General features: G+C 60.7%; 219 protein-coding genes, 1 tRNA gene and 6 pseudogenes (1 of these 226 cut by a window edge). 99 read left to right on the plus strand and 127 right to left on the minus strand.

The genetic code is table 11. From position 1 onward, the window contains the following. Positions 1–148: 148 nt before the first annotated feature. Entirely contained in the window at positions 149–1,099 is a 951-nt protein-coding gene (locus ACP7C6_RS01025; protein WP_323986236.1) for a GlxA family transcriptional regulator, read from the minus strand. 180 nt (positions 1,100–1,279) lie between these two features. Between ACP7C6_RS01025 and ACP7C6_RS01030 the strand changes: the two genes are divergently transcribed. Next, positions 1,280–2,002 (plus strand): pirin family protein, encoded by a 723-nt coding sequence (locus ACP7C6_RS01030; RefSeq protein ID WP_426108137.1) that lies wholly within the window; start codon positions 1,280–1,282, stop codon positions 2,000–2,002. Between the two features lie 146 nt (positions 2,003–2,148). Continuing rightward, complete coding sequence (locus tag ACP7C6_RS01035; RefSeq protein ID WP_122683684.1) at positions 2,149–2,574, plus strand: hypothetical protein; 426 nt, start codon at positions 2,149–2,151, stop codon at positions 2,572–2,574. Positions 2,575–2,699: 125 nt separating this feature from the next. On the opposite strand, the gene ACP7C6_RS01040 is transcribed toward ACP7C6_RS01035, so the two are convergent. From ACP7C6_RS01040 to ACP7C6_RS01055, 4 genes are all read right to left on the minus strand, one after another. After that, on the minus strand, positions 2,700–3,488 hold the full coding sequence (locus ACP7C6_RS01040; protein ID WP_068934317.1) for an ABC transporter ATP-binding protein: 789 nt from the start codon (positions 3,486–3,488) through the stop codon (positions 2,700–2,702). Further along, positions 3,482–4,471 (minus strand): ABC transporter permease, encoded by a 990-nt coding sequence (locus ACP7C6_RS01045; protein ID WP_353632442.1) that lies wholly within the window; start codon positions 4,469–4,471, stop codon positions 3,482–3,484. The genes ACP7C6_RS01040 and ACP7C6_RS01045 overlap by 7 nt, the downstream gene beginning before the upstream one ends. Further along, a complete protein-coding gene (locus ACP7C6_RS01050) occupies positions 4,458–5,516 on the minus strand; it encodes an ABC transporter substrate-binding protein (RefSeq protein WP_426108140.1) in 1,059 nt (352 codons plus the stop codon). The genes ACP7C6_RS01045 and ACP7C6_RS01050 overlap by 14 nt, the downstream gene beginning before the upstream one ends. Positions 5,517–5,660: 144 nt before the next feature. Continuing rightward, positions 5,661–6,992 carry an LLM class flavin-dependent oxidoreductase gene (locus ACP7C6_RS01055; RefSeq protein WP_426108142.1) on the minus strand — a complete coding sequence of 444 codons (1,332 nt, stop codon included), beginning with the start codon at positions 6,990–6,992 and terminating at the stop codon, positions 5,661–5,663. A 194-nt stretch (positions 6,993–7,186) separates the two neighbouring features. Here ACP7C6_RS01055 and ACP7C6_RS01060 point away from each other — a divergent pair, with 194 nt between their 5' ends. Further along, positions 7,187–8,131, plus strand: a complete 945-nt coding sequence (locus tag ACP7C6_RS01060) for an aliphatic sulfonate ABC transporter substrate-binding protein (RefSeq protein WP_028616663.1) — start codon at positions 7,187–7,189, stop codon at positions 8,129–8,131. Between the two features lie 138 nt (positions 8,132–8,269). Then, positions 8,270–8,607, plus strand: a pseudogene (locus ACP7C6_RS01065) (NAD(P)/FAD-dependent oxidoreductase); the annotation flags it as partial. Positions 8,608–8,679: 72 nt separating this feature from the next. Here ACP7C6_RS01065 and aqpZ read toward each other — a convergent pair. The 4 genes from aqpZ to ACP7C6_RS01085 all read right to left on the minus strand — a co-directional run bounded on the left by aqpZ (position 8,680) and on the right by ACP7C6_RS01085 (position 12,235). Next, the gene (gene aqpZ, locus ACP7C6_RS01070) at positions 8,680–9,381 is read right to left on the minus strand and encodes an aquaporin Z (protein ID WP_028616664.1); all 702 of its coding nucleotides are present in this window, start codon (positions 9,379–9,381) and stop codon (positions 8,680–8,682) included. 102 nt (positions 9,382–9,483) lie between these two features. Further along, complete coding sequence (locus ACP7C6_RS01075) at positions 9,484–10,668, minus strand: sugar transporter (RefSeq protein WP_068934327.1); 1,185 nt, start codon at positions 10,666–10,668, stop codon at positions 9,484–9,486. A gap of 122 nt (positions 10,669–10,790) precedes the next feature. Next, a complete protein-coding gene (locus ACP7C6_RS01080) occupies positions 10,791–11,150 on the minus strand; it encodes a hypothetical protein (RefSeq protein ID WP_028616666.1) in 360 nt (119 codons plus the stop codon). Positions 11,151–11,236: 86 nt separating this feature from the next. After that, positions 11,237–12,235, minus strand: coding sequence for a bile acid:sodium symporter family protein (locus ACP7C6_RS01085; RefSeq protein ID WP_028616667.1), 999 nt, complete (start codon positions 12,233–12,235; stop codon positions 11,237–11,239). An 86-nt stretch (positions 12,236–12,321) separates the two neighbouring features. Here ACP7C6_RS01085 and ACP7C6_RS01090 point away from each other — a divergent pair, with 86 nt between their 5' ends. Beyond that, positions 12,322–13,110, plus strand: coding sequence for an AraC family transcriptional regulator (locus ACP7C6_RS01090; protein ID WP_426108146.1), 789 nt, complete (start codon positions 12,322–12,324; stop codon positions 13,108–13,110). On the opposite strand, the gene ACP7C6_RS01095 is transcribed toward ACP7C6_RS01090, so the two are convergent. The 7 genes from ACP7C6_RS01095 to ACP7C6_RS01125 all read right to left on the minus strand — a co-directional run bounded on the left by ACP7C6_RS01095 (position 13,107) and on the right by ACP7C6_RS01125 (position 19,789). Further along, positions 13,107–14,342 carry a Zn-dependent hydrolase gene (locus ACP7C6_RS01095; protein WP_122683696.1) on the minus strand — a complete coding sequence of 412 codons (1,236 nt, stop codon included), beginning with the start codon at positions 14,340–14,342 and terminating at the stop codon, positions 13,107–13,109. The genes ACP7C6_RS01090 and ACP7C6_RS01095 overlap by 4 nt on opposite strands. After that, positions 14,335–14,817, minus strand: coding sequence for an L-2-amino-thiazoline-4-carboxylic acid hydrolase (locus ACP7C6_RS01100; protein ID WP_068934334.1), 483 nt, complete (start codon positions 14,815–14,817; stop codon positions 14,335–14,337). Before ACP7C6_RS01100 ends, ACP7C6_RS01095 begins: the two co-directional genes overlap by 8 nt. Positions 14,818–15,077: 260 nt before the next feature. Beyond that, positions 15,078–16,217: a branched-chain amino acid ABC transporter substrate-binding protein gene (locus tag ACP7C6_RS01105; protein WP_426108149.1), complete on the minus strand. Its 1,140-nt coding sequence runs from the start codon at positions 16,215–16,217 to the stop codon at positions 15,078–15,080. Between the two features lie 63 nt (positions 16,218–16,280). Continuing rightward, on the minus strand, positions 16,281–16,997 hold the full coding sequence (locus ACP7C6_RS01110) for an ABC transporter ATP-binding protein (RefSeq protein WP_426108151.1): 717 nt from the start codon (positions 16,995–16,997) through the stop codon (positions 16,281–16,283). Next, positions 16,990–17,763, minus strand: coding sequence for an ABC transporter ATP-binding protein (locus ACP7C6_RS01115; RefSeq protein ID WP_028616673.1), 774 nt, complete (start codon positions 17,761–17,763; stop codon positions 16,990–16,992). Before ACP7C6_RS01115 ends, ACP7C6_RS01110 begins: the two co-directional genes overlap by 8 nt. Continuing rightward, complete coding sequence (locus ACP7C6_RS01120) at positions 17,760–18,845, minus strand: ABC transporter permease subunit (RefSeq protein ID WP_028616674.1); 1,086 nt, start codon at positions 18,843–18,845, stop codon at positions 17,760–17,762. Before ACP7C6_RS01120 ends, ACP7C6_RS01115 begins: the two co-directional genes overlap by 4 nt. After that, positions 18,842–19,789: a branched-chain amino acid ABC transporter permease gene (locus ACP7C6_RS01125; RefSeq protein ID WP_244699006.1), complete on the minus strand. Its 948-nt coding sequence runs from the start codon at positions 19,787–19,789 to the stop codon at positions 18,842–18,844. The genes ACP7C6_RS01120 and ACP7C6_RS01125 overlap by 4 nt, the downstream gene beginning before the upstream one ends. Before the next feature lie 172 nt (positions 19,790–19,961). On the opposite strand from ACP7C6_RS01125, the gene ACP7C6_RS01130 reads away from it, so the two are divergent. Then, the gene (locus tag ACP7C6_RS01130; protein ID WP_028616676.1) at positions 19,962–20,858 is read left to right on the plus strand and encodes a LysR substrate-binding domain-containing protein; all 897 of its coding nucleotides are present in this window, start codon (positions 19,962–19,964) and stop codon (positions 20,856–20,858) included. A gap of 120 nt (positions 20,859–20,978) precedes the next feature. Here ACP7C6_RS01130 and ACP7C6_RS01135 read toward each other — a convergent pair whose 3' ends face one another. Then, entirely contained in the window at positions 20,979–21,980 is a 1,002-nt protein-coding gene (locus ACP7C6_RS01135; protein WP_426108154.1) for an ABC transporter substrate-binding protein, read from the minus strand. Positions 21,981–22,144: 164 nt separating this feature from the next. Between ACP7C6_RS01135 and ACP7C6_RS01140 the strand changes: the two genes are divergently transcribed. Next, a complete protein-coding gene (locus ACP7C6_RS01140) occupies positions 22,145–22,573 on the plus strand; it encodes a hypothetical protein (protein ID WP_028616678.1) in 429 nt (142 codons plus the stop codon). A 119-nt stretch (positions 22,574–22,692) separates the two neighbouring features. On the opposite strand, the gene ACP7C6_RS01145 is transcribed toward ACP7C6_RS01140, so the two are convergent. The 6 genes from ACP7C6_RS01145 to ACP7C6_RS01170 are packed head-to-tail and all read right to left on the minus strand — an operon-like array spanning position 22,693 to position 28,616. Further along, positions 22,693–24,435 carry an ABC transporter substrate-binding protein gene (locus tag ACP7C6_RS01145; protein WP_028616679.1) on the minus strand — a complete coding sequence of 581 codons (1,743 nt, stop codon included), beginning with the start codon at positions 24,433–24,435 and terminating at the stop codon, positions 22,693–22,695. Positions 24,436–24,467: 32 nt separating this feature from the next. Beyond that, complete coding sequence (locus ACP7C6_RS01150; protein ID WP_016977309.1) at positions 24,468–24,740, minus strand: DUF2160 domain-containing protein; 273 nt, start codon at positions 24,738–24,740, stop codon at positions 24,468–24,470. Positions 24,741–24,750: 10 nt separating this feature from the next. Continuing rightward, a complete protein-coding gene (locus ACP7C6_RS01155) occupies positions 24,751–25,551 on the minus strand; it encodes a carbohydrate ABC transporter permease (protein WP_003232361.1) in 801 nt (266 codons plus the stop codon). A 10-nt stretch (positions 25,552–25,561) separates the two neighbouring features. Continuing rightward, positions 25,562–26,428: a carbohydrate ABC transporter permease gene (locus ACP7C6_RS01160; protein WP_010209674.1), complete on the minus strand. Its 867-nt coding sequence runs from the start codon at positions 26,426–26,428 to the stop codon at positions 25,562–25,564. Then, a complete protein-coding gene (locus ACP7C6_RS01165) occupies positions 26,425–27,522 on the minus strand; it encodes an ABC transporter ATP-binding protein (protein ID WP_426108159.1) in 1,098 nt (365 codons plus the stop codon). The genes ACP7C6_RS01160 and ACP7C6_RS01165 overlap by 4 nt, the downstream gene beginning before the upstream one ends. Beyond that, positions 27,522–28,616, minus strand: coding sequence for an ABC transporter ATP-binding protein (locus ACP7C6_RS01170; protein ID WP_426108160.1), 1,095 nt, complete (start codon positions 28,614–28,616; stop codon positions 27,522–27,524). The genes ACP7C6_RS01165 and ACP7C6_RS01170 overlap by 1 nt, the downstream gene beginning before the upstream one ends. A 247-nt stretch (positions 28,617–28,863) precedes the next feature. Between ACP7C6_RS01170 and ACP7C6_RS01175 the strand changes: the two genes are divergently transcribed. After that, entirely contained in the window at positions 28,864–30,681 is a 1,818-nt protein-coding gene (locus tag ACP7C6_RS01175) for a sigma-54-dependent Fis family transcriptional regulator (RefSeq protein WP_323986259.1), read from the plus strand. On the opposite strand, the gene ACP7C6_RS01180 is transcribed toward ACP7C6_RS01175, so the two are convergent. The 3 genes from ACP7C6_RS01180 to ACP7C6_RS01190 all read right to left on the minus strand — a co-directional run bounded on the left by ACP7C6_RS01180 (position 30,678) and on the right by ACP7C6_RS01190 (position 34,468). Next, complete coding sequence (locus ACP7C6_RS01180) at positions 30,678–31,610, minus strand: FecR family protein (protein ID WP_353632436.1); 933 nt, start codon at positions 31,608–31,610, stop codon at positions 30,678–30,680. The genes ACP7C6_RS01175 and ACP7C6_RS01180 overlap by 4 nt on opposite strands. Next, complete coding sequence (locus ACP7C6_RS01185; protein WP_028616684.1) at positions 31,607–32,149, minus strand: sigma-70 family RNA polymerase sigma factor; 543 nt, start codon at positions 32,147–32,149, stop codon at positions 31,607–31,609. The genes ACP7C6_RS01180 and ACP7C6_RS01185 overlap by 4 nt, the downstream gene beginning before the upstream one ends. A gap of 201 nt (positions 32,150–32,350) precedes the next feature. Next, entirely contained in the window at positions 32,351–34,468 is a 2,118-nt protein-coding gene (locus tag ACP7C6_RS01190) for a TonB-dependent receptor family protein (protein WP_426108161.1), read from the minus strand. Between the two features lie 223 nt (positions 34,469–34,691). Between ACP7C6_RS01190 and ACP7C6_RS01195 the strand changes: the two genes are divergently transcribed. Next, entirely contained in the window at positions 34,692–34,850 is a 159-nt protein-coding gene (locus ACP7C6_RS01195) for a hypothetical protein (protein ID WP_162834924.1), read from the plus strand. Between the two features lie 5 nt (positions 34,851–34,855). Next, positions 34,856–35,482 (plus strand): helix-turn-helix domain-containing protein, encoded by a 627-nt coding sequence (locus ACP7C6_RS01200; protein ID WP_426108162.1) that lies wholly within the window; start codon positions 34,856–34,858, stop codon positions 35,480–35,482. Between the two features lie 60 nt (positions 35,483–35,542). Here ACP7C6_RS01200 and ACP7C6_RS01205 read toward each other — a convergent pair whose 3' ends face one another. The 4 genes from ACP7C6_RS01205 to ACP7C6_RS01220 form a co-directional block, all read right to left on the minus strand. After that, positions 35,543–36,040, minus strand: coding sequence for a hypothetical protein (locus ACP7C6_RS01205; protein ID WP_073860010.1), 498 nt, complete (start codon positions 36,038–36,040; stop codon positions 35,543–35,545). 436 nt (positions 36,041–36,476) lie between these two features. Continuing rightward, positions 36,477–36,746: a hypothetical protein gene (locus ACP7C6_RS01210; RefSeq protein ID WP_426108163.1), complete on the minus strand. Its 270-nt coding sequence runs from the start codon at positions 36,744–36,746 to the stop codon at positions 36,477–36,479. Between the two features lie 134 nt (positions 36,747–36,880). Next, positions 36,881–37,594, minus strand: coding sequence for a hypothetical protein (locus ACP7C6_RS01215; RefSeq protein ID WP_236318972.1), 714 nt, complete (start codon positions 37,592–37,594; stop codon positions 36,881–36,883). Positions 37,595–38,015: 421 nt separating this feature from the next. Further along, positions 38,016–38,333 (minus strand): hypothetical protein, encoded by a 318-nt coding sequence (locus ACP7C6_RS01220; protein ID WP_426108316.1) that lies wholly within the window; start codon positions 38,331–38,333, stop codon positions 38,016–38,018. 358 nt (positions 38,334–38,691) lie between these two features. Here ACP7C6_RS01220 and ACP7C6_RS01225 point away from each other — a divergent pair, with 358 nt between their 5' ends. Further along, positions 38,692–39,549 (plus strand): sensor domain-containing diguanylate cyclase, encoded by an 858-nt coding sequence (locus ACP7C6_RS01225; RefSeq protein WP_028616690.1) that lies wholly within the window; start codon positions 38,692–38,694, stop codon positions 39,547–39,549. Positions 39,550–39,585: 36 nt separating this feature from the next. Here the strand turns inward: ACP7C6_RS01225 and ACP7C6_RS01230 are convergent, their stop codons facing one another. After that, positions 39,586–40,203 (minus strand): LysE family translocator, encoded by a 618-nt coding sequence (locus ACP7C6_RS01230; RefSeq protein ID WP_236318974.1) that lies wholly within the window; start codon positions 40,201–40,203, stop codon positions 39,586–39,588. A 65-nt stretch (positions 40,204–40,268) separates the two neighbouring features. Between ACP7C6_RS01230 and ACP7C6_RS01235 the strand changes: the two genes are divergently transcribed. Beyond that, positions 40,269–41,186 carry a LysR family transcriptional regulator gene (locus tag ACP7C6_RS01235; protein ID WP_236318975.1) on the plus strand — a complete coding sequence of 306 codons (918 nt, stop codon included), beginning with the start codon at positions 40,269–40,271 and terminating at the stop codon, positions 41,184–41,186. A 121-nt stretch (positions 41,187–41,307) separates the two neighbouring features. After that, positions 41,308–42,306 carry a fimbrial protein gene (locus ACP7C6_RS01240; RefSeq protein WP_426108164.1) on the plus strand — a complete coding sequence of 333 codons (999 nt, stop codon included), beginning with the start codon at positions 41,308–41,310 and terminating at the stop codon, positions 42,304–42,306. Between the two features lie 165 nt (positions 42,307–42,471). Here ACP7C6_RS01240 and ACP7C6_RS01245 read toward each other — a convergent pair whose 3' ends face one another. Both ACP7C6_RS01245 and ACP7C6_RS01250 read right to left on the minus strand, forming a co-directional pair. Then, positions 42,472–42,945: a hypothetical protein gene (locus ACP7C6_RS01245; protein ID WP_236318977.1), complete on the minus strand. Its 474-nt coding sequence runs from the start codon at positions 42,943–42,945 to the stop codon at positions 42,472–42,474. A gap of 291 nt (positions 42,946–43,236) precedes the next feature. Continuing rightward, positions 43,237–43,878, minus strand: a complete 642-nt coding sequence (locus tag ACP7C6_RS01250) for a glycoside hydrolase family 25 protein (RefSeq protein ID WP_122683714.1) — start codon at positions 43,876–43,878, stop codon at positions 43,237–43,239. 613 nt (positions 43,879–44,491) lie between these two features. Here ACP7C6_RS01250 and ACP7C6_RS01255 point away from each other — a divergent pair. Further along, positions 44,492–45,172, plus strand: coding sequence for an SOS response-associated peptidase family protein (locus ACP7C6_RS01255; protein ID WP_426108165.1), 681 nt, complete (start codon positions 44,492–44,494; stop codon positions 45,170–45,172). Between the two features lie 207 nt (positions 45,173–45,379). Here ACP7C6_RS01255 and ACP7C6_RS01260 read toward each other — a convergent pair. From ACP7C6_RS01260 to ACP7C6_RS01280, 5 genes and pseudogenes are all read right to left on the minus strand, one after another. After that, positions 45,380–45,487 (minus strand): annotated as a pseudogene (locus tag ACP7C6_RS01260) (lysis protein); the annotation flags it as partial. Positions 45,488–45,642: 155 nt separating this feature from the next. Further along, positions 45,643–46,065, minus strand: a pseudogene (locus tag ACP7C6_RS01265) (hypothetical protein). Between the two features lie 68 nt (positions 46,066–46,133). Beyond that, positions 46,134–46,958 carry a methyltransferase domain-containing protein gene (locus tag ACP7C6_RS01270; protein WP_426108166.1) on the minus strand — a complete coding sequence of 275 codons (825 nt, stop codon included), beginning with the start codon at positions 46,956–46,958 and terminating at the stop codon, positions 46,134–46,136. A 16-nt stretch (positions 46,959–46,974) separates the two neighbouring features. After that, entirely contained in the window at positions 46,975–47,367 is a 393-nt protein-coding gene (locus tag ACP7C6_RS01275) for a DUF1641 domain-containing protein (protein WP_122555082.1), read from the minus strand. 26 nt (positions 47,368–47,393) lie between these two features. After that, a complete protein-coding gene (locus ACP7C6_RS01280; RefSeq protein WP_122555083.1) occupies positions 47,394–48,584 on the minus strand; it encodes an NAD(P)/FAD-dependent oxidoreductase in 1,191 nt (396 codons plus the stop codon). 248 nt (positions 48,585–48,832) lie between these two features. On the opposite strand from ACP7C6_RS01280, the gene ACP7C6_RS01285 reads away from it, so the two are divergent. Continuing rightward, positions 48,833–49,237 (plus strand): hypothetical protein, encoded by a 405-nt coding sequence (locus tag ACP7C6_RS01285; protein ID WP_426108167.1) that lies wholly within the window; start codon positions 48,833–48,835, stop codon positions 49,235–49,237. A 384-nt stretch (positions 49,238–49,621) separates the two neighbouring features. Here the strand turns inward: ACP7C6_RS01285 and ACP7C6_RS01290 are convergent. Further along, positions 49,622–49,864 (minus strand): annotated as a pseudogene (locus ACP7C6_RS01290) (phage tail protein); the annotation flags it as partial. On the opposite strand from ACP7C6_RS01290, the pseudogene ACP7C6_RS01295 reads away from it, so the two are divergent. Together ACP7C6_RS01295 and ACP7C6_RS01300 are read left to right on the plus strand one after the other, a co-directional pair. Further along, a pseudogene (locus tag ACP7C6_RS01295) lies at positions 49,859–50,014 on the plus strand (DUF4224 domain-containing protein); the annotation flags it as partial. The pseudogenes ACP7C6_RS01290 and ACP7C6_RS01295 sit on opposite strands and share 6 nt — an antisense overlap. A gap of 4 nt (positions 50,015–50,018) precedes the next feature. Beyond that, a pseudogene (locus ACP7C6_RS01300) lies at positions 50,019–50,290 on the plus strand (integrase); the annotation flags it as partial. Between the two features lie 96 nt (positions 50,291–50,386). On the opposite strand, the gene ACP7C6_RS01305 reads toward ACP7C6_RS01300, so the two are convergent. Continuing rightward, positions 50,387–50,477: transfer RNA gene (locus ACP7C6_RS01305), tRNA-Ser, on the minus strand. A 152-nt stretch (positions 50,478–50,629) separates the two neighbouring features. On the opposite strand from ACP7C6_RS01305, the gene ACP7C6_RS01310 reads away from it, so the two are divergent. Beyond that, positions 50,630–51,301 (plus strand): Bax inhibitor-1/YccA family protein, encoded by a 672-nt coding sequence (locus ACP7C6_RS01310; protein WP_426108168.1) that lies wholly within the window; start codon positions 50,630–50,632, stop codon positions 51,299–51,301. Positions 51,302–51,363: 62 nt separating this feature from the next. Here ACP7C6_RS01310 and murB read toward each other — a convergent pair whose 3' ends face one another. From murB to ACP7C6_RS01350, 8 genes are all read right to left on the minus strand, one after another. After that, the gene (gene murB / locus ACP7C6_RS01315; protein WP_068936826.1) at positions 51,364–52,383 is read right to left on the minus strand and encodes a UDP-N-acetylmuramate dehydrogenase; all 1,020 of its coding nucleotides are present in this window, start codon (positions 52,381–52,383) and stop codon (positions 51,364–51,366) included. Beyond that, the gene (locus ACP7C6_RS01320) at positions 52,380–52,844 is read right to left on the minus strand and encodes a low molecular weight protein-tyrosine-phosphatase (protein WP_010209653.1); all 465 of its coding nucleotides are present in this window, start codon (positions 52,842–52,844) and stop codon (positions 52,380–52,382) included. The genes murB and ACP7C6_RS01320 overlap by 4 nt, the downstream gene beginning before the upstream one ends. Next, positions 52,844–53,608, minus strand: a complete 765-nt coding sequence (kdsB, locus tag ACP7C6_RS01325; RefSeq protein WP_028616766.1) for a 3-deoxy-manno-octulosonate cytidylyltransferase — start codon at positions 53,606–53,608, stop codon at positions 52,844–52,846. The genes ACP7C6_RS01320 and kdsB overlap by 1 nt, the downstream gene beginning before the upstream one ends. Continuing rightward, positions 53,605–53,790: a Trm112 family protein gene (locus ACP7C6_RS01330; RefSeq protein ID WP_003174668.1), complete on the minus strand. Its 186-nt coding sequence runs from the start codon at positions 53,788–53,790 to the stop codon at positions 53,605–53,607. The genes kdsB and ACP7C6_RS01330 overlap by 4 nt, the downstream gene beginning before the upstream one ends. Before the next feature lie 24 nt (positions 53,791–53,814). After that, the gene (lpxK, locus tag ACP7C6_RS01335) at positions 53,815–54,825 is read right to left on the minus strand and encodes a tetraacyldisaccharide 4'-kinase (RefSeq protein ID WP_028616767.1); all 1,011 of its coding nucleotides are present in this window, start codon (positions 54,823–54,825) and stop codon (positions 53,815–53,817) included. Further along, positions 54,825–55,253 carry an ExbD/TolR family protein gene (locus ACP7C6_RS01340; protein ID WP_010209650.1) on the minus strand — a complete coding sequence of 143 codons (429 nt, stop codon included), beginning with the start codon at positions 55,251–55,253 and terminating at the stop codon, positions 54,825–54,827. The genes lpxK and ACP7C6_RS01340 overlap by 1 nt, the downstream gene beginning before the upstream one ends. Then, positions 55,250–55,885: a MotA/TolQ/ExbB proton channel family protein gene (locus ACP7C6_RS01345; protein WP_016978182.1), complete on the minus strand. Its 636-nt coding sequence runs from the start codon at positions 55,883–55,885 to the stop codon at positions 55,250–55,252. Before ACP7C6_RS01345 ends, ACP7C6_RS01340 begins: the two co-directional genes overlap by 4 nt. A 73-nt stretch (positions 55,886–55,958) precedes the next feature. Beyond that, positions 55,959–58,184, minus strand: coding sequence for a DNA internalization-related competence protein ComEC/Rec2 (locus ACP7C6_RS01350; RefSeq protein ID WP_426108169.1), 2,226 nt, complete (start codon positions 58,182–58,184; stop codon positions 55,959–55,961). A gap of 135 nt (positions 58,185–58,319) precedes the next feature. Here ACP7C6_RS01350 and ACP7C6_RS01355 point away from each other — a divergent pair, with 135 nt between their 5' ends. Continuing rightward, complete coding sequence (locus ACP7C6_RS01355; protein ID WP_012724913.1) at positions 58,320–58,835, plus strand: DUF2062 domain-containing protein; 516 nt, start codon at positions 58,320–58,322, stop codon at positions 58,833–58,835. Here the strand turns inward: ACP7C6_RS01355 and ACP7C6_RS01360 are convergent. Together ACP7C6_RS01360 and ACP7C6_RS01365 are read right to left on the minus strand one after the other, a co-directional pair. After that, positions 58,832–60,202, minus strand: coding sequence for a histidine kinase sensor domain-containing protein (locus ACP7C6_RS01360; RefSeq protein ID WP_122683830.1), 1,371 nt, complete (start codon positions 60,200–60,202; stop codon positions 58,832–58,834). The genes ACP7C6_RS01355 and ACP7C6_RS01360 overlap by 4 nt on opposite strands. After that, positions 60,189–60,917 carry a response regulator transcription factor gene (locus ACP7C6_RS01365; RefSeq protein WP_353632425.1) on the minus strand — a complete coding sequence of 243 codons (729 nt, stop codon included), beginning with the start codon at positions 60,915–60,917 and terminating at the stop codon, positions 60,189–60,191. Before ACP7C6_RS01365 ends, ACP7C6_RS01360 begins: the two co-directional genes overlap by 14 nt. 206 nt (positions 60,918–61,123) lie before the next feature. Here ACP7C6_RS01365 and ACP7C6_RS01370 point away from each other — a divergent pair, with 206 nt between their 5' ends. From ACP7C6_RS01370 to ACP7C6_RS01385, 4 genes are all read left to right on the plus strand, one after another. After that, positions 61,124–63,877, plus strand: a complete 2,754-nt coding sequence (locus ACP7C6_RS01370; protein WP_028616771.1) for a response regulator — start codon at positions 61,124–61,126, stop codon at positions 63,875–63,877. A 107-nt stretch (positions 63,878–63,984) separates the two neighbouring features. Continuing rightward, a complete protein-coding gene (locus ACP7C6_RS01375) occupies positions 63,985–64,974 on the plus strand; it encodes a 2-hydroxyacid dehydrogenase (RefSeq protein WP_028616772.1) in 990 nt (329 codons plus the stop codon). Positions 64,975–65,045: 71 nt separating this feature from the next. Further along, the gene (locus ACP7C6_RS01380) at positions 65,046–65,486 is read left to right on the plus strand and encodes a hypothetical protein (RefSeq protein WP_028616773.1); all 441 of its coding nucleotides are present in this window, start codon (positions 65,046–65,048) and stop codon (positions 65,484–65,486) included. After that, the gene (locus tag ACP7C6_RS01385) at positions 65,483–65,887 is read left to right on the plus strand and encodes an META domain-containing protein (RefSeq protein ID WP_028616774.1); all 405 of its coding nucleotides are present in this window, start codon (positions 65,483–65,485) and stop codon (positions 65,885–65,887) included. Before ACP7C6_RS01380 ends, ACP7C6_RS01385 begins: the two co-directional genes overlap by 4 nt. A gap of 123 nt (positions 65,888–66,010) precedes the next feature. Here ACP7C6_RS01385 and ACP7C6_RS01390 read toward each other — a convergent pair whose 3' ends face one another. Further along, on the minus strand, positions 66,011–66,472 hold the full coding sequence (locus ACP7C6_RS01390; RefSeq protein ID WP_311892850.1) for a TlpA disulfide reductase family protein: 462 nt from the start codon (positions 66,470–66,472) through the stop codon (positions 66,011–66,013). A gap of 115 nt (positions 66,473–66,587) precedes the next feature. On the opposite strand from ACP7C6_RS01390, the gene arsC reads away from it, so the two are divergent. Genes arsC through ACP7C6_RS01405 form a run of 3 tightly spaced genes read left to right on the plus strand, consistent with a single transcriptional unit; the run spans position 66,588 to position 67,940 of the window. Next, positions 66,588–66,941 carry an arsenate reductase (glutaredoxin) gene (arsC, locus tag ACP7C6_RS01395; RefSeq protein WP_028616776.1) on the plus strand — a complete coding sequence of 118 codons (354 nt, stop codon included), beginning with the start codon at positions 66,588–66,590 and terminating at the stop codon, positions 66,939–66,941. Next, positions 66,938–67,552: an NAD(P)H:quinone oxidoreductase gene (gene wrbA / locus ACP7C6_RS01400; protein ID WP_028616777.1), complete on the plus strand. Its 615-nt coding sequence runs from the start codon at positions 66,938–66,940 to the stop codon at positions 67,550–67,552. The genes arsC and wrbA overlap by 4 nt, the downstream gene beginning before the upstream one ends. Continuing rightward, complete coding sequence (locus ACP7C6_RS01405) at positions 67,536–67,940, plus strand: DUF2069 domain-containing protein (protein ID WP_426108170.1); 405 nt, start codon at positions 67,536–67,538, stop codon at positions 67,938–67,940. Before wrbA ends, ACP7C6_RS01405 begins: the two co-directional genes overlap by 17 nt. A 138-nt stretch (positions 67,941–68,078) precedes the next feature. Here the strand turns inward: ACP7C6_RS01405 and ACP7C6_RS01410 are convergent, their stop codons facing one another. Both ACP7C6_RS01410 and ttcA read right to left on the minus strand, forming a co-directional pair. Next, positions 68,079–68,750 carry a DNA-3-methyladenine glycosylase I gene (locus ACP7C6_RS01410; RefSeq protein WP_028616779.1) on the minus strand — a complete coding sequence of 224 codons (672 nt, stop codon included), beginning with the start codon at positions 68,748–68,750 and terminating at the stop codon, positions 68,079–68,081. A gap of 67 nt (positions 68,751–68,817) precedes the next feature. Further along, positions 68,818–69,642, minus strand: a complete 825-nt coding sequence (gene ttcA / locus ACP7C6_RS01415; RefSeq protein WP_028616780.1) for a tRNA 2-thiocytidine(32) synthetase TtcA — start codon at positions 69,640–69,642, stop codon at positions 68,818–68,820. A gap of 262 nt (positions 69,643–69,904) precedes the next feature. Here ttcA and ACP7C6_RS01420 point away from each other — a divergent pair, with 262 nt between their 5' ends. Further along, positions 69,905–70,507, plus strand: a complete 603-nt coding sequence (locus ACP7C6_RS01420) for a Yip1 family protein (RefSeq protein ID WP_016977555.1) — start codon at positions 69,905–69,907, stop codon at positions 70,505–70,507. Positions 70,508–70,635: 128 nt separating this feature from the next. Further along, positions 70,636–71,130, plus strand: coding sequence for a SprT family zinc-dependent metalloprotease (locus ACP7C6_RS01425; protein ID WP_010209629.1), 495 nt, complete (start codon positions 70,636–70,638; stop codon positions 71,128–71,130). 67 nt (positions 71,131–71,197) lie between these two features. On the opposite strand, the gene ACP7C6_RS01430 is transcribed toward ACP7C6_RS01425, so the two are convergent. Next, positions 71,198–72,361: a CaiB/BaiF CoA transferase family protein gene (locus ACP7C6_RS01430; protein ID WP_311892856.1), complete on the minus strand. Its 1,164-nt coding sequence runs from the start codon at positions 72,359–72,361 to the stop codon at positions 71,198–71,200. 157 nt (positions 72,362–72,518) lie between these two features. Between ACP7C6_RS01430 and tusD the strand changes: the two genes are divergently transcribed. The 6 genes from tusD to ACP7C6_RS01460 all read left to right on the plus strand — a co-directional run bounded on the left by tusD (position 72,519) and on the right by ACP7C6_RS01460 (position 75,955). Continuing rightward, a complete protein-coding gene (gene tusD, locus ACP7C6_RS01435) occupies positions 72,519–72,911 on the plus strand; it encodes a sulfurtransferase complex subunit TusD (RefSeq protein WP_016977549.1) in 393 nt (130 codons plus the stop codon). A gap of 1 nt (position 72,912) precedes the next feature. Continuing rightward, positions 72,913–73,263, plus strand: coding sequence for a sulfurtransferase complex subunit TusC (tusC, locus tag ACP7C6_RS01440; protein ID WP_028616782.1), 351 nt, complete (start codon positions 72,913–72,915; stop codon positions 73,261–73,263). Further along, positions 73,263–73,541 (plus strand): sulfurtransferase complex subunit TusB, encoded by a 279-nt coding sequence (gene tusB, locus ACP7C6_RS01445; protein WP_426108171.1) that lies wholly within the window; start codon positions 73,263–73,265, stop codon positions 73,539–73,541. The genes tusC and tusB overlap by 1 nt, the downstream gene beginning before the upstream one ends. After that, positions 73,538–73,873, plus strand: coding sequence for a TusE/DsrC/DsvC family sulfur relay protein (locus ACP7C6_RS01450; RefSeq protein ID WP_028616784.1), 336 nt, complete (start codon positions 73,538–73,540; stop codon positions 73,871–73,873). The genes tusB and ACP7C6_RS01450 overlap by 4 nt, the downstream gene beginning before the upstream one ends. Continuing rightward, positions 73,870–74,871: a glycosyl transferase family protein gene (locus ACP7C6_RS01455; RefSeq protein WP_122729003.1), complete on the plus strand. Its 1,002-nt coding sequence runs from the start codon at positions 73,870–73,872 to the stop codon at positions 74,869–74,871. The genes ACP7C6_RS01450 and ACP7C6_RS01455 overlap by 4 nt, the downstream gene beginning before the upstream one ends. An 88-nt stretch (positions 74,872–74,959) precedes the next feature. After that, entirely contained in the window at positions 74,960–75,955 is a 996-nt protein-coding gene (locus ACP7C6_RS01460) for a glutathione S-transferase family protein (protein WP_426108172.1), read from the plus strand. 189 nt (positions 75,956–76,144) lie between these two features. On the opposite strand, the gene cysG is transcribed toward ACP7C6_RS01460, so the two are convergent. The 6 genes from cysG to ACP7C6_RS01490 are packed head-to-tail and all read right to left on the minus strand — an operon-like array spanning position 76,145 to position 83,630. Further along, a complete protein-coding gene (gene cysG / locus ACP7C6_RS01465) occupies positions 76,145–77,539 on the minus strand; it encodes a siroheme synthase CysG (RefSeq protein ID WP_338567359.1) in 1,395 nt (464 codons plus the stop codon). Beyond that, a complete protein-coding gene (gene serS, locus ACP7C6_RS01470; RefSeq protein WP_028616788.1) occupies positions 77,540–78,820 on the minus strand; it encodes a serine--tRNA ligase in 1,281 nt (426 codons plus the stop codon). 16 nt (positions 78,821–78,836) lie between these two features. After that, positions 78,837–79,211: a fluoride efflux transporter CrcB gene (crcB, locus tag ACP7C6_RS01475; protein WP_028616789.1), complete on the minus strand. Its 375-nt coding sequence runs from the start codon at positions 79,209–79,211 to the stop codon at positions 78,837–78,839. Next, a complete protein-coding gene (locus ACP7C6_RS01480; RefSeq protein ID WP_308907662.1) occupies positions 79,211–80,533 on the minus strand; it encodes a replication-associated recombination protein A in 1,323 nt (440 codons plus the stop codon). Before ACP7C6_RS01480 ends, crcB begins: the two co-directional genes overlap by 1 nt. 10 nt (positions 80,534–80,543) lie before the next feature. Then, positions 80,544–81,167: an outer membrane lipoprotein chaperone LolA gene (gene lolA, locus ACP7C6_RS01485; RefSeq protein ID WP_016975527.1), complete on the minus strand. Its 624-nt coding sequence runs from the start codon at positions 81,165–81,167 to the stop codon at positions 80,544–80,546. Positions 81,168–81,221: 54 nt separating this feature from the next. After that, positions 81,222–83,630, minus strand: coding sequence for a DNA translocase FtsK (locus tag ACP7C6_RS01490; protein ID WP_028616791.1), 2,409 nt, complete (start codon positions 83,628–83,630; stop codon positions 81,222–81,224). Positions 83,631–84,125: 495 nt separating this feature from the next. Between ACP7C6_RS01490 and aat the strand changes: the two genes are divergently transcribed. From aat to infA, 3 genes are all read left to right on the plus strand, one after another. Then, on the plus strand, positions 84,126–84,806 hold the full coding sequence (aat, locus tag ACP7C6_RS01495) for a leucyl/phenylalanyl-tRNA--protein transferase (protein WP_426108173.1): 681 nt from the start codon (positions 84,126–84,128) through the stop codon (positions 84,804–84,806). A gap of 55 nt (positions 84,807–84,861) precedes the next feature. Beyond that, on the plus strand, positions 84,862–85,569 hold the full coding sequence (locus tag ACP7C6_RS01500) for an arginyltransferase (protein ID WP_028616793.1): 708 nt from the start codon (positions 84,862–84,864) through the stop codon (positions 85,567–85,569). A 100-nt stretch (positions 85,570–85,669) separates the two neighbouring features. After that, the gene (gene infA / locus ACP7C6_RS01505; protein WP_002553999.1) at positions 85,670–85,888 is read left to right on the plus strand and encodes a translation initiation factor IF-1; all 219 of its coding nucleotides are present in this window, start codon (positions 85,670–85,672) and stop codon (positions 85,886–85,888) included. Positions 85,889–86,113: 225 nt separating this feature from the next. Here infA and clpA read toward each other — a convergent pair whose 3' ends face one another. Further along, positions 86,114–88,384, minus strand: a complete 2,271-nt coding sequence (gene clpA / locus ACP7C6_RS01510; protein ID WP_028616794.1) for an ATP-dependent Clp protease ATP-binding subunit ClpA — start codon at positions 88,382–88,384, stop codon at positions 86,114–86,116. Between the two features lie 29 nt (positions 88,385–88,413). Continuing rightward, positions 88,414–88,782, minus strand: a complete 369-nt coding sequence (gene clpS, locus ACP7C6_RS01515) for an ATP-dependent Clp protease adapter ClpS (protein WP_005789091.1) — start codon at positions 88,780–88,782, stop codon at positions 88,414–88,416. A 219-nt stretch (positions 88,783–89,001) separates the two neighbouring features. Here clpS and cspD point away from each other — a divergent pair, with 219 nt between their 5' ends. After that, positions 89,002–89,268 carry a cold shock domain-containing protein CspD gene (gene cspD, locus ACP7C6_RS01520; RefSeq protein WP_122683844.1) on the plus strand — a complete coding sequence of 89 codons (267 nt, stop codon included), beginning with the start codon at positions 89,002–89,004 and terminating at the stop codon, positions 89,266–89,268. A gap of 77 nt (positions 89,269–89,345) precedes the next feature. Here the strand turns inward: cspD and icd are convergent, their stop codons facing one another. After that, the gene (gene icd / locus ACP7C6_RS01525; RefSeq protein WP_028616796.1) at positions 89,346–90,602 is read right to left on the minus strand and encodes an NADP-dependent isocitrate dehydrogenase; all 1,257 of its coding nucleotides are present in this window, start codon (positions 90,600–90,602) and stop codon (positions 89,346–89,348) included. A gap of 493 nt (positions 90,603–91,095) precedes the next feature. Between icd and ACP7C6_RS01530 the strand changes: the two genes are divergently transcribed. The 22 genes from ACP7C6_RS01530 to nuoN all read left to right on the plus strand — a co-directional run bounded on the left by ACP7C6_RS01530 (position 91,096) and on the right by nuoN (position 117,370). Continuing rightward, on the plus strand, positions 91,096–93,321 hold the full coding sequence (locus ACP7C6_RS01530; RefSeq protein ID WP_426108174.1) for an NADP-dependent isocitrate dehydrogenase: 2,226 nt from the start codon (positions 91,096–91,098) through the stop codon (positions 93,319–93,321). Positions 93,322–93,543: 222 nt separating this feature from the next. Further along, the gene (locus tag ACP7C6_RS01535) at positions 93,544–93,990 is read left to right on the plus strand and encodes an NUDIX hydrolase (RefSeq protein ID WP_305381510.1); all 447 of its coding nucleotides are present in this window, start codon (positions 93,544–93,546) and stop codon (positions 93,988–93,990) included. A 59-nt stretch (positions 93,991–94,049) separates the two neighbouring features. Next, positions 94,050–95,174 (plus strand): tRNA 2-thiouridine(34) synthase MnmA, encoded by a 1,125-nt coding sequence (gene mnmA, locus ACP7C6_RS01540; protein WP_028616799.1) that lies wholly within the window; start codon positions 94,050–94,052, stop codon positions 95,172–95,174. Further along, complete coding sequence (hflD, locus tag ACP7C6_RS01545) at positions 95,171–95,794, plus strand: high frequency lysogenization protein HflD (protein WP_426108175.1); 624 nt, start codon at positions 95,171–95,173, stop codon at positions 95,792–95,794. The genes mnmA and hflD overlap by 4 nt, the downstream gene beginning before the upstream one ends. Before the next feature lie 125 nt (positions 95,795–95,919). Further along, positions 95,920–97,290: an adenylosuccinate lyase gene (gene purB, locus ACP7C6_RS01550; RefSeq protein ID WP_028616801.1), complete on the plus strand. Its 1,371-nt coding sequence runs from the start codon at positions 95,920–95,922 to the stop codon at positions 97,288–97,290. A gap of 84 nt (positions 97,291–97,374) precedes the next feature. Then, positions 97,375–98,541 carry a cupin domain-containing protein gene (locus ACP7C6_RS01555; protein ID WP_038847892.1) on the plus strand — a complete coding sequence of 389 codons (1,167 nt, stop codon included), beginning with the start codon at positions 97,375–97,377 and terminating at the stop codon, positions 98,539–98,541. Further along, entirely contained in the window at positions 98,534–98,956 is a 423-nt protein-coding gene (locus tag ACP7C6_RS01560) for a GNAT family N-acetyltransferase (protein WP_426108176.1), read from the plus strand. The genes ACP7C6_RS01555 and ACP7C6_RS01560 overlap by 8 nt, the downstream gene beginning before the upstream one ends. 264 nt (positions 98,957–99,220) lie before the next feature. Further along, complete coding sequence (locus ACP7C6_RS01565; RefSeq protein ID WP_426108177.1) at positions 99,221–99,958, plus strand: secretin N-terminal domain-containing protein; 738 nt, start codon at positions 99,221–99,223, stop codon at positions 99,956–99,958. A 491-nt stretch (positions 99,959–100,449) separates the two neighbouring features. Further along, positions 100,450–101,775, plus strand: coding sequence for an isocitrate lyase (gene aceA / locus ACP7C6_RS01570; RefSeq protein WP_010458877.1), 1,326 nt, complete (start codon positions 100,450–100,452; stop codon positions 101,773–101,775). Between the two features lie 656 nt (positions 101,776–102,431). Then, positions 102,432–102,845: an NADH-quinone oxidoreductase subunit A gene (locus ACP7C6_RS01575; protein ID WP_003219575.1), complete on the plus strand. Its 414-nt coding sequence runs from the start codon at positions 102,432–102,434 to the stop codon at positions 102,843–102,845. Between the two features lie 10 nt (positions 102,846–102,855). Next, positions 102,856–103,530 carry a NuoB/complex I 20 kDa subunit family protein gene (locus ACP7C6_RS01580; RefSeq protein ID WP_016975544.1) on the plus strand — a complete coding sequence of 225 codons (675 nt, stop codon included), beginning with the start codon at positions 102,856–102,858 and terminating at the stop codon, positions 103,528–103,530. Between the two features lie 72 nt (positions 103,531–103,602). Then, positions 103,603–105,387, plus strand: a complete 1,785-nt coding sequence (gene nuoC / locus ACP7C6_RS01585; RefSeq protein ID WP_426108178.1) for an NADH-quinone oxidoreductase subunit C/D — start codon at positions 103,603–103,605, stop codon at positions 105,385–105,387. A gap of 2 nt (positions 105,388–105,389) precedes the next feature. Then, complete coding sequence (gene nuoE, locus ACP7C6_RS01590; RefSeq protein WP_016975546.1) at positions 105,390–105,887, plus strand: NADH-quinone oxidoreductase subunit NuoE; 498 nt, start codon at positions 105,390–105,392, stop codon at positions 105,885–105,887. Further along, a complete protein-coding gene (nuoF, locus tag ACP7C6_RS01595) occupies positions 105,884–107,239 on the plus strand; it encodes an NADH-quinone oxidoreductase subunit NuoF (RefSeq protein ID WP_028616806.1) in 1,356 nt (451 codons plus the stop codon). The genes nuoE and nuoF overlap by 4 nt, the downstream gene beginning before the upstream one ends. Positions 107,240–107,374: 135 nt before the next feature. After that, positions 107,375–110,089 carry an NADH-quinone oxidoreductase subunit NuoG gene (gene nuoG, locus ACP7C6_RS01600; RefSeq protein WP_122683852.1) on the plus strand — a complete coding sequence of 905 codons (2,715 nt, stop codon included), beginning with the start codon at positions 107,375–107,377 and terminating at the stop codon, positions 110,087–110,089. Beyond that, positions 110,086–111,093: an NADH-quinone oxidoreductase subunit NuoH gene (gene nuoH, locus ACP7C6_RS01605; RefSeq protein ID WP_017137518.1), complete on the plus strand. Its 1,008-nt coding sequence runs from the start codon at positions 110,086–110,088 to the stop codon at positions 111,091–111,093. Before nuoG ends, nuoH begins: the two co-directional genes overlap by 4 nt. Before the next feature lie 11 nt (positions 111,094–111,104). Further along, positions 111,105–111,653 carry an NADH-quinone oxidoreductase subunit NuoI gene (gene nuoI / locus ACP7C6_RS01610; protein WP_003174725.1) on the plus strand — a complete coding sequence of 183 codons (549 nt, stop codon included), beginning with the start codon at positions 111,105–111,107 and terminating at the stop codon, positions 111,651–111,653. 9 nt (positions 111,654–111,662) lie between these two features. Next, complete coding sequence (gene nuoJ, locus ACP7C6_RS01615; RefSeq protein ID WP_016974946.1) at positions 111,663–112,166, plus strand: NADH-quinone oxidoreductase subunit J; 504 nt, start codon at positions 111,663–111,665, stop codon at positions 112,164–112,166. Between the two features lie 2 nt (positions 112,167–112,168). Continuing rightward, positions 112,169–112,477: an NADH-quinone oxidoreductase subunit NuoK gene (gene nuoK, locus ACP7C6_RS01620; protein ID WP_003174727.1), complete on the plus strand. Its 309-nt coding sequence runs from the start codon at positions 112,169–112,171 to the stop codon at positions 112,475–112,477. Continuing rightward, a complete protein-coding gene (nuoL, locus tag ACP7C6_RS01625) occupies positions 112,474–114,327 on the plus strand; it encodes an NADH-quinone oxidoreductase subunit L (RefSeq protein ID WP_122683854.1) in 1,854 nt (617 codons plus the stop codon). Before nuoK ends, nuoL begins: the two co-directional genes overlap by 4 nt. 39 nt (positions 114,328–114,366) lie before the next feature. After that, the gene (gene nuoM, locus ACP7C6_RS01630) at positions 114,367–115,899 is read left to right on the plus strand and encodes an NADH-quinone oxidoreductase subunit M (RefSeq protein ID WP_010209575.1); all 1,533 of its coding nucleotides are present in this window, start codon (positions 114,367–114,369) and stop codon (positions 115,897–115,899) included. Between the two features lie 7 nt (positions 115,900–115,906). Further along, on the plus strand, positions 115,907–117,370 hold the full coding sequence (nuoN, locus tag ACP7C6_RS01635; protein ID WP_028616809.1) for an NADH-quinone oxidoreductase subunit NuoN: 1,464 nt from the start codon (positions 115,907–115,909) through the stop codon (positions 117,368–117,370). A gap of 125 nt (positions 117,371–117,495) precedes the next feature. On the opposite strand, the gene ACP7C6_RS01640 is transcribed toward nuoN, so the two are convergent. Then, entirely contained in the window at positions 117,496–118,932 is a 1,437-nt protein-coding gene (locus ACP7C6_RS01640) for an alpha/beta hydrolase (protein WP_311892866.1), read from the minus strand. Between the two features lie 333 nt (positions 118,933–119,265). Here ACP7C6_RS01640 and ACP7C6_RS01645 point away from each other — a divergent pair, with 333 nt between their 5' ends. Together ACP7C6_RS01645 and ACP7C6_RS01650 are read left to right on the plus strand one after the other, a co-directional pair. Then, positions 119,266–119,616 carry a toxin gene (locus ACP7C6_RS01645; RefSeq protein WP_426108179.1) on the plus strand — a complete coding sequence of 117 codons (351 nt, stop codon included), beginning with the start codon at positions 119,266–119,268 and terminating at the stop codon, positions 119,614–119,616. Then, the gene (locus tag ACP7C6_RS01650) at positions 119,606–119,920 is read left to right on the plus strand and encodes a helix-turn-helix domain-containing protein (protein WP_033896843.1); all 315 of its coding nucleotides are present in this window, start codon (positions 119,606–119,608) and stop codon (positions 119,918–119,920) included. The genes ACP7C6_RS01645 and ACP7C6_RS01650 overlap by 11 nt, the downstream gene beginning before the upstream one ends. A gap of 59 nt (positions 119,921–119,979) precedes the next feature. On the opposite strand, the gene ACP7C6_RS01655 is transcribed toward ACP7C6_RS01650, so the two are convergent. Both ACP7C6_RS01655 and ACP7C6_RS01660 read right to left on the minus strand, forming a co-directional pair. Further along, entirely contained in the window at positions 119,980–120,732 is a 753-nt protein-coding gene (locus ACP7C6_RS01655) for an outer membrane beta-barrel protein (protein WP_016979648.1), read from the minus strand. 133 nt (positions 120,733–120,865) lie between these two features. After that, a complete protein-coding gene (locus tag ACP7C6_RS01660) occupies positions 120,866–121,693 on the minus strand; it encodes an arylamine N-acetyltransferase family protein (RefSeq protein WP_068935045.1) in 828 nt (275 codons plus the stop codon). Between the two features lie 120 nt (positions 121,694–121,813). Between ACP7C6_RS01660 and ACP7C6_RS01665 the strand changes: the two genes are divergently transcribed. After that, positions 121,814–122,050 (plus strand): DUF6555 family protein, encoded by a 237-nt coding sequence (locus ACP7C6_RS01665; RefSeq protein ID WP_028616813.1) that lies wholly within the window; start codon positions 121,814–121,816, stop codon positions 122,048–122,050. 31 nt (positions 122,051–122,081) lie between these two features. On the opposite strand, the gene ACP7C6_RS01670 is transcribed toward ACP7C6_RS01665, so the two are convergent. Continuing rightward, positions 122,082–122,282 (minus strand): DUF6021 family protein, encoded by a 201-nt coding sequence (locus ACP7C6_RS01670; protein ID WP_016979665.1) that lies wholly within the window; start codon positions 122,280–122,282, stop codon positions 122,082–122,084. Positions 122,283–122,296: 14 nt separating this feature from the next. After that, the gene (locus ACP7C6_RS01675; protein WP_311892870.1) at positions 122,297–122,473 is read right to left on the minus strand and encodes a hypothetical protein; all 177 of its coding nucleotides are present in this window, start codon (positions 122,471–122,473) and stop codon (positions 122,297–122,299) included. A 113-nt stretch (positions 122,474–122,586) separates the two neighbouring features. On the opposite strand from ACP7C6_RS01675, the gene ACP7C6_RS01680 reads away from it, so the two are divergent. Next, a complete protein-coding gene (locus tag ACP7C6_RS01680; protein WP_426108180.1) occupies positions 122,587–123,108 on the plus strand; it encodes a DUF3087 domain-containing protein in 522 nt (173 codons plus the stop codon). A gap of 51 nt (positions 123,109–123,159) precedes the next feature. On the opposite strand, the gene ACP7C6_RS01685 is transcribed toward ACP7C6_RS01680, so the two are convergent. Together ACP7C6_RS01685 and ACP7C6_RS01690 are read right to left on the minus strand one after the other, a co-directional pair. Next, on the minus strand, positions 123,160–124,290 hold the full coding sequence (locus ACP7C6_RS01685; protein ID WP_426108181.1) for an MFS transporter: 1,131 nt from the start codon (positions 124,288–124,290) through the stop codon (positions 123,160–123,162). A gap of 46 nt (positions 124,291–124,336) precedes the next feature. Continuing rightward, on the minus strand, positions 124,337–125,701 hold the full coding sequence (locus ACP7C6_RS01690) for an MFS transporter (protein WP_426108182.1): 1,365 nt from the start codon (positions 125,699–125,701) through the stop codon (positions 124,337–124,339). A gap of 200 nt (positions 125,702–125,901) precedes the next feature. On the opposite strand from ACP7C6_RS01690, the gene ACP7C6_RS01695 reads away from it, so the two are divergent. Next, positions 125,902–126,627: a carbonic anhydrase gene (locus ACP7C6_RS01695; RefSeq protein WP_028616817.1), complete on the plus strand. Its 726-nt coding sequence runs from the start codon at positions 125,902–125,904 to the stop codon at positions 126,625–126,627. 3 nt (positions 126,628–126,630) lie between these two features. Here ACP7C6_RS01695 and ACP7C6_RS01700 read toward each other — a convergent pair whose 3' ends face one another. From ACP7C6_RS01700 to ACP7C6_RS01730, 7 genes are read right to left on the minus strand one after another with little or no spacing between them, the layout of a single operon-like run. Continuing rightward, a complete protein-coding gene (locus tag ACP7C6_RS01700) occupies positions 126,631–127,080 on the minus strand; it encodes an alpha/beta fold hydrolase (protein WP_028616818.1) in 450 nt (149 codons plus the stop codon). Continuing rightward, entirely contained in the window at positions 127,073–127,822 is a 750-nt protein-coding gene (locus ACP7C6_RS01705) for a DNA-binding domain-containing protein (RefSeq protein ID WP_308907669.1), read from the minus strand. The genes ACP7C6_RS01700 and ACP7C6_RS01705 overlap by 8 nt, the downstream gene beginning before the upstream one ends. Further along, the gene (locus tag ACP7C6_RS01710; RefSeq protein ID WP_068935052.1) at positions 127,819–128,643 is read right to left on the minus strand and encodes a DUF692 domain-containing protein; all 825 of its coding nucleotides are present in this window, start codon (positions 128,641–128,643) and stop codon (positions 127,819–127,821) included. Before ACP7C6_RS01710 ends, ACP7C6_RS01705 begins: the two co-directional genes overlap by 4 nt. Before the next feature lie 54 nt (positions 128,644–128,697). Beyond that, the gene (locus tag ACP7C6_RS01715; RefSeq protein ID WP_038850270.1) at positions 128,698–128,970 is read right to left on the minus strand and encodes a hypothetical protein; all 273 of its coding nucleotides are present in this window, start codon (positions 128,968–128,970) and stop codon (positions 128,698–128,700) included. 26 nt (positions 128,971–128,996) lie between these two features. Next, positions 128,997–129,758: an alpha/beta fold hydrolase gene (locus tag ACP7C6_RS01720; RefSeq protein ID WP_010209550.1), complete on the minus strand. Its 762-nt coding sequence runs from the start codon at positions 129,756–129,758 to the stop codon at positions 128,997–128,999. An 18-nt stretch (positions 129,759–129,776) separates the two neighbouring features. Beyond that, positions 129,777–130,184, minus strand: coding sequence for a DoxX family protein (locus tag ACP7C6_RS01725; RefSeq protein ID WP_028616822.1), 408 nt, complete (start codon positions 130,182–130,184; stop codon positions 129,777–129,779). Continuing rightward, entirely contained in the window at positions 130,181–130,453 is a 273-nt protein-coding gene (locus ACP7C6_RS01730; RefSeq protein ID WP_010209548.1) for a BufA1 family periplasmic bufferin-type metallophore, read from the minus strand. Before ACP7C6_RS01730 ends, ACP7C6_RS01725 begins: the two co-directional genes overlap by 4 nt. Positions 130,454–131,026: 573 nt before the next feature. On the opposite strand from ACP7C6_RS01730, the gene ACP7C6_RS01735 reads away from it, so the two are divergent. Beyond that, complete coding sequence (locus tag ACP7C6_RS01735; protein ID WP_068935055.1) at positions 131,027–133,843, plus strand: ATP-binding protein; 2,817 nt, start codon at positions 131,027–131,029, stop codon at positions 133,841–133,843. Positions 133,844–134,060: 217 nt separating this feature from the next. Here ACP7C6_RS01735 and ACP7C6_RS01740 read toward each other — a convergent pair whose 3' ends face one another. Continuing rightward, the gene (locus ACP7C6_RS01740; RefSeq protein ID WP_311892885.1) at positions 134,061–134,519 is read right to left on the minus strand and encodes an REP-associated tyrosine transposase; all 459 of its coding nucleotides are present in this window, start codon (positions 134,517–134,519) and stop codon (positions 134,061–134,063) included. 173 nt (positions 134,520–134,692) lie between these two features. On the opposite strand from ACP7C6_RS01740, the gene ACP7C6_RS01745 reads away from it, so the two are divergent. After that, a complete protein-coding gene (locus ACP7C6_RS01745; RefSeq protein ID WP_268964204.1) occupies positions 134,693–134,827 on the plus strand; it encodes a hypothetical protein in 135 nt (44 codons plus the stop codon). Positions 134,828–134,876: 49 nt separating this feature from the next. Here ACP7C6_RS01745 and ACP7C6_RS01750 read toward each other — a convergent pair whose 3' ends face one another. The 14 genes from ACP7C6_RS01750 to ACP7C6_RS01815 all read right to left on the minus strand — a co-directional run bounded on the left by ACP7C6_RS01750 (position 134,877) and on the right by ACP7C6_RS01815 (position 144,252). Next, entirely contained in the window at positions 134,877–135,290 is a 414-nt protein-coding gene (locus ACP7C6_RS01750) for an ester cyclase (RefSeq protein WP_032864182.1), read from the minus strand. A 150-nt stretch (positions 135,291–135,440) separates the two neighbouring features. After that, on the minus strand, positions 135,441–136,487 hold the full coding sequence (locus ACP7C6_RS01755; protein ID WP_323986554.1) for an EscU/YscU/HrcU family type III secretion system export apparatus switch protein: 1,047 nt from the start codon (positions 136,485–136,487) through the stop codon (positions 135,441–135,443). 3 nt (positions 136,488–136,490) lie between these two features. Next, complete coding sequence (gene sctT, locus ACP7C6_RS01760) at positions 136,491–137,303, minus strand: type III secretion system export apparatus subunit SctT (protein ID WP_016978389.1); 813 nt, start codon at positions 137,301–137,303, stop codon at positions 136,491–136,493. Positions 137,304–137,309: 6 nt separating this feature from the next. Then, positions 137,310–137,579 (minus strand): EscS/YscS/HrcS family type III secretion system export apparatus protein, encoded by a 270-nt coding sequence (locus tag ACP7C6_RS01765; protein ID WP_016978390.1) that lies wholly within the window; start codon positions 137,577–137,579, stop codon positions 137,310–137,312. 10 nt (positions 137,580–137,589) lie between these two features. Continuing rightward, positions 137,590–138,243 (minus strand): type III secretion system export apparatus subunit SctR, encoded by a 654-nt coding sequence (gene sctR / locus ACP7C6_RS01770; protein ID WP_016978391.1) that lies wholly within the window; start codon positions 138,241–138,243, stop codon positions 137,590–137,592. Further along, positions 138,240–139,241, minus strand: coding sequence for a type III secretion system cytoplasmic ring protein SctQ (gene sctQ, locus ACP7C6_RS01775; RefSeq protein WP_426108183.1), 1,002 nt, complete (start codon positions 139,239–139,241; stop codon positions 138,240–138,242). The genes sctR and sctQ overlap by 4 nt, the downstream gene beginning before the upstream one ends. Further along, positions 139,238–139,684, minus strand: coding sequence for a hypothetical protein (locus ACP7C6_RS01780; protein WP_016978393.1), 447 nt, complete (start codon positions 139,682–139,684; stop codon positions 139,238–139,240). The genes sctQ and ACP7C6_RS01780 overlap by 4 nt, the downstream gene beginning before the upstream one ends. A gap of 16 nt (positions 139,685–139,700) precedes the next feature. Then, positions 139,701–141,023 carry a FliI/YscN family ATPase gene (locus ACP7C6_RS01785; RefSeq protein WP_122555270.1) on the minus strand — a complete coding sequence of 441 codons (1,323 nt, stop codon included), beginning with the start codon at positions 141,021–141,023 and terminating at the stop codon, positions 139,701–139,703. After that, positions 141,020–141,604 carry a FliH/SctL family protein gene (locus ACP7C6_RS01790; RefSeq protein WP_028616829.1) on the minus strand — a complete coding sequence of 195 codons (585 nt, stop codon included), beginning with the start codon at positions 141,602–141,604 and terminating at the stop codon, positions 141,020–141,022. The genes ACP7C6_RS01785 and ACP7C6_RS01790 overlap by 4 nt, the downstream gene beginning before the upstream one ends. Then, positions 141,601–142,215: a type III secretion protein gene (locus ACP7C6_RS01795; RefSeq protein ID WP_068931654.1), complete on the minus strand. Its 615-nt coding sequence runs from the start codon at positions 142,213–142,215 to the stop codon at positions 141,601–141,603. The genes ACP7C6_RS01790 and ACP7C6_RS01795 overlap by 4 nt, the downstream gene beginning before the upstream one ends. Beyond that, positions 142,212–142,994 (minus strand): type III secretion system inner membrane ring lipoprotein SctJ, encoded by a 783-nt coding sequence (sctJ, locus tag ACP7C6_RS01800; protein ID WP_028616831.1) that lies wholly within the window; start codon positions 142,992–142,994, stop codon positions 142,212–142,214. The genes ACP7C6_RS01795 and sctJ overlap by 4 nt, the downstream gene beginning before the upstream one ends. 4 nt (positions 142,995–142,998) lie before the next feature. After that, positions 142,999–143,433 carry a hypothetical protein gene (locus ACP7C6_RS01805; RefSeq protein ID WP_016969163.1) on the minus strand — a complete coding sequence of 145 codons (435 nt, stop codon included), beginning with the start codon at positions 143,431–143,433 and terminating at the stop codon, positions 142,999–143,001. A 9-nt stretch (positions 143,434–143,442) separates the two neighbouring features. After that, positions 143,443–143,676 (minus strand): hypothetical protein, encoded by a 234-nt coding sequence (locus tag ACP7C6_RS01810; protein ID WP_028616832.1) that lies wholly within the window; start codon positions 143,674–143,676, stop codon positions 143,443–143,445. Positions 143,677–143,688: 12 nt separating this feature from the next. Then, entirely contained in the window at positions 143,689–144,252 is a 564-nt protein-coding gene (locus ACP7C6_RS01815; RefSeq protein WP_426108317.1) for a type III secretion protein, read from the minus strand. A 48-nt stretch (positions 144,253–144,300) separates the two neighbouring features. On the opposite strand from ACP7C6_RS01815, the gene ACP7C6_RS01820 reads away from it, so the two are divergent. Next, entirely contained in the window at positions 144,301–145,065 is a 765-nt protein-coding gene (locus ACP7C6_RS01820) for a tetratricopeptide repeat protein (RefSeq protein ID WP_426108184.1), read from the plus strand. Between the two features lie 71 nt (positions 145,066–145,136). Here ACP7C6_RS01820 and ACP7C6_RS01825 read toward each other — a convergent pair whose 3' ends face one another. The 7 genes from ACP7C6_RS01825 to ACP7C6_RS01855 all read right to left on the minus strand — a co-directional run bounded on the left by ACP7C6_RS01825 (position 145,137) and on the right by ACP7C6_RS01855 (position 150,790). Further along, positions 145,137–145,517 carry a hypothetical protein gene (locus ACP7C6_RS01825; protein WP_028616835.1) on the minus strand — a complete coding sequence of 127 codons (381 nt, stop codon included), beginning with the start codon at positions 145,515–145,517 and terminating at the stop codon, positions 145,137–145,139. Between the two features lie 14 nt (positions 145,518–145,531). Continuing rightward, complete coding sequence (locus ACP7C6_RS01830) at positions 145,532–146,812, minus strand: type II and III secretion system protein family protein (protein WP_426108185.1); 1,281 nt, start codon at positions 146,810–146,812, stop codon at positions 145,532–145,534. Beyond that, positions 146,809–148,941, minus strand: a complete 2,133-nt coding sequence (gene sctV, locus ACP7C6_RS01835) for a type III secretion system export apparatus subunit SctV (protein WP_353632409.1) — start codon at positions 148,939–148,941, stop codon at positions 146,809–146,811. Before sctV ends, ACP7C6_RS01830 begins: the two co-directional genes overlap by 4 nt. Further along, complete coding sequence (locus ACP7C6_RS01840; protein WP_426108186.1) at positions 148,938–149,273, minus strand: tetratricopeptide repeat protein; 336 nt, start codon at positions 149,271–149,273, stop codon at positions 148,938–148,940. Before ACP7C6_RS01840 ends, sctV begins: the two co-directional genes overlap by 4 nt. Then, a complete protein-coding gene (locus ACP7C6_RS01845; protein ID WP_028616839.1) occupies positions 149,273–149,629 on the minus strand; it encodes a hypothetical protein in 357 nt (118 codons plus the stop codon). Before ACP7C6_RS01845 ends, ACP7C6_RS01840 begins: the two co-directional genes overlap by 1 nt. 26 nt (positions 149,630–149,655) lie before the next feature. Further along, positions 149,656–150,543 carry a SctD/MshK family protein gene (locus tag ACP7C6_RS01850; RefSeq protein WP_068931658.1) on the minus strand — a complete coding sequence of 296 codons (888 nt, stop codon included), beginning with the start codon at positions 150,541–150,543 and terminating at the stop codon, positions 149,656–149,658. An 85-nt stretch (positions 150,544–150,628) separates the two neighbouring features. Further along, positions 150,629–150,790, minus strand: coding sequence for a hypothetical protein (locus ACP7C6_RS01855; RefSeq protein ID WP_016969018.1), 162 nt, complete (start codon positions 150,788–150,790; stop codon positions 150,629–150,631). A 601-nt stretch (positions 150,791–151,391) separates the two neighbouring features. Between ACP7C6_RS01855 and ACP7C6_RS01860 the strand changes: the two genes are divergently transcribed. After that, entirely contained in the window at positions 151,392–151,853 is a 462-nt protein-coding gene (locus ACP7C6_RS01860) for a winged helix-turn-helix domain-containing protein (protein WP_028616841.1), read from the plus strand. Between the two features lie 87 nt (positions 151,854–151,940). On the opposite strand, the gene ACP7C6_RS01865 is transcribed toward ACP7C6_RS01860, so the two are convergent. After that, positions 151,941–152,804: a Dyp-type peroxidase gene (locus ACP7C6_RS01865; RefSeq protein ID WP_426108187.1), complete on the minus strand. Its 864-nt coding sequence runs from the start codon at positions 152,802–152,804 to the stop codon at positions 151,941–151,943. Between the two features lie 138 nt (positions 152,805–152,942). Here ACP7C6_RS01865 and ACP7C6_RS01870 point away from each other — a divergent pair, with 138 nt between their 5' ends. Both ACP7C6_RS01870 and ACP7C6_RS01875 read left to right on the plus strand, forming a co-directional pair. Beyond that, positions 152,943–154,559 carry an NADP-dependent glyceraldehyde-3-phosphate dehydrogenase gene (locus ACP7C6_RS01870; protein ID WP_028616843.1) on the plus strand — a complete coding sequence of 539 codons (1,617 nt, stop codon included), beginning with the start codon at positions 152,943–152,945 and terminating at the stop codon, positions 154,557–154,559. A gap of 23 nt (positions 154,560–154,582) precedes the next feature. Beyond that, on the plus strand, positions 154,583–155,644 hold the full coding sequence (locus ACP7C6_RS01875; protein WP_426108318.1) for an FUSC family protein: 1,062 nt from the start codon (positions 154,583–154,585) through the stop codon (positions 155,642–155,644). A gap of 73 nt (positions 155,645–155,717) precedes the next feature. Here the strand turns inward: ACP7C6_RS01875 and ACP7C6_RS01880 are convergent, their stop codons facing one another. Together ACP7C6_RS01880 and ACP7C6_RS01885 are read right to left on the minus strand one after the other, a co-directional pair. Next, positions 155,718–159,593: a hypothetical protein gene (locus tag ACP7C6_RS01880; RefSeq protein ID WP_426108188.1), complete on the minus strand. Its 3,876-nt coding sequence runs from the start codon at positions 159,591–159,593 to the stop codon at positions 155,718–155,720. Between the two features lie 281 nt (positions 159,594–159,874). After that, positions 159,875–160,633 carry a TetR/AcrR family transcriptional regulator gene (locus ACP7C6_RS01885; protein ID WP_016977465.1) on the minus strand — a complete coding sequence of 253 codons (759 nt, stop codon included), beginning with the start codon at positions 160,631–160,633 and terminating at the stop codon, positions 159,875–159,877. A gap of 360 nt (positions 160,634–160,993) precedes the next feature. Here ACP7C6_RS01885 and ACP7C6_RS01890 point away from each other — a divergent pair, with 360 nt between their 5' ends. Genes ACP7C6_RS01890 through ACP7C6_RS01905 form a run of 4 tightly spaced genes read left to right on the plus strand, consistent with a single transcriptional unit; the run spans position 160,994 to position 165,620 of the window. Further along, entirely contained in the window at positions 160,994–161,698 is a 705-nt protein-coding gene (locus ACP7C6_RS01890) for an ABC transporter ATP-binding protein (RefSeq protein ID WP_028616846.1), read from the plus strand. Next, entirely contained in the window at positions 161,695–162,912 is a 1,218-nt protein-coding gene (locus ACP7C6_RS01895; RefSeq protein WP_236318406.1) for an ABC transporter permease, read from the plus strand. Before ACP7C6_RS01890 ends, ACP7C6_RS01895 begins: the two co-directional genes overlap by 4 nt. Next, entirely contained in the window at positions 162,905–164,383 is a 1,479-nt protein-coding gene (locus tag ACP7C6_RS01900; protein WP_426108189.1) for a TolC family protein, read from the plus strand. Before ACP7C6_RS01895 ends, ACP7C6_RS01900 begins: the two co-directional genes overlap by 8 nt. Beyond that, positions 164,373–165,620, plus strand: a complete 1,248-nt coding sequence (locus ACP7C6_RS01905; protein WP_028616849.1) for an efflux RND transporter periplasmic adaptor subunit — start codon at positions 164,373–164,375, stop codon at positions 165,618–165,620. Before ACP7C6_RS01900 ends, ACP7C6_RS01905 begins: the two co-directional genes overlap by 11 nt. A gap of 10 nt (positions 165,621–165,630) precedes the next feature. Here ACP7C6_RS01905 and ACP7C6_RS01910 read toward each other — a convergent pair whose 3' ends face one another. From ACP7C6_RS01910 to ACP7C6_RS01940, 7 genes are read right to left on the minus strand one after another with little or no spacing between them, the layout of a single operon-like run. Further along, the gene (locus ACP7C6_RS01910; RefSeq protein ID WP_426108190.1) at positions 165,631–167,022 is read right to left on the minus strand and encodes an FAD/NAD(P)-binding protein; all 1,392 of its coding nucleotides are present in this window, start codon (positions 167,020–167,022) and stop codon (positions 165,631–165,633) included. Positions 167,023–167,034: 12 nt separating this feature from the next. Next, entirely contained in the window at positions 167,035–167,802 is a 768-nt protein-coding gene (locus ACP7C6_RS01915; RefSeq protein ID WP_028616851.1) for an ABC transporter ATP-binding protein, read from the minus strand. Positions 167,803–167,805: 3 nt separating this feature from the next. After that, positions 167,806–169,146, minus strand: coding sequence for an ABC transporter substrate-binding protein (locus ACP7C6_RS01920; protein WP_068931661.1), 1,341 nt, complete (start codon positions 169,144–169,146; stop codon positions 167,806–167,808). A gap of 21 nt (positions 169,147–169,167) precedes the next feature. Continuing rightward, positions 169,168–170,217, minus strand: coding sequence for a branched-chain amino acid ABC transporter permease (locus ACP7C6_RS01925; protein ID WP_028616853.1), 1,050 nt, complete (start codon positions 170,215–170,217; stop codon positions 169,168–169,170). Positions 170,218–170,221: 4 nt separating this feature from the next. Beyond that, positions 170,222–171,103 carry a branched-chain amino acid ABC transporter permease gene (locus tag ACP7C6_RS01930; RefSeq protein WP_028616854.1) on the minus strand — a complete coding sequence of 294 codons (882 nt, stop codon included), beginning with the start codon at positions 171,101–171,103 and terminating at the stop codon, positions 170,222–170,224. Continuing rightward, positions 171,103–171,873 (minus strand): ABC transporter ATP-binding protein, encoded by a 771-nt coding sequence (locus ACP7C6_RS01935; protein WP_028616855.1) that lies wholly within the window; start codon positions 171,871–171,873, stop codon positions 171,103–171,105. Before ACP7C6_RS01935 ends, ACP7C6_RS01930 begins: the two co-directional genes overlap by 1 nt. Further along, positions 171,870–172,772: an AMP-binding protein gene (locus ACP7C6_RS01940; RefSeq protein ID WP_311892919.1), complete on the minus strand. Its 903-nt coding sequence runs from the start codon at positions 172,770–172,772 to the stop codon at positions 171,870–171,872. The genes ACP7C6_RS01935 and ACP7C6_RS01940 overlap by 4 nt, the downstream gene beginning before the upstream one ends. Positions 172,773–173,115: 343 nt before the next feature. Between ACP7C6_RS01940 and ACP7C6_RS01945 the strand changes: the two genes are divergently transcribed. Further along, complete coding sequence (locus ACP7C6_RS01945) at positions 173,116–174,003, plus strand: hypothetical protein (protein WP_311892921.1); 888 nt, start codon at positions 173,116–173,118, stop codon at positions 174,001–174,003. A 60-nt stretch (positions 174,004–174,063) separates the two neighbouring features. Here the strand turns inward: ACP7C6_RS01945 and ACP7C6_RS01950 are convergent, their stop codons facing one another. From ACP7C6_RS01950 to ACP7C6_RS01965, 4 genes are all read right to left on the minus strand, one after another. Further along, positions 174,064–175,452 carry an LLM class flavin-dependent oxidoreductase gene (locus ACP7C6_RS01950; protein WP_311892923.1) on the minus strand — a complete coding sequence of 463 codons (1,389 nt, stop codon included), beginning with the start codon at positions 175,450–175,452 and terminating at the stop codon, positions 174,064–174,066. After that, entirely contained in the window at positions 175,452–175,778 is a 327-nt protein-coding gene (locus tag ACP7C6_RS01955) for an acyl-CoA dehydrogenase (RefSeq protein WP_028616859.1), read from the minus strand. The genes ACP7C6_RS01950 and ACP7C6_RS01955 overlap by 1 nt, the downstream gene beginning before the upstream one ends. A 9-nt stretch (positions 175,779–175,787) precedes the next feature. After that, positions 175,788–176,984, minus strand: coding sequence for an SfnB family sulfur acquisition oxidoreductase (locus ACP7C6_RS01960; RefSeq protein ID WP_426108191.1), 1,197 nt, complete (start codon positions 176,982–176,984; stop codon positions 175,788–175,790). Positions 176,985–177,138: 154 nt separating this feature from the next. Beyond that, positions 177,139–177,702, minus strand: coding sequence for a helix-turn-helix domain-containing protein (locus ACP7C6_RS01965; RefSeq protein WP_028616861.1), 564 nt, complete (start codon positions 177,700–177,702; stop codon positions 177,139–177,141). A 92-nt stretch (positions 177,703–177,794) separates the two neighbouring features. Between ACP7C6_RS01965 and ACP7C6_RS01970 the strand changes: the two genes are divergently transcribed. The 7 genes from ACP7C6_RS01970 (at position 177,795) to ACP7C6_RS02000 (ending at position 184,937) form a co-directional block, all read left to right on the plus strand. Continuing rightward, entirely contained in the window at positions 177,795–178,739 is a 945-nt protein-coding gene (locus ACP7C6_RS01970; protein ID WP_426108192.1) for a DMT family transporter, read from the plus strand. 158 nt (positions 178,740–178,897) lie between these two features. Then, positions 178,898–181,819 (plus strand): monovalent cation/H+ antiporter subunit A, encoded by a 2,922-nt coding sequence (locus ACP7C6_RS01975; protein WP_323986579.1) that lies wholly within the window; start codon positions 178,898–178,900, stop codon positions 181,817–181,819. Next, positions 181,819–182,163 (plus strand): Na+/H+ antiporter subunit C, encoded by a 345-nt coding sequence (locus ACP7C6_RS01980; RefSeq protein ID WP_003192163.1) that lies wholly within the window; start codon positions 181,819–181,821, stop codon positions 182,161–182,163. Before ACP7C6_RS01975 ends, ACP7C6_RS01980 begins: the two co-directional genes overlap by 1 nt. After that, positions 182,160–183,842: a monovalent cation/H+ antiporter subunit D gene (locus ACP7C6_RS01985; RefSeq protein ID WP_308907683.1), complete on the plus strand. Its 1,683-nt coding sequence runs from the start codon at positions 182,160–182,162 to the stop codon at positions 183,840–183,842. The genes ACP7C6_RS01980 and ACP7C6_RS01985 overlap by 4 nt, the downstream gene beginning before the upstream one ends. Further along, positions 183,839–184,327, plus strand: a complete 489-nt coding sequence (locus ACP7C6_RS01990; protein ID WP_028616865.1) for a Na+/H+ antiporter subunit E — start codon at positions 183,839–183,841, stop codon at positions 184,325–184,327. The genes ACP7C6_RS01985 and ACP7C6_RS01990 overlap by 4 nt, the downstream gene beginning before the upstream one ends. Next, a complete protein-coding gene (locus tag ACP7C6_RS01995) occupies positions 184,324–184,602 on the plus strand; it encodes a K+/H+ antiporter subunit F (protein WP_003211751.1) in 279 nt (92 codons plus the stop codon). The genes ACP7C6_RS01990 and ACP7C6_RS01995 overlap by 4 nt, the downstream gene beginning before the upstream one ends. After that, positions 184,599–184,937, plus strand: a complete 339-nt coding sequence (locus tag ACP7C6_RS02000; RefSeq protein WP_028616866.1) for a Na+/H+ antiporter subunit G — start codon at positions 184,599–184,601, stop codon at positions 184,935–184,937. Before ACP7C6_RS01995 ends, ACP7C6_RS02000 begins: the two co-directional genes overlap by 4 nt. Before the next feature lie 126 nt (positions 184,938–185,063). Here the strand turns inward: ACP7C6_RS02000 and ACP7C6_RS02005 are convergent, their stop codons facing one another. Continuing rightward, a complete protein-coding gene (locus ACP7C6_RS02005; protein WP_122684094.1) occupies positions 185,064–185,522 on the minus strand; it encodes an HIT family protein in 459 nt (152 codons plus the stop codon). Between the two features lie 112 nt (positions 185,523–185,634). Here ACP7C6_RS02005 and ACP7C6_RS02010 point away from each other — a divergent pair, with 112 nt between their 5' ends. Next, positions 185,635–185,964, plus strand: a complete 330-nt coding sequence (locus ACP7C6_RS02010; protein WP_028616868.1) for a winged helix-turn-helix transcriptional regulator — start codon at positions 185,635–185,637, stop codon at positions 185,962–185,964. On the opposite strand, the gene ACP7C6_RS02015 is transcribed toward ACP7C6_RS02010, so the two are convergent. Together ACP7C6_RS02015 and lepB are read right to left on the minus strand one after the other, a co-directional pair. Next, complete coding sequence (locus ACP7C6_RS02015) at positions 185,961–186,743, minus strand: SDR family oxidoreductase (protein ID WP_122683907.1); 783 nt, start codon at positions 186,741–186,743, stop codon at positions 185,961–185,963. The genes ACP7C6_RS02010 and ACP7C6_RS02015 overlap by 4 nt on opposite strands. Before the next feature lie 179 nt (positions 186,744–186,922). After that, complete coding sequence (gene lepB / locus ACP7C6_RS02020) at positions 186,923–187,591, minus strand: signal peptidase I (protein WP_305381594.1); 669 nt, start codon at positions 187,589–187,591, stop codon at positions 186,923–186,925. A 111-nt stretch (positions 187,592–187,702) separates the two neighbouring features. Between lepB and ACP7C6_RS02025 the strand changes: the two genes are divergently transcribed. Beyond that, positions 187,703–188,266, plus strand: coding sequence for a dihydrofolate reductase family protein (locus ACP7C6_RS02025; RefSeq protein WP_068931673.1), 564 nt, complete (start codon positions 187,703–187,705; stop codon positions 188,264–188,266). 241 nt (positions 188,267–188,507) lie between these two features. Here the strand turns inward: ACP7C6_RS02025 and cysS are convergent, their stop codons facing one another. Both cysS and ACP7C6_RS02035 read right to left on the minus strand, forming a co-directional pair. Further along, positions 188,508–189,896: a cysteine--tRNA ligase gene (gene cysS, locus ACP7C6_RS02030; protein ID WP_078049225.1), complete on the minus strand. Its 1,389-nt coding sequence runs from the start codon at positions 189,894–189,896 to the stop codon at positions 188,508–188,510. Positions 189,897–189,914: 18 nt separating this feature from the next. After that, positions 189,915–191,615: a glutamine--tRNA ligase/YqeY domain fusion protein gene (locus tag ACP7C6_RS02035; RefSeq protein ID WP_028616873.1), complete on the minus strand. Its 1,701-nt coding sequence runs from the start codon at positions 191,613–191,615 to the stop codon at positions 189,915–189,917. Positions 191,616–191,863: 248 nt separating this feature from the next. Here ACP7C6_RS02035 and ACP7C6_RS02040 point away from each other — a divergent pair, with 248 nt between their 5' ends. Next, a complete protein-coding gene (locus ACP7C6_RS02040; protein ID WP_122683912.1) occupies positions 191,864–192,367 on the plus strand; it encodes a peptidylprolyl isomerase in 504 nt (167 codons plus the stop codon). Continuing rightward, a complete protein-coding gene (lpxH, locus tag ACP7C6_RS02045; RefSeq protein WP_069672533.1) occupies positions 192,364–193,113 on the plus strand; it encodes a UDP-2,3-diacylglucosamine diphosphatase in 750 nt (249 codons plus the stop codon). Before ACP7C6_RS02040 ends, lpxH begins: the two co-directional genes overlap by 4 nt. Positions 193,114–193,228: 115 nt before the next feature. Here lpxH and ACP7C6_RS02050 read toward each other — a convergent pair whose 3' ends face one another. The 4 genes from ACP7C6_RS02050 to ACP7C6_RS02065 are packed head-to-tail and all read right to left on the minus strand — an operon-like array spanning position 193,229 to position 197,891. Further along, the gene (locus ACP7C6_RS02050; RefSeq protein ID WP_028616875.1) at positions 193,229–194,758 is read right to left on the minus strand and encodes a DHA2 family efflux MFS transporter permease subunit; all 1,530 of its coding nucleotides are present in this window, start codon (positions 194,756–194,758) and stop codon (positions 193,229–193,231) included. Then, on the minus strand, positions 194,758–195,957 hold the full coding sequence (locus ACP7C6_RS02055) for an efflux RND transporter periplasmic adaptor subunit (protein WP_028616876.1): 1,200 nt from the start codon (positions 195,955–195,957) through the stop codon (positions 194,758–194,760). Before ACP7C6_RS02055 ends, ACP7C6_RS02050 begins: the two co-directional genes overlap by 1 nt. Positions 195,958–195,972: 15 nt before the next feature. Further along, a complete protein-coding gene (locus tag ACP7C6_RS02060; protein WP_028616877.1) occupies positions 195,973–197,421 on the minus strand; it encodes an efflux transporter outer membrane subunit in 1,449 nt (482 codons plus the stop codon). Continuing rightward, positions 197,418–197,891, minus strand: coding sequence for a MarR family winged helix-turn-helix transcriptional regulator (locus tag ACP7C6_RS02065; protein WP_016977433.1), 474 nt, complete (start codon positions 197,889–197,891; stop codon positions 197,418–197,420). The genes ACP7C6_RS02060 and ACP7C6_RS02065 overlap by 4 nt, the downstream gene beginning before the upstream one ends. A 168-nt stretch (positions 197,892–198,059) precedes the next feature. Here ACP7C6_RS02065 and ACP7C6_RS02070 point away from each other — a divergent pair, with 168 nt between their 5' ends. The 7 genes from ACP7C6_RS02070 (at position 198,060) to ACP7C6_RS02100 (ending at position 209,947) form a co-directional block, all read left to right on the plus strand. After that, on the plus strand, positions 198,060–200,846 hold the full coding sequence (locus tag ACP7C6_RS02070) for an ATP-binding protein (protein ID WP_426108193.1): 2,787 nt from the start codon (positions 198,060–198,062) through the stop codon (positions 200,844–200,846). Further along, positions 200,833–202,020: an EAL domain-containing response regulator gene (locus ACP7C6_RS02075; RefSeq protein ID WP_426108194.1), complete on the plus strand. Its 1,188-nt coding sequence runs from the start codon at positions 200,833–200,835 to the stop codon at positions 202,018–202,020. The genes ACP7C6_RS02070 and ACP7C6_RS02075 overlap by 14 nt, the downstream gene beginning before the upstream one ends. 51 nt (positions 202,021–202,071) lie before the next feature. After that, entirely contained in the window at positions 202,072–205,230 is a 3,159-nt protein-coding gene (locus ACP7C6_RS02080; protein WP_426108195.1) for an ATP-binding protein, read from the plus strand. A 22-nt stretch (positions 205,231–205,252) separates the two neighbouring features. Further along, entirely contained in the window at positions 205,253–205,897 is a 645-nt protein-coding gene (locus tag ACP7C6_RS02085) for a response regulator (protein ID WP_028616881.1), read from the plus strand. An 83-nt stretch (positions 205,898–205,980) separates the two neighbouring features. Then, complete coding sequence (locus tag ACP7C6_RS02090) at positions 205,981–206,571, plus strand: fimbrial protein (protein ID WP_068935134.1); 591 nt, start codon at positions 205,981–205,983, stop codon at positions 206,569–206,571. 60 nt (positions 206,572–206,631) lie between these two features. Then, positions 206,632–207,381, plus strand: a complete 750-nt coding sequence (locus ACP7C6_RS02095) for a fimbrial biogenesis chaperone (protein ID WP_068935132.1) — start codon at positions 206,632–206,634, stop codon at positions 207,379–207,381. An 85-nt stretch (positions 207,382–207,466) separates the two neighbouring features. After that, a complete protein-coding gene (locus ACP7C6_RS02100) occupies positions 207,467–209,947 on the plus strand; it encodes a fimbria/pilus outer membrane usher protein (protein WP_426108196.1) in 2,481 nt (826 codons plus the stop codon). A 386-nt stretch (positions 209,948–210,333) separates the two neighbouring features. Here the strand turns inward: ACP7C6_RS02100 and ACP7C6_RS02105 are convergent, their stop codons facing one another. The 3 genes from ACP7C6_RS02105 to ACP7C6_RS02115 form a co-directional block, all read right to left on the minus strand. Next, a complete protein-coding gene (locus ACP7C6_RS02105; RefSeq protein ID WP_426108197.1) occupies positions 210,334–214,005 on the minus strand; it encodes a translocation/assembly module TamB domain-containing protein in 3,672 nt (1,223 codons plus the stop codon). Continuing rightward, positions 214,005–215,732 carry an autotransporter assembly complex protein TamA gene (locus tag ACP7C6_RS02110; protein ID WP_426108198.1) on the minus strand — a complete coding sequence of 576 codons (1,728 nt, stop codon included), beginning with the start codon at positions 215,730–215,732 and terminating at the stop codon, positions 214,005–214,007. The genes ACP7C6_RS02105 and ACP7C6_RS02110 overlap by 1 nt, the downstream gene beginning before the upstream one ends. A 64-nt stretch (positions 215,733–215,796) precedes the next feature. Then, positions 215,797–216,447, minus strand: coding sequence for a GNAT family N-acetyltransferase (locus ACP7C6_RS02115; RefSeq protein WP_068935124.1), 651 nt, complete (start codon positions 216,445–216,447; stop codon positions 215,797–215,799). 169 nt (positions 216,448–216,616) lie between these two features. Between ACP7C6_RS02115 and xthA the strand changes: the two genes are divergently transcribed. Next, a complete protein-coding gene (xthA, locus tag ACP7C6_RS02120; RefSeq protein ID WP_028616888.1) occupies positions 216,617–217,429 on the plus strand; it encodes an exodeoxyribonuclease III in 813 nt (270 codons plus the stop codon). 95 nt (positions 217,430–217,524) lie between these two features. Then, positions 217,525–218,856, plus strand: a complete 1,332-nt coding sequence (locus ACP7C6_RS02125) for a substrate-binding domain-containing protein (RefSeq protein WP_426108199.1) — start codon at positions 217,525–217,527, stop codon at positions 218,854–218,856. Positions 218,857–218,883: 27 nt separating this feature from the next. Here ACP7C6_RS02125 and ACP7C6_RS02130 read toward each other — a convergent pair whose 3' ends face one another. Further along, positions 218,884–220,113, minus strand: a complete 1,230-nt coding sequence (locus tag ACP7C6_RS02130; RefSeq protein WP_426108200.1) for an acyl-CoA dehydrogenase — start codon at positions 220,111–220,113, stop codon at positions 218,884–218,886. Positions 220,114–220,264: 151 nt separating this feature from the next. Between ACP7C6_RS02130 and ACP7C6_RS02135 the strand changes: the two genes are divergently transcribed. From ACP7C6_RS02135 to ACP7C6_RS02145, 3 genes are all read left to right on the plus strand, one after another. Continuing rightward, complete coding sequence (locus tag ACP7C6_RS02135; protein ID WP_028616891.1) at positions 220,265–221,200, plus strand: LysR family transcriptional regulator; 936 nt, start codon at positions 220,265–220,267, stop codon at positions 221,198–221,200. A gap of 183 nt (positions 221,201–221,383) precedes the next feature. Then, the gene (locus tag ACP7C6_RS02140; RefSeq protein WP_038844104.1) at positions 221,384–221,776 is read left to right on the plus strand and encodes a MerR family transcriptional regulator; all 393 of its coding nucleotides are present in this window, start codon (positions 221,384–221,386) and stop codon (positions 221,774–221,776) included. A 16-nt stretch (positions 221,777–221,792) separates the two neighbouring features. Continuing rightward, a complete protein-coding gene (locus ACP7C6_RS02145) occupies positions 221,793–222,692 on the plus strand; it encodes a hydroxymethylglutaryl-CoA lyase (protein ID WP_426108201.1) in 900 nt (299 codons plus the stop codon). Positions 222,693–223,394: 702 nt separating this feature from the next. On the opposite strand, the gene ACP7C6_RS02150 is transcribed toward ACP7C6_RS02145, so the two are convergent. Further along, a protein-coding gene (locus ACP7C6_RS02150; protein ID WP_426108202.1) for an NEL-type E3 ubiquitin ligase domain-containing protein crosses the window boundary here: on the minus strand, positions 223,395–226,155 show its 3' portion. Its footprint extends 1,823 nt past the window's final position; 2,761 of the gene's 4,584 nt are visible here — the last part of the coding sequence; its start codon lies off the right edge, out of view — the gene reads right to left on this strand; it ends in the stop codon at positions 223,395–223,397.

A 226,155-nucleotide genomic window follows, 5' to 3' on the forward strand; every position in this document is an offset into this window, starting at 1 on the left:
TGTGCAAAAGCGCTGAAACACCCGGCCTTGGGCGTTCGCGCATCCTTTTCCGTGGGCTTGCCGCTATCTTGCCAGTTGGCGATGACAGGACAATGCTGGCACAGGGAGTGATACGGACATTCGGGTGCGCCAGACGGACATTCTGTCGTTAACTGAACTGCTGTCGGTATTGGGTCGGGTTGAGGCCCAGTTTTTCGCTGAACAGAAAGCGCATGTGCCGCACGCTGCCGAAGCCCGCGTGGAAAGCCACGGTCTTGAGCGGCAAGTCGGTGGTTTCCAGCAATTGCCGGGCGCGGTCGATGCGCGCGCCCTGCAGGAATGCCATGGGCGTCATCTGCACATCCTTGGCAAACAACCGCGCGAAGTGGCGCGCGCTCATGCCGGCCAGTTCGGACATGGACTCGATAGTGAACGGTTGATCAAGATGCTCCAGCACATGCTTCTGCACGCGGGTGATCGCCGTTTCCTGAGGCGCCACCGCCGCCGTCATCGGACTGAATTGGGCCTGGCCGCCCTGGCGTTTCATCACCACCAGCAACACCTTGGCCACTTCCACGGCGACATGCTTGCCGTGGTCCTGGGCCACTACCGACAGCGCCAGGTCGATACCGGCGGTGACGCCACCCGAGGTGATCAGGCGCCCGTCCTGCAAATAGATACGGTCGGTTTCCACAACAGCCTTGGGGAAAGCCTTGATCAGCCGCTCCGTGTAGTGCCAGTGAGTGGTCACACGATGGCCGTCCAACAACCCGGCATGCCCCAGCACAAAGGCGCCGGTGCAAATGGAGCCGAAGCAACGCGCCCGTGGCGCTGCCGCCCTGAGCCACGGCAGTAAGGCGGGATGGCATTCGTTGTAGGCACCAGGACCGCCGGGCACCAGCAGCAGGTCGTAGGCATCCTGGGCCTGGTCCAACAGCAAGTCGGTGTGTACTGCGACACCATTGGAGGCGCGCAACGCGCCGGGCTCCGTGCCGAGGGTAAGGATCTGATAGTGATCCGCCGCTGGCAGGTAGCGGTTGGCAATGGAAAACACTTCGAGCGGCCCGGCCATGTCGAGCAGGAGGAAGTCCGGAAATAGCGCCATGGCCACGGTTTTCATAGCGAGAAAAGTCCATCGAGAAGGAATGCGGCCGCCATTATTGCACGTTCAGAACTGTCAACTTGAAGGCGACAGTTATTCAGATTTCAGCTTCTTAATGAATCATTCATTAACCATTAACCTTCTTCTCAAGGTCGGAGCCCTGCATGCCGCAGCCCGCTCCCACTTGAGGACAAGACCATGCTGACCCTTCGCAAAGCTTCCGAACGCGGCGCCGCCAATCACGGTTGGTTGAAGTCGTTCCACACCTTCTCGTTCGCCAACTACTGGAACCCGAAAGAACAAGGCTTTTCCGACCTGCTGGTGATCAACGATGACCGCGTCGCGGCCGGCAAAGGTTTCGGCCAACACCCGCACCGCGACATGGAGATTTTCTCTTATGTGCTGGAAGGCGCGCTGGAACACAAAGACACCCTGGGCACCGGTTCGGTGATCCGCCCCGGCGATGTGCAACTGATGAGCGCCGGCAGCGGCGTGGCCCACAGCGAGTTCAACCACAGCCAGACCCGTGGCGTGCACTTCCTGCAGATCTGGATCGTGCCGAATGAAGCCGGCGCCGAACCGCGTTATCAACAGGAGCACTTCAGCGAGGCGCAGAAACGTGGGCGCTTGCAGTTGATCATCTCGCCGGACGGCAACGACGGTTCCCTCAGCGTGCGCCAGGACGCACGGGTGTATGCCGGGCTGTTCAGCGGCGACGAAGCCGCCACCCTGGTCCTGGCGCCGGATCGTCATGTGTACATCCATGTGGCCCGAGGCAGCGTTGAAGTCAACGGCCAGCGCTTGCAGGAAGGCGACGGCGCCCGCGTGCGGGATGAACGGCAGATCCGCCTGGGCCATGGTCAGGACGCCGAAGTGCTGGTGTTCGATCTGCGCCCGCAAGAGCTGCCGCAGATGCCATGACCAGGCGTGCGATGGCTCGTCGGAACGAGCCATCGCTGGCGTCGATAGTCACCATCAGCCCAATGAAGTTCTCTTAAAAAATGCAACGCGTAACATCAAACCCATACCAGCAACAACCCAAACTAAAACACTCGGAGCACACTCTCATGAAACGCCAAATCTTGCTTAGCCTCGCTTTCTCGGTACTCGCTGCAAATGCTTTTGCCCATCCTGTCGTCGCTGAAGGCGGTTCGGATCGCCTGATCGAAAGTCGCGTCGCAGAGGGTGGCTCGGACCGCCTGCAAGGTAACCGCGTTGCCGAAAATGGTTCGGACCGCCTGCTGGAACGCCGTGTTGCCGAAGGTGGCGCTGATCGCCTGCAAGAACGTGGCCTGGCTGAAGGCGGTGCTGATCGCCTGCAAGAACGTGGCCTGGCCGAAGGCGGTGCTGATCGCCTGCAAGAACGTGGCCTGGCTGAAGGCGGTGCTGATCGCCTGCAAGAACGTGGTCTGGCCGAAGGTGGTGCTGATCGCTTGCAAGAACGTGGTCTGGCCGAAGGTGGTGCTGATCGCCTGCAAGGCAACAACGTTTAACCCCGCGCTGCTGGCGGGAACCCCAAACCGGCCTGATCAGCCGGTTTTTTTTCGCCCTCGATGAAGTGCGGCTACGCCGATGAACCAAGCGGGGTAGGCAAACGCCGGCACATGAACGTATCTGGCTACCAACTTTCTCCCAGCCCCAGCAGGCCCAGAATCTGGCGTCGCAAGTCCACCAGATAAGGATCGTCCCGGTGTCGGGGGTACGGCCGGTCAATTGTCAGTTGCGCCAGGATGTTCGCCGGACGATCGCTGAACACCACCACCCGGTTGGCCAACAGCAAGGCTTCTTCCACATCGTGGGTCACCAGCAAGGCCGTATAGCCCTGGCGCTGCCACAAGTCGATCAGTTCCTTTTGCATGGTGATACGGGTCAGGGAGTCGAGTTTGCCCAACGGCTCGTCGAGGATCAGCAGGCGTGGTTGATTGACCAGTGCGCGGGCCAGCGCCACCCGTTGCGCCATGCCACCGGACAACTGCCGTGGATAAGCGCGAGCGAACTGACTGAGACCGACTTTTTCCAGGGCTTCGTCGACCTTGGCCGAATGAGTCTTGAGTAGCCCCTGCGCTTCCAGGCCGACGGCGACGTTGTCCCACACGCGGCGCCATGGGTAGAGCGTCGGGTCCTGGAACACCACCACGCGGCTCGGGTCCGGGCCGGTGATGGCTTCACCGTCCGCCAGCAAACGGCCGGAGTCCGCCGGTTCGAGGCCGGCCACCAAGCGCAGCAAGGTCGACTTGCCGCATCCCGAAGGCCCGAGCAAGGCCACGAATTCACCTGGCGCCACAACCAACGAAACCCGCTCCAATACCGGCAGATGCAGGCCGTCCAGGGCAAAGCCATGGCTCAGGTTTTCTATGCTCAGCGCCAAACCTTCCGACGCCGATACTGCGTGTGCCAGGGCTACCATTTCATCGATCCTTTCTGCCAGGCCAACAACCGGTCACGCACCAGGAACAACCCGGTGATCAACCCTGAACAAGCGAGCGCCATGATTAGCAAGGCGGCGTACATATTCGCGTAGGCGGCCCAGCCCTGGGCCCATTGCAGGTACCACCCGATACCGGATTTGACGCCCATCATCTCCGCCACCACCAGCGTCGAAAATGAGGCGCCCAGGCCCATGAAAAGGCCGACAAATACATGCGGCAACGCGGCGGGAATCGCCACCTTGAAAATCAGAAAAGCTTGCTTGGCGCCGAGGGTGCGGGCCACGTCGTAATAGGCTTTGTCCACACTCGCCACGCCGGACCAGGTAAGCACCGTGACCGGAAACCAGGTGGCCAGTGCGATCAAAAATACGCTGGCGCTCCAACTGCTCGGAAACAGAAAGAAGCACAGCGGCAACAACGCCGTCGACGGCACCGGACCGAGAATGCGCAACACCGGGTGCAACCAGTAGCCGATGCGCGTGGACCATCCGATCGCCACCCCCGCGATAAACCCGGTGGTCGCGCCCAGCGCCACGCCCGAACCCAGCAGCAACGCCGAGTGCAACAGGCTGTCGGCCAGGCGTGGGTAGTCTTCGATATACACGGCCAGCAAGGCCTGGGGCGGCGCAAAAAACGGCACCGGCAACAGCGCCAGTTTGGCGGTGAGTAGTTCCCAGATACCCAGCAGCACCGGCAAGGCGATCAGCCAGGGACCCGCGTTGCGCAGGCGCAGGCCCAACCTCGCTATCTTGCGCCCCAGCAGGCTCAATACGATGAACAGCGCCGCGATGCCCACGCACAGATTGGCCAGGCCTTGGGTCATCGGCCAGTTGCGCGTCGCGTTGGGCCAGTAGCTGATCAGCAGCGCGACGGCCAGCCAGGCCCCCACCACCGCCACGCCCTGCCACCAGACTTTGAACGCCAGGGACGGGTTCAGGGTTGCCGCATCAACTGAAGACATCGGCGGTGATCTCCTTGGCAAACTCCACCGGGTCGGTGCTCTTGCTGATCACTTCGACGGTTTTCAAGTCGGTGACGTAGGTGAGGATTTCCTGGGTCAGCGCCGCGCCCACCGCGTGATGGCCGTGGGTGTGGTCGTGGAGGATCGCCTGCACTTCTTCTACCGAAGTATTCAGCGCATGGGCCTGGAAGCCTTTGGCAACTTCTTCGGGGTGCTGCACGGAATAGTCGTGGGCTTCCAGAATCGCTTGGGTCAAGGCCGCGACCACGCGTTTGTCTTCGCGCACCAGTTTGCCGGTGACGCCGACCACCCAGCAGCTGAGGTTGGCGTACTCTTCCACCAGGTTGGTGGACAGTTCGCGGGCCACGCCGGATTTGATCAGGCGGTACATGAACGGGTCACTGCCACTCACCGCCTGCACTTCGCCACGCTCGAGGGCCGTGCCGAGCAGGTCGGCCGGGTACAGCCGCCATTCCACGTCGCGCACCGGGTCCACGCCGTGTTTCTTCAGCAGGATCGAGAAGAAATTGCGGTCCGGACTGGCCATGTCGGTCACGCCGATAGCCTTGCCCTTGAGGTCTTCGAGTTGGGTCACGCCGCCATTCACCGCACTGAGCAAACGCAGGCAGCCGCCGTGAGTGCCCGCAGTGAGTTTCACATCGAACCCTTGCTCCAGCGCCTTGAGCCAACGCAGCGCCATGCCCACGCCCGCGTCGGCTTTACCGGTGGCGATGGCCTCCAGCAGTACTTCGGTTGAGTTGCCGAAGTTGACCAGTTCCACGTCCAGATTGTGCTTGGTGAAAAAGCCTTGGCCGTGGGCGATCACCACTGGCGCCAGGCATACGGCGTTGAGGTTGACTGCCAGCTTCAGCTTGCGCGGAGCGTCGAGGCGGATGAATTCACCGGTGCCAGCAGGTTCCTGTGAAGTGTTATGGCCGGCGTGTTCATCGGCGGCGAAGCCCAGGCGTGGCAGCGACAGGCTGGCCAGCGTAATACCGGCCAGCCCCAGCAGGCGGCGGCGGGTTAAGTGATCGAAGTCAGCCATACACAATATTCCCTATAAATGAGTGTTCTGGACGGTGTGGCACCTGTAGGAGCCGGCTTGCCGGCGATAACATCGGGCCAGTCGACATCACGGCTGACTGATACACCGCTATCGCTGGCAAGCCAGCTCCTACAGGGACCGAGTTCAGGGGTTGAGATCGGCGAGGCCGAGGTGCTCACGCAACGTCGAGCCTTCATACGCCGTGCGAAACAACCCCTTGCGCTGCAAATGCGGAATCACGCTCTCGACAAACTCGGTGAACGAGCCCGGCAGATACCCCGGTGAAACCACGAACCCATCGCAACCGCCCTGCTCAAACAGCTCGGCCAACTGATCGGCCACCTGCGCGCCCGTCCCCACCAACTGCGGTACGCGCACGCTGCTGGCGAAGAGGCGCCCGATTTGTTCCAGGGTGGTTTGCGGGCCTTGCATCAACAGCTTTTCAGCGGCGGCCGGGTGGATCAGTGGCGACTGGGCGATCTCGGCCAGGGTCGCGGACAGCGGGAATGGCGACAGGTCCACATTCAGCTGCGACGCCAGGGTCACCAGCCCCAACTCAGGCCGAGCCAGGACGTTGTGCTGATCACGTTTGGCGCGAGCTTCAGCTTCGCTCGCGCCAATGAACGGCATCACCGCCGTCAGCACCTTGCAGCTGTCAGCCTCACGGCCTTGCTGCACCACCTGCGCACGCACGTCATCGCGAAACGCACGCATGGCCGCCAAATGCGGGTGAATGGTGAAAATCGCCTCGGCCCACCGCGCGCCAAAGCGCCGGCCCCGCCCGGACGAACCGGCCTGGATCAGCACCGGTCGCCCCTGGGGCGTGCGCGGAATATTCAACGGGCCTTCGACCCTGAACCACTCACCCTGATGTTGCACCGAACGGATCAACTCGGGGTCCGCCAGCACGCCGCTTTCTCGGTCCAGCTTCAGCGCGTCCTTGCCCCAGCTGTTCCAGAGCTTCAGCGCGACTTCGACAAACTCATCGGCGCGGTCATAGCGCAGATCGTGTTCCAAGTGCTTGTCCTTGCCGAACAGACGCCCTTCGCTGTCGTTCATCGAGGTGACGATATTCCAGGCTGCACGGCCCTTGGACAGGTGGTCGAGGGTGGCGAATTCACGGGCGATGTGCGCCGGTTCGTAATAGGTGGTGGAACGGGTCGCTCCGAGCCCAAGCTTGGTGGTCTTGCCGACCAGGTAAGAGAGAATCGGCAGCGGGTCCAACCGCGTAGCGTCCTGGGCACCGTAGCGCAAGGCGAACTCGCGGGAGCCGCCCATTTGATCGCCCACGGCCAGGCGATCGGCGAAGAACAGGAAGTCGAACAACCCCTCCTCCACCACCTTGGCCACCCGCGCGTAGTACTCGGGGTCAAGGTAATTGCCGACGGTCTCCGGATGACGCCACACGGCGTGGCTGTGCACCACCGGCCCACTCAACAGGAACGCGGATAAATGGATCTGGCGGTTTTTGGTCATGGAATATTTTCGCTTAAAAATTCCATTTAATTATATTAATCACGAACAACTATGAAAGAACCATATAGTTCTATGGTTATTACCGATGGGTTTGATCTCAAAAAAAGCGCCCTAAGCTAAGACCGAAAGAGTATTTAACGAATAGTTTTTAGAACTTTAAGCTCGACGCTACTCCGTTGAAGATCGAGCTCGCCATGTCCATACGTCGCCCCCTCGCCGCAGTACTCGGGTTGCTGGCCTTTTCCGTCGCGGCGAGCGCCGAAGCCCAGGAAACCGTGCGCATCGGTTACCAGAAGTCCTCGACCCTGATCACCCTGCTGAAAACCCAAGGCACCCTGGAAAAAGCCCTCAAGGCCGACCACATCGACGTGAGCTGGCATGAGTTTCCCAGCGGCCTGCCGCTGCTCGAAGCGCTCAACGTGGGCAACGTCGACATCAGCGCCGACGTGGCCGATACCGTGCCGATCTTCGCCCAGGCCGCCCAGGCCAAGCTCACTTACTTCGCCCAGGAAGCACCCTCGCCTTCAGCCCAGGCCATCGTGGTGCGCAAGGACTCACCGATCCAACAACTGGCGGACCTCAAGGGCAAGAAAATCGCCGTGACCAAGGCGGCGGGCACCCACTATTTGCTGATCGCCGCGCTGGCCAAGGCGGGCCTGGAATTTTCGGATATCACACCGGCTTATCTGACACCCGCCGATGGTCGCGCGGCGTTCGAGAACAACAAGGTCGACGCCTGGGTTACCTGGGAACCCTTCCTCACAAGCGTGCAACGTCAACTGCCCACGCGCACCCTGGCCGACGGCGCGGGGCTGGCCAGTTACAAGCGCTACTACCTGACGGGCACGCCTTACGCCAAGGCGCACCCTGAGGTGTTGAAGGTGGTGTATGAACAGCTGGAAAAGGCCGGCCAGTGGGTGAAAACCAACCCGCAGGACGCGGCCAGGATCCTCGGCCCGCTGTGGGGCAACCTGGATACGGCCACCGTTGAAGCCGCCAATGCACACCGCAGTTACCAGGTGCAGCCGGTGACGCTCGACCAACTGGGCGAGCAGCAGAAAATCGCCGATGCGTTCTTCAAGGCAGGACTACTGCCCAAGGCCGTGGATGCCAAGGATGTGCAGACCTGGAAGCCTTGACGGACTGAGCGGGCGAACCCGGTTAAGTGGTACAAAGGGCGACCCTGTACTCGCCCCAGGAAACCGTCTTTCATGACCGCCATCGCTCCACTCGTTCAACCGCGCACCCTGCAAATGGGCCTGCTTGACCTGACCGGTGCCCAGACCGTGTTCTGGGCCAACCCGCTCACCGAACAGGTCAGCGGCACCCGCGATCCCCAGGGCCGCCTGCATGTGGACGGCACCCTCAAGGTCAAGGGCCAGGCCGACGTGTTCGCCGCCGGTGACGTGGCCTACGCCGCCACCGACACCCTGGGCAACTCGATCTTGGCGCCTGGGGCGCCGTGTTCACCGAAGGCTGGGACCGCCAGCTGAAACTGGTCGGCCAGGAAGCCAAGGACCTCAAGCACCAGATCAACACCGTGTGGATCTACCCACCGACCGCTGATCGTGCGGTGGCGCTGGCGGCGGCAGACCCGTTGATTCCGGTGGCCTGATCCCCGTACGCCCTACACCGGCCAGCTCACTCCGTGCTGATCCGGTCATTCCCGAGCGCCCGCCGATAATTGTTAGGCGGGTGTTTTTTTTGCGCACTCACCCAACGAATACGCCGCCAAGGCCCCCATCACTCCGCCTACCATCGGCGCCAGCCAGAACAGCCAAAGCTGCGCCAGGTACTCGCCGCCGGCAAACAACGCAGGCCCGGTGCTGCGTGCAGGGTTCACCGAGGTATTGGTCACCGGAATCAACACAAGGTGAATCAAGGTCAGGGCCAGCCCAATCGCAATCGGCGCAAAGCCAGGCACCGCGCCTGGTGCGGTCACGCGCATGATGATGAACAAGAAAAAGAACGTGGCGATGAATTCCGCGAGCAACGCGGCCTTCATATCAAAGAGGCCAGGGCTTAGTGGGCCATAACCATTGGCGGCAAAACCTCCCACTGCGAAATCCGGCTGCCCGCTGGCAATCAGGTACAACGCTGCCGAAGCGCCAAGCGCTCCAGCCACCTGCGCCGCGATATACGGCAGCACATCACTCCCCGCCACACGACGCCCCGCCCATAAACCCAGGGTCACCGCCGGGTTGAAATGCCCACCCGAAATACTGCCTACCGCATAGGCCATGGTCAGCACCGTGAGCCCGAACGCCAGCGAAACGCCGACAAACCCAATGCCCAGTTCCGGGAAAGCCGCCGCCAGGATGGCGCTGCCACAGCCGCCGAAGGTCAACCAGAAAGTACCGATAAACTCGGCGGTCAAACGCTTTTGCACAATCGACTCCATTGCTGTTCAAGTGCCGTCACCACAGGCCGTGGGCGGTCTTGGGCGACGGTAGCAATGGGTATCAAATTGCTGTGTAAGACTTGTCCTGTTTTATCGGGTTACGACACCCTGCCCAAACCGGCGGATCGCCAGGCAGTAGCCAATCAACGCCAGCGCCGCCAGCAAACCGCCCGCCGCGCCGATCCAGGCAAAGCCGAACTGGCTACCCACCCAACTGCCCATCAGGGCGCCGCCGCCGATGCCGATGTTGTAGATGCCGGAAAACATCGCCATGGCCACGTCGGTCGCATCCGGCGCCAACACCAGCACCTTGGATTGCATCGCCAGGCCGAAGCCCATGATCGCCATACCCCAAAACACGCTCAGCACCACCAGGTAGGATTCTGCGCCACTTAACGGCAGCAGCAGCGCCAGGCACGCGGCGAGGATGAATACCGCGCCGACTACGAACAGGTGCGGATTGAAGCGGTGCACCAGGCTGAACAACAGCGAGCCGATGATGCCCGCGCCGCCGAACACCAGCAGGATCAGGGTCACCGCGCTGCCGCTCATGCCGGCCACGCCTTCGACGAAAGGCTCGATGTAGCTGTAGGCGGTGAATTGCGCGGTCACGGTCATGGCCGTGAGCACGTACAACGCCACCAGCGCCGGGCGCTTGAACAGCAGCGGCAGGCTGCGCAAGGAGCCGGAGTTCTGGCTCGGCAGCAGCGGCAAGGTGCGCGCCAGCCAGAACACCAGGGCGGCGGCGAACGCGCCGATCACCAGGAACGTGGTGCGCCAGCCCATGGCTTCGCCCAGCAGGCGGCCCAGTGGAATGCCCAGGACCATCGCCAGAGAAGTACCGGTAGCCAGCAGGCCGAGGGCTTGCACCTGCTTGCCTTCCGGCGCCAGGCGTACAGCAAGGGACGCGGTGATCGACCAGAACAAGGCGTGGGACAAGGCAATGCCAATGCGACTGAGCATCAGCAGGCCGAAGCTGTTAGCGACGCTGGAAAGGATGTGGCTGACGATAAACATGCAGAACAGCACGATCAGCAGCTTGCGCCGTTCGACGTTGCGGGTCAGCAGCATCACCGGCAGCGAGGTCAGGGACACGATCCAGGCGTAGATGGTGAGCATCAACCCGACGCTGGACACGGGCATGTCGAAGCTGGCGCCGATGGCGCTGAGCAGCCCGACGGGCACGAATTCGGTGGTATTGAACACAAAGGCGGCCAACGCGAGGGCGATGACCGGTTGCCAGTTGGCTTGGGGCGTTGCGGCTGAAATGCTCATTGAAGGGCGCGGTACTCGGACGATGATCAGACGGCCACCCAGGACAAGCGCCGCCGCCGAGCATTCTATAGGTTTCTGGCGCGGCTGTTGACGCCGATCCGGCTCAAAACCACCTCAGGGCGTCACGGCGCGGTCATGGTGACCACGTAGGCCCCCGATTGAATGGGCTTGCCGAGGGCGTCCACCAGCACATACCGCTGGTCGTAATAGCGCCCATCACTGCTTTGGGCGACCAACTTGACGTCTGCCTGCGCAGTGCCCAGCGCCGTCACCGTGCGCACGGGCTGCACCGCGAACTGGCTGCCACGCAAGGCCTGCGGGCAGCCCTTGAGTTCCAGCGTCGACCCGCTTGGTGCAGCTGCATGACAGCCGGGCTCGACGATACTGCCGTGAAACTGAATGACGCCTGAGGGCCCTGCCAGGCTAGCCCCCGCCCATACCGCAAGAACGCCGGTAACCAGTGACAAACGCTTAACGTTCATGTCGACGCTCCTTCTTGGGTAGTTAAGAAGGTAGTCGCCTGGGCCGGCGTTTACTTGAGCCTATTCGCCGAAGGTTGTGACAGGGATCATGGATCCACCTGGCCCATCAGTTCCGGAATGCTTTCCGGCCGCTTGGCATAACGCTGCGCCAGCCCCGCGCAGACCATCAACTGGATCTGGTGGAACAGCATCAGCGGCAGGATCAGCACCCCCATGGAGGCTCCGGCAAATAACACCTGGGCCATCGGCACGCCGGTTGCCAGGCTCTTTTTCGAACCGCAGAACAGAATGGTGATGCGGTCTTCCTGGTTGAAGCCGAAGGCTTTGCCCAGCACGGTCGAAGCCACCAGCACCAAGGCGAGCAGCACGCAGCACGCCACTACAAGACCGCCCAGTTCCCACAGCGGGATCTGGTGCCAGATGCCCTCGTTGACCGCTTCGCTGAACGCGCCGTACACCACCAGCAGGATCGAGCCCTGGTCGACAAACTTCAACCAGGATTTATTGCGGCCGACCCACTCACCGATCCAACGCCGGGCGATCTGCCCGGCGATGAATGGCAACAGCAATTGCACGCTGATCTTCAGGATCGCGTCGACGGTAGAACCGCCCTCGCCGTGCACGTTGAGCAACAGCGTCACCAACAACGGCGTGAGAAAGATCCCGAACAGGCTGGACGCCGCCGCACTGCAAATCGCCGCCGGGATATTGCCCCGAGCCAGGGACGTGAAGGCAATCGCCGATTGCACCGTGGCCGGCAAGGCGCAGAGGTACAGCATGCCCATGTACAGGTCTTTGCCGATCAACGGTGACAGCACCGGCTTGAGGGCCAGGCCCAGCAGCGGGAACAGCACAAAGGTCAGGCTGAACACCAACAGATGCAGGCGCCAGTGGCCGGCACCGGCAACAATCGCCTGACGCGACAGCTTGGCGCCGTGCAGGAAGAACAGCAGCGCAATCGCCAGGTTGGTGACCCAACCGAAGGCCACGGCGGTCTGGCCGCTGGCGGGCAGCAGGGAAGCGAGGATCACCGTGGCGATCAGCGTCAGGGTGAAGTTGTCGGGCAGAAATCGGGGGCGAGTCATAAGCAGGATCTTCCGGGAGTTGCCAAGAGCGTCGTCGCGACTCTAACGTAACGGCTTGTTACCGACTAACGCCAATGAGCCAGTAAATGCCGCCAAAAGGACATGACAAGACCGTCCGCCGCAGTGTGCCCGGGCTTTCCAGCCTGCCACGGCCGGTGTACGGACGCACCGAATCCTTGCCCAATCGTGCGCTGACCCGTCGCCACAGCCACCCGTGGGTGCAATTGTCCTACGCGATTTCCGGGGTTCTGGAGATCCAGACCAGCGTCGGCCGCTTCGTCGCGCCGCCTCAGCGGGCAGTGTGGATTCCGGCCGGCATGCCGCACCGCGTGTTCAGCTCGCCCCACACGGAAATGCGCAGTTTGTACCTGGATTGCAGCGTCACCACCTGGGCGGATGAGCGCTGTCATGTGCTGGAGGTGAGCAGTTTGTTACGGGAGTTGATCCGCAGCTTCAGCGAATTGCCGGTGGAATATGCTGAGGATGGACCGGATGGGCGTTTGGCCCAGGTGGTGCTGGACCAACTGGCGGCGGCGCCGCAAGTCGACTTGATGCTGCCGCTGCCACTGGACCCGCGTTTGCGCCAGATCTATCGCAGCCTCAACTCACACCCGGAGCAGCAGACGACCTTGGGCCAGTGGAGCCAGCAGCTGGGGGTGAGCGAGAAGACCCTCAGCCGCTTGTTCCTGAGCGACACCGGGCTGACCTTTCGGGCGTGGCGTCAGCGTTTGCGGTTACTGACCGCCCTGCCCGCCCTGGAGCAAGGCGAGCGGGTGACGGATGTGGCGCTGGGGTGTGGATACGAATCCACCTCGGCGTTTATCAATGCGTTTCGCCAGCAGTTCGAGGCGACGCCGGGTGAGTTCTTTCGCTAGGCAGAGGCCTTCGCCAGCATCGCCTGGAGCAACACATCCGCCCCCGCCGTCGACCATTCCTGAGAAATTTCTTCCGCCTCGTTATGGCTCAACCCATCCACGCAGGGCACAAAAATCATCGCCGTCGGCGCCACCTGGTTCAGGTAGCAGGCATCGTGCCCAGCACCGGAAATCATCGCCCGATGGCTGTAGCCCAATGCCTCAGCCGACGCCCGCACGACCTCGACACAGCCCGCGTCAAAGGCAATCGGCGCGTACTGGAAAATCTGCTTCACGCTGTGCTGCAAGCCAATCCCGTCGGCAATCTGCGCCACGGCATCGCGCAACTGCTGGTCCTGGCGCGCCAGCACCGCTTCGTCCGGGTGACGGAACTCCACACTGAAGAACACCCGCCCCGGCACCACGTTGCGCGAGTTAGGAAAGATATTCGCCATGCCCACCGTGGCCCGCCCTTCGGCGCCCTGCTCCAGGCCCAGCCCGTTGACGGCCTCGACCACACGGGCAAAACCGAGCAAGGCATCCAGGCGATGATCCATGGGCGTAGTGCCGGCGTGGGCACTGCGGCCGCTCAGTTCCACTTCGTACCAGCGCTGGCCCTGGGCGCCAGTGACCACGCCGATGGTAATGCCCTGTGCCTCCAGAATCGGGCCTTGTTCAATATGCAGTTCGAATGCGGCGTGGATCGCTTGGCCACCCACCGGCTCGGTGCCAGCGTAGCCGATTTGCTGCAGCGCCTGGCCAATGGTCACGCCGGCTTTGTCTTCCCGGGACAGCCCGTATTCCAGGTCAAACACCCCCGCATAGACGCCCGACGAAATCATCGCCGGCGCAAAACGTGAACCTTCTTCGTTGGTCCAGTTGACCACTTCGATGGGCCGGTCGGTTTCAATGCCCAGGTCGTTCAGGGTGCGCAGCACTTCCACCCCTGCAAGCACGCCGTAGATGCCATCGTACTTGCCGCCAAAGGGCTGGGAGTCGCCGTGGGAGCCGGTCATCACCGGGGCCAAATCATCGAAGCGCCCCGCACGACGGGCGAAGATATTGCCCATGGCGTCCACGCGAATGCTGCAACCGGCCGCCTCGCACCACTGCACGAACAGGTCGCGGCCACGGCGGTCTTCGTCGGTCAGCGCCAGGCGCGAGACGCCGCCTTTTTCGGTGGCGCCGATCTGCGCCATTTCCATCAGCGAAGCCCACAGGCGTTCGCCGTTCACACGCGCCAGCTTACTCATGAGGTTTGGCCCGATAGCGGAAGTCACAACGGTGATCGCCGCCCATGATGGTCTGGGTGCGGGTCAACTTGATGTCCGGGTTGTAGCCGACGATAAACAGCTCGTCACGGTTGCACGACAGCAGATGGCCGATCTCGCCCAGGCCCATCTCGTGGTACATCTCGGCGTAGCGGCAGCGCTTGACGTCGTAGTCATAGTGCTCTGCGTCGCTGGCGATGATCTCGACCTTCAGCGCGTCGTCCTTTTCCCACAGCACTTGCAGCTCGACGAAGCTCTTGAGGTCAGCGCCCTGCTCTTCCAGCGAAGCAAAATGCTTGCCGGCCTGGATCGCGGCATTGCCCACGGCTTCACCGATCACCGCAGCGGCAAAGTCCTTGCCCTGCTCGCGCTTGAGGATCTCGTAGATCGGCTTGATGATTTCGGCCTCGATGCGCCGCCGGGCGAGGATGCCCAGTTCACCTTCCAGTTTGCTCATTGTGTGCCTCCATCAGCTCCACAAAACCTATTAATTCCCCCCAAGCTCAAAGGGGGGCTCTCTCTGGTGAACGGGCTTGTTGTGGTGAGCGGGCTTGCCCCGCGCTGGGCTGCGTAGCAGCCCCATTGGGAACGCCGCGGTGTGTCAGACAACTCCTCAGCGCCTGGTTTGGGGCCGCTTCGCAGCCCAGCGCGGGGCAAGCCCGCTCACCACTCTAATCCTCCTCACCACACTAAAGTATGCTCACCCCAGATCAGCGGTTATTGACCGCCTGCCACGCTCACCGGCTGCCATTGATTGGCCTTGACCTGGTAAACGGTGAACGACGGTTTCTTCAAGTTGCCTTCGCCGTCAAAGGCGATGGTGCCGGTCACGCCCTCATAGCTAATGGCGCGCAGCACCGGCAGGTATTTCTGCGGGTCCACCGAATCGGCCTTTTCGATCGCTGCCACCAACACCCCCACACCGTCGTAGGCGAACGGCGCGTGCAGCTCGATGTTGGTTTTGTAGCGTTCCTTGTAAGCCTGCTCGAATGCCTTGCCGCCCGGCATCTGCGCAATCGCCAGGCCCGGCTCCAGGGCGATTACGCCCTCGCCTTCGTTCTGCGCCAATTGCAGGAAGGTCTGGCTGACGAAACCCCCGGCGCCCATCAATGGCGCCTTGATCCCCAACTGCTTGATGCGACGGGCCAACGGCGCGGCCTGGGCATCGACGCCGCCGAAGAAGATCAGGTCCGGGTTCTGGCTGCGGATATTGGTCAGCACGGCGCTGAAGTCGATAGTCTTGTCATCCACGTATTCGCGGGACACCACCTTGGCGCCTCCGGCTTCGATGGATTTGACGAACTGGTCCGCCAGGCCCTGGCCGAACGCGGTGCGGTCGTCGATCACGGCGATACGCTGGGCTTTCAGGGTTTTCAAGGCATAGTCGCCTGCTACCTGACCGCCATCGTCGTCATGGCCCATGATTCGGAAACTGGTGTCGAACCCTTGCTGGGTGTAAGCGTGACCGGTAGCCACCGGTGCGACCTGGGCGATGCCCGCGTCGTGGTAAACCCGTGCCGCCGGGATGCTGGTGCCGGTGTTCCAGTGGCCGACCACGCCCACCACGCCTTCATCCACCAGGCGCTGGGACACGGTGACGGCGGTGCGTGGGTCGGACTGGTCGTCTTCGGACACTAGCTTGAAGGTCACGGCTTCACCGTTGATTTTCGGGTGCTTGGCGTTGGCCTGGTCGATGGCCAGTTGCGCGCCGTTTTCCAGGTCCTTGCCGATCCGTGCCGAGGGGCCGGTGAGCGGACCGGCGAGGCCTATCAACACAGTCTGGTCGGCCTGGGCCACGGCGCTGGCCAGGCTGCTCAGGGCCAGGCCGATCAATGCGTTTTTTTTCAACGTGTTCATGGGTTATTCCTGCTAAGTGTCGGGCGGGTCGGAACACGCCGGGCGTCCGGTAGCGTCATGGTTTTATTCACCGAGGTAGGCACTGCGCACCTCGGGGTGTTCAAGCAAAGCCTGGGAGGGGCCGGTCAAGGTGATGCGCCCGGTGTCCATCACGTAGGCACGGTCGGTGACTTGCAGCGCCAGCCGTGCGTTCTGTTCCACCAGCAACAGGGTCATGCCCTGGCGACAGACGTCGTCGATCACCTGGAAGATCTTCTCGACCATGATCGGCGCCAGGCCCATGGACGGCTCATCCAGGATCAACAAGCGCGGGCGTGACAACAGCGCACGGGCCAGGGCGAGCATCTGTTGCTCGCCACCAGACAACAGGCCGGCGGACTGATGCAGGCGTTCTTCCAGGCGCGGGAAGTGTTCGAACAACTGGCGCATTTCGCGCTGCACTTGCTCGTTATCGCGACGCAGAAAGGCGCCAGCCTGCAGGTTTTCCAGCACGCTCATGCGCGCGAAAATCCCGCGGCCTTCCGGGACCATGGCGATGCCCTGGCGCAGCAGTTTTTCCGGCGCCTGGCCGAGAATCGATCGCCCGGCAAAACGGATCTCACCCTTGGCCGCTGGGAGCAAACCAGTCAAGGCCTTGAGGCTGGAGGACTTGCCCGCGCCATTGGCGCCGATCAGCGTGACACGCTCGCCTTCAGCGATATGCAGGTCCAGGGATTTGACGGCCTCAATGGCGCCGTAGCGCACCTGCAAGCCCTTGACGTTCAACAAGGCTTCAGACATGCGCGCTGGCTCCCAGATAGGCCTGGATCACCGCCGGATGCTGACGCACTTCGGCTGGTGGGCCGACGGCGATGACCTGGCCGTAGTCGAGCACGCTGATGCGGTCGCATACGCCCATCACCAGCTTGACGTCGTGTTCGATCAGCAACAGCGTGTGGCCGTCATCGCGGATCTTTTCCAGCAGGCCGCGCAGTTGCACTTTCTCGCTGGCGTTCATGCCGGCCGCCGGTTCATCCAGGGCCAACAGGCGTGGCTCGGTGGCCAAGGCGCGGGCGATTTCCAGGCGGCGTTGATGGCCGTAGCTGAGGCTGTCGGCGCGGTAATTGGCAAAGCCGGCCAGGCCTACATACGCCAACAAACGATGGGCATGGGCGCGGGTTTGCGCCTCTTCTTCCTGCGCGCGGCGGTGGCGGCTCAAGGCCGCCCACAGGCCGTTGCGGGTGCGCACATGGCGCCCGACCATAACGTTTTCCAGGGCGCTCATCGCATTGAACAGGCGGATGTTCTGGAACGTGCGGGCAATGCCCGCCTCGGCCACCTGATGCACGCTGGTGGGCTGGTAGTCGCGGCCATCTAACTGGAAACGCCCGGAATCCGGGGTATACAAGCCGGTCATCACATTAAAGAACGTGGTCTTGCCCGCGCCGTTCGGGCCGATCAACCCATAAATCTCACCGGGCTGGATGCTCAGGCTCACATCGGTCAGCGCCGCGACGCCGCCGAAGTGCTTGTTGACGTGGTCTATCTGCAACAGCGGTGCGTTCATCGTGCCACTCCTTTGGGCCACAGCCCGGCCGGTCGATAGAGCATCGCCAGAATCAGCGCCAGGCCGTAAAACAACTGGCGGATGATTTCCGGGTCCACCAGCACCTGGCCGAACAGCGCCTGCTGCAGCGGGCCCATGCTGGCGCGCAAGGCTTCGGGCAAGGCCGCCAACAGCACGCAGCCGAGGATCACGCCAGGGATATGGCCCATGCCACCCAGCACCACCATGGCCAACACGGCGATGGACTCGTTGAGGGTGAAGGACTCCGGCGAAACAAAGCCCTGGAACGAAGCGAACAGCGCCCCGCTCACCCCGCCGAACGCGGCACCAATGGCAAACGCCAACAGCTTGAGACGCACGGTGTTCACGCCCATGGCCTGCGCCGCTTCTTCGTCTTCACGGATCGCCACCCAGGCGCGGCCGATGCGCGAGCGCTCCAGGCGGATGCAGGCAAACAGGATCAGCACCACCAGCGCGGTGAACAGGTAGTAGTAGAGATAGACCGACGGCAGGCGCAGACCGAATAGTTCCTGGGTGCGACCGAGGTTCACGCCCAGCAGGCTGACCGGATCGACTTGGGCAATGCCTTTGGGCCCGTTGGTGATATTTACCGGGCGATCGAGGTTGCGCAGCAGGATGCGGATGATTTCGCCAAAGCCCAGGGTGACGATGGCCAGGTAATCGCCGCGCAGGCGCAGGGTCGGTGCACCCAGCACTACGCCGCAACCGGCAGCAAGCAGCGCGCCCAACGGCAGGATCAGCCAGATCGAGGTGTGCATCCCTGCCGGCAACAGCGCGGCCAATGCCGGGAACTGTTGCAGCAGATGGGGTGACGAGAGCAACGCTGCCAGATAGGCACCCACCGCGTAAAACGCGATGAAGCCCATGTCCAGCAGCCCGGCGTAACCGACCACGATATTCAGGCCAAGGGCGAGCATGATGTACAGCAGGGCAAAGTCCAGGGTGCGCACCCAGGTGTTGCCGCCGGCATGCCCGACGATCCAAGGCGCCAATACCAGGGCCACGGCGAACAGCAGCAAGCCGAGACTCGCACGCTTGTTGGGAGACAGAGACTTGATCATGCGCGGGTCGCCAAACGTTCGCCCAACAACCCCGAAGGACGGAACACCAGCACCGCGATCAACACGATAAAGGCGAACACATCCTGGTAATTACTGCCGAACACGCCATTCGTGGCCGCGCCCAGGTAACCCGTGCCCAGGGCTTCGATCAGCCCCAGCAGCAGGCCACCAAGCATGGCGCCCTTGAGGTTGCCGATGCCGCCCAGCACTGCTGCGGTGAAGGCTTTGATGCCGGGCAGGAAGCCCATGTAGAAATGCGCGCTGCCGTAGTTGCTGGCCATCATGATCCCGGCGAGTGCTGCCAGGGCGCCGCCTATGGCAAAGGTGATGACGATAATCCGATTGGGGCTGATACCCATCAAACTGGCGACCTGGGGATTCTCCGCCACCGCACGCATGGCCCGGCCGAAGCGCGTGCGCTCCACCAGCACCAGCAGCGCGACCATCACCGAGAGCGCGATAGCGATAGTAGTCAGCGCCGTGACGTTGGTAATCGCTGGATGCGCCGAGGCACCGGCCAACACTTCAATCGGCGCCAGCGGCAGCAGTTGCGGGAACATCTGCGGGTTGCGGGTCCACACCAGCATGGCGATGGTTTGCAGCAGCAGCGACACGCCAATCCCGCTGATCAGGGGCGCCAGGCGCGGGGCATGGCGCAGGCGACGATAGGCGACGCGTTCGATCACCACCGCGAGTACCGCGCAAAACGCCATGGCAACCAAGGTTGCACAGAGCAGCACCAGCACCGGCGGCAGCGCAGGCCAAGCGGCCTGCACCAGGCGGATCACCGACAACCCCACCAACGCGCCGATCATCAGCACATCGCCGTGGGCAAAGTTGATGATGCGCAAAATGCCATAGACCATGGTGTAACCCAAGGCCACCAGCGCGTAGAGACTGCCCGTCATCAGACCGTTGAGCAGTTGTTGGATAAACCCATCCATCAGGACCAGAAACCTCAGTGCGTGCAAGGGCGGCACACTAAGCATCTATTCTGTTTTTATCAAATATCAGAAAGTCATATGCATATATCAAACGAATAACAGGCTATTTATGCCAGATATACGGCATTTATGGCTCTTTATTCAGGTTAAAAGTTAGTATTTAATTCAATACATGAATAAATCAGAACAGTTAGCCAACGACCCTCCCCTGCGTGCCGTGCGCACGTTCGAAGCTTTCGCGCGCCATGGCGGAGTGAATGCCGCCGCGCGCGAGCTGGACGTGTCCGCCTCGGCCATCAGCCATCAATTGCACTTGCTGGAAGATTTCCTGCAACAGCCGCTGACCTTGCGCCAGGGCCGTAACCTGGTGCTTACCGATGAAGGCCGTGAGTATTACCGCGCGATTCGTTCGGCCTTCGCCGTACTGCGCAGCGCCACCGAGCACGTGCGCGAAAAAAGCGCCACGCGCCAGGTGACCATCAGCCTGATCCCGCTGTTTGGCATCAACCTATTCATCCCGCGCCTGGCGGATTTTCTGAAGGACCACCCGGCGCTGGACATCAACGTGACCTACGCCAACCACCGCAGTTACCCCAGCGATGCAGCCGACCTGTCGATCCGCTTCGGCACCGGGCATTGGCCGGGTTATTACAGTGAGCCGCTGATCTCCGGCGCGGTGACGCCTTATTGCAGCCGCGATTTCCTGGCGCAGCACGGCCCTATCGACTCACCCGAGGCGCTGAGCCAACTGCCACTGCTGCACGACGAAGAGCGTGGCACTTGGGGCCAGTGGTTCGAAGCGGCCGATGTCGACACCACGGCACTGAATGGGTTGTTGCTGGAAGACGGCCAACTGGCGCTCACCGCCACCCTCACCGGCCTCGGCTGCGCCTTGCTGCGCGAGCCGCTGGTGGCACCACTGGTGGCCAGTGGCGAGCTGGTGAAGTTGTTTGAACTGGAGGTCAATGATGGCCGCCAGTACTACCTGTGCCGGCGGGCCAACAGTGAATTGTCGAGCGAGGGGAATGACTTGTATGACTGGATCAAGCGCAGTCTGATCGCCGTTTAACCCAACCTACTGTAGGAGCGAGCTTGCTCGCGAAGAACCCAAGAGCGCCGCGTCAAACCCGATGCGCTGCGTTATCGTTAACGACCTTCGCGAGCAAGCTCGCTCCTACAGAAAGCGATTTCAGCTGCCATTGCCGCCATGGGCTTCTTCAAAGAAGTAGTCCTTCCAACTGGCGGCCTTGTTTTTCAGCACGCCGAGTTCCTGCAATTTTTCGGCGTAGATGTAGGTACGCTGCGGCACGATGGTGAAATCGATTTCCGGGTCCTGGACAATCTTCTCTACCAGGTCCAACGGCAATTTCGACTGTTCTACGCGAATATAGGCCTTGGCCGCAGCCGGTTTGTCGGCCTTGATGATCTTTTCGGCCTCGGCCAGCGCGTCATAGAACGCCTTGTAGGTCTTGGGGTTTTCGTCGTGGAATTTCTGCGTGGTGTAGAGCACGTTGAACGTCGCCTGATCACCCAGGATGTCATAGGAACTGAGCACCTTGTGCACGTTGGGATTCAACAGTTCCTGGTACTGGAACGGCGGACTGGAAAAATGCGCATTGATCTCCGAACCACCGGCAATCAGCGCGGCAGTCGCATCAGGGTGGGCCAGGCTGATGGAGATGTCGTCGAACTTCTTGTAGTTGGCGTCGCCGAACTGCTTGGCGGTTTCGATCTGCAGGGTGCGCGACTGGAAGCCCACGCCAGCGGCGGGCACGGCGATGCGGTCTTTCTCGGTGAAGTCCTTGAGGGTTTTCACGTTGGGGTTGTTGGTCAACAGGTAGTTGGGCATCGAGCCGAGGGAGGCGATGGCCTTGACGTTCTGCTTGCCCTGCGTGCGGTCCCACAGGGTGAGCATCGGCGGCACCCCGGCCGAGACCACATCCAAGGCACCGGCCAACAGCGACTCATTCATCGCGGTGGCACCGGAAATGCTGTTCCACTCCACCTTGATGTCCAGGCCCTGTTCCTTGCCGTGCTTTTCGATCAGGTTCTGGTCACGCACCACATCGAGGATCAGGTAGCCGATGCCGAATTGCTGGGCGATGCTGATCTTGCCTTCGGCGTGGGCGCCGATACTGATCAAGGCTGTCGCAGCAGCCAGCAGGGTCAGGGAAGAACGCTTGAAAGTCATAGGAGTCTGCCGCGTTTTTAATAAGGTGATGGAGCCTAGCGGCGATTTTTAATACTGGAAAAGAATATCGGGATCTATTGTTATGCAAATAACCCACAAACAGGCGCTCGGCTGGTATTGTGCCGCGCTTTGAAAACCTGCCGCACACTGCGAGGAAATGGACGTTGAACACTGACGAAAAAATGACCGGGGACCTGTTCGAGGTGGATAAGCGCCTGTCACTCAAACCCGTGGTGGACTTCAACGCCTACCTGCGCAGCGCCTTCGGCGACGGCCCGTGCAGCTGCATCCGCTGCACCGCCAGCCAAGGTGATGAAACCGGCTACGAGTTCCAGCACACCTTCACCTTCGACGGCAAACCCACCCACCGCCGCTTCGCCACCACGGCGGGCAGCGATGTGTTGCAAGCGTTGAAGAAAGCCTGGTTGTCGTACACCAAGGCGGAGTTGCCATTGAGCGGTGTACTGGCGCTGGACACGGTGAAGGAGTTTGTCGAGCCGCAACTGCACAAACGCCTGGCACCGCTGTTTTTGGCCAGTGGGTTGGTCAAGGACGTAGAGGGCGTGTTGCAGGTTCAGCCGCAGGCGGCGTGATCTTAAAATCACCGCAAGCCAGCTCCCACATTTGATTTGTATTGTTTTGAAATTTGCATGCTTTCCGTGATGGAAAAACAAAACGGCACGTGAGTGCCGTTTTGCTCCACTCAACGCGTTTACTTGCGCGCCGCCTCCCACTGTTTGAGCAAGTCGCCATAAGCCACGGTCTCGCCTTTCGGCTTTTCGTTGGCCAGTTTCGGTTTCGGCGCGCCCGGCTGGTCGAACCAGTATTGCGCGTCACGCTCTGGGTTCATTTTCGGGCCGCACACCGGTTGCACCTTGGAGCGTTCCAGGCGCGTCATGATCGCGTCCTGTTCCTTGGCCAGGTTGTCCAGCGCCTGCTGCGGGGTTTTCTCGCCGCTGGCGGCCGCCGCGATGTTGCTCCACCACAGTTGTGCCAGGCGTGGATAGTCGGGCACGTTGGTGCCGGTCGGCGACCATTCGGTACGGGCCGGGCTGCGATAGAACTCCACCAGGCCACCCAGTTTCGGCGCCATGTCGGTCATGGCCTGGGAGTTGATGTCGGACTCACGGATCGGCGTCAGGCCGACGATGGTCTTCTTCAGCGAGACGGTTTTCGAGGTCACGAACTGCGCGTAGAGCCAGGCCGCGAGTTTCTGCTTCTCAGGCGTCGACTTGAGGAAGGTCCAGGAACCTACGTCCTGATAGCCCTTCTTCATGCCCTTTTCCCAGTACGGTCCTACCGGCGACGGCGCCATGCGCCACTTCGGCGTGCCGTCGGCATTCACCACCGGCAAACCCGGTTTGACCATGTCGGCGGTAAACGCGGTGTACCAGAAAATCTGCTGGGCGATGTTGCCTTGGGACGGCACCGGGCCGGATTCGGAGAAGGTCATGCCCGCCGCCTCCGGTGGCGCGTAGGCTTTCATCCAGTCCACGTATTTCTGGGTGGCGTACACGGCGGCAGGGCCGTTGGTGTCGCCGCCACGGGTGACGCTGGAGCCGACCGGGTGGCAGTCCTCCACGCGAATGCCCCACTCGTCCACCGGCAAGCCGTTCGGCAGGCCCTTGTCGCCACCACCGGCCATGGAGAACCAGGCATCGGTGAAGCGCCAGCCCAGGGACGGGTCTTTCTTGCCGTAGTCCATGTGCCCGTACACGCGCTTGCCGTCGATTTCCTTGACGTCTTCGCTAAAGAACTTGGCGATGTCTTCATACGCCGACCAGTTCACCGGCACGCCGAGTTCATAACCGTACTTTTCCTTGAACTTGGCTTTCAGGTCCGCGCGCTCAAACCAATCGGCGCGGAACCAGTACAGGTTGGCGAACTGCTGGTCGGGTAGCTGGTAGATCTTGCCGTCCGGCGCGGTGGTAAAGGAGATACCGATAAAGTCCTTGATATCCAGGGTCGGCGAGGTGAAGTCCTTGCCTTCGTTGGCCATCAGGTCGGTGATGGATTCGGTCTTGCCGTAGCGAAAGTGCGTACCGATCAGGTCCGAGTCATTGACCCAGCCGTCATAAATGTTCTTGTCGGACTGCATCTGGGTTTGCAGCTTCTCCACCACGTCGCCTTCCTGCAGCAGGTCGTGGGTCAGCTTGATCCCCGTGATTTCGCTGAAGGCCTTGGCCAGCACCTTGGACTCGTACTCGTGGGTGGTGAGGGTTTCCGACACCACGTTGATCTTCATCCCACGGAACGGTTCCGACGCCTTGATAAACCACTTGAGTTCCTCAAGCTGCTGTTCAGCGGTGAGGGTGGACGGTTTGAATTCGCTGCCGATCCATTTTTTCGCGGCATCTTCGTACGCATCGGCCCAGGCCGAAGCGCTCAAACCGCTGAGGGCCAGTACGGCGGCCAATGAAATGCTATGTCGCAGCTTATTGTTCTTATTCAACATAGAGACCTCCAGGTTGTTTATTCACAAGGGCATCAGCCCCAACGCATCACACTCAACAGCCATACCAGGGAGAGCGCGGACGCCACCCAGATGCTCCAGTCGGTAGCGCCAATGACCAGTAAATGCAGGTAGGCGCTGCCGAGAAGACCGATAAACAAACGATCACCACGGGTGGTGCTGATCGGTAACAAACCGCGCCGAGGAATGCTCGGCGAACGCAATTCCCAGGTGGTCATGCCCGCGAGGATCAGGGCTATGGCACCAAAGAACAGCGCGGTGGGGGTGGTCCAGGCCATCCATTCCATCATCGACTCCTCAGACCCGGCCCAGGGCAAAGCCCTTGGCCACGTGGTTGCGAACAAACCAGATCACCAGCATGCCGGGAAGGATAGTCAACACCCCCGCCGCCGCCAGCACGCCCCAATCGATACCCGACGCCGAGACCGTGCGCGTCATTACTGCCGCGATGGGCTTGGCGTTGACCGAGGTCAGGGTGCGCGCCAGCAGCAGTTCGACCCAGGAAAACATGAAGCAGAAAAACGCGGTCACCCCGATGCCGGAGCCAATCAACGGGATGAAGATCTTCACGAAGAACTTGGGAAACGAGTAGCCGTCGATGTAGGCGGTTTCGTCGATTTCCTTGGGCACCCCGGACATGAAGCCTTCGAGGATCCACACCGCCAACGGCACGTTGAACAGGCAGTGGGCCAGGGCTACGGCGATATGGGTGTCAAACAAACCAATCGACGAATACAGCTGGAAGAACGGCAGCAGAAACACCGCCGGCGGCGCCATGCGGTTGGTCAGCAGCCAGAAGAACAGGTGCTTGTCACCCAGGAAACGGTAGCGCGAAAACGCATAGGCCGCCGGCAGCGCCACGCTCAGGGAGATCACCGTGTTCAGGCTTACGTAGTACAGCGAGTTGAGGTAACCGGTGTACCAGCTCGGGTCGGTAAAGATCACCTTGTAGTTGGCCAAGGTGAAATCCTGCGGAAACAGCGTCAGCCCGCCGAGGATTTCGGTGTTGCTCTTGAAGGACATATTCAGTAGCCAGTAGATCGGCACCAGCAGGAACAGGATGTAGATCAGCAGCGGAATAAGCTTGCGCTTGCTCATGTTGGCGGCCTCAGCGGTTGGCGTCGGAGTGGGTCATGGCGGTGTAGAACAGCCAGGACACCAACAGGATGATCAGGAAATACACCAGCGAGAACGCCGCCGCCGGGCCCAGGTCGAATTGGCCTACGGCCATCTGGGTCAGCGTCTGACTCAGGAACGTGGTGGCATTACCCGGCCCGCCGCCAGTGAGGACGAACGGCTCGGTATAGATCATGAAGCTGTCCATGAAGCGCAGCATCACCGCGATCAGCAGCACGCTTTTCATCTTCGGCAACTGGATATGTCGGAACACCGCCCAAGGCGATGCCCGATCAATCCGCGCAGCCTGGTAGTACACGTCCGGAATCGCGCGTAGCCCGGAGTAGCAGAGCAGCGCCACCAGCGACGTCCAGTGCCATACATCCATTACCAGCACCGTGACCCAGGCGTCCATGGTGTTGGCCGCGTAGTTGTAGCTGATGCCCAGGGCGTTGAGGCTGTAACCCAGCAAACCGATATCGGCGCGGCCAAAAATCTGCCAGATCGTACCCACCACGTTCCAAGGGATCAGCAGCGGAATCGCGAGAATGATCAGCACCAGCGACGACCAGCGGCCCTTGGTCGGCATGGTCAGGGCGATGGCGATGCCCAGCGGAATTTCGATCAGCAGCACGCAGGCCGAGTAGATGAACTGGCGCAGCAGCGAGTCGTGCAGACGCGGGTCAAGCAGCACCTGCTTGTACCAGTCGGCGCCGACGAAGTAGCGGCTGGACTGGTCAAAGATGTCCTGCACCGAGTAGTTGACCACGGTCATCATCGGGATCACCGCGCTGAACGCCACCAGCAGGAACACTGGCAACACCAGCCACCAGGCCTTGTTGTTCTGCACCTTGTTCATGGCTGCACCTCCAGCAGGTAATCGTCGGCGTACACCATCAGCCACTGCGCGGGAAAGCTGATGGAGGCCTTGCCTTCGGGCACCGGTTTGTCTTCGGCCAGGCGCACCTTGAGCAACGCGCCATCCAGGTTGAGGGTGATGATTTTGTAGGTGCCAAGGTCTTCCAGGTGTGTGACCTCGGCCTGCAGGGCGTCGGGATTGTGCTCGTCCCACACGTGGATGAATTCCGGGCGGATGCCGACCTGCAGTTTCTGGTAGTCGGTGCTGGCAATGCGTTGCTGCAGCGCCTCGGACAACGGCAGATGGGTGCCGGCAAAGCGCACCCCGCCCGCCTCCGCCTGCACCTCGATCAGATTCATCCCAGGACTGCCGATGAAATAGCCGACAAAAGTGTGGCTAGGCCGTTCGAACAGGTCACGCGGCGTGCCGAATTGCACGATTTGCCCGCCGTACATCACCGCGATTTTGTCGGCGAAGGTCGAGGCCTCCAACTGGTCGTGGGTGACGTAGACCATGGTGATGTTGAACTGCTCGTGGATCTGTTTGAGCTTGCGCCGCAGTTTCCACTTGAGGTGCGGGTCGATCACCGTCAGCGGTTCGTCAAAGAGGATCGCCGACACGTCGTCACGCACCAGCCCACGGCCCATGGAGACCTTCTGCTTTTCATCGGCGGTGAGGTTGCGGGCCTTTTTAGTCAGCAGGTTTTGCAGGTCGAGGACCTCGGCAATTTCCTGCACCTTGCTGTGAATTTTCGCCTCGGCCATGCCCTGGTTACGCAGCGGGAACGCCAGGTTGTCGAATACCGTCATGGTGTCGTACACCACCGGGAACTGGAACACCTGGGCGATGTTGCGCTTTTCCGGGGTGAGGTCGTTCACGACTTTGGCGTCGAACAACACCTGGCCTTCGGACGGGCTCAGCAGGCCGGAGATAATATTGAGCAAGGTCGACTTGCCGCAGCCCGACGGCCCAAGCAAAGCGTAGGCTCCACCCTGCTCCCACACATGGTTCATTTCCCGGATGGCGTAGTCCTCAGGACCACTCGGCGTAGGGCTGTAGCTGTGTGCCAGGTTCTGCAAATGGATCTCGGCCATCAGGCAACCCTCGCGACACGGCGCCCGGGGGCCTGGACCAAACGGCCCTGACCATCGAACACAAACAGTTTATGGGTGGGGATGTACACACGGATAGGCGCATCGACGTCGTATTCGTGCACCCCCGGCAGATGCAGCACCAGCAGGAAATGCTCGCTGCGCACGTACAGAAAGGTTTCCGAACCGCTGATCTCCGCGACTTCCACGGTGACCGCCAGCTCCAGGTCGTCATCGTTGCTCGGCACCAGGCTGATATGGCTGGGGCGTACGCCGAAACGGAACTCGCCTTCGCCGATGGGGCGCAGGTCGACGTTCAGCGGGAAGTGCACGAAATTGGCGAAGCTCACTTCATTGCCACTGATGCGACCTGGCATCAGGTTGATCGGCGGCTCGGAAAACAGCTCGGCGGCCAGCACCGTCTGCGGCTGGTGATACACCTCGGCGGCCTTGCCGCTCTGGATCACCCGGCCTTCATGCAGGATGGTGGTGGTGCCGCCGAGGGCAAGGGCTTCATTGGGCTCGGTGGTGGCATAGATGGCAATGGTATGGCGCGCGGCGAACAGCTCGCGCATTTCCTGACGCAGCTCTTCGCGCAGTTTGTAGTCCAGGTTTACCAGCGGCTCGTCGAACAGGATCAGCTCGGCGTCCTTGACCAGCGCACGGGCCATGGCCGTGCGTTGCTGCTGGCCGCCGGAGAGCTCCAACGGGTGGCGCTGGAGGAATTTTTCGATACGCAGCATTTTCGCGGTTTCCAGCACCCTGCCCTGGATCACCTCGTTGGACACACCGGCCTGGCGCAAGGGCGAGGCGATGTTCTCGAACACGGTCATGGTCGGGTAGTTGATGAACTGCTGGTACACCATCGACACGTTGCGCAGGCGCACCGGTTTTTGCGTGACATCCACGCCGTTCATCAGGATGCGGCCGCTGTTGGGCTTGTCCAAGCCGGCCATCAGGCGCATCAGGCTGGTCTTGCCGGACAAGGTGCGGCCGAGCAGGACGTTGAAGGAACCGGCTTCGAATCGCAGGGTGGCGTCGTCGATCCAGGTTTGGCCTTCGACAACACGGGAGACATTTTCCAGGGTCAATGACATGACACGACCTTTTTATTATTGGAATGAATCTGGCAATCCGCTAGAGCGAGTTTCGTGCCAGAACTGGCAGGTGCTTGATCCACAAGGAAATGACGAGAGAGCGATGTTCAGGAGTGAACAGAAATGAACAACCCTGGCTGAACAACTGAACAATCAGGGGGTTGACAATGAACAGTACTGAACAACACTAGTTAGGCCCCCGCGCCTGCGGGCCCCCATAAAAACAATAAAAAGCAGAAGGTCGCCCATGGCCGAACCAATGGCTCACGACACCCTTATCCAGGAATCCTGGCGCCGTTGCCGCGCCTTCGGCCTGGATCACCAGAGCACGCCCAGCTTCGACCAACTCCCCGCCGAGGGCATCAGCCAATTGCTGGAAAGCCAGCATTCGCTGGTGCAGACCACCCATCAGGAAGTACTGCCCTACTACGAAAACATCCTCAGCAATTCCAATTGCCTGATCATGTTGGCCGACAACCAGGGCCAGGTGCTGACCAGTTGGGGCACCCAGCGTTTTATCGAGCCCAAGCTGGCGCGCGGCTTCAACCCTGGCGCCAGTTGGATGGAGCGCTCCAGCGGCACCAATGCCATCGGTACCGCGCTGGCGTGTGCCCAGGCGGTGCATATCGAACACGATGAACACTTCCTCAAGGCTAACCGCTTCATGACCGGCTCGGCGGCGCCGATCTTCGATGCCCAGCGCGAAATCATCGCAGTGCTGGATGTGTCCAGCGACAGCTACCTGCCGCCCTCCCACACCCTGGGCATGGTCAAGATGATGAGCCAGACCGTGGAAAACCGGCTGATCCTCAACCTGTTTCGCGGCGAGCACTTCCAACTGACCTTCAACACCGGCCTGAGCAACCTCGACAGTCAATGGGCGGGCTTGTTGATTTTTGATGAGAGCGGCCAGGTGTTGTCGGCCAACCGGCGTGCCGACAACCTGCTGGGTATCAGCTTGTCGCGGGTGATGATCGACAGTTTGTTCAAGGTGTCATTGCTGGAGTTGTTGAACCAGCCGGAAGGGCTGCCCTTCTCCCTGCAAGCCGCGGGACGCAACCGTTTCCAATGTTTGTTGAGACGCCCCAAGCAGGTACCCGTGCAGGCACGCGTGTTCACCGAGCCAACGCCGCCGAAGCCTGCGTCGATCGGTCTCAAGACCCTGCACTTTGGCGATGTGCGCGTGGAAAAAGCCGTGCGTCAGGCCGAACGCTTACTGGAGAAGGACATTCCGCTGCTGATCCACGGCGAGACCGGCGTGGGCAAGGAAGTGTTCGTCAAAGCCCTGCACCAGGCCAGTTCGCGCAGCCAGAAGGCATTTATCGCGGTGAACTGTGCGGCGATTCCCGCCGAACTGGTGGAATCGGAACTGTTCGGCTACGAAAAAGGCGCCTTTACCGGCGCCAATCAGAAAGGCAGCATCGGCCTGATCCGCAAGGCCGACAAAGGCACGCTGTTTCTCGATGAGATCGGTGATATGCCCCTGCCGACCCAGGCCCGTTTGCTGCGGGTGTTGCAGGAACGCTGTGTGCAGCCGGTGGGCAGCAGCGAATTGTTCCCGGTGGACTTGCGCATCATCTCGGCCACTAACCGCGCGTTGCGTGAGCTGGTACAGGCCGGACGTTTCCGTGAAGACTTGTACTACCGCATCGGCGGCCTGACCCTGGAACTGCCGCCGTTGCGCGAACGGACCGACAAGCAGGCGCTGTTCCAGCAACTGTGGCAGCAGCACCGCGAGCCAACTCAATGGGCGGGCCTCAGCGCCGAAGTGCTGGCGCTATTCGAGCAGCATCCGTGGCCGGGGAATCTGCGTCAGGTGAGCAGCGTGTTGCAGGTGGCGCTGGCCATGGCCGAAGAACAACCGATCCGCGCAGAGCATCTGCCGGATGATTTCTTTGTCGACTTGAAGGTGGAGCCGCCGCTGCCCGCCAGTGAATACCTGGATGACAGCATTGACCTGAACCAGCGCTTGAAGGCGGCCGGCGGCAACATCTCCCACTTGGCGCGGGAGCTGGGGGTGAGCCGCAATACCCTGTACAAACGCCTGCGCCAGCACGAACGCTAGCGCGGCTTGACCACCACCAGCAGGTCGGTGAAGTACTCCACCTGGATCGGCAAGTTGTCAGCCAGTGACGAGAGCGCCGCCGCCGTGTCATCCAGCTTGAACACGCCGGACACCCGCAGGTTCTGCAAGGCCTGGGGATCGAAGCGCAGCATGCCGTGGCGGTAGCTGGCGAGGGTTTGCAGCACCTCGCTCAAGGGTTGGTCATTGACCTTGAGCAGGCCACGGGTCCAGGCGTCCGGGTCGCTGTTGCCGATGGCTTGCGGCGGTTGGGCACGGCCATGGTCGAGGACCGTACGCTGGCCGGCCGTGACCTTGACCCCATCGCGGGTGTCGCCTTTGACCGCGACGGTGGACTCGATCACCGTGACCACCGTGGTGCCATCCGCCGCACGCTTGACCAGATAACGCGTGCCCAATGCCGTGGCCGTCCCTTGGTCGGTACGCACCACGAACGGCCTTTGCGCATCCTTGGCCACGTCCACCCAGAGCTCGCCCTGCAGCAGTTCGATGACCCGTTGATGGCCGTCGAACTTCACGTCCACCGCGGAATTGCTGTTGAGCTGCAACTGGCTGCCGTCTTCGAGGGCGATCTGCCGGCGCTCGCCAACGCCGGTGCGCTGGTCGGCCATCCAAACCGGCAGGTGTTGCAGGCCCAACCAGCCGCACAAGACTACGCCAAGCAAGCCCGCCACCTGCGCCCCCCGCGGGCGTCGTGGAGTGAATGCGCGGTTCAGGGCAATGCGTGCGGGTTTGGCCGGCAGCGTATCGAGGCTGCCCCATAACGCGCCCATGCGTTCGATGGCCACGGCATGACGCGGGTCGGCCGACCGCCAGGTGTTGAACGCCTGGCGGTCGGCTTCGGTGACGCCTTCGTCGTGCAGGCGGGTAAGCCACTGCGCCGCTTGCTGGATGATCTGTTCGGAACTCATGCCAGCGGGTCTGCCGGGTGCAGGCTGTGGTAGCAGTGCACCAGGGCACTGGAGATGTAGTTTTTGACCGTGCTGGGTGACACGTCCAGACGTGTGGCGATTTCGCTGTAGGTCAGCCCATCGAGACGACTCAAGAGGAACGCTTCGCGGGCCTTGGCCGGCAATCCGGCAAGCATCTCAGCAATGCGTTCCAGGGCTTGCAGCGCCACATGAATAGCGGCCGGGTCGGGCATGCCTGCGTCTTCGCTCTGGATCACCAGGGCTTCCATGTAGGCTTTTTCGATGCGACGACGACGGGCGCCATCGATCAGCAACCGCCCTGCCGTGGTGGCGAGGAATGCACGCGGCTCTTTGATCTGTTGGGGTTCGGCCAGCATCAAGACGCGAATGAAGGCGTCATGGGCAAGGTCGGCAGCATGTTGGGAACACCCGAGCTTCTTGCGCAGCCAGCCATGCAACCAACCGTGGTGCTCGCTGTACATCGCCGTAAGGGTCTGCTGCCGGACGGAGTCGCCCAGCGCGGCCGGAATGTCATGCATGCGCAAAAAGATCTCAAATGGGAATAGTTGCCAATTGCGCAAACAATGCCAGTAAAACGGTGTAGGAGCAAGTGCCGCTCCTATGTCGGATGCTGCCGACTGTGGGAGCCCGGCTTACCGGCGATGGCGCCTTTAAGATCGCTATCGCCGGCAGGCCGGGCTCATACAGTGGAACGGGGGTGTTTTAAAAACTACGTTCCTTTAGCGCCAGCTCCATGACACGCCGGTGTAGAGGCCACGGCCGTCCGCTGGCGTGGAGCGCGCCATGTCTACGCCCTTGTCGTCATACCCCGGCGTGACGGTATTGGCGTAGCGCCGGTTGGTCAGGTTGCGCAGGTCAACCCAAGCTTGCCAATCCTGCTTGGGTGCGTCGTAGCCGAAGGTAGCGCCGAGAATGGTGTAGGACGCGGCGTAGTAGGAATTGGCGTAGTCCACCGCCACTCTTGATGAATGCTCGGTGTTGAGGCTGGTGTAGAAACCGGTCGGATGGCTGTAGCGCACTTGCGCCTGATAGTAATGCTTAGGGATGCCCGGCAAGGTGTTGTCGCCGAAACGGTCGTCGTCGCGGTAGTGGAAGTCACTGAAGGTGTAAGCCTGGCGCAGGGTGAGCTGGCCGTTGCGGCCGCCTTCCCATAACGGGCTGAGCACGCTGAGTTCCACGCCCTGGTGAATTGTCGGGCTGGCATTGTTTTCAGCGACGATGGCGTTGCTGGTCGACGTCTGGGCCTGGGTTTCCACGGTGAGCAACTCATGGCGTACTTCGGAGCGGTACAGCGCCAGGTCCCACTGGCCGAGCCACGTTTCACCACGGCCGCCGATTTCCAAAGTGGTGGCGGTCTGGTTTTTCAGGCTCACGCCTTCGCGCTGCAGGCCGGTGGCCGGGCCGCTGTTTTTAGGAAAGTATTTGTTCGAACCCCAGATCATCGACCACGCATGCGGCGGCTCGACCGAACGGCTCAGGTTGCCATACACCTGCAGTTGCGGGGTGAAGTCATACCGCAGGCCGATGCGCGGGGCGTAGTCCCAGTCATGCTGGCTGAGCGGCGCCTGCCCTTCTGGGTAAGTGACTTGGGTCTCGCGACGCGTGTAGATCGCCGCCAGGCCGGTGGTCAGCCACAGGTCGGGGACCAGTTCGAGGTCGTTACCGACATGCAACACGGTGTCGGAACCCAGGTAGCTGTAGTCACGGGTCTTGGTGCCGGGCGCGTAGCCGGCAGTATTGCCGGCCGGCGTGCGCACGTATTCCGAAGCGCCGTTATTGGGCATCGCCTGGGTGGTGCGCAGGCCAACGGTGGTTTTGCTGTCGTGGCCGAACAGCGTGTCCTGGCGGATGTAATTGAGGGTGCTGCTGATATCGGTGTAAGCGACTTTCAGGCGGTTGGTGCCTTCGCGCAGGTCCATCGGGTAGTCGTGGTACGCCAGGCCGACTTCGACCCGGGCATTGTCATCCAACTGCAAGGTGGTTTTGTTGGCGATCCAGGTAGACCCTGGTTGCAGGCGCTTGGAATCGCGGGCGGCGTTGAGGCTGTTGGCCGCGCGTGGATCATGGCTGATCTGGCTGCGCGTGAGTTTGCCGGGGGTGTCGTTGGTGGTTTCGCGGTAGCGGAAATAGAAGCGGGTTTCCAGGTCCGGGTTGAAGCGGTAGCCGAAGTTGGCGGCCACGCCCTTGCCGGTGCCGGCGCTCTGGCGCTGGTAGCCGTCGGACTCGGAGTCGGTGAGGCTGATGTAGTAGTCAGCGTCCCCCATCACCTGGCCCGAGCTGATCTCGCGCTGGGCGTAGCCTTTGCTGCCCGCTTCATAGCGCAGTTGCAGCTTGGGTGCGTCGTAGCCGGTGCGCGTCACGTAGTTGACGGCGCCGCCGAGGGCCAAGGCACCCTGGTCTAAACCGTTGGCGCCCCGCAGCACCTCGACGCGGCTTTGCCACAACGGGTCTTTCAGCTCATAAGGTGTGCCGCCGGGACCGGTCAGCGGCAGGCCATCGAACATTTCGTATAGACCGGAGGCATGGGAACCGGGGCTGCGGTTCAGGCCCGAACCGCGAATCGAGAGTTTCACCCCTTCGTTGTTCGCCGCCTTGGCGTATACCCCGGCCTGGTACTTGAACACGTCTTCGTTGGTGCTCACCCGCCCCTGCTGCACACTATTCATGTCGATGTAGTTGGTGCCGCCGGGCACGCTCTTGAGCTGCGCCTCAGCCACTTCACCCGCACTGGCTTCGCTGCCGGTAACTTCGACCGGGGCCAATTGCAGGTCTTCGGCGTGCACCAGCGAGCTTAACGTCAGGGCGGCAAACAGCAACGGAGGGTGGCGCAACAGCATCAGGCAGGTCCTTGGAATTCGGGGGGCACGTGGTGGGAAGGCTGGGACGCTCGCCAGGTCACTCCTTATTAACGGACCAGAGCCTTCCTACAACAGCGCCGGACCGGAATCCTTTGCTAAGTCCGAAATCGAATTACCACATGCAAACTCAGTATTTAAAGAAATAACCGCCACGCATTACTGTGGAGTCACTGAGTCAACCACGTACCCAGAGATCGCCCCCATGCACGTATCCGCCACCGTCATCGACTTCACACTCCACCGTAAACGCCGCCAAGCGCGTGCAGCGGCCGAGTTGATGTGGGCGATGTACGCAGCGCGTGCCGGGCTGGCGGTATTTACCGCTCAAGCCGCCACGTCCAGCGATACCCGCCGGGCGTAAGGCCGATGAATTTCCTGCACGTGATTCCAGAACCACCTGAACCGCTGCCCAAGCCCGGCACTGACGACGATGTAATCGGCCAGTGCGTCGCCCACAACCTGCAACGCCTGCGCAGTAAGCGCCATTTGTCCCTGGACGGGTTGGCGCGCGCCTGTGGCGTGAGCCGAGCGATGCTGGCGCAGATCGAATCCGGGCGCAGCGTGCCGTCGATCAAGGTTCTGTGCAAGATCGCCAAGGGTCTGAAGGTATCTGTGGCAGCGTTTCTGGAGGACCGCGCGTTTGAGGGGGTGGAGGTGCTGCCGGCGCAACAGAGCAAGCGCCTGGTCAGTGCCGATGGTGCGTTTATCAGCCGAGCGTTGTTCCCCTACGATACGGCACGCCAGTCAGAGTTTTACGAGATCCGCCTGCGGGCGCTGGGCGAGGAGATTTCCAAAGGCCACGGGCCCGGTATCCAGGAAAACCTGGTGGTGGCCCAAGGGGTGTTGGAAGTCAGCGTCAACGATGAGCGCTACCTCCTTTCAACCGGCGACTCGATCTTGTTCTACGCCGATCAGCCCCACCGCTACCGCAACCCGGCAGACAGCGAGGCAGTGGCCTTCCTGGTGATCACTTACCCCGAGCGCCTGGATTGACCTGGATTGAAATGCAAAACGCCCCGAATAATCGGGGCGTTTTTTATTGCGCCGGACCTATCAGCAGGTGCAGCACATCATCGGCATGCCGTTGCAGCTCATCATCATCGGCATAGCGCAGTCGTTCATCATTTTGTTCATCAGCATGCAGCAGTTTTTCATCATGTCCATGCTCATGCCCGGCATTGGCATCATTTTGCACATCATGCTGTCACCCATCAGCGTGCATTCCATCACGCACTTCATCATCGGCATTGGCATGCCCATCATCGGCATCATGTTCATGCCCGTCATCATGGCCATGGCATCGGCCGACATGCACATCATCGACATATTGGCGCACTGCATCATCATCGGCATGCCGCAGTTCATCATCATTGCCATCATTTCGGCGTTGGTCTTGAACTGAGCCATGTCCATGCCCGCGGCCGGCTTCATGGTGCACATCATGGCGTCCGCCGCCATTTCGCATTTCATGGTGGCCATCATCATCGGCATGCCCATCATCGGCATCATTGGCATGGCGGTGTTCATTGGCATCTGCATGGCATTCATCATCTTCGAAACTCCATAATCGACAAGAAATGAGTAAGTTCTGGCGTCGATTCTAAAGCCGGAGAACGGCGGCGCAAGACGACGGCAGAGCAGCAGGAATGGATGTTCGGAGGGAAGCTTAGTTGAATAGAACAGCTGTAATGGTTGTAAAAGCGACGATTTCGGCACTCTTGCAGTGTCAATAACTGCTGTATTTCGCCATTTGACGCTATGGATATTCGATGGAGGAATAGAGACCAATCTTAAGGAAATAAACGTTCTAACGGATGGGGAGACGCAACCATTCGACACTTCATGACCTGGGAAGCTAAAACCCCAGCCTCCCGACCACGTCATCTAAATCCAGCGTTTAGTTCGAAATACTGTGAAAGCCAAACTGCAGCCCAGTATGTTCACCTGTAGCTGGTTCGTAGACGCTGCCGCCCCACACACAAAACCCTCAGCTATCGAAGACTTTCAGCACCCGCATCAATTCTTCCGCTTCTGATCCAGGAACAAACCGGAAGCCATACATCTCATCAGTGTTGAGAATTTCGCCCAATACCTCCAGCAATTGCGCCTCAGTCGGTGAATCACGCAGTAACTTGTGCGCGGGCAGTAGCAAATCGGACGAAACGCCTTGAACGCTCGCCGCGTCGATCACTGCAAACAGGATAAAACGCAAGCGTATTTCTCTTTCAGTAGGCCAAACCGTTTTTCGCTTTCCCATGGTAAAGGCCTCAGATTTCAGAAAAATCCGAGGCTATTGATGAGCGCGAAGTGTTTCAAGCATGGGGCGGCAAGATAGGCAAAGTCCTACACGTCAAAAGGAAACACCGTACACTTATCCTGAGGCTGACCCGTTTATTGCACCGGCAAAAAATTCATCAGCAACAAACTCTGCGCATAGTTCAGGCCAATACGCCGGTAGCGTTCGTCGAGCATCTGGGTCAGCAGGTCGAGACGCGCGACGATCTTGCCGAACTCCACCGCGAAACTGAGGTTGCTGCCCTCCTCCGATATCTCGTTGGAAAACAGCAGCAGCACGCCATTCGCATCCTGGCGTTTGCTCAGCAGCCAGGTGGCCTTCTCGATATTGCGCGCAGCATTGCTGACGAACTGCGGGTCGATCGAGTCGGTGATGTAGAACTCGGTACGTCCGCCGTGGGCGGTCACGATCATGCTGCCGATGGCATAGATAAAAGCGCCGACCCGATCGCCCTTGAAGTCCGGCCCCAAGGAATAGCTCAGCGCCTCCAGATCACGCCGATCGCCCAACGCGGGCAGGGATCGACGCTGCTCAATGGCCTGGCGAATCTCCCGCGCCGCCGTCACAGCGTCTGGGTACCCCGACTGCCGCCACTGGCTGGGGTTGCGCAGATAGAGCTTGTTCATCAGCAAATACAGGCTCTGCAGGTTGTCGCGCATACCCAGTGTCGCCATGCGATCGACACTGGTCTGGAAGAACTCATCGGGCTTGCCATTGCTGAACTGCTTGGCGATATCCCGACCCTGTTGCTGGCTGCAACCGCTGGCACACAGCATTAACAAGACCGCCAGCAGCAACGGCTGGCGCATCCGTCGACTGTTAAAACAAGGAAACGTGCGATCCATCGGCACCCGATCTGATTCATCCGCCCACGCGGGGGATCGGCGGGACTGGGACAAGGATAGAGCGGAGAAATCCAGAAAAGTGCAGCGGTCGAGAGCAGATAGTTGTAACTAAAGACCGCTGGGCAGATGAATGGGCTTGATTCTGAATAATTCTTTTCAGGATCTATACTCATTAAAACAGCAGTACAAAGGGTGATGGCGATGAAACATCCAATTCGTGCGCAAATGGTTGTTCAGATGATTTGCCTGCTTTCGGTGGCACAGCTTTTTTGCTGAGCTGCAGGTCAGCGTTTCAACACTCAGCCGCCGTTGCGGCGGTGGAAGGTATTGCCAACTACCCACTCCAATCTGGCCCGACATCCGAATGCCGGGCCAGCACGTGCAGCTACAGCAAGACAGTGGCCAGCATGCCCAAGGCACCCAGGCAAAACCCGATCAACGCACCTCGCCCGGGAAACTCCTGGAACAGCACCCAGATCACGACCGGTTCCAGCAGCAATAACGAGGTGACGGAAACCACTGTGACCACCCAGATATCACCGACCGCCCGATAGCCCAGCCAATAAGCCCCCAACAGACACAGCCCCGCAAAGCACATCACCACCACCGGCATGATGAATGCCTGCCACAAGCCGTCACTGGCTTGAGCCAGCCTGGCAGTGACTACCTCACTGTAGATTGCACAAAACTCACCGACGACCATCAATCCTAGAGCAGAAACTCCGAGTAATTCTTTGGACATATCAAAAACTCCTTCGTATTCAACGCACTGTTTTTCAACTCCCAGCGGGTGATACCGCTGCCGAGGGTCTCGGTGCAGCGATACGAAGCAGCCTTGAACAGGCCTGAATTGCCGAAGTGCTTTTGCATGCTCATGTCCTTTATAGGGGTGAGTCTCAGCGACCAGATTAGGCGCTGGCTCCGATCATACGTTTGGCCAGCGGTTTTTAACAATCAGGGCACAATTGGCATGAACGGCATTAAAAATGTGCAATCCCCCTAGGCGCCTTACGTGATGATCGGGCTATGATCGGCCATCTGAACCGGACGCCCTATGCCCCATGCCCGTTGACCTGCAAGCCCTTTATCCCAAACTGATCCACTTGATGCTGGATACGGTCTTCGTCGTCGACAGCGATAACCAGATTGTCTTCGTGAGCGATGCCTGCGAGGCACTGCTCGGCTACCGCGCCCAAGAGTTGACCGGCACCCCGATCACCGACTACATGCACCCTGAAGACCTGGCGCGCACCCGCGCCTCCATTGTGCGGGTCATGAATGGCCAACCCCACGTCGACTTCCGCAATCGTTACTTGCGCAAGGATGGCAGCGTCGTGCACATTCTGTGGGCGGCCTTCTGGTCCAAGGAAGTCGGCGCGCGGATCGGTGTCGCGCGGGACGTGACGGCGCTCACCCAGGCCGAGGAAGAATTACGCTTTCTCGCCCATCATGATCCGCTGACGGCCCTCACCAACCGCTCGCTGTTCAATGAGCGACTGAACCAAGCCCTGCAATCCGCACGGCATCACAACCAAACGCTCGCTTTGCTGTTTCTGGACATCAATGACTTCAAGGGCATCAACGATGTGCATGGCCATGCCATGGGCGACCGCGTGCTCTGTGTGATTGCCCGGCGACTGGAGCGCTGCGTGCGCGAGAGCGACCTGGTAGCCCGGATGGGCGGAGATGAATTTACCGTGCTGATCACGGATGTTCAGTCACAGGATGCGATGGCCGGCAAGGTGGCGCAGATACTGGCGGTCATGGCTGAGCCGCTGGGCACTGAGTTTGGCGGGGTCAAGATGCCGTCGTGCAGCGTCGGCGTAGCGTTTTACCCGGCGGATGGGGAAGATGCGGATACGCTATTGAGTCATGCGGACGGGGAGATGTATCGGGTGAAAAGGTTGCGGTGGAATTAATCGCCAACCGGGCTGGCGATGATCTTCTGTGACGACCTAGCTCGAACGCTGAGCAATCGCCAATGACGCACCAAAGGCCACAAGCAGGCCACCAAACACTCGGTCAATCCAATGCCGTGCGGCCAGCAACTTCTCACGCACCCGCCCAGCGGAGAAGCACAGCGCGACCAGGCTGAACCACGCGACGTGTGCCCCCGCGATAAACACGCCATAGGCCATCTGCACGGCTACGCCCGTTTCCGGTCGCACCACCCCCATGAACAGACTGACAATGAAAATCGCGGTTTTAGGATTCAACGCATTGGTCAGAAACCCGCTGCGCAGCGCCGCCAGATCGTACAGGGCCGGCGCCGGAGTGTCGGCATGCTCACTCGCTGGCCTGGCACGCAGCATGTTGATACCCAGGTAGACCAGATACGCCGCTCCAGCCAGCTTCAACACGGTGAACAACCACAGGCTTTGTTGAAGTACCCACCCGAGACCCAGCAGCGTATAGCCCACGTGTACCAGCACCCCCATTCCGATTCCCAGCGCCGTGAAAAAGCCCGCCCGCCGGGACAGTAGCAACCCGTTGCGGGAAACCATGGCGAAATCCGGCCCAGGACTGATACATGCCAACAGTGTGATGGTGATTACTGCTATCCATTCGTTCATGGTGTACCTTGAGAAATATCGATCACAGCCGTTATTTTTTCAGACTCTAACGACAGGCACTAACGATGTTTTCTAAAGAAAAAGGTGATTCTAAATCGTCTATTTCTGACCTGCGCATGCCCTCTTTACTTGCACTGCGTTGCTTCGAATCCGCCGGGCGGTTTGAAAGCTTTGCCCGTGCAGCAGAGGAATTGCACCTGACGCCAGGTGCCATCAGCCGCGCGGTTCGCTTGCTTGAAGAGGACTTGGGCGTTGACCTGTTCGATCGACGTAATCGCAAGGTTTTTCTAACGGATACCGGAAGACGCCTCGCAAAGGCGGTCAGTGAAGGGTTTGGGGTGATGAGCCACGCCGTGCGCGAGATCCGCACCGAATCCCGCCGCGCACGACAGCTTGTTCTGTCCTGCGAGCCCACCCTGTTGATGCGCTGGCTGATCCCGCGCTGGAGCGACTTCCAGGCACGTTACCCAGGGTTGGACATTCACTTGGTAGCGGGTGGTGGGCCATTTTCGTTCGACCAGGGCATAGACCTCGCTATTCGACGTGACGACTTCTACCGTCCGCCCGACTATCACGCCGTGGCGCTATTCCCGGAAAAAGTTGGACCTGTCTGTCGGCCGGAAAAAGTCGACACATGGTTCGACACAAGCAAGGACATTTTGCGCTCATCGGCCCCACGACTTCAGACGGAAAGCCGGCCGACGGCGTGGCAGGAATGGGCAACGGCAAAAGAACTGCCACCCCCTGTGATGGAGATGCAAGCATTTGAGCACTTTTACTTCAGCATCCAGGCGGCTGTAGCAGGCCTCGGGGTTGCCATCGGCCCCTGGCATCTAGTGCGCGACGACCTCCAGAACGGCGTATTGGCTGCGCCCATGGGATTCGTTGAAGACGGCTCAAACTATTGCCTACTGTCTCCGGCGGAGCCCGAGAAAGGCAGCGTGGAAATGGCGTTGATTGAATGGTTGCAGACGGTGGGCTAATCAAGTCGCGGGTAGGTATCAAGGCGCGCAAATGATTTCCCGCCCTTCCAATGCAAAAAGCATCATCGCAGCACACACTCTAAGGATCGCCTGATTTTCTCAGGTGTGCGTGATCGATAGGGTGGCCGTCCATCTTTTCCCCATCACGGCCGCAAACAAAATGTGCGTTTCAAAAAAACAACGCCGACTGCGTGTACTGTTGAATACCGCAGCCGTAATAGTCTCTGCTTATTCAACGGATACATTGGCCGCGAATTGTGCTTTCACCCAAGGGAAAACGTTCACAGCTAACTACGCAGCTGCACCGATTGCCTTGACGGTTCCTCGAGATGCGCCTGCAGGCACGGTGGTGTATCAAGAATCCATCACAGCACCACAGCAAGGTTTTAACTGCACCGGTTCATCCCCTTTTATCTTTAGACTCAACCCGACACTCGGCAGCGTTACCACTGGCAACACCTATCCCCTGGGCAAGACAGGGCTATCACTCAAAGTCAAGAACACACAGAATGGTTATTTAACTGCAGACAGGCTTCTCAGTGGGTCTTACTTAGACCCTATCAGGACATACACCATTGAAATTATTAAATCAGGTGAACTGTCATCGAAAAATGAGGTTCCCGCAGGCAATCTTGGGGCGCATCGGTACGGTGACCTTGACCTTGTGAGCATCAACCTGGCCAATCCAATCATCTTGAACGCCGCGTCCTGCGAGACACCAGACGTGTCTGTTCAAATGGGAGATGACTACTACCTGGATGAGTTCAGCAATATCGGTGATACGTCTCAAGCCGTTAAATTCAACATTGGCCTTAACCAGTGCCAGACCGGTATCCAGAAGGTCACTTATTCCCTTAACGCAACTTCTCAAGTGATTGATCAGCAGCAGGGCATCGTAGCGTTGAACGCCAGCTCAACGGCCAAAGGCATCGGCCTGAGACTGATGAACGACAGCGGTCAACCCATCGCCCTGGGTACCACTTACCCATTCAATGGCTTCAATAGCACCGGCACCAGCTTCAACATCCCGCTTTCTGCGGCTTATTACCGGCTGGCTAATGGCGAACTCAAGGCGGGTACTGCAAACGCGTCGGTAACCTTTGTGATGAGCTATTTGTAGAACGCTCAGTGTCGGCACGGGCTGTGTCGAAACATAAAAAGCCAATGCCCCGACAGGTCGGGGCATTGGCTTTTGTAGTCTTGGATAAACCCACAGCGCTTTTAAGCCTTACGGGCCCACCTGACCTCTCTAGACCAGGAAGCACCCACGGCGGGTCTACCTATATTATTTGGCTTGGCGAAGCACAAGCTCCGACAGACGGGTCTTCACCCGGAAGCAGAACTCACGAATTTGAAATTGATAGGCGGGCATGACCATATAGTTCAAATCAGCACCCAACGAGTCCTTGATTTGCATATATTTAGCGGTCTTGGAAGCAATGGCTTGGTATTCCGCCTCGTATTTAACGTAAGACGGCTTGTTGTAAACCTTCAAGACATCCAGCTCTTTACGGCATTGCTCTGCGCGACTTGTTTCTGATTCTGGCTGAGCGGCCTCTGGAGAAGCATGGGCTGCAACGTCAGCAGCAGGTTCAGACTCATATCGCACAGTATAATTAGGTGACGACGGTACGGCTTCAGGTGATGCTTCATGGACGACGGCAGGAGGTGGAGTCACTTCAGTTTTTTCTGGAGTTTTCGTAGCGCATCCCGCGAGGGCAAGTCCTACCACTACAACGATGCCACACATTTTATCCATCGGTTTCACCAAGAAGTAATTATGGTTGGCTGAGTCGTTAGGTTCTGGGTAAAAGCAATAGCTCACTCAATGATCGAGTGTAGATTTTCTACCAGACTCAAGGCGCTCAGCCTCTCTTCCTTGAGCGCACAGACGGGTAATAGTAGTAAAAAAACAAAGAGATGACGAGTAAAAGCTCGATCGCAGAGCAGATGCGAAGGTCAATGCAATTCGTGCAACCGCCAAGCCCTTCAAATAGGCAAAGGTAGTCAATAGCAACGGCCCTGAATGGGGCCGTCGTGATGCAGGGCATTAAGACTTGACCCAATCCAAATCTACCGGGCCGTGGATACCGTCAACCTGGCCCTTGCTGCTGTGTTGCCACCACTCCCAGCTTTTACCCTTGGCGCTCCAGGTTTCAGGCACTGTGGGCTGAGCCACTTCCCAATGGGCAATCCACAGCGGGCACTCACTGAAATCGTACTTGCGCCAGGCCAAGCGGTTACTCCAGATACTGGGAGAGGCGTAGATGTGCGGGTATGCCCCCTCCAGCAGAGAAACCCTTATCAGCGTCACCAACTGAAACAGGGCATCGGCCATCTGATCCGGGCTGGCCCCCTCGTTGCGATTGGTCTCGACATCAATGACCAGGATATCCCGCTTGGCATTGAACGCCACCTCGGCCAGACGCCCCTTGATATTGGTCAACTGCTCGCACGGCGTACTGCTCAACGCACGAAAATAGTGATAGACCCCGGCTTTCAAACCGTTTGCCTGCATACCTTGGAAGTTCGTGACAAATTTTGGGTCGGTGTAGTCTCCACCCTCTGTCATTTTGGCGATTGCATGGGTAATGCCCGCAGCCGCAACGCGGGTCCAGTCAATATCGCCCTGCCAGCGCGACACGTCGATGCCCCGCGCATTTTCGTTTTTAATCGGGTCGTTGCAACTCATCTGTGCGTTCCTGCAATGGATGTCGGGTCGATTCTTTCATCGACACACATCAGCAATGCACTATTGGACTACCACCCCCCCACCCGGCGATAACGAAATAGCAGGCAAAAAAATCCCGCAAAGCCTATTGGCTCGCGGGATCTTTTTTCATGTTTGGCGGGAAACCAGGGATTCGAACCCTGGAGACGCTATTAACGTCCGCCGGTTTTCAAGACTGGTTTTTTATCTATATATTACAACAAGTTAGATTTAAATCCGTTCCGCATCGTAGCATTCCCGAAATCGCTGGAGGCCCCGTAGATCAAGGGGCGCGTATCGGGCTGCGGAAATGATTCCCCCCTCACCGGCGTTCTGCCGACGAACACCACTCCCAAATCCTAAGCGCCTCGCTTACCGCGCGCGCATACAGTATTTGAGTTTTGAAATATGAACGTTGACGTGGAGACCGATATAAGCAATCAGACATCTGACGACCTGAGCTTTCGTCCCATCGACTTGAATACACAGCAGCGCGACCACCTACTCATGGAGAACCAGCGACTCCTGGCCGAGATTCGTCAAGCTCAGAGCCCTATTGCCAACTAGGCTGAACAGATGCCTGGAGGGAAGAATCATGTGCGGAAGGCTTACACAGTATCGCGGAATCCACGACTTTGTTGCAGCGCTTAGCATGCCTAATGCCCTGGCCAACTCCGTGGGCGATCAGCCGATTGAGCGCTACAACGTCGCCCCATCCACCCAGGTCGCCCTATTGCATATCCAGGGCGAACTACTGCACGCCGACTTCGTGCGGTGGGGGTGGCGCCCTCATTGGGCAAAAGACCGCGCCGCGCCAATAAATGCGCGCGCCGAGAAGGTTGCACATGGCCCGTTCTTCCGGGCGATCTGGCCGCATCGAGCAATCACGCCAATCGACAACTGGTTTGAGTGGGTGGATGAAGGTGGGCCGAAGAAACAGCCCTATCTGATCGGTCGACGCGACGGTGCCCCAGTGCTATGTGCTGCCATCGGCCAATTACCAGATGCTGACGAAGGCCCAGGCGAGCATGACGGGTTCGTGATCATCACCGCCGACAGCGCCGGCGGCATGGTGGATATCCACGACCGTCGGCCAGTGGTGCTGACTCCGGAACTGGCTCGGGAATGGTTGGACCTGGCCACGCCCAGAGAGCGCGCAGAGCAGATGGTACTGCACCAGGGCGAGCCGGCCGAGGCCTTCGAGTGGTTCAAGGTCGATATCGCCGTGGGCAATGTGAGGAACAAAGGGCCCGAACTGATTCGCCCCTTGAGCTAAGGCTCCGAGAAATACCACATCACAAACGCTACCGCTGCAACCCAGCCCAGAGTCAGCAGAAACGACAGACCTGCAAGCCTCTTATCCATGACGCCCTTCAATAAACCAAATCATCGCAATACGAACCAACTCCGAGAGAGTAGTTCATTGATCTCAGGGTGCAATTGCACGGACGTACGCCTAGCATGCCGGCAGCGCGATCAGTCCTTAGTCGCCAGCATCGGTGATGGCGATAATTCGTTGAGCATGCGCCGGGTCAAGTTGGGCTCGACGGGTTGCATGAACCACGCCGACGGTGCCGGGGGCGGCAAGTACTTTGCTTGACCGAGAGCCTGAATGACTTGCCAAACTGCCGCAACCGCCCGTGGAGGCGGATCGTTTTCATAGGCTGGTAGTTGATCGCCGATACCTGCATCAATTTCTCCGAGCATGAAAAAACCGCCCGTAGGCGGTCTTGTGAATTTCGTTTTTCAGTTGTAGTCGACGTAGGGGCCAGTATAAAAACCGCCAATATCGCCACTGATTCTGTACAGACTTTCCTTCCCTGGCTGAACGGAAGTTGCAATGGTGCGGATCGCCGATCCAGCACAAAGGCCAGATCCTGCCAGGCCAGCACCGAGATTTGGTGATCCCGGTGGAAGGTAAAACATAGCCCGCTGCCCTGTGCCAATTTTCGCTGCTTTGCGACCGTCTACAGAGACGACAATATCGCAGCCAGATCCCACAGCGCCCGAATCGCGCACAACCGTGATCTTCCCGCTTTCACCGGCTGGCTACGCCTGGAAGGCATAAACTTCATCCGACGGCACCGGCTTTGCGTCTCTTACCGATATCGCCGTTGAAGCACACCCCGCCAGCATCGCCACTGCTACCGCCGCTATCAAAATCCGCATGTTGGCGGGACTGTAGCACTGGGGAGAAGGAGCAAAGACACACATCAACCGCGTCCCGTCAGAAATACTCAGACGGTAGCGAGAATAAAGATCCGTTTGAACGGAAATAAAGTCCGCCCATCCCCTTCTGGCGGGTAATACTCATGAACCAGCTTCAGGAAGTGATCTAGGAAACACTGCCGCTCGAACTCATCCAGCGCCAAGAGCACCGGCCGTAACGCCGAAACCTTGACCCAATCGAAAATCGGCGACAGACCTTCCACCACCTGTAAGTGTTCGGTTTCCCAGATATCCAAATCCTTGGTCAGTGGTGCCAGCAGACGGTAATAACGATCCAGTGATAACACTGGGCGCTCAGCCATGAACCGACGCAACTCCACTGTACCCAATGGACCTCCGTCGAGCCCTGCGTGATCAAGAGTTTCTAGCATCAATTGATACCACAGCGCGTCACGCCAATTAGGCATGTGTGCTGCTAGACAACCTCCAGGGTTGAGTTGTCGCAACAGGCGTGGCAGCAACACGTCGTGACCACTGATGAAATGCAGTACTGCAGCAGCAAACAGTAGGTCAGCAGGTTGCTCTGCCTGCCAGCTCTGTAAGTCGCTTTTATACCAAAGGGCCTTGATCGGCAAATAGCTGGCCTCACCAAGCATCTCTGCCGAGCTATCGACTCCCGTCAGATCGGCATGCGGCCAGCGCTTGGCCAGGAGGTGAGTGGCAATGCCAGTACCGCATCCCAGGTCATAGATTCGTTCAGGATTTTCCAAGCAAATATGGTCCAGCAACTCGACCACCGGACGCTCCCGTAGTCGAGCAAATTTCAAATAGGCCTGAGGGTCCCATTGAGTATTACTAGGCCTTGCCGTGGACGGCTGAGCCTTAATGTCCATACGTGATTCCTTCCGATCAGAGTTGTCTTCCGATGACATTCAAGGTTCTGAGGAGCAGTGCAACGCCGCGCCGGGTGTCCTTTTCGCGGAGGAGCGACAGCAACCCATAGATGTTGGGAGGCGCCGCCTCCGCGGCAGTCTCGGCCGTGGCCATGCGTAGCGCATTGCCCAGACTCCAAGTGACGGCGGTGGTGCTCTCAAACAACCGGCCAAGTTTTTCCACAGTCGCTAGGTCAAGCATGTCGACGGTGTCGGAGATCAGTGAGGCCAGGTCGACTAGATTATCCAAGCGCCCTCCATCCAGGAGCGGTTTCAGCTTGTCCAGTAATGCCTCTATCCCAGCATTCTGGTCTAGCGAGTCGGTATTAACATCTGCACTCTTTGCGAGTGGCTCATTGAATACATCCATGTGAATTTACGCCTCCCTGTGCGCGGTCAAAGCATTCCGCGAGCCACAGCCCAGTAAAGGCCGCGGTTGAATCCATTGCGCAGAAGGCCACCCAGTTTACTTGGCGGGGTCGGCATCACGTCGTGGGCATAGTCGTACCAAAGTGGCATCCCAGCATTAAGGCCCATCTGCGCCACAGCTTGGACACGCCCGTCATAAACTGCATTGGGGCTTCCCAAGCGGATTGCAGCGGCAATATTGTTGGCGATCACCGGCGCCTGGTTGTGGCAAGCCCCACCCGCCTTACTGATTGGTAGATCGACCGTGTCACCGATCACATAAACGCCTTCAAGCCCATAGACCTGTAGCGTCTCATGATGAGTTGGCAGCCACCCTTCATTGTTCTGTGCCTGAGAAACGCCAGACTCAAGCACCACGTCAACTGCACGAATCGGCGGGGTTGCCATCAGAATGTCGAACGGCTGCGCCTCTCCCTCTTCCGAGTAAGCTATTCGTTGTTCCGGGTCGACTCTGCTCAGTGTGAAACCCCGTTGAAAGCGAATATTCTTCTGTTCGAAGATCCCCGGCAAAATCTCCCCGGTGGGTCGTTGTAGGAATAAGCAATTACGCAACAACTGTGCAGTTGTGGGATAGGTGTAAATGATTTCTACCTTGTCCCTGACGCCGCGACGACGAAGGAAGTCATCAAGCATCAACGTGGTTTCGATGGGAGCGATACCGCACTGATGCGGTACATTGGGGGTCTTGGGAAAGGAGACGGTGACGAAAATTCGACCTTTTTCAATGGTACTTAGACGTTGAGCCAGTTGTCGCGCTGGCTCGTATTGGTAGAAGTGGTCACCGGCTTCCTTGAGGCCTTCGATACGTTCCGGAGCAGGTAAGCAACCGGTGGCGATCACCAGAAAATCATAGCCATGACGCTTGCCACTAAGGGTTCTCAGCTCTTGTCTGGCGAAGTCAAAACGAATTACCTCGTCGACTTGAAAATCTATTTCCGGACGTAACAATGAGCGCTCTGGACGTTTGAGCTCTTCCTGAAAAAAAAGATTGAATGCGACGTACATGAAGGCGGGCTTGTAGAAGTGGTCCTCAGAGTTAGAGAGCAGAACGATCTTCAGCTGCCCCCGAAGAATTTCAGGATAGAGCTTGGTGACTAGTTGATTGGCAAGCATCGTGCCGCCCATGCCACCGCCGACGATGATTATCCGCTTCTGCATGATCCGCCCTCCATGGCGTATCCAATATCCATTCGACATGAATGGTAGTTGAGAACCGCGGGGAGCAAGGATGAAGTCGCGATAAGAAAAAATGCATTAGTCGCTAAGTGAATATGTTCTTTACAAAAGCCGTAAATCACCCCTGATTTTATGATCGACCGCTTCGGCCGATTGCTGCCTTTCGCTAAAGACAGTTTTGGGTCGAAAGCGGGCGCACTACATGCTATCGGCCTGGCTAGACATCCAGCTTGGATGAAATGCCAGTGGCTGGAATTGGGATGCTTGTAGTAGCGTTGTGCCTTCCTCATTCACATACGGATGCGCAAATGAATTGCAGTGTCGCTAGCAAGAATGCTGATCGTGCTAAGGAAATTAAAGATGCCATCCAAAACGCAGGCAGAACCGTTACAGAGCATGAGAAAGCACGAATAATCATTTTCGGCGCCTTAGAAGGCACGAAGATTCCCACAATCAAACTCTGTCAAAAGTATCTAAATATCAAAGATGTAAATCGGCCACCTCACAGTCTCAGCAATGAAGCAATAGACGTTTTTGGCAGGCTGATAGAACTGATCAGGGAATCTAGTCGATGGGATTTGAGCGATATTGCAGACGACCTTGCTCTTACTCACGACATCAAACTCCTGCCATAGTTATGGCCTTGTAAAAGAAGTTCCCCAGTTCTTCGCCTGCAAGCCCAAGGACTGGGGTTGCGCCAATATCGGCGCGTTTATGACTTGGAGGTCAATGTGAGCAACGGCGACCACGCACAAAGCAAAAGGACTGGATATATACATGGGGCGTAGTGCGTGACGAACCCAACATTATGGTAGGAGCTTTCCCGAGCAAAGCTGCGGCAGAAGCCAAAGCGCACCTTTCCAGAAAGCGTGACGCTATCGATTTCGAGTGCGCCATCCAAGATGGAAACCACCGCCTCGGCACCGCTTACCCCTTCACTGGAATTGGTAAATAGATTTCGAATAGTCAGTTCGTAGTTTTGACTGCCTTGCATATCTCACCCCTGCGGACATACCGCGTCATGTTGGTTGTTTCGCATCTTTGTGCCTGAGTATCAGGCGAGCTCTGTGATGCCATGGCCCGCCGTACACGATAATTTCCGACGGCCTGCCGTACAGGTGGTGCAGTAGAAAAAGCCCTGGGCCGAATGCGCCCGACTCTTCGCCAGGTAACGCCGGATCGGTGCCCAGATAAACCCCTGCATGATTCGGGTGAACCGTTCTCCCCACATGCATGACGATCAAGCCACCGCGCTGTGGCCTAACCGGAACGGCTGCAAATACGTTCTGACGCGGGCAAGATGCCCAGTGGTCGCACGCGTCTACGCGCGCATGAAACTGGCTGGGGTTAAACCATCAGCAGAAAACATTGCGGCCGAAGCCTGGTCGCTGGACCTGTCACGGGTAGGATGAAGAAATGCGAGCGAAAAAGGCGGCAAACAGGGACCTGCCGCCGCGAATGATTCGGCGCGTGCGCACGCTGAAAGGCGGTAAGAGTGGGTTGGGTACGACGGGAGGAATGAAGACGGGAAGCGGGTAGAGATCACGCTCGGGATTGACTTGGACATCGCCAAGGCTGAATGGGCAAAGCTCGACTGCAAGCCAGTGTCAAAGAAGAACGCCCTACTGGGTCAAGTGCTTGATCGGTACGAGCGGGAGATCATCCCGGGGAAGGCGCCCAAAACGCAAAGCCTGAGTTGATGCGGAAACGGTAGATGAGCGGCTTGATCTCTCGTACCCCAGAAACGCAAAAGCCCCGCTAGTGCGGGGCTTTTGTTTGAATCTTGGCGGGAAACCAGGGATTCGAACCCTGGAGACGCTATTAACGTCCGCCGGTTTTCAAGACCGGTGCATTCAACCACTCTGCCAATTTCCCTTGTGCATCACAGGATTATAGTAGCCCATCCCGTCTCAGCGGGCGCCATAATACCCGAATGAAACACACTGTCAAACTCTTGCCATCGCTTGTTACAGAGCGTCTGTTATGATCTTTGCGACTGAACGTTTCAAAACCGAAGGAGTGTCGCCATGCGCGAACAGAATTACGCAGTGAATGGTAACGCGCAGGCTGAGCAGCTTGAAGTCAGCCGCGTGTTGCGCAACACCTATGGCCTGCTCGCCCTTACCCTCGCATTCAGCGGCGTGATGGCGTTCGTGGCCCAGCAGATGCGCGTCGGCTACCCGAATATCTTTGTCGTGCTGATCGGCTTCTATGGCCTGTTCTTCCTGACCAACAAGCTGCGTGACTCGGCCTGGGGCCTGGTGTCGGCGTTTGCCTTGACCGGTTTCATGGGCTTTATCCTCGGCCCGATCCTCAACCGTTACCTCGGCATGGCCGGCGGCGCGGAAGTGGTCAGCTCGGCGTTTGCCATGACCGCACTGGTGTTTGGTGGTCTGTCGGCCTACGTGCTGATCACCCGCAAGGACATGAGCTTCCTGGGTGGTTTCATCACCGCTGGTTTCTTTGTGTTGCTGGCGGCTGTGGTTGCGAGCATGTTCTTCCAGATCAGCGGCCTGCAATTGGCGATCAGCGCAGGTTTTGTGCTGTTCTCCTCGGTGTGCATCCTGTTCCAGACCAGCGCGATCATCCAGGGTGGTGAACGTAACTACATCATGGCGACCATCAGCCTGTACGTGTCGATCTACAACCTGTTCATCAGCTTGTTGCAGATCTTCGGCATCATGAGCCGCGACGACTGATTGTCAGCACAATAAAAAATGCCCCGCATCGAAAGATGCGGGGCATTTTTGTTTGAAGGGGCTTAATACTGGTTGGGCTCCATTTCCAGATCGACCTTGAAACGCTCTGCAATGTCGCGCTGAATACGTTGGGCCAAGTTCGCAATATCGTGCCCTGTGGCATCGCCATAGTTGACCAACACCAGCGCCTGCAACTTGTGCACGCCGGCATCGCCGTCACGGAAGCCCTTCCAGCCTGCCTTGTCGATCAGCCAGCCGGCCGCAAGCTTCATCTGCCCATCGGCCTGCGGGTACGCCACCAGGTCCGGATACCGCGCCTGCAGCTCAGCCGCCAGCACCTGGGACACCAGCGGGTTCTTGAAGAAGCTGCCCGCATTGCCCAGCTCGGCCGGATCGGGCAGTTTTTCCCGGCGGATACTGCAGATCGCGCGGCTGACGTCACTCGGTGTTGCCTCGGTGATCCCCTGCCCCGCCAGGCGCTGCTGCACCGGGCCGTAGTCGAGTTTCAGGCGGCTGGCGCGGCTCAGGGCAAAGCGCACCCGCAAGATCAGCCAGCGCGCGGTCTCGTGTTTGAACAGGCTGTCGCGGTAGGCAAAGTTGCATTCTTCCAGGCTGAAATCGCGCAACTCGCCGGTGTGACGATCCAGCGCGGTCAGGCCGGCGAATACATCCTTGATCTCGACACCGTAGGCGCCGATGTTCTGCATGGGCGCGGCGCCAACGGTGCCGGGGATGAGGCTGAGGTTTTCCAAGCCGCAGAAGCCTTGTTCCAGGGTCCATAGCACGAATGGATGCCAGGCTTCGCCGGCTTCGGCCTCGACCACCACCTGAGTGCCGTCGTCATGCAACACACGGATGCCCTGGCTGGCCATGCGCAGCACCAGCGCCGGAATGTCCTGGGTCAACAGTAAGTTGCTGCCGCCGCCGATCACCAACAGCGGCACCGCGTGTGCCGCCGAATAGGCCAAGGCCTCACGGACATCATCGTCGCTGCGGGCCTCGGCGAACAGCTGGGCACGCACGTCAATGCCAAAGCTGTTGAATGGCTTGAGCGACACCTGCGCAAGCACCTGCAAGGTCATAACCGCCCCTTCAATTCGATCACCAATAAATCACAGGCACGTTCAATCAGGTCCAGGACCCGTTCAAAGCCTTGTTCGCCTTCGTAATACGGGTCCGGCACTTCGTCCACTTCGGCGTCGTAACGGCGCAGGAAAAGGTCCAGCTCAGCCTTGCCCTGGCCCGGCTGCAGGGCCTTGAGGTTGCGCAGATTGCTGTGATCCATGGCCAGGATCAGGTCATAGCGCGCAAAGTCGGCGCGAGAAACCTGCTGGGCACGCTGGGCCGACAAATCGTAGCCGCGCACCAACGCCGCACGCTGGCTGCGCTGGTCCGGCGGGTTGCCGACATGCCATTCACCCGTCCCGGCGGACGCGACCTCGACCTGCCCCGCCAGCCCCGCTTCGCGCAATTTATGGCGCAGCACGCCTTCTGCGGTGGGCGAGCGGCAGATATTGCCCAAGCAGACAAACAGAACCTCCATCAGGCCCCCAGCAGGCGACGGACGCGCTCAAGGTCTTCCGGAGTGTCAACACCGGCCGGCGGTGCTTCCAGCGCATCGCCCACGTGGATGCGCACGCCATGCCACAGGGCCCGCAGTTGCTCCAGGGACTCGGTATTTTCCAGCCAGCATGGGCCCCAACTGACGAAGTCATGCAGGAAACCGGCGCGGTAGGCGTAAATGCCGATATGGCGACGGTAAGGCACGCCTTCCGGCAACACGTCAGGCTGCTTGGCGAAGGCGTCGCGCGCCCAAGGCAAGGTCGAACGGCTGAACGTCAGCGCCAGGCCGTTGATGTCACTGACTACCTTTACCACGTTCGGATTGAACAGGGTCTCGATGTCTTCAATCGGCTCGGCCAGGGTCGCCATGCGTGCTTCGCCATGGGCGGCCAGGTTGGCGGCCACCTGGTCGATCACACTGGGCGGGATCAGGGGTTCGTCGCCTTGCACGTTGACCACGATGGCGTCAGGCGCCAGGCCAAGCTGGGTGGCGACTTCGGCCAGGCGGTCGGTGCCAGAGTTATGGTCTTCGCGGGTCAGCACCGCCTCGGCACCGAAGCCCTTGCAGGCTTCGATGATGCGCGGGTCGTCGGTGGCCACCACCACGCGCTCGGCGCTGCTCTTGCAGGCCTGTTCCCACACCAGCTGGATCATCGGCTTGCTGCCGATCAGTTGCAGCGGCTTGCCCGGCAGGCGGGTCGAGGCGTAGCGGGAAGGAATGACAACGGTAAAGGCGGTGGTCATTTATCCAGGCGCTCATCGGTGGTCAGGGTGCGAGCTTCGCTTTCCAGCATCACCGGGATGCCATCACGGATCGGGTAAGCCAGGCCGGCGCCTTTGCTGATCAGCTCGGTTTTGTCGGCGCTGAGCTTGAGCGGGCCTTTGCAGATCGGGCAAGCGAGGATATCGAGCAATTTGGTGTCCATGAGTGTTTCCTGGAAAGCAGCGGTTTAAGGCAAAAGGCGGGCAGGCAACAGACGCATCAGCTGCGTGTCGAACCAGGCGACGAACGCCGGCGACGGCAGTGCATCCACCGCAAGGTACCACCAGTCGGGCTGGGCAAAGGCGCGGCACTTCACCGCGTCCTTCTCGGTCATGACCAGCGGCAATGACGGCGTAAAATTCAGGACTTCGGCGCTGTAAGTCGCGTGGTCGGCAAACCCATGGGGTATCGGCTGCCAGTGTAGCGTTTCAAGGGTATTGAAGAAACGTTGCGGGTTGCCGATGCCGGCAACCGCATGCACCTGCTGACCTGCTGGAAAATGATCCACCGGCTGCCGCTCGCCGGTCAGCAGGTTGACCAGTGCGGTGGGCTGCAAGCGAAAGGCGAAACCATCGTCTCGATCACTGGCGGCGCCGTTGTACAACAGCGCATCGACGCTCTGCAGACGTTCAACAGGCTCACGCAACGGTCCCGCCGGCAGGCAACGGCGGTTGCCCAGGCCCCGGGCAGCGTCGATCAGCACCAGTTCAAGGTCACGGGCCAGGCGGTAGTGCTGGAGACCGTCGTCGGAGAGGATCAGGTCCAGGGTTTCGCTGGCCAGCAGCGCCTGGACCGCACGGCTGCGATCGGGGTCAATCATCAACGGCACGCCGCAGCGCTGCACGATCAACAAGGGCTCATCACCCGCCACTTCGGCGCTCTGGCTGCCTTCGACCCGCCATGGCAACTGCGGCGGCTTGGCGCCATACCCTCGACTGACCACACCTACGCGCAAGCCGCTGCGTCGGCAGTGTTCGATCAGCCACAGGATCAACGGCGTCTTGCCGGTGCCACCCACGGTGATATTACCGACCACCACCACCGGCACCGGCGATTGATAGATCTCGCCCTCACCCGCCAGGAAGCGTGCACGCTTGCGCTGCACCACCCGGCGATACAAGGACTCCAGCGGCCGCAACAGCGCAAGCGCCGGATGGCCCTCGTACCAGGCCTTGAGCAAACGATCAGACAGGGCCATCAGGGTTGGCCCGCCGCCTCGACAGTGGTCATGCGCAAATGGCTGAAACCGAGTTTGCCGGCGGCGTCCATTGCGGTGATCACGGCCTGGTGCTGGGTCTTGCCATCAGCACTGATCGACAGCGGCAGCTTAGTGTCGCCGCCGGACTCTTTCTGCAAGGCATCCATCAGGCTGGCCAGGTCGTTTTTCTCGAGTAACTGGTTATTCACCGAAAACACCCCGTCGGCGCTGATGGCGATGTCCAATTGCTTGACTTGCTGGTCCTCGGCCGGCGAACCGCTCACGGCCTCCGGCAGGTCGACGCGCAGTTCGGTCTGCCGGGTGAAGGTGGTGGTGACGACAAAAAACAGCAGCAGGATAAACACCACATCGATCAGCGACGCGAGGTTGATATCGACGTTTTCCCGTTGCTTGCGGCGAAATTTCACGCTTTGCCCCCAACCAGGTCCACGTCACGGTCGCCCTGCACCACTTCCACCAGTTTGATGGCTTCCTGCTCCATGCCCACCACAAGCTCATCGATACGGCGTTGCAGGAAGCGGTGGAAGAACACCGAGGGGATACCCACCATCAGGCCTGCGGCCGTGGTGATCAGCGCCTTGGAGATACCACCGGCCAGTACGGCCGCGTTGGTGGTCATGCCGGAGCCCATGAACGAGCTGAAGATATCGATCATGCCCAACACCGTACCGAGCAAGCCGAGCAACGGCGCCATGGCGGCGATGGTGCCGAGGGCGTTGATGTAGCGTTCCAGTTCATGGATGACGCGGGCGGCGGCTTCCTCGATGCACTCTTTCATAATCTCGCGACCGTGCTTGGAATTGGCCAGCCCGGCAGCGAGGATCTCACCCAACGGGGAATTGGCGCGCAGCTCCTTGAGTTTTTCCTTATCGAGCTGTTTGTTCTTGATCCAGGACCAGACCTGCCCCAGCAAATGCTCGGGGGTCACGCGGCTGGCGCGAAGGGTCCACAGGCGTTCGGCGACGATGCCGAGTGCGGCGATAGAACTCATGATGATCGGCAACATCATCCAGCCGCCGGATTTGACCAATTCCCACACAGTGAATATCCCCTCGAAAAAGTGCGCCACTTTACCATATAGGTGCGTCGACCACAGACCCCATCGGCCGCGGCTAGGGTAACCGCTCGCGCCAGAACCGGCGTTGACTGCGCGCAACTATCGGGGGCGTAAAAGCACCCAACTGCAGACGTACAGCGCCCTGCTCGGCGCTGTCATATACCTGGCTGCCCAACCGCTGGTAGCGTTCCATCACCTGTGGATGGGGATGGCCGAACGCATTGTTGCGCCCTCGCGAGATCAGCACGGATCGCGGAGCAAGCCGTTCCACAAAGGGCCAGGACGAAGAACTGCGACTGCCATGGTGCGGCGCTTGCAGCCAATCGGTGGGCACCGCCAGCGGTGACGCAAGCATGGCCTGTTCCGCCGCACGGCCAATATCACCGGTCAGCAGCAGGCGCTCGCCATTGGCCTGCACCTGCAAGACGCAGGACTTCGCGTTGCCACTTATGGCGTCCGGCCACTGCCAGAGTTCGAAGGTCACACCGTCCCAGATCCAGCGCTCGCCGCTGGTGCAAGGCTGGGTGGCGAGCGATGGGGGCAGACCTTCAGTTTCTCCGCCCACCACACGCTTGATCGGCATGCCATTGGCAATCGCCGCTGCACCCCCGGCGTGATCGGCATCGGCGTGGCTGAGCAGCAGCATATCCAGCTCTCCTACCCCGAGCTTTCGCAAAGACGGCAGTACCACGCGCGCACCCAAGTCGAACGTGCCGGAACGCGGGCCGGCGTCGTAGAGCAACGTGTGATGACGGGTGCGCAAAATCAACGATTGCCCCTGGCCGACATCAAGCTGCGTCACCTCCACCTGTCCGTCGGGCACCAGCGCTCGTGGGGGAAACACCGCCAGCAGAAACATCGGCCAACCCAGCACACGAAACGGCACGCCCTTGGGCAGCAGGAGCAGCACTGCGCCCAGCAGACTTACCAACCAATACCCCAGCGGTACATCGGCCGGAATCCAGGCCGGCATCTGTCCGGCAAGCCACGCCAAGCCGTTGAACAAGGCACCCAGTGCCCCGCCCGCCAGCCACAGCAGACCTTCCCCTACAAACGGCAACGCCAGCAATGCAGTGCCCAACAAGGCCAGCGGCAACACCACCAGGCTGATCCATGGCACCGCCACCAGGTTGGCAAACGGCGCACTCAGGCTAATGGGCAACCCCAACACCAGCAAGGCCGGAAACAACCCGATGGCAATCAACCACTGCGGCCGAGTCCACACCTGCCACAGGCTCCAGGGTCCCAGACGGCCACCAAACGCCAGGATCAGCACCGCAACCGCCGCAAAGGACAGCCAGAACCCCGGCTGCAAGCTGGCCAACGGCTCCAGGATCAGCACCCCATTGAGCGCCAGCAACAAAGGCCACCACAGCCCCAGGTGACGCAAGCGCAATCGCCACAACAACACCAGCCCAACCATCACGCAGGCGCGCTGCACCGGCACGCCAAATCCAGCCAGCAAGCCGTAACCCAGTGCCGTAGTGAACGCCAGCCCACAAGCCCAGGGCAGCCATGGCCAGGTTCGAGGCCAGCATCCATAGCGCGCCAAGCCAGCGATCAAACCGTAAATCAACCCCGCCAGCAGGCCGATATGCTGGCCGGAGATGACCAGCAAATGCACAGTCCCTGTGTCCTGCAGCACCTGCCAATCAGCAGCCGCCAATCCAGAGCCATCGCCCAACACCAGGGCAATCAGGCCAGCCTCCCGGCCTTGGGCGTCCACCGCAAGCAAACGCTGACGCACACTGTCGCGCCAGGCGTTGGCAGCCGGTGCCAGGCGCTCTCCATCCTTTACCGTACCGGTGGCGCCAATGCGCTGGGCCAGCAGCCAAGCCTCCTGATCAAAGCCGTGGAAGTTCAGCAACCCGGCGGGCCGCTTGAGGGTGACGGCCAGGCGCCAGCGTTCACCGCTGCGCACGGGCGGCCCGCCACGCCAGGACACCCGGATGTGCGTGGGCAACCGGGCATTACGCGACCGACTGTCGGTCAGTACAAAGCGCACGCCCTCGTCCGTCTGTTGCGGAAGCCCGCTGACCCGCCCTTCCACCCAGCGCGTCTGACCGTCCAGTACTGGCTTGAGGCGATCATCCAGCGCCCACTGCGCGCTCATGCACGCCCAACTCAGCCCAAACAGGAAAAAAGCCAAGGGATACGTGCGAAACGGCAACAGCATCAGGGCCAGCACCAGCAAGGCGGTCAGCCAACCGGTCGTCGGCAATGCCGGTAAAAAGCGCAAGGCCAGCAGCCCCAGCGCAAACGCGCACATCCCTGTCCTCATGAATCATCCTTTTCAAGTGATCCACTCAGTCTTAGCCGGATGCCCAGCACGGCCTATGATGTTTTGTCACAAAGTCTGAATTTTCTGTTTATAGAATGCGGGCATACTTGCCCCTCGAACTGACCTGGACCCCTTATGCCCCGGCGCTTATTCAAACGATACATGCCTGACCCCAGCAGTATCAGGGAACACAAGTCATTACAGTTCCTTGGCACCTTGCTGCATGACCCGAACCTCTGGCACCTGAACCGGCACTCGGTCGCGCGCGCAATGGCTGTGGGTTTGTTCGCGGCTTTTATTCCCATTCCGTTACAGATGCTGCTGGCCGCCGTCCTGGCGATCACCGTGCGCGGCAATATGCCCATCGCGGTCAGCCTGGTATGGCTGACCAACCCGATCACCATGCCGGTGGTGTTTATCTGCACCTACATGACAGGCGCCTGGTTGATGAATGTGCCCCCGCGCAGCTTGCCGGATGACCTGACCTGGGAATGGATCAGCGGCCAATTGAGCACGTTATGGCAGCCGTTCCTGCTGGGTTCAGTGGTGTTGGGGCTGGTGCTGGGTGCGCTCGCGTATTGCCTGACCATGGGCTATTGGCGCTGGTGGGTGGCCCACCAATGGAAAAAACGCAAACAGCGTCGCGCCTAGCAAGCCCGCAGACGCAGATGCACCCGCAGCCCTTTTCCGGTGTTTTGCGCCCACAAGCTACCGTCCTGGCGCTGCACGGCGTTGCGCGCGATGCTCAAGCCCAGGCCGAAGCCACCATCGCCGGGGCGTGATCCGTCCAGGCGGGTGAACGGTGCGAAGATCCGTTCCAGGTCCCCGTCATCGATCCCGCCGCCCTCGTCCTCCAGCCATACATGCCAATAGTCACCTTCGCGACGCCCATCCAGGCTGACCACACCGCCCACGGGTGAATGGCGAATGGCATTGCGCAGAATGTTTTCCAGGGCCTGGGCCAACGCATTCAGGTTGCCGCGCACCCAGCATTCCGGGCCGAGCAGACACGGCAGGCGCGACGCGGGCCAATCGCTTTCGAAGCATGCGTTTTCGCGCAACATATCCCACAGCGCCTGAAGCTGGATATCTTCCTGGGGCAGCGGCGCCCGCTCGGTGTCCAACCACGCCAGTTGCAGGCTGTCTTCCACCAGGCGTTGCATCGCATCGATCTCACGGCCAAGCCGCTCGCGCAGTTGCGTCAGGTCCTGCTCACTGTCACACGCCACGCGCAGGCGGCTCAGCGGCGTGCGCAGCTCATGGGACATGTCCCGCAGCAGTTGCTGCTGCAACACCACGGTGCCCTGCAAGCGCTCGGACATGTGGTCGAACGCGCGGCCCAGCTCACCCAATTCATCCTGACGACTGGTCGCGTCGTGGGACAGCCGCGTGTTCAACTGGTCAGCACGCCAGGCGTTGGCCTGCTCACGCAGTTGATTGAGGGGCATGATCAGCAGCCGATACAGGCCGACGCACAGCAACAGGGTAAACAGGCCGGGGATCACGCCATTGGTCACCACCCGCCAGAACAGTTGGTAGCGCCCCGGCATGAAGCGCTGCGGCAACTCGATCACCAGCGAGCCTGCGTTGGGGTCGACCGGAAACGGGATTTTCAGCCACGGCAGACCTTTGGCATGCCGGCTCACCGGCCAGTCCAGGCCACGCAGAAAGGTCAGGCGCTGGCTTTCCTTGTCGGTCAGCGGGTAGCTGCTCAGCGATTGCAAGTCATTGCCGATCACGCCGATCCAGGTGGTTTCGCGCTCGCCCATCTCCTGCAGCCACGCATCGACGCCAGCATTGCCGTCTCGGTTCCAGGCCTGCTCCGCTCGCAACGCGTAACCACTCAAGGTGATCCGCGCTTCATCGGACAGGTAGGCGTTCTTCTGCTCCATGTAGCGCCCCCACGACCAACTGAGCCAGATCATCAGCAAACAGAAGGCGATCAACAGGCAGGCCAGCTTCCAGAATAACGAGTGCTTGCCCGGCAGGCCTTTAAAGGGCCTTTTAAAGGCTGTCATCAGCACCGCTCAGCACATAGCCCTTGCCCCACACCGTGCGCACTTCGCGCTCGGTGTAGCCGATGGCCTTGAGCTTGCGGCGGATCTGGCTGATATGCATGTCGAGGCTGCGGTCATGGGGCGCATAACCACGTTGCAGCACCTGCTGGTAAAGGAAGGGTTTGCTGAGGACTTCTTCAGCGTTGCGATGCAAAGTTTCCAGCAGGCGATATTCACTGCGGGTCAGGCCAGCCCGATGTTCCAGGTGGCAGACATCGCACAGTTCATCGTCGAAGCGCAGGGTGCGGGTATCGTCACGTGCGGGTACCAGGCTCGGCAATGGGCGTCTGTCCAAGGCGACACGGCGCAGGATGGCCTCGATGCGCACGCGCAGCTCGATCATGCTGAACGGCTTGGGCAGGTAGTCATCGGCGCCCAGGCGAAAACCGCTGATGCGATCGGCCTCAGCCCCCAGTGCCGACATCAGGATCACCGGGATCGAATGGCTCTGGCGCAGATGGGTCAGGATCGACAACCCGTCCAGCCCTGGCAGCAGAATGTCCATCAACACCACGTCGAACACCTGGTCGCGCGCCATCTGCAGGCCTTGCTGGCCGTTCTGGCACCAGGTGACATGGAAACCACAGCGCCCCAGGTGCTCATGGACGTAAGCGCCCAGCACGGGGTCATCTTCGATGGTCAGGATACTGGGTAGGCCAGTTGCTACAGGATTCATTAGTATCTGCAAGTCATTCTCAATGACTGATTATTCAAGATAACCCCGCAGCAGGCAATCGCCACTGGCCGCCAAATGCCTTCAAGATTGCCGTATGTCATTAATTTGCAAGATTCTTCGCCGCGCAAATGGCTACACTGCGCAGGTGGCGCGGGCCGGATGCCCGCGCAATTCCGTAGATATCAATGTGGTAGCAGGAGAGTGGCGTGCTGACAAGAATGGGGATAAAAGGCCGCGTACTGTTGCTGACCTTATTACCGACCAGCCTGATGGCCTCGTTGCTGGGCGGTTATTTCACCTGGATGCAGCTCTCGGAACTGCAGACCCAATTGCTGCAACGCGGCGAAATGATCGCCGAACAGTTGGCGCCCCTGGTCGCGCCCGCCCTCAGTGCGCGCAACACCGATTTGCTCGAGCGCATCGCCACTCAATCCCTGGAACAGCCGGACGTGCGTGCCGTGTCTTTCCTTAGCCCGGATCGCGCGCCCCTCGCCCACGCCGGCCCGACCATGCTCAACCAGCCGCCGGTCGGTAACAGCTCCCATTTATTGCAGCGCACCGGCAATGACGCCACCCGCTATTTGCTGCCGGTGTTTGGCCGTCACCGCAACCTCGCCGGCGAACTGATCCCGGATGAAGCCGACCGCCTGCTGGGTTGGGTCGAGGTGGAACTGTCCCACAACGGTATGTTGCTGCGTGGCTACCGCAGCCTGTTCGCCAGCTTGTTGCTGATCGCCATCGGCCTGATCTGCACCGCGGCGCTGGCACTGCGTATCAGCCGCACCATCAACTCGCCCATCGGCCAGATCAAGCAAGCCGTGGCCCAACTCAAGGACGGCAACCTGGAAACCCGTTTGCCGCCCTTGGGCAGCCAGGAACTGGACCAACTCGCCTCGGGCATCAACCGCATGGCCGAGACCTTGCAGAACGCCCAGGAAGAACTGCAACACAGCATCGACCAAGCCACCGAAGACGTGCGCCAGAACCTGGAAACCATCGAGATCCAGAACATCGAGCTGGACCTGGCGCGCAAGGAGGCCCTGGAGGCCAGCCGCATCAAGTCGGAGTTCCTGGCCAACATGAGCCATGAAATCCGCACCCCGCTCAACGGCATTCTCGGTTTTACCCATTTGCTGCAAAAAAGCGAGCTGACCCCGCGCCAGCTCGACTACTTGGGCACCATCGAAAAGTCCGCCGACAACCTGCTGGGCATCATCAACGAGATCCTCGACTTCTCGAAAATCGAGGCCGGCAAACTGGTGCTCGACAGCATCCCGTTCAACCTGCGCGACTTGCTGCAAGACACCCTGACCATCCTCGCCCCCGCCGCCCATGCCAAACAGCTGGAACTGGTGAGCCTGGTGTACCGCGACACGCCACTGGCGCTGGTGGGTGATCCGCTGCGCCTCAAGCAGATCCTTACCAACCTGATCAGCAACGCGATCAAGTTCACCCGCGAAGGCACCATTGTCGCCCGGGCGATGATCGAGGACGAGCAGGAAGACAGCGTGCAATTGCGCATCAGCGTGCAGGACACCGGCATCGGCCTGTCCAGCCAGGACGTGCGCGCGCTGTTCCAGGCCTTCAGCCAGGCCGACAACTCGCTGTCGCGCCAACCCGGCGGCACGGGGTTGGGGCTGGTGATTTCCAAGCGCCTGATCGAACAGATGGGCGGTGAAATCGGCGTCGACAGCACGCCAGGCGAAGGCTCGGAATTCTGGATCAGCCTGAACCTGCCCAAGACCCGTGACGATGTCGAAGACCTGCCTTCCGCGCCGCTGCTGGGCCATCGCGTGGCGGTGCTGGAAAACCACGAATTGGCACGCCAGGCGCTGCAACATCAACTGGAAGACTGCGGCCTGGAAGTCACGCCGTTCAATAGCCTGGAAAGCCTGACCAACGGCATTACCAGCGCCCATCAGACTGAGCAGGCCATTGACCTTGCGGTGCTCGGCGTGACCGCCAATGACATTCCGCCCGAGCGCCTCAACCAGCATCTATGGGACCTCGAACATTTGGGCTGCAAAGTGCTGGTGCTGTGCCCGACCACCGAACAGATGCTGTTCAACCAATCCGTGCCCAATCCCAACAGCCAATTGCAGGCCAAACCGGCGTGCACACGCAAGCTGCGTCGCGCGCTGTCCGACCTGATCAGCCCGCGCCCTTCGCGCAGCGAACCGGGCGAGCCGTTGTCCAGCCGCGCGCCGCGTGTGCTGTGCGTGGACGACAACCCGGCGAACTTGCTACTGGTACAGACCCTGCTGGAAGACATGGGCGCACGGGTGCGCGCCGTGGAAAGCGGGTATGCCGCCATCGACGCGGTGAAACAGGACACCTTCGACCTCGTGCTGATGGACGTGCAAATGCCCGGCATGGACGGCCGCCAGAGCACCGAAGCGATCCGCCAGTGGGAAAGCGAGCGCAGCGGCACGCCATTGCCGGTGGTCGCTCTCACCGCCCACGCCATGGCCAACGAAAAACGCGCCTTGCTGCAAAGCGGCATGGACGATTACCTGACCAAACCCATCAGCGAGCGGCAACTGGCCCAGGTCGTGTTGAAGTGGACCGGCCTGGCGCTGCGCAATCAAGGCCCGGAACGTGCAACGGATGGCCTCGGCCCCGGCGTACAAGTGCCCGTACTGGACCATGAAGAGGGCCTGCGCCTGGCCGCCGGCAAGGCTGATCTGGCGGCGGACATGCTCGCCATGTTGCTCGCCTCCCTGGAGGCCGACCGACTCGCCATCACCCTTGCCCGTGACGCCAATGACAACAACGCCCTGATCGAACGCGTGCACCGCCTGCACGGCGCCACCCGTTACTGCGGCGTACCGCAGTTGCGGGCTGCGTGCCACCGCGCCGAAACCCTGCTCAAGCAGGACGACGCCAAGGCCCAGCATGCGTTGGACGAACTGGACATGGCCATTGCCCGACTCGCCAGTGAAGCGCGGGTCAACGCCTGACTTTTTACAGGAACAGGCTTTTGCGGTGAGCGAGCTTGCCTCGCGCGGGGCAAGCCCGCTCACCACAAAAGCCTGCTCATTCATTTGTAATTGCAGGGAGCTTTTCCATGCGCGTCATTCTTTTCAGCAGCCAGACCTACGACCGCGACAGTTTTCTCGGCGAACCCCTGCCGCCCGGCCTGGAACTGCAGTTCCAGCCCGCCCGCCTCAACCTCGACACCGCGGCCCTTGCCGAGCATCACGACGTGGTCTGCGCCTTTATCAACGACGACCTCAGCGCCCCGGTCCTGGAGCACCTGGCCAAGGGCGGCACGCGGTTGATCGCGCTGCGTTCGGCGGGCTACAACCATGTGGACCTGGCCGCCGCCAAGCGCCTGGGCCTGACCATCGTACGCGTGCCGGCGTATTCGCCCCATGCGGTGGCCGAGCATGCGGTCGCGCTGATCCTCGCCCTCAACCGTCGCCTGCACCGCGCTTATAACCGCACCCGCGACGGTGATTTCAGCCTGCACGGCCTCACCGGTTTCGACCTGGTGGGCAAGACCGTCGGCGTGGTCGGCACCGGGCAGATCGGTGCCACCTTCGCCAAGATCATGGCCGGCTTCGGTTGCCAGTTACTCGCCTACGACCCCTTCCCCAACCCGCAAGTGCAGGCCCTGGGCGCGCGCTACGTGAGCCTGCCCGAACTGCTGGACCAGGCGCAGATCATCAGCCTGCATTGCCCGCTGACGGCCGACAGCAAGCACTTGATCAATGCCCGTTCCCTGGCGCAGATGCAGCCAGGCGCGATGCTGATCAACACCGGTCGCGGCGGTCTGGTGGACACCCCGGCGCTGATCGAAGCGCTCAAGGACGGTCAGCTCGGCTACTTGGGGCTGGATGTGTATGAAGAAGAAGCCCAGCTGTTCTTCGAAGACCGCTCCGACCTGCCCCTACAGGACGACGTCCTCGCGCGCCTGCTGACCTTCCCCAACGTGATCATCACCGCCCACCAGGCGTTTCTCACCCGCGAAGCCCTGGCGGCCATCGCCGGCACCACCTTGGCCAACATCGCGGCCTGGGCCGACGGCCAGGCGCGGAACCTTGTCGAAGGATGATCAGCGGTCACATACCAGGCTCATGATGAGCCAGCACCCGTGATAGGATGCCGCGCCTATTTGGAGGATCCATGGCCGAACACGATTTCCGCTTCAGTTTGCTGAGCCCGCAACACACCCTGATCGAATGCCGCGCCCTGGTGCCGGGCCGTTACCAGGTCACCGGCAACGGTGGTTCGATCAAGCATGGCGACGTGTTGATCGTCTCCCTGCGCGGCAGTAAAACCCTGTCGATGCGCCTCACCGTCGAAGGTGATGCGCGCTACTCCATCCGCCCGGCGGGCCAGTGGGTCGCCATGGCCCAGGGGCCGAAATTCGGCGAGTTGGAGATTCACACCTGGAAGGTCAACTGCGATAGCTGCGATGCGGTGTTGGAGTTCGAATTTGCGGTGGAAACCAAGCTGACCAAAGCGCCGCTGCAACCCGCCGCCAATGCACGCATTGCCGAATTGGGCTGGGCCAGCGAGGGCGACAAGCACCGCTGCCCGAAATGCCAAAAGGCCGCGCAATGAAAGGCCTGCTTCTGCTCGCCGCCGTCGGAGCGGCCCTGGCGGGCTGCGCCGGGGATGCAGTCAAGCTCAAGCAGGATCACAGCTACGTGGTCGAATGGATTGGTGAACGGCCGCTGATGGACTACGCGCACCTGACCGTCACCCTCGGCGCCGATGGCCGTGCCTACGGCAACGGCGGCTGCAACCACTGGTTCGCGCCCTACACCGTCGACGGCGAAAAGCTCAGCTTCGGCCAGATCGGCAGCACCCGTAAACTCTGCGCCGAGGCCTTGATGGAGCAGGAACACCGCTTCTTCCAGGCCCTGCAAGGGGTGCAGCGCTGGGACATCTCGCCGATCGAACAGACGCGGTTCTGGCCGGCCGAGGGCAAGCCGATTCGTCTGTGGCTGGAAGAAGGCTGATCTTCCTTCCAGTGTAGGAGCGAGCTTGCTCGCGAAGAACCAAAGGACAACGCGCGTCACCAGAATAAACGCGTTATCGTTGACGTTCTTCGCGAGCAAGCTCGCTCCTACAGTAAAAGCGTGTCAGCCCTTCAGAGCTTTGAGCTTGGCCAACACCCCGTCCGCCGTCTGCTCACCCATCAACGTCTCACGCACCTTGCCCTTGTCATCGATGATGTAGGTCACCGGCAACGCTTCGCTGCGCGGGATATCGAAGATCTCTTCCGGATTCTGCGCCAGCACCGTGAACTTGATGCCCAGCTTGTCGCTGGCGGCTTTCAGCTCTTCGCCCTGCACGTTGTCGAAGTTGACCCCGAATACGCCCACGTTCTGCGCCTTCAGTTGCTCGGCCAAGGCATTGAGCTCGGGGATTTCCGTGCGGCACGGACCACACCATTCGGCCCAGTAGTTGACCACCAGCCACTGCTTGTCCAAGCGTTCGGAAGCCACCTTCTTGCCATATTGGTCAACGCCGTAATCGTTACCGCAGCCGCTGAGCAGCAGGGTTGTGATGATCGCCAATGCACCGATCAGTCGCCTTGTCATGGGGTAATCCTTCGCAAAAATGAACGTTGGCTGCGACCTATCGCCTCTTACGGTTTAAGGACAGGTCGCTGCGCGGGTAGAATACCCGCCACCTTACGCAAGATGCGACCCGCACATGACCGATCTGACGCTTTATCACAACCCGCGCTGCTCGAAATCCCGCGGTGCGCTGGAACTGCTCGAAGCCCGCGGCCTTACCCCCAACGTGGTGCGCTACCTGGAAACCCCGCTGAACGCCGCGCAATTAAAGGCGCTGCTGGGCAAGCTGGGCATCAGCGCCCGCCAACTGCTGCGCACCGGCGAAGATGAATACAAGGCGCTCAACCTCGCCGACGCCAGCCTCAGCGAAGCGCAGTTGATTGCCGCCATCGCCGAGCACCCGAAGCTGATGGAACGCCCGATCCTGGAAACCGCCGATAAAGCCATCATTGGCCGTCCGCCGGAAAACGTGCTGGAGATCCTGCCGTGACGTCGCCCTATGTGCTAGTGCTGTATTACAGCCGCAATGGCTCGGTGAGCGAAATGGCCCGGCAGATCGCCCGGGGCATCGAGCAAGGCGGTATGGAAGCGCGACTGCGCACCGTGCCGGCGATCTCCACCGAGTGCGAAGCCGTGGCGCCAAGCATCCCGGACGAAGGCGCGCTGTATGCCAGCCTGGATGACCTGAAGCACTGCTCCGGCCTGGCCCTCGGCAGCCCGACCCGTTTCGGCAACATGGCCGCGCCGCTCAAGTATTTCATCGACGGCACCAGCAACCTATGGCTCACCGGCGCCCTCGTCGGCAAGCCGGCCGGGGTGTTCACCTCCACCGCCAGCCTGCACGGCGGTCAGGAAACCACGTTGATGTCGATGCTGCTGCCGCTGCTGCACCACGGCATGCTGATCACCGGCCTGCCCTACAGCGAACAAGCGCTGCTCGATACCCAGGGCGGTGGCACCCCGTATGGCGCCAGCCATCACGCCGGCCCCGATGGCAAGCGCATGCTCGATCAACATGAAATCGCCCTGTGCCGCGCCCTTGGCCTGCGCCTGGCGACTACCGCTACCTTGCTGGAGAGCGGCAGTGGCCAGAAAGCCTAAGGTCCTGCCACCCCAAGCGTGGCTCGAGCCGCGGGTCAAGCTGGCACGCGTGCTCAGCCTGCTGGCGTTTTTGGGCCTGGTGGGTCTGCTGTGCGTGTATTACCTGTTCGTCGCCGACCTGCATGGCGCGCGGCCTTGGGTGATCCTGCTGATCGAACTGGTGCCGCTGCTGGTGCTGACGCCGGGCATGCTGACGGGCAGCGCGCGCGGGCATTCGTGGATGTGCTTTGTGGTGAACCTGTATTTCATCAAAGGCGCGCTGGCGGCGTACGACCCGAACCGGCAGTGGTTCGGGGTGCTGGAGATGCTGGCGAGCCTGGCGGTGTTTTGTACGGCGTTGTTGTATGTGCGCTGGCGGCATCAATTAAATCGCCGCCTCGCGAGCTGATCCTGTAGTGAGCGGGCTTGCCCCGCGCTGGGTGGCGAAGCCGCCCCAAAACCAGGCACCTCGGCTCTAACTGGAAAACTCAGTGCCTGGGATGGGGCGGCTTCGCCACCCAGCGCGGGGCAAGCCCGCTCACTACAATCAGTGGTTGACGGTGTAAGCCAGCATCATCGACAACTGGCACATTGGCCGCCCACTCTCGGCGTGCCATTGGTTGAACGCGCCCTGCACCGTCGCCAGGTCGCGCAGGCTGGTCGGTGCCTTGTCGACGATCTTCTGCGCGTTCAACGCCGCCACCACGTCATAACTCGGCACAAAAGTGTCCTTGCCGACCATGCGCAAGAAGCGCGGCGCTGACAGCCCGCCGAGCTGATGTCCGTGCTTGCTCAGGTACTTCCATAGCCCGACGATATCAGTCACCGGCCAATCGGCGATAAACGCGCCGAAGCTGCCCTTCTCCTGCTCGATGTCGAGGATCATCTGCGCATTGCGCGGCACGCTCTTGAGCTTGCCCAGGTGACGGATGATGCTGGTGTCCTGCATCAAGCGCTCCAGGTGCTCAGCGCCCATCAACACGACTTTTTCCGGGTCGAAGCCGAAAAACACCTTTTCGAACGCCGGCCACTTGGCATCCACCACGCTGTGCTTCAAGCCCGCACGAAACACGCGCAGCGCCAGGGTCGACAGGTAGCGATCATCGCTGATCTTGCGCAGTTGCGCCGGGGTCTTGGCTACAGGCAGATGGGCTTCCAGCTCGGCTGCCGAACCGAAGCGGTTCAGACAGTATTCGTGAAGCCACTTGTAATCGCGCATGCCCTCTCCTGGCAGTTGAATTGATAACGGCGCCCGCGAGCGCCGTGTGTCAGAGCATTGAAATGGCTCAGAGGTTCACCACATTGACGAAGCGCGAGGCGGCGGTTTCATCAATTTTCAGGCTGGTGAAGTCGAACAGGTTGCGGTCAGCCAACTGCGACGGCTGCACATTCTGCAGGCTGCGGAAGATGCTTTCGGTGCGGCCTGGGGTCTTGCGCTCCCAGTCCACCAGCATTTCCTTGACCACCTGGCGCTGCAGGTTTTCCTGGGAGCCACACAGGTTGCACGGAATGATCGGGAATTGCTTGAAGTCGGAGTAGGCCTGGATGTCCTTCTCGTTGCAATACGCCAGCGGGCGGATCACCACGTTACGCCCGTCATCGGCGCGCAGCTTGGGCGGCATGGCCTTGAGCGAGCCGTTGAAGAACATATTGAGGAAAAAGGTCTCAACGATATCGTCGCGGTGGTGACCCAGGGCCATCTTGGTCGCGCCGATTTCATCCGCGAAGGTGTACAGCGTGCCACGGCGCAGGCGCGAGCACAGCGAGCAGGTGGTCTTGCCTTCCGGAATCAGTTCCTTGACCACCGAGTAGGTGTCTTTCTCGACGATGTGGTACTCGACGCCCAACTCCTTGAGGTAGGCCGGCAGCACATGCTCAGGGAAGCCCGGTTGTTTCTGGTCCATGTTGACGGCAACGATCTCGAACCGGATCGGCGCGACCTTTTGCAGGTGCAGCAGCACGTCGAGCATTGTGTAACTGTCTTTGCCGCCGGAGAGGCAGACCATGACCTTGTCGCCGTCCTCGATCATGTTGAAATCGGCGACCGCTTCACCGGCCAGGCGACGCAGGCGTTTTTGCAGTTTGTTCTGGTTGACCGTAAGAGTGCCCATGGCGCTTGGATCCGCTAGAGGTGTGTGACGAAAAGCCGGGTATTTTACGCAAAAAAACCATCAAAAGGGCCAGCGGTAAAAGACCCCACCGCGATTAAGCCCAATGTTTACAGCGCAATTTGCTCTAAAGGCCCTACAGTTATTCCGGTCATCACTTCCTATACTGCGACTAGAGGTCGCACATCTATCCAGACCTTTGAGGCCATTTGGCCCGTGGGCGCTCCGATGGGGGGCGATGGTAATAACGACAGGAGTGACTGGCATGATCCATCACGTCGTGGGGCTGTTTACCCATCCCGACCAGGAATGGCGGGAAATCCGTGGCGATAAAGAAGAAAGCATCGGCCACATGTACCTCACTCACACCTTGATTCTTGCGGCGATCCCTGCCGTTTCCGCCTTTATCGGCACCACCCAGGTCGGCTGGGTCATCGGCAATCGTGCGCCGGTGATGCTGACCCAGGAAAGCGCCTTGTGGATGACCATCATGTCCTACGCCGCCATGCTCGGTGGCGTGGCGGTGATGGGGGCGTTCATTCACTGGATGGCGCGCACCTACGACGCCAATCCCAGCATGGCACGCTGCGTAGCCTTTGCCACCTACACCGCTACGCCACTGTTTATCGGTGGGCTGGCCGCACTCTATCCGCATATGTGGCTGGGCATGGTCGTGGGCACGGCGGCCATCTGCTACACGGTGTACTTGCTCTATGTGGGGCTGCCGACCTTCATGAACATCGACCCGGATGAAGGCTTCCTGTTTTCCAGCTCGGTTCTGGCCGTGGGCCTGGTGGTACTGGTGGCGATCATGGCGTTTACCGTGATCGTCTGGGGGCTGGGCGTGGGCCCGATCTACACCAACTGACCGTTTAAAACCTTAGGCAAAGCCACCGCAAGGTGGCTTTGTGCATCATGCATGACCATTCGGCGCCTGACAGATTCGGAAACACCCAGCTTTGCGGCATACTGGACGTCTCTGGAGATATGTACAGCATGCCCGAGCAACTCAATACCCGCGTCGAAGATTGTTTCCTACAAGCCGAATCCTTTTTCAAACGAAGCTTCAAACGCCCCCAGGTCAGCCTCAAGCTGCGGGGCCAGAAGGCCGGTGTCGCGCATTTGCACGAGAACCTGCTGCGTTTCAACCCACAGTTGTACCGTGAAAACAGCCAACACTTCCTGAAACAGACCGTTGCCCATGAAGTGGCGCACCTGATTGCCCACCAATTATTTGGCGAACGCATCCAGCCCCATGGCGAGGAATGGCAATTGATCATGCGCGGGGTTTACGAACTGCCGCCGGATCGTTGCCACACTTATGAAGTTAAGCGTCGCCAGGTGACTCGCTATATCTACCGATGCCCGTGTGCGGACAGTGACTTTCCGTTCTCGTCACAACGCCATGGCATGGTGGCTCAGGGGCGGCGGTATTTGTGCAGGCGGTGCCGGCAGACCTTGGTGTTTACTGGGGAAACGCGGGTGGAGTGACTCTTCTGTAGAAGCTGGCTTGCCGGCGATGGCGCCCTCAAGATCGCCATCGCCGGCAAGCCGGCTCCTACAGAATTGTGCCGTTTTTTCGCCAGGCGTCTATCCGCTGAACACTGAATCCCAACTCCGCCAGCACTTCGTCACTGTGCGCCCCCACCTCGACACCGATATGTCGGGGCGGCGGCAAACCCTCGGAAAACTTCAAAGGACAGGCCAGTTGCGCCTGAGTCGACCCATCGCCCCGTGGCACCTGGCTGACCAATTGCCGCGCCTTGAGCTGTGGATGTTCCACCGCCTCACTCAGGCTCAACACCGGCTCCACGCACGCATCCACCCCGGCGAACAGCGCGCACAGCTCATCAAAGCTGCGCTTTTCAAATTCAACTTGCAGCGCCACCTTGAGCTTGGGCGATAAACCCAGCGCCGCCAACTCCGGCCGCCCCAGCGCCGCGCAGAGCTGCTGCATAAACCCGGGCTCCAGGCTGCCCACCGACATCCAGCGGCCATCTCGCGAGCGGTAGTAATCGTAAAAGCTGCCGCCATTGAGCACATGACTTTCCCGCTCCGGCTCCACCCCGCACGCCAGGTAACCCGCGCCAGCCATGGCGTTCAGGCTGAACGAGCAGTCGGTCATGCTCACATCCAGGTATTGACCAACACCGCTCTGCTGCCGCGCGATGACCGCCGCGAGCAACCCCACCACCGCATGCAGCGAACCACCGCCCACATCCGCCACTTGCACGCCCAATGGCAGCGGCCCGCTGTCCTGGCGCCCGGTGTAGCTGGCCACGCCGGCCAATGCCAGGTAGTTGATATCGTGCCCGGCGCGGTCCTTATAGGGCCCCGTCTGGCCGTAGCCGGTGATCGATACATAAATCAGCCGGGGATTGATCGACTTCAATGCCTCATAACCCAAACCCAGGCGCTCCATCACCCCAGGGCGGAATTGTTCAAGCAGGATGTCGTAGTCCTTCACCAGCGCCCGCACGATCTCCAGCGCCTCGACCTGCTTGAGGTCCAGCGCCAGGCTGCGTTTATTGCGGTTGAGGTAGGCGTGGCTGGCCGATGTGCCCTGATCATGGGGCGGCAGCACTCGCAACAGGTCCATGCGCGTAGGCGACTCGATACGCAGCACCTCGGCGCCCATGTCCGCCAGCATCAGGGAGGCAAACGGGCCGGGCAGCAGGGTGGAAAAATCCAGCACTTTGAGGGACGCCAAGGGACCTGACATGGGCACTCCATTTCCGTTTCGACTGCCCACAGACTAGGCAGCCCTGCGCCTGCCGGCAATCGCCGAAACAGTCACCGACAGTGACCGTTTTGATCACGGCGGGCTTTTTCGTGGCGGCGGCTTTATCATTGGCCCACGTTTGCTTGCAGAGTGTTCCATGAAGTTTGCGATTGCCCTGTTTTCCGCCGCCCACGCGCCCTCCTCGCGCCGCGCCCTGCTGTTCGCCCAGGCGGCGCTGGCCGGCGGGCACGAGATTGTGCGGTTGTTTTTCTATCAGGACGGCGTGTACAGCGCGTCCAACAACATCGTCGCGCCCCAGGATGAGCAAGACATCGCCCGCCAATGGCGTGAGTTTGTCAGCCAGCACCAGCTTGATGGCGTGGTGTGCATTGCCGCTGCGTTACGCCGTGGCGTTCTCAACCAGGAGGAAGCCACGCGGTATCAGCGCACAGCGGTGAATCTGGATGCGCCCTGGGCGCTGTCTGGCCTGGGGCAATTACATGATGCGATCCAGGATGCCGACCGCCTGATCTGTTTTGGAGGGCCGTGAGATGTCTAAATCCTTATTGGTGATCAGCCGTCAGGCACCGTGGTCCGGGCCGAGCGCACGGGAAGCGCTGGACATCGTGCTGGCCGGTGGCGCGTTCGATCTGCCCATCGGCTTGCTGTTCATGGATGACGGCGTGTTCCAGCTCGCTGCGCACCAGAACGCCAAGGCCGTGCAACAAAAGGACCTCAGTGCCAACCTGCAGGCACTGGGGCTGTTCGGCATCGACGATGTATTTGTCTGCCGCCACAGCATGGCCGTGCGTGGCTTGACGCCGCCCACCGAGGCGCATCCGTTGAGCAACGATGCGATTTCCCAATTGATTGACCGTTACGACCAGGTGATTACCCTCTGATGTCGACTTTACACGTGGTGTCTCACTCCCCGTTTTCCGATAGTCGCCTCGACAGCTGCCTGCGTATCTGCGGCGTCGAGGACGCGATCCTGCTGTGCGGCGACGGCGCCTATGGGCTCCACGCCCCCGCCCTGCACACCAAGGGCGTGAAGGTGTTTGTGCTGGCCGAAGACATGCAGGCGCGCAATCTGCCGCTGCCGGACTGGGCCGACAGCGTGGACTACCCAGGTTTCGTGCAACTGTCGATCGACTACGACAAGGTCAACACCTGGCTATGAACACCCTGACCGTAGGCGCACGTACCCTGGAACTGGACAAGGACGGTTATTTGGCCGACCTGAACGACTGGTCCGCAGAAGTCGCCCATGCCCTGGCTGCCGCCGAGGCGCTGGAACTCACCCCGGCCCACTGGGAAATCCTCGCACTGCTGCGCCAGTTCTATGCCGAATTCCAGCTGTCCCCGGCTACGCGTCCGCTGATCAAGTACACCGCCTTGAAGCTCGGCCCGGAAAAGGGCAACAGCCTGCACCTCAACAAACTGTTCAACGGCACTCCCGCCAAACTCGCCGCCAAGCTGGCGGGCCTGCCCAGGCCGACGAATTGCTTATGACCGATTTTGCCCCACTGACCCTTGAAACCCCTGCCGAACATCCGTTTGCGCAGTTCGTGCGCATCCTGGGCAAAGGCAAGCGCGGCGCGCGCAACCTCACCCGCGAGGAAGCCCGCGAAGCCATGGGCATGTTGCTCGACGAAAAGGTCGAAGACACCCAGCTCGGCGCTTTCCTGATGCTGTTGCGCCACAAGGAAGAAAGCCCGGAAGAACTCGCCGGCTTCACCGAAGCCGTGCGCGAACGCCTGGATGCCCCGGCGCTGAACGTGGATGTCGACTGGCCGACCTATGCCGGTAAGAAGCGTCATCTGCCGTGGTATCTGCTGGCGGCCAAATGCCTGGCGCAGAACGGTGTGCGCATCCTTATGCACGGTGGCGGCGCGCATACGGCCGGACGGCTGTACACCGAGCAATTGCTCGAAGGCTTGCAGATCCCACTGTGCCGCAACTGGCAGCAGGTCGAGGCGGCTTATGCGCAAGGCAACCTGGCGTTTATCCCGCTGGGCGACTGGGCGCCACAGTTGCAGCGCATGATCGACCTGCGCAACACCCTGGGTCTGCGCTCGCCAATCCATTCCCTGGCGCGTTTGCTCAATCCCTTGAATGCGCGCCTGGGCCTGCAGAGTATTTTCCATCCGGGTTACCAGGGCGTGCACCGCGATGCCAGCGGCTTGCTCGGCGACAACGTGATCGTGGTGAAGGGCGACGGCGGCGAGATCGAGATCAACCCCGACTCGGCCAGCCACCTGTACGGCACCACGGGCGGCGAAAGTTGGGACGAAGAGTGGCCCGCCCTCTCCGCCCAGCGTCACGTCAAGCCGGCCACGCTCGAACCTGAGCACCTGAAGGCGGTGTGGCGCGGCGACGTCGAAGACAGCTATCCGCAACTGGCCTTGATCGCGACCATGGCCCTGGCCTTGCGTGGCCTGGGCCATTCACGGGAACAGGCGTTTGTCCTGGCCCAGCAATACTGGGATGCGCGGGAAAAATCGATTTAATCGATAATTAACCCCCGGTCTTTGCGCTTTTAAATCGAACTCAGCCCTTTAGACTGGCCTCCAACGCTTATTAGCCAAGGAGCCAGTCATGGGTTTGCTGATCGAAGGACACTGGAAAGACCAGTGGTACGAAAGTAGCGCAGACGGCGCATTCCAACGGGAACAGGCGCAACGCCGCAACTGGGTGACCGCCGACGGCGCGCCAGGCCCGAGTGGCGAAGGTGGATTCAAGGCCGAGGCCGGTCGCTACCACCTCTATGTCTCTCTCGCCTGCCCGTGGGCCCATCGCACCCTGATTCTGCGCAAGCTCAAAGGACTGGAAAGCCTGATCGACGTGTCCGTGGTCAGTTGGCTGATGCTGGAAAACGGCTGGACCTTCGACAAGGCTCACGGCTCCACCGGCGACAAGCTGGATGATTTCGACTTCATGCACCAGCGCTACACGGCTGACACGGCCGACTACACCGGGCGCGTCACCGTGCCGGTACTGTGGGACAAGAAGCTCAAGCGCATCGTCAGCAATGAATCGGCGGAGATCATCCGCATGTTCAACAGCGCGTTTAATCAATTGACCGGTAATACCCTGGACTTCTACCCCGAGCCGCTGCGCGCAACCATCGACGCGCTGAACGAGCGCATTTACCCCGCCGTGAACAACGGCGTGTATCGCGCAGGCTTTGCCACCTCGCAGCAGGCGTATGAACGTGCGTTCGATGATGTGTTTGCGGAGCTGGATCATCTGGAGCAGCACTTAAGCGACCACCGTTACCTGGCCGGCGAATACCTGACCGAGGCGGATGTGCGGCTGTTCACCACGCTGATTCGCTTTGATGCGGTGTATTACAGCCACTTCAAATGCAACCTGCGCAGGATTGCGGATTATCCGAACCTGTCGAATTGGTTGAGGGAGATGTACCAGTGGCCGGGCGTGGCCGAGACGGTGGATTTCGCGCACATCAAAGGGCATTACTATGCCAGCCACCGTACGATCAATCCGACAGGGATTGTGCCGAAGGGGCCGCTGCAGCGATTTGATGGACAGCATGATCGGGCACAACTGAACGGCAAAACTGTCTGGAGCTGATCAGTCACTGTGGTGAGCGGGCTTGCCCCGCGCTGGGCTGCGCAGCAGCCCCCAAAACCAGACGCCGAGTTCTTTCTGAAAGAACTCGGCGTTTTTTAGTAGGGCTGCTTCGCAGCCCAGCGCGGGGCAAGCCCGCTCACCACAGAAAGCCTGCTCTCCACAGCAGGCTTACCGGCCACCCTAGCGTTCTCAGACCTTGGACTGTGCGCCTTCAAACCACTTCAGCTTCTCGCGCAAAACCACCACCTCACCGACGATCACCAGTGTCGGCGCATGCACTTCATGCTCCGCCACCATGCGCGGCAGGTCCGCCAGCGTGCCGGTAAACACGCGCTGGTTGGACGTGGTGCCCTGCTGGATCAACGCTGCAGGGGTATCCGACGCACGGCCATGCTTGATCAGCTGTTCGCAGATGATCGGCAAGCCAATCAAGCCCATGTAGAACACCAGGGTCTGCGAGGGGCCCACCAGGTCATCCCAAGGCAGGTCCGACGTCCCGTCCTTTAAATGCCCGGTAATGAAACGTACGGACTGCGCATAGTCACGGTGAGTCAGCGGAATCCCGGCATACGCCGCGCAACCGCTGGCCGCCGTGATCCCCGGCACCACCTGGAACGGGATGCCGTGGGCCGCCAATTCCTCGATCTCTTCGCCCCCCCGGCCAAAGATGAACGGATCGCCACCCTTGAGGCGCAGCACGCGCTTGCCTTGCTTGGCCAGGTCCACCAATTGCTGGTTGATCTGGTCTTGCGGCACGGCGTGATCGGCGCGGCGTTTGCCGACGTAGACACGCTCGGCGTCACGGCGGCACAGCTCGAGAATTGCGGGCGCTACGAGCCGGTCATACAGCACCACATCGGCTTGCTGCATCAGGCGCAGGGCGCGAAAGGTCAGCAGGTCGGGATCACCCGGGCCTGCACCCACCAAGTAGACTTCGCCCGGTGCATTCGGCGGTGCGCCGTTGACCTTTTCGATCAACAGGCGCTCAGCTTCATCGCCCTGTCCAGCCAATTGGCGGTCGGCAATCGGGCCTTGGAAGACCTCTTCCCAGAATGCGCGGCGCTGCTGCACATCCGGGTACAAACCTTTGACCTGAGCACGAAACCGCGCCGCCAACCCGGCCAACTGGCCGTAAGTGGACGGAATCCAGGTTTCCAGCTTGGCCCGGATCAGGCGCGCCAGCACCGGCGCATCGCCGCCGCTGGACACCGCGATCACCAAGGGTGAACGGTCGACAATCGCCGGGAAGATCACGCTGCACAAGGCCGGCGCATCCACCACATTGACCGGCACGCAACGGCGCTTGGCATCGCTGGACACTTGCGCGTTCAACGGCTCGTCGTCTGTGGCCGCGATGATCAAGGTGCAACCGTCGAGGTCCGCCTCCTGATAACCGCGCAAAATCAGTTCCCCGCCACTGCCCAGTACCAGCTCTTTGAGCTGGTCTTCGATCTGGGGAGCAACCACCCGCAGCAACGCACCGGCATCGGCCAGCAGCCGGGATTTGCGCAAGGCAATCTCCCCGCCACCGACGACCAACACACGACTGCCGCGCAGGTTATGAAACAGCGGCAGAAATTCCATTTAGCGGATGACCTCAACGCCCGCCATGTAAGGCTTGAGCACTTCCGGTACACGGATCGAGCCGTCAGCCTGCTGGTAGTTTTCCAGCACCGCCACCAGAGTACGGCCTACGGCCAAACCGGAACCGTTGAGGGTGTGGACCAGCTCCGGCTTGCCGGTTTCCGGGTTACGGAAGCGCGCTTGCATGCGACGGGCCTGGAAATCACCGCAGTTGGAGCACGACGAAATCTCGCGGTACTTGTCCTGGCTCGGCACCCACACTTCGAGGTCGTAGGTCTTCACGGCGCTGAAACCCATGTCGCCGGTGCACAGTGCCAGCACACGGTACGGCAGCTCCAGCAGTTGCAGGACGCGCTCGGCGTTGGCGGTCAGGCCTTCCAGGGCCTCCATGGAAGTCGACGGCTCGACCACCTGCACCATCTCGACTTTGTCGAACTGGTGTTGGCGGATCATGCCGCGGGTGTCGCGGCCCGACGCACCGGCTTCGCTGCGGAAGCATGGGCTGTGGGCCACGAACTTGATCGGCAGTTGCTTGGCATCAAGAATTTCGCCGGCGACGATGTTGGTCAACGACACTTCGGCGGTCGGGATCAGGTACAGGTCGGCTTCGCCGTCCCGGCTGATCTTGAACAGGTCTTCTTCGAACTTCGGCAACTGGCTGGTGCCCATCAGCGCCGGCGCCTGCACCAGGTACGGGGTGTAGGCTTCCTCGTAACCGTGTTCGCCGGTGTGCAGGTTGATCATGAACTGCGCCAGGGCACGGTGCATGCGCGCGATCGGACCGCGCAGCAACGCAAAGCGCGCGCCGGACATCTTGGCGGCAGTTTCGAAATCCAGGCCGCCGGTCAATTCGCCCAGGGCAACGTGGTCCTTGATCTCGAAATCAAAGGCGGTTGGCGTACCCCAACGGCGCACTTCAACGTTGCCGTCTTCGTCTGCGCCAATCGGCACGGATTCGTGCGGGATGTTGGGGATGCCCAGCAGGATCGAATCCAGCTCGGTCTGGATCTTGTCCAGCTCGACCTTGCCGTCGGACAGCTCGGTGCCCATGCGCTCGACATCCGCCATCAGCGGGGCGATGTCTTCGCCGCGCTGCTTGGCCTGACCGATGGATTTGGAACGCGCATTACGCTCAGCCTGCAGTGCTTCGGTGCGGGTCTGGACGGTCTTGCGCTGTTCTTCCAGCGCTTCGATGCGCGCAACATCCAAGGCAAAGCCACGGGATGCCAGGCGGTCCGCTACGTCCTGAAGGTTGCTACGTAACAGTTTGGAATCGAGCATGTCGGTCTCTCGTTTATCAAAGTTTGGTCAAGGACAGGCCAGCCCAGGTGGCGAGCAGCCCGCCGAACACGCTGATGCCCAAGTACCCGAAGGCTATCAGGGCCTGCCCGCTTTCCAGCAGGCGCAGCGTATCCAGTGAAAAGGATGAAAAGGTCGTCAGACCGCCTACAAAGCCGACAATCAAGCCAGCGCGAATTTCAATCGGTACTTCCGGGCGCAACAGGAACCAGCCGTACAACAGCCCGATGATCAGGCAGCCGACCAGGTTGACCGCCAGGGTCGCCGCATAAAAATGCTTCGGCCAATTGGCGCTGACCCATGTGCCAGCGGCGAAACGCAATAATGTACCAGCGATGCCGGCTGCGGACACGGCAAGAATCGTCTTGAGCACTACTTTCTCCGCTGTCTGGGGCTGAGTCGATCGAGTTGGGCGAGGTGATTGAGCTTTTCGCCGATCTTCAGCTCCAGGCCACGGGGCACCGGCTGATAGAGCGGGAGTGGCTCAAGGTCATCGGGAAAGTAGTCTTCACCGGCCGCATAGGCATCCGGTTCATCGTGGGCGTAGCGGTATTCATCACCGTAGCCCAACTGTTTCATCAGCTTGGTCGGCGCGTTGCGCAGGTGCATCGGCACTTCGAGGGAGCCGTATTCGGCGGCGGCGCGCAGGGCGGACTTGAAGCCCATGTACACCGCGTTGCTCTTCGGCGCGCAGGCCAGGTAGGTGATGGCCTGGGCCACCGCCAACTCGCCTTCCGGGCTGCCGAGGCGCTCCTGCACGTCCCAGGCGGCGAGGCACAGGCTCAATGCACGCGGGTCGGCGTTGCCGATGTCTTCGCTGGCCATACGCACGACGCGGCGTGCGAGGTAAAGCGGATCGCAGCCGCCGTCGATCATGCGCGCGAACCAGTACAGCGCGCCGTCCGGGTTGGAGCCGCGCACGGATTTGTGCAGCGCCGATATCTGGTCGTAGAAGGCTTCGCCGCCCTTGTCGAAGCGCCGACGCGTGTCGCCAAGCAGGCTTTGCAGGAGGTCGACGCCAATCTCGCTGCCGTCTTCGGCCAGGTCGGAGGCGTTCTCTACTAAGTTGAGAAAGCGGCGCCCATCGCCATCGGCGGCGGTAAGCAGAATCTTGAAGCCCTCTTCGCTCACACTCAGTTGCCGCTTGCCCAGCCCTTTGTCTTCATTCAGGGCACGGTGCAGCAACTTCTGCATCGCCGCTTCGTCCAGGCTTTTCAGCACATAGACCCGCGCACGCGACAGCAAGGCGTTGTTCAATTCAAACGAAGGGTTTTCCGTGGTGGCACCGATAAAAATCAGCGTTCCATCTTCCACATAGGGTAGAAACGCATCCTGTTGTGACTTGTTGAAACGATGCACTTCGTCGACAAACAGGATGGTGCGCTTACCGTACTGCCCGGCCTGCTGCTTGGCGACTTCCACCGCCTGGCGGATCTCCTTGACCCCCGCCAATACCGCCGAGACCGTTTCGAAGTGCGCATCCGAGACCTTCGCCAGCAGCCGCGCCAAGGTAGTCTTGCCCACCCCCGGCGGCCCCCAGAAAATCATCGAGTGCAGCGCACCCTGCTCCAGCGCTTCGCGCAAAGGCTTACCGCGAGCGAGCAGGTGTTCCTGACCGACGTACTCATCCAGGTTGGTCGAACGCAAGCGCGCGGCCAGGGGCTGGGCAATCGGGTCACTTCGAAACAGGTCCATGGGCAGCGTGTTATTCCTGGATCACATCGGCACCCTTGGGGATGTCGAACTTGAACTTGGACGCAGGCACCGGCTGGTTGGCCTTGACCCCGGAGAACAGGATATCGGTGCGTTGGCCAACACTGTCGACCAGGCGCATGTTGTTGATCACGCCATTGCCGAACGACAGGGACAATGTGTCAAACAGCGTGTCCTTGGATTTCGGCTTGAGGGTGAACTCGATCACGTTGCTGGTTTGCTTGGAGGTGATGTCGAAGCTGTCATTGATCTTCGACACATCACCCGACAGCAGCAGCGCCGGAGTCTGGTTCAGGCGCGGGTCAAGCTTCTTGATGGTGGCTTGTTCCAGGTCCGGGTCCCACAGGGTGACCTTCTGGCCATCAGACACGATGGTCTGCTCAGCCTTGCCTTCGGTGTGCCAGTAGAACAGGCCAGGACGCTGCACGGCCATTTCGCCTGCGGTTTCCTGCAACTGGGTGCCGCCGGCATCCAGGGTCAGTTGGGAGAAGCGCGCAGTCAGGGTCTGGGATTTGTCCAACAGGTTCTTCAGGCTGGCCACGGAAGCCGGGTCAGCGTGGGCCGAAACAGCAGTCAGGGCCAGTGCCGGCAACAACAGCATGCGGATAAGGCGCATGGGAGTCCTCATTGAGTGTTCAGGGCGTGCCGCGTGCTGCCACGCGGCACGGGATCAGTCGCGCATCTGCCCGGGGGCAATCACTTCGCGCGAGCCGTTGGTGTTCATTGCAGTGACGACACCGGCCATTTCCATGGCTTCGATCATGCGGGCGGCGCGGTTGTAGCCGATTTTCAACTTACGTTGCACCGCGGAAATCGAAGCGCGACGGCTTTCCAGTACGAAGGCCACGGCCTCGTCGTACAGCGCGTCGGTTTCAGCATCATCGTCACCACCGCCGCCGCCATTTTCAAAGCCGCTGCCGGCTTCTTCGACGCCGTTGAGGATGTCGTCGTTGTATTCCGGTGCGCCGCGCAGTTTCCAGGCTTCCACCACGCGGTGTACTTCATCGTCGGAAACGAAGGCACCGTGGACCCGGATCGGCAGGCTGGTGCCCGGCGGCATGTAGAGCATGTCACCGTGGCCGAGCAGTTGTTCGGCGCCACCCTGGTCGATGATGGTCCGCGAGTCGATCTTGCTCGATACCTGGAACGCCATTCGCGTAGGAATGTTGGCCTTGATCAAGCCCGTGATCACGTCCACCGAAGGACGCTGGGTGGCGAGGATCAAGTGGATACCGGCGGCACGGGCCTTCTGGGCGATACGTGCGATCAGTTCTTCGACCTTCTTGCCGACGATCATCATCATGTCGGCGAATTCGTCGACCACCACCACGATGGTCGGCAGCTTGGTCAGTTTCGGCGCTTCGTCATGGATGCTTTCGCGCTTGTACAGCGGGTCATCGATAGTCTCGCCGCGCTCTTGGGCTTCCTTGATCTTGGCGTTGAAGCCCGACAGGTTACGCACGCCCATCTTCGCCATCAATTTGTAGCGGCGCTCCATCTCGGCGACGCTCCAGCGCAGGGCGTTGGCGGCGTCCTTCATGTCGGTGACCACTGGGCACAGCAGGTGCGGAATGCCTTCGTAGATCGACAGCTCCAACATCTTCGGGTCGATCATGATCAGCTTGGCGTCTTCCGGGCCCGACTTGAACAGGATCGACAGGATCATCGCGTTCACCCCCACCGACTTACCGGAACCGGTGGTACCGGCCACCAGCAGGTGAGGCATCTTCGCCAGGTCGGTGATCACCGGCTTGCCGCCGATGTCGTGGCCCAGCGCCAGGGTGACCGGCGATTTGAAGTTGTCGTATTCCGGGGTCGACAGCACCTCGGAGAAGCGCACGATCTGGCGGTCTTCGTTGGGAATCTCGATACCTACGGTGGTCTTGCCGGGGATGACTTCCACAACACGTACGCTGGTCACGGCCAGGGAACGCGCCAAGTCTTTCGCCAGGTTGGAAATACGGCTGACCTTGACGCCGGCGGCCGGCTGGATTTCGTAACGAGTAATCACCGGGCCGGGATGGATCGAGTCCACCGACACTTCGACGCCGAATTCCTTGAGCTTGATTTCCAGCAGGTGGCCGACGGCCGCCAGGGATTCCGGGGAATAGTTGAGTTGTTTCTTTTCGGCCGGGTCGAGGATCGAGATCGGCGGCAACGTGCCTTCAACCGCACTGTCGACGAACAGCGGTGCCTGTTTCTCTTTCTGCACGCGATGGCTCGGCTCTGGGGCCTTGGGCGGTGCCGGGGCAATCACCGGCGGCACCTGCTTCTCGCGGTCCGACATGTGCTTGCTCAGGGCCTGTTCGCGTTCGATCAGGCGTTCCTTGACCTTGGCCTGCTCGCGCCGATCCGGCGTACTCGGCGCCACCACCTCGTTGACGCGGGTATCTACCTCGCGCAATTGGGCGACCATGCGCTTGCGATCGACCCGTGCCGCCCACCAGCGGTTGGCGGCGCCCTGGAACAACTCCAGCAGGTCGAGGGTGATCTTGCCGGTCACGTCCATCACCTTGAACCACGACAGGTCGGTGAACACGGTGAGGCCGAACAGGAACAGCGCGATGAACATCAGCGTGCTGCCTTGAATATTCAGGGTCCTGCGCGCCAAGTCACCGAGGCTTTCGCCCAACGCCCCGCCCGCGCCCGCCGGCAAGCCGGTCGGTGCATGAAAATGGATATGCGCCAGCGCCGCGCCGGACAGCACCAGAAACACCAGGCCAATCAGGCGCCAGGAGAATAGCCAACCGCTCCACTGCCACGGTTCATGACGCTGGCGGAAGATCTGCCAGGTCTTGATCGCCAGCAGCAACGGGAAGATATAAGCGAAGTAACCCAGCACCATGAACAGGATATCGGCGCTGTAGGAACCGGCAGGCCCGCCGAAGTTCTGCACGTCTTCGATCTTGCTGTTGTGGCTCCAGCCCGGATCGTCCTTGCCATACGTGAGCAAGGCCATCATCAGGAACAGGCACAGCGCGCCGATAGCGATCAGCGCGCCTTCCTTGAGACGATAATGCAGGTGCTGGCGCCAGGCCGGCACGACTGCTGCTTTAGGTGTTGCGGCGGATTTCTTCAAAACGGGTCTTTTCCTGCGCCTTTAGCGCGTCCATCTGTTGAATGACTGCAAATACTGCCCAATCCGAGCAGCTGAAAAATGAACGTGCGTCGTTGAATCTACTTTTAACATTGGGCGCTTGCTGGATGAAATGACGAAAGCGCCACAATGCCCGCATTGTACGGGTTTGTGCCGGCGATGCCACGCCCCTGCCTTTCACTCGGCAGCATAGCCAATTTAGTGTCACAACATGTTCAATTTGAGCATGCATTGTCTTTGCTGACAAAGGCTTATGCGCTGTTTTTATCAATCCAGGCAAGCTTGGCAAATGGCCTGCATGGCACAGACCCGATTACGACCACGCCGCCGAGGCAGAGTTGCAGAAACACCTGCTCACGCTAATCCACCTCAATAGCCGATTCGGGCTGGCCCGATGGCGCCATGTCGACAATAATCAGCACTGCGCAAGCAGGTGTCATACCTGCCATCCCCTCCCCTTCCGTAAGCCTGGATGCCATGCTGACCTGGTTACAACGCGATTCACTGACATTCCCTCCACTGGCCAAGGCCATGCGCGAACCCAATGGCCTGCTGGCTGCCGGTGGCGATCTTTCGGCCGAACGCCTGGTACAAGCCTATCGCCACGGCTGCTTTCCGTGGTTTTCGGACGGCCAGCCGATCCTCTGGTGGTCACCCGACCCGCGCACGGTGATATTCCCCGACGAGCTGCATGTGTCCCGCAGCCTAGGCAAATTGTTGCGCCAGCAGCGCTACAGCGTGACCTTCGACCAGGATTTCGCCGCCGTCATCCAAGCCTGCGCCGCACCGCGCGCGTATGCCGATGGCACTTGGATCACCGAGAGCATCCAGAGCGCTTACCTGGAACTGCACCAGCACGGCTACGCCCATTCGGTGGAGGTCTGGGACGACGGCAAACTGGTGGGTGGTTTGTATGGCCTGGCGATGGGCCAGCTGTTTTTCGGCGAGTCCATGTTCAGCCGTGCCGATAACGCCTCGAAATTCGGCTTTGCCACGCTGACCCGCCAACTACAGGAATGGGGCTTTGTATTGATCGACTGCCAGATGCCCAACGATCACCTGCACAGCCTGGGTGCCCGCGCCATATCCCGCAGCGACTTCGCATGTTTCCTGCGCGACCATCTGGATCAGCGCAGCGCTGGACCGTGGGTTTCCTAGGCGACTTCCGCGCTCCTGGCTTACACTTATTTCAAAGCTTATCCGAGGGTTGATCATGACCGAGTTGGCGCGTTTGAAGTTTTATGCCACTCAACCCCACTCTTGCAGCTATCTGCCCGACGAGCAGGCCACCACACTGTTCCTCGACCCCAGCCAGCCTATGGACGTGCATGTGTATGCCGACCTGTCGGAGATGGGCTTTCGGCGCAGTGGCGATCATCTGTACCGGCCTCATTGCCAGAACTGCAATGCCTGCGTCCCGGCACGCATTCCCGTGGCGCAGTTTCTGCCGGACCGCAACCAGAAACGCATCCTTAAGCGCAACGCCGACCTGACGGTGATGCCAACCAAGCCACGCTTCACCGAAGAATATTTCGACCTTTACCAGCGCTATATCGAGGAACGCCACGCCGACGGCGATATGTTCCCGCCCAGTCGCGACCAGTTTTCCACGTTCCTGGTACGTGACCTGCCCTTCTCGCGCTTCTATGAGTTTCGCGCCGACGGCCGGTTGGTGGCAGTGGCCGTGACCGATTTGCTGCCTAACGGCCTGTCGGCGGTCTACACCTTCTACGAGCCTGCCGAAGAGCGCCGCAGCCTGGGACGCTTTGCAATCCTGTGGCAAATCGGCGAAGCACTGCGCCTGGAACTGGAGGCGGTGTACCTCGGCTACTGGATCAAGAACTGCAAAAAGATGAACTACAAGACCCAATATCGGCCCATAGAACTGCTGATTAATCAAAGATGGGTCGTGCTTAACTAGAACCCCTTGGCTTAAACACCCTTTTTCGGGCACAATGCACGCCGCTTTTGCCTGGCGCAGTTGCACCGGGCCATTCACTGGATACCGAGGGCTTTACTGCATGTCGAAAGAAGACAGCTTCGAAATGGAAGGCACTGTCGTCGACACCCTGCCCAACACCATGTTTCGTGTGGAGTTGGAAAATGGGCACGTCGTAACCGCGCATATCTCCGGCAAGATGCGCAAGAACTACATTCGTATTCTTACCGGTGACAAAGTGCGCGTCGAGCTGACGCCCTATGACTTGAGCAAAGGGCGCATCACTTACCGCGCTCGCTAAGCAAGTCAATACAAAACGCCCGGTTATGCCGGGCGTTTTTGTGTGCGCGCCATTTTCATGCGCGCGCTCTTGTAGGAGCCCGGCTTGCCGGCGATGGCGACCGTGAGGCAAGCGCCGATCTTGCGGGCCTCATCGCCGGCAAGCCGGACTCCTACAGGTGGCGCGGCGTTCGCGGGATAGCAAAAAGGCGCCTTTCGGCGCCTTTTGCATTGTTGCGGTCAGCTATCAGGCCATTTCAGCCGTGGTTTCGAACTCGAAGGTCAGCTCGCCATCCTTCAGGTCGATGTGCACCACGCCGCCATGGTCGGAAAGTTCGCCGAACAGGATCTCTTCGGCCAATGGCCGCTTGATCTTGTCCTGGATCAGACGCGCCATTGGGCGAGCGCCCATTGCCGCATCGTAGCCGCCCTCGGCGATCCAACTGCGCGCCGCTTCCGTGACATCCAGCTGCACGCGCTTGTCTTCCAGCTGCGCCTGAAGCTCGGTGAGGAACTTGTCCACCACGCTTTTGATGACCTCATGGCTGAGGCGACCAAACTGGATAATGGTGTCCAGACGGTTGCGAAATTCCGGCGTGAAGCTCTTCTTGATCACTTCCATTGCATCAGAAGAGTGATCCTGATGGCTGAAGCCGATCGAAGCCCGCGCGGCCGTTTCGGCACCGGCGTTGGTGGTCATGATCACGATCACGTTGCGGAAGTCCGCCTTGCGCCCGTTGTTGTCGGTCAGGGTGCCGTGGTCCATCACCTGCAGCAGCAGGTTAAAGACTTCCGGGTGGGCCTTCTCGATTTCATCGAGCAGCAGCACGCAATGCGGTTGCTTGGTAATCGCCTCGGTCAACAGACCGCCCTGGTCGAAACCGACATAGCCCGGAGGCGCACCGATCAGGCGCGACACGGTGTGACGCTCCATGTATTCGGACATGTCGAAACGGACCAGCTCAATGCCCATGGCCTTGGCCAACTGCCGCGCCGCTTCGGTCTTGCCGACGCCGGTCGGGCCAGCGAACAGGAACGAACCAACGGGCTTGTCCGGCGACTTGAGGCCCGCACGCGACAACTTGATCGCGGTGGACAGCGCATCGATGGCCGCATCCTGGCCGAACACGGTGAGCTTGAGGTCGCGCTCCAGGTTACGCAGCAGCTCCTTATCGGAACTGTTGACGTGTTTAGGCGGAATCCGCGCGATCTTCGCCACGATGTCCTCGACCTGAGCCACATCAATGCGCTTCACACGCTTCTCAACCGGCTGCAGGCGCTGGTAGGCACCCGCCTCGTCGATCACGTCGATGGCCTTGTCCGGCATGTGCCGGTCATTGATGTAGCGCGACGCCAGCTCAGCCGCTGAACGCAGGGCTTCATCGGTGTACTCGATGCCATGGTGCGCCTCGAAACGCCCCTTGAGGCCACGCAGGATGCCGATGGTGTCTTCAACCGAAGGCTCGGACACGTCGACTTTCTGGAAGCGACGCGCCAGGGCACGGTCTTTTTCGAAGATGCCGCGAAATTCCTGGAACGTGGTCGAGCCGATGCAACGGATATCCCCCGACGACAGCAGCGGCTTGAGCAGGTTGGAGGCGTCCATCACCCCACCGGAAGCCGCACCGGCGCCAATGATGGTGTGGATTTCATCGATGAACAGGATCGCCTGCGGGCGTTTTTTCAGCTCGCCGAGGAGCGCCTTGAAGCGCTTCTCGAAATCGCCACGGTACTTGGTCCCGGCGAGCAACGCACCCAGGTCCAAGGAGTAGACGACGCTATTGGCCAGCAGGTCAGGCACCTGGTTATCCACGATGCGCTTGGCCAAGCCTTCGGCAATTGCGGTCTTGCCCACGCCCGCCTCACCCACCAGCAACGGGTTGTTCTTGCGACGACGTGCAAGGATCTGCGCTACGCGCTCAACTTCAAGCTCACGCCCCACTAGCGGATCGATCCGCCCCTGGCGCGCCAGTTCGTTGAGGTTGCTGGCATAGGCATCCAGTGGATTGCCCGAAGAAGAAGACTCACCGCCCTCGTCGTCCTGCATATCCTGCTCACCCTCGGAATGATCGCCGTGCCCAGGCACCTTGGAGATACCGTGGGCGATGTAGTTGACGACATCGATACGCGCAACGCTCTGCTGTTTCAGCAGGAACACTGCCTGGCTTTCCTGTTCGCTGAAAATCGCCACAAGCACATTGGCGCCTGTGACCTCACGCTTACCGGAGCTCTGAACATGGAACACGGCACGCTGAAGCACCCGCTGGAAGCCCAGGGTTGGCTGGGTTTCACGGTCTTCATCGTGGACTGGAATAAGTGGCGTCGTGGAGTCGATAAACTCCTGCAGGTCATGCTTGAGTTTGTCGAGGTTGGCGCCGCACGCACGCAAAACGGTGGCGGCAGCTTCATTGTCCAAAAGTGCCAGCAGCAGGTGTTCGACGGTCATGAATTCATGACGCTTCGAACGAGCCTCCTTGAAGGCAAGATTGAGGGTGACTTCGAGCTCGCGGTTTAACATAGCTTCACCTCATACCCAAGTGGTCGGCGTTAACCGTCCTTCTCGATTTCACAGAGTAGCGGATGCTGGCTTTCCCTGGCGTACTGGTTGACCTGCATGGCCTTTGTCTCGGCGATGTCGCGGGTAAACACTCCACATACTGCCCGTCCTTCTGTGTGAACGGCCAGCATTACCTTGGTCGCCAACTCGCGGTTCAGGTTAAAAAACACCTCGAGCACTTCGACCACGAAATCCATCGGTGTGTAGTCATCATTGAACAAAACCACCTTGTACATCGGCGGCGCCTGTAAGGCAGGCTTGGCCTCCTGAACAGCAATGCCTGCAGAACCGTCGTCATCATGTTCCTGATCCGGTCGATCCTGATTGAATGTTAGTCGAATCTGGCTGTTTGCATGCATGGAAAGAAAGGTTCGTCAGTGGTTCAAATACAGTGGTGGGGGCGACCTGTCAGAATTTCAACTACTGACCGATCGGTCGCCTTGACTATCGGCGAAACGGTGTTACAACCAATAGAACCCACAGTGGGTAAAAAAGGTCCGCGCAGTCAACCTTATTTATTCGGGTTAGGACGGATAAACTGGATGATACTCCAGTGATGGAGTCTGGTGCAGAGGGATATGGGCATGGCAAGCGGTAAGGTCAAGTGGTTCAACAATGCCAAAGGGTACGGCTTCATTATTGAAGACGGCAAGGATGAAGACCTTTTTGCGCATTACTCAGCGATCAAAATGGAAGGTTATAAAACGCTGAAGGCGGGGCAGCCGGTCTCCTTTGACATTATTCAGGGGCCCAAAGGCAAGCACGCAGTCGAAATCAGTGCGCCAGTCACCATCGGCACAGCCAAAGAGGGCGTCGCTCAAAAATCAAAAGAGCAATTAGCCTAATCGACCACCGAGCAGGCGCCCAATAAAAAACCGGCCATTCCGTTTACGGTATGGCCGGTTTTTTTTACCCCCTTCGCTTACATGTGCGAGATCAGCGCATCACCGAAGCCAGACGAAGACACCAGGGTGGCACCGTCCATCAGACGCTCGAAGTCATAAGTCACAGTCTTGGCAGAAATCGCGCCATTGGTGCCCTTGATGATCAAATCCGCCGCCTCGGTCCAGCCCATGTGCCGCAGCATCATCTCGGCTGACAGAATCAACGACCCCGGATTCACCTGATCCTTGCCCGCATATTTAGGCGCAGTACCGTGGGTCGCTTCGAACATCGCCACGGTGTCCGACAGGTTCGCGCCCGGCGCAATACCGATACCGCCCACCTCCGCCGCCAAGGCGTCAGACAGGTAATCACCATTGAGGTTAAGCGTCGCGATCACATCATACTCAGCCGGACGCAGCAGGATCTGCTGGAGCATGGCGTCGGCAATGGCGTCCTTGACCACCACATTCTTGCCGGTCTTCGGGTTCTTGAACTGCATCCACGGGCCGCCGTCGAGCAGTGTGGCACCAAATTCTTCGGCCGCCACTTCGTAGGCCCATTCCTTGAAGGCACCTTCGGTGAACTTCATGATGTTGCCTTTGTGCACGATGGTCAGTGAGTCGCGGTCGTTATCCACTACATATTGCAGGGCTTTACGCGCCAGGCGCTTGGTCCCCTCCTTGGAGACCGGCTTCACGCCAATCCCGCAATCCTGGTCGAAACGAATCTTGGTGACGCCCATTTCCTCTTTAAGGAACTTGATTACCTTGATCGCTTCGGGCGAACCGGCCTTCCATTCGATCCCAGCATAAATGTCTTCTGAGTTTTCACGGAAAATAGTCATGTCCACGTCGCCAGGCTTCTTGACCGGACTGGGCACGCCTTCAAACCAGCGCACCGGGCGCAGGCATACATAAAGGTCGAGTTGCTGACGCAGGGCCACGTTCAACGAACGGATGCCGCCGCCGACGGGGGTGGTCAGCGGCCCCTTGATGGAAACCACGTAATCCTTGACCGCATCCAGGGTTTCCTGGGGCAGCCAGGTGTCCTGGTCGTAGACTTGAGTCGCTTTCTCGCCGGCATATACCTCCATCCAGGAGATCTTGCGCTTGCCGCCGTAGGCCTTTTCAACAGCTGCATCGACTACCTTGATCATCACCGGGCTGATGTCGACGCCGATACCGTCACCTTCGATGTAAGGGATGATCGGTTGGTCAGGAACATTGAGAGAATGGTCTGCATTGACGGTGATTTTGTCGCCGACTGCCGGAACCTGAATCTTCTTGTATCCCATGCTGAACTCCATCTATGGATTGAACATCTGGCTGCGTTCGAGCCTACTCCAGATAAATGGCGACTGAAACCTCACGCCATGCTCATTTGCATCGAAAACAGCATAATTTGTCGCCTACAAGCCTGAAAGCAAAGGCAAAATCGCCAATCTCGAGCACATCGTGCGACTTTGGTCGCAACCTGGGCCCTGCGACCTTTAGACCAATGGACGACACACCTTTTGTATGAAGGCTCGGCGTAAGCATAGCGACCTATGTATAATGCCGCCGCTGACCAAAGAGTCACGACGGCCGACCGCTCTATAACAGTGCCCTCCGCCAGAAAAGCCGGACTAAACAATAGTCCACCCGCTTGACGCTCGACTGATGCAACCCAACATCACCGCGAAGAAACCTCGACATTTCGCTCATGGATGACTTTGAACGAACGCGCTCCACCCGGCGCATCTCGAGTTTCTGCGCACGCTTTCAGCAAAGAAGAGAGTTAATCCGAATATGCCCACCCGCTCGAAGATCATCTACACCTTCACCGACGAAGCCCCGGCCCTCGCCACCTATTCACTGCTGCCTATCGTAGAGGCCTTCACCGCTTCCGCTGATATTGCCGTGGAAACCCGCGACATCTCCCTCGCCGCGCGCATCCTCGCAAGCTTCCCCGAGCAACTGGGCGCCAAGGCTATCCCGGACCACCTCGCCGAACTGGGCGACCTGGCCGTTACGCCTGAAGCCAACATCATCAAGCTGCCTAACATCAGCGCCTCGACCCCGCAGCTGCAAGCCGCGATCAAGGAACTGCAGGCCCAGGGCTACGCCCTGCCGGACTACCCGGAAACCGTAACCACCGACGCGGAAAAAGAAACCCGTGCACGTTACGACAAGGTCAAGGGCAGCGCCGTGAACCCGGTACTGCGCGAAGGCAACTCCGACCGCCGCGCGCCGCTGTCGGTCAAGAACTACGCACGCAAGCACCCGCACAAGATGGGCGCCTGGGCTGCCGACTCCAAGTCGCACATTGCCCACATGAACAGTGGCGATTTCTACGGCAGCGAAAAAGCCGTGCAGATCGAAACCGCTGACGCTGTCAAAATCGAGCTGATCGCCCAAGACGGCACCGCCACTGTCCTGAAGGAAAAGACTTCGGTACAGGCCGGCGAAATCATCGACACCGCCGTACTGAGCAAGAAAGCCCTGCGCGCATTCATCGCCGCTGAAATCGAAGACGCCAAGAAGCAAGGCGTGCTGCTGTCGGTTCACCTGAAAGCCACCATGATGAAGGTCTCCGACCCGATCATGTTCGGCCAGATCGTTGCCGAGTTCTACAAAGACGCCCTGACCAAGCACGCCACCGCGCTGGAGCAGATCGGCTTCAACCTGAACAACGGCATCGGCGACCTGTACGCTCGCATCAAGGCCCTGCCGGCCGAGCAGCAAGCGCAGATCGAAGCTGACATCCAGGCCGTATACGCGGCTCGCCCGTCCCTGGCGATGGTCAACTCCGACAAAGGCATTACCAACCTGCACGTGCCAAGCGACGTGATCGTCGACGCCTCGATGCCGGCCATGATCCGTGACTCCGGCAAGATGTGGGGCACCGACGGTCAACTGCACGACACCAAGGCTGTGATCCCGGATCGCTGCTACGCCACCATCTACCAAGCGGTCATCGAAGACTGCAAGGCCAATGGCGCCTTCGACCCAACCACCATGGGCAGCGTGCCAAACGTTGGCCTGATGGCGAAGAAAGCCGAAGAGTACGGCTCCCACGACAAGACCTTCCAGATCAAGGCTGACGGCGTAGTCCGCGTCACCGACAGCAAGGGCAGCCTGCTGATGGAACAGAAAGTCGAAGCCGGCGACATCTTCCGTATGTGCCAGACCAAAGACGCGCCTATCCAGGACTGGGTCAAACTGGCCGTCAACCGCGCCCGCGCCAGCAACACCCCGGCCATTTTCTGGCTGGACCCTAAGCGTGCACACGACGGCGTCGTGGTCGAGAAAGTTCAGGCTTACCTGAAAGACCACAACACCGAAGGCCTGGACATCCGCATCATGTCGCCGGTCGACGCGATGAAGTTCACCCTGGAGCGCACCCGCAAGGGCCTGGACACCATCTCGGTGACCGGCAACGTACTGCGCGACTACCTGACCGACCTGTTCCCGATCATGGAACTGGGCACCAGCGCCAAGATGCTGTCGATCGTGCCGCTGATGAACGGCGGTGGCCTGTTCGAAACCGGCGCCGGCGGTTCGGCACCGAAGCACGTGCAGCAACTGGTGGAAGAGAACTTCCTGCGCTGGGATTCCCTGGGCGAGTTCCTGGCCCTGGCCGCATCCCTTGAGCATTTGGGTGTGACGTACAACAACCCGAAAGCCCTGGTACTGTCCAAGACCCTGGACCAGGCCACCGGCCAGTTCCTCGACAACAACAAGTCGCCATCGCGCAAAGTCGGCAACATCGACAACCGCGGCAGCCACTTCTACCTGGCGCTGTACTGGGCTCAAGCCCTGGCTGCCCAGACCGAAGACACTGCACTGCAAGCGCAGTTTGGCGAACTGGCCAAGACCCTGACCGCGAACGAGGCAACCATCGTTGCCGAGCTCAACGCCGTGCAGGGCAAGCCAGTCGACATCGGCGGCTACTACGCGCCGAACCCGGAGCTGACCAGCAAAGCCATGCGCCCAAGCAACACCCTCAATGCGGCAATTGCCAAGTTGAAGTAAGGTTGTAAGGCTGCAAAAAAGCCCCGGCCCTGTGCCGGGGTTTCTGTTTTTACTCTTTAACTGAAAAAACTGAATCAAAATGTGGGAGCGGGCTTGCTCGCGAATGCGGTGGGTCAGCCTACACCTGCAGCGACTGACACTCTGCATTCGCGAGCAAGCCCGCTCCCACATTGACTGCAATCCTGCCCAAAGACCGCGTCGCATTCTTCATTGAGACTTTCCATGACCTGGCAACCCCACATCACCGTCGCCACCATCGTCGAAGACAACGGCCGCTTTCTGATGGTCGAGGAACTCAAGGGCGGTCGCGCCGTACTCAACCAGCCTGCCGGCCACCTCGACCCACACGAAACCCTGACCGAAGCTGCCATCCGCGAAACCCTCGAAGAAACCGGCTGGGACGTCGAAGCCACTGGCATCGTCGGCATTTACCTGTACACCGCCCCCAGCAATGGCGTGACCTACCAGCGTGTGTGCTTCATCGCCAAAGCCCTGAAACACCACCCTGGCTATCAACTCGACGAAGGCATACTGCGTGCCCGCTGGCTGACCCGCGACGAACTGATGGAGCTGCGCGACGACTGGCGCAGCGAGCTGATCATCCGCTGTATCGATGATTATCTGGCCGGCCAGCGCCACAGCCTCGAATTGATCCGCCCTTCTCTTTAGCCTTGAAGGCCTGAGCCTGATAGAATCGCGTCCTTTTTCAAGACACCCGTTGAAACCCTATGCGTGATCCAGCCCCTTCTGACACACAAAAGAAGCGCGTCATCGTCGGCATGTCCGGCGGCGTGGATTCTTCCGTTTCCGCCGTTCTGCTCATGGAGCAGGGTTATGAGGTGGAAGGCCTGTTCATGAAGAACTGGGAAGAAGACGATGGAACGGAATACTGCACCGCCATGGACGACCTGGCGGACGCCCAGGCCGTGTGTGACAAGATCGGTATCAAGCTGCACACCGCCAACTTCGCCGCTGAGTACTGGGACAATGTGTTCGAGCACTTCCTGGCCGAATACAAGGCAGGCCGCACGCCGAACCCGGATATCCTGTGCAACCGTGAAATCAAGTTCAAGGCGTTCCTCGACTACGCCATGATGCTCGGTGCCGACCTGATCGCCACTGGCCACTACGTACGCCGCCGCGATATCGATGGCCGCACCGAGCTGCTCAAGGGCCTGGACCCGAACAAGGACCAGAGCTACTTCCTGCACGCCGTCGGCGGTGAACAGATCGCCAAGACCCTGTTCCCGGTGGGCGAGCTGGAAAAGCCCGAAGTGCGCAAGATCGCCGAGAAACACGGCCTGGCCACCGCCAAGAAGAAGGATTCCACCGGGATCTGCTTTATCGGCGAGCGCCGCTTCAGCGACTTCCTCAAGCAGTACCTGCCGGCGCAACCAGGCGAAATCCATACCACCGAAGGTGAAGTCATCGGCCGTCACCATGGCTTGATGTACCACACCATCGGCCAACGCCAGGGCCTGGGCATCGGCGGCTTGAAAGATGCCGGTGAAGAACCGTGGTACGTGCTGGTCAAGGACCTGGAAAACAACGTGCTGATCGTCGGCCAAGGCAACGAGCATCCACTGCTGTTCTCCGGCGCCCTGCTGGCTTCGGAAATCTATTGGGTCAACCCGATCGACCTGAGCACCCCGCGCCGCCTGACCGCCAAAGTGCGCTATCGCCAGAGCGACCAGCCTTGCACCCTGGAAAAAACTGCCACCGGCTACCGCGCCACCTTTGATGACCCGCAACGCGCAGTCACGCCTGGCCAGTCCGTGGTGTTCTACGACGGCGAAATCTGCCTGGGCGGCGGCGTGATTGAAGTGGCCGAAGCCTGGAGCAAATCGGCATGAGCCCGACCCAGGAGCAATTGACAGCGCTAGGTGGGGTCTTTCTCGCCGCTGTACTGGTGGACAAGATCGCCAAGACCGGCCAGGTCACCGAGGCCGGCCTGACCTGCATGCTCGGCAGCCTGCTGATCCGTGACCCCAAGGACACGTTGGAAGTCTACGGCGGCGACGACCTCGCGCTGCGTGAAGGCTATCGCGCGTTGATCGGCGCACTGGAACGCGACCCCAGCACCCTGCAGCGCGAGCCGCTGCGCTACGCCCTGTCGATGCTCGGTCTTGAGCGTCAACTGGCCAAGCGCGACGAAATGCTCGAGGTCATCGGCAAGCGCTTGCCACAGATTCAATCCCAGGTGGAACACTTCGGCCCGGCCCACGAAAACGTGATCGCGGCCTGTGGTGCGCTGTACCAGGACACCTTGAGCACCTTGCGCCAACGCATCCAGGTCCACGGCGACATGCGCAACCTGCAGCAACCGAACAACGCCTCGAAAATCCGCGCCCTGCTCCTGGCCGGCATTCGTTCGGCGCGGTTATGGCGCCAGTTGGGCGGTCATCGTTGGCAATTGGTGATCAGTCGTCGCAAATTGCTCAAAGAGCTTTACCCGTTGATGCGCAACGAATAAGTCGCACCAGCAGGCCTTTTTCAAGCCGTTACGCGTAATACGCCGGTCAGTTGGCAACGGACCGGCGGATTTTTTCATGTATGATACGCGCCCCATTTCGTTGCCCGACTGTCCGAGAACACCCCATGCAGCTCTCTTCGCTCACTGCGGTTTCCCCTGTAGACGGCCGCTACGCCGGCAAAACCCAGGCCCTGCGCCCTATTTTCAGCGAATACGGCCTGATCCGTGCTCGTGTACTGGTTGAAGTGCGTTGGCTCCAGCGCCTGGCCGCTCACCCCGCCATCAGCGAAGTGCCGGCGTTCTCCGCGCAAGCCAACGCTGTGCTCAACACCCTGGCGGAAAACTTCTCCCTGGAGCACGCCGAGCGTGTGAAAGAGATCGAGCGCACCACCAACCACGACGTCAAAGCCATCGAATACCTGCTCAAAGAGCAAGCGGCCAAGCTGCCGGAACTGGCCCAGGTCAGCGAGTTCATCCACTTTGCCTGCACCAGCGAGGACATCAACAACCTGTCCCACGCCCTGATGCTGCGCGAAGGCCGTGATGACGTGATGCTGCCGCTGATGCGCCAGACCGCCAACGCCATCCGCGAGCTGGCTATCCGCTTCGCCGACGTGCCGATGCTGTCGCGCACCCACGGCCAACCGGCTTCGCCGACTACCCTGGGCAAAGAACTGGCCAACGTGGTGTACCGCCTGGAGCGCCAGATCGCTCAAGTCGCCGCCGTACCGCTGCTGGGCAAGATCAACGGCGCCGTAGGCAACTACAACGCCCACATCTCGGCCTACCCTGAGATTGACTGGGAAGCCAACGCCCGCGCCTTCATAGAAGACGAACTAGGCCTGGGCTTCAACCCGTACACTACGCAGATCGAACCGCACGACTACATTGCCGAGCTGTTCGACGCCATTGCGCGCTTCAACACCATCCTGATCGACTTCGATCGCGATATCTGGGGCTACATCTCCCTGGGCTACTTCAAGCAGCGCACCATTGCCGGTGAAATCGGCTCGTCGACCATGCCGCACAAGGTCAACCCGATCGACTTCGAAAACTCCGAAGGCAACCTCGGCATCGCCAACGCACTGTTCCAGCACCTGGCCAGCAAGTTGCCGATCTCCCGCTGGCAGCGCGACCTGACCGACTCCACCGTACTGCGCAATCTCGGCGTGGGCTTCGCTCACAGCGTGATCGCGTACGAAGCCAGCCTCAAAGGCATCAGCAAGCTGGAGCTCAACGAGCAGAAGATCGCCGCTGACCTGGACGCGTGCTGGGAAGTCTTGGCCGAGCCGATCCAGACCGTGATGCGTCGCTACAACATCGAAAACCCGTACGAGAAGCTGAAAGAATTGACGCGCGGCAAGGGCATCAGCCCTGAAGCACTGCAGACTTTCATCGATGGCCTGGACATGCCAGCCGCGGCCAAGGCCGAGCTGAAACTGCTCACCCCGGCCAACTACATCGGCAACGCTGTAGAGCAAGCCAAGCGCATCTGATCGTTGCTTGACCCTTTGAGACGCCCGGCCGCGCCGGGCGTTTTTATTCCAGTCTGAAAAGTGCTTTTTTTCAATAGGTTACACATGAATCCTGATATCCCTCTTCAACTTCTGGGCGGCATCACGGCACGGGAATTCCTGCGCGACTACTGGCAGAAAAAGCCGCTGCTGATCCGTCAGGCCATCCCTGATTTCGAAAGCCCGATCGACGCCGACGAACTGGCCGGCCTGGCCCTGGAAGAAGAAGTCGAATCGCGCCTGGTGATCGAACACGGCGAGCGTCCGTGGGAACTGCGCCGCGGCCCGTTTGCTGAAGATGCCTTCAGCACCCTGCCTGAGCGCGAGTGGACCCTGCTGGTGCAGGCCGTCGACCAATTCGTGCCGGAAGTGGCCGAATTGCTGGAGCAGTTCCGCTTCCTGCCAAGCTGGCGCATCGACGACGTGATGATCAGCTTCGCCGCGCCCGGCGGCAGCGTGGGTCCACACTTCGACAACTACGATGTGTTCCTGCTGCAAGCCCAAGGCAAGCGCAACTGGAAGATCGGCCAGATGTGCAACTCGGAAAGCCCGCTGCTGCAGCACGCCGACCTGCGCATCCTCGCCGAATTCGAAGAGAGCGCTGAGTGGGTCCTGGAACCGGGCGATATGCTCTACCTGCCGCCACGCCTGGCGCACTTCGGCATTGCCGAAGATGACTGCATGACCTACTCCGTCGGTTTCCGCGCTCCAAGCGCCGCCGAAGTGCTGACCCACTTCACCGACTTCCTCAGCCAGTACCTGACTGACGAAGAACGCTACACCGACGCCGACGCCCAGCCGGTCAGCGACCCGCACCAGATCCAGGGCGACGCGCTGGACCGCCTCAAGAGCCTGCTGGCCGAGCACATGAGCGACGAGCGCATGCTGCTGACCTGGTTCGGCCAGTTCATGACCGAACCACGCTATCCTGAACTGGTAGCCGGCGAGGAACTGGGCGAAGAAGACTTCATCAGCGCCCTGCAAGACGGCGCGATCCTGGTGCGCAACCCGAGCGCACGCATGGCTTGGTCGGAAGTCGACGACGACGTGCTGTTGTTCGCCAGCGGCCAGAGCCGTTACTTGCCGGGCAAACTGCGCGAACTGCTCAAGCTGATCTGCGCCGCCGACGCCCTGCACGCCGAAAACCTCGGCCCGTGGCTGGCGGACGAAGACGGTCGCGATCTGCTGTGCGAACTGGTCAAGCAAGGAAGCCTGGGATTTGCCGATGAATAAAATTCACGTAAGTGTCGCGGACTGGCAAAAGGATATCGCCGAGATTCGGCGCATTCGTGAAGCGGTGTTTATCGCTGAACAATCGGTTCCACCGGAGCTGGAGTGGGACGCGGATGACGCTGGCGCGGTGCATTTCCTTGCATTCGAAGGCGATTTTCCGATTGGTACCGCGCGCCTGCTGCCCAGTGGCGAGGTCGGACGCGTTTCGGTACTCAAGGACTGGCGCGGCTTGAAGGTCGGCGACAAGCTGATGGAAGCGGTGATCGGCGTGGCCGAGCAGCGCGGCCAGACCAAGCAGTTCCTGAGTGCGCAGGTGTATGCGGCGCCGTTCTATGAGCGACTGGGCTTCAAGATCGTCAGTGACGAATTCCTTGAAGTCGGGATTCCGCATGTGGACATGGTGCGCGAGGGATGACTCCCCTGTGGTGAGCGGGCTTGCTGTGGTGAGCGGGCTTGCCCCGCGCTGGGCTGCGTAGCAGCCCTAAAAACCAGACGCCGCGTTCTTTCTGAAAGAACGCGGCGTTTTTTATGGGGGCTGCTGCGCAGCCCAGCGCGGGGCAAGCCCGCTCACCACAACAGCTCTACCCGGCACAGCAGGCTCAATCCTCACTAAATTTGCGACCTGCCAGGCCGACAAACTGGCACTATCCAGCCTAAATGACTCGCAGAGATAACGGACATGTCCCTACGCACCCTGCTCACCGCCCTCCTCCTGACCGCCAGCGTCTCGGCCATGGCCGACACTGAAGTCGTCAACCTGAGCAACCGCACCAGCGCCGACCTGCTGCCCGTGGCGCAGAACTTCATCGGCAAGGACGGCACCGTCAGCGCCTACGGCAACCAACTGATTGTTAACGCCGACCCGGCCAAGATCCAGAATCTGCGCGCCCTGCTTTCTCAACTCGACACACCCGCCAAGCGCCTGCTGATCACCGTCGACACCAACGAAAACAATCAGCAGAACAGCGGCGACAGCCAGACGCGCATCATCAGCTACGGCACCGCCAGTCGTGACGGTGGCATCCAGCAGATCCAGGCCAGTGAAGGCGTGCCCGCGCTGATCCAGGTCGGCCAGAGCGTACCGCTGACCACCACCCAGCAAGACAGCTACGGCCGCCCGCAAAACCAGACCCAGTATCGCAACGTCACCCAGGGGTTCTACGTGACGGCCAGCGTCACTGGCGAAACCGTGCACCTGGCGATCAGTACCAACCGTGACCGCATGAGCCAGGAACGTCCCGATGTAGTGAATGTACAAAGTACCGACACAACCGTCAGCGGGCGACTAGGCGAATGGATTCCCCTGGCCGGCATCAATCGCGAAACCCAGGCCGACAAATCCTCTACAACCCGCAGCTACTCTACTCAAGGCCGCGACGACCTGACTGTACGAGTGAAGGTCGACACCCTGAACTGAAGCACCAAAAACTGACTGACGAGTCGTATTAGACTAAAGATGTAGTGCTTGAAAAAAAGCACTACAAAACATTTGACGATCCAAAAAAGCATGGGCATGATGGCCTCGCTCCCGCTAATCAGGGGCCCTGGCAAGGGCCTTCGGATCGCCGCTCTAAGCTACCCACCTGAGCCGATTCGTGTCTGTACCGCCCACAAGGCGTGTTTGACGAGGTTGCGACTGGAACGAAGTTGTCCCGAGGGACGGAAGCTAACCAGGTAACCCGGCTACACGCTGTTGAACACCCAAGGGCCCACGACGCCCTCAGACTGTTCGCGGCCCGCCTTTACCTACCGCCCCTCTCGCCAATCGTTCATCCCGTCGCATTCCCCGCCAGACCCGACATGACCGCCTAAGCTTCTGGTCAGCGAGCAGCCCTGCCCACGCATTTGAATGCAGGGCTGGCAAATGGATTTTTTCCACCACAAGAAGACGCGACGAGGTTTACTTCCATGGCACTGACACGCGAACAGCAAATTGCAGCCCTCGAAAAAGACTGGGCTGAAAACCCACGCTGGAAAGGCGTGACCCGCGCTTATTCCGCTGCTGACGTCGTCCGCCTGCGTGGCTCGGTTCAACCTGAGCACACCTTTGCAAAACTCGGCGCCGAGAAGCTGTGGAACCTGGTGACCCAAGGTGCCAAGCCTTCCTTCCGTCCCGACAAAGATTTCGTCAACTGCATGGGCGCCCTCACTGGCGGCCAGGCAGTGCAACAGGTGAAAGCCGGTATCCAGGCAATCTACCTGTCCGGCTGGCAAGTGGCAGCGGACAACAACTCCGCTGAATCCATGTACCCCGACCAATCGCTGTACCCGGTGGATTCGGTTCCAACCGTGGTCAAGCGCATCAACAACTCGTTCCGTCGTGCCGACCAGATCCAGTGGAAAGCCGGTAAAGGCCCGGGTGATGAAGGTTATATCGACTACTTCGCGCCTATCGTGGCTGACGCTGAAGCCGGTTTCGGCGGCGTACTGAACGCCTACGAGCTGATGAAGAGCATGATCGAGGCTGGCGCTGCCGGCGTGCACTTCGAAGACCAACTGGCATCCGTGAAGAAGTGTGGCCACATGGGCGGCAAGGTACTGGTTCCGACCCAGGAAGCGGTACAGAAGCTCACCGCTGCCCGCTTGGCTGCTGACGTTGCCGGTACTCCTACCATCATCCTGGCGCGTACCGACGCCAACGCGGCTGACCTGCTGACTTCGGACTGCGACCCGTACGACCAACCGTTCGTGACCGGCGAGCGCACCCAGGAAGGTTTCTACAAGGTACGTGCCGGCCTGGACCAGGCGATTGCCCGTGGCCTGGCCTACGCGCCGTACGCCGACCTGATCTGGTGCGAAACCGCCAAGCCGGACCTGGACGAAGCCCGTCGTTTCGCCGAAGCGATCAAGAAGGAATACCCGGACCAACTGCTGTCCTACAACTGCTCGCCTTCTTTCAACTGGAAGAAAAACCTGGACGACGCGACCATCGCCAAGTTCCAGCGCGAACTGTCCGCGATGGGCTACAAGCACCAGTTCATCACCCTGGCCGGCATCCACAACATGTGGCACAGCATGTTCAACCTGGCGCACGACTACGCCCGCAACGACATGACCGCCTACGTGAAGCTGCAAGAGCAGGAGTTCGCTGACGCATCGAAGGGTTACACCTTCGTGGCGCACCAGCAGGAAGTGGGCACCGGCTACTTCGACGACATGACCACCGTGATCCAGGGCGGCACCTCGTCCGTGACCGCGCTGACCGGCTCGACCGAAGAAGAGCAGTTCCACTAAGCACCGCGTACACGGCCACTGCGTAACCGTTCAAAAGCTAACCGCAGTGCCGCACAACAATCACGCCCCGACCCGCTCGGGGCGTTTTTTTTGCCCGCACAAATCTATCTGAAGCACCGCGATCCAAATGTGGGAGCGGGCTTGCTCGCGAAAGCGCTGGTTCAGTCAGCACATCTTTGCCGGGCACACCGCTTTCGCGAGCAAGCCCGCTCCCACAGGGGAAATGCATTCAGCTTGATGATTTTGTGCAAAACATTGATCCAGAGCGGTATTCGCGTGGATCAGATCGGTTAAAAGATCCCCGTCAGCAACTAAGCGACACTCTAGCAAGTAACGGCAACTTCCCTCGCCACACGAGAAACATTCGCTTAAACCCCACGCAAACAATATTCATTATCATTTGGCGCATGAAAACTTCGTTACAGGCTAAACAAAACACATTTGATTAAATGCCCGCTAATGCCCGCCACGCAAGGGCTACAGCCCCACGAAGGTGCACTATGTCCTTATTCCATCGAATAATTTCGCTATAGGAATTTTACTTGCCCGGTGTTTAGCCATAAAATCACCGCGATTGATTGCAGTGCGACATATCGTCACTGCATTGTTACTTTTTCGAGCTCAGAGACCTTTGCTCTCTGTTAAGGATTTCCAGCATGACCGAAGCGACAGGACTCATGGCCCACAACTGGGGCTTTGCCATTTTCCTCCTCGGTGTTGTCGGCCTCTGCGCCTTCATGCTTGGTGTCTCCAGCCTCCTCGGGTCAAAAGCCTGGGGCCGCAGCAAAAATGAACCGTTCGAATCCGGCATGCTGCCTACAGGTGGCGCCCGCTTGCGGCTCTCAGCCAAATTCTATCTGGTCGCGATGCTCTTCGTGATCTTCGATATCGAAGCCCTCTTTCTCTTTGCCTGGTCTGTGTCCGTCCGCGAAAGCGGCTGGACCGGATTCGTCGAAGCTCTCGTTTTCATAGCAATTCTGTTGGCAGGCCTTGTCTACCTATTCCGAGTGGGCGCCCTTGACTGGGCTCCGGAAGCTCGTCGTAAGCGGCAAGCGAAGCTGAAACAATGAGGCTTTGGCGATGCAATACAATCTCACCAGGATCGACCCGGATGCTCCTAACGATCAATACCCTATCGGCGAACGGGAAACCGTTTCCGATCCGTTAGAAGATCAAGTCCACAAAAACATCTACATGGGCAAGCTCGAAGACGTGCTGAGTGGCGCGGTCAACTGGGGACGTAAAAACTCCCTGTGGCCGTACAACTTCGGCCTTTCGTGCTGCTACGTGGAAATGACCACCGCCTTCACGGCGCCCCATGACATCGCGCGCTTTGGCGCCGAAGTTATCCGGGCATCACCGCGTCAGGCGGATTTCATGGTTATCGCCGGCACCTGCTTTATCAAGATGGCGCCGATCATCCAGCGTCTCTACGAGCAAATGCTCGAGCCGAAGTGGGTTATCTCCATGGGTTCGTGCGCCAACTCCGGTGGCATGTACGACATCTATTCCGTCGTTCAAGGGGTGGACAAGTTCCTGCCCGTGGACGTCTACGTGCCTGGCTGCCCGCCCCGCCCTGAAGCATTCCTGCAAGGCTTGATGCTGCTGCAGGAATCGATTGGCAAGGAGCGTCGCCCGCTTTCCTGGGTCGTAGGCGATCAAGGCGTGTACCGCGCCGAGATGCCTTCGCAAAAGGAAGAGCGCCGCGAACAGCGAATCGCAGTCACCAATCTGCGCAGCCCTGACGAAGTCTGATCCAGACCGCTTCTTTTATAGAACGAACACCTGGCTTCATTCTTTACGTTGACCGAAAGCGATAAAAAAACCATGACTACAGGCAGCGCTCTGTACATCCCGCCTTATAAGGCAGACGACCAGGATGTGGTCGTCGAACTCAATAACCGTTTTGGCCCTGACGCCTTCACCGCCCAGGCCACACGCACCGGTATGCCGGTGCTGTGGGTGGCGCGCGCCAAGCTCGTCGAAGTCCTGACCTTCCTGCGCAACCTGCCCAAGCCGTACGTCATGCTCTATGACCTGCATGGCGTGGACGAGCGTCTGCGCACCAAGCGCCAGGGCCTGCCGAGCGGCGCCGATTTCACCGTGTTCTACCACTTGATGTCGCTGGAACGTAACAGCGACGTGATGATCAAGGTCGCGCTGTCCGAAAGCGACTTGAGCGTCCCGACCGTCACCGGTATCTGGCCGAACGCCAGCTGGTACGAGCGAGAAGTCTGGGACATGTTCGGTATCGACTTCCCGGGCCACCCGCACCTGACGCGCATCATGATGCCGCCGACCTGGGAAGGTCACCCGCTGCGCAAGGACTTCCCTGCCCGCGCCACCGAATTCGATCCGTTCAGCCTCAACCTCGCCAAGCAACAGCTTGAAGAGGAAGCGGCGCGTTTCCGTCCGGAAGACTGGGGTATGAAACGCTCTGGCACCAACGAGGACTACATGTTCCTCAACCTGGGCCCGAACCACCCTTCGGCTCACGGTGCCTTCCGTATCATCCTGCAACTGGACGGCGAAGAAATCGCCGACTGTGTCCCGGACATCGGCTACCACCACCGTGGTGCCGAGAAGATGGCCGAGCGTCAGTCCTGGCACAGCTTTATCCCGTACACCGACCGTATCGACTACCTCGGCGGCGTGATGAACAACCTGCCGTACGTGCTCTCGGTCGAGAAGCTGGCCGGCATCAAGGTGCCCGACCGCGTCGACACCATCCGCATCATGATGGCCGAGTTTTTCCGGATCACCAGCCACCTGCTGTTCCTGGGTACGTATATCCAGGACGTCGGCGCCATGACCCCGGTGTTCTTCACCTTCACCGACCGTCAGCGCGCCTACAAGGTCATCGAAGCCATCACCGGCTTCCGCCTGCACCCGGCCTGGTACCGCATCGGCGGTGTTGCCCACGACCTGCCGAATGGCTGGGAGCGCCTGGTCAAGGAATTCATCGACTGGATGCCCAAGCGTCTGGACGAGTACCAAAAGGCTGCGCTGGATAACAGCATCCTCAAGGGTCGTACCATTGGCGTCGCCCAGTACAACACCAAAGAAGCCCTGGAATGGGGCGTCACCGGTGCTGGCCTGCGGTCCACCGGTTGCGACTTCGACCTGCGTAAAGCGCGTCCGTACTCGGGCTACGAAAACTTCGAATTCGAAGTCCCGCTGGCCGCCAATGGCGATGCCTACGACCGTTGCATCGTGCGCGTCGAAGAAATGCGCCAGAGCCTGAAGATCATCGAGCAATGCATGCGCAACATGCCGGCAGGCCCGTACAAGGCGGATCACCCGCTGACCACGCCGCCGCCGAAAGAACGCACGCTGCAGCACATCGAAACCCTGATCACGCACTTCCTGCAAGTTTCGTGGGGCCCGGTCATGCCGGCCAACGAATCCTTCCAGATGATTGAAGCGACCAAGGGTATCAACAGTTATTACCTGACGAGCGATGGCGGCACCATGAGCTACCGCACCCGGATCCGTACCCCAAGCTTTGCCCACTTGCAGCAGATCCCTTCGGTGATCAAAGGCGAGATGGTCGCGGACTTGATTGCGTACCTGGGTAGTATCGATTTCGTTATGGCCGACGTGGACCGCTAAGCATGAACAGCACGCTTATCCAGACAGACCGTTTCACCCTGAGTGAAACCGAGCGCTCGGCCATCGAGCACGAGCTGCATCACTACGAAGACCCGCGCGCGGCGTCGATCGAAGCCCTGAAGATCGTCCAGAAGGAACGTGGCTGGGTGCCGGACGGCGCGCTCTACGCCATCGGCGAGATCCTCGGCATCCCTGCCAGCGACGTTGAAGGCGTGGCCACGTTCTACAGCCAGATCTTCCGTCAGCCGGTCGGTCGCCACATCATTCGCGTGTGCGACAGCATGGTCTGCTACATCGGCGGCCACGAATCGGTGGTTGACGCGATCCAGACCAAACTGGGTATCGGCCTCGGCCAGACCACCCCTGACGGCCGCTTCACGCTGCTGCCAGTGTGCTGCCTGGGCAACTGCGACAAGGCGCCGGCGTTGATGATCGACGACGACACATTCGGTGACGTGCAGGCAACTGGCGTGACCCAATTGCTCGAGGGCTACCCATGACCCTTACATCTTTCGGCCCGGCCAACCTGATCAAGCGTTCGCCCGAGACCCATCCCCTGACCTGGCGCCTGCGTGACGATGCCGAGCCTGTATGGTTCGACGAGTACCAAGCCAAGAACGGTTACGCCGCTGCGCGCAAGGCCTTCGCCGACATGGCCCAGGACGATATCGTCCAGACCGTGAAAGACGCTGGCCTCAAAGGCCGCGGCGGTGCAGGCTTCCCCACGGGCGTGAAGTGGGGCCTGATGCCCAAGGACGAATCCATCAACATCCGCTACCTGCTGTGCAACGCGGATGAAATGGAGCCGAACACCTGGAAAGACCGCATGCTGATGGAGCAACTGCCCCATCTGCTCATCGAAGGCATGCTGATCAGCGCCCGCGCGCTGAAAACCTACCGGGGCTACATCTTCCTGCGTGGCGAGTACACCACCGCCGCCAAGCACCTCAACCGTGCCGTGGAAGAAGCCAAGGCCGCCGGCCTGTTGGGCAAGAACATCTTGGGTTCGGGTTTTGACTTCGAACTGTTCGTGCACACCGGCGCCGGGCGCTACATCTGCGGTGAAGAAACCGCACTGATCAACTCTCTCGAAGGCCGCCGCGCCAACCCGCGCTCCAAGCCGCCCTTCCCCGCCGCTGTCGGCGTGTGGGGCAAGCCGACTTGCGTGAACAACGTCGAAACCCTGTGCAACGTGCCGGCGATCATTGCCGACGGCGTGGACTGGTACAAATCGTTGGCCCGCGAAGGCAGCGAAGACATGGGCACCAAGCTCATGGGCTTCTCCGGCAAGGTCAAGAACCCTGGCCTGTGGGAACTGCCGTTCGGCGTGACCGCCCGCGAGCTCTTCGAGGACTACGCCGGCGGCATGCGCGACGGCTACACCTTGAAAGCCTGGCAGCCAGGCGGCGCCGGCACCGGTTTCCTGTTGCCCGAGCACCTCGACGCACAGATGTATGCCGGCGGCATCGGCAAGGTCGGCACCCGGATGGGTACGGGCCTGGCGATGGCGGTGGACAACACGGTGAACATGGTCTCGCTGCTGCGCAACATGGAGCAGTTCTTTGCCCGTGAATCCTGCGGCTTCTGCACCCCATGCCGCGACGGTCTGCCGTGGAGCGTGAAGCTGCTGATGGCCCTGGAAAATGGCGAAGGCCGCGAGGGTGATATCGAAACCCTGCTCGGCCTGGTCGGTTTCCTCGGCCCAGGCAAGACCTTCTGTGCTCACGCACCGGGCGCCGTGGAGCCATTGGGCAGCGCAATCAAATACTTCCGCTCGGAGTTCGAAGCCGGCATCGCGCCTACCAGCGCCGCCGTCCCGCCTCTGGCAAAGCCGATCGTAGTCGGCGCGTAACGCTTTAAAAGGCGAAGGGTCCGTGCCCTTCGCTTTCTCATGGGCTGACGCCGTAAAGGCTGTGTTGATGCCCATGAATAACAAGATTCCATTAGCCACGCCCGCTGACAACGGGCCAACGAAGAACTTTGAACCATGGCCACTATCCACGTAGACGGCAAAGCGCTCGAAGTCGATGGGGCAGACAACCTGTTACAGGCATGTCTCTCACTAGGCCTCGACATCCCGTATTTCTGCTGGCATCCCGCGCTTGGTAGCGTCGGTGCCTGTCGCCAGTGTGCGGTCAAGCAATACACCGACGAGAACGACACCCGTGGTCGTATCGTCATGTCCTGCATGACCCCAGCCACCGACAACACCTGGATTTCCATCGACGATGAAGAATCCAAGGCGTTCCGCGCCAGCGTTGTCGAATGGCTGATGACCAACCACCCTCACGACTGCCCAGTCTGTGAGGAAGGCGGTCACTGCCACCTGCAAGACATGACGGTGATGACCGGCCACAACGAGCGCCGTTATCGCTTCACCAAGCGTACCCACCAGAACCAGGACCTCGGCCCGTTCATTTCCCACGAAATGAACCGCTGCATCGCCTGCTACCGTTGCGTGCGCTTCTATAAAGACTACGCCGGCGGCACCGACCTCGGCGTATTCGGCGCCCACGACAACGTGTACTTCGGTCGCGTTGAAGACGGCGTGCTCGAAAGCGAGTTCTCCGGCAACCTCACCGAGGTCTGCCCGACCGGTGTATTCACCGACAAGACTCACTCCGAGCGCTACAACCGTAAGTGGGACATGCAATTCGCCCCGAGCATCTGCCATGGCTGTTCCAGCGGTTGCAACATCTCCCCAGGTGAGCGCTACGGTGAACTGCGTCGGATCGAAAACCGCTTCAACGGTTCGGTCAACCAGTACTTCCTGTGCGACCGTGGCCGTTTCGGCTACGGCTACGTCAACCGCGAAGACCGCCCACGCCAGCCACTGCTGGCCAATGGCGGCAAGCTGAGCCTGGACGACGCCCTGGATAAAGCCGCCGACCTGCTGCGCGGGCGTAACATCGTCGGTATCGGTTCGCCGCGTGCCAGCCTCGAAAGCAACTACGCGTTGCGCGAGCTGGTCGGCGCCGAGCACTTCTACTCCGGCATCGAAGCCGGTGAGCTGGAGCGCATCCGCCTGGTCCTGCAAGTGCTGAACGACAGCCCGCTGCCGGTGCCGAACATGCGCGACATCGAAGACCACGATGCCATCTTCGTGCTCGGTGAAGACCTGACCCAGACCGCCGCACGCATCGCCCTGTCGCTGCGCCAGTCGGTCAAAGGCAAGGCCGAAGACATGGCCGACGCCATGCGCGTCCAGCCTTGGCTCGACGCCGCCGTGAAAAACATCGGCCAGCACGCGCTGAACCCGCTGTTTATTGCAAGCATCGCTGAAACCAAGCTCGACGACATCGCCGAAGAATGTGTGCACGCAGCACCGGACGACCTGGCCCGCATCGGTTTCGCCGTGGCCCACGCCCTCGACGCCAGCGCGCCTGCCGTCGAAGGCCTGGACGCTGAAGCCGTTGAACTGGCCCAGCGTATCGCCGACGCACTGCTGGCGGCCAAGCGCCCATTGATCATTGCCGGCACCTCGTTGGGTTCCAAGGCGTTGATCGAAGCCGCTGCCAACATCGCCAAGGCCCTGAAGCTGCGCGACAAGAACGGTTCCATCAGCTTGGTCGTGCCGGAAGCCAACAGCCTTGGCCTGGCCATGCTCGGTGGCGAGTCCCTGGACGCGGCCCTGCAAGCGGTGATCGACGGCAATGCCGACGCCATCGTGGTGCTGGAAAACGACCTTTACACCCGCACCGATGCCGCCAAGGTTGACGCTGCGCTGAACGCCGCCAAAGTGCTGATCGTTGCCGACCACCAGAAGACCGCTACCAGCGAGCGCGCCGACCTGGTGCTGCCAGCCGCCACCTTTGCCGAGGGCGACGGTACCCTGGTCAGCCAGGAAGGCCGCGCCCAGCGCTTCTTCCAGGTGTTCGATCCGAAGTACATGGACGCCAGTATCCTGGTTCACGAAGGCTGGCGCTGGCTGCATGCCCTGCGCGCCACCCTGCTGAACCAGCCGATCGACTGGACCCAGCTCGACCACGTCACCGCCGCTGCCGCCGCGAGCGCGCCGCAACTGGCACGTATCGTCGACGCTGCACCGTCCGCCGCGTTCCGCATCAAGGGCATGAAGCTTGCCCGTGAACCGCTGCGTTACTCCGGGCGTACGGCCATGCGCGCCAACATCAGCGTGCACGAGCCACGTACTCCGCAAGACCCGGACACCGCGTTCGCCTTCTCCATGGAAGGTTACTCGGGCTCTGCCGAACCGCGCCAACAGGTGCCGTTCGCCTGGTCGCCGGGCTGGAACTCGCCGCAGGCCTGGAACAAGTTCCAGGACGAAGTCGGTGGTCACATCCGAGCTGGCGACCCGGGCACGCGCCTGATCGAAAGCACCGGTGATTCGCTGAATTGGTTCTCTGCCGTACCGCGTCCGTTCAACCCGGCCCAAGGCACCTGGCAGGTTGTGCCGTTCTTCCACCTGTTCGGCAGCGAAGAGAACTCTTCGAAAGCCGCACCGGTTCAAGAACGTATCCCAGCCGCCTACGTTTCCCTGGCCAAGTCCGAAGCCGACCGCCTGGGCGTCAACGACGGCGCCCTGCTCAGCCTGAACGTGGCCGGCCAGACCCTGCGTCTGCCGCTGCGCATCAATGAAGAGCTGGGCGCTGGCCTGGTTGCACTGCCTAAAGGCATCGCCGGCATTCCAGCGGCGATCTTCGGCAAAACCGTTGACGGTCTGCAGGAGGCAGCGCAATGACTTGGTTCACTCCTGAAGTGATCGACGTGATCATCTCGGTGGTCAAGGCCATCGTGATCTTGTTGGCCGTGGTCGTCGCGGGCGCCCTGCTCAGCTTCGTCGAACGTCGCCTGCTGGGCTGGTGGCAGGACCGTTACGGTCCGAACCGCGTTGGCCCGTTCGGTATGTTCCAGATCGCGGCCGACATGCTGAAAATGTTCTTCAAGGAAGACTGGACCCCGCCGTTTGCCGACAAGGTGATCTTCACCCTGGCACCGGTCGTGGCCATGAGCGCCTTGCTGATCGCCTTCGCGATCATCCCGATCACCCCGACCTGGGGCGTGGCGGACCTGAACATCGGCTTGCTGTTCTTCTTCGCCATGGCCGGCTTGTCGGTCTACGCGGTGCTGTTCGCCGGTTGGTCGAGCAACAACAAGTTCGCCCTGCTGGGCAGCTTGCGGGCTTCGGCCCAGACCGTGTCCTACGAAGTGTTCATGGGCCTCGCGCTGATGGGCATCGTGGTGCAGGTTGGCTCGTTCAACATGCGCGATATCGTCGAGTACCAGGCGCAGAACCTGTGGTTCATCATTCCGCAGTTCTTCGGCTTCTGTACTTTCTTCATCGCTGGCGTCGCCGTGACTCACCGTCACCCGTTCGACCAGCCGGAAGCGGAACAAGAACTGGCCGACGGCTACCACATCGAATACGCCGGCATGAAATGGGGCATGTTCTTCGTCGGTGAGTACATCGGCATCATCTTGATCTCGGCCCTGCTGGTCACGCTGTTCTTCGGCGGCTGGCACGGTCCGTTCGGCATCCTGCCGCAGTTGGCGTTCTTCTGGTTCTTCCTGAAGACCGCGTTCTTCATCATGTTGTTTATCCTGCTGCGCGCTTCCATTCCGCGCCCACGATACGACCAGGTGATGGATTTCAGCTGGCGCTTCTGCCTGCCACTGACCCTGATCAATTTGCTGGTGACGGCTGCTGTTGTGTTGTTGAACACGCCAGCCGGCGCGGTTCAGTGAGGATTTGACCCATGTTCAAATATATTGGCGACATCGTTAAGGGTACCGGTACCCAGTTGCGAAGCCTGGTGATGGTGTTCGGTCACGGCTTCCGCAAACGCGACACCCTGCAATACCCGGAAGAAGCGGTGTACCTGCCGCCGCGCTATCGCGGCCGTATCGTGCTGACTCGCGACCCCGATGGCGAAGAGCGTTGCGTAGCCTGCAACCTGTGCGCCGTGGCGTGCCCGGTGGGTTGCATCTCCCTGCAGAAAGCTGAAACCGAAGACGGTCGCTGGTACCCGGACTTCTTCCGCATCAACTTCTCGCGCTGCATTTTCTGCGGCCTCTGCGAGGAAGCTTGCCCGACCACCGCGATCCAGCTCACGCCGGATTTCGAGATGGCCGAGTTCAAACGTCAGGACCTGGTGTACGAGAAAGAAGATCTGCTGATCTCTGGTCCCGGTAAAAACCCTGATTACAACTTCTATCGTGTTGCAGGTATGGCCGTTGCCGGTAAGCCGAAAGGCGCCGCACAAAACGAAGCCGAGCCGATCAACGTGAAGAGCTTGCTGCCTTAAGGAAGAAAGATGGAATTCGCTTTCTATTTCGCGTCCGGTATTGCAGTGGTGTCCACGCTTCGCGTGATCACCAACACCAATCCTGTGCACGCCCTGCTCTACCTGATCATTTCGCTGATCGCCGTGGCCATGACCTTCTTCGCACTCGGCGCACCGTTCGCCGGTGTGCTGGAAGTGATCGCCTACGCTGGCGCAATCATGGTGCTGTTCGTGTTTGTGGTGATGATGCTCAACCTGGGACCGGCTTCGGTCGCCCAGGAACGCGTCTGGCTCAAGCCCGGCATCTGGCTCGGCCCGGTTATCCTCGCAGCCCTGCTGCTGGGTGAACTGCTGTATGTGCTGTTCGCTCACCAGAGCGGCCAGGCCATCGGCCACACCACCGTAGACGCGAAGGCCGTGGGCATCAGCCTGTTCGGCCCGTACCTGCTGGTGGTCGAACTGGCTTCGATGCTGCTGCTCGCCGCAGCCATCACCGCCTTCCACTTGGGCCGCAACGAAGCCAAGGAGCAATGACGATGCCTGCTATCCCTTTGGAGCATGGTCTGGCGGTCGCCGGCATCCTGTTCTGCCTTGGCCTGGTCGGCCTGATGGTTCGCCGTAACATTCTGTTCGTGTTGATGAGCCTGGAAATCATGATGAACGCCGCGGCACTGGCGTTCATCGTAGCGGGTGCACGTTGGGGCCAGCCGGATGGACAAGTCATGTTCATCCTGGTGATCAGCCTGGCAGCCGCCGAGGCCAGTATTGGCCTGGCGATCCTGCTGCAACTGTATCGTCGCTTCCACACGCTTGATATCGACGCTGCCAGTGAGATGCGCGGATGAACATGATCTTTCTGACTTTCGTATTTCCCCTGATCGGTTTCCTGCTGCTGTCGTTCTCTCGCGGGCGCTGGTCGGAAAACCTCTCGGCCTTGATCGGCGTGGGCTCCATTGGCCTGTCGGCCATTGTGGCCGCCTACGTCATCTGGCAATTCAACGTGGCGCCGCCAGAAGGCGGTCACTACACCCTGGTGCTGTGGCAGTGGATGTCGGTGGAGGGTTTCAAGCCCAACTTCGCCCTCTACGTCGACGGTCTGTCGATCACCATGCTCGGCGTGGTGGTGGGTGTGGGCTTCCTGATCCACCTGTTCGCGTCCTGGTACATGCGCGGTGAAGCCGGTTACTCGCGCTTCTTCTCGTACACCAACCTGTTTATCGCCAGCATGCTGTTCCTGGTACTGGGCGATAACCTGTTGTTCCTGTACTTCGGTTGGGAGGGCGTGGGCCTGTGCTCGTACCTGTTGATCGGTTTCTACTACAGCAACCGCAACAACGGTAACGCGGCACTCAAGGCCTTCATCGTCACCCGGATCGGCGACGTGTTCATGGCCATCGGCCTGTTCATCCTGTTCCAACAGGTGGGCACGCTGAATATCCAGGAACTGCTGGTACTGGCACCGCAGAAATTCCAGGTTGGCGACTTCTGGATCACCCTGGCGACCCTGATGCTGCTGGGCGGCGCCGTGGGTAAATCCGCGCAACTGCCGCTGCAAACCTGGCTGGCGGATGCGATGGCCGGTCCTACCCCTGTTTCCGCACTGATCCACGCGGCAACCATGGTTACCGCCGGTGTCTACCTGATCGCGCGTACCCACGGCCTGTTCACCCTGGCGCCGGATATCCTGCACCTGGTGGGCATCGTTGGCGGCGTGACCCTGGTCCTGGCCGGCTTCGCCGCGCTGGTGCAGACCGACATCAAGCGCATCCTCGCCTACTCGACCATGAGCCAGATCGGCTACATGTTCCTGGCCCTGGGCGTTGGCGCCTGGGACGCGGCGATCTTCCACCTGATGACCCACGCCTTCTTCAAGGCCCTGCTGTTCCTCGCTTCCGGTGCGGTGATCGTTGCCTGCCACCACGAGCAGAACATCTTCAAGATGGGCGGCCTGTGGAAGAAACTGCCACTGGCCTACGCCAGCTTCATCGTCGGTGGTGCCGCCCTGGCCGCCCTGCCGTTGGTGACCGCCGGTTTCTACTCGAAAGACGAAATCCTCTGGGAAGCCTTTGCCAGCGGTAACCAGAACCTGCTGTACGCAGGCCTGGTGGGTGCGTTCATGACCTCGCTGTACACCTTCCGCCTGATCTTCATCACCTTCCACGGTGAAGCCAAGACCGAAGCACACGCAGGCCACGGCATTTCGCACTGGTTGCCATTGTCGGTGCTGATCGTGCTGTCGACCTTCGTCGGCGCCATGATCACCCCGCCTCTGCACGGTGTACTGCCGCAAAGCGTCGGCCATGCCGGCGGCGAAGCCCAGCACAGCCTGGAAATCGCCTCGGGCGCCATCGCCATTGCCGGAATCCTGCTGGCCGCGCTGCTTTTCCTCGGCAAGCGTCGCTTCGTGACCGCCGTGGCCAACAGTGGCATTGGCCGTTTCCTGTCGGCCTGGTGGTTCGCTGCCTGGGGCTTCGACTGGATCTACGACAAACTGTTCGTCAAACCGTACCTGGCCATCAGCCACATTCTGCGTAAAGACCCGCTCGACCAGACCATTGGTTTGATCCCGCGTGCTGCCAAGGCCGGTCACACCGCCCTGAGCCGCAGCGAGACGGGCCAGTTGCGTTGGTATGCAGCTTCCATGGCGGCCGGTGCCGTGCTGGTGATCGGCGCCATCGTAGTGGTAGCGGTCTGATATGAACTTTGCGAACTTGCGAAAGGAAACGAGCCTGTCATGATTCTGCCCTGGCTAATCCTGATCCCCTTTATCGGCGGCCTGCTCTGCTGGATGGGTGAACGCTTCGGCGCCACCCTCCCCCGCTGGATTGCGTTGCTGACCATGTCCCTGGAACTCGCACTCGGCCTCTGGCTGTGGGCCCATGGCGACTATTCATTTGCTCCTGCACCGGGTGTCGATCCGACCTTCGCGCTTGAATTCAAGCACGTGTGGATCCAGCGCTTCGGCATCAACGTGCACCTGGCCCTCGATGGCCTGTCGCTGTTGATGATCCTGCTGACCGGCCTGCTGGGTATCCTCTCGGTACTCTGCTCCTGGAAAGAGATCCAGCGTCACGTGGGCTTCTTCCACCTGAACCTGATGTGGATCCTGGGCGGCGTTGTCGGCGTGTTCCTCGCCCTCGACCTGTTCATGTTCTTCTTCTTCTGGGAAATGATGCTGGTGCCGATGTACTTCCTCATCGCGCTCTGGGGTCACAGTTCTTCGGACGGCAAGAAAACCCGGATCTACGCGGCGACCAAGTTCTTCATCTTCACCCAGGCTTCCGGCCTGATCATGTTGGTGGCGATCCTGGGCTTGGTACTGGTCAACTTCAACAACACCGGCGTGATTACCTTCAACTACGCCGACCTGTTGAAAACCAAGATGTCCCTCACCACCGAGTACATCCTGATGCTGGGCTTCTTCATCGCGTTCGCGGTGAAGCTGCCGGTGGTGCCGTTCCACTCCTGGCTGCCGGATGCCCACGCACAGGCGCCGACTGCCGGTTCCGTGGACCTGGCCGGTATCCTGTTGAAGACTGCGGCCTACGGCCTGCTGCGTTTCGCCCTGCCGCTGTTCCCGAATGCCTCGGCGGAGTTCGCGCCGATCGCCATGACCCTGGGTCTGATCGGGATCTTCTACGGTGCGTTCCTGGCCTTCGCACAAACTGACATCAAGCGTCTGATTGCCTTCTCGTCCGTGTCCCACATGGGCTTCGTACTGATCGGTATCTACTCCGGCAGCCAACTGGCGCTGCAAGGCGCAGTCATCCAGATGCTGGCCCACGGTGTCTCGGCCGCTGCCCTCTTTATCCTGAGTGGCCAGTTGTACGAGCGCCTGCATACCCGTGACATGCGTGAAATGGGTGGTGTGTGGTCGCGCATCGCGTACCTGCCGGCGATCAGCCTGTTCTTCGCCGCCGCGTCCCTGGGCTTGCCGGGCACCGGCAACTTCATCGGCGAGTTCCTGATCCTGATGGGTGCATTCGTGCAAACACCGTGGATCAGTGCGATTGCTACCTCCGGCCTGGTGTTTGGTTCGGTTTACTCGCTGATCATGATCCACCGCGCCTACTTCGGCCCGGCCAAGTCCGACACCGTCCTGCAAGGGATGGATGCTCGCGAACTGATCATGGTGCTCGGCCTTGCGGTGCTGCTGATCTACATCGGCGTGTACCCGCAACCGTTCCTGGACACTTCTGCCGCGACGATGCATGGCGTGCAGCAGTGGTTCGGCACCGCCTTCTCTCAACTCGCTTCGGCCCGGTAAGAGCGCTATGGAATTCACGATCCAACACTTTATCGCGCTTGCGCCGCTGCTGATTACCAGCCTCACCATCGTGGTGGTGATGCTGGCAATCGCCTGGCGCCGCAATCATTCGCAAACGTTCCTGCTGTCCTGTGCCGGCCTCAACCTGGCCCTGCTGTCGATCATCCCGGCCCTCAAGGTCGCACCATTGGCGGTCACGCCGTTGATGATGGTGGATGACTTCGCCCTGCTGTATATCGCGCTGATCCTGGTCGCGACCCTGGCGTGCGTCACCCTCGCCCACGCCTATATGGGCGAAGGCGGCACCGGCTACCCAGGCAACAAGGAAGAGCTGTACCTGCTGATCCTGCTGGCTGCGGCCGGCGGTATCGTGCTGGTCAGCGCACAGCACCTGGCGGGCCTGTTCATCGGCCTGGAACTGCTGTCGATCCCGACCTACGGCCTGGTGGCCTACGCCTTCTTCAACAAGCGCTCCCTGGAAGCCGGCATCAAGTACATGGTGCTGTCGGCCGCCGGTTCCGCGTTCCTGTTGTTCGGTATGGCCCTGCTCTACGCCGAAGCCGGCAGCCTGAGCTTCACCGGTATCGGTCACGCCCTGGCCACCACCAACATGCCTGCGCCAATCGCCCAACTGGGCCTGGCCATGATGTTGATCGGCCTGGCGTTCAAGCTGTCGCTGGTACCCTTCCACCTGTGGACCCCGGACGTGTACGAAGGCGCCCCGGCGCCGGTAGCAGCGTTCCTGGCCACCGCGTCGAAGGTTGCAGTGTTTGCGGTGATGGTGCGTCTGTTCCAGATCTCCCCTGCTGCCAACACCGGTGTGCTGAGCACTGTGCTGACCGTGATCGCCATCGCGTCGATCCTGTTCGGTAACCTGCTGGCCCTGACTCAGAACAACCTCAAGCGTCTGCTGGGTTACTCCTCCATCGCTCACTTCGGCTACCTGCTGATCGCCCTGGTGGCGAGCAAAGGCCTGGCCGTGGAAGCCATGGGTGTGTACCTGGTTACCTACGTGATCACCAGCCTGGGTGCGTTCGGCGTGATCACGCTGATGTCCTCGCCGTTCAAAGGCCGTGATGCCGACGCCCTGTACGAATATCGCGGCCTGTTCTGGCGCCGTCCGTACCTGACCGCCGTACTGACCGTGATGATGCTGTCCCTGGCCGGTATCCCGTTGACTGCCGGCTTCATCGGCAAGTTCTACATCGTCGCCACCGGTGTCGAAGCCCACGAATGGTGGTTGGTTGCCTCCCTGGTACTGGGCAGCGCCATCGGCGTGTTCTACTACCTGCGCGTGATGGTCACCCTGTACCTGATCGAGCCAAACCTGCGCCGTGTGGATGCCGAGCTGCATTGGGAACAGAAGGCAGGCGGCGTGATGCTGCTGGCCATCGCCCTGCTCGCGTTCTTCCTGGGCGTGTACCCACAACCGTTGCTCACCCTGGTGCAGCACGCGGTGCTGGGCGTTTGATCGCTTAGCGGGATGCAGTAAACAAGACGGCGCCTTCGGGCGCCGTTTTGCGTTATTGGAGTGATGAGTACGCCGCTGGCCAGCTCAAAGAGTATGAAGCATAGGGGTCTGCGAAACCGGCCTCATCAAGGGCAGGTTTTATCAAGAACACCCGCATTGGGCGTCAATAAGTAGTCCACTACCGCCTCATCCACACAGCCGTCGGTTCCAGTGAGTGCCAACGTATGCCCGTCACCTTCTCGGGTAACGAGTGGGCTTCTGAACCATTTTGCCATCTGCCTGGCATTCGCATAGGGTGTCGTTGCGTCATAACGTTGACCGACAAACAGCAACGGCGGCAAGGTTAGCGAGACCACTGGAATATGTGCCTGGACCTTACCCTGGAACGGCCACAGATCGCACATACTCAAGGGTAGACTCTGTTTTCCGAGATAGTTGAAGAGGGGCGATGCCGCGACGATCGCCTGCCGTTGCTTGCGTATTTCCTGGATATCGCTCCCTGGAACGGCGCTGTCCGCACAAGTAATGACGCCCAACGCCTCATTGGTCTCGCGTCCCGCATGGTCCGTAACCAGCTGAGCCAGCTGTTCGTCAGCATTCTTTGTCTGGGTTTGACGCAATAGCGCAATCAGATCAGGCCAAAACTCATACCACAACAGCAGTGATTGAACCGTGGAGACCAGGTCTTCGACGGTCATTTCATTGCCATCCTTCAAGGGTAACGGCGACTCGTCGACGTCGCGCAATATTGTTTGAAATGCCTCGACCGCGCCACGCTCATCACCCGGCAAAGGGCAATCACGCGTTTGGGCGCAGTACGCCAAGAACCGCTGGAAAGTCTGCCGATAACTGCGCGCCTGATTCAATTGCTGGGTGTATTCGTCCTCCGAAAGGTCCACCACGCCGTCCAACACCATGGCGCGCGTCTGTTCGGGAAAGCGTTCAGCGAACAGCGCTGCGACTTGAGTGCCGTAGGAGTACGCCACGGCAGTCAACTTAGGCTCACCCAACGCAGCACGAATGACATTCAGATCGTTGACTGCTTCATTAGTACCAATATGTTGCAGAACCAGCGCGCCAGTCTGTTTGATGCACTCGGCAATAGTCCGACGTAATTGAAATTCAGATTCAGCCTTATCGCTGCCTTCCACCGTAACGTCTTCATCATGATCAGAGCGCTCACATGAGATAGTCGGTGTGGACCGACCTACGCCCCGGGGGTCATAACCGATGATGTCGTAGGACTGCTTCAACCTGCCCACCGTACTGTCGCCGGACAGATAAGGGTTAATCCCCGGCAGCCCTGGCCCTCCGCTAACAACAACTACACTGCCTTTCCTGACGCCTTTCGCGGGAAGCCGGGTCAAGGCCAGTCGGACGCTGCCTGCTTGCGCGGATGACGAGTAAATCAACGGTGCTTCAACGTAACCACATAGCATCCCTTGTGGCGGCTGATCGTCGAACCAGGTAGCGAACTCGCTGTTCACGCAGGGCTGCCAACGCACGCCAGCGGGTTGCTCGTCCACATAAACGGACAAATACCAGCTGGCGAGCGGAAGCATAACCGCCAGCGTTGTCAGGAGGGTCAGGAGGGTTAACCGTGGAGCTCTTGACATTCGTAATACGAGCCAATTTGAAAAGACGAATTAGCCTATTTGGTTTCGTGACTTTTTAAGCAGGCTGCTTACAAAGTTCAAACAAAACTGCTCCGTTCTGCATCGATGCTGTTCGACGCTCCTAATCAAAGAAATTTCCCCGCCCATCTGCCTCCCCATCCGGCATCTACCCGATGAAGGCCGCCGTATGGTGTCTGCGTTTTAGGAAAGTTCCCACGGCAGGGTCACTTGACCCTTTGCGAGTGGGCCACCAAACTATACGCAGGCTACGTACAGAACATGGATGCTCTATTTATCGAACTGCCGGCCTTCGAGCGGCATCGCAAGGACTATCTGAGTGACGAGCTTTTCCAGGGTTTTCAACAAGAGTTGATGAAGAACCCGGAAGCAGGAGATGTGAGCGAGGGAACAGGCGGACTGCGCAAAGTTCGCTTCATCGATGAGCGACGCAACAAAGGCAAGCGCGGTGGCCTGCGAGTCATTTACTACTGGTGGTCGGGCGGCACGCAATTCTGGCTGTTCACCCTGTACCGCAAGCACGAACAGGATGACCTGACACCACAGCACAAAAAAGCCCTAAAACACATGCTGGACAGGGAAATCAAAGCGAGAACACATCATGAAACGTGAAATCTTTTCCGAACTTGTCGAAGGCTTCGACGCCCTGGCAGACGAACGCCAAGGCAAAGTCACCTTGCGAACCCACAAGGTTCACCTCAAAAACCTGGCGCCACTCACCGCTGAGGAAGTGGTCGCCGTGCGCCAACAACTCAACCTCTCCCGGTCGGTGTTCGCCATGTACCTGCGCACCAATACCCGCACCCTGGAAAACTGGGAGCAAGGCCGGGCCAAGCCGAATGCCCAGGCTGCCACGCTGATTCGCCTGGTGGCACGTTTTCCTGAGACCGTGGCGCAACTTGCCGCTTTGGGTTGATCTGCAATTGCCTTAAAAAAAACGCCCCGGATATTCGGGGCGTTTTTCGGTGCATGGCGTCAGAACGCGATACCGACCTTGAAGCCGTACTCGTTGCGCTTGAGCTTGGTGTTATCGGCCACTTCAGAATCACCGTCGAGTTTGTACTCGGTGCGGGTGTAGTACAGGCCCGCGACCACCGGCAGGTCGCCCTTCTGATTCATCAGCAGGCTGACCTCAGCGTAAGGGTTGGTGCGGTCCTTGAGGTCCACGGTGTCGCTGCCGAAATCATCGACCTTGAGCTTGGTACGGCCGTCGATGGTGCGACGGGCGCCGGCTTCGACACGCAGGGTCATGTCATCGAACTGATGGTTGTAGCCCAGGGCTGCCTTGGCGAACGGCGATTTGTTGGTGAGTTTCACGTCGAGATCGTTGATCTCTGGCTCGTAACGGGTCCAGCTGTAGCCACCGCCAACGATCACGTCGACAAAGTTGCGCGCATCCAGCGCGGCACGCCAGCCGAGGTCCAGGTCAGCCTGCCCTTCCTTGAGCTTGTTGTCGCTCTTTTCGCCGTACTTGGCTTCGATACCGGCCTGGTAGATAAAGCCGGATTCGGCGGTGAGCTTGTTACCGAAGTTGTAGAACAGGCCGGCCTCGGGCATGTGGCTCTTGTCGCTTTCGCTGCCGCCTTCGAATTTGAAATCGTTATAGCTGCCCAGGATCCCGAAGGTGGAAATCGGGTCAGTGGACGGTGCGGCGAACACCGCAGCAGGCGCAGCGACCAGCGCCAGCAGCGAGGAACCCTTGAGGAATTTTCCGAATAGCTTGGACATCGTTTTACATCTCCTTGTCTGGTGAGCAAATTATTCAGGAACCGGTTCGAACCCCGGCCGGCGCCAAAGGTTCGAATTAATTTGCGTTGATTTGGAGGTAAAACGGTTCAGCGAAGGCTCTATCTCAATACTGTTACGAATTAGCCATTACCAAGCCATCAAGGACTGCCCGCAGCGCCGGCGTTTCCGGCACGCGAATCCCGAAGGTTTCAGTCAATACCTGCAACACCTCGTCGGCACTGGCGAGGGCGCGCTTTTCACTCGGCCGGTCCAGGTAGTGAATCGCATAATGGGCGTTGTTCAGGGTATGGCGCTTACCCGCAGCCAAGCGCGCGACTTTCAACTGGCCAATGAAGACCGAATCCGGATGGGTGGAGACATACCAGTTGCCGATTTCATAATCGATGGCCGCCTGCACCTGCAGATCGAACACATACAGGCCACGCCACTCCTCGGCCACTTGTGCCCACAGGGTGTAACTGCCCTGCCCGTCGAAGGTCAACCGATAAGGCTCATGGGCCGTGGCCTGCACCGCCTCGGTGTCCAACAGCAACGGACTGCTGGGCACCATGCCGCCAAAGCCGACATCGGTGATATAGCGCACGCCATCCAACGTCACCAGGCTCAAACGATGAGTCCGCGCCGTGCGCGCATCCGGCGCCCCGCCCATCACCACCCGCCCGGTGATGCCGCGCGCGTCAAAGCCAAGTTCCTGCAATAACGCCAGGAACATCTGGTTCAACTCGTAGCAATACCCGCCCCGCCCTTCCAGCAGCACTTTCTGCTCGACGCTCGGCAGGTCGATGGGCACTGGCAGGCGCATCAGACTCGACAAATTCTCGAAAGCAAAGGTGCACACATGGCGCAATTGCAGGTCCTGCAAGGTTTGCAGGGTCGGCGCTGGCGGCGAGTCATAGCCCAGGCGTTGCAGATAGAGGCGGCTATGGGTCAACAGTGACATGGCGCAATCCTTGGGCACGGGATGAAGCAGACACTATGCCGCGTCGACGTGCAGATTGTCATTTTGAATGAACCTTTTTAAGCGCTGCCCTATCCATCTATAACAACACAGGGAGGCAACATGAGTACCGCAAAAATCTACACCATCAATTATCAGCTGCACGGCAAACCGAAATCCTTTGTGGTGCGCGCCGAAGTGATGAACAACGCCGAGGCTTGGCACTGGGCGGCGGTGGATGCCGATATCGCCCATGTGAGCCGCGTGGGGCGAGTTGGGCACGAGCAAGTGAAGAAGACGACTCGGCCCTGGGCGGAGAAATATGGCATCACTGAAGTCACCTGGATCGCGCCCAAGTAAATAAAAGCCCCGCTCAATGGCGGGGCTAGTTTTATGGCTTCAAGTCGCCCAACGGATCATAAGGCGGCTTTTTTTCATCCTTGTCTTTCTTCTCCTTATCCAACGGCGCAATCGCCGGTCCGATAGGATCCACCTGCGGATCCGCCACATCCGGCGAATCCGGGTCAAACCCCAACTCATCCTTGCCACTGGAATGCTCGCCCGAAGCCGGACCTTTTGGTGTGTTACTCACGGTGTTCTCCTCGTTCAGAGCGGGCGGGCCTTGTCGTGCAGGTTTTCCAGGTCGCCTTCGATGCGTTCCACGTCGTCGTCCTGACGCTCCGCCGGGTCGTTGGGGCGCAACGCATCGTTGTCGCGCTCTTCTTCTCCGGGTGTGCGGTCAGGGTTTGGGGTGCCGGGGGGCGGCTGGTTGTAGTCGGACATGATGGTTCACCTCAAGGGGTCTACACAAGTTTAGAGAAACCGCCGTGCGCCATCGTTCAACTTGTTTGCCCAAGCGTGAGATGATGCCCACCCCTTCTTGAGGCATGAACCGGATGTTCGAGCTCAAACCCTGCGACCCTGTCACCTTCCGTCAACAAACCCGGCGCAGCACCTTGATTGTGGCGGTGCTGTTCGTGGCCCTGGCGATGTTGCTGTCGAGCCTGGCGGTGATGCTGTTTGGCGAGCCTGGCGGGGATAATTTCCGCTTTAATATCGGCGGGGTGTTCGCCGGGGTGCTGATTACGGTGGCGCTGGTGCGCGGTCCGTTCTGGTCTCAGCCGTGGCTGGCGGCGGCGGTGTATGGCTGGCAGCTCAAGCGCAACCTGATGAGCGTGACCAATGTGATGCACAAGGTCACCGAGCGGGTGCAGGCGAATGACCCGACGGCGATCAAGGTGCTGCGCTTTTATCACTTGGGCCTTACGCAAATGCATGAACTGGACGCAAACTCCAGCGCCCAGGTGCAACTGGTGGCTGAGGTCGAAGCGCATAAGGCCAAGATGCAGGCGCTGGGGATCGATCCCGAGCAGACCCGGTTCGACCCCGCTTGGCTGGACGCGTTTAAAAGCGCTTAGGCCAGCACGCCTACGAAGTCTTCTTGATGGGACACGCACACCCTCACATCGTCAGTTGGAATTTTTTGCCCGCCAGCAGAACACCGCGCTGACGGCAATCGCCGCACCGGCCAGGCCAAACACCCAGGGCGCCGAGGCGATCGGCAGCAACACGCCGGCGAGCAAGGGCCCGAGGCCGGCGCCGATATCGCGCCACACGGCGTTCGAGGCCAGCGCCGACACGCGCATGGAACCGGGGTTGCGCTCGGCCACCAATGTCGTCACCAGCGGAAGTTGCAGCGCACGCAGCACCAGCACCGCCGCCGCGCCGACAATCACCCAGTAACTGCCGAATGCGGTCAGGGCCAGGGCACTCAGGAACGAAAATAGCAGCAGCATCGAGGTCGCGCCAAACCGCTGGGCGGCGCGACCGCCCAGGGGGCTCAGGAGCATTTCCGAGACGTACCGCAGCGCCATCAGGCCACCGGCGATCAGCACCGCATCGCCACCCAGCAGCTTCTGCGCCTGGATCGACAGGCCGAAGATAAACAGGCCGTCCAGCGCCACCCCCTCGATAAACGACCACATCGCCACACTGTCCGGCCACTTGAAGCGCCGCCCCGGCGTGCTGTGCAAATCATGCCCGACCGTAGGCAAGCCACGCGCCATCCACAAGCCCACCAGGCAGCACCCAGCCAGAATCAGAAAGATCGGACGCGGCCCGGCCATCAATGTCAGCCAGCCGCCCAACGGCAACGCAAGCATCGGCCCGAGGGCGATCAGCGCGCGGGAACGCCCGGCCCGGCGTGCGGCACCGGCAGGTTCCGAGGTGGCCAATACTTGGGTCGAAAGGTTCAGCGCAGCGAAACACAGGCCCCACACCAACCGCAGGCAGAGCAAGGCGGCGAACCCGGACAGCAGCGAGTTGCCCACGGCGCACAGGGTGGCGGCGCCGGCGGCGATCATGCAGGTCAGGCGGTCGCCGTTGCGCGCGTAGAAATTCAGCACATGGCGGTAACCGAAAATCCGCACCAGGCGGTTGGCCGCCAGCAACACTCCGGCCTGGGCCAGGGTGATGCCGAAGGCCTGGGATTCCATCGGCAGCAGCAAGTAGAGCAACACGTCACTGGGCAGGCATAACGCCAGGGTCAGCGCGGCGCGGCGGGAGTGCGTATCAGCGGTGCGAAGGGCCAGGCTGGACATAAATCTGAAACATCCCGAAATATTCAGGTCGCCACGGTAGCGTTAATCAGCCCCTTTTCCCATAGGGAAACAACCGCAGACCGCTGGCCACGGCCCCGACCAAGGCAAACCCGCAGCCCAGCCATAGCGCATATTGCGGCCCGCTGCCCAGGGACAGGTGAAAACACAAGGCCACCAACGACGCGCCCAACGTCTGCCCCAACAACCGCGAAATCGCCACGATGCCACTGGCCCCGCCGCTGCGCGCCAACGGCGCACTGGTCATCAAGGCCTTGAGGTTGGGCGACTGGAAGAAGCCGAAGCCCGCGCCACACAGCGCCATGCGCCAACCAATATCCAATGCCGACGCACCGCTGCCCAGGGTCGCGAGCGCGGCCATGCCCACGCTGAGCATCAACAGGCCGATGCCGCACAGCACGCCCAGGTTCACGCGGTCGGCCAGGCGCCCCGCCACCAGCGCCATCACCGCCACAACAGCGGGCCAGGGTGTCATCAGGAAACCGGTTTCCACCTGGCTATGCCCCAGCACCGCCTGCAACAGGAACGGCAGCGACACAAACGCCAGGCCCTGGGCGCTGAACGCGCAAATAGCAGTGAGGGAAGACAAGGCAAACACCGGACGTTTGAACAGGTCCAGCGCCAGCATCGGTGCCGGGTGCCCAGCCTGGCGCCGCAGCAGCAATGCACCGCACACCAGTGCCACGGCAATCAGTCCCAAGGTCAAGGCGCCCTGGGCGCCGTGCACCGCCGTGCCCAGACCCAACACCAACAAGGCAAACAGCCCCGCGCACAACGCGGCGGCAAGACGGTCGAAGGCATGCCCGGTCATCGGCAGGGTCGGCAACGAGCGCAGGCCCAACGCCAGCGCCAGCAAGCCCAAGGGCACATTGATCAGGTACAGCCAGTGCCAGGTCGCCACCGACAGAATCGCCGACGCAGCGGTCGGCCCCAGGGTAAACGCCAGTCCTACCACCAGCGAGTTGTAACCCAGCCCCCGACCGAGCATTTTTGACGGGTAGATATGCCGCAGCAGCGCCGTGTTCACGCTCATGATCGCCGCCGCGCCCAGCCCCTGCACCACCCGCGCCGCCGTCAGGGTGACCAGCGAGCCGGCCAGCCCGCAAAACAGCGACGAGACAATAAACAACAGCAACCCGCCGAGATACACCCGGCGATGCCCCAGCACATCACTGAGGGACGCAAACGGCAACACCGTGGCGATGATCGCCAACTGGTAGGCATTCACCACCCAGATCACCGAGGCGGAATCGGTGCCAATCCCCTCGGCCAGGGTCGGCAAGGCCGTGTTGACGATGGCCGTGTCCAGGGTCGCCATGCCGATCCCCAGGGAGATCGCAATCACGGCAGGGAGGCGTTTATTGAGGGGCAACCCTTCGGCAACAGAAGACATGGACTATCCGCGCAGGTGATAAAGGCCACTAGATTACGGGTAGACCGTTTTTTTTTCAGTGGCCGATGGCCTGGCTGTCAGAATTTTCATGTTGATGCCCACGCGATTCCCGACAAAAAACGGACAGCGCCTACATCTCCCCCCGACCATTCTTTGCACCCTTGGCGTTTCTTCTCTTAACGAACCGGAGAGCGCCGCCCATGCTAAAGCAGCCACCCCTGACCCATGACCGTCGACAATTCCTACGCCTTGCTACGGTCGGCGCTGGCGCCCTGATGCTCACGGGCGCGTTACCTGCAGCGCTCGCACACGCCTCGCCGGCACCGAAGGCGGCCAATAACCTCAACCCACAACAAGCCCTGGCCAGGTTGATGGAAGGCAACGGTCGCTATGCCGAAGGCGTCACCAAGCGCCATGAATTCATGAGCGAGCGCGAGGCGTTGGAGGGCGGGCAGAATCCGTTCGTAGCGGTCCTGAGCTGCGCTGATTCACGGATTACTCCGGAATACGCCTTCGATACCGGCCTTGGCGACCTGTTTGCCGTACGGGTGGCGGGTAACTTCGTGACCGACGACGGGCTCGCCAGCCTCGAATACGCGGTGGCGGTGCTCCGCACGCCGTTGATCATGGTGCTCGGGCACGACAGCTGCGGCGCCCTTGCCGCCGGGGTGAAAGCCACCAAGGACAACGCCACGTTCCCCGGCAAGATCCAGGGCCTGGCAGACGCGTTCAAGCCGTCGGTGCGCAAGGTCTTGAAAGCGCCTGGCGATCTGCTTGCGAACGCCATTGCGCAAAATGTCAGCGACACGGTAGCGCGGCTCAAGGCCGAGTCGACGCTGCTGGCGGACGCCCTGGCCGCTGGCAAACTGCACATTGTCGGCGGTATCTACAGGTTGCACAGTGGCCGGGTCGAGTTGATCGGCTGACCCTCAACGCCAGTGCCCGGTACTGGCCATCAACCCCACGGCTTGCGCAAAACCCGCCTGGGGTGCGGTGTTCAGCGTGACCAGCCCGACACAGCGGCTCGGCTTCAACGTCGCGGCCCGCGCAGCGATCCGTGCGCCCTGCTGCGCACCGGCGAACACCGCTTCGGGGATGTGCAGCGCATTCATCAGGTCGAGCACATCCTGGCCAAGCACAGCGTCGTCTGCGGTGCGCAAGTACGGCACGATCACCCGAAAGCCCTGGGCAGCCAGCGGCGCCGCCACCTCGGAGAACGCCCTGACATCTGCCCCCAGCAACATGATCGCCCGGCCCTCCTCCGGCCCAAACTGTTCATAACGGATCTCCTGGTCATCGGTGCTCACCTGTTGCACCGCCAACGCCGGCGCGGCCATGACCACCGCCGCCAGCAGCAAAAAACCACGACGATCAAACATGACTGACTCCCACTATTAATTCACTGCCCAGCCAACCGGCCAGGTATTCCCCTGCCTGCATCACACCCGCTTCTTCCCCCAGGCGCTGCACCAGGAACTCACACAGCCCGGCGAAACTGCCGTCGGCCTGCAGCTGTTGCACGGCCAGTAGCTCCAGCGCATTCACTTGGCGTAAACGCGACGTGAACTGCCGACGCCACACGAGCAAGCCCCCCGCCTGTTCCAGCATCACCGCTTCCGGCGCAAGCGCTTCCTGCCACAGCGCCGACCAGATGGCCTCGGCATTGGTGGTCAGGGCGTGGCAGCGCAACGACGGCGTCAGTTGCAACACGGCCGTGTCCCAATCCAGCTCGGCCACGACCTCCAGGGCCAACGGCTGTGCGTCAGCGGCGACAAAGGCCTCATTCAGGGCCGACTCGATCCAGGCCAGCTCATGCACATCCGGGTTGCGCGGGAACACCTCCCTCAAGGTGGCGTAGAAGCCCTCCGGATAAGCGTCCAGCGTCCAGGCGTGGGGTGGATGGTTGTCGATATGGGTGATGCTCGCCGCCAGAAAGGCCTCCTCTCCAACCCAACGGCGCAGGTTGGGAAATGCCTGCTCCAGGCACCCGACCAACTGCGCGCGGTAGTTGTTCTGGTACACCGCCAGGCCGGCGTGATGATTGCCCAGCGACTGCGCGGATTCATCCGACGCACTCACCAACCAGCTGCGAAAGGTGTGCTGTAGCTGCGCCAGGTTCATCGTTGCGCTCCCAACGTGCGGGCCATCGCCAATTCCTGGAGCAGCTCGGCAAGTGGCGGGATCTCATCGTCGCGTTCGATCATGGTCGCCACCGGGCCCAGCCGGGTCATGGCCTGGGCGTAAAGCTCCCAGACGCCGGTGCACACCGGGCTGTCATGGCTGTCGATCAAGATGTCACGGCCTTGACTGTGACCGGCCAGGTGCACCTGGCGCACACGTTCGGCGGGAATCCCCTGGAGAAACGCCAGGGCGTCGAAACCGTGATTGCTGGCACTGACGAACACATTGTTGACGTCCAGCAGCAACTCGCAGCCGGTACGCTGGGCCATGGCCGCGATAAATTCCCACTCGGTCATGGAGGCGCCTTCGAACGCCAGGTAACTCGAGGGGTTCTCGAACAACATCGTGCGGCCCAGCACGTCCTGGGCTTGATGGATGTTGGCGCAGACTCGGTCCAGGGCTTCGTCGGTGTAGGGCACTGGCAACAAGTCATGGGAATTGAAGTCACCGCTGCGCGACCAACTCAGGTGGTCGGACACAAACAGCGGTTCAATCTCGTCTACCAGCGCCTTGAGGCGCTTCAAGTAATCCCCGTCCAACCCTTCGGCGGTGCCGATGGACATGGACACGCCGTGCAGCGCCACCGGATACCGTTCGCGCACCTGACGTAAAATGTGCCGGGGCTGGCCGCCCGCGACCATAAAGTTTTCGGAGATCACTTCGACAAAATCCACGGGCACCGAGGTCTCCAGGAAGTCGCAGTAGTGCTCCTTGCGCAGCCCCAGGCCGTAGCCTGAGAAGTGAGGGTTGGATGTCGACATGGCGGATCTCCGCAAAGAATAAGTGGCGAGCCCGCAAGGGGCCCGCCCGGTGGATTACTTCGGTTCAGTCAGTGTGCCGCCAGCCTTGAGGCACTCGGACGGGGTCTTGACGATCACGCCTTCGCCTTTGCAGCTGTTGAGGCCCTTGCAGTCGTTCTTGGCGGTGGCGCACAGGCTGGTGCCTTTGCAGGTGTTGACGCCGTAGCAGCGGCCGGGTTTTTCCGGTTGGTCGGCGGCGCTGGCAGCGGTGGCGAACGAAGCGGACGCCATGGCGATCAGGGCAGCAGCGGCAGCAAGGCTCAGGCGGGATTTGAGTGCAGTGTTCATGGGTGTTTCTCCGGGGTTGGGGTGAATTACTTGATAACGGAAGCAGCGTCTTCGATGACCTTCGCCACAGCCTCAGGCTGGGAGATGTACACCGAGTGGCTGGCCTTGATTTCGGTAACCTTGGAACCGGCGCGCTTGTACATCCAACGCTGCAGGTCCGGGCTCAGGGCACGGTCTTCGGTGGAGACCACGGCGTAGGTCGGTTTTTTGTGCCAGGCCGCAGCCCACACGGTGCCGCCGAACAAGGCAGTGGTCGCCGGCACTTGGGAGGCGGCCATGAAGTCGGTGCGGTTGGTGGTCAGGTCGGCTGCAAAGTCGGCGTTGAATTTGGTGCGGTCGAAGAACAGATGACCGTCGCGGCTGGCCTTGATGTCATCGCTGGGCGCCGGCATCGAGCCGATCAACTGGGCCATGTTCTCGCCCACTTCCGGCTGCAGCGCCGAGACGTAGACCAGCGACTTGACCTTGTCACGGTCACCGGCAATCGAGATCACCCCGCCGCCGGAGCTGTGGCCCACCAGCACCACCGGCCCGACTTGCTGCTCCAGTACTTCGCGGGCCTCGGCCACATCGGCGGCCAGGCTCTCGTGGCCCTGGTGCACCACGGTGACCTTGTAGCCCTTGTGAATCAGGATGTCGTGCACCACCCGCCAGCCGGAACCGTCGACAAACGAACCGGGCACGATCACCACGCTTTTACCGGTGCCGGGTTGTGGGGCATCCGCCGCCTGGGCCAACATCGGAACGGTCAGGGCCATGGCAATGGCCAGTGAAGAAAGCATACGCATTGGAAATCTCCATCAAAGTTAAGAACGTTTGCCTGAGATCAGGCGGTCCAGCGACCAGGCCCCACCGCCGTACGCCAGCAGCGGCAACAACAGGCCCGCCCAGGTCAGGTGCACCGGCCACGCTGCGGGGTACACAAACACCTCGATCACCAACGTCATGCCCAGCAGCGCGGCGGCGGCCGGGCGGGTCAGCAAGCCAAGCACCAGCAACAGCGGGAACAGGTGCTCGGCGTAAGTCGCCAGGTGCGCGGCCCAATCAGGCGGAATCAGCGGCAAGGCGTATTCCGAACGGAACAGCGTGTAGGTCGACGGCTTGAGTTCAAGTAAACCCGTGACCTTGGTGCGCCCCGACAAGAAGAACACCGCCGCGATCGCCACCCGCGCCACCAGCAACAGCAGGGCTTCGGGGAGCAGGCGCTGGATCACGGTTGCTCCGTCAGGCTGCCGAAGCCTTTAGGGGTCTTGATCTGGGTGCAGGTGCCTTTGTCCACCAGCACCCAGGCGTTGCCCTGGTAATCGGTGGTGGAGGTGGCGGCGCACGAAGTGCCAGCGCCTGCGGCGCAATCGTTGGCACCGGCCAGGGCCACGCCGAAGCATTTTTCCTGGGGCTTGGGTTCATCGGCATGGGCCACGGCCGCGAAGGCGCTGAGGGACAGGGCGAGGGTTGCCGCGAGGGCTGCGTAAGGACGCTTCATGGGGTGAGTCTCCTGGCTTGACTGAGTGTGGCCAGGGCGCCTTGGGGTCGGTGACCGCCTGCGCCAGCTGGTGAACAGAGTTAAAGCCAGGCGTGTATCCGGTCTGTGTCGCGAACGCGATAGAACGTCATGCGGGTGTATCAGGAGGGTGCGGGGATACAGTTCGTTACACAGTCAATAAAACAGTGCCAAAACCCTGGCGTTTTATTCGGCATCCCGAACGACACAATTAGAAATATTCGCCTTTCCGAACGAAGGCCCTATCAGGGCGCCGACGACCGCAAAAATCACCATAAATTTCATACGGTTGTTGTCATGTTTGTTACATGCCAACTGGCATACATTCTGCTTTATCCATGTTTCTGGTAATAAAATGTTTCAGCTCTGAGACAGTCTCATCCCCTGAAGCATGGCCGGCGATCCACCTATAAAAACGCCCCCCCAAAGAAGGGTGGCCTTTCCGACCTTTTGATCGACATCAACTTTTCAAGACTGCTGCTGCACATCTGCACCCCAAAAAGGGCGAACGGCCTGATCGCCGAAAACAAGCCCGACTATAAAAAGGACGATTTGATGAGCTCGAGCAAGAACCACGCAGTGTCCTTCCTGGACGCAGACCACCCCGCGCCGGCTACCCCGGACAGCACCATTGGCTTCGGTCCCTTTCTACTCCTGGCAAGACAGCACGTATTGTTGCGCAACGGCGAGCCGGTGACCCTCGGCAGCCGTGCGCTCTACCTGTTGATTGCGCTGGTGACCCGTGCCGGCGAATTGCTGGAGAAATCCGAACTGATCTCGTTCGCCTGGCCCAAGGTGGTGGTGGAAGAATGCAACCTGCGCGCGCAGATCGTCGCGCTGCGCCGGGCCCTGGGTGACGATGGCAACTTCAGCTACATCGTCACCGTGCCGGGCCGGGGCTATCGTTTTGTCGCGCCGATCACCGTGCAGGCCGCCGGTGAGGAGCACCTGCCAGTCCCCTATGTGCGGGTGGATGAGCCCAACCTGCCGACGCCGACCGCTGAAGTGATCGGCCGTGATGCCTTGATCACCAGCCTGGCCGACCAAGTCATGAGCCAGCGCTTCGTCACCCTCACCGGTCCCGGCGGCATCGGCAAGACCACCGTGGCCATGGCCGTGGCGCAACGCCTGGCCAGTGAACTCAACCTGGGCAGCTGTTTTGTCGACCTGGCCCCCGCCACCAGCGGGCAATGGGTGGCCGGCATGCTCGCCAGCGCCCTGGGTATCCAGACGGTCAGCGAAGACCCGCTGCAGGGCGTGGCCGCCAGCCTGGCCAACCGGCGTTTGCTGCTGGTACTGGACAACTGCGAACACGTGCTGCCAGCAACCGCCGACGCCGTGGAAACCCTGCTGCGCAGCGCGCCCCAATGCCATGTACTGACCACCAGCCGCGAACCGCTGCGTGCCGAAGGTGAACGGGTGCACGACCTGGCGCCGCTGCAAGTGCCCGACGCACACGCCAGCCTCAGCGCCCACGAAGCCCTCGCCTGGTCCGGCGTGCGCCTGTTTGTGGAGCGCGTACGCGCCCTCGACCCCGACTTTGTATTCGGTGATGCCGATGTCGCTGCGGCCTGTGCGATCTGCCGCAAGCTCGACAGCAACGCTTTGGCCATCGAGATCGCCGCCGCCCGCGTGCGCACCTTTGGCATCCAGGACCTGGTGGGCCTGCTCGACGGCAGTTTCCGCCTGCAAATGACCGGCCGACGCACTGCCCTCGCCCGCCACCGCTCCCTGAGCGCCACCCTGGATTGGACCTACGCCATGCTCAGTGGCGATGAACAGGCGATGCTGCGCCAGCTCGCGGTGTTCACTGGCTCCTTCACCCTGGAAGCGGTCAAGGCGATGACCGCCAGCAGCAGCCTCGACCCGCGCAACGCCCTGCCCCTGCTCGAAAGCCTGATGGACAAGTCACTGCTGATCGCCGGTGAATCCAAGGCGCTCAAACGCTATCGCCTGCTGGAAACTACCCGCGCCTACGCCTTGGAAAAACTCAGCGAACAGGGCGAAACCACCTCAACCTGCCAACGCCATGCACGTTACGCCCTCGGCATGCTGCAAGAAGCCGGGCAGACCCTGGATGGCCTGTCGCCGGAAACCTGGCTGGCGCTGTACGGCCCGGAAATCAACACCATCCGCGCGGCGCTCGACTGGGCCTATTCGCCCAGCGGCGACTTGCCCCTGGGCATCGAACTGACCCTGGGCGGCGTACCGCTGTGGTTGCGTATGTCCCTGGTCAGCGAGTGCCGCACCTGGGTCGACAAAGGCCTGGCCAGCGACGGCCTCGTCCCACTGCCGTTGCGCCAGCGCATGCTGTTGCAGACCGCTCTGGCCAGTGTGCTGATGCTCACCTACGGCACCGGCAGCGAAATGCGCGAAGCCTGGCGCCAGGTGCGCGAAGACGCCCGCGACCTCGGTGATGCCGAACACAAGTTGCGTGCCCTGTGGGGCCTGTGGACCGACCGCTGCGGCTGCAACCAGTACACCGAAGCGCTGGAACTGGCCGAGCGCTACATCGCCCTGAACAGCAGCGGCAGCCACCAACTGCTCGGCAAGCGCATGCGCGCCGTGGCGCTGTTCCACATGGGTGATCTGATGGGTGCACGGCAGAATATCGACGAAGCCCTCGGCTCACCGTCGGCGCCGCGTTCGCACATCATCGACGTGCACTTCGACCAACGCATTGCCGCCCGTTGCCTCAAGGCCAAGGTGCAGTTGCTCGAAGGCGATGTCGACCCGGCGCTGCGCCTGATCGGCAGTTGCGTGGATGAAGCCATCTCCCTCGATCACCCCGCGACCCTTTGGTACACCTTGTGCCTGGGCGCGATCCCCCTGGCCTTGCTGGCGTCCAACCTGCCGAAAGTGCGCTATTACCTGGGGTTGCTGCAAGACAGCACCACTGGCCAGGACCTGCATATCTGGCGGCAATTTCGCCTGTGCTTCGAGAGCATCCTGCTGATCCGCGAAGGTTCGCCCGAAGCCGGCGTGCCGCAATTGGGCGAAGCCTTGCACCACCTGCAAGGCCAGGGTGACAGCCAACTCTACAGCCTGCTGCGCTGTGAATACGCCCTGGGCCTGGCCCGCCTGGGCCTGGAAAAACTTGCCCTGGAAGTACTGGAAGACACCCTGCAACTGGCCCTCGGTCGCCACGAACGCTGGTTCGCGCCACAGATGTTGCGGATCAAGGCACAACTGACCTTGCGCCAGGCGCACTACGGCTCGGTAGACAAGGCCAAAGTTCTGCTGCGCCAGGCGTGGGTGGATGCGCAATTGTCGGGCGCGCATTTTTGGCGGGCGCAGATTGCGACGGATTTGGCGCGGTTGCAGGAGCCTAAGTTGCGCATCGCCTCCCTGCCCCGCTTCCAGCACCGATAGAGACGTCAATCTAGAACGATTTTCTGTAGTGAGCGGGGCTGTTGTGGTGAGCGGGCTTGCCCCGCGCTGGGCTGCGAAGCGGCCCTAAAACCAGACGGCCCGGTTACAACTGGAAATATGCGGTGACTGGATTGGGGCCGCTTCGCGCCCCAGCGCGGGGCAAGCCCGCTCACCACAACCACAACCACAACCAAAGCCATCCTCAGTTGGAGCTCAATTAAAGCCAAACCGCATCCCACAGCGAGTAATCACCTACCCGATCAACCAACCCTGCCCGCAACGGGTTCGCGATCATGTAACGGGCCATCTTGCGAATATCATCCTCTTCACGCACCGCCCTATCGTGATAGCCGGGCTGCCAGACACGCTCCTTGCTTCGGCGACGACGGTTGATGGTCAGCGTGCTACATGACTTGATACGTCGCACTACATCGGCCAGGGTCTTTTGCTTCAGTTCGAATAGCCAGTGGATATGGTCGGGCATGATGACCCAGGCTAGAGAGTCGATATGACCAAGCTCGTGGGCGTTCCGGAACTCGGCAACCAGCAAACGCCCCAGGAACAAGTCGGTAAATAGTCGTTGTCGGTTATGGACGACGATGGTGATGAGGTAGCTGCGGCCGTGTTCCGAATAACGTCCGTGACGCAGGCGGTGGGATTGAGGTGCTGGGCGCAAATCCGTTGCTCCTGGAGAAGTCCTTGAGAGCATCAACGCTAGCGGCAGATTTAACGTGAGCCCAGCTTATTTATTGACTGAATATATCCGTGGTGAGCGGGCTTGCTGTGGTGAGCGGGCTTGCCCCGCGCTGGGCTGCGAAGCGGCCCTAAAACCAGGCAACCCGGTTCTAGATGGAAACATGCGGCGACTGGATTGGGGCCGAAAAGAAAATCGTCTTCAGCGAAGACACCAACCCGCAGATGTTCGAGCAGGATGCTTTGCTCAAGCCCAATGGCGGTGAATACCACGACGTAGACAAACCCTGAAGCCCGACACACCGGGCCCTGCTGCATGGGGCCCGGCTTTGGGAAACCGTCAGTTTTTGTCAAAGCCCAACTGCCGGTACAGCGTTTTCATGTCGTAGTAGTCGGTGCTCTTCACGATCTCACCGTCCTTGATCCTGATCACGCAGCAACCATCGACATTGATCGTTTTATGGGAGGCGCCATGGCCGAACAGCTCACCCTCATGGGTTCCCGTCATATGCCACTGGATCGTCCCGCCATGCTCGCCAAGGCTGATCAAGTCGCTGATGACCTTGAAATCAGGCAAGGCCTTTCTGATCAGGTCGAAGAAGTCACCCAGCTCGGGCCGTCCTCGCATGGTTAGCCCCGCGGCCTTGTCTTCATAGACAGTAGCCTCTGAAAAAATCCCGAGAAAATCGGCTTTGGAGGTGCCAGACCAGAGGTCAGCCCATTTCTGAATCAATTCACGATTTGTATCTGTCATGGTGAAACTCCCTTGAGCGCAGGAGGCGGAGCAACGGTAATCTCCCGTCGACCCCACCGTTCATTACGCTGACAGATACAACCTCAGCTCCTGCCGAGCAGATACTTCCTCTGTAACACAAGCGTTCAACAAGCGTAGCCCGGCCACTGCCTAAATCAACCGCGCGGCCACCAACCAATCCGCCACCGCCTGGAACGACGCATCCGGCACCGGGTCGCCGGGCACGGTTTTGCGGGCAATCTCCGCGGCCAGTGCCTTGTCCGGCGCGTGGGGAATGCCCAGGTCATAGGCCTCCTGCAACATCAACAACGCCTCTTCCGGCGAGGCCCGGCACACGATCACCGGCACCGGCGTTTCCCCGCGCACGTAACGCACGCCAATCACCCAGCCATCGGTGGTGCCGATCATCATCGACGCGCGGCTCAAGCCGAGCTTGGTGGCCAAGGCCTGCATTTCATTGCGCTGGCGCCGGCGTTCGCTCTTGATCAGCGGGTCGCCGTCGATGTCCTTGCGTTCGCGCTTGGTTTCGCTGCGGGTCATCTTCATGTCGCGACCGAACAACCAGCGCTGCATCATCACGTCCACACCGCCCACCAGGATGAACGCGCAGAGCACGGTGAATACCAGCGGCTTGAGTACCAGGAAAAACGTCGACTCCATGCACTCGGCGCCGCAACGCGACGACTCCATCAAAGCCTGCAACGCATGCTTGCCGACCACGTAGAACGCGATCGCCAGCACCTGCACCTTGATCAGGCCCTTGATGAACTCCACCAGGTTGCGCAGGGCGAAGATCTTCTTCATGCCCTCCGCCGGGTTGATGCGCTTGAACTCGGGCTTGATCGGGTCGGTGGAGAACACAAAACCGCGCATCGTGATGATGTTGGTCAGGATCACCACGCCGGTGGTCACCGCCATCACCGGCAACGTGATGCCGATCACCAGTTGCTCGGCATGGTCGAGCACCCGTGGCCATACCGTGGCAAACGGCTCGATGTAGATCTGCGCGGTGAGGTCGATCAGCGCCGTGACCTGGGCCTTGGCGCGGGGTGCGAGGATCGAGATGCACAGCGTGCAGAACAGGATGACCATGCCCGACACCAAGTCCTGGCTCTTGGCGACCTGGCCTTTCTTGCGCGCGTCCTGGAGCTTCTTGTCCGTGGCCGGCTGGGATTTCTCTTCGCTGGTATCGGCCATGGGCTACTCCATGCCGGCCAGGGTCTTGAGCAGTTCGACGGTGCCGCGAAACTCCGCCAGTTGATCAAGCATCATGGGGATCAGGAAGCCGATGTAGATCACCATCAGGATCGTGAAGAACAGGTTCTTCACCGGCAACGACAAGTCGAAGATGTGCAGGTTCGGCGCCATGCGTGACAGGTAGGCGAGCATCAGGTCCGTCACCAGCAGCGCGATCAACAACGGCGAGACCATCAGCACGCCGACGCGCATGATCTGGTCGAGAATCGACAACACCGCCAGCAAAGCCGAGCTGGCGAAGACCGGGGTAAACGAGGTGACCGGCCAGAGTTGATAGCTGTGGTAATACCCGTCGACCATCAGGATGAACCCGCCGGACATGAAAAACAGCGTGATCAGCATCACCGTGAGCAGCGTCGCCATGACGCTGGACTCCCCGGACGACAACGGGTCCACCAGTTGCGCCATGGTCGAGCCGCGCTGCAGGTCGATCAATTCCCCCGCCACTTCAGCGGCCCAGAACGGAATGCCGAACAGCAGGCCGATCAAAATGCCGATCAGGAATTCCTTGATCAGCAACCCGGCGATAAACACGCTGCCGTGTTCGGGCATCGAGGTCAGCGCTTCGAACACCGGGAAAAACATCGGGATGGAAATGGCCACGGCCACACAGCCGCGAATCATGCCGGTGAGGCCGAGGCGGTTGAACGCCGGGGTGATCACCACCACGCCCATGGCGCGGCAGGCGGCGAGCGAGGCGGAACTGATCACCGGGTAGGCGACCTCCAGGAACTGCGCGGTCAGGCTGGCATCCATGGGCGGTCAGCGCGTCCACATCGGGAAATTGTCCAGCACCTGGCCACCGAGTTCCGCCACTTGCCCGGCGAGAATCGGGCCCAGAAACACGATGGTCAGCAGCACCGCCACCAACTTCACCACCTGCGGCAGGGTCTGGTCCTGGATCTGCGTCAGCGCCTGAAACAGGCCCACGCTCAAGCCCACGATAATCGCCACCCCCAACGCCGGCGCGGAGAGCATCAGCACGGTCATCAGTGCCTGTTTCATCAATGACAGGAATACGTCCTGGCCCATGGGTCGTGCCTCAGCCGTAACTCAGAATCAAACCGTGCATCAAGCGCGACCAGCCGCTCAGGGACACGAATAAAAAGATCTTCAGCGGAATGGAGATCAGGTTCGGTGAGACCATCGACATGCCCATGGCCATCAGCACGTTGGACACCAGCAAGTCCACCACCAGGAACGGGATGTACAACAGAAAGCCGATCTCGAAGGCGCGGGTCAGTTCCGAACTGACGAACGCCGGAATCAACACCACCAGGTCATCATCGCGCAGGTCGGCACGGGCTTGCGGCGACCAGATAGTCTCGGTGGCCTGCACGAAAAAGCCCCGCTCGGATTCATTCGCAAAGCGCTTCAGGTGCGCCTGCAACGGCGGACGCAAGGCGTCTCCCAGGTCCTTGAGTTGCTCCACATGCTCGATGTTGAGGTCGCGCCCCTCCACTTGCCGGTACATGTCGCCAATCAACGGCGTGGTCACGTACACCGACAGAATCAGCGCAATGCCGTACAACACCAGGTTCGGCGGGGTCTGTTGCACGCCCAGGGCGTTGCGGATCAGGAACAGCACCACCGAGATCTTCATGAAACCGGTGAGTGTCACCACCGCCAACGGGATCAGCCCGATCGTCGCAACGACCAGGATGATCTCGATCAGGTTCGGCTGATAACCGGTCATGGGGTGGCGAAACTCAGCAGACGCACGCCCAAGCCGTCACCAATTTTCACCAGTTGGCCCTGGCCGACGCGGCGGCCGTTGACCATCAGGTCGACGCTGTCGACGCCCGGCGTATTGAGCTGCAACAGGCTGCCCGCGCCGAGTTCGCGCAATTGCGCCAGGGTCAGCTCCAGCGTGCCGACCTGGCACACCAGTTTCAACGGCAGGTCATCCAGTGTCGCGGCGGCATCAACATCAGTCATGGGGTTCTCCGGTTCCACAAAGGGGGCTCTCAAGGCTTCCTGCAGGCGCAGGACTTCACCCTGGTATTGGCAGCGCGCCTGCAGATGACCGCCGAGGTCGAGCAGCAGGCCAGGGCCTTGTTCCAGCATCAGCACATCGCCGGGACGCAGGCTGCGCAGTTCGCCGAGGCTCAGCCACTGCCGCCCCGCCACCACCGCGAGGGTCTGGTGCAGGGCCAGCAACGGCTCGGGTTCGGGCTGGGCGTACTGCGCCAGCAACTGCGCCACCCGCACGGCGGCGCTTTCGCTCAGGTCCAGTTGGGCGCTCATTGCCGGCTGGTTGGCGAAAGTCAGCTCCAGCGCTAGGTGCACGGCAAACGGGTCTTGGCCTTCGCCCGCGTCGAGCAACTGCACCGGGTGGCCGAGCAACGGTTCCAGGGTCTCGATGAGGTCGAGCAGCGCCAGTTCCAGCAACAGCGAACGCGGCAGTGCAGGCAAGGCCTGCACATCGAATGACAATGCCAGCGGCAGCAACAACTGTTCCATCGCTGCGGCGGACAAGCGCAGGCGCACGGGTGCACGGCCGAGTGACAACAGCACGTCACGCGGTGCAGTGAGGGCTTGAGGTTCGGTGGCCCAGCTCACACGCAGGTCCTGCCCGGCGCAACGGCCTTGCCAAGGACGGTAACGGCGGTGCAACGCGTTATGCAGGGCCAGCAACGCTGGGTCGAAATGGGTCAGCCAGGGCGACAACGGGTCGGCAAGAGCTGCGATCATGTGCCGACGCCTTCGTCACGCAGCTCGCCAACACGGCGCTCATCGCTCTCACGGCCTTCGAGCAGGCTTTGCCAGGCGTCGGACTGACGCTGGCGGCTCAGCCGTTCCTGGCGGAACAGATCGCGCTCACGCTCCTGGCTTTCAAGCGTGGTGGACACGTGGGTCACGTCGTTTTCCAGTTGCTGCTGGTCGTCCGACAGGCCGCGCAACCGATCCTGGGCCGCCTGCCAACTGGCCACCGACAGGCCTTCGGTGAGCGAGGCATACACCTGCCGCGCTTCCTCGGCGATGGCCTCACGGTGCAGGCGCAATTGCTCCTTGGCGTCGGTGAGCACGCCGTGGGTTTGTTCGCAGCGTTGTTGTTGAGCGGCCAGTTGGCTGGCGGCGCGTTGTTCACGCAAGACCCGCAGGGTTTGCAGCGTGCGCAGTTGCTCGGTTTTCATTGGGTTTGCTCCTTATTCATGCCAACACCCGGCGCATATGGGCCAGGGTCTGTTCCAGGTTGCTCGGCTCGCCTGCGTTCTGGCGCAGGAAGGCTTCGATGGCGGCGTGGCGGTTGATCGCTTCGTCGGCCAGGGGGTCGCTGCCGGGGGAGTATTCGCCAACGCGGATCAGCATTTCGATCTCGCCATACCGCGCCATCAATTCGCGGATGCGCATCGCCAGGCGCTTGTGTTCTTCATCGGCGACCTGCTCCATCAAACGGCTGCGGCTGCGCAACACATCCACCGCCGGGAAGTAGTTGCGCTGGGCCAATTCGGCGCTGAGGACGATGTGCCCGTCGAGGATCGAACGGGCTTCCTCGGCCACCGGATCGCTGGCGGCATCCCCCTCGGTGAGCACGGTGTACAACGCGGTGATGCTGCCGGTTGGGCCTGGGCCGGCGCGTTCCAGCAGGCGCGGCAAGGCCGAGAAAAACGACGGCGGATAACCACGCCGCGTCGGCGGCTCGCCCACCGCCAGGCCAATCTCGCGCTGGGCACGGGCGAAGCGGGTCAGGCTGTCCATCAACAGCAACACGTTGCGGCCCTGGTCGCGGTGGTATTCGGCCAGGGTGGTGGCAACAAACGCCGCGCGCACCCGCTCGGCCGCCGGGCGGTCCGAGGTGGCAACCACCGCCACGGTGCGCGCCCGGGCCTGGGCGTCGAGCTGCACGTCGAGCAGTTCGCGCACTTCCCTGCCCCGCTCGCCGATCAGGCCGATCACGATCACATCGGCTTCGCTGTTGCGAATGATGCTGGCCAGCAACGACGACTTGCCCACGCCAGGCTCACCAAAGATACCCATGCGTTGGCCCTGGGCCAGGGTCAGCAGGCCGTCGATGGAGCGAATGCCCAGCGCCATGGAGCGCACGATCAACTGCCGGGAAAACGGTGCCGGGGGTTCAGCGTGCAGCGGGTAATGCTGCAGGGCCACGGTCGGCGGGAGGCCGTCACCGTCGAGAAAATCGCCCATGGGGCTGATCACCCTCCCTAGCTGAGCATCCCCCACGGCCACGCCCAGGGTTTCGCCGGTGGCGGTGATTTGAGTGCGGGTGGACAGCCCTTCCATGGAGCCGATGGGGGACAGGATCGCCTCGTCACCGTCAAAGCCGATCACCTCGGCGCTCAGACTGCGGGCGCTGCCCGGATCACGCAGTTGGCACAGCTCACCGATGCTCGCCCCGGCCACGCTGGCCCGCAGCAACACACCGCGAATGCTCAACACCGTGCCGTGCATAGGGCGCAAGCGTGCCTGGGCCAGGCGCCCGCAGAGGCGAGGCAGCAGCTGTTCCAGGTTCATGCCACGCCCTCTTCGGCGAAAGGCAACAGGCTGCGCCGCAGGTTTTGCAACTGGGCCTCGAGGCCCAGTTCAACTGAACCGGCCGGGCTGTTCAGCCGCGCCTGGCCAGACTGCAACTGATCGTCTGCATCCACTGCAATGGCCAGCCCTTCCAGCTTGAGGCGTTGGCGCAACGCGTCGACCTCCACTGGCGCCACCCACAAGGTCAACGCCTGGTCCTGGCGGAACGCGCTCAAGGCCTGGCGGGTACTGCGCACCAAGCGGTCGGCGTTGTCCAGTTCGCCCAGCACTTCACGCACGATGCCCAGCGCCAGGTCGGCCAGGGAGGCTTCCAGGCTGCTCAAGTAGTGCTGCACCTGGGACTGGGTGTGGAGCAGCAATTGCGCAACCTGTTCAGCCCCGGCTTGGCGGGCACTTTCGAAGCCTTCGGCGCGGGCGCTGCTCAGCCATTGTTCGCTGTCGGCCTTGACCTGTTCGGCCTGCTCCTTGGCCGCTTGCAGGAAGGCAAACCCGTCGCTCCATAACGCGGCATCGTCGGCGCGCAGGATGCGTGCAGTGGGACGGCTCGGCAATTCGCTCATGGCATCATCTCCTCGGCCAGCAGGCACGCGGCGGCGGCCTGGACGATTTCCAGGTCACGCGGCACTCGGGCGCTATGGCCCTGGGGGAAGGCAAAGCGCAAACGCAACCAGCCCTGCCAGTCGGCATGCTGGGCGTGCAACCAGGCGGCGACACAGCCTTGGCCGTCGCGGTCGATGGCCTCAATCAATTCGCTCGGATCGCGCAGTAAATCCGCTGCGCCGCCGAGTTGGCGCAAGGCCAGGGCTGAGACAAAGACTTCAGCACCCAGGCCCTCGCGCAGCTCATTGACTACCTCGCGGCGGATCTCCCGGCTCAGGGTCGCAGCATGCCAGATCGCCCCGCAGAGCCTCGGCAAGCGGGCGAACTGCGCGGGCGACAGCAGCAATACCGACAGGTCCGCCGCCAACGGCGTGACCAGTTGGTCCATGGGCGCCAATTGATAATGGCGGACCAGCAGCTGTTCGAGGCGCTGGCGAAAACGCGGCTGCCCGTGCATCGCCCGCAGCACGGCGTCCGGCAACTCATCGGCAAAACACGCGCCCAGGCTCGGCCCGCGTATGAACTGCAACGGCTCGGCGATCAGCCCCTGCCAGCGCTCGAACAGACTCATTCACCCTCCTTGAGCACATACAGCGCCTGGGACTGGCGACGCACCCATTGCTGACGGGCCAGCACCCCGACAGCGCCGAAGGCGATCAATAACAAGGCACCCAACATCAGCCGCGCCTGTGGCAGGTTGTCTTCCAGCAGCCACAGGCCCATGAAGCGGGCCAGGCGCGGCTGTGCCGGGTTGTTGCTGATGGCCACGGCGGCCTTGATCGCGGTCACCGAAACGCCGTCGTAGCTCAGCCCGGAAATACCGTTGGCCACCAGGGTCTTGATCTTTGGAATCAGCGTATTGATGTCGGTGCCTGGGTCGTAACGCACCAGCACCGACGCCGAAGACGGTGAAATCACGCGTTTGAGCAAGTCGTTGTCCGGCAACACCACGTGCACGCGAGCGGCGACGATGCCGTCGATCTGCGAAACCGAGTGCGACAGTTCTTCGCTCAGCGCATAGATCATCTGCGCCCGCTCCTGCACCGGCGACGACACCAGGCCATTGCCCTTGAACACCTCGCCCATGTTGGAAAAGCTCTGTTGTGGCAGGCCGGCGTTGTCGAGCAGGGTCATGGCTTCGGCAAAGCGTGACTCATCGACCACCACCTTGAGCTGGCCGTTGTCCTGGGCCTTGCGTTCCGCCGGGATGCCACCGCGCAGCAGCACCGCGACCATGGCGTTGGCGTCGCGCTCGCTGAGGTTGGTATAGAGGTCGGTGTTGCACGCTTGCAACAGGCTGGCGAGCAGGCCGATCAGCAGCAGGCGCAAGACGCGGTTGGGGCTTGGCATGGCGTTATTGGCCCTTGAGCAATGTGTTGGCGGAACCGGAAATCTGTGTCGCACCGCGCACCACCATCTGGGTTTCGATGGAGTAGTCGAACATCTTGCCCAGGGAGTGGACGATCTGGTCGACCTGTTGTTCGCCGACCTTTTTCCCCGGTTCACCTTGAGGCGACGCGCTGGCGGTGCGGATTTCTGCCGAGGCCGGTGGCGGCGCCGACGGATTGTTGGTGAGCACGTCGGCACGCTCGGAAAACGCCCGCGTGCGGTCGATGAAACTGTTCATGCGCTCCATCAGGCCCGAGCCGATCTGGTGCGGGCTGGCGCCTTCGGGCATGCCCTTGGCGGTGTTGGCCATGTGCTCGAACAGGTTCTGCGAGGCCCCGGCGGGCCCCGCGCCGGCAGACGGCGGCAGCGCCGAGGCGCCGGCGGCGAGACTGATAGTCATAGGGGCTTCCTACTCTTCGTCGTCATCGGACATGGCGTCGTTCAGCAGTTCCTGCATCTTCGGCATGATGATGAACTGACCACCGATGGTGACTGCCTGAGTGATCAACGCATCGGTGAACTCGGGGTCATCGGCTTCGTTGGGTTTGTCGGCGGCCTTGGCGTTATCCACCGCGGCATTGAACTTGGCTTCAGGGCTGGCGCCACCAGGGGCGAGATTGCTGTCTACGGCCGTTACGGACATGGTGCTGCTCCTTTACTGGGTTGGGGTTTCGGTACTGACTTGCGCGCCACGGAACACCCGCACCCCGTGCTCGCGCGCCACCGGGGCGGCCACGGCATTGGGTTGCAAGTGATCCACATGCTGCTGCACCAACGCCAGGTACGGCGGTGGTCCGGACACGAACACTTCATCGCCCTCGGGGCCGTTGCGCATCGACAGTTGCTGACCGAACACATCGAGGTTGCTGAGGTAGGCCTGCAGCTGGTCGAGGTCCAGGGCGCTGGCCTTGAACAGCCGGGTAGCGATTTCATCGCTGGCGTTGAGGTACAGCAGGTTGCCGTCGAAGTACCAAGTGAGGCCGTTGGTGCTGCACAGCGTCTGCAGGAACTCACCGGCGGTGGCGCCGCGAATCGTGCTACGGGCTTTGCCACGCACCTTGTCGGAGAGCACCAGGGGCACATCGAGGTTGTGGCCGAATTCTTCCAAGGCGCTGCGCACATCCTGGTCCACCAGCACGTAGGCATAGGGCTGGGAGAACCACGCAGGTTCTTCGGCGGCGGTGGCAAAACGGCTGCCGAACAGGCATAGGACAGCCAGCAAAAATATGCTTACATGGCGTCCGCCTTCGCCAGACGAGTTGTGACGATGTCCAAGAATTTCCTGCTCGCCAGTACCCTGTTGCTGGCCGCCTGCGCCAGCAAACCCGCGACCGATTCCGACAAGTCGTTGCAACTGGCCGATGACCTGAGCAAGCGCGGCGACTACGCCAGTGCGGCCGTGCTGTACGAGCGTGCGGCGCAGCAACCCGGTGCCGGCATCGAGTTGTGGCTCAAGCTCGGCAAGGCCAGGCTCGACGCCAAGGATGCGCTGGGCGCCGAGCGTGCCTTCCAGCAAGCCTTGGGGTTCGATGCGCGCAATGCCGACGCACTGCTCGGCCTGGGCACCGCGCAGTTGCAGTTGGGCAAGACGCAACGGGCGGTGACTGCCCTGGGCCAGGCTGCCGAGACCAGCCATTTGCCGGTGGCCTACACCCGTCTGGGTGTGGCGCAAATCCTCAATGGCCAGGCCGCGGCGGCGCAAACCGCGTTCGCCAAGAGCCTGAGCCTCAAGCCCGACGACCTCGACAACCGCTGCAACCTGGCCCTGGCTTACGCGCTGGGTGGGCAGGCGCAACAGGCGTTGGATGCCATTGCACCGGTTGCGCAGTCGCCACGCGCCTTGCCCCGGCATCAACGTAATGAGTTGTTGGTGATGGTGTTGGCGGGGTATGAGCAGCGGGTGGCCACACTGTCGCTGGATGACATTCCGGCTGCCGAACGTGCACGGCTGGTGACGGAAGCCAAGCGCATCAAAGCCATCAGTGATCCGGTGGTACAGGCTCGAGAATTGGGGCTGGTTGACCCGCGTTGAGCCTGTGATGGGTGGGTTTGTTGTGGTGAGCGGGCTTGCCCGCTCACCACAGAATGCCTGTTCAACACGGGTCATTGCTTACCCCCTGCCGCTTCGGCCTTGGCTTCTTGTTGGTCTTTGCGTCGCTGTAGCTGCTCGCGGTCGAAACCTTCGATGTAGACCTGGGCGGCGCGCCCCACGGGCGCGGCCATCACTGGGCCGGTCGTGCGGCCTTGGATCAGGTCTTGCTTGCGCTCGACCATTTGCATCAGGTTCAGGTTATTCGCGCAGCCCAACGCCAGCGTCGGTTTGAAATCCTCGCCCAGTCCAATGGTGTCCGTTGCCGGCGGTTGCTGGCATTGGGTCGGCAAGCCATCGGCACGGTACTCGGACGAGTAGTACGTCGGCGCCAGGTGGGTCTGGCACCCCATCAGCGCCAGGGGCAACAGCATCAATACGCGTAAAGCAGTCATGGCAGTCCCCCTGATCAATTCATGTAGAAACCGAACGCCCCGCCGCTACGCGGTCCGGTGGTCGCTGCGGTAGCCGGTTGCGCGTCGAGGGGCGTGGCGAGGGTGCGACCGCGTACCGGTTCCACCAGGTACGGCGTGATGAGAATCACCAGTTCGGTTTCATTGCGCTGGAAGCGCTTGGAGCGGAACAGGTTGCCGAGGATCGGCAGGTCGCCCAGCAGTGGCAGTTTCTCGATGTCCTGGCTGCTTTCACGCTGGAACAGCCCGGCGATGGCGAAGGTCTGCCCGCTGCCGACTTCCACCCGTGTATCGGCGCGGCGCACGCTGAAGGACGGCACATGGAAATTGCCGAAATCCACAGTGCCGCCGCTGACCACGCTGCTGACTTCCGGACGCACTTGCAAGGCGATGCGGCCGTTGGGCAGCAGGGTCGGGTTGAACAACAGCGACACACCGAACGACTTGTATTCGATCCCCACCAGGTCACGGTTGACCGGCACCGGGATCGCCACTTCGCCACCCGCAAGGAAGCTGGCGGTCTGGCCGGTCATGGCGGTGATGTTCGGTTCAGCCAGAATCTGCAGCACGCCGTTGGCCTGCAACGCATCGAGCATGCCGTCGATATTCACATTGCCTGAGCCGGCACCCGCTGCTGCCAAGCCACCCGCCGTGGCGGCGGCCAATGGTCCGCCGGTGATCAGTCCAAAGGAAAACGTGCCGTTGTTGAACATGGCATTCCAGTTCACGCCGTAGTGCAGCAGCTCGGAGCGGGACACCTCGGCAAAACGCACGCGCAGGTTCACTTGGGCGGAGCCTGCGTATTCGGTGGTGTTGATCGCACTCTGAAAGCCTTGCCCCTGAGGGTTGAGCAAGGCATTCAGGTCGGTCGCTTCCGCCACCGAACCCAGGGTGCCTTTAGCGACCAGGCGGTTACCGGCGCCGCTGATCTGTGCGCCGTTGCCGGGGTGCAGTGCCTGCATCGGGGTGGTCACCGCCTGGCTGCCACTGCTCACGGCCAGGGTCAGGCTCGCCAGTTGTTTGCCGTCGCTGCCCAGGGCGATCAGGCTGGTGTTGCCCGGTGCCTTGCCGAAGATATAGATCGTGCCCGGCGACACCACTTGCAGGTCGGCCACATTCGGCTCGGCCACCAGCACCGAATCCACCGGCGCGACAAAATGCAGGATGCGCCCTTCACCGGAGGCCAGGGCAATCGAGCCCCCGGCACCCGCCGCGATTTCCTGAGCCTGGCTCACGCACGACAAAACACTTAGCAACAGCACACAAAAACGCATCATGAGGCAGACGCCAGGGAAGTGACGGAAGCCGCGGCAGGCGCGCGGCGGTTGGAGATTTCGGTGAGGCTGATGGTCACCAGCGCTTGCAGGTTGTACTCGGTGGCCAACTCGCGGAACGACAGCACCGCCAGCTCCAGCTCACCGCGCAGCACCAGGCGGCGCAGGCTGCGGCGCAGTTCCGGGTGCACCAGCAACACCGCACTGTTGACTTCGCGAGTGTTGTCACAGGCCACGCGCAGTTGGGCGAGCAAGGCACGGCTGACTTCTTCGGGGATCAGTTCGCGCTGCGGCTCCTGGCGACGCAATGAGGCACGCAGTTGATCTTCAAGGCCCGGCGCCAACACCAGCGCGCCGATCACCCGGTTGCGGTCGGCGTATTGATGGCTGATCTGCCGCGCCAGCGCGGCACGCAAGTGTTCGGCCAGGCGCCCGGCGTCGGTTTCGCGGGCGCCCCACTCCACCATGGCTTCGAGCAAGGCACGCTGGTTGCGAATCGACACGCCCTCGCCGACCAACAGGCGCAGGGTTTCGGCCACGCGCTGCAACGGCACCAGGCGCAAGGCTTCCTTGACCAGTTCACCGTAGGTAGCCTCGGTGCGCTCCAGCAGCAGGCGGGTTTCCTGAATGCCGAGGAAGTCGGCGGCATAGCGACGCAGGCTGCGTTCCAGCACGCCGCGCAGCACCTCGTCGGGCATCAGGAAACCGATGCCGGCGTTGCGCAGCGTGTCTTCGTGCTGGCGTTCGATCCAGTGGGCGTTGCGGCCATTGAGTGGCGAGTCGGCTTGCACGCTGGCGATGTCCAGCAACTGCACATGCACCGGGTCGTCCTGCACCAACAGGCAGTTGATCGGCAACTCGCCTTCGTTCACCGGCACGCCTTCCAACGACACGCGGAAACTGCCCGGCGTGGCCTTGGCCTCCATGTAGATACCCGGCACCGGCACGTCCACGCCAAGCTCGGTACGCAAATCGTGGCACAGCGCTTCGACGCGCTGGCGTAACAGTTGGCGCGGCGCGCTCTGGGACACGCCGCTGCCAATGGTCAGCAGCACACGGGTATCGGGCAGCAGGTTGTCATCCAGCTCGGCCTGCACTTCGGCCACCGGTTCCGGCGCCTCGACGAGCACTTGATCTTCAGGCTGCCGGTGATGACGGCGATACATCATGAACGCAGCACCGCCAAACACCAGGGACAGACCGAGAAAGACCCAGGTCGGAAACCCCGGCAGCAAGCTCACGCCAATCATGATCAACGCGGTCAAGCCCAGCGCCCGGTAACTGGCGCCCAGTTGCTTGATGATCTCGCTGCCCAGGTCACCCGCTTCACCATCACTGTTGACGCGGGTGACCACGGTGCCCGCTGCCACGGAAATCAGCAGCGCCGGAATCTGCGCGATCAGGCCGTCACCCACGGTCAGCAACGAGTAGGTGTGCACCGCCACGCCAAAGGGCATGTCACGTTCGATCATGCCGATCAGCATGCCGCCGAGCAGGTTGACGGCGAGGATCACCAGGCCGGCGATGGCATCGCCTTTGACGAACTTCATGGCGCCATCCATCGCGCCGAACATCTGGCTTTCACGCTCCAGGCGCGAACGGCGGCGGCGGGCTTCGGCTTGATCGATGTCGCCGTTGCGCAGATCGTTGTCGATGCTCATCTGCTTGCCGGGCATCGCGTCCAGGGTGAAGCGCGCGGCCACTTCCGCCACGCGCTCGGCGCCCTTGGTGATCACTACGAACTGCGCCACGGTGATGATCAGGAACACCACCATGCCCACCACCACTTGCCCGGCGATCACGAAGTCACCGAAGGCCTTGACGATATGGCCGGCGTCACCGTGCAGCAGGATCAAACGCGTGGTGGTGATCGACAGTGACAACCGAAACAATGTGCTGAGCAGGATCAGCGGTGGCAGCGCGGAGAACTCCACCGAGTGGCCGATGTAGAACGCCACGATCAGGATCAGGATGCTCAGGGCGATATTGAGGCCGATCAGCGCATCCACCAGGTAGGTGGGCAGCGGGATGATCATCATCACGATCGCCATCAGCATGAACGCGACGATGATCACGTCGGTGCGCTGCGCAGCGAGGCGCGCCAGGTTGTTCAGGCGGTTGAGTGCACTCATGCGCCGCCCCTGCGTGCAGCCAGGTAGCGTTTGAAGCATTGACGCGCTTCGTCCTTGCGCTCGCCGTACCACAAGGCGCGGGCGCGCAGCAGCAACAGACTGGCAGATTCGCCTTCCAGCGCCACCAGGCGGTCCAGGGCACACAGGGCACGGGCGGCGTCACCGCTGTCGGTGAAGGCCAGCACCAGCGAGCGCAGCAACACACCGTCGTGGGGCGCGACGCTGACGGCAATCAGCAGCATCACCAGGGCGCGCTGGGACTGGCCATTGCGCCGGTACAGTTCACCAATGCCTTTGAGCAGTTGCACGGCGTCTTCGTTATCGCGGGCCATCAGGTATGGACCTCCGAGCGTTGCTGTTCGAGGTTGCGGCGCATCTCGATCTCTTCGCCGATCAGCTCGACGGCCAGTTCCTTGATGTGTGGCTCGGCGTCCAGGCCGGGCAGGATGTGTTCCATCACATGCTCCAGCAGCTCCAGGGAGCGAGCGCCGCCGAACAGCAACGAGTCGACGCCGGCGGCGGCAGTGAGCGCTTCGAGGTCACTGCGCAGGGAGCGGCGGGTCTGGGTCTTGCGGGTCTTGAGCACCGCTTCGAAGGCGGTGGCCTGGCGCGAGTTGACCGGGCGAACCGCTTCGACCGGCGCACTGCGCACATCACTGGGAATCAACGGGCGGGGTTCAACTTTCATCCCAGAGCCTTAGCTTAAAAGCATGGTCACAGCGTGAAGGTGAAGCGCTCCTCGCCACGGGCGAGGATCACTTGGTTGTTTTCGATGCGTTCCAGCACCCAGTTGTCCGCCAGGGCTGCGCCGGGGTACAGGCGCTTGCCGCTGTCGTTGATCACGTAGGGGTGGGTGCCGAACCACACGGCCTGGAAGCGCACACGCGGCGCGGCGGCATCGGCGCGGGCTGTCACACGCGGGCTGAGCACGATCTGCTGGCCGTAGCGCTGATCGAAAGCCTGCTGCAATGCCAGCCACTGCGGCTTTTGCGACTGTTCAAAGGTGCCGGTGGCACTGAGCTGGTCGTTGCTGTCACTGACCTTCACGGTGTCCAAGTGGGCGGCTCGTAGCTGCTGTTCCAGCCAGGCCCTGGCTTGCTCGCGGGACGGCATTTTCAGCGGCGCTACCTCGTCGGCCTCGACCGTTGCGGGCAACAGTGGTGCTTCGCTACGAAACGCCAGCGCGCCTGCACAGATAAACAGCAGGACGGTCGCGGCAATCCAGGGGGTAATTTTGCGTGGGGCGTCCGATGGTTTTGCAGCACCGCCAGGCCCTGCCAGGCTCACAGCCGCCGTGCCGATCCGCAGTTGCAGCGGCAGTCGCGCGCGATGGCCGCTGCCGTGGGGAATGCGCACATTGCCGGCGAGCAGCACGTCACCGCCCAGCGCTTCGACCGCTACCTGGTCGCCTTCAAACCGCAGGCGCAGGTGCAGACCGGCAATGCCGGGATCGCTGAGGACCAGATCGGCCGCCAGGTCGGCGCCGAGGGTGTAGACCGGCTGGTCGAGCACCAGGGAACTGCCCTGGTGCAAACCACCGGTCACGGTCAAGGTCGGTGCGCCAGTAGCGGCGACCGGACCCAAGGAAATCAAGGCTGTCATGGTTGGGTTTGCCCCCTTGAGCATGTGCAACGGGGTCAAGCATCAGAGGGTAAACGGGCAGCGCCGGCGCCGCCCGTTTGGCGAATCAGTTCTGCGGACGCTGTTTGGTGGCGTCGAGTTCCGCTTTTTTCGCGGTGCTGATCTCGGTGATCTTGGCCGACTTCTCGATAGCCATGTTGAAGGTCGCTTCCATCTTCGCGATAGCGTCGTCGGCGCCGCCTGCTTTTACTGGTGGGACATCAGCCATGTTCATCTCCTTGCATCGATAGGGAAGTTATTCAGTTGCGCAACAGCAAGCTGAAAGTATGCAAACCGGTGAATGCCCAAAACGTCAGACAGTGAGCCTTCGAACTGCCGTCGGTTTGCATGGGTTCCATACTACTCACGATCAAAACGCCTTCGCTGTGAAAGCTTGTGAAACGTTCAGCAGAGACGGTGTGAAAGGTTTGGCTCAACCTGGCATTGAGAAAAACTCATCCATTTTGAGCCACGGAACTTTAAGAAAAAATCCAAGACACGCTGCAGCCCCCGATTTACGTGGACTTGGCAACTGGAAGGAGATCGGACTGGAACAATAAACTGCGATGTAGATGCCCTGCGCAGCAAGGCTTGGCATTTATTTTCGCGACCACTTCACATTTCTCGCTAATAGCCTTTTGCCCAACTTCCCAGATATTTCAATTTGTAACAACAGCGACTTAATCATCGCGTTTGATAGCCCCTCCCCAGCAGCCTTATTGCTGGGTGACTAACTTCCCTCCGCGCCTGTTAGTGCAACTGCACTAATAACCAAAGGACTAGTTCACAGGCCGGCCATATATAAAACTTCCAGGTGATCTATGACCGACATGAATTATTTACCCACAACGCTCCTCGAAAACGACGGTTGCGCTGAGATTCACTTCGGCCCTTATCGACTGCTCCCCAAGCGCCACCAACTGCTCAAGCACGGACGACCGGTGAACCTCGGCAGCCGCGCCCTGACACTGCTGATTGCCCTCGCCTCGCGACCCGGCGAATTAATGAAAAAAACCGAACTGCTCGACATCGCCTGGCCGAAACTGGTGGTGGAGGAATGCAACCTGCGCACGCAGATCAAAACCCTGCGCCGTACCCTGGGTGAAGACGATGCGTTGTACATCGCCACGGTGCCGGGGCTGGGTTATCGCTTTGTCGCACCGACCTGGGTCGAGCGGGCACCGAAACCGGCTGTGAAAGAACCAGTGGTGCTAGGTGTGTATGGGTGTCGCCACTGCAGTGGTGCCGGGATGATGCCGCTGTTTGCGCAGATGGGTATGCAAAACAGTTGATGGCCGCCTGCCGCGTGATCTAAAAAACCCACCACCCTGTAGAAGTCGGCTCCCTCGCCACAACAAGCCGGCTTCTACAGTTTCGATTTACGGCGTGATCGAACTCAGGTCCAGGTACCCATCCTTGATCGGCGGGCACCAGTAGTAACCACCGGTCAACGGTGTGCTGATGCGGTACAGGCCATCGACAATCCCATCTTCCAGCCCACTCATGCGGCGCAGTTGCGCTTCGAATGCATCGAAGGAGTGGCCGAACGCAAGGAACATCAACCCGGCCTGGCCGTTCTCGGCCCAAGGCATGGACCGGCGCACCACGAAGGCTTCCGGGGTGAAGCTTTCCTGGGCGGTACGCTTGGTGTGAGCGGACTCGGGGGCGTCGTCGAGTTCTTCGTTGTCGCCGTGGCGGCGGCCGATGATGTGGTCGCGTTCTTGCGCAGGCAAGGCCGCGAAGCCATCGAGGTCGTGCTGCCATTGCTGGATCGCGGCAAAGCTGGCGCCGCTGTCGGTCAGGGCCGCTTCAACCGCCGCGTCATCGTGGGGGTTTTCGGTGCCGTCTTCGTAGTCAGTGAGGTCGAAGCCGGTCTTGTAGCGGAAGCCTTCGGTCATCTGCACCAGGCGAAACGCCGGGGCCAGGGCCTTTTCGAAGGCGCGGCTGCGCAACAGCAATTCACCGCGATCCACGCCGTGCAGCCACACCCACAACGCCTGTTGGGTTGTCGGGTTGTGCGCGCCCGGCCCGCTGAACGTGGGGAATGTGCGCAGGCCTTCAATCCGGGCGCCCAATGCAGTTACCAGCGGCTCGCCAAAACCGACCACCGCCGCCGAATCGGTCAACTGCACCAGCGCATCCAACGCAGCGGGCACGGCGGCCAGCGAATCCACGGCAAAAAACAGATGGCGTGCCTGCAATGGCACCGGTGCGGCAAGAATGCCCGGCTGGTACTGACTCATGTGAACTCCTTCTGAAAAGCCGCGCAGTTTAACCTTCAGCCACAGCGCTGCGTACAAGAAAGCGCGCAAGCCTTGCCATAGAGCCTGTTGTTGGGTGACTCTCTAGTCATGTTTTGCAACTATTCCAGGGGTAGCGACATGACCACCAGTAACCTGCTCACCCAGCTGTTTCCCACCTCCGCCACCGAGATTCCCGAGCAATTCCAGCTAGGGGCGCCCATTGAACAGCGTGATTACCTGGTCGACGGCCAGTTGCAGGTGTGGAACGGCCCGTTGGCCAAGGTGCAAAGCCCGGTGCAGTTTGGCGACGAACGTGTGCATATCGGCAGCACACCGCTGCTGGACGCCGACACCGCCCTCACCGCTCTGGACGCCGCCGTGCGTGCCTATGACCGTGGTCAGGGTGAATGGCCGACGATGCGCGTGGCCGAACGTATCCAGCACGTCGAAGCCTTTCTGCGGCGCATGCGTGAACAGCGCGACGCGGTGGTCAAGTTGCTGATGTGGGAGATCGGCAAGAACCTCAAGGACTCGCAGAAAGAGTTCGACCGCACCTGCGACTACATCACCGACACCATCAATGCCCTCAAGGAACTCGATCGCCGCTCCAGCCGCTTCGAGCTGGAACAGGACACGCTCGGCCAGATCCGTCGCGTGCCACTGGGCGTAGCGTTGTGCATGGGCCCCTATAACTACCCGCTGAACGAAACCTTCACCACGCTGATCCCGGCGTTGATCATGGGTAACACCGTGGTGTTCAAGCCGGCCAAGCTAGGCGTACTGCTGATCCGCCCTTTGCTGGAAGCGTTCCGCGACAGCTTCCCGGCCGGGGTGATCAATGTGATCTACGGCAGCGGCCGCGAAACCGTCAGCGCGCTGATGGCCAGCGGCAAGATCGATATCTTTGCGTTTATCGGCACCAATAAAGCCGCCAGTGACTTGAAGAAACTGCATCCCAAGCCGCATCGCCTACGTGCCGCGCTGGGCCTGGACGCGAAAAATCCTGGCATCGTGCTGCCCGAAGTCGACCTGGATAATGCCGTCAGCGAAGCGGTCACCGGTTCCTTGTCGTTCAATGGCCAGCGCTGCACCGCGTTGAAAATCCTCTTCGTGCACGAAGACGTGGTCGACCGCTTCATCGAGAAATTCAACCAGAAGCTGGCCACGCTCAAACCCGGCATGCCGTGGGAAGACGGCGTGGCGCTGACGCCATTGCCCGAAGCGGGCAAGGTGGATTACCTCAACGGCCTGGTGGCGGATGCCGCGCAGCACGGTGCCAAGGTAGTGAATGAGCATGGCGCTGAAAGCCGTGGATCGTTCTTCTACCCGGCGGTGCTGTACCCGGTGAACCCGCAGATGCGTGTGTACCACGAGGAGCAGTTCGGCCCGGTGGTGCCGATCGTGCCTTACCGCGACCTAGAGACCGTGATCGACTACGTGCTCGATTCCGATTTCGGCCAACAGTTGAGCATTTTCGGCACCAACGCCGTGCAAGTCGGGCGCCTGGTGGACACCTTCGCCAATCAGGTCGGCCGGATCAATATCAACGCCCAGTGCCAGCGCGGCCCGGACACGTTCCCGTTCAACGGGCGCAAGAACTCGGCCGAGGGCACGCTGTCGGTGCATGACGCATTGCGCGTATTTTCGATCCGCACGCTGGTGGCGACCAAGTTCCAGGAAAGCAACAAGGCGCTGGTCAGCGACATATTGCGCAACCGTGACTCAAGCTTCCTGACCACCGATTACATTTTCTAGAGGACGATTCGTCGTTGATTAACCTGCATCTGCCTGTGTTTGCCCGGCGCCTGTTGCGCCCACTGCTCGACCCGTACCGCCGCTATCGCCATGCCAAGCTGATCCACGCCGTGCGCGTGTCCATCGGCTTGCTGGCGACGATCCTGCTGACCACCGGCATCAACCTGCCTCACGGTGAGTGGGCGTCGGTGACGATGCTGATCGTGATCGGCGGTTTGCAGCACCACGGCAATATCGGCAAGAAAGCCGTGGAGCGTGCCTACGGCACCTTGATCGGCGCCAGCGTCGGTTTGCTGCTGGTGCTGCAACAGGCATGGCTGGGCCAGCCGTTGCTGACCTATCTGCTGATGTCGGTGGTGTGCGGGTTCTTTTCCTATCACGCCATCGGCAAGGGCGGCTATATCGCGCTACTGTCGGCGATCACGGTGTTTATCGTCGCTGGGCATGGTGACAATCCGGTATCGGACGGATTGTGGCGCACCGTGGATATCCTGATCGGTATCGTGTTGGCGCTGGCCTTTTCCTTCGCCCTGCCGCTGTACGCCGTGTATTCGTGGCGTTACAACCTGGCCAGTGCATTGCGCGACTGCGCCGCTATTTATAGCCGGATCATCAATGGCCAGTCGGTCACCGATGACGAGCATCTCAAGCTGCTCAATCGCTTGAATGCGTCGATGGTGCAACTGCGTTCGTTGATGCCGTCCGTGTCAAAGGAAGTGCGGATTTCCATGACGGAGCTGGACGCAATCCAACGGCACCTGCGCCTGTGCATCAGTACCTTGGAGATTCTCGGCAATACCCGACCGGATCCGCGTGATGAGCAGGCGATGGCAAGCATGCAGGTGATGTTGAAAGCCGAGCATCGGCAGATTCGGGTGCAGTTGGTGGGGATGGCGCGGGCGTTGAAGTCGGGGGTGACGGAGCGGTTGGAGCGCAGCGGACACGCAATTGGCAGTGAGCCTGCAATGAAAGCGCCGATCTACAGTGCTTTGGATGGCTATCGGTTGTTGACCTTACAGCTGGCGGCGAATGTGGATGCGATGCGTCAAAGACTGGCCAATAGTGCAGGTCGCTGGAAGATCTAAGCCTCCTCACTCAACTGATCATGAAAAGGCCGGTTTCTCTATACGATCCACCGGCCAGCACTTCACGCTTGCATTATCTCAACCCGATACCATTTAGGTGGCCGCCGAGCAACTTGTCGGCTTCCGTCCCTGTGCCACCGCCAGGAATATCCAGAAAGTAGTAATAAGTGGTAAAGAGAAATGAATGGGAGAAGGTACCCGACCAGTACCACGCATACCCCATGGGCCACTTGGCTCCATAGGCTTGGTTGATGGCGCGTAGCTCATCAAGACTGGGCATGCGTAGCCCAGCATTCGCCACTGCCGTACTGATATTCCTGAACGTGTTCCTGCCCACGCCATACACTTGCACCACGTTGCTGACATAAACGTCGTAACTGCGGGTCTGCACCGGCACCGACGAATCCCTGACGGTAATCCTCGCAGAACCATTGCCACGCACGGTCACCAGCCCGCCGCCATCCACCACGGCCATCGATGTATTGCTTGATGAGTAGTTGTAGGGCGCTGTACCGCCCGAAGCCTGGCGCCTGATCGAGTTTCCTGCGCCGAAGGCTGGCAATACACCGGGAGTTCCGGGAAGTAGGTAAGTCCGAGCACTCAAGGTGACCGCAGTCTGGTCGAAATTCAGCGGCGACGTCAGGCTAATGGTGTACTGAGTGGAAAGGAAAGGTAACGCATCACTGCGCTCCTCACTGCCGTCGAAGGTGACCGCCAACGTGATCGTGACCACGCTGTTATTCGGCAGTCCCAATAACCAGGCGAGCGAGATCAACTGGTCGCGCAGGCCATTGGCAGCCTGCGACGAGTTGATCGGATAGGCCGTTAACAGGTCCTGCGTGACAGCTCCAGGACTGGAAGCCGACATCCACACCCGCTGCCCGGGGTTACTCAAGCGCCATTTGGCAACTGCGATCCGGCCGTCACCGGTAAATGTGGGTGGATTAAGGCTCCCTCCATGGGCCACGCCATTGATGAGGGCACGTGGCAGGTTGGCGGACGCAATCGTATCGAACGTGACTTTCTGCTCATCGGATGTACCCTCGCCACCTCGACCCAACTGTACGAAGTACTGCAAATGAACAGTACTGTTCACACTCCTGGCGACCAAATCATTGGGCACGTTGAAGGTAACCGTGCCACCATCCAAACCATCCAGCGGCCCCAAATCAATCGTCAAACCATTTTCAAAGGCCCAGTGAAGCGTTACCCGGTCCGTACCACCCACGTTCATGTTGGGGTAGCTCACCAGCACCTGGCACTTGTTTTCGACTGTCAGTGGGTCAACCGACACTTCCGGCCCGCTGGCAGGCGTCGAGTCTTTGATCGACGGATGAGGAAATACGTTCGGTTGGTCCTGGACCACATGATGACGAACGCCAAATAGCACAGCGTTGTCCTTCAGCGAACTGTGATCGAACGTCACCCAGAAGCTGATCGTCAGTGCAGACCAGTCTTGAAGGCGGCGCAGACGACCCACTGGCGTATATGCTGATGGGCCAAATGTGACATCGTCGTCAACAACCTTGCGGGCGACAAACGTCGACTCCTCATAGGGAGCTCCCGTGTCGAGCCTGCCCGAATAGTGCAACCACATGTGTTGCCCCACTGCGGCGTATGGGTAGGGCGGCACACGAGTCATGTCCAGATCGTCCAACAACGTTTTCTGCAACACGATGTCATCGCCAATGCTGTCGATCAGGGGCCCAGGCAAATGATGCAGCGAGAGTAAACGCACCACCAGTGTCGGTGACGGTGTAGCAAATCCATTGCGGATCACTTTAAAGGACACTTCGATATCACGGCCATCAGGATGGATGTTGTAGCCGATGGCTTCGACCGGGATGCTGAAGTCGATATGGTCTCCGGTCTGCCCTTCCTTGATTTCCGAATAGCTGCCTATTCCTGGTAGCCCCATCCAGTCAACCTGGACTTTGTCGGAGAGCTTGATGAACTTGTAACGCACCCGGACCGTCGCACCATTCGGCCATGTATGCATCGGGTCGAGTTCATGGGTGTCGGGGTTGGCTTGCAGCACTTCGGGCATGAACAGTTCGCCCAATGCCGTGCCGATTGTCACCACCGCCTCCTCGGAATACTCGAAGACACCATAGCGCTCAATCAGGAAGCTGGCAGTGAGCGTGCCGTCCAGATTGTCATCGAAGAGCTGTTTTGGAACATCCACCAAGAGTGGATTGCCCGTTACAAACAGCGAGTATTCATACTGCGCTTCCCCACTGACGGAGCCCGTGTACTTAATGATGACCTTGTCGCCCTGTTTGAAATCCGCACGCAGCTCCAGCGTACCCACGCTGCCGACCCCCGCGGGGTCGATGTTGCCATTGATTGCATCCTGGAACACAGGTGCCTGCAGCGTTCGCGCTGGGCGTCCTACTTGTATCCAACGGCGGTCTGACTCACGTATCCCCAGTGCGCCAGTGACGATGTAGTGCACGTTGGTGTCGCGCAAGCCTTCGAAACGCGCGTATTGGTCATTGAGAAAATCACGCGTGCGCACATGCGAGCCAGCCAGACGCGAAGACGAAACCAGTTCAGAGGTGTTGTCCAAGTGAAACCCCTGAATTTGAACTGTCAAATTATCCCCAGTGCTGCCCGGCGGTTGGTAGTCCGGCATCTCCACGGTAATGCGCGGCAAATTCGGCTCGATGAACGGTCCATGGGCTTGGCGAACCAGGGGCCTTGGCAATTCAAAACGCCGGCCGGCAACGGTAACCGTCGTATCCCTGGAGCGCAGATCATCTTCACCGTCTCTTTGCCTAACATAGGAAGCCGTCAGGGTGCTTTGAATAAGTGAGCGGACCAACTCGTTCCGGATAGGAAATTCGTAATACTTTGGAATCCTGTCAACCAGCAGCCGCAAGGATTCAGTCACATACTCACCTGTTGGAGTCGTGCCGTGCACGGTGAGCAACATAAAATCACCCACCCGAAAAAAAGCACTGTTACGCGGCACCTCTACTTCAGCAGTGGCAGAAGCCTGACCTAGAGCATCTGCGTCCAGGACCCCGGTGATTACGTCCGCTTCGACGATCAACGGTTCCGGCGGCAACGATAGGTCCAACTTGACTTCTACCGGTACCGGTTTGCACCACGGCTGCAGCTCACCCGAGCGGTTGCGCACCTCGTCATACAGATAAAACTGCACGACAAAATGACCTGATCCGGCCGCCTTTATGAATTCACCATCGATCACAAACGTCAGGTCAGAACCCACTTGGTCAGCTGTGACAGGGGGTAGCTCAAAACGATGCTCGCCCCAGTAGAACATCACCAAGTCGTTAACCCGCATGTTCTCCCATGCCCGAATCGTTGCAGTAACCCCCCTATCTGCGACGACAGCGTCAATAAATGTAACCGAAAGGGTCAGCATCAGTTTGGAGTGCCAATTTTCATGGGGACGTTCGTCGGCACCTCCCGGACGGGTTTCCTTTACAAATATAACTTGGGGCGGCGAGGTACTGAGGGTTGAGCTGCCAATACGCTCAACTTCGCCGTAGACATCGCCTACAAAGCCCAACGGCAGAATGCTACGAGGAATGTTTAGGTAGACTCTTTTATTAGTGATTTCGTCAGCCTTAACGGTGTCCTCCCCCAGCACCAGATCTCCCTGCTTGAACCGATAGATGTCACCCTCGGAAAATCCTGCCCAACGCTCAAAGACAACATCCAGTCCCTCCTCAATATGACGGATGCCCAGACCATAGGACGCGTTCTCGACCGGTATAACCTGCGCAGGGGAGGTATAGGGAGAGTCCAGATCCTCAATAATGGTAAACCCGGGGCGGGTGTCCGACGACTTCACCACGGGAGATGGTTTTTTTCGCGGAGCAGGCCTGGCAGTGCCTGACGCGGACAATTCAGAGGATGCGGAAGCCGGTGTCTCGGCGTCCTCGACTGAGGATTTGGGGGCCTTGGGTTTGGCAGACATGATTTTTCTCCGGGTTTAAGCCCGTGCAGGTCGTACACGAGTCAGGGGAAAATCACACGCCTGATCACTCAACGTGTCTAGCTGTCAAAGTTGACAGTAGCGAAGAGTGATCGTTTGAAGTAGTGGTTTGAATGCTTGAACTATCGCAATTTACACATCATTTCTTACATATTTTTCACGTTTTATTCACATCCTGGAACGTAGTGTGAAGCCTCATCCGTTACAAATGTTGCACATCAAGCCCGCCGCCCCAGCGGGCTTTTTTTTGCCTGGGATTTGAGTCAACGCGCGGCCTTGCTCGCTGGCGCGGCAGATTGCTCACGAATCGCCCGCTGGGTATCCAGCACCTTGGCCAAGGCATGTTCCGCCTCAGGGCTTTGCTGCGGCACGCGAATCGCTGCCGACACCAACGTGATCAACTTGGCCATCACCTCGGCATCCGTGGCCGGGCGGCCCAGGCTCATGGAGTTCATCAGCAGGCGCAGTTCGGTACCGGCCATCACCCCGGAAATCGCCTTGAGGGCAAATTGCAGGCGCACGCCGAGTTCATTGCGCGGCAGGTCCGGCAGGGCCAGGGCAAAGGCTTCGAAGAACCGCTGGAACACCGGCTGGTAGTGAACCTTGAGGTATTCCTGGATAAACGGCGACGTGTCGCTGTACACCCGCCCCAGGAAACGGATGAATGAACGCCCTTCCCCACTGGCGCTGGCGGGATCGCTGCGCTCCAGGCCCATGGCCGGGGCAAACAGCACGCCGAGCAACGTGTCGCAGTCCAGAGGGCCGTCGGACTCGGCCTCACAACGTGCGAGCAGTTCCAGGCGCTGCTCGTTGAGCGGTTCCAGGCGCTGCTTGAGCAGGGTCTGCATCAGGGAGTCCTTGTCCCCGAAGTGGTAGTTCACCGCAGCCAGGTTCACCTGGGCACGCTCGGTAATCTGCCGAAGCAGAACGGCGTCGTAGCCATACTTTATGAAGAGAGCCTCTGTCGCATCCAGCAATCGAGTCTTGGTGATGTTTGGAGCGCTGACTTTCTTCGCGACCATAGAAGTTCCACGTAGGAAATATTGTTTAAAAAAATAATTTGATTTTTTATACCGGGGCCCTCGCTCGAAAGCAAGTAGTGACACACCGCCATATGATCGAAAGCCTTGGCCGACGGGCTCGTCGGAGGCGGGCAAGCGGGTTTTGTTCAACCTCCCGCGCTCTTGGGGCAGGCCTTTTCCCAAGCTGAAACCGCTCTACATCGACGGCTGGCGAAGCGGCTGGAAGGCGGTTAGTATTCAAACAATATTTTAAAAACAAGAAACAAAAACCGGTCCATGGCGCACCCTGAGGCGACCCCTAACTTGTTACAAGGCTTTACCGGGGACGATGACGACGGCGTCGAGACTGAAGGCGTATTCATGACAGATACCCCCGCGCACCCAGGCTTGATCTCCCTGCAAGGCATCGGCAAACACTATCTGCTGGCCGGGCAGCACCTGTCCATTCTCAATGATGTGTGCCTGTCCATTGCCCGCGGCGACAGCTGCGGCATCCTCGGCGCCTCCGGCTCTGGCAAAAGCACGCTGCTCAATATCCTTGGCCTGCTGGACCTGCCCAACTGCGGCCAGTACCACTTTGCCGGCCACGATATCTTCAACGCCACGCCCGATGAACTGGCGGCGATCCGCAATCAGCAGATCGGTTTTGTGTTCCAGAGCTTCAACCTGTTGCCACGCCTCAGCGCCCTGGACAATGTCGCCCTGCCCCTGAGTTATCGCGGCGTATCGCGTCATGAGTCGGTGGAGCAGGCCTTGCGCATGCTCGAACAAGTCGGCCTGGCCGACCGCGCCCACCATCGCCCCGCCGACCTCTCCGGTGGCCAGCGTCAACGCGTCGCCATTGCGCGGGCACTGGTGGGCAAACCCTCGGTGATCCTCGCCGACGAACCCACCGGCAACCTCGACAGCACCACGGCCCAGGACATCATGGACCTGCTGCTGGCGCTGAACCGTGAACAACAAGTCACCCTGATCATCGTCACCCACGACCCCCACATCGCCGAGCGCCTGGACCGCAAGATCCTGGTGCGTAACGGCGTGGTGCAAGAGGCCGGGCGCCCATGATCGAGCGGGTAAAGAGCAGCCTGCGGGTTGAACAGAACCTCAGCCAAGTGCTGCATGAAGCGTTCGTCAGCCTGCGCACCCTGGGCAAGCGCTCGATTCTGGCCTTGCTGGGTATCGTGATCGGCAGTTCGTCGGTGGTGGCGCTGATCAACATCGGGCATAACGCGTCGGTGGATGCCGCGATGATCTTCAAGGACATGGGCACCGACACCCTGATCGCTCAGTTCCCCCCCAAGGGCGCCAGCACTGTGCCGATGCCCGCCCGCCTCGACCTCGACGCCATGCGCCAGACGGTGCCTGGCATAGCCCATATCGGTGCTCTCACACTGTTCAGCGGGCCCATCGTGTTCCATGGCCGTACCGCCAACGCCAACTTCGTGGGCAGTACACCGGACATCAAGGATGCGATGCGCCTGGTGGTGCAGCGGGGGCGTTTCCTGTCGAGCTTCGATGTCAACGAAACCTACGGTGTGATCGGTGACCAGGTGGCCCAGTCACTGAGTGCGCCGGGCGACTCCTTGCAAGTGGGCGATCGCGTGCGCATCAACGACTACCTGTTCCTGATCGTGGGCATCCTGCGCAGCCAGCCACGGGCGATGCTGATGCCAGTACAGGCCAACGAGTCGCTGTTCATTCCCGCCGAAGGCATGCGCCGCATCTATGCAACACCGCAGATCGGCAACCTGATCATTCGTGCAGCGCCCGGGCAGGACATGGAGCGCGTCGCCAAAGAAGCGGTCGCCGCGCTGAAACCCCAACTCCCCGACCACGATGTGGACATCCAGGTGCCCCAGCAAATGATCGATGGCATGACCCGGCAAAGCCGCACATTCGCCTACCTGCTGCTGGCTTTGGGCGCGATCTCACTGGTGGGCGGTGGTGTGGGGGTGATGAACGTGATGCTGATGAACGTCTCTGAGCGCCGCCGCGAGATCGGCATCCGCATGGCCCTCGGCGCCCGCCAGCGGGATATCCGCAACCTGTTCCTGCTCGAAGCCGTGACCCTCACCGCCGTCGGCGCCCTCTGCGGCGCGGTGCTGGGCATGACCGCTGCCTGGTTGTACGCCTGGCTGTCGGGCTGGGCGTTTGCGCTGGCGGTGGCCGCCTTGCCGCTGGGGGTGGGCAGTACCTTGCTGGTAGGGTTGTTCTTCGGCATCTACCCAGCGGTGTCGGCCTCACGCTTGCAGCCGGTGGAGGCCCTGCGCGATGAATAAATGGCTCTGGCTGGTCGCATTCTTCAGCCTGCCCGGCACGGCCGCCGACGTGGTGATCAAGCCATCGGCGCCCAGTAGCACCCGCAGCGGCTATGACCGCAGCGTCTCGTTGAATGCTCAGGTCACCAGCCTGACACTGGGCGATGCGGTGTACCTGGGCTTGCGCAACAACCCGGCGATCCGCAGCGCCTACCTGCAACGGGTGGCGCAAAAGTTCGACCTGCGGGTGGCCGAAGATGTGTTCAACCCCAAGCTCACCCTCAACAGTTATTACCGCACCAACCGTGGCTCCGCCGACAACACACGCAATGCCAACCTCGCGCCGGCCACCAGCCTGCTCAGTGAATACGGCACGCGCCTGAGCATGGCCTGGACCCAGCAACTGAACACCGCCGACCGCGCCGGCCGTTACCGCAGCGACGGCCTCGACCTGGCGATCATCCAGCCGCTGTTGCGTGGCGCTGGCTGGGACGCCACCACCGCGCCGCTGCGCCTGTCGCGGTTGTCGGAACAGGCCAACCGCCTGAACCTCAAGGCCACCGTGGCGCAAACCATTAGCCAGATCATCGCCACCTACCGCGAACTGCTGCGTGCCCAGGAGCAACTAAGCATCGTGCAGGACGCCCTCAAGCGCTCTGGCACCTTGCTGGAGGTGAACAAAGCGCTGATCAATGCCGGGCGCATGGCTGAGTTCGAAATCGTGCAGACCGAAGCCGATATCGCCACCCAGCAACTCGGCGTGGAAGAAGCGCAGAACCAACTGGACACCAGCCGCCTGGCCCTGCTGCGTCTGCTGGCCCTGGACCTGTCCACGCCGGTTCGCGCCACCGAGGCCCTGGAGGCCCGGCCCATGCAGGTCGACAAGCGCCAGGCCTTCAACCTCGCGCAGACCCAGCAGCCGGAATACCTGGCCGCGCTGCTCGGCAGCCAACAGGCCGACCTCAACCTGGTGATCGCCAAGGATTCCGGGCGCTGGCAGGTGGACCTGGTAGCCGGTGCCAATCAGATACGGGCCAACACCGATAACGACGCCGGCCGCTCCACCAACCGCACCTGGGACAGCTACGCTGGGGTGCAGGTGCAAATCCCCATCGGCGATATCAGCACGCGCCAGGCCGAAGTGCGTGCGCGGGTGAATGTTGAGGATCAGGAGATCCGTATCACCGATGCGCGCCAGGAGCTGGAGCGCAGCGTCAACAATGTGGTGCGCGACCTCGGCACCCGCTGGCGCCAATATGAAATCTCCCAGCGCGCCGTGGAGCTGTCGCGGCGCAAGATCGAGATCGAGCGGGAAAAACTCAGCGCCGGACGCTCCACCAACTTCCAGGTGCTGAGTTTCGAGACCGACCTGCGCAACGCCGAGAACGCGCAGCTCAATGCGCTGATCGCTTATTTGAACGCCCAGACCCAGCTTGACTTGACCCTGGGCATGACGCTGGAAAGTTGGGAAATCGCCCTCAATGACTACTAATCAGAAACGCCTGCTGGGCGCTGTACTTATCCTGTTGCTGGGCGGCGCGGGCCTGGCCTTGCGCAGCCCGGCCTCCAATCCCGCTGGCACCACCGAACAGTGGCTGGCCATCAAGCCCGACGCGCTGGTGCACCAGATCGGCCTGGTGGGCAAGATCGAACCCGACACCACCATCACCCTCACCGCGCCGTTCGACGGCAACGTGCAAGCCAACCTGGTGGAGCAAGGCCAAAGGGTCGAGGCCGGCCAGGTGCTACTGCGCATGGACCCGGCCACCCTGGAGGTGCAACTGCGCGAGGCCCTTTCCGCCCAACTCAAGGCCCGGCGCACCGTGCAAGAAATGCAGGACTGGGACAACGGCCCCACCGTCAGCCGTGCACGTCGCAGCTTGCGCACGGCGCAAATGACCGCCGGCAATACCCAGCGCAAACTCACCGAGAGCGAAAACCTGTTCCAGCGCGGCATCATCCCGCGCAACGAACTGGACGACCTCAAGCAGCAGACCCAGCAACAACAACTGGACCTCGCCTCCGCGCGCAGCGAACTGCAGCAGGCCCTCGACCAGGGCAAGGGCGAATACCGCCAGATCGCCGACATGGAACTGACCAATGCCACGGTCAAATACGACGCCCTGCACAAGCTGCTCGAAGGCCGGGAAATCAAGGCGCCGTTCTCCGGCATCGTGGTGCCGCCGCCCGGCAACAACTCACCCCAGGCTGGCGGCAACAACACGGCCCCGGTGCAGGCCGGCAGCAAGGTCAGCCAGGGTCAGGTGCTGTTTGGCCTGGCGAACATCGAACGGCTTAAAATCGTCGCCAAGGTCTCAGAGCTGGACATCAACCAGTTGCATCAGGGCCAGGCGGTGGAAGTGCTGGGGGATGGGTTTGACGGCGAGCGACTGAACGGCTCGGTCAGCGTGGTGAGCGGCTTGGCGATGGCCGGTGACGGCCAGGGCAGTGCGCAGTTTCCGGTGACCTTGTCGATCCCCAAGCTCACGCCGCAGCAGTTGCAACGGGTGCGCCTGGGGATGAGCGCGCGGTTGACCATCGTGACTTACAACAATGCGCAGGCGATGGTGATTCCGAGCCAGGCGATAGGGCCGGATATGACGGTTGAATACCGTGAGGCGATGGATAAGCCGGTGGAGCGGGTGAAGGTGACGACCGGGCAATCGACCGCCCTAGGCGTCGAGGTCTTCGGCCTAAAGCCCGGTTTCGTGAACACCAACCCCCTGTAGGAGCCGGCTCCTACAGGGTGAGTCGTGCCGCCAGGGCCTTGGCTTGCAGCGCCACATCCGTCACTGCCGTGCTTTCCCACCACATCCCCCGCAAGGGCGGGCCCATGGCGAACAAGCGCTGGCTGACCTGCCCCTGGGCATCCACCACTGCCCCCGACGTATCCGCCGCAATCCCCAGCGCCAAGGGCCCAGGCTGGATCAGCCCACGCTTGAGCAATTGCTGGGGCAACGGCCGGGCCACGCGGCGCCAGTCGTATTCGATACCGCTGGAGTTGATCAGGGCCGCGCCGCAAACCCGCTTCACCGCCTGCTCGCCTCGGTGACGCACACCAATGGTCACGCCCTCGACCGAAGGTTCCAGGCCTTTGAACGACGCCGCCTGAATCCGCAACCGTCCTTCTTCATGCAACCGCGCCACCAACTGCGCGCTCAACGGCGGCGAACGGTGGTGATGGCTTTCCCACCACGGCCGCACATGGCGCACGAACTGACGTTTTTCGCGCTCACTGGCCTGGCTCCACAGCCGGCCGATATGCGCACGCACCGTGTCCAGCGGCGCCTGCCAATCGATGCCCTGTGCTTGCGCCATAGTGCATTGCCGACGCACCTCGCGGAGTAATTGCCGAGGGCTACGCAGGCGGTGATCTTCGCCAAGGAAATCCACCCAGTTCGGCGGCTGCCGACGCACATGGGGCAACAGGCCGTGGCGCGAGAAAATCTCGATGGGCCCGCGATGCCCAGCCTGTTCCAGGGACACCACGGCATCAACCATGGTCAACCCGGAACCGATGATCAGCACCGGCGCTTGCGGGTCAATCGCGGTCATGGCTTTCACATCCCAGGGATCCACCGCCGCCGCGTTCAACCCGCTGGACTCGGTCTGCGGCGTGCGCGCCGCCGGGAACATGCCGGTGGCCAGCACCGCAAAACCGCCGCGCAATTGTTGGCCGTCATCCAGGGTGAGCAGTGCTGAACCTTCGTCCACCTGCAGGTCAACCCCCTCAGCACGCACATGCTCGACGCTGGAGGCAGACTGCGCCTTCGCCTCGGCCAAGCGTTGCTGGGCGTACAAGCCAAATATCCCGCGCGGCGGGAACAATTCGCTGATCGGCACGTGCTGCTGGCGCGACTCCGGCCAGCCGCCTGCGCCAATGTACTCGGTGAGCCATTGGGTCAAATCGTCGGCATTGTCCGGGTCGACACTCATGCGCGCCGCATTGCCGTTCAGGGTGTGGCCCAGTTCGACAGCACTGTAGGCCTCGCCCCGGCCGAGTTCGCCACGCGGCTCGATCACCAGGATCCGGCGCCGACCCGGCAGGCGCAGCAGTTGCACGGCCAGCATCGTGCCGCTCAGGCCGCCGCCGATGATCAGAACATCAGCGTTGCGGATGGATTCAGTCATGCAGAGTCGCCCTTACTGTTTGCCCAGGTAAATGTCATGCAAGTCGCCCCGCGCCAACAGCTCAGCGGCGCTGCCGCTCAAGGCCACGCGGCCAGTATCCAATACGTAGCCGTGGGACGCATAGTTCAGTGCGACATTGATGTTCTGCTCGGCGATCAGGAAGCTCACCTGCTGCTCACGATTGAGCTGCGCGATGATCTCGAAAATCTCCTGCACGATCATAGGCGCCAAACCCATGGACGGCTCGTCGAGCAGTACCAAAGTAGGACGCGTCATCAACGCCCGGCCGATGGCGACCATCTGCTGCTCGCCGCCCGAAGTGAGCCCGGCGCGAGTGTGGCGCTTGGTCTTGAGCCTCGGGAACCAGGTGTAGAGGCGCTCCAGGTCCTGTTCCATGTCCTTGCGGCTCAAGCGCCGCACGAAGCCGCCGCTGCGCAGGTTGTCTTCCACCGTGAGTTGGCCGAACACATGACGGCCTTCCAGCACGTGGACCATGCCCTTTCGCACGCGCTGGCTGGGATCGACACCGGCCAGGTCCAGGCCTGCATAGTCGATCACACCTCGGCTGACCTCCGCTCGCTCGGCCCGTACCAACCCCGAGATCGCCTTGAGCGTGGTGCTCTTGCCGGCGCCATTGGCACCGAGCAAGGCGACGATGGCGCCCTTAGGTACGTGCAGCGACACCCCGGCTACCGCCAGGATTGCGCCGTCGTAGATCACTTCGATGTCGTTGACCGTCAACAGTGAAGGGCTGGCGGATTCAGCAGCGAGCTGGCTCATGCTTTATTCATCCCCGGTGCAGGTGCGCGGCGTCAGGCCTTTTTCCTTGGCGAAAGCGGCGGACTTTTCATCGATCAACGGACGCAGCAACGCGCGGTCGGCAGCGATCCACTCGCTGATCAGCGTCCAGTTGGCGCCATCCCACTGCTGCACCCGCGCCGAACCGCCGCCTTCGTGGTCGCGGCACGACAGCTTGAGGTTCTGCATCAGCCCCAGGTAGCCCATGTCTTTCAAGCGGGCGTCGTCGATGTTCAGGTGTTCCAGGCCCCAGCGGCCCTCTTCGCCATTCAGCGGACGCTTGCCGAACTTGGCCTGGCCGGTGCGAATCGCTTCCACCGCCACAGCGGCGTTCACCAGGCCGGAGTTGTAGTAGACGCTGCCGAAGTTCTTCAGGTCCTTGAGGTCGCTGTGGCCCTTGTCGAGGATGTATTGCTTGAGGCGTTTGTGGATTTCGAAGTCAGCACCCGCCGGATAAGGGGTGAGCGCCAGGTAGCCTTTGGCCGAGCTGCCTGCGGGCAAGACGTCTTCGCTGGAACTGGCCCAGATGTCGCCGATGATGTGGTCCACCGGGAAGCCGAAGCGCGCGGCAGTCTTCACCGCGACCGGGGTGGATACGCCCCAGGTACGCAGGAACACCCAGTCCGGGTTGGCCTGGCGCACCTGGCGCCATTGCGCGGACTGTTCGTTGCCGGGGTCAGCCACTGGAATCTGGATGTTTTCAAAGCCGTACTTTTCCGCCAGCAATTTCAGCGGGCCGAGGGTTTCGCGGCCATAAGCCGAGTCGTGGTAGACCGTGGCGATTTTCTTGCCCTTGAGCTTATCGAAACCACCCTCGCGCTGGGCGATGTAGTTCACCAGGGTCGACGCCTCGCTGTAGAAGGTCAGCATCACCGGGAAGTTGTAGGGGAACACCGTGCCGTCGGTGGCTTCAGTGCGGCCGTAGCCGAGGGTGATCAGCGGGATCTTGTCCACTTCCGCGCGCTCGCTCAGGGCATAGGCTGCCGGTGCGCCGTTGGGCTGGTACACCGCGACCGGCGCGCCATCCAGGCCATTCTTGAAGCGCTCATAGCACTCGATGCCCTTCTCCGCCGTCCACTCGGTCTCGCACTCCTGCCACACCAACTTGACACCGTTAATGCCGCCTTCGACCTCGTTGATGTAGCGCAGGTAGTCGATCATCCCAGCCCACACCTGCACGCCGCTGGACGCGTAGGCGCCGACGCGGTAGGTGGCCAGGGGAATGAATTGCTGGTCCGGCGAGGCCATCGCCTGGGGAACAGCACCGGCCAGGGCGGCCAGCGCAAATGCAGCGCCGACCAGGGAATGTTTCAAGGATGCACGCATGGGAATTCTCTTGAGGGAATGTTAGAAACGCAGCGGCCATTGCCGCACACGGTCACGCAGGTTGTGCAACAGGCGAATCAAGCCCTCGGGTTCCTTTATGAGGAACACGATGATCAACACGCCAAAGATGATTTTCTGCAGGTTCTGCAACTGCCCCGCATCCACTGAACCGCCAAACAGCGCCTGCCCGGCATGGCTGAGGAAGATCGGCAACAGGCTAATGAAGGCCGCACCGACAAAGTTGCCGGCGATGCTGCCCATGCCGCCGATAATGATGATGAACAGGATCTGGAAAGAGCGATTGATATCGAAGCTGCTGGCGCTGGCCGTGCCCAGGTAGGCAAAGGCCCACAGCGCGCCGGCGATGCCTAGGTAAAACGAGCTGACCGCAAATGCCAGGCGCTTGTAACGCACCACCGGAATGCCGACCACGGCGGCGGCGGTGTCCATGTCGCGGATCGCCATCCAGTTGCGGCCGACCTGGCTGCGCACCAGGTTGATCGCGGTCCAGGTCAGCAGCAGCACGGTGACCAACGTCAACAGGTAACGGCCCAGCGGGGTATTGAGGTCATACCCGAAAAGCGAAAGCTTCGGCGCGGAGATGGTCCCGGAGGAGCCGTAGTTGTAGAACCAGGGGAATTTGACGAACAGCCACTCCAGGAAAAACTGTGCGGCCAAGGTGGTGACCATCAGGTAGAAGCCCTTGATCCGCGAGCTGGGCAGGCCGAACAGCAGGCCAACCAACGCGCTGATAATCCCGCCGCCGAGCAGCGCCACCGGCAAGCCCAGCTCCGGCAGGCGCAGTAAAAACCCGTAAGTGGCAAATGCGCCAACAGCCATGAAACCCGCGGCCCCCACCGAGGTTTGCCCAGTGTAGCCGGTGAGCAGATTCAAGCCCAACCCGGCCAACGAGAGCACTAAAAAAGGTATCAGGATCGCATTGAGCCAATAGTCATTGCCCCACAGCGGCACCACGACAAAGGCCAGCGCCAACAGGCCAATCAGCCCCCAGGGAATGCGCCGCTGGATCAGCAGCAACGGGGCGGTGTCTTGAACAACGGGAATCGACATGGTTTCAGACTCGCTCGATGGCGCGCTCGCCGAACAGGCCGGCGGGACGGATATACAGGAAGGCCAGGGCCAGTACGTAGGCGAACCACGGCGTGATGCCGCCGCCGATCAAGGGGCCGATATACACCTCGGCCAGGTTCTCCGCCGCGCCGACGATCAACCCGCCGACAATCGCCCCGCCAATCGAGGTAAAGCCGCCGATGATCAGCACCGGCAAGGCCTTGAGCACTACCAGCGACAACGAAAACTGCACCCCTTGGCGCGCGCCCCACAGGAGCCCCGCCACCAGCCCGACAATCCCGGCCACCGCCCAGACGATCTGCCAGATACGGTTGAGGTTGATACCGATGGACAGCGCAGCCGTGGTGTCATCCGCCACCGCGCGCAGCGACACACCGATGCGGGTCTTGTTGAACAGCAGCGCCAGCACCGTCACCAGCACCACCGCAGCGGCCGCGGCGATCAAATCGAATTGGCTGAGCATCAGCGGGCCGACGAACAGCGGCACGTCGTCGATGCCCAGGTCGAGGGCGCGCACTTGGGACCCCATCAAACCCTGGGCCAGGCCTTCGATAATGAACGACAGGCCCAGGGTCGCCATGAACAGCGTGATCTGCGAGCGGTTTACCAGCGGCCGCAGAACCAGGCGCTCGATGAGTAACGCGCCGACGATCATCACGATCACAGTCAATAGCAGCGCCAAGGCAAACGGCACGCCCTGGTCATGCAGGCTGACAAAGGTCAGCGCGGCGAACAGCAGCATCGAGCCCTGGGCAAAGTTGAACACGCCACTGGCCTTGTAGATCAGCACGAAACCGATGGCGACCAGGGAGTACATGGAGCCGGCGAGCAGACCGCCGAGCAGGGTTTCAAAGAAAAACGTCATCAGTGCACCACTCCCAGGTAAGCCGCGATCACTTCGGGATTGGTCTGCACGTCGGCGGGCGTGCCGTCGCCGACCTTGCGCCCGTAATCGAGTACCACCACGTGGTCGGACAGCCCCATGACCACGCCCATGTCGTGTTCGATCAACACCACGGTGGTGCCGAGGTCGCGGTTCACGTCGGCGACGAAGCGCGCCATTTCCTGTTTTTCCTCAGCGTTCATGCCCGCCATGGGTTCGTCGAGCAGTAACAGGCTGGGCCCGGCGATCAATGCCCGGCCCAACTCGACGCGCTTCTGCAGGCCATAAGAGAGGTTGCCCACCAGCACATCACGCTGAGCTTGCAACTCAAGAAATTCGAGAATGCCCTGGGCGCGCAGGCGGAACGCTTCGGCTTCCCGGCGTGCGCGGGGCAAACCCAGGGCCTGTTCGATAACGCTGCTGCGCATATGCCGCGACAGGCCGGTGAGGATGTTGTCGAGCACGCTCATCTTCTTGAACAGCGCGTTGTTCTGGAACGTACGGCCAATGCCCCGGCGTGCAGCACCCAGCGGGTCGATGCGATGGAAGTGCTGGTCTTCGAAGACGATCTCGCCAGCATCGAAGCGATACACGCCGTTGAGTACATTGAGCAATGAGCTTTTACCGGCACCATTGGGACCGATCAGCGCGCAGATCTCGCCGCGCGCCACCTCGAAGGACAAGGCATTGATCGCCTTGACGCCCTTGAACGACAGCGAGATGTCCCGCACCTGGAGAATGGCTTGGCTCATGCGATGTCCCGTTTGAATTGCGCCAGCCACACCGGCGAAGGGGTGGATTTGAGGGGTTGCCAGATGTAAGCCAGGCGCTGAAAGCCGAGCAGCTTGCGCACACGGTTTTTCAACAGGCAGCGCAGGCCGCTTTGCGGGTGGGCGATGGCCCAGTCGCATAGGCGTCGCCGCCAGGTACCATGAGGCGCCAGGCGGCTTTCGATCTCATCGGCCAGGTGCTGCAACCGTGCAGGCGACAACAGCAAGCCGGTGGGGGCGACTTCGCTGCGATCGCGCCGCGCCGAGGCCAGGCTTTCCGGAAAGGCCAGGCCATGGCCGCTGTTCAGCCATTGCTCCAGCACTACCGCCAAGCCGCCCTGCCAGTGGGTGCCCTCTTCGCTCCACAACGCGGTTTCGCCGCTGGGTTGCCACCAGCGTACGAGGTGTTGCGCCGGGTCGATCGGGCCGAGCAACTGGGCAAAATCCAGCAGGTTGGCCGACTGCCAATGCCGCACTTGCTGGCGGTCCTGGGTGTAGGCATGGGTGGGATGGATGCGCCATAAATGTTGTTGCAGCGCTTCGGGCTCCACGTCATCGGCCAGGGTCAGGACTTGCCCGCCGATGGCTTGAGCCGCAAGAGCCAACAGCAACAGGTTCGGCTCGAACGCCCCGCTGAGGGCCAAGCGCGATTGCTCGTCAAAGCCCTGCTGACGCAAGCCATCGGCCAGACGTTCCACATCCCGCAAGGCGTCGATCCAGCGCCACGCATACCACTGGCCCTGGCGCTTGTGGCGCAAGGCAGTGTGCAGCGGCGTGATCTGCGCCCAGTGGTGCAATTGTTCCAGCGCCTTGGGTAGGTTGCCGAGCAGTTCGGCGGGCCATTCCAGGGCCAGCGGACGTTTGAGTTCGTGCACGCTCATAGGGGTAGTGCTCCTAATGGGGTGATGTGCGTGCGGTGGTCCGCTGGCCGACGGGATTTAACTAGCTATTGCAGAAGTCGTGCCTATACAAACTTCCAACGTATTCAATGGGTTATAAGCCCACAAAGAATTTGCGAAGCGTGCTGAGCGAGCAAAGTGTGTATTCAGTGTTGCGAGAGCAACACCTCAGCCCTGCATCGTCAGTGACTCACCGCAAACACATTCGCTATAAAAAACAAACACCTTAAACCTGTCATTACTGACAGTAGACGCCCCCTTTAAAGAGTATTAATTTTCAAAGCCATATAGACGTAGTTGTCGAGACACTAATGAGGAAATCGCGATGAACACCCTTGATCAATTAAGCCCCAAAAATACCGAAGGCAGTTGTACTGCGGAGATTCTCGGCGATCCGGACTTCAAGACTTTTACCGCCGACCAAGTGACATTCGTCGAAGATAACGTATACAAGCGGTGGAGAATAACGACCCAATCATCCACAGCAGACGGTCACCAAGAACTCACCGCTTACATCCCTTTTTCCGAGAGTATTGCCAACAAGGAATTCAATATTGTCAGCAACCCCAATGGCCCCGATCAAATGTCGATGGTCTGGGTAAAACGAATAAATGGTGGCATTGATCAATACTTTGGTATCGAAGGGAAAGCCATTGTCACTCTTGATACCGGTGCAGCCACATTAACTGCCAGCTTCGACTTCAAAGCTGAGAGAAACCCCGAACATGTCCACATCAAAGGCAAGTTAAGTGTCAAGGGTTTAGATCACGATACGGGTTCAGTGACCGCCGAGATAACAGGCGATGCCGAGGCACGTTACAAATCCACTGAAGTCAGTCTGACCCATCAGCCTGCCTCTCGTACCTTTCCGCCTAGCTTTGCTGGATGGTCGCGCCATTACACACCCCGACCCGACGTTCGAGATTTGCGCATCAGTCTATCCGTTGCAGATAATCTAAAATTGGGTACTTACACAGTCACCGAAGACAGTAGGGAGGTGAGAGTTATTTTTTTCGATATCAATAATGGGCTTGGCTACTGGGCAACCGAAGGCCGCGTAACACTACTTAAAATGCCGGCAGAGAACGCTACCACTGGTGAGCTGGAAGCCCGCTTTGAGTTCAAAGCGAAGGTTACTCTTGTAGACGGTACAGAGCAGACCGTTTGCGCCACTGACGGACACCTGCACATTAAAAAACAAGTGGTTGCGTGAATGCGTTCATAGGCTTGCTGTTTTGTCGTCAGCAAGCCCTGTCGCACTATCCAGTACGCATTACGCTGGCGCATAAGCCTCCTTTTTTAAGTTCCGATAGCCACTTCCAGGGTGCACCTCAGGCAACCGTGCACCCTCGCCAAACAGTTTTTCACGTAGCGTGCCTTGGGCATATTCAGTTTTGTAGACGCCGCGTTTCTGCAGTTCCGGCACCAGCAAATCGACAGCATCGATAAACGTCTCGTGAGTTAGCGCATAGGCTAGGTTGAACCCATCCACATCCGTCTCTTCCACCCACTCCTGCAGCAGATCCGCCACGGTTTCCGGACCACCGACAAACAGCGGGCCAAAGCCGCCGATGCCGACCCAATCGGCCAGCTCGTTGGGCGTCCAGACCTTGTTCGGGTCTGCCGTGGAAAAGGCTTCCACCGCCGATTGAATGGCGTTGGTATGCACATGCTTGAGCGGTTCATCCGGTTTGAACTGGCTGAAGTCGATACCGGTCCAGCCAGAGATCAGCGCCATTGCGCCTTCGTAGCTGACGTAGGATTTGTATTCGTCAAACTTGGTCTTGGCCTTGGCGTCGGTCTCACCGACGATCACCGTCTGCAGGTTGAAGATCAGGATTTTCTTCGGATCACGCCCGGCCTCGGCGGCACGACGGCGGATGTCGGCAACGGTCTTTTTCAGCAGCACCTTGGACGGCGCCGCGACGAACACACACTCGGCCTGCTCGGCGGCGAACTGCTTGCCACGGCTGGACGCACCCGCCTGATACAGCACCGGCGTACGCTGCGGCGACGGCTCACACAGGTGAATGCCGGGCACCTGGAAGTGTTTGCCGACATGGCGGATCTCGTGGATCTTGCTCGGGTCGCTGAAAATCCGGCGCTCGCGGTCGCGCAACACGGCGCCCTCCTCCCAACTGCCTTCCCAGAGTTTGTAGCAGACCTCCAGGTACTCCTCGGCATAGTCGTAGCGCGCGTCGTGTTCGGTCTGGGCTTTCTGGCCGAGGTTCTTGGCGCCGCTTTCCAGGTAGGAGGTAACGATGTTCCAGCCAATGCGGCCCTTGGTCAGGTGATCCAGGGTGGAGAGGCGACGGGCGAACGGATACGGATGTTCGAACGACAACGAAGCCGTCAGGCCAAACCCCAAGTGTTCGGTGACCAACGCCATCGGCGCGATCAACGACAGCGGATCATTGACCGGCACCTGCGCCGCCTGGCGAATCGCCGCGTCGCCGTTGCCGTTGTACACGTCGTAGATGCCCAGCACGTCGGCGATAAACAGGCCGTCGAACTTGCCGCGCTCAAGGATCTTGGCGAGGTCGGTCCAGTATTCCAGGTCCTTGTACTGCCACGAACGATCACGCGGGTGCGCCCACAGGCCGGGCGATTGGTGGCCGACACAGTTCATGTCGAAGGCATTCAAGCGGATTTCACGGGACATCAAAGCACTCCGTTGAGGTAATAGTTGCCGACGATCTGGTATTTCCAGCGCAACGGGTCATCGAGGCTCGACGGCAGTTCGGTGCGTTGGCCGGTCAGTTCGAATTCGGCGTTGCTCGCGGCAATGAGGGCTTCGGCGGCGGCGATCTGCGCTTCGGTGGCGGCCACCGGGCTGGGGTGGGTTTCAGCGCGTTCCAGCAGGGCGGCGGCCACGTCGACGCGGATTTGTAGATCGCCGAAGCGGCTGATCACATAGGGGTCATCGCTGGTCTCGACGTGGCGGCGGGTGCTGTCCAACAGTTGGCGCGCAAGGCTCAGTGCGGTCATGGTCAATCCTCAGTTCCAGGCGTGGCGCGCGGGCTTCACGCCGTTGAGCACGAAATTGCCGATCAGGTGGTACTTCCAGCGGGCCGGGTCGTGCAGGGTGTGGGTGCGTGCGTTGCGCCAGAAGCGGTCAAGGTTGTGTTTGCCGGTGACCGAGCGGGTGCCGGCCAGTTCGAAGAGCTTGCTGCTGGCGAGCAAGGCGGTTTCGGCCGACAGCACTTTGGCCTGGGCAACCACCAGCGAGGCGTGGGCGACGGTGTCTTCGCTGGGCTCGGCGAGGGCACGGTCCACCGCCAGGCCGGCCTTGGCGAGAATGGCTTCGGTGCCGTGCACACGCCATTCCAGATCGCCGATGGCAGCGATGGTGAACGGGTCCTGCCAGCCGTGCTCCTGCTGGCTGTCGATCCAGGGTCGCGCCTGGCGCGCATAGATCTTGGCTTGTTCAAGGGCGCCCAGGGCGATGCCAGTGTCGACCGCTGCCTGGATGATCTGTGAAATCGGGCCGTTGGCGGTGGGTTGGTCGAAGGCATGGTGAGCGGGGATCACCGCGCTGAGGGGCACGGTTACGCCATCGAGGGTCACGCCGCCGCTGGCGGTGGTGCGCTGACCGAAGCCGTCCCAGCTGTCGATCACACTCAGGCCTTGGGCATCGCGCTCGACAAAGGCGATGAACGCCTGGTCTTTTTCGTTATTGCCGACGGTGGGCACGATATGGGCGAACAACGCGCCGGTGCAGTAGAACTTCTCGCCGTTGATTTGCGCGCTGTCGCCGTGGAAGCGGATCTGAGTGTCGAAGGTGCCGGCGTTCTTGCTCTTGGCTTCGGAGAAGGCATTGCCGAAGCGATAGCCTTGGAGGACTTTGCCGAAGTAATACTGCTTTTGTGCCTCCGTGGCCGTCTGCAGCAGAATGTCGACGACACCGAGGTGGTTCTGCGGAATCTGCCCCAGGGACGGGTCGGCGGCGGAGATCAGTTTGATCACCTCGGCCACTGTCACATACGACACCTCGGCACCGCCATAAGCCTTGGGAATGGTGATGCCCCACAAGCCGCTGGCCGAGAACTCGTCGAGTTCGGCCACCGGCAGGCGACGCTCACGGTCGCGCTCGCTGGCGTCGACGGCAAACCGTGCAGCCAGGCGCGTGGCGACCTCGATGGCTTGCGCGTCAGAGCGGATGATATGGGCAGGGTATTGAGGGTGGGCTGACATGGGCCGACTCCAGGCTCCGAGGGGATACTGGAGTGATTGCAGGAGTCGTGCCTGAATGTAATCGCCAATAAAATCAGCGATTTGCCGGTAATTCAGTGCAACAGAGCGCGTTTCAAACCAGCAAAGTGTCCATCCACTGTTGCCGGGCGAACAGTTAGATCACCACGTTGCGCACAAACCGCACAGATACCTCGCCGTCATTGCGATAGCCATGCACGTGACGGCTGGCGAACATATAAAACTCGCCTGCGGCGACGTGCTTTTCTTCCTCGCCCACCAGCAGGGTGAGGCAGCCTTCGAACACGAACAGTTGCACGCTCCAGCCATCCGGGTCGGGATCGGGGCTGTAGCGATCGCCCGGCTCCAGTTGCATCTCCCACAACTCGACCTCACGCCGCGCCGTGGCCTTGGCCAGCAACACCGCCTTGCTGCCGGGGATTTCACCGGCCCAGGCCAGCTCATTGATGCGGCTGTGGTCGGGGGCATCCGGCGCCTGGATCAGGTCGCTGAAGGCCACGTCCAACGCTTCGGCCACACGGTCGAGGGTGGACAGGCTGACGTTCTTCTCCCCCGCCTCAATGGCCACCAGCATGCGCCGGCTGACCCCGGACTTTTCCGAAAGCGCGGTCTGGCTCAAGTCGGCCGCATGGCGCAGGCGACGAACGTTCTGGCTGACGTGCTGCAGGACCGAGGCCCGTTGTGGATTTTCTTTGTGCACTATATTGCTCAATGGGTGGGTGTGCGCAGTATACTGCCCAGCGTGCGGCGCATTGTGCGGTCCGTACCTTTCCCTTGCAAGACCGAGCCGCCATGACCACCCCGAACTCCCCTTCGCGTTTCAACCGTTTCAGTAAAGCCGAATGCATCCTGATAGTGATCACCATGATCTGGGGCGGCACCTTTTTGCTGGTGCAGCACGCGATGACCGTCAGCGGGCCGATGTTTTTCGTCGGGCTACGGTTTGCGGCGGCGGCGATTGTGGTCGGCGTCTTTTCCTTACGCACGTTGCGTGACCTGACGCTGTTCGAGTTGAAGGCCGGAGTATTTATCGGCGTGGCGATCATGTTTGGCTACGGGCTGCAAACCATTGGCTTGCAGACGATCTTGAGCAGCCAATCGGCGTTTATCACGGCTTTGTATGTACCGTTCGTTCCGTTGCTGCAATGGCTGGTGCTGGGGCGCCGTCCGGGCTTGATGCCGAGCATTGGCATCATGCTGGCGTTTACCGGCTTGATGCTGTTGACCGGGCCTGCGGGCGCGTCACTGAATTTCAGCCCGGGTGAAATCGCCACGTTGATTGGCGCGGTCGCGATTGCGGCGGAGATTATTTTGATCAGTGCATTTGCCGGGCAGGTGGATGTACGCCGGGTGACCGTGGTGCAACTGGCCACGGCGTCGTTGTTGTCGTTCCTGATGGTGGTGCCGATGGGTGAGGCGCTGCCGGGGTTTTCATGGTTGCTGCTGTTCAGTGCAGTCGGCCTGGGCTTGACCAGTGCGGTGATCCAAGTGGCGATGAACTGGGCGCAGCAAAGTGTTTCGCCCACCCGAGCCACCTTGATTTATGCCGGTGAGCCGGTGTGGGCTGGCGTGGTGGGGCGGATCGCCGGGGAACGCTTCCCGCCGATTGCGATGCTGGGCGCGGTGTTGATTGTGGCGGCGGTGATTGTCAGTGAGATGAAGACCAAGGCCCAGAAGGCAGCCGCATCCACAGGTAGGAGCGAGCTTGCTCGCGAAGAACCTGAGAACACTGTGTGAATCCAGGAGGCCCGCGTTACCGTTGACGATTTTCGCGAGCAAGCTCGCTCCTACAAGGGTTTTCAGCTTAGCTTGTAGGATCCTGCCACATCTTGCCGTTTGGTGATCGAGAAAGCGGCACGTATGATGCATCCCAAACTCCCGCAGATTAGAAGCCTATGTCCCTGATAGTTCTACTGCTTCTGCCGTTCGCTGGCAGCTGTCTGGCGGCCTTGCTGCCGCACAATGCACGTAACACCGAATCCCTGCTGGCCGGCCTTGTGGCCCTGGTCGGCACTATTCAAGTCGCCCTGCTCTACCCCCAGATCGCCCACGGTGGCGTGATCCGCGAAGAATTCATGTGGTTGCCCAGCCTTGGGCTGAACTTCGTGTTGCGCATGGACGGGTTTGCCTGGCTGTTCTCGATGCTGGTGCTGGGCATCGGCACGCTGGTGTCGTTGTATGCGCGCTATTACATGTCGCCGGACGACCCGGTGCCGCGCTTCTTTGCGTTTTTCCTGGCGTTCATGGGCGCCATGCTCGGGCTGGTGATCTCCGGCAACCTGGTCCAGATCGTGTTCTTCTGGGAACTGACCAGCCTGTTCTCGTTCCTGCTGATCGGCTACTGGCACCACCGCGCCGATGCACGGCGTGGCGCCTATATGGCGTTGATGGTGACCGGTGCGGGCGGCTTGTGCCTGCTGGCGGGCGTGATGCTGCTGGGGCATATCGTCGGCAGCTATGACCTCGACCAGGTGCTGGCAGCGGGCGATCAGATTCGCGCGCACGCGCTGTACCCGGTCATGCTGGCCCTGGTGCTGATCGGCGCCTTGAGCAAAAGCGCGCAGTTCCCCTTCCACTTCTGGCTGCCCCACGCGATGGCGGCGCCCACGCCGGTGTCGGCGTACCTGCATTCGGCGACGATGGTGAAGGCCGGCGTGTTCCTGCTGGCCCGCCTGTGGCCGTCGCTGTCCGGTAGCGAAGAATGGTTCTGGATCGTCGGCGGTGCCGGCGCTCTCACCCTCCTACTCGGCGCTTACTGCGCCATGTTCCAGAATGATCTCAAGGGCCTGCTGGCCTACTCCACCATCAGCCACCTCGGGCTGATCACCTTGCTGCTGGGGCTCAACAGCCCGCTGGCTGCCGTCGCAGCCGTGTTCCATATCCTTAACCACGCCACGTTCAAGGCCTCGCTGTTCATGGCGGCGGGCATCATCGACCACGAAAGCGGCACGCGGGATATCCGCAAGCTCAGCGGGCTGGTGCGGTTGATCCCCTTTACGGCGACCCTGGCGATGGTGGCCAGTGCGTCCATGGCGGGCGTGCCGTTGCTCAACGGGTTCCTGTCCAAAGAGATGTTCTTCGCCGAAACCGTGTTCATCACCTCGACCGCTTGGGTGGAGTTTGCCCTGCCGTTGATCGCGACCATTGCCGGTACGTTCAGCGTGGCCTACGCGCTGCGTTTCACGGTCGATGTGTTCTTCGGCCCTACGGCGACCAACCTGCCGCACACCCCGCATGAACCGCCGCGCTGGATGCGCGCACCGGTTGAACTGCTGGTGTTCACCTGCCTGTTGGTGGGGATTTTCCCGGCCCAGGTGGTGGGTTCGATCCTCGCCGCTGCCGCCCTGCCAGTGGTCGGCGGTGTGCTGCCGGAGTACAGCCTGGCGATCTGGCACGGCTGGAACGCGCCGATGATCATGAGCCTGGTGGCCATGTCCGGCGGCGTGGTGCTCTATCTGCTGCTGCGCAAGCAACTCAAGCGTGGCCGCTTCAAATACCCGCCCATCATCAGCTACTTCAACGGCAAGCGCGGCTTCGAGCGCAGCCTGGTGGTGATGATGCGCGGTGTGCGCAAGATCGAGAAACGCATCAGCACCAAGCGTCTGCAGACCCAGTTGTTCCTGCTGGTGCTGGTGGCGGTGATCGGCGGCATGATCCCGATGCTCAACAGCGGCCTCAGTTGGGGCGACCGGCCGAAGATCCCGGGTTCCATTGTGTTCGTGACCCTGTGGCTGCTGGCGATTGCCTGTGCCCTCGGCGCTGCCTGGCAAGCCAAGTACCACCGGTTGGCAGCCCTGACCATGGTCAGCGTGTGCGGCCTGATGACCTGCGTGACCTTCGTGTGGTTCTCAGCGCCGGACCTGGCGCTGACCCAACTGGTGGTCGAAGTGGTGACCACGGTGCTGATCCTGCTCGGCCTGCGCTGGTTGCCACGGCGGATCGAGGAAGTGTCGCCACTGCCGAGTTCGCTGCGCAAGGCGCGCATTCGCCGTCTGCGCGACTTCCTGTTGTCCACCGTGGTAGGTGGCGGCATGGCGCTGCTGTCCTACGCGATGCTGACCCGCCAGACGCCCAACGATATTTCCTCGTTCTACTTAAGCCGCGCCCTGCCCGAAGGCGGCGGCAGCAATGTGGTGAACGTGATGCTGGTGGACTTCCGGGGCTTCGATACCTTGGGTGAAATCACCGTGCTTGGCGCCGTGGCGCTGACCGTGTACGCGCTGCTGCGGCGCTTCCGTCCATCCAAGGAAAGCATGCAACTGCCCGCACAACAGCGCCAGTTGGCGCCGGACGTGGCCACCGACCTGGTCAACCCGCGCCAGGCCAGCGACACCGCCCTGGGCTTCATGATGGTGCCGGCGGTGCTGGTGCGCCTGCTGCTGCCGATAGCGCTGGTAGTGTCGTTCTACCTGTTCATGCGCGGCCACAACCAACCGGGCGGCGGCTTTGTCGCCGGGCTGGTGATGTCGGTGGCGTTTATCCTGCAATACATGGTCGCCGGCACGCAGTGGGTCGAAGCGCAGATGAGCCTGCGACCGATGCGCTGGATGGGCTTTGGCCTGTTCTCAGCGACGCTGACCGGCCTCGGTGCATTGTTTGCCGGGTATCCGTTCCTCACCACCCACACCTGGCATTTCAGCCTGCCGCTGCTCGGCGACATCCATATCGCCAGCGCCTTGTTCTTCGACGTCGGCGTGTACGCCATGGTCGTCGGCTCGACGCTACTGATGCTCACCGCCCTCGGTCACCAGTCCGTGCGGGCCCACAAACCGAGCAACCAGGCCAAAGTGGTTGCCGCAACGGAAGGAGCCGCCTGATGGAAGAAGTCATCGCAATTGCCATTGGGGTCCTGGCGGCCTCCGGCGTCTGGCTGATCCTGCGGCCACGGACATTCCAGGTGGTGATGGGCCTGTGCCTGCTGTCGTACGGGGTCAACCTGTTCATTTTCAGCATGGGCAGCCTGTTTATCGGCAAGGAGCCGATCATCAAGGACGGCGTGCCGCAAGACTTGCTCAACTACACCGATCCCCTGCCCCAGGCGCTGGTGCTCACGGCCATTGTGATCAGCTTCGCCATGACCGCCTTGTTCCTGGTAGTGCTGCTGGCCTCCCGCGGCCTGACCGGTACGGACCATGTGGACGGCCGGGAGCCCAAGGAATGACGTGGATGAATCAAATGATCGTCGCGCCGATCCTGTTGCCGTTGCTGACGGCCGCATTGATGCTGATGCTCGGCGAGAAGCACCGCCCGCTGAAGGCGCGCATCAACCTGTTCTCCAGCATCATCGGCCTGGGCATCGCTATTTTGCTGCTGTACTGGACGCAAAAAGGCGGCCCTGGCTCGATCGGCGTGTACCTGCCGGGCAACTGGCAAGTTCCGTTTGGCATCGTGTTGGTGGTGGATCAGTTGTCGGCGCTGATGCTGGTGCTCACCGGCATCATCGGCGTGAGCGCGTTGCTGTTCGCCATGGCCCGCTGGGACCGCGCGGGCACCAGTTTCCATGCGTTGTTCCAGGTGCAGATGATGGGGTTGTACGGGGCCTTTCTCACCGCCGACCTGTTCAACCTGTTCGTGTTCTTCGAGGTGCTGCTGGCGGCGTCCTATGGCTTGATGCTGCACGGTTCCGGGCGTGCGCGGGTGTCCTCGGGGCTGCATTACATCGCGATCAACCTGCTGGCCTCGTCACTGTTCCTGATTGGCGCGGCGATGATCTACGGTGTTACCGGCACGCTGAACTTCGCCGACTTGGCGCTGAAAATCCCGCTGGTGCCCGAGGCGGATCGCGGCCTGTTGCACGCCGGTGCGGCCATCCTCGCGACGGCATTCCTGGCCAAGGCCGGCATGTGGCCACTGAACTTCTGGCTGGCGCCCGCCTATTCCTCGGCCAGTGCGCCGGTGGCGGCGATGTTTGCGATCATGACCAAGGTCGGCGTGTACACCGTGCTGCGCCTGTGGACCCTGCTGTTTTCCGGCCAGGCCGGTGCCTCGGCGCTGTTTGGCGGTGACTGGCTGGTATACGGCGGCATGGCGACCATCATCTGCGCGGCGCTGGCGATGGTGGCGGCGCAGCGGCTGGAGCGCATGGCCAGCTTGAGCATCCTGGTGTCGGCCGGGATCTTGCTGTCTGCCGTTGGTTTCGCTCAGCCAAGCCTGACGGCGGGGGCGCTGTTTTATCTGGTCAGCTCGACGCTGGCATTGAGCGCACTGTTCCTGCTGGCCGAGTTGATCGAGCGTTCGCGCTCGGCCAACGACCTGCCGCTGGATGAAGAGATCGATGCGCTGCCCAAGGCCATGGAGTCCCTGCATCCGCGCCCGGGCGTCAACCTCGATGACGAGCAGAAAGCCGTGGTCGGCCAGGTGATTCCCTGGACCATGGCCTTCCTGGGCCTGAGCTTTATCGCCTGCGCCCTGCTGATCATCGGCATGCCGCCGCTTTCCGGGTTTATCGGCAAGCTCAGCCTGTTGAGTGCACTGGTCAATCCGCTGGGCCTGGGCGTCAGCGTTGACGCGCCGATCCGCCCGGCGGCCTGGGGCTTGGTGGCGTTGCTGATTCTTTCCGGCCTGGCCTCGTTGATCGCCTTCGCGCGCCTGGGCATCCAGCGCTTCTGGACCCCGGAAGAGCGTCCATCGCCACTGCTGCGTCGCTACGAGTGCCTGCCGATCTTCTTCCTGCTCGGCCTGAGCATCCTGCTGACCTTCAAGGCCGAGCCGCTGATGCGCTACACCCAGGACACGGCTGTCAGCCTGAACAACCCGGAGCACTATGTTATGGCGGTGATGGCGACGCGACCGGTGCCGAGCCCTGAAGCCAAAGCCGCCGCGCTGGAGGTGCAGCCATGAAACGCCTGTTACCTGCCCCGTGGTTGTCGCTGGCGTTGTGGCTGTTGTGGCTGGTGCTGAACCTGTCGGTAAGCCCCGGCAACCTGCTGCTGGGTGCGCTGCTGGGCTTTCTGGCACCACTGATGATGGCGCCGCTGCGGCCCCTGCCAATCCGCATTCGCCGCCCTGGGGTGATCATTCGCCTGTTTTTCCTGGTAGGCCGCGATGTGATCATCTCCAACCTGCAAGTGGCCTGGGGCGTGCTGATGTGCGGCTCCCGCCCGCCGCGTTCGCGCTTTATCAAGATCCCCCTGGACCTGCGCGACGCCAACGGCCTGGCTGCGCTGTCGATGATCACCACGGTGGTGCCCGGCACCATCTGGTCGGAACTGGCACTGGACCGAAGCATCCTGCTCTTGCACGTGTTTGATCTGGAGGACGAAGCGCCCTTCATCGAGCACTTCAAGTCCACCTACGAACGGCCCCTGATGGAGATCTTCGAATGAGCGCCCTGCTCTCCAATGCGATCCTGTTCAGCCTGTTCCTGTTCTCGCTGGCGATGGTGCTGACCCTGGTCCGCCTGTTCAAAGGCCCGTCCGCGCAAGACCGGGTACTGGCGCTGGACTACCTGTACATCCTGGCGATGCTGATGATGCTGGTGCTGGGCATTCGCTATGCCAGTGACACCTACTTTGAAGCGGCGCTGCTGATCGCGCTGTTCGGCTTCGTGGGCTCGTTTGCCCTGGCCAAATTCCTGCTGCGTGGGGAGGTGATTGAATGATGCCGTTATGGATGGAAATCGTCGTCGCGGTACTGCTGGTGCTCAGCAGCGTGTTTGCATTGATTGGCGCGATCGGCTTGCTGCGCATGAAGGACTTCTTCCAGCGCATGCACCCGCCGGCATTGGCGTCGACGTTGGGGGCGTGGTGTGTGGCGTTGGCGTCGATCATCTACTTTTCGGTGCTCAAATCCGGGCCGGTGTTGCACGGGTGGTTGATACCGATCTTGCTGTCGATCACGGTGCCGGTGACCACGTTGCTACTGGCGCGCACTGCACTGTTCCGCAAGCGCATGGCCGGTGATGACGTACCGGCCGAAGTCAGCAGCCGCCGCTGATTCATCAAGCGAACACAGTAAAAAAGGTGGGAGCGGGCTTGCTCGCGAATGCGGTTTTTCAGTCAGCACATCAGCGACTGACCCACCGCATTCGCGAGCAAGCCCGCTCCCACATTTGGTTTTGCATTAGACAAATGATCTGATATGCGCCGCCAACTCCGCTAGCTCGGCATCATCCGCCCGCACAAAATCGTGGGACGAGATATAACCCTCATAGGCTTCGAAGAACTTCTCCACCTTGGAGCTGATAGGCTTGAAGGTACTGTCCCCGCCCGTCCCATGCATGGGAAACAACTTCGCATGCAGGTGATCCACACCATAGCCTTCCAGCATCATCCCCGTACGGGCCACATCCGGAAACGCCCGGTCGATCTGCAACGCGGTCTTCTTCGCCGCTATCGCAAGCCCGGCCAACACCTCATCCGACTGCGCAAACGCATAGCTGCCGTAGTGCTGCTTGGGGATTACCACGCTGAAACCCGGTGTATTGGGAAAGATCGAAAGAAACGCCATATGCTGGTCGTCTTCCCACAGAATGTGCGCTGGGGAGGTCTTTTGAACAATGCTGCAGAAGATACAATCCATTTGAATCACCGCTGGTTTCATCGTGGGTTTGGTCGTGTCGACCATCTAAAGCCAGGCTGCGGCGGACGTCAAAACAAATGGCAACTTTCCGAAATGTCCCAGGACGTATGCGATGAGTAAAACCTACACCCCTGCCACCGCCGCCGCCGACGTCGAAACCACGCTCGCCTGGCTTGGCGGGCGCTGGAAGCTGATCATTCTGTTCCACCTGTTCGGCGGCCAGGTGCAGCGTTATTCCGACCTTGAGCGACTGATCCCGGATATCTCGCAGAAGATGCTCGCCCAGCAATTGCGCCAGCTCGAAGCCGATGGCCTGGTACAGCGCACGGTCTACCCAGTGGTGCCGCCCAAGGTGGAATACCGTATGACCGAGTGGGGGCAGAGCCTGTGCCCGGTACTGGATGGCCTGCTCAAATGGCAGGCCGCCAAACCGACGATTTAGACCGTAGGGACGGTGCCGCCGTCGATCACGTACTCGGTGCCGCTGATCGACGCGGCGCGGGGCGAGACCAGGAAGGCGATCAAGTCAGCCACCTCCTGGGGCTTGGCCGGCCGTCCAAGCGGGATACCGCCGAGCGCCTGCATGATGATCTGCTTGCCCCCCGCGTAATCCGTTCCCGCCTGCTCCGCCAGGCGCTCCGCCAGTGCCACCGCCGCGTCCGTCTCCACCCAGCCCGGCGAAACCCGCACCACCCGAATACCCTTGGGCGTGACTTCTTTCGACAGGCTCTTGCTGTAGGTCGCCAACGCTGCCTTTGCAGCGGCATACGCCGTGGTCGACTCCGGCAACGGCAACTCCCGCTGGATCGATGTGACATGAATAATCACCCCGGCGCCGCGCGCGAGCATCCCGGGCAGGAGCGCCCGATCCACCCGCACTGCCGCCATCAGGTTCTGACCCAGGGCATTCGCCCACTGCTCATCATCGAGCACCGCAAAACCACCGCCGGGTGCGCTTGAGCCGCCGAGCACATTGACGATGATATCGACACCGCCAAGCCGAGCCTTCACCGCCTCAGTAGCACTCACACAACCGGCGGCAGTGCCTAGGTCGGCAGCGATGAAATGCACGCCTTCGGGCGTCGAATCCGCCGCCGAACGCGCGACCGAAATCACCTGGGCGCCTTGTTCACGCAACACCGCCACCACGGCGGCGCCGATACCTTTGGTGCCACCGGTGACCAGCGCACGAAGGCCTTTTAGTCCGAGATCAAAGCTCATGGAACCTACTCCTGGATAAACGAAGACCGCAGGATAGGAACCGGGCGGACAGCCCACAAGAACGCACGAAAAGGTAATGGGCTAACCCAAAAGTGAGTGTCTGGATTCAGGGGGCCTCGTAACACACCCAACTGTAGGAGCCGGCTTGCCGGCTCCACAGGGGTAACGGGGGCTCGCCCTTACAGGATCGGCGCGCCAAATCTGTTCAGGCGTGGCATCCAGTGATCCAGGATCTGCGCCGACGCCAGTACATGATGCGCCCGCCCGATCAACAGCCGGCGTGGCACAACGCCGATATACCGTGAGTCATCGCTGTTATCACGGTTGTCCCCCAGCATGAAGTAACTGTCGGCCGGCACCACCACCGGCCCGAAATTGCGCATTGCCCGCACCGTCGGCATGAACTGCACCGTGCGCTGACGGTTGGCCGCCCGTTCGTTCAGCTTGATTCCTGGCACCGCATGGCCGGGCAGGATGGGTTCGCTGATGTCCTGCGCGTCACTGTAGGTGGCAGGCTCGCCGTTGACCCACAACACCTCATCTTTCATTTCCAGGGTATCACCGGGAATGCCGACGATGCGCTTGATCAGGCGCATGCCGTCCTTGGGCGATGAAAACGTCACCACATCGCCACGTTGGGGGTTATCGAGCTTGGCCAGGGAAATGTCCGTGAGCGGCAGCTTGAGGTCGTAGGCCACCCGGTTCACCAACACCACATCACCCTCCAGCAAGGTCGGGCGCATGGAGCCAGAGGGAATGGGGTTCCAGTCGGCCAGGGACGTACGGAAAACGCCGAAGCACATCCAGAAAATGATTGCGTAACGGTAACGGATCAACCAACTTCGCATACATCCTCGCACGGCAGAAAGGGGCATCAGGACTGTGTCTAGACGCCCGGTTGTTGCACGCGAGGATTAAATTAGTATTAGCGTCCACGCGCACTAAAAGGAGTTTTCGCCATGGATAACCAATGTTCGGTCTTCATCGCAGCCAGCATCGACGGCTTTATTGCCCGCCCGGACGGTGATATCGAGTGGTTGCACCGACCAGAGTACGAAACCGCCGAGTTGAACGGCGTGACCTATGAACGCTTCATCGCCACGGTCGATGCACTGGTAATGGGTCGCAAAACCCTGGAGAAAATCTTGTCCTTCCCCGAGTGGCCCTACGAGGGCACGCCCGTCATTGCGCTGTCCCACCAGCCTCTGCTGATCCCTGCGCACCTGGAGGGCAAGGTCGAGGTCATGGCAGGAGACGTCACCTCACTCGTGGCTACGTTAGCCGAGCGCGGCATGAAGCACCTCTATATCGACGGAGGCGAGACCATCCAGGCGTTTCTTGAAGCGGGCCTGATCGATGAGCTGATCATTACGCGTATCCCGGTTTTACTCGGGCAAGGCGTGCCACTGTTCAGCCAGATTGGCAGTGAGCGGCAGCTGCACCATGTAGGCACCTACGTGTCGGACAATGGTTTTGTGCAGAGTCGATATCAAGTGACGGCAGGCGCTCACGCCGCGCAATAATGGACTTCTCTGAAGGAACAGACCATGTACCCACCCCTCGCATTGGTCGCAGGCATAGGAAGCCGTAACCGCTCCATCGGCAAAGCCGGCGGGTTGTTGCGAATGGTGCCGGATGATTTTTACGTGAGGCGTGGATCAGCAACTGAATGAAGCGGGCACAGTGGATCGAGTGAGCCGTTAAAACGGTGTGCAAAAAAAAGCCCCGAACCAGTCGGGGCGTTTTTCATTCAGCGTTTACCAATCAAGCCTGATCAGCCAACCGCCACGTCGTCCCACCTTTCCCGTCTTCCAACACCACGCCCATGGCGGTGAGTTGGTCGCGGAGTCGGTCGGATTCCGCCCAGTCCTTGTTGGCACGAGCAGTCAAACGCGCCTGGATCAGCGCGTCCACTTGCGCCGCATCCACACGCCCTTCGGCGCCGGCTTGCAGGAAATCTTCAGGCTTCATTTGCAGAACCCCCAGCACGCTGGCCAGTTCTTTCAGGCGCGCCGCCAGGCCCGCCGCTGCGTCGAGATCGCTCTCACGCAAACGGTTGATCTCGCGCACCATCTCGAACAGCACCGCGCAGGCTTCCGGTGTACCAAAGTCGTCGTTCATGACTTCGGTAAACCGTGCGACGAAGGCTTCGCCACCGGCTGGAGCCACGGCGGGCAAGCCTTTCAACGCGTGGTAGAAACGCTCCAGGGCGCCCTTGGCGTCCTTGAGGTTGTCTTCCGAGTAGTTGATGGCGCTGCGGTAGTGGCTCGACACCAGCAGGTAACGCACCACTTCCGGATGGTACTTTGCCAGCACGTCGCGAATGGTGAAGAAGTTGTTCAAGGACTTGGACATCTTCTCGCCATTGATGCGGATCATGCCGCAGTGCATCCAGGCGTTGGCGTAAGTCTTGCCGGTGGCGGCTTCGCTTTGGGCGATTTCGTTTTCGTGGTGCGGGAACTCTAGGTCGCTGCCGCCGCCATGAATATCGAAAGTCTCGCCCAGGCAGCAGGTGGACATCACCGAGCATTCGATATGCCAGCCCGGACGCCCGGCGCCCCACGGCGATTCCCAGCTTGGCTCGCCGGGCTTGGTGCCTTTCCACAGCACGAAGTCGAGCGGGTCCTGCTTGGCTTCGTCGACTTCAATACGTGCGCCGATGCGCAGGTCTTCGATTTTCTTGCGCGACAGCTTGCCGTAGCCCATGAACTTGGCGACGCGGTAGTACACGTCGCCATTGCCTGGGGCGTAGGCGTAGCCCTTGTCGATCAGGGTCTGGATCATCGCGTGCATGCCCGGAATGTGGTCCGTGGCACGCGGTTCCATGTCCGGCTTGAGGATGTTGAGGCGGGCCTCGTCCTCGTGCATCGCGGCGATCATGCGCTCGGTCAGCGCGTCGAACGACTCGCCGTTTTCATTGGCGCGGTTGATGATCTTGTCGTCGATGTCGGTGATGTTGCGCACATAGGTCAAGTCATAGCCGCTGAAACGCAACCAGCGGGTCACCAGGTCGAAGGCAACCATGCTGCGGCCGTGGCCGATGTGGCAGTAGTCGTACACGGTCATGCCGCACACGTACATGCGCACCTTGTTGCCATCCAGCGGCTTGAAGACTTCTTTGGTCTTGCTGAGTGTGTTGTAGATCGTTAGCACAACGGCTTCCTTAGAGAATCACTGGCCCCACGAATCACGCAAGGTCACGGTACGGTTGAATACCGGCTGACCTGGTTTCGAGTCCTTGATATCCGCGCAGAAGTAACCTTCGCGCTCGAACTGGAAACGGTCTTCCGGCTGTGCGTCGCCAAGCGATGGCTCGGCACGACAACCAGTGAGTACTTGCAGGGAGTCAGGGTTGATGTTGTCGAGGAAACTGGCGCTGTCTTCGGCCTTTTCAGGGTTCGGCGAGCGGAACAGGCGATCGTACAAACGCACTTCGCACTCGATGCTGGCCGCGGCTGGCACCCAGTGGATCACGCCCTTGACCTTGCGGCCTTCAGGGTTCTTGCCCAGCGTTTCCGGGTCGTAGGAGCAACGCAGTTCGACGATGTTGCCATCGGCGTCCTTGATCGCTTCGTCGGCACGGATCACGTAGCTGCCGCGCAGGCGCACTTCGCCGTTCGGCTCCAGGCGCTTGTAGCCCTTTGGCGGCTCTTCCATGAAGTCATCGCGGTCGATGTAGATTTCACGGGCGAACGGCAGCTTGCGCACGCCGAGTTCTTCTTTCTGCGGATGACGCGGCAACTCGAGGTTGTCGACCTTGTCTTCCGGGTAGTTGGTGATCACGACCTTCAACGGACGCAGCACGCACATGGCGCGCGGAGCGTTTGCGTCCAGGTCCTGGCGGATGCTGAATTCGAGCATGCCGAAGTCGACCACGCCGTCGGAACGGTTGGTGCCGACCATGTCGCAGAAATTGCGGATCGACGCCGGTGTGTAGCCACGACGGCGGAAGCCCGACAGCGTGGACATGCGCGGGTCGTCCCAACCGTGTACGTGCTTTTCATCGACCAGTTGCTTGAGCTTGCGCTTGCTGGTGATGGTGTAGTTCAGGTTCAGGCGGCTGAACTCGTACTGGCGCGGGTGCGCCGGCACTGGCAGGCTGTCCAGGAACCATTCGTACAGCGGGCGATGGCTTTCGAACTCCAGGGTGCAGATGGAGTGGGTGATGCCTTCGATGGCGTCGGACTGACCGTGGGTGAAGTCGTAGTTCGGGTAGATGCACCACTTGTCGCCCGTCTGGTGGTGATGGGCGTGGCGGATGCGATACATGATCGGATCGCGCAGGTTCATGTTCGGCGAGGCCATGTCGATCTTGGCACGCAGCACGCGGGCGCCGTCCGGGAACTCACCGGCGCGCATGCGGGCGAACCAATCCAGGTTCTCTTCCACCGAACGGTCGCGGAACGGGCTGTTCTTGCCCGGCTCGGTCAGGGTGCCACGGTATTCCTTGGCCTGTTCCGGGCTCAGGTCGTCGACATAGGCCTTGCCGGCCTTGATCAGTTCGACGGCCCAGTCGAACAGCTGGTCGAAGTATTTGGAGGCATAGCGCACTTCACCGGACCATTCGAAGCCCAGCCACTTGATGTCGCTTTCGATGGCGTCGATGTATTCCTGGTCTTCCTTGGCCGGGTTGGTGTCGTCGAAACGCAGGTGCGTGACGCCACCGAACTCCTGGGCCAGGCCGAAGTTCACACAGATCGACTTGGCGTGACCGATGTGCAGGTAGCCGTTGGGCTCTGGCGGGAAGCGGGTGACGATCTGCGTGTGCTTGCCCGAATCCAGGTCCGCCTGGATGATCGGGCGCAGGAAATTGACCGGGACGGCAGGTCCGGCCTTGGAATTCGAGGTAGGGTCGACAGTGGGCTTGCTCATAGGATCCTTGAACAGACAAGTACGTGGCCGGGCTAGGCCGACAAAACAAAGGCGATATCATAGCCGATGCTGTCAAGTACCTGACAGAGCGAGGCCAAAAACTGCAGCATTTATTGCATCGGCGGTAAAAAACCACCTCGAAATTCCTGCAGGGCACGCTAAACTGCGCGCCTTGGCCGCAGATTCGCCATACCGGTCGTGGTGCACAGGCACCCAAACCCACGAATTCCCTGAAAAGAGTAGTGAACATGACTCAAGTCAAACTGACCACCAACCACGGTGACATCGTCATCGAGCTGAACGCCGAGAAAGCGCCGATCACCGTCGCCAACTTCATCGAGTACGTGAACGCCGGCCACTACGAAAACACCGTTTTCCACCGTGTCATCGGCAACTTCATGATCCAGGGCGGCGGTTTCGAGCCTGGCATGAAAGAAAAGAAAGACAAGCGTCCAAGCATCCAGAACGAAGCGGACAACGGCCTTTCCAACGACAAGTACACCGTCGCCATGGCCCGTACCATGGAGCCGCATTCGGCCTCCGCGCAGTTCTTCATCAACGTCGCCGACAACGCCTTCCTGAACCACAGCGGCAAGAACGTGCAGGGTTGGGGCTACGCGGTATTCGGTAAAGTCACCGAAGGCCAGGACGTCGTCGACAAGATCAAAGGCGTGCAGACCACCAGTAAAGCCGGTCACCAGGACGTTCCGGTAGAAGACGTTATCGTCGAGAAAGCCGAGATCGTTGGGTGATATTGCTGATTTCAGATTTGCATCTGGAAGAGGAGCGCCCGGATATTACCCGGGCGTTTCTGGATCTGCTCCACACCCGCGCCCGTGGCGCCCAGGCGTTGTACATTCTGGGGGACTTCTTTGAAGCCTGGATTGGCGACGATGGGATGACACCGTTTCAGCGCTCCATTTGCGCAGCCCTGCGCGAACTGAGCGACAGCGGCACCCCGATTTTCATCATGCACGGCAACCGTGATTTCCTGATCGGCAAGGCGTTCTGCAAAGCCGCGGGTGCCACCTTGCTCAAGGACCCGAGTGTCGTGCAGCTCCATGGCGAGCCCGTGCTATTGATGCACGGCGACAGCCTCTGTACCCGCGACGTCGGCTATATGAAGCTGCGACGCATCCTGCGCAACCCGATTGTGTTGTTTATCCTGCGCCACCTTCCTTTGAGCACCCGCCATAAGCTGGCACGCAAGCTGCGCAGTGAAAGCCGGGCGCAGACGCGCATGAAAGCCAACGACATTGTGGATGTGACGCCCGAGGAAGTGCCGCGGGTGATGCAGCAGTTCGGCGTGCGCACCCTGGTCCACGGCCATACCCACCGCCCGGCCATTCACAAGTTGCAGATTGGTGACCAGGCGGCCAAGCGCATCGTGCTGGGAGATTGGGACAAGCAAGGGTGGGCATTGCAGGTGGATGAGCAAGGGTTTCAATTGGCGGCGTTTGATTTCGTCAATCCGCAGCTGGCCCTACCCGGCGCCTGATCACCCATCCCCCTGTAGGAGCCGGCCTGCCGGCGATGGCGGTGTTTCAGTTGGCACATCGGCTGACTGATAGACCGCTATCGCCGGCAAGCCGGCGCCTACAGTGATCCGGGTATCAGTGGCCGGAGGCCTCCGGCCCCGCCTTCGCGCCAAACGGCGGCTTCGCCAACCACACCAGCAACATCAACCCCATGAACATCCACCCCAGCAACGTGAAGTAGTCCACGGTGGACATCATGTACGCCTGGCTGGTGAGGATCTGATCGAGCTGCGTGTAGGCCTTCTGCCCTGCCCCGCCCAGCGCTTGCAAGGCATCGCGGGTCGCGGAGTCGTAGGTGGTCATGTTTTCGCTCATGTAAGCATGGTGCTGGTCCGCCCGGCGGATCCAGATCCAGGTGGTCAGCGACGCCGCAAAACTACCGCCCAGGGTCCGCAGAAAAGTTGCCAAACCCGCGCCGTCGGCAATCTGGTGCGGCGGCAGGTCGGACATCAGGATGCTCAGGGTCGGCATGAAGAACAGCGCCACGCCGATCCCCATGAACAGCTGCACCAGGGCGATATGCTGGAAGTCCACCTCATTGGTAAAACCTGCGCGCATGAAACAACTCAGACCAATCGCCAGGAATGCCAGGCCCGCCAACAGACGCAGGTCGAACTTGTGCGCGTACTTGCCGACAAACGGCGACATCAGCACCGGCAAGATACCAATTGGCGCCACCGCCAGCCCGGCCCAAGTGGCGGTGTAGCCCATCTGGGTCTGCAGCCATTGCGGCAGGATCAGGTTGATACCGAAGAAGCCCGCGTAGCCCAGGATCAACACAATGGTGCCGATCCGAAAGTTACGGTAAGCGAACAGCTTAAGGTTGACCACCGGGTGTTTGTCGGTGAGTTCCCAGATGATGAACACCGCCAGGGCAATCACCGAAATCGCCGCACCAATGATGATGAAGTTGGATTCGAACCAGTCCAGGTCATTGCCCTTGTCGAGGATGATCTGCAAGGCGCCGACGCCGACGATCAGGCTCAACAGCCCCACGTAGTCCATCGGTTGATGGCTGGTGACCACTGGGCGTTTCTTCAGCTGGGAACGCACCACCATCACCGCAAAAATGCCGATCGGTACGTTGATGAAGAAGATCCACGGCCAGCTGTAGCTGTCCGTAATCCAGCCGCCGAGGATCGGCCCGGCAATCGGCGCCACCACCGTAACCATCGCGAGCAACGCCAGGGCCATGCCGCGCCTCGCCGGCGGGTAGACCGCAATCAGCAGTGTCTGGGTCATCGGGTACAACGGCCCGGCCACCAGGCCTTGTATGACCCGAAAGGCGATCAGCTCGGGCATCGACGTGGAAATACCACAGAGGAACGACGCCAACACAAACAGCATGGTCGCCCATAGAAACAGCTTCACTTCGCCAAAACGGCGGCTCAACCAGCCGGTGAGCGGCAAGGCAATCGCGTTGCTCACCGCAAACGAGGTGATGACCCAGGTGCCCTGCTCCGAACTCACGCCCAGGTTGCCGGAAATGGTCGGCAACGCCACGTTGGCGATGGTGGTGTCGAGCACCTGCATGAAGGTCGCCAGCGACAGGCCAATAGTGGCCATCAACAGGCTGGGTGGCGTGAAGGAGGCGTTATTGCTCATCAGCGTTGCACAGCCTTGGGTGCGGCGAGGCTGTTGTCATGGATCAACTGGGTGATCATGGCATCCGCTTCGGCGAGTTGGCGGTCATACACGTTGGTGGTGAATGAGGCTTTCTGCGGCGCCTGCTGCGCCAGGACCGGGCCGCTCTGGTCGTGCAGGTCCACGTTGACCAGGGTACTCAAGCCCACGCGCAGCGGGTGCTTGGCCAACTCGTCAGCATTGATATGGATGCGCACCGGCACCCGTTGCACGATCTTGATCCAGTTACCGGTGGCGTTCTGCGCCGGCAGCAGGGCAAATGCGCTCCCCGTACCTGCACCCAGGCTATCGATGGTGCCGCTGAATTTCACGTCGCTGCCATAGATGTCCGACTCGATGTCCACCGGCTGGCCGATGCGCATGTCGCGCAGTTGGGTTTCCTTGAAGTTGGCGTCGATCCACAGCTGGTTCAGCGGAATCACGGCCATCAACGCGGTGCCCGGTTGCACGCGCTGCCCCAGTTGCACAGTGCGCTTGGCCACGTAGCCGGTGACCGGTGCGATCAAGGTACTGCGCGCATTGGTCAGGTAGGCCTGGCGCAATTGCGCAGCGGCGGCCTGCACGTCGGGGTGAGACGAAATCACGGTGTCATCCACCAACGCGTTGGTGGTTTTCAGTTGCTGCTCAAGGTTGGTCAGCGCGTTTTTAGCGGCGGTCAGGCTGTCACGGGCGTGGGACAGTTCTTCCTGGGAAATCGCCCCGCCCTGGGCCAGGGTTTTACGGCGGTTGAAGTTATCCTGGGCGGTTTGCACGTCGGCTTTCTGCGCATTGACCTGCGCCTTCATGCCGTCGACGTTGCTGTACAAGCCGCGCACCTGGCGCACGGTGCGGGCCAGGTTGGCCTGGGCGCTTTGCAGGCCGACGGCAGCGTCGTTCGGGTCGAAGTTGACCAGCACTTGGCCTTCGTGGACCAGGTCGCCATCGTCGGCACCGATGCTGACCACCGTGCCGGTGACCAGTGGGGTGATTTCCACCACGTTGCCATTCACATAGGCATCGTCGGTGCTTTCATTGAAGCGGCCGTAGAGTTCATACCAGCCCCACACGCCCACTACCGCCAGGATGACGATCAGCGCCAGGCCGATCAGCATCACTTTGCGTTTGCGGGGGTTGCTGTCCTTGGGTTGTTCAGTTGCGTTGGTGTTTTCGGCAGTGGCCATGACAAATACCTCAAATTATTCCGAGCGGGCGGGGGTGGTCGCGGCCATGTTCCTGGCGTCGTATCCGCCACCCAGGGCCTGCATCAATTGAATCGACAGATCGATCTGCGCGGCATTCAGCGTCGCCAGCTGGCGCTGGGCCTGCAGCAATTGCTGCTCGATGCTGAGCACATCCAGGTAGTTGCCGATGCCAGAGCTGTAGCGCTGCACACCGGTGTCGTAGGACTGCTGGGCAATGTCCGCGGCATGTTGCTGGGCCTGGATCTGCCGGCCGGTGTCGCGCAGTTGTGAAAGGGTGTTGCCGATGTCGCCCAGGGCTTGCACCAGGGTCTTGTTGTACTGCGCCACGGCCAGGTCGTAGTCAGCGTCACGGGCATCGAGGTCGGCGCGCAGGCGGCCGCCGTCAAAGATCGGCAGTGAAATCGTCGGCGCAATGTTGAAGAAGCGGCTGGCCGAACCAAACATTGCATCCCCCAACAACGACTCGGCCCCAGCGCTCGCGCTCAGGTTGAGGTTGGGGTAGAAGCGGGTCTTGCTCGCATCGATATTCTTGCCGGCTGCCTCGACACGCCAGCGTGCGGCGATCAGGTCCGGACGGCGGCCCAGCAGCTCGGCGGGCAGCACCGAGGGCACGGCGACGGCGCTGGGCTTCAGCACGTTGGGCCGGGCCAGTTCACTGCCCCGGTCCGGGCCTTTGCCGAGCAACACCGCCAGGGCGATCTTGGCGCTTTGCAGTTGTTTTTCCGCATCGATCAGTTGCGACTGGGAGCTGGCTTCCAGGCTTTCGGTCTGCTGGTACTGGTAGTGGCTGTCGATACCCGAGTTCAGGCGACGCTTGCCCAGGTCGAGCATCTGCCGGGTGCGCTTGAGGTCGTCTTCGGCCAAGTCCCGCACGATGTGGGCCTGACCCAGGTCGCTGTAGGCCTTGGCCACGTTGGCAGCCAGGGTCAGCCGCGCGGCCTGTTGATCGACCTGGGCGGCGCGCGCCTCGCCCAACGCGGCTTCCCAGGCGGCCCGCTGGCCCCCCCAGAGGTCGAAGTTGTAGTTGAAGCTGGCGCCGATGTTGCGCACGGTGGAATAGGCATCGCCCTCCCCGCGTGGGTCCTGGTCTTTGGCCAGGCGCGAACGACTCACGCCCGCGCTGGCATCCAGGGTCGGCATCCGCGCGGCGTTGGCGGCATAGGCAGCGGCCTCGGCCTGGTGGGCACGGGCGCTGGCGACTTGCATGTCGGGGCTGTTTTGCAGGGCTTCCTGGATCAGGCCGTCGAGCTGTGGGTCGCCGAGGCTTTTCCACCAATCGGCGCTGGGCCAGGCCGCGCTCGATAAGGTCACGCCGCTCAACGTCTTGCCCGTTTGCAGGCTGCCGGCGTCGAGGCGTTTGCCTTGGGTGTCGAGGCCGCTGTAGTTGGCGCAACCGGCCATGCTCATGGCCACCAGCACCAGGCTAAGTGCGCGTCTGTTCATTCATTACCTACCCGCTGGATGACGATGGCGTCACCGGCAGCTACCAGAATTTTCTTGAGGATCCGTTCCAGGGTTTGCAACTCGCCAGGCTCCAGGGCGCCGGCCAACTCGTTCATCGACTGCGCGCCGATGTGCGGCAGCATGTCCGCCAGGCGCTGGCCGTCTTCGGTGAGCACCAGCCGCACCTGGCGCCGGTCCTGCTCGGAGCGCTGGCGCGCCAGCAGGCCCTTCTGTTCCAGGCGGTCGAGCATGCGGGTCATGGAGCCGCTGTCCAGGGACAGGTTGCGGCACAGTTCCGCCGGGGTATCGACGTCGAACTGGGCAATGATGATCAACACCTTGAACTGCGCGGCCGTCACGCCATGCGGTTCCATATGGGTATCGATAATGCGGTCCTTGAGCAGCGCCGCCCGGCCCAGAAGCAGGCCGAGATGGCAGTTGCGAAAACTGTCAGGAGTGAAGTGAGACATCGGAAGTCACCTTATTACTGCCTAGGCAGTGAATGTATGACAAGATGTTACTGCTTAGGCAGCGAATGTCAAATGGAATTATTAGCTTGCTTGGTATCTGGCGGATGAGTGGCGGGTTCTAAGGATCGTCTGATTTTTCCCACGGTTGGCCATCCCTAAAGTGGCGGGATGAGATTAAAGAGCTACCTGCACCAGATCAGCCCCGTGCTGTCCACGCCCCATGCCGCGCGCCGCCTGTTGCGTATTTTTGCGTTGGTACTGCTGGTGGGCATGCTGGGCGGCGTGTACAGCTTCCTGCTGTTCACTTTCAACAATGAGATCTCCCAGCGGCGTAGCTACATGAGCAGCGCCATCGCCGAGGCGCATACCTTTTTCACCACCCGTGAAGCGCTGTTGGAAAGCCTCAGTCTGTCAGCGACACGCAAGGCCGAATTGAATCTGCCGGTCTCCGATGAGGAAATCCGCCTGTTGCTGGGAAATACCCCGGGCAAGCAATGGAGCATTTGGCTGACCCAGCGCATGCGTGATTTCTTGAGGGCCAAGCAGCTCAACCTGCTGTATGTCAGCATGGATGCCCAGGTGCTGCGGCTGTACGATGCGTCGCCCGTGGCGGCCGATTTCCCCGCGACCATGCTTGAGCAACTGCACGCCCTCAAACAGCAGAAAACCCTGCAGGAACTCTGGCTGACCCACGCCACGGACGGCCACTCACAGCTGTACATTTTCATTCGCCTGGATGAACGCGATCTGGACTCCGGCTGGCTCGGCCTGGAAATGGATGACCGTGAAGTCTCCAACGCGCTGAGCGATCACAGCGCTGGCGAGTTCACCATGTTCAATGCCCAAGGCATGCCGCTCTTCAGCAACAGCCATAAACCACCGCCAGGGCAAAACCTGCCGCACCTGCACCAGCAGGACTTCTTCGGTTTTGTCGGCGATGGCTGGCTGCCCGAACAATTGGTGCTGCGTAAACAACTGAAGTCTTCAGATTGGCAACTCACCTACTCCATCGACCTGCGCGCGGTCCTGTGGGCGCTCTGGCCACAGATGCTCGGCGCCCTGCTGTTCTGCCTGCTGACCATCAGCCTGGTGTGCCTGCTCACCCGCCGCCTCGAACACCGCTTTATCACGCCGGCGATCCACCGCATCCAGGCACTGGTGGAAAGCGAGCTGTTCAGCCGCGACGTGATCCAGACCGCCCCCGTGGCGCTGTGTGTACTGCGTCGCACCGATGGCACGGTGGTGCTGAAAAACACCCTGGCCCAACAGTGGCTCGGTGAGTGTGGCGCACAACTCGGTCCCGGCTGGATCCGTCAGGCCTTCGACCCCGACGCCCCCTGCCTCACCGACTATTTCGAAGCCGCCGACGGCCGCCATCTGTACCTGAGCTGCGCGCCCACCCGCTACAAAGGCGAAGACGTGTTGCTCTGCGCCTTCAGCGACATCAGCGCACGCCGGCAGATCGAAGCTGCGCTGGAACAGGCACGCCAGTCCGCAGACGCCGCCAACGAAGCCAAGACCTTGTTCCTGGCCACCATGAGCCATGAGATCCGCACGCCGCTGTATGGCGTGCTCGGCACCCTGGAACTGCTCGCCCGCACCCGCCTGGATGCCCAGCAGAAAAGCTACCTGCACGCCATCGAGGGATCGTCCGCGACGTTGCTGCAACTGATCTGCGATGTGCTCGACGTGTCAAAAATCGAAGCCGGGCAATTGGCCCTGGAACTGAGCGAATTCTGTGTGCCGACCCTGGTGCAGGAAGTGGTGCAAGGCTATGCGGCAGCGGCACACAGCAAAGGCTTGCAGTTGTACGCCTGCCTCGATCCGCAACTGCCCCGGCGCCTGATCGGCGATGCCAGCCGCGTACGCCAGATTCTCAACAATCTGCTGAGCAACGCGGTCAAGTTCACTGACTCCGGCCGCGTGGTGCTGCGGGTCAAAAAGCTCAGTCGCGAAGGCGAACGGGTGTGCCTGCAATGGCAAATCTCCGACACCGGCAAAGGCATCGCCCCTGCCGACCAGGCGTTTATCTTCGAGCCGTTCTACCAGAGCGAAGGCAACTCCCATGTGATCGCCGGCACCGGCCTTGGCCTGGCGATCTGCCTGCGCCTGACCCACTTGATGAACGGCACCCTGCGCTTGGTCAGCGAGCCGGGACTGGGCAGCAGCTTTTCCCTGACCGTACCGCTGGAGCAACCGTCCGGCAACGCGACGCCGGCCTTGCAGCCATTGGCAGCGGAAATCGTGTATGTGCTGTCGCCAATCCGCGAACTGGCCGACAGCCTCTGCGGCTGGCTGCGCCGCTGGGGCGCGCGCGCGCAGGTTGGTCTGCCGACCAGCACAGAGCTGGCGGGGCCCGGTGTATTGCTTGAACTCATCGAACGCCGCCCCGACTTGCCCTGGCACGGGCCACGGGTACTGGCCAGCAATGACGGCGCGCACGAACCGCAGTTCAGCGGCGATGGCTGGCAGGTCAACCTCAACGACCTGGACGCGATCCAACAAGCCGTCCGCCACGCCCAGAACGGCCAGGTGGTGCCGCCCCAGGCGCGCTGCGAAGTGCGCGACCTGCGCCCCTTGCACCTGCACATCCTGGTGGCCGAAGACAACGTCATCAACCAGTTGATCCTGCGCGACCAGCTTGAAGAACTCGGGTGCAGCGTGGAACTGGCCAGCGATGGCGAAGAGGCCTTGGCGCGCTGGCACGAGGGCACCTTCGACATTGTGCTCACCGACGTCAACATGCCCAGGCTCAACGGCTACGAACTGACCGAAGCGCTTCGACGCCTGGGCTGCACCACCCCGATCATCGGCGCAACCGCCAACGCCCTGCGCGGTGAAGAAGCCTTGTGCCTGGCGGCCGGCATGAATCACTGCCTGGTCAAACCCTTTACGCTGCGAGCCTTGTCGACTGTCCTGGCTCCCTACGAACGAGCCATCCATGAAGCCCTGTAGCATTCTGATTGTCGAAGACCATCCCTTTCAGCACCTGTATTTGCAGAACCTGTTCAGCGAGTTGGGTGAGTTCGACCTGGTGTGCGCACGCGACGGTGAGGAGGCGCTGGCCTGCCTGAAGCAACGAGACTTCGACCTGGTGCTCACTGACCTGTTGATGCCAGGCATGGACGGCGTGCAATTTATCCAAGGCCTGGCCGCGCAACCGTCGCGCCCAGCATTGGCGATCATGAGCGCCGCCTCACGGCGCATGTTGATGGGCGCGAGCCTGGTGGCGAGCAACCTGCAAGTGAAGGTGATCGGGCTGATTTCCAAGCCGGTGAATGCCGCAGCCTTGCGCTGCCTGACCGATCAATTGCTGGCGCTGCGCCAGGTCGAACCGGCCGAGACCCAGCCCGGCATTGATTGCCAAAGCCTGATGAATGCCCTGGTCAATGGCGAACTGCAAGCCTGGTTCCAACCCAAGAAAGCCCTGAGCAATGGCCGCATCGTCGCGGCCGAAGCCTTGGTGCGCTGGGTTCACCCCGAGCATGGCCTGTTGTTACCCGGCATGTTCCTGCCGGCATTGATCAATTGCAACCTCGAAGAACGCTTGTTGTGGTGCGTGCTGAAACAAGCGATGACCGCCCAAGCCGCCTGGCGCCAACACGGCTATGACATCCCGGTATCCATCAACCTGCCCACTCACTTGCTTAACAGCCACGACCTGCCCGATCGCATCCTGGCGTTCGTGCTGGAGCATCAGGGTTTGCCCGCACGCATCTGTTTCGAGCTGATGGAGTGTTCGGTGCCGGATGACATCAGCAACTTCTACGCCGGGGCCTGCCGTTTGCGCATCAAGGGCTTTGGCTTGTCCCAGGATGATTTCGGCAAGGGCTACAGCTCGTACATGAACCTGGTGTCGGCGCCGTTTACCGAGGTGAAAATCGACCGCGCACTGGTGCAAGGCTGCAACGCCAACGAGGAACTGGCCCAGGCGCTCACGAGCATTGTCAGCCTGGGCCGTCAGTTGGGGTTGATCGTGGTGGCTGAAGGCGTAGAAACCGCGCAAGAACTTGCGCTGTTGCGTAAGATCGACTGCACTCAGGTCCAAGGTTTCCTGATCTCCCACGCCGTGTCTTCGGATCAGTTCCAGCAATTGCTGACCCACGACGGGCCGGCGAGCGCCTATTGACCCGCTGGCCGGGTGCGAACGAACGCCGTTAGCTTGCGAGGTCACCGCGTCATGCATCACCCCAACGCCTTCCTGGAGAAACTCACCAGCAGTTCGCTGCGCCTGAACAAAGGCTTGCTGGTGCTGGGGGCCTTGGTGCTGTTGCTGCTGGGGATCAGCTACCTGGGGGTGCAGCGCATGGTTCACGAACAGCGCGACACCTTGCAGTTCCACTTCGCCCGGCTGATGGAGAACATCCACGAGCAGGAAGTGTTCTTGATCGATATCTCACGGGGCAGCACCAACGCTAAGTACAAGTCCATTGGCCTGCCGCCGCCTTTTGTGCAAAAGCCGCTGCCCGAGGAAGGGCCGAACACCTATGAAGGCCGCGGTTTGCCGTTCTCCCTGCCCTACAGTTTGAAAATCAACCCCGACAAAATAGCCGCTGACCAATACCCCAAGGTTTTCGCCCTGGGCATCTACCTGTCGGCTTACTACAGCGCCTTTTGGGCGGGTTCCCATTACCAGGCTCCTCAAGTGGTCGTGGTGAACGGCCCGGACAATTTCGACATCGCCGTGCCCTCCTCCGGCCGGCTGCGCGATGGCGGCCACGTGCATATAGGTATGTTGGTGGACGTGATGACCCAACTCAACGAGCGCCTGCACCTACAGAACACCTCCCAGACCCTTCACACCGTGCACTGGGAACCCTACGACACTGCCCCCGATGGCAAGGAAGCTCCGATACTGTTGGGTTATGTCGATATCAACCTGGCCTCCACCTCGTTGACCGTCACCGGCGCCAACACCTGGGTGGTGGTGGCCTCGCTGCTGGACCTGTCCAAGGTCAATAACATCGAGCGGCTGATGCAGTGGTCGATCTACGACGACTTCACCTTGATCACTCCAGGTGGCGTGGTGCTAACCGGGGCCGTCAAGCCCGGCGAGGTGCTCAATGAAGGTGTAAATTTCAACCGCGACGGCCTGGTGTTCAAGCTGACAAGCCAGGGCGAGCAGCCCTGGACGGCGATCTACGTGATCAGCCTGCAACGCTTCCTCGACTATGCGCTATGGCCTTTGCTGTGCCTGGTGGGCGTGGTGTTGGTGATGCTGGGGTGCAGTCGCGCGTTCAATCGCTGGTACACCGCACGGGTAGTACTGCCTGCCCACCGAGCCCATGCCAGCATTGCCGAAAGCTCGGCATTCGCCCGAGCGGTCATCGACACCGCACCGACCGGCCTGTGTGTGATCCGGCGCAGCGACCATCACGTACTCCTGCAGAACCAGCGCGCCTTGGAGTGGCGCGACGCTCGCCCACTGTTCGACTTGCTCAAGCAACAGACGCATGCTGCACCGGGCCAGGCCGACCTGGAAAGCGAAGGCCGCCACCTGCACGTGGCCTTCGTGCCCACCCGCTACCAGGGCCAGGACGCGTGGCTGTGCGCGGTGCATGATGTGACCCGGCTTATCGAAGACGCGGCGGCCCTGGAAGAAGCGCGCCAAGCCGCAGACTCGGCAAGCGAGGCCAAGAGCCGCTTCCTCGCGACCATGAGCCACGAAATTCGTACGCCGCTGTATGGCGTGCTGGGCACCTTGGAGCTGCTCGGCCTCACGTCGCTCGCGCCGCGCCAGCAGGATTACCTGCAGACCATCCAGCGTTCCTCAACCACGCTGTTCCAACTGATCAGCGACGTGCTGGATGTCTCCAAAATCGAAGCGGGGCAAATGACCCTCGAACTCCAGGATTTCTGCCCACTGGAACTGACCGAAGACTGCGTGCGCACCTACAGCGCGTTCGCCCGTTCCAAGGGCCTGCAGCTGTATGCCTGCATCGACGCGGGCCTACCGGATCGATTGCGCGGTGACCCCCTGCGCATCCGCCAGATCCTCAATAACCTGCTGAGCAATGCGATCAAGTTCACCGACAACGGGCGTGTGGTGCTGCGCCTGCGCGCGTCGGAGAACACCGACGGCGAGGTAGACCTGCAATGGCAAGTCAGCGACTCCGGTGTGGGCATTTCCCAAGCGCAACAGCAACAACTGTTCGACCCGTTCTACCAGGCCGAAGATGCCACTAGCCAGGCCGGCGCAGGCCTGGGCCTGGCGATTTGCAAATGGTTGTGCGAGTTGATGCACGGCCAACTGAACGTCGTCAGCGAACCCGGCCTGGGCAGCAGCTTTACCCTGCACCTCGCGCTGGAGTCAGTCCCCGGCGCCCTGACTGACTGCCCCGCCTTCAGCCCCGGCATGCCGACGGTCTATGTGCGCGCGCAGGAACTTGAACGGGCGCAACACCTGATCGACTGGCTCAAGCGCCTAGGGCTCGACAGCCGCACGGTTTCACCCGATGCGCCGTCCTCTGCACTGCTAGTGGACTTCACCCGAGAGCCGGCTTGGCCCGGCACGCGGATCATCGCCACAGCCGGCGGGCCGAACCCGGCGCAGCGGTGTGCTAGCGATTGGGCCGTCGACGCCGACGACGTACGCGCCATTGCCTGGGCCATTTCCCTGGCACAGCAGGGTGCCGAGGCCGGCAACCGCCCCGCGCCCACCGTCAACGCGCGCCCGCTCAACCTGCAAGTGCTGGTAGCCGAAGACAATGTGATCAACGCCGCCATCATCCAGGAACAACTGCAAGCACTGGGCTGCTCGGTGGTGCTGGCCGCCAACGGCGAACAAGCGCTCATGCAATGGCTACCGGGGCGCTTCGACCTGGTGCTGACCGACGTGAACATGCCGGTGATGAACGGTTACCAGTTGGCCAAGGCGTTGCGCCAGCAAGATGCCGCGCTGCCCATTATCGGGGTGACCGCCAATGCCATGCGTGAAGAAGGCGAACACTGCACCGCCGTCGGCATGAATGCGTGGATGGTCAAGCCGCTGAACCTCGCCACCTTGCGTACTAAGTTGGAAAAGTACTGCAAGATCGAGGTGCCCGCCGTCGTCGACATGCCGCCGTTGTCGCCCAAAATGCGCGAACTGTTTGTCACCACCCTGCGTCAGGATGTACAGGCCACCCTGACCGCGCTGGACAACCAGGACGCCAATGGCGCGGCGCAGCAATTGCACAGCATGGCCGGCGCCCTCGGCGCGGTGCAACTTGGTGACATGGCCAGCGCCTTTGTTGAACTGGAACTGCGCCTGACCGGCATGGCCGTCACGCCCGCGCTCGCCCTGGAAGTGCGGCGCAACCTGGCTCGCCTCACGGCATTGCTCGACACCTTTGAATAACCTCACTCTGGATAATCACCCCATGGAAACCCTCAACGTAGTCATTGCAGACGATCACCCCATCGTGCTGGTCGGAGTACGGGAACTGGTCGAGCGCGATGAGCGTTTTCGCGTGGTGGGCGAAGCCGTGTGCTCCAACGAATTGGTAACGTTGCTGGAAAACACCGCGGTGGACCTGGTAATCACCGACTTCAACATGCCGGCGGACTCGCCCTACGGCGATGGCCTGAAGTTGGTGGAGTACCTGGTGCGGCACTTTCCCAAGGTGCGCGTGCTGGTGCTGACGATGATTTCAAATCCACTGATCCTGACGCGTTTGCAGGAATTGGGCGTGTTGGCCGTGATCCAGAAAAACCAACTGCACAATGAGATCCAGGCCGCGCTCAAGGCTATCGCCCGTGGCAACCCGGTTCGCAGCAAGGGCCCGCAACCGACGTCGGTACTGGAATCGTCCGACCTCGATGAGCGCTTCACCCGGCTGTCGCCCAAGGAGCATGAGATCCTGCGTTTGTTTGTATCAGGCCAAAGCGTCAATGAAATTGCACGCGGGTTGAACCGCAGTGCCAAAACCATCAGCACACAAAAAGTTGCGGCCATGCGCAAGTTGGAAGTCAACAGCGACCAAGACTTGCTGGCTTATTGCATAGAGCGCAACTTGTTCAACTAACACCCGCTTCTAGGGATCGTCTGATGTTCCACTAACCGCCGCCGTCTTATCGTGTTGTTTTAACCCCACCATGGAAAAACAACATGAAACAGCTGTCTCGCACACTTCTGGCATTATCGATCTTCGCCGCGGGCAATGCCTTTGCCGTCGACCCACCGGTAACACCGACCAAGGCCGGCAGCGGCACCATCAACTTCACCGGCAGTATCAACAATGACGCCTGCTCCGTTGAAGGCATCGGCTTGAACAAAACCATCTCGATCAACATGGGCGAAGTGTCGATCAAGGACATGGGCACCGCCACCGCCCCCAAAGGCAACGGCACCCTGAGCGCCGAGAACTTTGACATGAAGATCAGCTGCAACGCCGGCACCAAGGTGGCGATGATCTTCGAACCGACCAAAGGCGCCGGCTCAGGCATCGTGACCGGCACCAAAGTGTTGAAGCTGATCGACGGCCTGGGCGCCGCCAAGAACATCGGTATCGCCCTGCTGGATGCCAATGGCGCACTGATCGACTTGAGCTCGCCGACCACCGCGAAGATCGAGAACACCTTGCAGGACAGCAACACCACGCTGAAATTTTCGGCCGCCTACGTCACCACCATCGACGCTGCCTCTGCCGTGGCCGGTCGCGGCGATGCCACCCTGCCGTTCACCCTGCAGTACGAATAACCCCAACCCGATGCGGGGCCTGCGGGCCTCGCACACCTCTCGAACGTAGCGGTAGCCATTATGTTTCTTCGCCATTCACTGTCCCTGTGCGCGGGCCTGCTCGGCCTGCTTGCAGTCGGGCAAGCCACAGCCGGGATTTCGTTGAGCAGCACGCGTTTGGTGTTCGACGGCCAACACAAAGAAGCCGGAATCACCGTACGCAACAGCGGTGAGGACGTGTTGATCCAGTCCTGGGTCGACACGGACGCCGACGACGCGACTTCGGTACCGTTTGCCGTCACCCCGCCGCTGGCGCGGGTCACCAGCAATGAGCAACAACTGTTGCGCGTGATCTATGAAGGCACGGGCATGCCCAGCGACCGCGAGTCGGTCGTATGGCTCAACGTGCAGGAAATCCCCAAGGCCTCAAAAACCGAGAACACCTTGCAGCTTGCCGTGCGCCAGCGCATCAAGGTGTTCTTCCGCCCGCCCGCGTTGAAAAACAACGCCTACCTGGCGCCGACCGAGCTGCTCTGGCAGTTGGCCGAACACGCCGGTAAACGCGTGCTGCGGGTGAGCAACCCGGGGGTTTATCACGTGTCGATTGCCGACATCACCCTGCAGGCCGGTGCCGTCAGCGAACATCCATTTGATTCGATGATGATTGCGCCAGGCGAACAAAAAGAGTTCCAACTCAAGCAACTTTCCTCGATTAACTCCGCGCTCTTGAAGTTCAGCAGCATCAACGACTATGGCGCACAAGACCCTTATAGCGCGCAACTTTCTGAGCGTGCTCAAACCAGCGCCAGTTTGAACAAAGAGTCGCCATAACGCGCCTGCCGTTCGCGCAGCCGCACTTTCACTGTATTTCTCTTCGCTCCGTTAGTTCGTATCGGAGGTGATATAGGGTTCCTGCATGTTTTTATTCAAGCGCGAAAGTCTGGCGCCATTTTTGATTGCCGTGGGCTTCAGTTCGGTCTGCCAGGCCGACGGCGATGAACAGTTCAATACGTCGTTTTTGCAAGGCGCCGCAGCGTCGGTCGACCTGCAGTCATTGCTCGCCAGCAGCAGCGTGCTCCCCGGCAATTACCGGGTTGACCTGTATGGCAACGACACCCTGGTGGGCCGACGCGATATCGACTTTCGCCGCAACCCTGTAAACGGCCGAGTCGAAGCCTGCCTGACCCTGGAGATGCTGCAACAAGTGGGCGTCGATATCGGCGCCTTGCAGTCCAGCGGCAAACTCGTCGACACCGATCCCAATGCCTGCCTCGACCTGCCTGCGCTGATCGAACACGCCAAAGTGCGCTACGACGTCCCGCGTCTGCGCCTGCTGGTCAGTGTGCCGCAACGCGCCATGGAGCGCGGACGCCGCGGTTATGTCGATCCGGCCTTGTGGGACGACGGCGTACCCGCCGCGTTCATCAACTACCAGTTGAGCAGCAACCGCAGCAGCACCGACGCCGACACCACACTCTCGAATAACCTGGGCCTTCGCAACGGTATCAACCTGGGTGCGTGGCGCTTGCGCAACGAGTCGAACTTCAGCAGCAACACCGGCCGCCCCAGCACGTTCAAGAGCAACCGCAGCTACCTGCAACATGACGTGACCGCCTTGAAGGGCCAGTTCAGTGCCGGGGACATTTTCTCGGATGCCGACCTGTTCGACAGCGTACGCTATCGCGGCTTGAAACTGGCCTCCGACGACGGCATGCGCGCTGACAGCGAGCGCGGCTACGCGCCGATCATCCGCGGCATTGCGCAGTCCAGCGCCACCGTGGAGATCCGCCAGAACAACTACATCCTCTATACCGCCAACGTGCCGCCGGGTCCGTTCGAGATCAGCGACATTTACCCCAGCGGCTCCAACGGCGACCTTGAGGTGACGGTGATCGAAGCGGACGGCCGTCGCCGGGTCACGGTGCAGGCGTTTTCCAGCCTGCCGATCATGGTGCGTGAAGGCCAACTGAAATACAGCGTCTCGGCGGGCAAGTACAACAGCAACAGTGACGCGCAGAAGACCCCGCAGTTTGTCAGCAGCACCCTGGCGTATGGCATCAGCAGCAACCTGTCGGGAATCGTCGGGGTACAGGCCACGCAGGACTTCCAGGCGCTATCCATCGGGGCCGGGCGCAATACGTCGATCGGTGCGGTGTCGCTGGACATGACCCACTCCGCCAGCCGCACCTTTGGCCGGCAGGTCACGGGCAACAGCTTGCGCGCGCTGTATGCCAAGACGTTTACCGGCACCGACACCAACTTCACACTGGCGGCCTACCGCTATTCGACCGAGGGTTATCGCACCCTCACCGAGCATGTCGAGGAACTGAGCAGCGACGGCCGCACACGCCTGGGCAGCTCGAAAACCCGCACCGACCTGACCGTCAACCAGAGCCTGGGCCGCAACCAGCAGTTCGGCAGTGTGTACGTAAACGCCAGCGATCAGCGCTACTGGGGACGCGGCGGCGCGCAAAGCCTGTCAGCGGGCTACAGCAATTACTGGGGCGACGTGAGCTACAACGTCAGTGCCACCCATACCAAGGATGTGGGCAACTACGGGCCGACGAACAATGACACGCTGATCAACCTGTCCCTGTCGTTTCCACTGGGCTCTAAGCCACGCGCGCCGAGAGCATTTGTCTCCGCCAGCACGCAAAAAGACAGCGACACCACGCAAATGGGCGTCAACGGTTACCTGACGGACGACAGCGACACCTATTACTCACTGCAAGCCGGCAACAGCAACACGGGCGGCAGCACCGGCTCGGCCAACCTCAGCACCCGCACCTCGCTGATGGACATCAGCGGCGGTTACAGCCAGGGCCGTGGCTACAGCGCGCAGAACCTCAACGTGGCCGGGTCAGTGGTGGCCCATGCGGGTGGTATCAACCTGGGACAGACCGTGGGCGAGACCTTTGCGCTGGCGCAAGTCGAAGGCATTCCCGGCGTGAAGATCGGCAGTTTCTCCGGCGCAAAAACCGGCAGCAACGGCTATGCCGTGATCCCCAATGCCCAGCCTTACCGGGTCAACTGGATCAGCCTGGACACCCGCGACCTGGGCGCAGAGATCGAAATCGATAACGCCACCCAACAAGTCGTACCTCGACGCGGCGCCGTGGTTTTGGCCCGCTACGCCAGCAAGACCGGACGCCGCGTACAGTTCGCCTTGTTCGACGCCCAGCACCGACCGATCCCGTTTGGCGCATCGCTGGAAAACATAGCGGGCAAGCAGATTGCAATCGCCGACCCGAGTGGGAAGGCGTTGGCCTTGGTGGAAGAAGACACGGGGACGCTGGTGATCAAATGGGGCGACCAGCACTGCCAGGCCCCCTATGCGCTGGGCGAACCCAACAAGGCGCTGAACTATGAGCGAGTGGCATTGACCTGCGCGCCCTAGCGCCAACCACGAGGCGAAGCGAGTCGCTCTTGATCTGGCTTTTGATCTCAGGCGCCCCGTCAAACACGCTGGCCGAACGCAGGCTTGAATCCGTGGGTAACCCGGCAGGACGCCGGGTTAGCCGCGCTGGGCCAAGGATGGCCCATCGCGGCGGCCCACGGATTCAAGCCGGAGTGAGGGCACACCGAGCCTAGGCGAGGTGCCGAGTGTTGGGGCAAGAGCCTTTTGGTTACTTTTGGCTGGGCCGGCTTCCGGCTCTTTTCAAAAGTGACCCGCCGTAAGGGCGGAACCCATACCAGCCGTTACCGCAGCAATGGATATGCACTCAAGCCAACTGTCAAACCACCAGCGAGAGCAACCTCCCACAGCTTCCATCACCGTCCGGCTCAAAAATCCCGCTTGTAGAAGATATCCAACGAACTGGCCACACCACTGGCCACTTCCAGATACACCTTCTTGCTCAACAAATACCGCAAGGCAATAGTACTGGCCGGCTCAAACACCCCAACCCCATACCGCAGGCTGAGCTTCTCGGTAATCTTGCCACTCGCCACCACGGCAGTGTTATTCCCGCTACCTTGCGTATCCAGTTCAAAGTCCTGGATACCCAGATTCTTCGCCAGATCCGACGTCACCCCGGCGCTGCCCATCAACCCCAGGCCCAACGCGGCCTGGGCCAGCATGTTGTTGTCTTCACCGGTGGTGCTCAGCGGCCGCCCGAGCACCAGGTAGGACAGCGCCTGCTCCTGGCTCATGGCCGGCTCCGAGAAGATCTGCGTGGTGGGTTGTTCGGCGCTACCACTCAAGCGAATTCCGGCGATCACATCATCGGTCTTGCGGATCGCCTCGATGTCCAGATACGGCTGGTCCAACGGCCCGGCAAACAGCAACCGCGCACGGCGCACATCCAGCTTCTGCCCGTAGGCGCGATAACGGCCATCGTTGAGCCACAGTTCGCCACGGGTGTCCATGTTGTCGCCGATATGCACCTGGCCCTGCACCTTGGCGGTGAGGCCGAAGCCCGAGAAGTTGAGCTTGTCTTCGCCCACCACCACGTCAATGTCCATGGCCATCGCCATCGGCGGCTTGCCCTCTTCGGTCTGGCTGCCGATGATCACGGTGTCGTCCGAGACCTTGACGGTGGACGGCGGCAGTTCGCGCACGGTGATATCGCCACGCGGGATATGCACTTTGCCAGCGATGGCCAGCTTGTCGTTCTTCAGGCTGATTTTCAGGTCGGGCGCCACTTCCAGCACCGCGTAGGGCTCCACCGTGACCGGCAGTTGCGAGCCTTGCAGGCTGAGATCCACCGCCAGGGCCTGCCCCCAGTCGATCTGGCCCTTGAGGCTGCCCTGCCCGGACTTGCCACTGCGCCAGCCACCGTTGAGCTGCACGCTTTCACCGGCGATCAGCGCCTGCACATTCAAACCTTCCAGGCTGATGGGCAGTTCCGGACCGGAAATCTCGCCGCCCACCAGATTCACGTTGCCGTTGACCTGGGGTGCCAACAGACCACCGGAGATGCGCCCGTTGCCATTGAGCTTGCCGCTGAGGGTTTCCACCATCGGTACAAACGGCCGCGCCACTGCGAGATCCAGACCGACCAGGCTGAAGTTGCCGGTAATCGGCTTGTTCTTCGGCAGCGGGTTGATCTGCGCCTGCAACATCAATTCGCCAAGCTTGCCGCCACGGAAATTCAGCTGGGTGTCGATACGCTTGGGGTTGAGAGTGGTTTCAAGCTTGAGCGTGTCGTAGGGGAAATCCAGCCACTGGTCCTTGTCCTTGACGCGCAAGGTGCCGCCGCTGGCGTCCACCGCAATCACGCCTTTGGGGCCGCTGTCGGGCAGGTCCAGTTGCAGGTCGGCATTGAGCTTGCCCAGCCAGGCAAAGTCCTTGGGCAGGAACGCCGCCAGACTGTCGATGGGGAATTGCTTGAGGTGATAACGCAGCTTCGGCTCAGGCATCAGCCGCTGGTCTTCACCGCATAAACTGGCAGGACCGGATACCCAGCAGTGCGCAGCAAATGTCAGCTTGCCATCGGCCATGCGTTCGATCTTCGCGGGGGCCTGCAGCTTCCAGTCCTGGCCGCCGGCTTGGACATCGCCGCTGGCCAGGCGCCCGCGCCAGTTGCCTTTGTCGAGGTTGCCATCCAACGCCAGGGCGAGCTTGACCAGCGGCCCAGCCAGGTCCAGTTGGACTTTCTGGTTCTTGATATCGCCCTGGGCGCTGGCGGTCAGGGTGCCGACCTGGGTGTCGCCGGATTGAATGCCGCTGCCTTTCAGGTCGATCTTGGCGCGCTGGGCACTGTCCAGGTTGGCGTCGAGGGTGAGGTTTTGCAGGCGGTTGTCGGCAAATGCCAGTTGCTGGCCCTTGAGTGCGAGCTTGCCCTGGGGGGCGTTGAGGCTGCCGGCCACGTCGAGTCGACCGTTGACCTGCCCACGCAGTTGCGGCCAGAGCTGGGCCAGACGCGCCAGCTTGATATCGATCTGCCCAGCCAACCGCTGTTGCAGGCTGCCGCTGCCGTTGATGCGGTTGTCACCCAAGCGGATATCCAGGTTGGCCAAGGTCCACTGCTCGCCCGCGCCTTCCGCCTTGGCCGCCAATACGGCGGTTTGCCCACGCAGGCGGCCCTTGAGGTCGAGGTCGGCGTTCAGCTTGAGTTGCTCGTTCTTGAACTCACCCTTGCTGCGCAGTGGTCCGGCCAGGGTGCCCGGCAGTTCTGCGACCCAGTACGCCGGGTTCAACGCGGACAGGTCCAGCGCGGTATCCCAGGCAATGCCGTCGGCAAACTGAAGGTTCAGGTGGCCTTCGGCCTTGCCCTGGCCGGCGGTGAGCTTCAGCTCAGGCAGGAAGATCTGCTTGAGGTCGCCACTGAACGGCGTGACCACGTTGAACTTGCCCGCCGGGCCGTCGAGGTCGGCCTTGAGGTTACCCAGGTAGTTGCCGTCCTTGTAGGAAATCTCACCATTGAAGGTACGCAGCGCGACTTGCGGCTCGTCGATCACCGGATAGAGGCGATGCCAGGGGAAGTCCAGCCAGTCGATCTTGGCGTCGGCGCTGAAACCCTGCTGCCAATCCAGTTGGGCCGTCAGCTTGAGGCTTTGTTGGTCACCGGCATTCAGGTCCAGGCCTGCGACCTGCGCGCCCCTGGCGTCGACCCGGCCTTGCAGCAGCAAGTCAACCGGGCCTTTCTCTGCTGGCAACACGGCCTTGCCCAGCAGTTCGTAGCCGCGGCTCAAGTCACCTTTGGCGGTGAGGTCCAATTGATTGAGTTGTAGAGTATCCGGCAGATCGGCGCTGGGTTTGAAGCCGTCGGCGGTGATGTGCACCTGGGCCGGAAGGTTCTCCTCCAGGAGCTGCAGTTCTCCGGTCAGTTTTGCGGGCAGATAGCCGCTGCTGTCGGCGTCGAGCTTGAGGGTCTTGAGCAGGTCGCCGTCAACCTTGAGCGCCACCTTCCACGGTGCGCCGCCCGGTGCGTAGGGCAGGCTCAGGTTACCGGTGGCACTCAACGGCCAATCGCCAGTCGGTTGCAGCAGGCCGGCGAGGTCCAGCACAAGGTCGTCCCGTTGCAGGTGCACCGAGTCGATCTGCATGCCGGCGGCCGTCCAGTGCGCCGCCAATTGCAGGCCCTTGAGTTCTTCACTGCCATTGAACAGCAGGCTACCAACGCGAACGTCGCCCAATTGGATGGCTAGCGGCAGCTTCAGGTCGGGCAGTTGAATTGGCCCGCTGCTTTCCTCGGCACTCGGCGGCAATTGCAGGCTGACCTGCTCCACGTCCAGTTGATTGATGCACAGGGTCATGCGCAACAGGCACGCTGGCGACCAATCAAACTGGGGCGCCTGGAGTTCGACGCGACTGTTGTCCTGCTGCCACAACACATGGTCGGCGCTCCACCGGCCGCCCAGATGCCCCTGGAAATTTTCTAACGTCAAACCCGGAACACGGCCCAACGCCCAGCGGCTGCCCGCCTGGGTGCCAAGCACCGTCCACAGGGCCAGTACCAGCACGGCAAGGATGGCCACCACGGCCAGCCCCGCTATTTTTACACCACGCATCACAGCTCAGGCCCCATGGAAAAGTGCAATCGAATGCCGCCCGGATCTTCGAGGGCATGGGCCAGGTCGAGACGGATCGGACCGACCGGCGAAACCCAGCGGATACCGACGCCGACGCCGGTTTTCAGGCTGGGCAGGTCCAGGTTGTTGAAGGAGTTGCCCTGGTCGATGAAGGTTGCAATCCGCCACTTCTCGGCAATGGAATATTGATACTCAGCGCTCAGGGCCACCATGTAGCGACCACCAATGCGATCGCCCCGGTCGTTCTCGGGTGATAACGTCTGGTACTCGTAACCGCGCACACTTTGGTCACCACCGGCAAAGAAGCGCAGCGACGGCGGCACCGATTTGTAGCCGTTAGTGGCACTGCCGCCCACTTGGGCGCGGGCGAGGAAGCGGTGGTTGTCCCACAACGTGGTGAGGCCTTTGACCATGGCCGTGCCATAAAGCAGGTTGGTGTCGGAACCCAGCCCTTCTTTGGCGACCTTGGTGTCGAACTGCAGGCGGTAGCCATTGTGCGGGTCGATGCGGTTATCGCTGCGCAGGTAGGAATAGCTGACGCCCGGCATCACCAGGTTACTCAGGCCGGAGTCATTGCCCAGCCGATACTCCTCACGCTGGTATTTGAGCGAAATCACCCGGGTCCAGCCGCTGGGCAACTTGCTGTGCCATTCAGGGCCGAGGGTCAGCAATTTACTGACCGTATCAGTGTTGGCGATTTCTTCGTTCTGGTAACCGCCCGCAAAACGCAGCTTGTCGGTCAGTGGCGGATCGAGCGGGATGTCATACCACAGGCCAACGTTTTGCCGGGGCGCCGACAGCTCGGCCTCCCAGCCATAACTGTGACCCTGGGGGTTGACCCAGTGGCGGGTCCAGTTGGCTTTGCCGCGCGGGCCGACGTCGGTAGAAAAACCCAAGCCCAGCCCCATGGTGCGCGGCTTGCGGGTTTCCAGGCGCACGGCCACCGGGATGATGTCGTTGGTCGAAGCGGCGGGAGCAGCGTCCACGCGCACGCCTTCGAAAAAACCACTGCCTTGCAGGTTCTGGTTGAGCTCGGCGATCAGTTCGGAGTCGTAGGGCGTGCCGCTTTTGAACGGCACCATGCGTTGCAGCAATTCTTCGTCAAACGGCGTATCCCCAGCAAAGCTGACTTTGCCAAGGGTGTAACGCGGGCCGCTGTCGTAGATGAGTTCGATATCGGCGACCCCGGCCTGGGGGTCTACCGCAAGTTTCTGGCTTGTGAAGCGCCCGCTGAAAAAGCCGTAGCGCGAGGCCTGGTTCTGGATCAGACGCTTGGCGTCTTCGTAATGGCCGTGGTTGAGCACGGCGCCGGATTTGAGGTCGTCGCTGACGGGCACGCGAAACGTCTTGAGGTCGGCGGCGGGGCCGTCGACCCGAATGGTCACGTTACGCAAATGCACCGGTTCGCCGGGGTCGATGGTGAGGATCAGGCGCGGGTTCTTGCCGCCCTTCACGTCACTATCGATCTGTGGCTGATAGAAGCCCAGGGCCTGGGCAGCTTTGCGCGCCTGCTCCTCGGCGCCACGGCTGAACCGCAGCAAGGCTTCTTCATCACGATCGCCCACCCCGCCGATATAGCCTTCGATGTTGGCTTTCAACGCGTCGTTTGAGGGTTTGATCCGCACGTCCAATTCGCTTTGCGCCAAGGCGCCGCAGCTTGTGAACAGCAGAATCAAGCCGCTGGTAAATCTTCCTGGAAACTTCATAGGCGCGGATGCTACACGACCTGGGGAGCCTCTTTGAACTCGGAAATGTCTGAATAATTCTGTACTAAGCCGTTGCAGCATGTAACGACTGAGGATTGGGGTGAAAAAACACGTGCTCCAGGACAGGTCCTACAGCGACTTCGCCGATTTCCTCATAACCCTGACGCTTATAGAACTCCAGATAGCGTGAGTTGCCCGTGTCCAGTACCACCCCGGACGAATGCGGGTCTTCGGCGCACCAGTTGTGCACGGCCTCCAGCAACTGCTCGCCGAAATGTTTGCCCTGGAATTGCGGATGAATGCCCAACAACGGCAGCACGTGCACCGACTCACTGGGCAGGCACGCCAGCACGGCGTGATGGTAGTCGAGGTAACGTCGCGTCCCGCGCACGCCCGTGCTCAGCCACATGCGCAACTGCCAGGCCCAGCTTTCGGTAATCCCCAGGCGCCGCTGCGGTGGCGCGATCAGGGCGATGCCGATCAACCGATCGTTGACGAACAGACCAATGGCCGGCAGTTTCTGAAAAAAGTGCTGCTTGACCAGCTCCCGCACGGTAGCGCGCACCCGCTGTTCATAACCCGGGCGCTCGGCTTCGAAAATGTAGGCGAACGTCGGCTCATGCCGATAAGCCTGGTACAGCAAGGAACGGGCTTCGCGGGAATAGCCGCTATTGAGCAGGCGAATTTCAGCAGTTGCAGTTGAAGTGTCCGGCATACCATCAATCTCCCTGGGCGCGGCTCAAAAGGCAGCGTTCTTATGGGTACGAACCTACACAGCACCAGTCGTTCCCAGACATTAGCAGTGCAAGTGCCCTACCGCCACGCTGGCCCCCGTCCGACTTGTCCGCTAGCATCGCCCTTTTGCCAGGACTGGACTGCCGACCATGAAAATCGTCTCCTTCAATATCAACGGGCTGCGCGCCCGCCCCCATCAGCTGGCGGCGCTGATTGAAAAGCACCAGCCCGACGTGATCGGCCTGCAGGAAACCAAGGTCCACGATGACCAGTTCCCACTGGCCGAAGTACAGGCCCTTGGCTATCACGTGTACTACCACGGCCAAAAAGGTCACTACGGTGTAGCCCTGCTCTCGCGCCAGCCGGCGTTGAGCCTGCACAAAGGTTTTGCCAGCGACGAAGAAGACGCCCAACGCCGGTTTATCTGGGGCACCTTTGCCGATGAGAACGGCCACCCGGTCACCATCATGAACGGCTACTTCCCCCAGGGCGAAAGCCGCGACCACCCCACCAAGTTCCCGGCCAAGCAGCGCTTCTATGAAGACCTGCAACAGTTGCTGGAGAGCCAGTTCAGCAATGACCAGGCGCTGGTGGTGATGGGCGATATCAACATTTCCCCGGAAGACATCGACATCGGCATTGGCGCCGACAACGCCAAGCGCTGGCTAAAGACTGGCAAGTGCAGCTTCCTGCCGGAAGAACGCGAGTGGATGGCCCGCCTGAAAAATTGGGGCCTGGTGGACAGCTTCCGTCACCTCAACCCAGAGGTTGCAGACCGCTTCAGCTGGTTCGACTACCGCAGCCGTGGCTTTGAGGACGAACCCAAGCGCGGCCTGCGCATCGACGTGATCCTGGCCTCCAATGGCCTGCTGCCGCGGGTCAAGGATGCCGGGGTGGATTACGAGCTGCGTGGATTGGAAAAGCCGTCGGACCATGCGCCGATCTGGCTTGAACTGAGCTGATCGCCCTGACGGGGCCGCCCCTCGGCCCCGTCATATTTATGCAACCTGCCTGACTTATTCTCGCGGCACTCCCTTTGGCTTGAGAAGGTGCCGGCATGAGGCTGCGCGTTCTGTTCCTGCTGGTGCTTTTCCCCCTCTTCGCCGTTTCCGCTCCCCTTCCCGTTCCTGATCAAGGCCCTGCTTTGCGTATCCAGGGTTCCAATACCATTGGTGCGGCACTGGGTCCTGCACTGGTCAAGGGCTTGATGGAACAGCAGGGCTTACAGGCGGTGCACAGCGAACCGGCCGAAGGTGCCAATGAACAACGCGTGATCGGCAAGACACGCCAGGGCAAGACGGTGATCATCGAAGTCGCCGCTCACGGATCGAGTACCGGTTTCACGGCGCTAAAGAAAGCCACAGCCGACCTGGCAGCTTCATCGCGCCCGATAAAAGACAGCGAACTGGTAGACCTCGAACCCCTCGGCGACCTGAAAAGCCCCGAAGCCGAACAGGTGATCGCCATCGATGGCCTGGCCATCATCCTCCACCCGCAAAACCCGTTGAACACCCTGAATACCGAGCAACTGGCGCAGATCTTCAATGGCGATGTCAGTACCTGGGAGGCGCTCGGTGGCGTCGGAGGGCCAATTCATCTGTACGCGCGGGATGATCAATCCGGCACCTACGATACGTTCAAGGACCTGGTCCTGCGTCTGCGTGGCAAGCCGCTCGCGCCGGGCGCCAAGCGTTTCGAATCCAGCGAGCAACTCTCCGACGCGGTCAGCCAGGATCCCCAGGGCATTGGCTTTATCGGGCTGCCCTACATCCGCCAGGCCAAAGCGGCGGCGATAGTGGATGGCGACTCGCAACCCATGTTGCCGTTGAACAGCCTGATTGCGACCGAGGATTATCCGCTGTCACGTCGGCTGCTCTTTTACTTGCCGCCGTTGAGTCGCAATCCATGGGCCAAGGCGTTGGTGGACTTCAGCCAAAGCAGCAAGGGCCAGGCGATCGTGGCCGCCAATGGTTTTATCGCGCAGCAGGTACAGGCGATGGCCGTGGAGCCGCGTACTTCGATGCCTGATGACTATCAAGCGATTGCGCGGGATGCCCAGCGCCTGACAGTGAATTTTCGTTTCGAGGAAGGCAGCGCAAGCCTGGACAGCAAGGCCCGCCAGGATTTGCAGCGGGTGGTGGCGTACCTCAAAAGCCACAACAAGCTGGACAAGCAGGTGACGCTGGTGGGCTTTGGCGATGCCAAGAACGATCCGCAGCGGGCAGCATTGCTGTCAAAGTTGCGGGCAATGGCGGTGCGCCGGGAATTGGTCAAGAACGGCGTGGTGCTGCGCGATATCCGCGGGTTTGGCGCGCAAATGCCGGTGGCGGCGAATACGGCGGATGAAGGGCGGATCAAGAATCGGCGGGTGGAGGTTTGGGTGTATTGAATACCCAACCTCCCCGCCTATTGCTGTTTATTGCCCGCTGCGCATCAGTTCTTTCGGCACATACTTGCCAATCTCAAACTTGCCGATCGCTGCCCGGTGCACTTCATCCGGGCCATCGGCCAGGCGCAAGGTACGTTGCATGGCGTACATGTAGGCCAGCGGGAAGTCGTTGGAGACACCAGCGCCGCCATGGATCTGGATCGCACGATCGATCACCTTCAAGGCGACATTCGGTGCAACCACCTTGATCTGGGCGATTTCGCTTTTCGCGACTTTGTTACCCACGGTGTCCATCATGTAGGCTGCTTTCAAGGTCAGCAGGCGCGCCATGTCGATTTCCATGCGCGAGTCGGCGATCTTGTCGATATTGCCGCCCAGGCGCGCCAATGGCTTACCGAATGCAGTCCGGCTGACGGAACGCTTGCACATCAATTCCAGCGCGCGCTCGGCCATGCCGATGGAACGCATGCAGTGGTGGATACGGCCTGGGCCAAGGCGGCCCTGGGCGATTTCAAAGCCACGACCCTCACCCAGCAACACGTTTTCGTAGGGTACGTGCACATTGTCGAACAGCACTTCGGCATGGCCGTGGGGTGCGTCGTCGTAGCCGAACACCGGCAGCGGGCGCACGATCTTCACGCCGGGGGTGTCCACCGGCACCAGGATCATCGAGTGTTGCTGGTGACGCGGCGCGTCCGGGTTGCTCAGGCCCATGAAGATCAAGATCTTGCAGCGCGGGTCGCAGGCGCCGGAGGTCCACCATTTCTTGCCGTTGATCACCCACTCATCGCCCTGGCGCTCGGCGCGGGCAGCCATGTTGGTGGCGTCGGATGAGGCGACGTCGGGTTCGGTCATGGCGAATGCAGAACGGATCTCGCCGCGCAGCAGTGGCTCCAGCCAGCGTTGTTTCTGCTCTTCGTTGGCATAGCGCACCAACACTTCCATATTGCCGGTGTCAGGCGCCGAGCAGTTGAACGGCTCCGGGCCCAACAGCGAACGGCCCATGATTTCGGCCAACGGTGCGTATTCAAGGTTGGTGAGGCCGGCGCCCAGCTCGGATTCCGGCAGGAACAGGTTCCACAAACCTTCGGCTTTAGCCTTCGCCTTCAGCTCTTCCATGATTGCGGTGGGCTGCCAGCGGTCGCCTTCGCTGACCTGGCGTTCGAACACCGGCTCGGCCGGGTAAACGTAAGCGTCCATGAACGCAGTGACGCGTTCACGCAGTTCCTGAACCTTGGGCGAATAGGCGAAATCCATGAGCAGCTCCCTTCTCTGAGAGGTTGTTTAGGTCATGAAGTCGATGCTAGATGAGCTACGAAAATTTACCTAACCTATTCTCGGCGTGTATTAACATTCATCACCGATATATGATCGACGTATGGCCACCTAACAATAAGAGCGCAACGAAATGAATCTGAGCAAGGTCGACCTCAACCTCTTCATCGTCTTTGACGCTATCTACACCGAAGCTAACCTGACCCGCGCCGGACAGATTGTCGGCATCACCCAACCGGCGGTGTCCAACGCTCTGGCACGTCTTCGGGAAACCTTCAACGACCCATTGTTCGTGCGCACCGCCCAGGGCATGGTGCCCACGCCGATGGCGCAGAACATCATCGGGCCGGTGCGCAATGCGCTGTCATTGCTGCGGGTGTCGGTGCAAGAGAGCCGCATCTTCAACCCGCAACAGGCGGCCAAGACTTATCGCATCAGCATGACCGACCTCACCGAGGCGGTGATCCTGCCACTGTTGTTCCAGCGCCTGCGCCGCCTGGCGCCCACGGTGGTCATCGAGAGTTTCCTGTCCAAGCGCCGCGAAACCACCAAGGAACTGGCTGCTGGGCGCCTGGACTTTGCCGTGGACGCGCCGCTCAACACCGACCCGCAGGTACGCCACGTCAAGCTGATGGAAGACCGCTACGTGTGCGCCATGCGCAAGGGCCATCCGCTGGCGGGCAAGGACAAGCTGAGCCTGGATGATTACCTGGGGCTGACCCACATCCATATCTCCAGCCGGCGCAACGGCCTGGGCCATGTGGACCTGGCGCTGGGCAAGATGGGCCTGCAACGCAAGATCGCCCTGCGCTCCCAGCACTACCTGATGGCCTCGCAGGTGTTGCAGCAGACCGACATGGTCATGACCGTGCCCGAGCGCTTCGCGCGCCGCCATGAATTGCATTGGTTCAACCTGCCGGTCAACGACGTGCCGCCGGTGGAAACCCACCTGTACTGGCACGAAAGCACCGACCAAGACCCGGCGAACCGCTGGATGCGCGAGCAAATGATCGAGTTGTGCCAGCAGGTGACGGCGCACGAGAAGAAGCTCGACAAACAACAATCGTGAGATTGTCACACCCCTGTAGGAGCCGGCTTGCCGGCGAAAAACGCACAGTCACCGCACTTGTCCGGGCTTGCTGCGTCATCGCTGACGACCATCGCCGGCAAGCCGGCTTCTACAGTGATTCGCTTGACGTTAACGTCAACCAGCCATTAGCTTAGCGCCCAAGACATTTTCTCGGGCATCGCCATGAGCACCACCTACAGCATCTCCGACCTCGCCCGCGAGCTCGACATCACCACCCGCGCCATTCGTTTCTACGAAGAACAAGGCCTGCTCGCCCCGGAACGTCGGGGTCAGGAGCGCATCTACTCGGCCCGGGACAAGGTCAGCCTCAAGCTGATCCTGCGGGGCAAGCGCATCGGTTTTTCCCTGGCCGAGTGCCGCGAACTCATCGAGCTCTACGACCCCACCAGCGGTAACCACGTGCAACTCAACAGCATGCTGGCGAAAATCGCCGAGCGCCGTGAGCAGCTTGAGCAGCAGTTGCTGGATATCGAACAAATGAAGCTGGAACTGGACACCGCCGAAGAGCGCTGCACCCAGGCCCTGGCCCACACCCTGCGCCAGGCCGGCCATTGATCATGAGGTAATTACCATGTCCCTCCCTTCACACGTCCGCCTGGTGGAAGTCGGCCCGCGCGACGGCCTGCAGAATGAAGCCCAGCCCATCAGCGTGGCGGACAAGGTCCGGTTGGTGGACGCCCTCAGCGCTGCTGGCTTGAGCTACATCGAAGTCGGCAGTTTTGTATCGCCCAAGTGGGTGCCACAGATGGCCGGTTCCGCCGAGGTGTTCGCGCAGATCCAGCGCAAACCCGGCGTGACCTATGGCGCGCTGACGCCGAACCTGCGCGGTTTCGAGGATGCGCTGGCCGCCGGCGTGAAGGAAGTGGCGGTGTTTGCGGCCGCATCCGAGGCGTTTTCCCAGCGCAATATCAACTGCTCCATCAGCGAAAGCCTGGAGCGCTTTGCGCCGATCATGGCGGCCGCCAGGCAGCACGGGGTCAGCGTGCGCGGTTATGTGTCGTGCGTGCTGGGTTGCCCGTATGAGGGTGAGATCGCGCCGGAGCAAGTGGCGACGGTCGCGCGGGAGTTGTATGCCATGGGCTGCTATGAGGTGTCCCTCGGCGACACCATCGGCACCGGCACGGCGGGCGCGACGCGGCGGTTGTTCGAGGTGGTCGCCGCGCAGGTGCCACGGGACAAGCTGGCCGGGCATTTCCACGACACCTATGGCCAGGCCATCGCGAATATCTACGCCAGCCTGCTGGAAGGAATCACGGTGTTCGACAGCTCTATCGCGGGCCTCGGCGGCTGCCCATACGCCAAGGGCGCCAGCGGTAACGTCGCTACCGAAGATGTGCTGTACCTGCTCGACGGCCTGGGCATCGAGACGGGTGTTGATCTGGAGGCATTGATTGGCGCGGGCCAGCAAATCAGCAACGTGCTGGGCCGGCCGACAGGGTCACGCGTGGCCAAGGCGCGTAACGCCGGTTGAGTAGCTTAGCCGTGACAATGTGTTACCGCACACCTACACATCGAGTAACACGGGAACATTTTTTGTCGTATTTTCTGCAAGCGAAATCCTATAAAAAAATCAAACCATTGATTTTAAAGGTTTTTTAAAAGTTGGCACGGCTTCTGCTATCTCTATGGCATAACAAGAATAAAAAGCGCCAAACCTAATAAAAATAAGACGAAACGACTCTGACATAACAAAAACAACACGGCAGAGACGCAGCTAACAGATTTTTTTGGAGAAGATGTGCTTCGCAGGGTACGGCGTGCCGAAACCCGCAACCGGTTAGAGAAAAATAAAACTACCTCAGGTAGCTACCCACTGGTTGGATCGTTAACGAAGAAGCAGATCAGCGCTCAAAAAAATACGTTTGCTCTTGACCCCGGATGGGGGTCGCCAAAAACAGCGGTAAAGGGTAACGGTTGCCAAAAACAACAATAGACCGCCCTCAATAATAAAAAAGAGCACGCAACGACAAATTAAAGGGGACCTCCGGGTCCCCTTTGTGCTGTATGCACGACTGCAGCATCAGACAGATGCGCCCTTCTTCGCCGAAAACTGGTTAAGCACGCTGACCGTCAAGGTTCGTAACGCCGCTGTTTCGGTGCGTTGCCTCTGTGCGGCGAGCGCGTCCACCTCCTGAACATAAAAAGCGCTGGGCATCAATCCGTCGACCAGGATTTAATCCCGACGCTTGCCCAACGCGCGGGTGACTCTGTCGACCGCTGCATCGAACGTGACTTGCCGCGCCTCCCTAGCCGCTTGATCCACAGGGTTACCCTGATGCTCTTGAAGCCTCGAGAGCTCGAACAGCGCCTCGATTTTTTCATCCATCCCCTCAAAGTCGGCCTTCGTCAAAGAATTGAGCTCCAGTGAGTGTTGGCGTCGAAGCTGCTTATTCCAAAACGTTTGCTCAACAAAAAAAACACTTTTTTCGTGGATATTCTGTTCGTCGACGAGCACCTTTTCATACGCGGTGTCAATCGTCGCCTGACTCACACCCGCAGAATCCGGGTACAGCATGCCGCGGGATTTCACCGGCAAATCCAGCTTCTGCGCCAACCGGGTTCGATAGGCCAGAATGACTTCAGCCTTCTCTGCGTAAGCCGGTCCTCGCATCTCAACATCAAGCTCAGCGATGATATCCACCAACCTCAGGCGAAATAGCCGCTCAGCAGTGCCAATAAGCGCAGCTTCAGCATCATGCTCCCCCGCCAATTCAAGCGATTTTTCGGCCAGCAACTCATTTTCAAGATTCATGAACTCAAGCGAACTCCCGTCACCGCAGGTGATGCGACCATCGGCAAACTTAAACAGAGACTCACGGATATCCTGACTTTGATGGGCCGCTTCAATCATGTCCCAGACACGCTCCGCCAGTTCCGGTCGGGTAACCCCGGATCGATACTCAGCGCAACGGGTGGTGTCAGCGACCACGGTGAAAAATGCCGTCGCCCCAGGGTTGGAGATGAGTCCGTCCCACATTTCACCACGACGGGCTTGCGCGCTTGCCGGGGAGTCATGCAGCCACAACCTTCGCGCGTCGACCTGCGTTACATGGTCGCCCGGCTGCTCGCCTTGAGCACTTGCGGGGTCAAACTCAGCGACAGGATTTTCATGCACGTTGATTCGCTCCGGATGCTGGGTCGCGTACTCAGGCAAAGCAGTGATCCGGTTTGTATGCAGATCGATCCAGTCCAGGTTGTTCAACCATTCGGCGCCTGTCGGAAAGGTGGTGGTTCCGGTATTCGCCAAGTACAGCTGGTTCAAATCACGCAGGTTGCGCAGATTGGCTGCCCATCCCAACTGACGGTTATGGGCGAGGTTAAGCGTGGTCAACTGCTGCATCCCTTCAAGGCGCACACGACTTTGCTCGGTCAGGCGAATGTCGTTACCGCTCAAGTCGAGCGTGGTCAATTGCGCTCCCCCCTCGGCAAACTCCGGCAATCGCGTGAAGTTGTTGCCGCTCATATCCAACCAGCGCACACCGCCAAACGCCTTCAAGAAAGGTAAGGACGCATCCGAAAGAGACATTCTCGATAATTCCAAACAATCCACATGGTTCAGGTTCGCTGTAATGGGAGGTAAATCACCGATTTGCTCATCAGACAAACGCAAGATGTATTCCATATTCTCGTGCAAAGGGTTCAGGGCCTGTTGTGAGCCTGAACGCTGCCAAGCGTATTTGATGTTCGCGGCGACCCTGCGCCTGGACTGGCGTTGATACCCATCACCTTCTCCCTCCCATGCCTCCAGCGCTGTCTCGAGTTGCCTGTACTCGCCGGTGAGCTCGTGCATTTTTGCCAAAAACTCAGTATCGCTGGCGCCTTGTAAATCCAGCATCAACTCCACCGCGTCGAGGTTTTTTGACGGATAAAGCACTAACGCAGCCTTTTCACAGGCAAAAGGCCGACGCCCAGCGCCGCCCACCGGGCTCAACGGATAACCGACGCGCCCATCGGCAAGACGCATTGGCGGTTTATACCGAGGCTTGATCGGCTGCATCCGCAACAACGCACGCAATTGATCGCGTGGCATCAGCGGCATTTGCTCCAGCGCCTGTTTCAGGCTCGCGCCGCCATCCTGGGCGGTCAGTTTCATCGCCACCCAATCCTTCGGTGAAACCGCTGACTGCACAGCCCCATAGATATCCGCCTGAGGGTTCAATACCGCAAATTTGTCATCTTGAACCTCATAAAGATTCTTGGGACCAAACTTGATAAAGCGGCGTGTGACCGCCGCATTCTTTGGCCCCAGAGAATCCAGCAGGCGTTCCCCTCCGGGCAACCGTTCGACGACATCAATACGCAAGTCCGCAGGCCAATCAGGCAGCGTCTCCAGGCTATGCAGCACCATGCGTTGCGTGTCGTCATTGGCCAGGGTTTCGCGGTACAGCCCCTCATACGCCCTCGCCAAACGCACCTGCTGCTGATAATGACGGGCCTCCTCAGCCACGCGTAACGGCACGCGATTACGCTCGCTGAGCACCTGCATTTCTGCGGAGTTGGCAGCGTTCAACAGCTCTTCCACAACCGTCTTGGGCAGCGACGCGAATGTGCGGTTGAGCAACCTTGCGGCCGCGCTTTCCGCACGCTCGGCGGCGGCATAGCGCTGAGCGAAAAGCTCAGACTGATACGCAGCCCTCTGTGAAGCCCTGACAGGAGGGGTTTCGTCTGCCACCCCAGTGTCCATTTCAAGTCGCTTGAAGGTATCGGTGAGTAGCGCGGGCAGTGGCGCCTGGTCTGCATGTACCTGGCGCAAAGTGTCCACTTCGGTGCCAGACATTTGCAGAATGCGTTCGAGCTTGATTGGTTCATTGGCAAAACGCTCTGCCATCGGGCCCAACCGGCGCATCAATTGCGACTCGGTGAATGTCAACGGGTTCTCGTGTTCATGTGCCCATCCCCCGGCAGGCGTACGGCTGACCCTTGGGGTATAGGCT

It is taken from the genome of Pseudomonas sp. TWR1-1-4 (genome assembly GCF_049897165.1).
In the GTDB taxonomy this organism is placed as follows: domain Bacteria; phylum Pseudomonadota; class Gammaproteobacteria; order Pseudomonadales; family Pseudomonadaceae; genus Aquipseudomonas; species Aquipseudomonas canadensis.

Coding starts and splice junctions, on each gene's coding strand:
- ACP7C6_RS01025 (WP_323986236.1), bottom strand. CDS start 1,099: ATGAAAACCGTGGCCATGGCGCTATTTCCGGACTTCCTCCTGCTCGAC.
- ACP7C6_RS01030 (WP_426108137.1), top strand. CDS start 1,280: ATGCTGACCCTTCGCAAAGCTTCCGAACGCGGCGCCGCCAATCACGGT.
- ACP7C6_RS01035 (WP_122683684.1), top strand. CDS start 2,149: ATGAAACGCCAAATCTTGCTTAGCCTCGCTTTCTCGGTACTCGCTGCA.
- ACP7C6_RS01040 (WP_068934317.1), bottom strand. CDS start 3,488: ATGGTAGCCCTGGCACACGCAGTATCGGCGTCGGAAGGTTTGGCGCTG.
- ACP7C6_RS01045 (WP_353632442.1), bottom strand. CDS start 4,471: ATGTCTTCAGTTGATGCGGCAACCCTGAACCCGTCCCTGGCGTTCAAA.
- ACP7C6_RS01050 (WP_426108140.1), bottom strand. CDS start 5,516: ATGGCTGACTTCGATCACTTAACCCGCCGCCGCCTGCTGGGGCTGGCC.
- ACP7C6_RS01055 (WP_426108142.1), bottom strand. CDS start 6,992: ATGACCAAAAACCGCCAGATCCATTTATCCGCGTTCCTGTTGAGTGGG.
- ACP7C6_RS01060 (WP_028616663.1), top strand. CDS start 7,187: ATGTCCATACGTCGCCCCCTCGCCGCAGTACTCGGGTTGCTGGCCTTT.
- ACP7C6_RS01075 (WP_068934327.1), bottom strand. CDS start 10,668: ATGAGCATTTCAGCCGCAACGCCCCAAGCCAACTGGCAACCGGTCATC.
- ACP7C6_RS01080 (WP_028616666.1), bottom strand. CDS start 11,150: ATGAACGTTAAGCGTTTGTCACTGGTTACCGGCGTTCTTGCGGTATGG.
- ACP7C6_RS01085 (WP_028616667.1), bottom strand. CDS start 12,235: ATGACTCGCCCCCGATTTCTGCCCGACAACTTCACCCTGACGCTGATC.
- ACP7C6_RS01090 (WP_426108146.1), top strand. CDS start 12,322: ATGCCGCCAAAAGGACATGACAAGACCGTCCGCCGCAGTGTGCCCGGG.
- ACP7C6_RS01095 (WP_122683696.1), bottom strand. CDS start 14,342: ATGAGTAAGCTGGCGCGTGTGAACGGCGAACGCCTGTGGGCTTCGCTG.
- ACP7C6_RS01100 (WP_068934334.1), bottom strand. CDS start 14,817: ATGAGCAAACTGGAAGGTGAACTGGGCATCCTCGCCCGGCGGCGCATC.
- ACP7C6_RS01105 (WP_426108149.1), bottom strand. CDS start 16,217: ATGAACACGTTGAAAAAAAACGCATTGATCGGCCTGGCCCTGAGCAGC.
- ACP7C6_RS01110 (WP_426108151.1), bottom strand. CDS start 16,997: ATGTCTGAAGCCTTGTTGAACGTCAAGGGCTTGCAGGTGCGCTACGGC.
- ACP7C6_RS01115 (WP_028616673.1), bottom strand. CDS start 17,763: ATGAACGCACCGCTGTTGCAGATAGACCACGTCAACAAGCACTTCGGC.
- ACP7C6_RS01120 (WP_028616674.1), bottom strand. CDS start 18,845: ATGATCAAGTCTCTGTCTCCCAACAAGCGTGCGAGTCTCGGCTTGCTG.
- ACP7C6_RS01125 (WP_244699006.1), bottom strand. CDS start 19,789: ATGGATGGGTTTATCCAACAACTGCTCAACGGTCTGATGACGGGCAGT.
- ACP7C6_RS01130 (WP_028616676.1), top strand. CDS start 19,962: ATGAATAAATCAGAACAGTTAGCCAACGACCCTCCCCTGCGTGCCGTG.
- ACP7C6_RS01135 (WP_426108154.1), bottom strand. CDS start 21,980: ATGACTTTCAAGCGTTCTTCCCTGACCCTGCTGGCTGCTGCGACAGCC.
- ACP7C6_RS01145 (WP_028616679.1), bottom strand. CDS start 24,435: ATGTTGAATAAGAACAATAAGCTGCGACATAGCATTTCATTGGCCGCC.
- ACP7C6_RS01150 (WP_016977309.1), bottom strand. CDS start 24,740: ATGGAATGGATGGCCTGGACCACCCCCACCGCGCTGTTCTTTGGTGCC.
- ACP7C6_RS01155 (WP_003232361.1), bottom strand. CDS start 25,551: ATGAGCAAGCGCAAGCTTATTCCGCTGCTGATCTACATCCTGTTCCTG.
- ACP7C6_RS01160 (WP_010209674.1), bottom strand. CDS start 26,428: ATGAACAAGGTGCAGAACAACAAGGCCTGGTGGCTGGTGTTGCCAGTG.
- ACP7C6_RS01165 (WP_426108159.1), bottom strand. CDS start 27,522: ATGGCCGAGATCCATTTGCAGAACCTGGCACACAGCTACAGCCCTACG.
- ACP7C6_RS01170 (WP_426108160.1), bottom strand. CDS start 28,616: ATGTCATTGACCCTGGAAAATGTCTCCCGTGTTGTCGAAGGCCAAACC.
- ACP7C6_RS01175 (WP_323986259.1), top strand. CDS start 28,864: ATGGCCGAACCAATGGCTCACGACACCCTTATCCAGGAATCCTGGCGC.
- ACP7C6_RS01180 (WP_353632436.1), bottom strand. CDS start 31,610: ATGAGTTCCGAACAGATCATCCAGCAAGCGGCGCAGTGGCTTACCCGC.
- ACP7C6_RS01185 (WP_028616684.1), bottom strand. CDS start 32,149: ATGCATGACATTCCGGCCGCGCTGGGCGACTCCGTCCGGCAGCAGACC.
- ACP7C6_RS01190 (WP_426108161.1), bottom strand. CDS start 34,468: ATGCTGTTGCGCCACCCTCCGTTGCTGTTTGCCGCCCTGACGTTAAGC.
- ACP7C6_RS01195 (WP_162834924.1), top strand. CDS start 34,692: ATGCACGTATCCGCCACCGTCATCGACTTCACACTCCACCGTAAACGC.
- ACP7C6_RS01200 (WP_426108162.1), top strand. CDS start 34,856: ATGAATTTCCTGCACGTGATTCCAGAACCACCTGAACCGCTGCCCAAG.
- ACP7C6_RS01205 (WP_073860010.1), bottom strand. CDS start 36,040: ATGATGAATGCCATGCAGATGCCAATGAACACCGCCATGCCAATGATG.
- ACP7C6_RS01210 (WP_426108163.1), bottom strand. CDS start 36,746: ATGGGAAAGCGAAAAACGGTTTGGCCTACTGAAAGAGAAATACGCTTG.
- ACP7C6_RS01215 (WP_236318972.1), bottom strand. CDS start 37,594: ATGCGCCAGCCGTTGCTGCTGGCGGTCTTGTTAATGCTGTGTGCCAGC.
- ACP7C6_RS01220 (WP_426108316.1), bottom strand. CDS start 38,333: ATGGTCGTCGGTGAGTTTTGTGCAATCTACAGTGAGGTAGTCACTGCC.
- ACP7C6_RS01225 (WP_028616690.1), top strand. CDS start 38,692: ATGCCCGTTGACCTGCAAGCCCTTTATCCCAAACTGATCCACTTGATG.
- ACP7C6_RS01230 (WP_236318974.1), bottom strand. CDS start 40,203: ATGAACGAATGGATAGCAGTAATCACCATCACACTGTTGGCATGTATC.
- ACP7C6_RS01235 (WP_236318975.1), top strand. CDS start 40,269: ATGTTTTCTAAAGAAAAAGGTGATTCTAAATCGTCTATTTCTGACCTG.
- ACP7C6_RS01245 (WP_236318977.1), bottom strand. CDS start 42,945: ATGGATAAAATGTGTGGCATCGTTGTAGTGGTAGGACTTGCCCTCGCG.
- ACP7C6_RS01250 (WP_122683714.1), bottom strand. CDS start 43,878: ATGAGTTGCAACGACCCGATTAAAAACGAAAATGCGCGGGGCATCGAC.
- ACP7C6_RS01255 (WP_426108165.1), top strand. CDS start 44,492: ATGTGCGGAAGGCTTACACAGTATCGCGGAATCCACGACTTTGTTGCA.
- ACP7C6_RS01270 (WP_426108166.1), bottom strand. CDS start 46,958: ATGGACATTAAGGCTCAGCCGTCCACGGCAAGGCCTAGTAATACTCAA.
- ACP7C6_RS01275 (WP_122555082.1), bottom strand. CDS start 47,367: ATGGATGTATTCAATGAGCCACTCGCAAAGAGTGCAGATGTTAATACC.
- ACP7C6_RS01280 (WP_122555083.1), bottom strand. CDS start 48,584: ATGCAGAAGCGGATAATCATCGTCGGCGGTGGCATGGGCGGCACGATG.
- ACP7C6_RS01310 (WP_426108168.1), top strand. CDS start 50,630: ATGCGCGAACAGAATTACGCAGTGAATGGTAACGCGCAGGCTGAGCAG.
- murB (WP_068936826.1), bottom strand. CDS start 52,383: ATGACCTTGCAGGTGCTTGCGCAGGTGTCGCTCAAGCCATTCAACAGC.
- ACP7C6_RS01320 (WP_010209653.1), bottom strand. CDS start 52,844: ATGGAGGTTCTGTTTGTCTGCTTGGGCAATATCTGCCGCTCGCCCACC.
- kdsB (WP_028616766.1), bottom strand. CDS start 53,608: ATGACCACCGCCTTTACCGTTGTCATTCCTTCCCGCTACGCCTCGACC.
- ACP7C6_RS01330 (WP_003174668.1), bottom strand. CDS start 53,790: ATGGACACCAAATTGCTCGATATCCTCGCTTGCCCGATCTGCAAAGGC.
- lpxK (WP_028616767.1), bottom strand. CDS start 54,825: ATGGCCCTGTCTGATCGTTTGCTCAAGGCCTGGTACGAGGGCCATCCG.
- ACP7C6_RS01350 (WP_426108169.1), bottom strand. CDS start 58,184: ATGAGGACAGGGATGTGCGCGTTTGCGCTGGGGCTGCTGGCCTTGCGC.
- ACP7C6_RS01355 (WP_012724913.1), top strand. CDS start 58,320: ATGCCCCGGCGCTTATTCAAACGATACATGCCTGACCCCAGCAGTATC.
- ACP7C6_RS01360 (WP_122683830.1), bottom strand. CDS start 60,202: ATGACAGCCTTTAAAAGGCCCTTTAAAGGCCTGCCGGGCAAGCACTCG.
- ACP7C6_RS01365 (WP_353632425.1), bottom strand. CDS start 60,917: ATGAATCCTGTAGCAACTGGCCTACCCAGTATCCTGACCATCGAAGAT.
- ACP7C6_RS01375 (WP_028616772.1), top strand. CDS start 63,985: ATGCGCGTCATTCTTTTCAGCAGCCAGACCTACGACCGCGACAGTTTT.
- ACP7C6_RS01380 (WP_028616773.1), top strand. CDS start 65,046: ATGGCCGAACACGATTTCCGCTTCAGTTTGCTGAGCCCGCAACACACC.
- ACP7C6_RS01385 (WP_028616774.1), top strand. CDS start 65,483: ATGAAAGGCCTGCTTCTGCTCGCCGCCGTCGGAGCGGCCCTGGCGGGC.
- ACP7C6_RS01390 (WP_311892850.1), bottom strand. CDS start 66,472: ATGACAAGGCGACTGATCGGTGCATTGGCGATCATCACAACCCTGCTG.
- arsC (WP_028616776.1), top strand. CDS start 66,588: ATGACCGATCTGACGCTTTATCACAACCCGCGCTGCTCGAAATCCCGC.
- ACP7C6_RS01410 (WP_028616779.1), bottom strand. CDS start 68,750: ATGCGCGATTACAAGTGGCTTCACGAATACTGTCTGAACCGCTTCGGT.
- ttcA (WP_028616780.1), bottom strand. CDS start 69,642: ATGGGCACTCTTACGGTCAACCAGAACAAACTGCAAAAACGCCTGCGT.
- ACP7C6_RS01420 (WP_016977555.1), top strand. CDS start 69,905: ATGATCCATCACGTCGTGGGGCTGTTTACCCATCCCGACCAGGAATGG.
- ACP7C6_RS01425 (WP_010209629.1), top strand. CDS start 70,636: ATGCCCGAGCAACTCAATACCCGCGTCGAAGATTGTTTCCTACAAGCC.
- ACP7C6_RS01430 (WP_311892856.1), bottom strand. CDS start 72,361: ATGTCAGGTCCCTTGGCGTCCCTCAAAGTGCTGGATTTTTCCACCCTG.
- tusD (WP_016977549.1), top strand. CDS start 72,519: ATGAAGTTTGCGATTGCCCTGTTTTCCGCCGCCCACGCGCCCTCCTCG.
- tusC (WP_028616782.1), top strand. CDS start 72,913: ATGTCTAAATCCTTATTGGTGATCAGCCGTCAGGCACCGTGGTCCGGG.
- tusB (WP_426108171.1), top strand. CDS start 73,263: ATGTCGACTTTACACGTGGTGTCTCACTCCCCGTTTTCCGATAGTCGC.
- ACP7C6_RS01450 (WP_028616784.1), top strand. CDS start 73,538: ATGAACACCCTGACCGTAGGCGCACGTACCCTGGAACTGGACAAGGAC.
- ACP7C6_RS01455 (WP_122729003.1), top strand. CDS start 73,870: ATGACCGATTTTGCCCCACTGACCCTTGAAACCCCTGCCGAACATCCG.
- ACP7C6_RS01460 (WP_426108172.1), top strand. CDS start 74,960: ATGGGTTTGCTGATCGAAGGACACTGGAAAGACCAGTGGTACGAAAGT.
- cysG (WP_338567359.1), bottom strand. CDS start 77,539: ATGGAATTTCTGCCGCTGTTTCATAACCTGCGCGGCAGTCGTGTGTTG.
- serS (WP_028616788.1), bottom strand. CDS start 78,820: ATGCTCGATTCCAAACTGTTACGTAGCAACCTTCAGGACGTAGCGGAC.
- ACP7C6_RS01480 (WP_308907662.1), bottom strand. CDS start 80,533: ATGGACCTGTTTCGAAGTGACCCGATTGCCCAGCCCCTGGCCGCGCGC.
- lolA (WP_016975527.1), bottom strand. CDS start 81,167: ATGCGCCTTATCCGCATGCTGTTGTTGCCGGCACTGGCCCTGACTGCT.
- aat (WP_426108173.1), top strand. CDS start 84,126: ATGCTGACCTGGTTACAACGCGATTCACTGACATTCCCTCCACTGGCC.
- ACP7C6_RS01500 (WP_028616793.1), top strand. CDS start 84,862: ATGACCGAGTTGGCGCGTTTGAAGTTTTATGCCACTCAACCCCACTCT.
- infA (WP_002553999.1), top strand. CDS start 85,670: ATGTCGAAAGAAGACAGCTTCGAAATGGAAGGCACTGTCGTCGACACC.
- clpA (WP_028616794.1), bottom strand. CDS start 88,384: ATGTTAAACCGCGAGCTCGAAGTCACCCTCAATCTTGCCTTCAAGGAG.
- clpS (WP_005789091.1), bottom strand. CDS start 88,782: ATGCATGCAAACAGCCAGATTCGACTAACATTCAATCAGGATCGACCG.
- cspD (WP_122683844.1), top strand. CDS start 89,002: ATGGGCATGGCAAGCGGTAAGGTCAAGTGGTTCAACAATGCCAAAGGG.
- icd (WP_028616796.1), bottom strand. CDS start 90,602: ATGGGATACAAGAAGATTCAGGTTCCGGCAGTCGGCGACAAAATCACC.
- ACP7C6_RS01530 (WP_426108174.1), top strand. CDS start 91,096: ATGCCCACCCGCTCGAAGATCATCTACACCTTCACCGACGAAGCCCCG.
- ACP7C6_RS01535 (WP_305381510.1), top strand. CDS start 93,544: ATGACCTGGCAACCCCACATCACCGTCGCCACCATCGTCGAAGACAAC.
- mnmA (WP_028616799.1), top strand. CDS start 94,050: ATGCGTGATCCAGCCCCTTCTGACACACAAAAGAAGCGCGTCATCGTC.
- hflD (WP_426108175.1), top strand. CDS start 95,171: ATGAGCCCGACCCAGGAGCAATTGACAGCGCTAGGTGGGGTCTTTCTC.
- purB (WP_028616801.1), top strand. CDS start 95,920: ATGCAGCTCTCTTCGCTCACTGCGGTTTCCCCTGTAGACGGCCGCTAC.
- ACP7C6_RS01555 (WP_038847892.1), top strand. CDS start 97,375: ATGAATCCTGATATCCCTCTTCAACTTCTGGGCGGCATCACGGCACGG.
- ACP7C6_RS01560 (WP_426108176.1), top strand. CDS start 98,534: ATGAATAAAATTCACGTAAGTGTCGCGGACTGGCAAAAGGATATCGCC.
- ACP7C6_RS01565 (WP_426108177.1), top strand. CDS start 99,221: ATGTCCCTACGCACCCTGCTCACCGCCCTCCTCCTGACCGCCAGCGTC.
- aceA (WP_010458877.1), top strand. CDS start 100,450: ATGGCACTGACACGCGAACAGCAAATTGCAGCCCTCGAAAAAGACTGG.
- ACP7C6_RS01575 (WP_003219575.1), top strand. CDS start 102,432: ATGACCGAAGCGACAGGACTCATGGCCCACAACTGGGGCTTTGCCATT.
- ACP7C6_RS01580 (WP_016975544.1), top strand. CDS start 102,856: ATGCAATACAATCTCACCAGGATCGACCCGGATGCTCCTAACGATCAA.
- nuoC (WP_426108178.1), top strand. CDS start 103,603: ATGACTACAGGCAGCGCTCTGTACATCCCGCCTTATAAGGCAGACGAC.
- nuoE (WP_016975546.1), top strand. CDS start 105,390: ATGAACAGCACGCTTATCCAGACAGACCGTTTCACCCTGAGTGAAACC.
- nuoF (WP_028616806.1), top strand. CDS start 105,884: ATGACCCTTACATCTTTCGGCCCGGCCAACCTGATCAAGCGTTCGCCC.
- nuoG (WP_122683852.1), top strand. CDS start 107,375: ATGGCCACTATCCACGTAGACGGCAAAGCGCTCGAAGTCGATGGGGCA.
- nuoH (WP_017137518.1), top strand. CDS start 110,086: ATGACTTGGTTCACTCCTGAAGTGATCGACGTGATCATCTCGGTGGTC.
- nuoI (WP_003174725.1), top strand. CDS start 111,105: ATGTTCAAATATATTGGCGACATCGTTAAGGGTACCGGTACCCAGTTG.
- nuoJ (WP_016974946.1), top strand. CDS start 111,663: ATGGAATTCGCTTTCTATTTCGCGTCCGGTATTGCAGTGGTGTCCACG.
- nuoK (WP_003174727.1), top strand. CDS start 112,169: ATGCCTGCTATCCCTTTGGAGCATGGTCTGGCGGTCGCCGGCATCCTG.
- nuoL (WP_122683854.1), top strand. CDS start 112,474: ATGAACATGATCTTTCTGACTTTCGTATTTCCCCTGATCGGTTTCCTG.
- nuoM (WP_010209575.1), top strand. CDS start 114,367: ATGATTCTGCCCTGGCTAATCCTGATCCCCTTTATCGGCGGCCTGCTC.
- nuoN (WP_028616809.1), top strand. CDS start 115,907: ATGGAATTCACGATCCAACACTTTATCGCGCTTGCGCCGCTGCTGATT.
- ACP7C6_RS01640 (WP_311892866.1), bottom strand. CDS start 118,932: ATGCTTCCGCTCGCCAGCTGGTATTTGTCCGTTTATGTGGACGAGCAA.
- ACP7C6_RS01645 (WP_426108179.1), top strand. CDS start 119,266: ATGGATGCTCTATTTATCGAACTGCCGGCCTTCGAGCGGCATCGCAAG.
- ACP7C6_RS01650 (WP_033896843.1), top strand. CDS start 119,606: ATGAAACGTGAAATCTTTTCCGAACTTGTCGAAGGCTTCGACGCCCTG.
- ACP7C6_RS01655 (WP_016979648.1), bottom strand. CDS start 120,732: ATGTCCAAGCTATTCGGAAAATTCCTCAAGGGTTCCTCGCTGCTGGCG.
- ACP7C6_RS01660 (WP_068935045.1), bottom strand. CDS start 121,693: ATGTCACTGTTGACCCATAGCCGCCTCTATCTGCAACGCCTGGGCTAT.
- ACP7C6_RS01665 (WP_028616813.1), top strand. CDS start 121,814: ATGAGTACCGCAAAAATCTACACCATCAATTATCAGCTGCACGGCAAA.
- ACP7C6_RS01675 (WP_311892870.1), bottom strand. CDS start 122,473: ATGTCCGACTACAACCAGCCGCCCCCCGGCACCCCAAACCCTGACCGC.
- ACP7C6_RS01680 (WP_426108180.1), top strand. CDS start 122,587: ATGTTCGAGCTCAAACCCTGCGACCCTGTCACCTTCCGTCAACAAACC.
- ACP7C6_RS01685 (WP_426108181.1), bottom strand. CDS start 124,290: ATGTCCAGCCTGGCCCTTCGCACCGCTGATACGCACTCCCGCCGCGCC.
- ACP7C6_RS01690 (WP_426108182.1), bottom strand. CDS start 125,701: ATGTCTTCTGTTGCCGAAGGGTTGCCCCTCAATAAACGCCTCCCTGCC.
- ACP7C6_RS01695 (WP_028616817.1), top strand. CDS start 125,902: ATGCTAAAGCAGCCACCCCTGACCCATGACCGTCGACAATTCCTACGC.
- ACP7C6_RS01700 (WP_028616818.1), bottom strand. CDS start 127,080: ATGTTTGATCGTCGTGGTTTTTTGCTGCTGGCGGCGGTGGTCATGGCC.
- ACP7C6_RS01705 (WP_308907669.1), bottom strand. CDS start 127,822: ATGAACCTGGCGCAGCTACAGCACACCTTTCGCAGCTGGTTGGTGAGT.
- ACP7C6_RS01710 (WP_068935052.1), bottom strand. CDS start 128,643: ATGTCGACATCCAACCCTCACTTCTCAGGCTACGGCCTGGGGCTGCGC.
- ACP7C6_RS01715 (WP_038850270.1), bottom strand. CDS start 128,970: ATGAACACTGCACTCAAATCCCGCCTGAGCCTTGCTGCCGCTGCTGCC.
- ACP7C6_RS01720 (WP_010209550.1), bottom strand. CDS start 129,758: ATGCGTATGCTTTCTTCACTGGCCATTGCCATGGCCCTGACCGTTCCG.
- ACP7C6_RS01730 (WP_010209548.1), bottom strand. CDS start 130,453: ATGAAGCGTCCTTACGCAGCCCTCGCGGCAACCCTCGCCCTGTCCCTC.
- ACP7C6_RS01735 (WP_068935055.1), top strand. CDS start 131,027: ATGAGCTCGAGCAAGAACCACGCAGTGTCCTTCCTGGACGCAGACCAC.
- ACP7C6_RS01745 (WP_268964204.1), top strand. CDS start 134,693: ATGGAAACATGCGGCGACTGGATTGGGGCCGAAAAGAAAATCGTCTTC.
- ACP7C6_RS01750 (WP_032864182.1), bottom strand. CDS start 135,290: ATGACAGATACAAATCGTGAATTGATTCAGAAATGGGCTGACCTCTGG.
- ACP7C6_RS01755 (WP_323986554.1), bottom strand. CDS start 136,487: ATGGCCGATACCAGCGAAGAGAAATCCCAGCCGGCCACGGACAAGAAG.
- sctT (WP_016978389.1), bottom strand. CDS start 137,303: ATGGATGCCAGCCTGACCGCGCAGTTCCTGGAGGTCGCCTACCCGGTG.
- ACP7C6_RS01765 (WP_016978390.1), bottom strand. CDS start 137,579: ATGGGCCAGGACGTATTCCTGTCATTGATGAAACAGGCACTGATGACC.
- sctR (WP_016978391.1), bottom strand. CDS start 138,243: ATGACCGGTTATCAGCCGAACCTGATCGAGATCATCCTGGTCGTTGCG.
- sctQ (WP_426108183.1), bottom strand. CDS start 139,241: ATGATCGCAGCTCTTGCCGACCCGTTGTCGCCCTGGCTGACCCATTTC.
- ACP7C6_RS01780 (WP_016978393.1), bottom strand. CDS start 139,684: ATGAAAACCGAGCAACTGCGCACGCTGCAAACCCTGCGGGTCTTGCGT.
- ACP7C6_RS01785 (WP_122555270.1), bottom strand. CDS start 141,023: ATGAACCTGGAACAGCTGCTGCCTCGCCTCTGCGGGCGCCTGGCCCAG.
- ACP7C6_RS01790 (WP_028616829.1), bottom strand. CDS start 141,604: ATGAGCGAATTGCCGAGCCGTCCCACTGCACGCATCCTGCGCGCCGAC.
- ACP7C6_RS01795 (WP_068931654.1), bottom strand. CDS start 142,215: ATGAGTCTGTTCGAGCGCTGGCAGGGGCTGATCGCCGAGCCGTTGCAG.
- sctJ (WP_028616831.1), bottom strand. CDS start 142,994: ATGCCAAGCCCCAACCGCGTCTTGCGCCTGCTGCTGATCGGCCTGCTC.
- ACP7C6_RS01805 (WP_016969163.1), bottom strand. CDS start 143,433: ATGACTATCAGTCTCGCCGCCGGCGCCTCGGCGCTGCCGCCGTCTGCC.
- ACP7C6_RS01810 (WP_028616832.1), bottom strand. CDS start 143,676: ATGTCCGTAACGGCCGTAGACAGCAATCTCGCCCCTGGTGGCGCCAGC.
- ACP7C6_RS01820 (WP_426108184.1), top strand. CDS start 144,301: ATGTCCAAGAATTTCCTGCTCGCCAGTACCCTGTTGCTGGCCGCCTGC.
- ACP7C6_RS01825 (WP_028616835.1), bottom strand. CDS start 145,517: ATGACTGCTTTACGCGTATTGATGCTGTTGCCCCTGGCGCTGATGGGG.
- ACP7C6_RS01830 (WP_426108185.1), bottom strand. CDS start 146,812: ATGATGCGTTTTTGTGTGCTGTTGCTAAGTGTTTTGTCGTGCGTGAGC.
- sctV (WP_353632409.1), bottom strand. CDS start 148,941: ATGAGTGCACTCAACCGCCTGAACAACCTGGCGCGCCTCGCTGCGCAG.
- ACP7C6_RS01840 (WP_426108186.1), bottom strand. CDS start 149,273: ATGGCCCGCGATAACGAAGACGCCGTGCAACTGCTCAAAGGCATTGGT.
- ACP7C6_RS01845 (WP_028616839.1), bottom strand. CDS start 149,629: ATGAAAGTTGAACCCCGCCCGTTGATTCCCAGTGATGTGCGCAGTGCG.
- ACP7C6_RS01850 (WP_068931658.1), bottom strand. CDS start 150,543: ATGACAGCCTTGATTTCCTTGGGTCCGGTCGCCGCTACTGGCGCACCG.
- ACP7C6_RS01855 (WP_016969018.1), bottom strand. CDS start 150,790: ATGGCTGATGTCCCACCAGTAAAAGCAGGCGGCGCCGACGACGCTATC.
- ACP7C6_RS01860 (WP_028616841.1), top strand. CDS start 151,392: ATGAATTATTTACCCACAACGCTCCTCGAAAACGACGGTTGCGCTGAG.
- ACP7C6_RS01865 (WP_426108187.1), bottom strand. CDS start 152,804: ATGAGTCAGTACCAGCCGGGCATTCTTGCCGCACCGGTGCCATTGCAG.
- ACP7C6_RS01870 (WP_028616843.1), top strand. CDS start 152,943: ATGACCACCAGTAACCTGCTCACCCAGCTGTTTCCCACCTCCGCCACC.
- ACP7C6_RS01880 (WP_426108188.1), bottom strand. CDS start 159,593: ATGTCTGCCAAACCCAAGGCCCCCAAATCCTCAGTCGAGGACGCCGAG.
- ACP7C6_RS01885 (WP_016977465.1), bottom strand. CDS start 160,633: ATGGTCGCGAAGAAAGTCAGCGCTCCAAACATCACCAAGACTCGATTG.
- ACP7C6_RS01890 (WP_028616846.1), top strand. CDS start 160,994: ATGACAGATACCCCCGCGCACCCAGGCTTGATCTCCCTGCAAGGCATC.
- ACP7C6_RS01895 (WP_236318406.1), top strand. CDS start 161,695: ATGATCGAGCGGGTAAAGAGCAGCCTGCGGGTTGAACAGAACCTCAGC.
- ACP7C6_RS01900 (WP_426108189.1), top strand. CDS start 162,905: ATGAATAAATGGCTCTGGCTGGTCGCATTCTTCAGCCTGCCCGGCACG.
- ACP7C6_RS01905 (WP_028616849.1), top strand. CDS start 164,373: ATGACTACTAATCAGAAACGCCTGCTGGGCGCTGTACTTATCCTGTTG.
- ACP7C6_RS01910 (WP_426108190.1), bottom strand. CDS start 167,022: ATGACTGAATCCATCCGCAACGCTGATGTTCTGATCATCGGCGGCGGC.
- ACP7C6_RS01915 (WP_028616851.1), bottom strand. CDS start 167,802: ATGAGCCAGCTCGCTGCTGAATCCGCCAGCCCTTCACTGTTGACGGTC.
- ACP7C6_RS01920 (WP_068931661.1), bottom strand. CDS start 169,146: ATGCGTGCATCCTTGAAACATTCCCTGGTCGGCGCTGCATTTGCGCTG.
- ACP7C6_RS01925 (WP_028616853.1), bottom strand. CDS start 170,217: ATGTCGATTCCCGTTGTTCAAGACACCGCCCCGTTGCTGCTGATCCAG.
- ACP7C6_RS01930 (WP_028616854.1), bottom strand. CDS start 171,103: ATGACGTTTTTCTTTGAAACCCTGCTCGGCGGTCTGCTCGCCGGCTCC.
- ACP7C6_RS01935 (WP_028616855.1), bottom strand. CDS start 171,873: ATGAGCCAAGCCATTCTCCAGGTGCGGGACATCTCGCTGTCGTTCAAG.
- ACP7C6_RS01940 (WP_311892919.1), bottom strand. CDS start 172,772: ATGAGCGTGCACGAACTCAAACGTCCGCTGGCCCTGGAATGGCCCGCC.
- ACP7C6_RS01945 (WP_311892921.1), top strand. CDS start 173,116: ATGAACACCCTTGATCAATTAAGCCCCAAAAATACCGAAGGCAGTTGT.
- ACP7C6_RS01950 (WP_311892923.1), bottom strand. CDS start 175,452: ATGTCCCGTGAAATCCGCTTGAATGCCTTCGACATGAACTGTGTCGGC.
- ACP7C6_RS01955 (WP_028616859.1), bottom strand. CDS start 175,778: ATGACCGCACTGAGCCTTGCGCGCCAACTGTTGGACAGCACCCGCCGC.
- ACP7C6_RS01960 (WP_426108191.1), bottom strand. CDS start 176,984: ATGTCAGCCCACCCTCAATACCCTGCCCATATCATCCGCTCTGACGCG.
- ACP7C6_RS01970 (WP_426108192.1), top strand. CDS start 177,795: ATGACCACCCCGAACTCCCCTTCGCGTTTCAACCGTTTCAGTAAAGCC.
- ACP7C6_RS01975 (WP_323986579.1), top strand. CDS start 178,898: ATGTCCCTGATAGTTCTACTGCTTCTGCCGTTCGCTGGCAGCTGTCTG.
- ACP7C6_RS01980 (WP_003192163.1), top strand. CDS start 181,819: ATGGAAGAAGTCATCGCAATTGCCATTGGGGTCCTGGCGGCCTCCGGC.
- ACP7C6_RS01985 (WP_308907683.1), top strand. CDS start 182,160: ATGACGTGGATGAATCAAATGATCGTCGCGCCGATCCTGTTGCCGTTG.
- ACP7C6_RS01990 (WP_028616865.1), top strand. CDS start 183,839: ATGAAACGCCTGTTACCTGCCCCGTGGTTGTCGCTGGCGTTGTGGCTG.
- ACP7C6_RS01995 (WP_003211751.1), top strand. CDS start 184,324: ATGAGCGCCCTGCTCTCCAATGCGATCCTGTTCAGCCTGTTCCTGTTC.
- ACP7C6_RS02000 (WP_028616866.1), top strand. CDS start 184,599: ATGATGCCGTTATGGATGGAAATCGTCGTCGCGGTACTGCTGGTGCTC.
- ACP7C6_RS02005 (WP_122684094.1), bottom strand. CDS start 185,522: ATGGATTGTATCTTCTGCAGCATTGTTCAAAAGACCTCCCCAGCGCAC.
- ACP7C6_RS02010 (WP_028616868.1), top strand. CDS start 185,635: ATGAGTAAAACCTACACCCCTGCCACCGCCGCCGCCGACGTCGAAACC.
- ACP7C6_RS02015 (WP_122683907.1), bottom strand. CDS start 186,743: ATGAGCTTTGATCTCGGACTAAAAGGCCTTCGTGCGCTGGTCACCGGT.
- lepB (WP_305381594.1), bottom strand. CDS start 187,591: ATGCGAAGTTGGTTGATCCGTTACCGTTACGCAATCATTTTCTGGATG.
- ACP7C6_RS02025 (WP_068931673.1), top strand. CDS start 187,703: ATGGATAACCAATGTTCGGTCTTCATCGCAGCCAGCATCGACGGCTTT.
- ACP7C6_RS02035 (WP_028616873.1), bottom strand. CDS start 191,615: ATGAGCAAGCCCACTGTCGACCCTACCTCGAATTCCAAGGCCGGACCT.
- ACP7C6_RS02040 (WP_122683912.1), top strand. CDS start 191,864: ATGACTCAAGTCAAACTGACCACCAACCACGGTGACATCGTCATCGAG.
- ACP7C6_RS02050 (WP_028616875.1), bottom strand. CDS start 194,758: ATGAGCAATAACGCCTCCTTCACGCCACCCAGCCTGTTGATGGCCACT.
- ACP7C6_RS02055 (WP_028616876.1), bottom strand. CDS start 195,957: ATGGCCACTGCCGAAAACACCAACGCAACTGAACAACCCAAGGACAGC.
- ACP7C6_RS02060 (WP_028616877.1), bottom strand. CDS start 197,421: ATGAACAGACGCGCACTTAGCCTGGTGCTGGTGGCCATGAGCATGGCC.
- ACP7C6_RS02065 (WP_016977433.1), bottom strand. CDS start 197,891: ATGTCTCACTTCACTCCTGACAGTTTTCGCAACTGCCATCTCGGCCTG.
- ACP7C6_RS02070 (WP_426108193.1), top strand. CDS start 198,060: ATGAGATTAAAGAGCTACCTGCACCAGATCAGCCCCGTGCTGTCCACG.
- ACP7C6_RS02075 (WP_426108194.1), top strand. CDS start 200,833: ATGAAGCCCTGTAGCATTCTGATTGTCGAAGACCATCCCTTTCAGCAC.
- ACP7C6_RS02080 (WP_426108195.1), top strand. CDS start 202,072: ATGCATCACCCCAACGCCTTCCTGGAGAAACTCACCAGCAGTTCGCTG.
- ACP7C6_RS02085 (WP_028616881.1), top strand. CDS start 205,253: ATGGAAACCCTCAACGTAGTCATTGCAGACGATCACCCCATCGTGCTG.
- ACP7C6_RS02090 (WP_068935134.1), top strand. CDS start 205,981: ATGAAACAGCTGTCTCGCACACTTCTGGCATTATCGATCTTCGCCGCG.
- ACP7C6_RS02095 (WP_068935132.1), top strand. CDS start 206,632: ATGTTTCTTCGCCATTCACTGTCCCTGTGCGCGGGCCTGCTCGGCCTG.
- ACP7C6_RS02100 (WP_426108196.1), top strand. CDS start 207,467: ATGTTTTTATTCAAGCGCGAAAGTCTGGCGCCATTTTTGATTGCCGTG.
- ACP7C6_RS02105 (WP_426108197.1), bottom strand. CDS start 214,005: ATGCGTGGTGTAAAAATAGCGGGGCTGGCCGTGGTGGCCATCCTTGCC.
- ACP7C6_RS02110 (WP_426108198.1), bottom strand. CDS start 215,732: ATGAAGTTTCCAGGAAGATTTACCAGCGGCTTGATTCTGCTGTTCACA.
- ACP7C6_RS02115 (WP_068935124.1), bottom strand. CDS start 216,447: ATGCCGGACACTTCAACTGCAACTGCTGAAATTCGCCTGCTCAATAGC.
- xthA (WP_028616888.1), top strand. CDS start 216,617: ATGAAAATCGTCTCCTTCAATATCAACGGGCTGCGCGCCCGCCCCCAT.
- ACP7C6_RS02125 (WP_426108199.1), top strand. CDS start 217,525: ATGAGGCTGCGCGTTCTGTTCCTGCTGGTGCTTTTCCCCCTCTTCGCC.
- ACP7C6_RS02130 (WP_426108200.1), bottom strand. CDS start 220,113: ATGGATTTCGCCTATTCGCCCAAGGTTCAGGAACTGCGTGAACGCGTC.
- ACP7C6_RS02135 (WP_028616891.1), top strand. CDS start 220,265: ATGAATCTGAGCAAGGTCGACCTCAACCTCTTCATCGTCTTTGACGCT.
- ACP7C6_RS02140 (WP_038844104.1), top strand. CDS start 221,384: ATGAGCACCACCTACAGCATCTCCGACCTCGCCCGCGAGCTCGACATC.
- ACP7C6_RS02145 (WP_426108201.1), top strand. CDS start 221,793: ATGTCCCTCCCTTCACACGTCCGCCTGGTGGAAGTCGGCCCGCGCGAC.